219 protein-coding genes, 1 tRNA gene, 3 pseudogenes and 2 riboswitches (2 of these 225 running past the window's edge) are annotated in these 226,866 nt (G+C 66.7%); of the genes and pseudogenes, 100 read left to right on the top strand and 123 right to left on the bottom strand.

From position 1 onward, the window contains the following. The 3 genes from A4249_RS08950 to A4249_RS08960 form a co-directional block, all read right to left on the bottom strand. Positions 1–1,642 carry the 5' portion of an autotransporter domain-containing protein gene (locus A4249_RS08950; RefSeq protein WP_066552066.1) on the bottom strand. Its footprint begins 161 nt before the window's first position, so 1,642 of the gene's 1,803 nt are visible here — the first part of the coding sequence; it begins with the start codon at positions 1,640–1,642; its stop codon lies beyond the left edge, outside the window. Between the two features lie 114 nt (positions 1,643–1,756). After that, positions 1,757–3,649 carry a phosphoglycerate dehydrogenase gene (gene serA, locus A4249_RS17175; protein WP_066552068.1) on the bottom strand — a complete coding sequence of 631 codons (1,893 nt, stop codon included), beginning with the start codon at positions 3,647–3,649 and terminating at the stop codon, positions 1,757–1,759. Between the two features lie 121 nt (positions 3,650–3,770). Beyond that, a complete protein-coding gene (locus A4249_RS08960; protein WP_066552069.1) occupies positions 3,771–4,310 on the bottom strand; it encodes a hypothetical protein in 540 nt (179 codons plus the stop codon). 187 nt (positions 4,311–4,497) lie between these two features. On the opposite strand from A4249_RS08960, the gene A4249_RS08965 reads away from it, so the two are divergent. After that, a complete protein-coding gene (locus A4249_RS08965) occupies positions 4,498–5,421 on the top strand; it encodes an Hsp33 family molecular chaperone (protein WP_066552071.1) in 924 nt (307 codons plus the stop codon). A gap of 37 nt (positions 5,422–5,458) precedes the next feature. On the opposite strand, the gene phoB is transcribed toward A4249_RS08965, so the two are convergent. From phoB to A4249_RS08995, 6 genes are all read right to left on the bottom strand, one after another. Further along, entirely contained in the window at positions 5,459–6,151 is a 693-nt protein-coding gene (gene phoB / locus A4249_RS08970; RefSeq protein WP_017505977.1) for a phosphate regulon transcriptional regulator PhoB, read from the bottom strand. A gap of 20 nt (positions 6,152–6,171) precedes the next feature. Continuing rightward, entirely contained in the window at positions 6,172–6,897 is a 726-nt protein-coding gene (gene phoU / locus A4249_RS08975; RefSeq protein WP_017505976.1) for a phosphate signaling complex protein PhoU, read from the bottom strand. Between the two features lie 4 nt (positions 6,898–6,901). Next, the gene (pstB, locus tag A4249_RS08980; protein WP_066552072.1) at positions 6,902–7,849 is read right to left on the bottom strand and encodes a phosphate ABC transporter ATP-binding protein PstB; all 948 of its coding nucleotides are present in this window, start codon (positions 7,847–7,849) and stop codon (positions 6,902–6,904) included. 4 nt (positions 7,850–7,853) lie between these two features. Continuing rightward, positions 7,854–9,158 carry a phosphate ABC transporter permease PstA gene (pstA, locus tag A4249_RS08985; RefSeq protein WP_066552074.1) on the bottom strand — a complete coding sequence of 435 codons (1,305 nt, stop codon included), beginning with the start codon at positions 9,156–9,158 and terminating at the stop codon, positions 7,854–7,856. Next, positions 9,151–10,581, bottom strand: coding sequence for a phosphate ABC transporter permease subunit PstC (gene pstC, locus A4249_RS08990; protein ID WP_066552076.1), 1,431 nt, complete (start codon positions 10,579–10,581; stop codon positions 9,151–9,153). Before pstC ends, pstA begins: the two co-directional genes overlap by 8 nt. A gap of 140 nt (positions 10,582–10,721) precedes the next feature. Then, entirely contained in the window at positions 10,722–12,119 is a 1,398-nt protein-coding gene (locus tag A4249_RS08995) for an ATP-binding protein (protein ID WP_066552077.1), read from the bottom strand. A 144-nt stretch (positions 12,120–12,263) separates the two neighbouring features. Here A4249_RS08995 and A4249_RS09000 point away from each other — a divergent pair, with 144 nt between their 5' ends. The 9 genes from A4249_RS09000 to ychF all read left to right on the top strand — a co-directional run bounded on the left by A4249_RS09000 (position 12,264) and on the right by ychF (position 21,622). Further along, positions 12,264–14,552: an ATP-binding protein gene (locus A4249_RS09000; RefSeq protein ID WP_082854113.1), complete on the top strand. Its 2,289-nt coding sequence runs from the start codon at positions 12,264–12,266 to the stop codon at positions 14,550–14,552. A 134-nt stretch (positions 14,553–14,686) separates the two neighbouring features. After that, complete coding sequence (locus A4249_RS09005; protein ID WP_045810293.1) at positions 14,687–15,319, top strand: 50S ribosomal protein L25/general stress protein Ctc; 633 nt, start codon at positions 14,687–14,689, stop codon at positions 15,317–15,319. 86 nt (positions 15,320–15,405) lie between these two features. Beyond that, the gene (gene pth, locus A4249_RS09010) at positions 15,406–16,014 is read left to right on the top strand and encodes an aminoacyl-tRNA hydrolase (protein ID WP_066552078.1); all 609 of its coding nucleotides are present in this window, start codon (positions 15,406–15,408) and stop codon (positions 16,012–16,014) included. Positions 16,015–16,063: 49 nt separating this feature from the next. After that, positions 16,064–16,450, top strand: a complete 387-nt coding sequence (locus tag A4249_RS09015; RefSeq protein WP_066552079.1) for a hypothetical protein — start codon at positions 16,064–16,066, stop codon at positions 16,448–16,450. 67 nt (positions 16,451–16,517) lie between these two features. Beyond that, the gene (locus A4249_RS16935; protein ID WP_231868678.1) at positions 16,518–17,039 is read left to right on the top strand and encodes a TonB-dependent receptor plug domain-containing protein; all 522 of its coding nucleotides are present in this window, start codon (positions 16,518–16,520) and stop codon (positions 17,037–17,039) included. Then, positions 16,973–18,616, top strand: coding sequence for a TonB-dependent receptor family protein (locus tag A4249_RS09020; RefSeq protein WP_231868679.1), 1,644 nt, complete (start codon positions 16,973–16,975; stop codon positions 18,614–18,616). The genes A4249_RS16935 and A4249_RS09020 overlap by 67 nt, the downstream gene beginning before the upstream one ends. Further along, a complete protein-coding gene (locus tag A4249_RS09025; RefSeq protein ID WP_066552081.1) occupies positions 18,606–19,952 on the top strand; it encodes a PepSY-associated TM helix domain-containing protein in 1,347 nt (448 codons plus the stop codon). The genes A4249_RS09020 and A4249_RS09025 overlap by 11 nt, the downstream gene beginning before the upstream one ends. A gap of 13 nt (positions 19,953–19,965) precedes the next feature. Further along, a complete protein-coding gene (locus tag A4249_RS09030) occupies positions 19,966–20,457 on the top strand; it encodes a copper chaperone PCu(A)C (RefSeq protein WP_066552085.1) in 492 nt (163 codons plus the stop codon). A 70-nt stretch (positions 20,458–20,527) separates the two neighbouring features. Then, positions 20,528–21,622 (top strand): redox-regulated ATPase YchF, encoded by a 1,095-nt coding sequence (gene ychF, locus A4249_RS09035; protein ID WP_066552087.1) that lies wholly within the window; start codon positions 20,528–20,530, stop codon positions 21,620–21,622. Here the strand turns inward: ychF and A4249_RS09040 are convergent. The 3 genes from A4249_RS09040 to A4249_RS09050 all read right to left on the bottom strand — a co-directional run bounded on the left by A4249_RS09040 (position 21,615) and on the right by A4249_RS09050 (position 24,709). Then, positions 21,615–22,145: a hypothetical protein gene (locus A4249_RS09040; RefSeq protein ID WP_156494683.1), complete on the bottom strand. Its 531-nt coding sequence runs from the start codon at positions 22,143–22,145 to the stop codon at positions 21,615–21,617. The genes ychF and A4249_RS09040 overlap by 8 nt on opposite strands. A 68-nt stretch (positions 22,146–22,213) precedes the next feature. Then, positions 22,214–23,647: a hypothetical protein gene (locus tag A4249_RS09045; RefSeq protein WP_197458366.1), complete on the bottom strand. Its 1,434-nt coding sequence runs from the start codon at positions 23,645–23,647 to the stop codon at positions 22,214–22,216. 72 nt (positions 23,648–23,719) lie between these two features. Beyond that, positions 23,720–24,709, bottom strand: a complete 990-nt coding sequence (locus tag A4249_RS09050) for a helix-turn-helix transcriptional regulator (RefSeq protein WP_066552090.1) — start codon at positions 24,707–24,709, stop codon at positions 23,720–23,722. 91 nt (positions 24,710–24,800) lie between these two features. On the opposite strand from A4249_RS09050, the gene A4249_RS09055 reads away from it, so the two are divergent. Continuing rightward, positions 24,801–25,025, top strand: coding sequence for a hypothetical protein (locus tag A4249_RS09055; RefSeq protein ID WP_055755021.1), 225 nt, complete (start codon positions 24,801–24,803; stop codon positions 25,023–25,025). A gap of 2 nt (positions 25,026–25,027) precedes the next feature. Here the strand turns inward: A4249_RS09055 and A4249_RS09060 are convergent, their stop codons facing one another. The 10 genes from A4249_RS09060 to A4249_RS09105 form a co-directional block, all read right to left on the bottom strand. Beyond that, positions 25,028–26,035, bottom strand: coding sequence for an acyltransferase family protein (locus A4249_RS09060; protein WP_231868680.1), 1,008 nt, complete (start codon positions 26,033–26,035; stop codon positions 25,028–25,030). A 150-nt stretch (positions 26,036–26,185) separates the two neighbouring features. After that, positions 26,186–26,590, bottom strand: coding sequence for a DUF1801 domain-containing protein (locus A4249_RS09065; RefSeq protein ID WP_066552097.1), 405 nt, complete (start codon positions 26,588–26,590; stop codon positions 26,186–26,188). A 3-nt stretch (positions 26,591–26,593) separates the two neighbouring features. Continuing rightward, positions 26,594–28,018 (bottom strand): NAD(P)(+) transhydrogenase (Re/Si-specific) subunit beta, encoded by a 1,425-nt coding sequence (locus A4249_RS09070; protein ID WP_066552098.1) that lies wholly within the window; start codon positions 28,016–28,018, stop codon positions 26,594–26,596. A gap of 13 nt (positions 28,019–28,031) precedes the next feature. Continuing rightward, on the bottom strand, positions 28,032–28,298 hold the full coding sequence (locus A4249_RS09075) for a hypothetical protein (RefSeq protein ID WP_055755025.1): 267 nt from the start codon (positions 28,296–28,298) through the stop codon (positions 28,032–28,034). Next, positions 28,295–28,603: a hypothetical protein gene (locus A4249_RS09080; protein WP_066552100.1), complete on the bottom strand. Its 309-nt coding sequence runs from the start codon at positions 28,601–28,603 to the stop codon at positions 28,295–28,297. The genes A4249_RS09075 and A4249_RS09080 overlap by 4 nt, the downstream gene beginning before the upstream one ends. Next, on the bottom strand, positions 28,600–28,938 hold the full coding sequence (locus tag A4249_RS09085) for an NAD(P) transhydrogenase subunit alpha (RefSeq protein WP_066552102.1): 339 nt from the start codon (positions 28,936–28,938) through the stop codon (positions 28,600–28,602). The genes A4249_RS09080 and A4249_RS09085 overlap by 4 nt, the downstream gene beginning before the upstream one ends. A 1-nt stretch (position 28,939) precedes the next feature. After that, positions 28,940–29,173 (bottom strand): hypothetical protein, encoded by a 234-nt coding sequence (locus tag A4249_RS09090; RefSeq protein ID WP_055755027.1) that lies wholly within the window; start codon positions 29,171–29,173, stop codon positions 28,940–28,942. Then, complete coding sequence (locus A4249_RS09095; RefSeq protein ID WP_066552104.1) at positions 29,170–30,303, bottom strand: Re/Si-specific NAD(P)(+) transhydrogenase subunit alpha; 1,134 nt, start codon at positions 30,301–30,303, stop codon at positions 29,170–29,172. Before A4249_RS09095 ends, A4249_RS09090 begins: the two co-directional genes overlap by 4 nt. A gap of 130 nt (positions 30,304–30,433) precedes the next feature. After that, the gene (locus tag A4249_RS09100) at positions 30,434–30,706 is read right to left on the bottom strand and encodes an aa3-type cytochrome c oxidase subunit IV (RefSeq protein WP_017505952.1); all 273 of its coding nucleotides are present in this window, start codon (positions 30,704–30,706) and stop codon (positions 30,434–30,436) included. 76 nt (positions 30,707–30,782) lie between these two features. After that, positions 30,783–32,576 carry a M3 family oligoendopeptidase gene (locus A4249_RS09105; RefSeq protein ID WP_066552106.1) on the bottom strand — a complete coding sequence of 598 codons (1,794 nt, stop codon included), beginning with the start codon at positions 32,574–32,576 and terminating at the stop codon, positions 30,783–30,785. A 96-nt stretch (positions 32,577–32,672) separates the two neighbouring features. Here A4249_RS09105 and A4249_RS09110 point away from each other — a divergent pair, with 96 nt between their 5' ends. Both A4249_RS09110 and A4249_RS09115 read left to right on the top strand, forming a co-directional pair. Continuing rightward, positions 32,673–34,442: a DUF4153 domain-containing protein gene (locus A4249_RS09110; protein ID WP_066554969.1), complete on the top strand. Its 1,770-nt coding sequence runs from the start codon at positions 32,673–32,675 to the stop codon at positions 34,440–34,442. Positions 34,443–34,548: 106 nt separating this feature from the next. Further along, complete coding sequence (locus A4249_RS09115) at positions 34,549–36,000, top strand: sigma-54-dependent transcriptional regulator (protein ID WP_066552108.1); 1,452 nt, start codon at positions 34,549–34,551, stop codon at positions 35,998–36,000. Between the two features lie 214 nt (positions 36,001–36,214). On the opposite strand, the pseudogene A4249_RS17110 reads toward A4249_RS09115, so the two are convergent. From A4249_RS17110 to ykgO, 4 genes and pseudogenes are all read right to left on the bottom strand, one after another. Next, positions 36,215–36,391: pseudogene (locus tag A4249_RS17110) on the bottom strand (GIY-YIG nuclease family protein); the annotation flags it as partial. Between the two features lie 56 nt (positions 36,392–36,447). Beyond that, positions 36,448–36,828 (bottom strand): hypothetical protein, encoded by a 381-nt coding sequence (locus A4249_RS09120; protein WP_066552110.1) that lies wholly within the window; start codon positions 36,826–36,828, stop codon positions 36,448–36,450. A gap of 12 nt (positions 36,829–36,840) precedes the next feature. After that, positions 36,841–37,116: a DUF2312 domain-containing protein gene (locus A4249_RS09125; RefSeq protein WP_017505946.1), complete on the bottom strand. Its 276-nt coding sequence runs from the start codon at positions 37,114–37,116 to the stop codon at positions 36,841–36,843. A gap of 195 nt (positions 37,117–37,311) precedes the next feature. Beyond that, positions 37,312–37,437, bottom strand: a complete 126-nt coding sequence (gene ykgO / locus A4249_RS09130) for a type B 50S ribosomal protein L36 (RefSeq protein ID WP_008263184.1) — start codon at positions 37,435–37,437, stop codon at positions 37,312–37,314. Positions 37,438–37,909: 472 nt separating this feature from the next. Here ykgO and A4249_RS09135 point away from each other — a divergent pair, with 472 nt between their 5' ends. Next, on the top strand, positions 37,910–39,193 hold the full coding sequence (locus tag A4249_RS09135) for a lytic murein transglycosylase (protein ID WP_066552112.1): 1,284 nt from the start codon (positions 37,910–37,912) through the stop codon (positions 39,191–39,193). 49 nt (positions 39,194–39,242) lie between these two features. On the opposite strand, the gene cysS is transcribed toward A4249_RS09135, so the two are convergent. Beyond that, on the bottom strand, positions 39,243–40,694 hold the full coding sequence (gene cysS / locus A4249_RS09140; protein WP_066552113.1) for a cysteine--tRNA ligase: 1,452 nt from the start codon (positions 40,692–40,694) through the stop codon (positions 39,243–39,245). Positions 40,695–40,822: 128 nt separating this feature from the next. Between cysS and folE the strand changes: the two genes are divergently transcribed. The 14 genes from folE to A4249_RS09210 all read left to right on the top strand — a co-directional run bounded on the left by folE (position 40,823) and on the right by A4249_RS09210 (position 53,254). Then, positions 40,823–41,437 carry a GTP cyclohydrolase I FolE gene (gene folE, locus A4249_RS09145; protein ID WP_066552114.1) on the top strand — a complete coding sequence of 205 codons (615 nt, stop codon included), beginning with the start codon at positions 40,823–40,825 and terminating at the stop codon, positions 41,435–41,437. 168 nt (positions 41,438–41,605) lie between these two features. Then, on the top strand, positions 41,606–42,040 hold the full coding sequence (locus A4249_RS09150; protein ID WP_055753310.1) for a biopolymer transporter ExbD: 435 nt from the start codon (positions 41,606–41,608) through the stop codon (positions 42,038–42,040). Positions 42,041–42,167: 127 nt separating this feature from the next. Beyond that, positions 42,168–43,997 (top strand): gamma-glutamyltransferase family protein, encoded by a 1,830-nt coding sequence (locus tag A4249_RS09155; RefSeq protein ID WP_066552115.1) that lies wholly within the window; start codon positions 42,168–42,170, stop codon positions 43,995–43,997. A gap of 27 nt (positions 43,998–44,024) precedes the next feature. Next, positions 44,025–44,387, top strand: coding sequence for an MmcQ/YjbR family DNA-binding protein (locus tag A4249_RS09160; RefSeq protein ID WP_066552117.1), 363 nt, complete (start codon positions 44,025–44,027; stop codon positions 44,385–44,387). Positions 44,388–44,425: 38 nt separating this feature from the next. Beyond that, on the top strand, positions 44,426–45,268 hold the full coding sequence (locus A4249_RS09165) for an aldo/keto reductase (RefSeq protein ID WP_066552119.1): 843 nt from the start codon (positions 44,426–44,428) through the stop codon (positions 45,266–45,268). An 18-nt stretch (positions 45,269–45,286) separates the two neighbouring features. Continuing rightward, entirely contained in the window at positions 45,287–45,949 is a 663-nt protein-coding gene (locus A4249_RS09170; RefSeq protein WP_066552121.1) for a Pr6Pr family membrane protein, read from the top strand. Positions 45,950–45,959: 10 nt separating this feature from the next. Then, on the top strand, positions 45,960–47,489 hold the full coding sequence (locus tag A4249_RS09175; RefSeq protein WP_066552122.1) for a UbiD family decarboxylase: 1,530 nt from the start codon (positions 45,960–45,962) through the stop codon (positions 47,487–47,489). 30 nt (positions 47,490–47,519) lie between these two features. Further along, positions 47,520–48,152 carry a hypothetical protein gene (locus A4249_RS09180; RefSeq protein ID WP_066554972.1) on the top strand — a complete coding sequence of 211 codons (633 nt, stop codon included), beginning with the start codon at positions 47,520–47,522 and terminating at the stop codon, positions 48,150–48,152. 101 nt (positions 48,153–48,253) lie between these two features. Beyond that, positions 48,254–50,023 (top strand): M14 family metallopeptidase, encoded by a 1,770-nt coding sequence (locus A4249_RS09185; RefSeq protein WP_197458367.1) that lies wholly within the window; start codon positions 48,254–48,256, stop codon positions 50,021–50,023. Positions 50,024–50,026: 3 nt separating this feature from the next. Next, on the top strand, positions 50,027–50,434 hold the full coding sequence (locus A4249_RS09190; protein ID WP_017505339.1) for an MAPEG family protein: 408 nt from the start codon (positions 50,027–50,029) through the stop codon (positions 50,432–50,434). 39 nt (positions 50,435–50,473) lie between these two features. Beyond that, positions 50,474–51,829 (top strand): TldD/PmbA family protein, encoded by a 1,356-nt coding sequence (locus tag A4249_RS09195; RefSeq protein WP_066552124.1) that lies wholly within the window; start codon positions 50,474–50,476, stop codon positions 51,827–51,829. Then, a complete protein-coding gene (locus A4249_RS09200) occupies positions 51,826–52,623 on the top strand; it encodes a 3'(2'),5'-bisphosphate nucleotidase CysQ (protein WP_066552126.1) in 798 nt (265 codons plus the stop codon). Before A4249_RS09195 ends, A4249_RS09200 begins: the two co-directional genes overlap by 4 nt. 95 nt (positions 52,624–52,718) lie before the next feature. Beyond that, positions 52,719–52,964, top strand: a complete 246-nt coding sequence (locus A4249_RS09205) for a DUF4170 domain-containing protein (RefSeq protein ID WP_017505336.1) — start codon at positions 52,719–52,721, stop codon at positions 52,962–52,964. Between the two features lie 77 nt (positions 52,965–53,041). Beyond that, a complete protein-coding gene (locus tag A4249_RS09210) occupies positions 53,042–53,254 on the top strand; it encodes a hypothetical protein (RefSeq protein WP_066552128.1) in 213 nt (70 codons plus the stop codon). Positions 53,255–53,260: 6 nt separating this feature from the next. On the opposite strand, the gene A4249_RS09215 is transcribed toward A4249_RS09210, so the two are convergent. Then, positions 53,261–53,926, bottom strand: a complete 666-nt coding sequence (locus A4249_RS09215; RefSeq protein ID WP_066554975.1) for a fused DSP-PTPase phosphatase/NAD kinase-like protein — start codon at positions 53,924–53,926, stop codon at positions 53,261–53,263. 88 nt (positions 53,927–54,014) lie between these two features. Between A4249_RS09215 and A4249_RS09220 the strand changes: the two genes are divergently transcribed. Genes A4249_RS09220 through lpxK form a run of 5 tightly spaced genes read left to right on the top strand, consistent with a single transcriptional unit; the run spans position 54,015 to position 59,393 of the window. Beyond that, complete coding sequence (locus A4249_RS09220; protein ID WP_066552129.1) at positions 54,015–54,536, top strand: hypothetical protein; 522 nt, start codon at positions 54,015–54,017, stop codon at positions 54,534–54,536. Between the two features lie 31 nt (positions 54,537–54,567). After that, positions 54,568–56,397 carry an ABC transporter ATP-binding protein gene (locus A4249_RS09225; protein ID WP_066554979.1) on the top strand — a complete coding sequence of 610 codons (1,830 nt, stop codon included), beginning with the start codon at positions 54,568–54,570 and terminating at the stop codon, positions 56,395–56,397. Then, positions 56,394–57,077, top strand: a complete 684-nt coding sequence (locus tag A4249_RS09230; protein WP_066552131.1) for a lysophospholipid acyltransferase family protein — start codon at positions 56,394–56,396, stop codon at positions 57,075–57,077. The genes A4249_RS09225 and A4249_RS09230 overlap by 4 nt, the downstream gene beginning before the upstream one ends. Positions 57,078–57,087: 10 nt before the next feature. Further along, entirely contained in the window at positions 57,088–58,380 is a 1,293-nt protein-coding gene (locus A4249_RS09235) for a 3-deoxy-D-manno-octulosonic acid transferase (RefSeq protein ID WP_066552132.1), read from the top strand. Beyond that, positions 58,377–59,393 carry a tetraacyldisaccharide 4'-kinase gene (lpxK, locus tag A4249_RS09240; RefSeq protein WP_066552134.1) on the top strand — a complete coding sequence of 339 codons (1,017 nt, stop codon included), beginning with the start codon at positions 58,377–58,379 and terminating at the stop codon, positions 59,391–59,393. The genes A4249_RS09235 and lpxK overlap by 4 nt, the downstream gene beginning before the upstream one ends. On the opposite strand, the gene A4249_RS09245 is transcribed toward lpxK, so the two are convergent. Continuing rightward, positions 59,378–60,703 carry a metal-dependent hydrolase family protein gene (locus tag A4249_RS09245; protein WP_066552136.1) on the bottom strand — a complete coding sequence of 442 codons (1,326 nt, stop codon included), beginning with the start codon at positions 60,701–60,703 and terminating at the stop codon, positions 59,378–59,380. The genes lpxK and A4249_RS09245 overlap by 16 nt on opposite strands. A 114-nt stretch (positions 60,704–60,817) precedes the next feature. Between A4249_RS09245 and A4249_RS09250 the strand changes: the two genes are divergently transcribed. Then, positions 60,818–61,510, top strand: a complete 693-nt coding sequence (locus A4249_RS09250; protein WP_066552138.1) for a murein L,D-transpeptidase catalytic domain family protein — start codon at positions 60,818–60,820, stop codon at positions 61,508–61,510. A gap of 3 nt (positions 61,511–61,513) precedes the next feature. On the opposite strand, the gene purD is transcribed toward A4249_RS09250, so the two are convergent. From purD to A4249_RS16800, 3 genes are all read right to left on the bottom strand, one after another. Further along, positions 61,514–62,788, bottom strand: coding sequence for a phosphoribosylamine--glycine ligase (gene purD, locus A4249_RS09255; RefSeq protein WP_066552140.1), 1,275 nt, complete (start codon positions 62,786–62,788; stop codon positions 61,514–61,516). A 62-nt stretch (positions 62,789–62,850) separates the two neighbouring features. Continuing rightward, complete coding sequence (locus A4249_RS09260; RefSeq protein WP_066552141.1) at positions 62,851–63,282, bottom strand: PRC-barrel domain-containing protein; 432 nt, start codon at positions 63,280–63,282, stop codon at positions 62,851–62,853. Positions 63,283–63,298: 16 nt separating this feature from the next. Further along, positions 63,299–63,460: a hypothetical protein gene (locus A4249_RS16800; RefSeq protein ID WP_165115848.1), complete on the bottom strand. Its 162-nt coding sequence runs from the start codon at positions 63,458–63,460 to the stop codon at positions 63,299–63,301. 64 nt (positions 63,461–63,524) lie between these two features. On the opposite strand from A4249_RS16800, the gene xseA reads away from it, so the two are divergent. The 9 genes from xseA to A4249_RS09305 all read left to right on the top strand — a co-directional run bounded on the left by xseA (position 63,525) and on the right by A4249_RS09305 (position 72,160). Continuing rightward, positions 63,525–65,120, top strand: coding sequence for an exodeoxyribonuclease VII large subunit (gene xseA / locus A4249_RS09265; RefSeq protein ID WP_066552143.1), 1,596 nt, complete (start codon positions 63,525–63,527; stop codon positions 65,118–65,120). A 64-nt stretch (positions 65,121–65,184) separates the two neighbouring features. Further along, positions 65,185–65,691 carry a signal peptidase II gene (gene lspA, locus A4249_RS09270; RefSeq protein WP_055804071.1) on the top strand — a complete coding sequence of 169 codons (507 nt, stop codon included), beginning with the start codon at positions 65,185–65,187 and terminating at the stop codon, positions 65,689–65,691. Between the two features lie 71 nt (positions 65,692–65,762). After that, a complete protein-coding gene (locus tag A4249_RS09275; RefSeq protein WP_066552145.1) occupies positions 65,763–66,329 on the top strand; it encodes a DUF3035 domain-containing protein in 567 nt (188 codons plus the stop codon). Between the two features lie 74 nt (positions 66,330–66,403). Further along, entirely contained in the window at positions 66,404–66,847 is a 444-nt protein-coding gene (locus A4249_RS09280) for a PaaI family thioesterase (protein ID WP_066552148.1), read from the top strand. 108 nt (positions 66,848–66,955) lie between these two features. Then, positions 66,956–67,642, top strand: a complete 687-nt coding sequence (locus tag A4249_RS09285; protein ID WP_066552151.1) for a Tat pathway signal sequence domain protein — start codon at positions 66,956–66,958, stop codon at positions 67,640–67,642. After that, entirely contained in the window at positions 67,642–69,444 is a 1,803-nt protein-coding gene (argS, locus tag A4249_RS09290; protein ID WP_066552153.1) for an arginine--tRNA ligase, read from the top strand. The genes A4249_RS09285 and argS overlap by 1 nt, the downstream gene beginning before the upstream one ends. A 36-nt stretch (positions 69,445–69,480) precedes the next feature. Beyond that, positions 69,481–70,488, top strand: coding sequence for an adenosine deaminase (locus tag A4249_RS09295; protein WP_066552155.1), 1,008 nt, complete (start codon positions 69,481–69,483; stop codon positions 70,486–70,488). Then, positions 70,485–70,805 carry a hypothetical protein gene (locus A4249_RS09300; RefSeq protein ID WP_066552157.1) on the top strand — a complete coding sequence of 107 codons (321 nt, stop codon included), beginning with the start codon at positions 70,485–70,487 and terminating at the stop codon, positions 70,803–70,805. Before A4249_RS09295 ends, A4249_RS09300 begins: the two co-directional genes overlap by 4 nt. 65 nt (positions 70,806–70,870) lie before the next feature. Continuing rightward, on the top strand, positions 70,871–72,160 hold the full coding sequence (locus A4249_RS09305; RefSeq protein ID WP_231868681.1) for a Y-family DNA polymerase: 1,290 nt from the start codon (positions 70,871–70,873) through the stop codon (positions 72,158–72,160). A gap of 7 nt (positions 72,161–72,167) precedes the next feature. Here the strand turns inward: A4249_RS09305 and pncA are convergent, their stop codons facing one another. From pncA to A4249_RS09320, 3 genes are all read right to left on the bottom strand, one after another. After that, positions 72,168–72,788, bottom strand: coding sequence for a bifunctional nicotinamidase/pyrazinamidase (gene pncA / locus A4249_RS09310; protein ID WP_066552161.1), 621 nt, complete (start codon positions 72,786–72,788; stop codon positions 72,168–72,170). After that, positions 72,788–73,753, bottom strand: coding sequence for a class 1 fructose-bisphosphatase (locus A4249_RS09315; RefSeq protein WP_066552162.1), 966 nt, complete (start codon positions 73,751–73,753; stop codon positions 72,788–72,790). Before A4249_RS09315 ends, pncA begins: the two co-directional genes overlap by 1 nt. A 135-nt stretch (positions 73,754–73,888) precedes the next feature. Further along, a complete protein-coding gene (locus tag A4249_RS09320) occupies positions 73,889–74,926 on the bottom strand; it encodes an alpha/beta hydrolase (RefSeq protein ID WP_066552163.1) in 1,038 nt (345 codons plus the stop codon). Positions 74,927–75,031: 105 nt separating this feature from the next. Beyond that, a riboswitch (glycine riboswitch) is annotated at positions 75,032–75,129 on the top strand. A 3-nt stretch (positions 75,130–75,132) separates the two neighbouring features. Continuing rightward, positions 75,133–75,217: riboswitch (glycine riboswitch) on the top strand. A 55-nt stretch (positions 75,218–75,272) separates the two neighbouring features. Between A4249_RS09320 and gcvT the strand changes: the two genes are divergently transcribed. The 7 genes from gcvT to A4249_RS09355 all read left to right on the top strand — a co-directional run bounded on the left by gcvT (position 75,273) and on the right by A4249_RS09355 (position 82,028). Further along, positions 75,273–76,385 carry a glycine cleavage system aminomethyltransferase GcvT gene (gene gcvT, locus A4249_RS09325; protein ID WP_066552164.1) on the top strand — a complete coding sequence of 371 codons (1,113 nt, stop codon included), beginning with the start codon at positions 75,273–75,275 and terminating at the stop codon, positions 76,383–76,385. An 11-nt stretch (positions 76,386–76,396) separates the two neighbouring features. Beyond that, complete coding sequence (gene gcvH, locus A4249_RS09330) at positions 76,397–76,762, top strand: glycine cleavage system protein GcvH (RefSeq protein ID WP_066552165.1); 366 nt, start codon at positions 76,397–76,399, stop codon at positions 76,760–76,762. A 135-nt stretch (positions 76,763–76,897) separates the two neighbouring features. After that, the gene (gcvPA, locus tag A4249_RS09335; protein WP_066552167.1) at positions 76,898–78,244 is read left to right on the top strand and encodes an aminomethyl-transferring glycine dehydrogenase subunit GcvPA; all 1,347 of its coding nucleotides are present in this window, start codon (positions 76,898–76,900) and stop codon (positions 78,242–78,244) included. Between the two features lie 12 nt (positions 78,245–78,256). Next, on the top strand, positions 78,257–79,825 hold the full coding sequence (gene gcvPB / locus A4249_RS09340; RefSeq protein ID WP_066552168.1) for an aminomethyl-transferring glycine dehydrogenase subunit GcvPB: 1,569 nt from the start codon (positions 78,257–78,259) through the stop codon (positions 79,823–79,825). Between the two features lie 66 nt (positions 79,826–79,891). Then, positions 79,892–80,809: an SDR family oxidoreductase gene (locus A4249_RS09345; RefSeq protein WP_066554984.1), complete on the top strand. Its 918-nt coding sequence runs from the start codon at positions 79,892–79,894 to the stop codon at positions 80,807–80,809. Between the two features lie 211 nt (positions 80,810–81,020). Then, positions 81,021–81,425 (top strand): PGPGW domain-containing protein, encoded by a 405-nt coding sequence (locus A4249_RS09350; protein WP_082854114.1) that lies wholly within the window; start codon positions 81,021–81,023, stop codon positions 81,423–81,425. A gap of 132 nt (positions 81,426–81,557) precedes the next feature. Next, positions 81,558–82,028: a DUF6789 family protein gene (locus tag A4249_RS09355; RefSeq protein ID WP_066552170.1), complete on the top strand. Its 471-nt coding sequence runs from the start codon at positions 81,558–81,560 to the stop codon at positions 82,026–82,028. 76 nt (positions 82,029–82,104) lie between these two features. On the opposite strand, the gene A4249_RS09360 is transcribed toward A4249_RS09355, so the two are convergent. From A4249_RS09360 to A4249_RS09380, 5 genes are all read right to left on the bottom strand, one after another. Further along, positions 82,105–82,620 carry a F0F1 ATP synthase subunit B gene (locus tag A4249_RS09360; RefSeq protein WP_017505300.1) on the bottom strand — a complete coding sequence of 172 codons (516 nt, stop codon included), beginning with the start codon at positions 82,618–82,620 and terminating at the stop codon, positions 82,105–82,107. Beyond that, on the bottom strand, positions 82,620–83,192 hold the full coding sequence (locus A4249_RS09365) for a F0F1 ATP synthase subunit B family protein (protein WP_082854115.1): 573 nt from the start codon (positions 83,190–83,192) through the stop codon (positions 82,620–82,622). Before A4249_RS09365 ends, A4249_RS09360 begins: the two co-directional genes overlap by 1 nt. Positions 83,193–83,260: 68 nt before the next feature. Further along, entirely contained in the window at positions 83,261–83,485 is a 225-nt protein-coding gene (locus tag A4249_RS09370) for a F0F1 ATP synthase subunit C (protein ID WP_017505298.1), read from the bottom strand. A gap of 58 nt (positions 83,486–83,543) precedes the next feature. Beyond that, on the bottom strand, positions 83,544–84,329 hold the full coding sequence (locus A4249_RS09375; RefSeq protein ID WP_066552175.1) for a F0F1 ATP synthase subunit A: 786 nt from the start codon (positions 84,327–84,329) through the stop codon (positions 83,544–83,546). 6 nt (positions 84,330–84,335) lie between these two features. Next, complete coding sequence (locus tag A4249_RS09380) at positions 84,336–84,695, bottom strand: AtpZ/AtpI family protein (protein ID WP_017505296.1); 360 nt, start codon at positions 84,693–84,695, stop codon at positions 84,336–84,338. A gap of 251 nt (positions 84,696–84,946) precedes the next feature. Between A4249_RS09380 and ispH the strand changes: the two genes are divergently transcribed. Continuing rightward, positions 84,947–85,918, top strand: a complete 972-nt coding sequence (gene ispH / locus A4249_RS09385; RefSeq protein ID WP_066552177.1) for a 4-hydroxy-3-methylbut-2-enyl diphosphate reductase — start codon at positions 84,947–84,949, stop codon at positions 85,916–85,918. On the opposite strand, the gene A4249_RS09390 is transcribed toward ispH, so the two are convergent. From A4249_RS09390 to A4249_RS09415, 6 genes are all read right to left on the bottom strand, one after another. Continuing rightward, on the bottom strand, positions 85,915–87,510 hold the full coding sequence (locus A4249_RS09390) for a sensor histidine kinase (protein ID WP_197458368.1): 1,596 nt from the start codon (positions 87,508–87,510) through the stop codon (positions 85,915–85,917). The genes ispH and A4249_RS09390 overlap by 4 nt on opposite strands. Before the next feature lie 50 nt (positions 87,511–87,560). Beyond that, a complete protein-coding gene (gene scpB, locus A4249_RS09395) occupies positions 87,561–88,241 on the bottom strand; it encodes an SMC-Scp complex subunit ScpB (protein WP_055804017.1) in 681 nt (226 codons plus the stop codon). Further along, a complete protein-coding gene (locus A4249_RS09400; protein ID WP_066552181.1) occupies positions 88,238–89,056 on the bottom strand; it encodes a segregation and condensation protein A in 819 nt (272 codons plus the stop codon). Before A4249_RS09400 ends, scpB begins: the two co-directional genes overlap by 4 nt. A 6-nt stretch (positions 89,057–89,062) precedes the next feature. Continuing rightward, positions 89,063–90,112: a beta-N-acetylhexosaminidase gene (nagZ, locus tag A4249_RS09405; RefSeq protein WP_066552183.1), complete on the bottom strand. Its 1,050-nt coding sequence runs from the start codon at positions 90,110–90,112 to the stop codon at positions 89,063–89,065. Next, a complete protein-coding gene (locus A4249_RS09410) occupies positions 90,109–90,885 on the bottom strand; it encodes an SPOR domain-containing protein (RefSeq protein ID WP_066552184.1) in 777 nt (258 codons plus the stop codon). The genes nagZ and A4249_RS09410 overlap by 4 nt, the downstream gene beginning before the upstream one ends. A gap of 76 nt (positions 90,886–90,961) precedes the next feature. Then, positions 90,962–92,152 (bottom strand): deoxyguanosinetriphosphate triphosphohydrolase, encoded by a 1,191-nt coding sequence (locus tag A4249_RS09415; RefSeq protein WP_066552186.1) that lies wholly within the window; start codon positions 92,150–92,152, stop codon positions 90,962–90,964. A gap of 141 nt (positions 92,153–92,293) precedes the next feature. Here A4249_RS09415 and erpA point away from each other — a divergent pair, with 141 nt between their 5' ends. After that, on the top strand, positions 92,294–92,611 hold the full coding sequence (erpA, locus tag A4249_RS09420) for an iron-sulfur cluster insertion protein ErpA (RefSeq protein WP_066554994.1): 318 nt from the start codon (positions 92,294–92,296) through the stop codon (positions 92,609–92,611). Here the strand turns inward: erpA and A4249_RS09425 are convergent. The 3 genes and pseudogenes from A4249_RS09425 to A4249_RS09435 all read right to left on the bottom strand — a co-directional run bounded on the left by A4249_RS09425 (position 92,595) and on the right by A4249_RS09435 (position 96,014). Then, positions 92,595–92,792, bottom strand: coding sequence for a hypothetical protein (locus A4249_RS09425; RefSeq protein ID WP_039245449.1), 198 nt, complete (start codon positions 92,790–92,792; stop codon positions 92,595–92,597). The two genes, erpA and A4249_RS09425, sit on opposite strands and share 17 nt — an antisense overlap. Further along, a pseudogene (locus A4249_RS09430) lies at positions 92,789–93,981 on the bottom strand (PepSY-associated TM helix domain-containing protein). Before A4249_RS09430 ends, A4249_RS09425 begins: the two are co-directional and overlap by 4 nt. Beyond that, entirely contained in the window at positions 93,891–96,014 is a 2,124-nt protein-coding gene (locus A4249_RS09435; RefSeq protein WP_442854485.1) for a TonB-dependent receptor, read from the bottom strand. The pseudogene A4249_RS09430 and the gene A4249_RS09435 overlap by 91 nt, the downstream one beginning before the upstream one ends. Positions 96,015–96,183: 169 nt before the next feature. On the opposite strand from A4249_RS09435, the gene A4249_RS09440 reads away from it, so the two are divergent. Genes A4249_RS09440 through A4249_RS09450 form a run of 3 tightly spaced genes read left to right on the top strand, consistent with a single transcriptional unit; the run spans position 96,184 to position 98,130 of the window. After that, positions 96,184–96,489 (top strand): metalloregulator ArsR/SmtB family transcription factor, encoded by a 306-nt coding sequence (locus tag A4249_RS09440; protein ID WP_066552195.1) that lies wholly within the window; start codon positions 96,184–96,186, stop codon positions 96,487–96,489. Beyond that, positions 96,486–97,166, top strand: coding sequence for an SdpI family protein (locus A4249_RS09445; protein WP_066552196.1), 681 nt, complete (start codon positions 96,486–96,488; stop codon positions 97,164–97,166). The genes A4249_RS09440 and A4249_RS09445 overlap by 4 nt, the downstream gene beginning before the upstream one ends. A gap of 22 nt (positions 97,167–97,188) precedes the next feature. Next, the gene (locus A4249_RS09450) at positions 97,189–98,130 is read left to right on the top strand and encodes an alpha/beta hydrolase (protein ID WP_066552197.1); all 942 of its coding nucleotides are present in this window, start codon (positions 97,189–97,191) and stop codon (positions 98,128–98,130) included. A gap of 159 nt (positions 98,131–98,289) precedes the next feature. Here the strand turns inward: A4249_RS09450 and A4249_RS09455 are convergent, their stop codons facing one another. Beyond that, positions 98,290–99,750, bottom strand: coding sequence for a methyl-accepting chemotaxis protein (locus A4249_RS09455; RefSeq protein ID WP_231868682.1), 1,461 nt, complete (start codon positions 99,748–99,750; stop codon positions 98,290–98,292). Positions 99,751–99,945: 195 nt separating this feature from the next. Between A4249_RS09455 and A4249_RS09460 the strand changes: the two genes are divergently transcribed. Further along, positions 99,946–100,407 (top strand): MarR family winged helix-turn-helix transcriptional regulator, encoded by a 462-nt coding sequence (locus A4249_RS09460; protein WP_066552200.1) that lies wholly within the window; start codon positions 99,946–99,948, stop codon positions 100,405–100,407. 159 nt (positions 100,408–100,566) lie between these two features. On the opposite strand, the gene A4249_RS09465 is transcribed toward A4249_RS09460, so the two are convergent. The 3 genes from A4249_RS09465 to A4249_RS09475 all read right to left on the bottom strand — a co-directional run bounded on the left by A4249_RS09465 (position 100,567) and on the right by A4249_RS09475 (position 103,767). Beyond that, positions 100,567–101,277, bottom strand: a complete 711-nt coding sequence (locus A4249_RS09465) for a prephenate dehydrogenase/arogenate dehydrogenase family protein (RefSeq protein WP_231868683.1) — start codon at positions 101,275–101,277, stop codon at positions 100,567–100,569. Between the two features lie 14 nt (positions 101,278–101,291). Then, a complete protein-coding gene (locus A4249_RS09470) occupies positions 101,292–102,623 on the bottom strand; it encodes a dihydroorotase (RefSeq protein WP_066552203.1) in 1,332 nt (443 codons plus the stop codon). Positions 102,624–102,801: 178 nt separating this feature from the next. Then, positions 102,802–103,767: a glycosyltransferase family 9 protein gene (locus tag A4249_RS09475; RefSeq protein ID WP_066552204.1), complete on the bottom strand. Its 966-nt coding sequence runs from the start codon at positions 103,765–103,767 to the stop codon at positions 102,802–102,804. Between the two features lie 86 nt (positions 103,768–103,853). On the opposite strand from A4249_RS09475, the gene A4249_RS09480 reads away from it, so the two are divergent. The 7 genes from A4249_RS09480 (at position 103,854) to A4249_RS09510 (ending at position 109,392) form a co-directional block, all read left to right on the top strand. Further along, positions 103,854–104,084 (top strand): hypothetical protein, encoded by a 231-nt coding sequence (locus tag A4249_RS09480; RefSeq protein ID WP_066552205.1) that lies wholly within the window; start codon positions 103,854–103,856, stop codon positions 104,082–104,084. Beyond that, a complete protein-coding gene (locus A4249_RS09485; protein WP_066552206.1) occupies positions 104,081–104,647 on the top strand; it encodes a hypothetical protein in 567 nt (188 codons plus the stop codon). Before A4249_RS09480 ends, A4249_RS09485 begins: the two co-directional genes overlap by 4 nt. Before the next feature lie 67 nt (positions 104,648–104,714). After that, positions 104,715–106,103 (top strand): hybrid sensor histidine kinase/response regulator, encoded by a 1,389-nt coding sequence (locus A4249_RS09490; RefSeq protein WP_066552207.1) that lies wholly within the window; start codon positions 104,715–104,717, stop codon positions 106,101–106,103. A 51-nt stretch (positions 106,104–106,154) separates the two neighbouring features. Next, positions 106,155–106,958, top strand: a complete 804-nt coding sequence (gene ygfZ, locus A4249_RS09495) for a CAF17-like 4Fe-4S cluster assembly/insertion protein YgfZ (RefSeq protein WP_066552209.1) — start codon at positions 106,155–106,157, stop codon at positions 106,956–106,958. Positions 106,959–106,966: 8 nt separating this feature from the next. Then, entirely contained in the window at positions 106,967–107,725 is a 759-nt protein-coding gene (locus A4249_RS09500) for a 3-oxoacyl-ACP reductase (protein ID WP_066552211.1), read from the top strand. A 424-nt stretch (positions 107,726–108,149) separates the two neighbouring features. Continuing rightward, positions 108,150–108,758, top strand: coding sequence for a DNA-3-methyladenine glycosylase I (locus A4249_RS09505; protein ID WP_066552213.1), 609 nt, complete (start codon positions 108,150–108,152; stop codon positions 108,756–108,758). Continuing rightward, positions 108,751–109,392, top strand: a complete 642-nt coding sequence (locus A4249_RS09510; RefSeq protein WP_066552215.1) for a ribonuclease HII — start codon at positions 108,751–108,753, stop codon at positions 109,390–109,392. Before A4249_RS09505 ends, A4249_RS09510 begins: the two co-directional genes overlap by 8 nt. A gap of 7 nt (positions 109,393–109,399) precedes the next feature. On the opposite strand, the gene A4249_RS09515 is transcribed toward A4249_RS09510, so the two are convergent. Next, positions 109,400–109,678, bottom strand: coding sequence for a hypothetical protein (locus A4249_RS09515; RefSeq protein ID WP_066552217.1), 279 nt, complete (start codon positions 109,676–109,678; stop codon positions 109,400–109,402). Positions 109,679–109,740: 62 nt separating this feature from the next. After that, a complete protein-coding gene (locus A4249_RS09520) occupies positions 109,741–110,778 on the bottom strand; it encodes a DNA adenine methylase (RefSeq protein ID WP_066552219.1) in 1,038 nt (345 codons plus the stop codon). Positions 110,779–110,919: 141 nt separating this feature from the next. On the opposite strand from A4249_RS09520, the gene A4249_RS09525 reads away from it, so the two are divergent. Next, positions 110,920–111,609, top strand: a complete 690-nt coding sequence (locus A4249_RS09525) for a VIT1/CCC1 transporter family protein (RefSeq protein ID WP_066552221.1) — start codon at positions 110,920–110,922, stop codon at positions 111,607–111,609. Here A4249_RS09525 and A4249_RS09530 read toward each other — a convergent pair whose 3' ends face one another. From A4249_RS09530 to A4249_RS09540, 3 genes are all read right to left on the bottom strand, one after another. Then, positions 111,610–113,985 (bottom strand): TonB-dependent receptor, encoded by a 2,376-nt coding sequence (locus A4249_RS09530; protein WP_156494688.1) that lies wholly within the window; start codon positions 113,983–113,985, stop codon positions 111,610–111,612. 21 nt (positions 113,986–114,006) lie between these two features. Beyond that, a complete protein-coding gene (locus A4249_RS09535; protein WP_066552229.1) occupies positions 114,007–114,978 on the bottom strand; it encodes a FecR family protein in 972 nt (323 codons plus the stop codon). An 85-nt stretch (positions 114,979–115,063) separates the two neighbouring features. Next, positions 115,064–115,627 carry an RNA polymerase sigma factor gene (locus A4249_RS09540; RefSeq protein ID WP_231868684.1) on the bottom strand — a complete coding sequence of 188 codons (564 nt, stop codon included), beginning with the start codon at positions 115,625–115,627 and terminating at the stop codon, positions 115,064–115,066. 121 nt (positions 115,628–115,748) lie between these two features. Here A4249_RS09540 and A4249_RS09545 point away from each other — a divergent pair, with 121 nt between their 5' ends. The 6 genes from A4249_RS09545 to A4249_RS09570 are packed head-to-tail and all read left to right on the top strand — an operon-like array spanning position 115,749 to position 120,595. Further along, positions 115,749–116,435 carry a thermostable hemolysin gene (locus tag A4249_RS09545; protein ID WP_066552231.1) on the top strand — a complete coding sequence of 229 codons (687 nt, stop codon included), beginning with the start codon at positions 115,749–115,751 and terminating at the stop codon, positions 116,433–116,435. Then, the gene (locus A4249_RS09550) at positions 116,432–117,877 is read left to right on the top strand and encodes an AMP-binding protein (protein ID WP_066552233.1); all 1,446 of its coding nucleotides are present in this window, start codon (positions 116,432–116,434) and stop codon (positions 117,875–117,877) included. Before A4249_RS09545 ends, A4249_RS09550 begins: the two co-directional genes overlap by 4 nt. Next, on the top strand, positions 117,864–118,541 hold the full coding sequence (locus A4249_RS09555; protein WP_066552235.1) for a TenA family transcriptional regulator: 678 nt from the start codon (positions 117,864–117,866) through the stop codon (positions 118,539–118,541). Before A4249_RS09550 ends, A4249_RS09555 begins: the two co-directional genes overlap by 14 nt. Then, positions 118,531–119,283, top strand: coding sequence for an SDR family NAD(P)-dependent oxidoreductase (locus A4249_RS09560; RefSeq protein WP_066552237.1), 753 nt, complete (start codon positions 118,531–118,533; stop codon positions 119,281–119,283). The genes A4249_RS09555 and A4249_RS09560 overlap by 11 nt, the downstream gene beginning before the upstream one ends. Positions 119,284–119,306: 23 nt before the next feature. Next, positions 119,307–119,954 (top strand): tetratricopeptide repeat protein, encoded by a 648-nt coding sequence (locus A4249_RS09565; RefSeq protein ID WP_066552239.1) that lies wholly within the window; start codon positions 119,307–119,309, stop codon positions 119,952–119,954. Positions 119,955–119,965: 11 nt separating this feature from the next. Continuing rightward, positions 119,966–120,595, top strand: a complete 630-nt coding sequence (locus A4249_RS09570) for a methyltransferase family protein (RefSeq protein ID WP_066552241.1) — start codon at positions 119,966–119,968, stop codon at positions 120,593–120,595. A gap of 2 nt (positions 120,596–120,597) precedes the next feature. Here the strand turns inward: A4249_RS09570 and A4249_RS09575 are convergent, their stop codons facing one another. Beyond that, positions 120,598–121,416 (bottom strand): hypothetical protein, encoded by an 819-nt coding sequence (locus A4249_RS09575; RefSeq protein WP_066552242.1) that lies wholly within the window; start codon positions 121,414–121,416, stop codon positions 120,598–120,600. Positions 121,417–121,504: 88 nt separating this feature from the next. On the opposite strand from A4249_RS09575, the gene A4249_RS09580 reads away from it, so the two are divergent. Beyond that, positions 121,505–122,914, top strand: a complete 1,410-nt coding sequence (locus tag A4249_RS09580; protein ID WP_066555003.1) for an SLC13 family permease — start codon at positions 121,505–121,507, stop codon at positions 122,912–122,914. Positions 122,915–122,931: 17 nt separating this feature from the next. On the opposite strand, the gene A4249_RS09585 is transcribed toward A4249_RS09580, so the two are convergent. The 7 genes from A4249_RS09585 to A4249_RS09615 all read right to left on the bottom strand — a co-directional run bounded on the left by A4249_RS09585 (position 122,932) and on the right by A4249_RS09615 (position 128,353). Further along, positions 122,932–123,018, bottom strand: a tRNA-Leu gene (locus tag A4249_RS09585). A gap of 58 nt (positions 123,019–123,076) precedes the next feature. Further along, positions 123,077–124,522 carry a M20/M25/M40 family metallo-hydrolase gene (locus tag A4249_RS09590; RefSeq protein ID WP_082854118.1) on the bottom strand — a complete coding sequence of 482 codons (1,446 nt, stop codon included), beginning with the start codon at positions 124,520–124,522 and terminating at the stop codon, positions 123,077–123,079. Positions 124,523–124,565: 43 nt separating this feature from the next. Next, positions 124,566–124,805, bottom strand: a complete 240-nt coding sequence (locus tag A4249_RS09595; RefSeq protein ID WP_045810378.1) for a DUF3297 family protein — start codon at positions 124,803–124,805, stop codon at positions 124,566–124,568. 311 nt (positions 124,806–125,116) lie between these two features. Next, a complete protein-coding gene (locus A4249_RS09600) occupies positions 125,117–126,037 on the bottom strand; it encodes a MotE family protein (RefSeq protein ID WP_066552246.1) in 921 nt (306 codons plus the stop codon). A gap of 17 nt (positions 126,038–126,054) precedes the next feature. Further along, positions 126,055–126,636: a DUF6468 domain-containing protein gene (locus A4249_RS09605; protein ID WP_066552248.1), complete on the bottom strand. Its 582-nt coding sequence runs from the start codon at positions 126,634–126,636 to the stop codon at positions 126,055–126,057. Beyond that, entirely contained in the window at positions 126,636–127,679 is a 1,044-nt protein-coding gene (gene fliM, locus A4249_RS09610) for a flagellar motor switch protein FliM (protein WP_055803902.1), read from the bottom strand. The genes A4249_RS09605 and fliM overlap by 1 nt, the downstream gene beginning before the upstream one ends. Before the next feature lie 2 nt (positions 127,680–127,681). Then, positions 127,682–128,353 (bottom strand): flagellar basal body-associated FliL family protein, encoded by a 672-nt coding sequence (locus tag A4249_RS09615; RefSeq protein ID WP_066552250.1) that lies wholly within the window; start codon positions 128,351–128,353, stop codon positions 127,682–127,684. Positions 128,354–128,533: 180 nt separating this feature from the next. Here A4249_RS09615 and flgF point away from each other — a divergent pair, with 180 nt between their 5' ends. The 7 genes from flgF (at position 128,534) to A4249_RS09650 (ending at position 134,349) form a co-directional block, all read left to right on the top strand. After that, positions 128,534–129,274: a flagellar basal-body rod protein FlgF gene (gene flgF, locus A4249_RS09620; RefSeq protein WP_039246954.1), complete on the top strand. Its 741-nt coding sequence runs from the start codon at positions 128,534–128,536 to the stop codon at positions 129,272–129,274. A 14-nt stretch (positions 129,275–129,288) separates the two neighbouring features. Then, on the top strand, positions 129,289–130,077 hold the full coding sequence (gene flgG, locus A4249_RS09625) for a flagellar basal-body rod protein FlgG (protein ID WP_066552252.1): 789 nt from the start codon (positions 129,289–129,291) through the stop codon (positions 130,075–130,077). Positions 130,078–130,087: 10 nt separating this feature from the next. Then, positions 130,088–130,696, top strand: coding sequence for a flagella basal body P-ring formation protein FlgA (locus A4249_RS09630; RefSeq protein WP_066555005.1), 609 nt, complete (start codon positions 130,088–130,090; stop codon positions 130,694–130,696). 12 nt (positions 130,697–130,708) lie between these two features. Continuing rightward, entirely contained in the window at positions 130,709–131,431 is a 723-nt protein-coding gene (flgH, locus tag A4249_RS09635) for a flagellar basal body L-ring protein FlgH (protein ID WP_066552254.1), read from the top strand. Between the two features lie 140 nt (positions 131,432–131,571). Further along, positions 131,572–132,000: a hypothetical protein gene (locus A4249_RS09640; RefSeq protein WP_066552258.1), complete on the top strand. Its 429-nt coding sequence runs from the start codon at positions 131,572–131,574 to the stop codon at positions 131,998–132,000. A gap of 11 nt (positions 132,001–132,011) precedes the next feature. Next, positions 132,012–132,512: a hypothetical protein gene (locus A4249_RS09645; RefSeq protein ID WP_066552260.1), complete on the top strand. Its 501-nt coding sequence runs from the start codon at positions 132,012–132,014 to the stop codon at positions 132,510–132,512. Positions 132,513–132,561: 49 nt separating this feature from the next. Further along, a complete protein-coding gene (locus A4249_RS09650; RefSeq protein WP_066552261.1) occupies positions 132,562–134,349 on the top strand; it encodes a DUF885 domain-containing protein in 1,788 nt (595 codons plus the stop codon). A 10-nt stretch (positions 134,350–134,359) separates the two neighbouring features. On the opposite strand, the gene A4249_RS09655 is transcribed toward A4249_RS09650, so the two are convergent. Genes A4249_RS09655 through cysG form a run of 5 tightly spaced genes read right to left on the bottom strand, consistent with a single transcriptional unit; the run spans position 134,360 to position 139,779 of the window. After that, positions 134,360–135,358 carry a cysteine synthase A gene (locus A4249_RS09655; RefSeq protein ID WP_066552262.1) on the bottom strand — a complete coding sequence of 333 codons (999 nt, stop codon included), beginning with the start codon at positions 135,356–135,358 and terminating at the stop codon, positions 134,360–134,362. Positions 135,359–135,394: 36 nt separating this feature from the next. Then, positions 135,395–136,471 (bottom strand): phosphoadenylyl-sulfate reductase, encoded by a 1,077-nt coding sequence (locus A4249_RS09660; protein ID WP_066552263.1) that lies wholly within the window; start codon positions 136,469–136,471, stop codon positions 135,395–135,397. Continuing rightward, positions 136,458–138,125 carry a nitrite/sulfite reductase gene (locus tag A4249_RS09665; RefSeq protein WP_066552264.1) on the bottom strand — a complete coding sequence of 556 codons (1,668 nt, stop codon included), beginning with the start codon at positions 138,123–138,125 and terminating at the stop codon, positions 136,458–136,460. The genes A4249_RS09660 and A4249_RS09665 overlap by 14 nt, the downstream gene beginning before the upstream one ends. Further along, positions 138,125–138,400 carry a DUF2849 domain-containing protein gene (locus tag A4249_RS09670; protein ID WP_066552266.1) on the bottom strand — a complete coding sequence of 92 codons (276 nt, stop codon included), beginning with the start codon at positions 138,398–138,400 and terminating at the stop codon, positions 138,125–138,127. The genes A4249_RS09665 and A4249_RS09670 overlap by 1 nt, the downstream gene beginning before the upstream one ends. After that, positions 138,397–139,779 carry a siroheme synthase CysG gene (gene cysG / locus A4249_RS09675; protein ID WP_066552268.1) on the bottom strand — a complete coding sequence of 461 codons (1,383 nt, stop codon included), beginning with the start codon at positions 139,777–139,779 and terminating at the stop codon, positions 138,397–138,399. Before cysG ends, A4249_RS09670 begins: the two co-directional genes overlap by 4 nt. A 124-nt stretch (positions 139,780–139,903) precedes the next feature. Between cysG and gcvA the strand changes: the two genes are divergently transcribed. Both gcvA and A4249_RS09685 read left to right on the top strand, forming a co-directional pair. After that, on the top strand, positions 139,904–140,833 hold the full coding sequence (gene gcvA, locus A4249_RS09680) for a transcriptional regulator GcvA (RefSeq protein WP_066552270.1): 930 nt from the start codon (positions 139,904–139,906) through the stop codon (positions 140,831–140,833). 45 nt (positions 140,834–140,878) lie between these two features. Next, on the top strand, positions 140,879–141,610 hold the full coding sequence (locus tag A4249_RS09685; RefSeq protein ID WP_055754124.1) for an NYN domain-containing protein: 732 nt from the start codon (positions 140,879–140,881) through the stop codon (positions 141,608–141,610). A 5-nt stretch (positions 141,611–141,615) separates the two neighbouring features. Here A4249_RS09685 and dxs read toward each other — a convergent pair whose 3' ends face one another. The 5 genes from dxs to A4249_RS09710 form a co-directional block, all read right to left on the bottom strand. Then, positions 141,616–143,529: a 1-deoxy-D-xylulose-5-phosphate synthase gene (gene dxs, locus A4249_RS09690; protein WP_156494690.1), complete on the bottom strand. Its 1,914-nt coding sequence runs from the start codon at positions 143,527–143,529 to the stop codon at positions 141,616–141,618. A gap of 57 nt (positions 143,530–143,586) precedes the next feature. After that, positions 143,587–144,462, bottom strand: a complete 876-nt coding sequence (locus A4249_RS09695) for a polyprenyl synthetase family protein (protein WP_066555007.1) — start codon at positions 144,460–144,462, stop codon at positions 143,587–143,589. Between the two features lie 79 nt (positions 144,463–144,541). Next, positions 144,542–144,793, bottom strand: a complete 252-nt coding sequence (locus A4249_RS09700; protein WP_017504472.1) for an exodeoxyribonuclease VII small subunit — start codon at positions 144,791–144,793, stop codon at positions 144,542–144,544. A 48-nt stretch (positions 144,794–144,841) separates the two neighbouring features. Next, on the bottom strand, positions 144,842–145,504 hold the full coding sequence (locus A4249_RS09705) for a histidine phosphatase family protein (protein WP_066552274.1): 663 nt from the start codon (positions 145,502–145,504) through the stop codon (positions 144,842–144,844). A gap of 41 nt (positions 145,505–145,545) precedes the next feature. Then, positions 145,546–146,466 (bottom strand): histone deacetylase family protein, encoded by a 921-nt coding sequence (locus tag A4249_RS09710; RefSeq protein WP_066552276.1) that lies wholly within the window; start codon positions 146,464–146,466, stop codon positions 145,546–145,548. Positions 146,467–146,539: 73 nt separating this feature from the next. Between A4249_RS09710 and A4249_RS09715 the strand changes: the two genes are divergently transcribed. The 3 genes from A4249_RS09715 to A4249_RS09725 are packed head-to-tail and all read left to right on the top strand — an operon-like array spanning position 146,540 to position 148,810. Next, on the top strand, positions 146,540–147,067 hold the full coding sequence (locus tag A4249_RS09715; protein ID WP_066552278.1) for a GNAT family N-acetyltransferase: 528 nt from the start codon (positions 146,540–146,542) through the stop codon (positions 147,065–147,067). Positions 147,068–147,087: 20 nt separating this feature from the next. Beyond that, positions 147,088–148,266, top strand: a complete 1,179-nt coding sequence (locus A4249_RS09720; protein WP_066552280.1) for a vWA domain-containing protein — start codon at positions 147,088–147,090, stop codon at positions 148,264–148,266. Positions 148,267–148,312: 46 nt separating this feature from the next. Next, positions 148,313–148,810, top strand: coding sequence for a hypothetical protein (locus tag A4249_RS09725; RefSeq protein ID WP_066552282.1), 498 nt, complete (start codon positions 148,313–148,315; stop codon positions 148,808–148,810). A 66-nt stretch (positions 148,811–148,876) separates the two neighbouring features. On the opposite strand, the gene A4249_RS09730 is transcribed toward A4249_RS09725, so the two are convergent. From A4249_RS09730 to A4249_RS09800, 15 genes are all read right to left on the bottom strand, one after another. Beyond that, complete coding sequence (locus A4249_RS09730) at positions 148,877–149,056, bottom strand: CsbD family protein (RefSeq protein ID WP_066552284.1); 180 nt, start codon at positions 149,054–149,056, stop codon at positions 148,877–148,879. A gap of 85 nt (positions 149,057–149,141) precedes the next feature. Continuing rightward, a complete protein-coding gene (locus tag A4249_RS09735) occupies positions 149,142–149,585 on the bottom strand; it encodes an NUDIX domain-containing protein (RefSeq protein WP_066552285.1) in 444 nt (147 codons plus the stop codon). Between the two features lie 14 nt (positions 149,586–149,599). Further along, positions 149,600–150,586: a histidine kinase dimerization/phosphoacceptor domain -containing protein gene (locus A4249_RS09740; protein WP_231868685.1), complete on the bottom strand. Its 987-nt coding sequence runs from the start codon at positions 150,584–150,586 to the stop codon at positions 149,600–149,602. Positions 150,587–150,639: 53 nt separating this feature from the next. Further along, entirely contained in the window at positions 150,640–151,062 is a 423-nt protein-coding gene (locus A4249_RS09745; protein ID WP_231868686.1) for a response regulator, read from the bottom strand. Further along, entirely contained in the window at positions 151,059–152,585 is a 1,527-nt protein-coding gene (locus A4249_RS09750; RefSeq protein WP_197458370.1) for a sensor histidine kinase, read from the bottom strand. Before A4249_RS09750 ends, A4249_RS09745 begins: the two co-directional genes overlap by 4 nt. Positions 152,586–152,647: 62 nt before the next feature. Further along, entirely contained in the window at positions 152,648–154,747 is a 2,100-nt protein-coding gene (flhA, locus tag A4249_RS09755) for a flagellar biosynthesis protein FlhA (RefSeq protein ID WP_055754112.1), read from the bottom strand. Between the two features lie 10 nt (positions 154,748–154,757). Then, positions 154,758–155,663: a class A beta-lactamase gene (bla, locus tag A4249_RS09760; RefSeq protein WP_066552291.1), complete on the bottom strand. Its 906-nt coding sequence runs from the start codon at positions 155,661–155,663 to the stop codon at positions 154,758–154,760. 4 nt (positions 155,664–155,667) lie between these two features. Then, a complete protein-coding gene (flbD, locus tag A4249_RS09765; protein ID WP_055803826.1) occupies positions 155,668–157,080 on the bottom strand; it encodes a sigma-54-dependent transcriptional regulator FlbD in 1,413 nt (470 codons plus the stop codon). A 36-nt stretch (positions 157,081–157,116) separates the two neighbouring features. Next, positions 157,117–157,449: a flagellar motor switch protein FliN gene (gene fliN / locus A4249_RS09770; RefSeq protein ID WP_039246916.1), complete on the bottom strand. Its 333-nt coding sequence runs from the start codon at positions 157,447–157,449 to the stop codon at positions 157,117–157,119. Then, the gene (locus A4249_RS09775; protein WP_066552293.1) at positions 157,449–158,111 is read right to left on the bottom strand and encodes a flagellar assembly protein FlbE; all 663 of its coding nucleotides are present in this window, start codon (positions 158,109–158,111) and stop codon (positions 157,449–157,451) included. Before A4249_RS09775 ends, fliN begins: the two co-directional genes overlap by 1 nt. Position 158,112: 1 nt before the next feature. Further along, positions 158,113–159,147: a flagellar motor switch protein FliG gene (gene fliG, locus A4249_RS09780; protein ID WP_055754108.1), complete on the bottom strand. Its 1,035-nt coding sequence runs from the start codon at positions 159,145–159,147 to the stop codon at positions 158,113–158,115. Further along, entirely contained in the window at positions 159,147–160,787 is a 1,641-nt protein-coding gene (gene fliF, locus A4249_RS09785; RefSeq protein WP_066552295.1) for a flagellar basal-body MS-ring/collar protein FliF, read from the bottom strand. Before fliF ends, fliG begins: the two co-directional genes overlap by 1 nt. Positions 160,788–160,875: 88 nt before the next feature. Beyond that, a complete protein-coding gene (locus tag A4249_RS09790; RefSeq protein WP_066552297.1) occupies positions 160,876–161,901 on the bottom strand; it encodes an alpha/beta fold hydrolase in 1,026 nt (341 codons plus the stop codon). Between the two features lie 16 nt (positions 161,902–161,917). Next, on the bottom strand, positions 161,918–162,559 hold the full coding sequence (locus A4249_RS09795) for a uracil-DNA glycosylase family protein (protein ID WP_066552298.1): 642 nt from the start codon (positions 162,557–162,559) through the stop codon (positions 161,918–161,920). Next, positions 162,549–162,851, bottom strand: a complete 303-nt coding sequence (locus tag A4249_RS09800) for a DUF3253 domain-containing protein (RefSeq protein ID WP_017504494.1) — start codon at positions 162,849–162,851, stop codon at positions 162,549–162,551. The genes A4249_RS09795 and A4249_RS09800 overlap by 11 nt, the downstream gene beginning before the upstream one ends. Before the next feature lie 47 nt (positions 162,852–162,898). Here A4249_RS09800 and A4249_RS09805 point away from each other — a divergent pair, with 47 nt between their 5' ends. Next, the gene (locus tag A4249_RS09805; protein ID WP_055754103.1) at positions 162,899–163,330 is read left to right on the top strand and encodes a PaaI family thioesterase; all 432 of its coding nucleotides are present in this window, start codon (positions 162,899–162,901) and stop codon (positions 163,328–163,330) included. Here A4249_RS09805 and A4249_RS09810 read toward each other — a convergent pair. The 3 genes from A4249_RS09810 to A4249_RS09820 all read right to left on the bottom strand — a co-directional run bounded on the left by A4249_RS09810 (position 163,317) and on the right by A4249_RS09820 (position 167,309). After that, the gene (locus A4249_RS09810) at positions 163,317–164,942 is read right to left on the bottom strand and encodes a family 43 glycosylhydrolase (RefSeq protein ID WP_082854119.1); all 1,626 of its coding nucleotides are present in this window, start codon (positions 164,940–164,942) and stop codon (positions 163,317–163,319) included. The two genes, A4249_RS09805 and A4249_RS09810, sit on opposite strands and share 14 nt — an antisense overlap. Before the next feature lie 82 nt (positions 164,943–165,024). Next, positions 165,025–166,299, bottom strand: a complete 1,275-nt coding sequence (locus tag A4249_RS09815) for a NupC/NupG family nucleoside CNT transporter (RefSeq protein ID WP_066552300.1) — start codon at positions 166,297–166,299, stop codon at positions 165,025–165,027. A 131-nt stretch (positions 166,300–166,430) separates the two neighbouring features. After that, on the bottom strand, positions 166,431–167,309 hold the full coding sequence (locus tag A4249_RS09820) for a branched-chain amino acid aminotransferase (protein WP_066552302.1): 879 nt from the start codon (positions 167,307–167,309) through the stop codon (positions 166,431–166,433). 88 nt (positions 167,310–167,397) lie between these two features. On the opposite strand from A4249_RS09820, the gene A4249_RS09825 reads away from it, so the two are divergent. The 3 genes from A4249_RS09825 to A4249_RS09835 all read left to right on the top strand — a co-directional run bounded on the left by A4249_RS09825 (position 167,398) and on the right by A4249_RS09835 (position 170,063). Continuing rightward, positions 167,398–168,129: a response regulator gene (locus A4249_RS09825; protein ID WP_369814635.1), complete on the top strand. Its 732-nt coding sequence runs from the start codon at positions 167,398–167,400 to the stop codon at positions 168,127–168,129. A gap of 4 nt (positions 168,130–168,133) precedes the next feature. Next, positions 168,134–169,501 carry a sensor histidine kinase gene (locus A4249_RS09830; RefSeq protein ID WP_066552303.1) on the top strand — a complete coding sequence of 456 codons (1,368 nt, stop codon included), beginning with the start codon at positions 168,134–168,136 and terminating at the stop codon, positions 169,499–169,501. An 85-nt stretch (positions 169,502–169,586) separates the two neighbouring features. Further along, entirely contained in the window at positions 169,587–170,063 is a 477-nt protein-coding gene (locus A4249_RS09835; protein ID WP_066555023.1) for a hypothetical protein, read from the top strand. On the opposite strand, the gene A4249_RS09840 is transcribed toward A4249_RS09835, so the two are convergent. From A4249_RS09840 to A4249_RS09850, 3 genes are all read right to left on the bottom strand, one after another. Beyond that, positions 170,060–170,848 carry a pyrroline-5-carboxylate reductase family protein gene (locus A4249_RS09840; protein WP_231868688.1) on the bottom strand — a complete coding sequence of 263 codons (789 nt, stop codon included), beginning with the start codon at positions 170,846–170,848 and terminating at the stop codon, positions 170,060–170,062. The genes A4249_RS09835 and A4249_RS09840 overlap by 4 nt on opposite strands. 17 nt (positions 170,849–170,865) lie before the next feature. Then, on the bottom strand, positions 170,866–171,369 hold the full coding sequence (locus tag A4249_RS09845) for a YbjN domain-containing protein (RefSeq protein WP_017504503.1): 504 nt from the start codon (positions 171,367–171,369) through the stop codon (positions 170,866–170,868). Positions 171,370–171,442: 73 nt separating this feature from the next. Beyond that, positions 171,443–171,730 carry an accessory factor UbiK family protein gene (locus A4249_RS09850; protein WP_066552308.1) on the bottom strand — a complete coding sequence of 96 codons (288 nt, stop codon included), beginning with the start codon at positions 171,728–171,730 and terminating at the stop codon, positions 171,443–171,445. Positions 171,731–171,903: 173 nt separating this feature from the next. Between A4249_RS09850 and lgt the strand changes: the two genes are divergently transcribed. The 3 genes from lgt to pgeF are packed head-to-tail and all read left to right on the top strand — an operon-like array spanning position 171,904 to position 174,645. Then, positions 171,904–172,779: a prolipoprotein diacylglyceryl transferase gene (lgt, locus tag A4249_RS09855; protein WP_066552309.1), complete on the top strand. Its 876-nt coding sequence runs from the start codon at positions 171,904–171,906 to the stop codon at positions 172,777–172,779. After that, entirely contained in the window at positions 172,776–173,861 is a 1,086-nt protein-coding gene (locus A4249_RS09860) for a class I SAM-dependent methyltransferase (RefSeq protein WP_066552310.1), read from the top strand. Before lgt ends, A4249_RS09860 begins: the two co-directional genes overlap by 4 nt. Positions 173,862–173,874: 13 nt before the next feature. Further along, a complete protein-coding gene (gene pgeF / locus A4249_RS09865; protein ID WP_066552312.1) occupies positions 173,875–174,645 on the top strand; it encodes a peptidoglycan editing factor PgeF in 771 nt (256 codons plus the stop codon). On the opposite strand, the gene lpxC is transcribed toward pgeF, so the two are convergent. The 9 genes from lpxC to murC all read right to left on the bottom strand — a co-directional run bounded on the left by lpxC (position 174,642) and on the right by murC (position 187,935). Then, positions 174,642–175,541: a UDP-3-O-acyl-N-acetylglucosamine deacetylase gene (gene lpxC, locus A4249_RS09870; RefSeq protein WP_066552314.1), complete on the bottom strand. Its 900-nt coding sequence runs from the start codon at positions 175,539–175,541 to the stop codon at positions 174,642–174,644. The two genes, pgeF and lpxC, sit on opposite strands and share 4 nt — an antisense overlap. A 186-nt stretch (positions 175,542–175,727) precedes the next feature. Continuing rightward, entirely contained in the window at positions 175,728–177,314 is a 1,587-nt protein-coding gene (ftsZ, locus tag A4249_RS09875; RefSeq protein ID WP_066552315.1) for a cell division protein FtsZ, read from the bottom strand. A gap of 231 nt (positions 177,315–177,545) precedes the next feature. Then, positions 177,546–180,812, bottom strand: a complete 3,267-nt coding sequence (locus A4249_RS09880; RefSeq protein ID WP_066552317.1) for a TonB-dependent receptor domain-containing protein — start codon at positions 180,810–180,812, stop codon at positions 177,546–177,548. 240 nt (positions 180,813–181,052) lie between these two features. Continuing rightward, on the bottom strand, positions 181,053–182,306 hold the full coding sequence (gene ftsA, locus A4249_RS09885) for a cell division protein FtsA (RefSeq protein WP_442854498.1): 1,254 nt from the start codon (positions 182,304–182,306) through the stop codon (positions 181,053–181,055). A 94-nt stretch (positions 182,307–182,400) separates the two neighbouring features. After that, entirely contained in the window at positions 182,401–183,288 is an 888-nt protein-coding gene (locus tag A4249_RS09890) for a cell division protein FtsQ/DivIB (RefSeq protein ID WP_066552319.1), read from the bottom strand. Then, the gene (locus A4249_RS09895; RefSeq protein ID WP_066555025.1) at positions 183,276–184,217 is read right to left on the bottom strand and encodes a D-alanine--D-alanine ligase; all 942 of its coding nucleotides are present in this window, start codon (positions 184,215–184,217) and stop codon (positions 183,276–183,278) included. The genes A4249_RS09890 and A4249_RS09895 overlap by 13 nt, the downstream gene beginning before the upstream one ends. A gap of 68 nt (positions 184,218–184,285) precedes the next feature. Beyond that, positions 184,286–185,566: a hypothetical protein gene (locus tag A4249_RS09900; protein WP_066552321.1), complete on the bottom strand. Its 1,281-nt coding sequence runs from the start codon at positions 185,564–185,566 to the stop codon at positions 184,286–184,288. 60 nt (positions 185,567–185,626) lie between these two features. Then, positions 185,627–186,526, bottom strand: a complete 900-nt coding sequence (murB, locus tag A4249_RS09905; RefSeq protein ID WP_066552325.1) for a UDP-N-acetylmuramate dehydrogenase — start codon at positions 186,524–186,526, stop codon at positions 185,627–185,629. Next, a complete protein-coding gene (gene murC, locus A4249_RS09910) occupies positions 186,523–187,935 on the bottom strand; it encodes a UDP-N-acetylmuramate--L-alanine ligase (protein WP_066552330.1) in 1,413 nt (470 codons plus the stop codon). Before murC ends, murB begins: the two co-directional genes overlap by 4 nt. Positions 187,936–188,117: 182 nt before the next feature. On the opposite strand from murC, the pseudogene A4249_RS09915 reads away from it, so the two are divergent. Continuing rightward, positions 188,118–190,067: pseudogene (locus A4249_RS09915) on the top strand (catalase); the annotation flags it as partial. 216 nt (positions 190,068–190,283) lie between these two features. On the opposite strand, the gene A4249_RS09920 reads toward A4249_RS09915, so the two are convergent. From A4249_RS09920 to A4249_RS09930, 3 genes are read right to left on the bottom strand one after another with little or no spacing between them, the layout of a single operon-like run. Continuing rightward, a complete protein-coding gene (locus tag A4249_RS09920) occupies positions 190,284–191,717 on the bottom strand; it encodes an efflux transporter outer membrane subunit (RefSeq protein ID WP_066552332.1) in 1,434 nt (477 codons plus the stop codon). After that, the gene (locus A4249_RS09925) at positions 191,717–194,995 is read right to left on the bottom strand and encodes an efflux RND transporter permease subunit (protein ID WP_066552333.1); all 3,279 of its coding nucleotides are present in this window, start codon (positions 194,993–194,995) and stop codon (positions 191,717–191,719) included. Before A4249_RS09925 ends, A4249_RS09920 begins: the two co-directional genes overlap by 1 nt. 3 nt (positions 194,996–194,998) lie before the next feature. Beyond that, positions 194,999–196,201, bottom strand: a complete 1,203-nt coding sequence (locus tag A4249_RS09930; RefSeq protein ID WP_039244573.1) for an efflux RND transporter periplasmic adaptor subunit — start codon at positions 196,199–196,201, stop codon at positions 194,999–195,001. A gap of 132 nt (positions 196,202–196,333) precedes the next feature. Here A4249_RS09930 and A4249_RS09935 point away from each other — a divergent pair, with 132 nt between their 5' ends. After that, the gene (locus A4249_RS09935; protein ID WP_257722451.1) at positions 196,334–196,939 is read left to right on the top strand and encodes a TetR/AcrR family transcriptional regulator; all 606 of its coding nucleotides are present in this window, start codon (positions 196,334–196,336) and stop codon (positions 196,937–196,939) included. 70 nt (positions 196,940–197,009) lie between these two features. Here A4249_RS09935 and A4249_RS09940 read toward each other — a convergent pair whose 3' ends face one another. Next, the gene (locus tag A4249_RS09940) at positions 197,010–198,284 is read right to left on the bottom strand and encodes a sugar MFS transporter (RefSeq protein WP_066552338.1); all 1,275 of its coding nucleotides are present in this window, start codon (positions 198,282–198,284) and stop codon (positions 197,010–197,012) included. A 199-nt stretch (positions 198,285–198,483) separates the two neighbouring features. Then, complete coding sequence (locus tag A4249_RS09945; protein ID WP_197458371.1) at positions 198,484–201,288, bottom strand: TonB-dependent receptor; 2,805 nt, start codon at positions 201,286–201,288, stop codon at positions 198,484–198,486. Positions 201,289–201,577: 289 nt separating this feature from the next. Between A4249_RS09945 and A4249_RS09950 the strand changes: the two genes are divergently transcribed. Further along, positions 201,578–203,395 (top strand): alpha-amylase family glycosyl hydrolase, encoded by a 1,818-nt coding sequence (locus A4249_RS09950; RefSeq protein ID WP_231868689.1) that lies wholly within the window; start codon positions 201,578–201,580, stop codon positions 203,393–203,395. Then, a complete protein-coding gene (locus tag A4249_RS09955; RefSeq protein ID WP_231868690.1) occupies positions 203,392–205,035 on the top strand; it encodes an alpha-amylase family glycosyl hydrolase in 1,644 nt (547 codons plus the stop codon). The genes A4249_RS09950 and A4249_RS09955 overlap by 4 nt, the downstream gene beginning before the upstream one ends. Before the next feature lie 5 nt (positions 205,036–205,040). Here the strand turns inward: A4249_RS09955 and A4249_RS09960 are convergent, their stop codons facing one another. Next, positions 205,041–206,054: a LacI family DNA-binding transcriptional regulator gene (locus tag A4249_RS09960; protein ID WP_066552349.1), complete on the bottom strand. Its 1,014-nt coding sequence runs from the start codon at positions 206,052–206,054 to the stop codon at positions 205,041–205,043. A gap of 103 nt (positions 206,055–206,157) precedes the next feature. Here A4249_RS09960 and A4249_RS09965 point away from each other — a divergent pair, with 103 nt between their 5' ends. Genes A4249_RS09965 through A4249_RS09980 form a run of 4 tightly spaced genes read left to right on the top strand, consistent with a single transcriptional unit; the run spans position 206,158 to position 213,051 of the window. Further along, the gene (locus A4249_RS09965) at positions 206,158–208,224 is read left to right on the top strand and encodes a glycoside hydrolase family 97 protein (protein WP_066552351.1); all 2,067 of its coding nucleotides are present in this window, start codon (positions 206,158–206,160) and stop codon (positions 208,222–208,224) included. Then, complete coding sequence (locus tag A4249_RS09970; protein WP_066552352.1) at positions 208,221–209,732, top strand: MFS transporter; 1,512 nt, start codon at positions 208,221–208,223, stop codon at positions 209,730–209,732. Before A4249_RS09965 ends, A4249_RS09970 begins: the two co-directional genes overlap by 4 nt. Continuing rightward, on the top strand, positions 209,729–210,670 hold the full coding sequence (locus A4249_RS09975) for an alpha/beta hydrolase (protein WP_066552354.1): 942 nt from the start codon (positions 209,729–209,731) through the stop codon (positions 210,668–210,670). The genes A4249_RS09970 and A4249_RS09975 overlap by 4 nt, the downstream gene beginning before the upstream one ends. 8 nt (positions 210,671–210,678) lie before the next feature. Beyond that, the gene (locus A4249_RS09980; protein WP_066552355.1) at positions 210,679–213,051 is read left to right on the top strand and encodes a glucan 1,4-alpha-glucosidase; all 2,373 of its coding nucleotides are present in this window, start codon (positions 210,679–210,681) and stop codon (positions 213,049–213,051) included. 59 nt (positions 213,052–213,110) lie between these two features. Here the strand turns inward: A4249_RS09980 and A4249_RS09985 are convergent, their stop codons facing one another. From A4249_RS09985 to A4249_RS10035, 11 genes are all read right to left on the bottom strand, one after another. Then, entirely contained in the window at positions 213,111–213,806 is a 696-nt protein-coding gene (locus tag A4249_RS09985) for a TorF family putative porin (protein WP_066552357.1), read from the bottom strand. 72 nt (positions 213,807–213,878) lie between these two features. Then, on the bottom strand, positions 213,879–215,159 hold the full coding sequence (locus A4249_RS09990; RefSeq protein WP_156494692.1) for an ammonium transporter: 1,281 nt from the start codon (positions 215,157–215,159) through the stop codon (positions 213,879–213,881). A gap of 280 nt (positions 215,160–215,439) precedes the next feature. After that, the gene (gene leuB, locus A4249_RS09995) at positions 215,440–216,546 is read right to left on the bottom strand and encodes a 3-isopropylmalate dehydrogenase (RefSeq protein WP_066552359.1); all 1,107 of its coding nucleotides are present in this window, start codon (positions 216,544–216,546) and stop codon (positions 215,440–215,442) included. Beyond that, on the bottom strand, positions 216,543–217,130 hold the full coding sequence (leuD, locus tag A4249_RS10000; RefSeq protein ID WP_017505141.1) for a 3-isopropylmalate dehydratase small subunit: 588 nt from the start codon (positions 217,128–217,130) through the stop codon (positions 216,543–216,545). Before leuD ends, leuB begins: the two co-directional genes overlap by 4 nt. After that, positions 217,123–218,535 carry a 3-isopropylmalate dehydratase large subunit gene (gene leuC, locus A4249_RS10005; RefSeq protein ID WP_066552361.1) on the bottom strand — a complete coding sequence of 471 codons (1,413 nt, stop codon included), beginning with the start codon at positions 218,533–218,535 and terminating at the stop codon, positions 217,123–217,125. Before leuC ends, leuD begins: the two co-directional genes overlap by 8 nt. Next, complete coding sequence (locus tag A4249_RS10010; RefSeq protein WP_066552362.1) at positions 218,528–219,778, bottom strand: 2-isopropylmalate synthase; 1,251 nt, start codon at positions 219,776–219,778, stop codon at positions 218,528–218,530. Before A4249_RS10010 ends, leuC begins: the two co-directional genes overlap by 8 nt. Next, positions 219,778–220,029 (bottom strand): ACT domain-containing protein, encoded by a 252-nt coding sequence (locus tag A4249_RS10015; protein ID WP_066552363.1) that lies wholly within the window; start codon positions 220,027–220,029, stop codon positions 219,778–219,780. Before A4249_RS10015 ends, A4249_RS10010 begins: the two co-directional genes overlap by 1 nt. Before the next feature lies 1 nt (position 220,030). Further along, on the bottom strand, positions 220,031–221,743 hold the full coding sequence (gene ilvG / locus A4249_RS10020; RefSeq protein ID WP_066552364.1) for an acetolactate synthase 2 catalytic subunit: 1,713 nt from the start codon (positions 221,741–221,743) through the stop codon (positions 220,031–220,033). 19 nt (positions 221,744–221,762) lie between these two features. Beyond that, the gene (gene ilvC / locus A4249_RS10025) at positions 221,763–222,776 is read right to left on the bottom strand and encodes a ketol-acid reductoisomerase (RefSeq protein WP_066552365.1); all 1,014 of its coding nucleotides are present in this window, start codon (positions 222,774–222,776) and stop codon (positions 221,763–221,765) included. Between the two features lie 3 nt (positions 222,777–222,779). Further along, positions 222,780–224,519, bottom strand: coding sequence for a dihydroxy-acid dehydratase (gene ilvD, locus A4249_RS10030; RefSeq protein WP_082854121.1), 1,740 nt, complete (start codon positions 224,517–224,519; stop codon positions 222,780–222,782). A gap of 90 nt (positions 224,520–224,609) precedes the next feature. Further along, entirely contained in the window at positions 224,610–224,762 is a 153-nt protein-coding gene (locus A4249_RS10035; RefSeq protein ID WP_156494693.1) for a hypothetical protein, read from the bottom strand. Positions 224,763–225,015: 253 nt separating this feature from the next. Between A4249_RS10035 and gap the strand changes: the two genes are divergently transcribed. Then, positions 225,016–226,023 carry a type I glyceraldehyde-3-phosphate dehydrogenase gene (gene gap, locus A4249_RS10040; RefSeq protein ID WP_066552369.1) on the top strand — a complete coding sequence of 336 codons (1,008 nt, stop codon included), beginning with the start codon at positions 225,016–225,018 and terminating at the stop codon, positions 226,021–226,023. A gap of 165 nt (positions 226,024–226,188) precedes the next feature. Beyond that, positions 226,189–226,866: the 5' portion of a phosphoglycerate kinase gene (locus A4249_RS10045; RefSeq protein WP_066552370.1), read on the top strand. It continues 519 nt past the right edge of the window; 678 of the gene's 1,197 nt are visible here — the first part of the coding sequence; the start codon lies at positions 226,189–226,191; the stop codon falls past the right edge of the window.

Consider the following 226,866-nt stretch of genomic DNA (forward strand, 5'->3'; position numbering starts at 1 on the left):
GCACCTGAGCCGGGTTGTTGTAGAGACCGACGCGCACCGGATCGGAGCTGTCGTCCAGGGCGTCGCGGTAGCCCCCTTCGGCGAACAGGCCGAACCCGCCCATTTCCGCTTCGGCGCGCAGGGCGACCTCGCCTGTCAAGGCCTTCACAGTGCGATCGCCGTACTGATACTGGGCGCCGACGCCCTGTTCGTAATAGCCGTCCACGTCGCTGGACACGTAGGCCAGGGCCGCGCGGGGCGACAGGGCGACGCCGCCCATGTCCAACCACATGCCGCCTTGCAGACGCGCGCCGCTGCTGAGCGCGCGGGTTTCGGCGGTGTGGACGATCGGCGCCAGGCTGGTGGTGCGTTCGATGTCGTCGATGTTGTCGCGCGCCACGCCGACGGCGGCGTTGACGAAGACATCGCCCGAGCGCCAGCCGCCATAGACGTCCAGGCCGAAGCTTTCGACGTTGAACTGCAGCGCCTGGCTTTCGACGTCGGTGTTGCGCGCCGTGCCGGCCAGACCGAAGCGCCAGTTGGCCGAAGGGCCGGCCTCAAGCGCGATACGGGCGCCCCAGCCGTCGCTCGACGAGCTGCTGACCGAGCCGCGCGCGTCGGTGTCGACGCTGTCGACCAGGGCCGAAGTTATGACGGACACGCCGGCCTCCCACGGCTGGCGACCCGACAGGGCCTCGCCGGCGGCGTCCAAGGCGTCCTCGCGGTGACGATAGGCCGTCTCGCCCTGCAAGGTCGATTGAGCGCCGATGTCGCCATAGTAGAGGTAGTCGGTCGCCAGCTGGGCGATGATCCGATGGCCCGCCGCGGTCGGGTGCACGCCGTCGAAGTAGAAGTAGCTGTCCGGGTTCGTGCAGACCGTCACGCCGTTGAAGCAGGGCTGGGTGATGTTGGTGATGCCGAATAGGCCCGGATTGCCGGCCAGGGTGTCACCGATCTTGAACAGGTCCATCATGATGATGTTGCTGCCTGGGCGGGCGGCGGCCGTGGCGGTCAGATTGGTCTGAAGCGCTGTGTTGAAGGTGGTGACGGCGAAGTCGGCCAGGGGCGCGGCGGTCGTGCCGCGGAACTGAGGCGTCAGGCTGAGCTTGGGCAGGTTGGTGACCAGGATGGTCCCGGCCCCCGCGCCCGCCACGGTGTTGACCAGGCTGTTGATGTTGGCGGCGGCCGTGGTTGCGACCGGGGTGATGGCGGCGACCGGGCTGGCGGAAGCGCCGGCTGCGGGCAGACCCTGGAAGATGTCGTTGGCGCCGCCCAGGACGCTGACCAGATCCGTCGAGCTGAATCGGCCGCCCGCGGCGGTGTAGCGCGACAGCTGGTTCAGCATGCCGAACGGCACGCCGGCCGAGGCGTCGGTGCGCGAGCCGCCGAAGGCGTAGTTGATGCTGCCCGTGACCGAGCCGTTGAAGTTGGCGGCGTTGAAGCCCAGCAGTTCGACGAAGGTCGGACCGTTCGAGAAGCGGCGCGCATAGGGCGGCGACGGCGGCTGGGTCCCGCCCGAGATCAGAAACAGGTTGCCGTTGTCGCTGAGGCTGTCGCCGAAGACGACGAGACGGTTGTAGGTCTGGGCCGAGGCCGAGCCGGCAAAGGCGCAGGCGGCGAGCGCCAGAGCGGCGACGGCGCCGCCGGTGATGAAGCGTGACATGAAATTCCTCCCGCAGCCGTCGTTGCGCGGCCGTTCGACGTGAGGATGCGCCAGTTCACGCAGAGCGCAAGATGCCGCGAGGTCAGCTTTGAGAAGATATTTGCGAGCGACGTATCACTGCAACGTGCGGAACTTCAGCGTGCCCGGCACCGTCTTGAGTTCGCGCAGCGCCTCCGGGTCGTAGTCGCGGTCCACATCGGTGATGACATAGCCCGTGCGCTCGTCCGTTTTCAGATGCTGGCCCAGGATGTTCAGGCCCGCCGACGCCAGGGCGCGGTTCAGTTCGGCCAGCACGCCCGGCTGGTTCCTGTGGATGTGCAGGATGCGGTGCGCGCCCGAAACTTCGGAAAGCTGGACGTTGGGCAGGTTGACGCTGAACGTGGTGTCGCCCCGGTTCAGATAGCCGAGCAGGCGTTCGGCCGCGAACTCGGCGATGGCCTCCTGCGCTTCTTCGGTCGAGCCGCCGATGTGCGGCGTCAGGATCATGTTGGGCAGGCCCTGAAGCGGGCTCTCGAAGGGGTCGGCGTTGGTGCGCGGCTCTTCGGGGAAGACATCGACGGCGGCGCCGGCGACCCGGCCCGAGCCAATCGCCTGGGACAGGGCGCCGACATCGACCACATGGCCGCGCGCCAGGTTCAGGAACAACGCGCCTTCCTTCATTCGGCCAAACTGGGCCGCACCGAAGATGTTGGCGTTCTCCTTGCGGCCATCGACATGCAGGGTGACCACGTCGCTTTCGGCCAGAAGCGCGTCCAGCGAGCGCATGCGGCGCGCATTGCCCAGGGCCAGGCGCTCCGACAGGTCATAGAACAGCACCCGCATGCCCAGGTTTTCGGCCAGGACCGACAACTGGCTGCCGATCGCGCCGTAGCCGACGATGCCCAGGGTCTTGCCGCGCAGTTCCTTTGAGCCGGTGGCGGACTTGTTCCACTTGCCGACGTGCATGGCCGCCGACTTGTCCGCCACGTCGCGCATCAGGACGATCATCAGGCCGATGGCCAGTTCGACCACCGAGCGAGTGTTCGAATAGGGGGCGTTGAACACCGCCACCCCGTGATCCGAGGCCGCGTCCAGGTCGATCTGGTTGGTGCCGATGCAGAAGGCCGCGACGGCCATCAGGCGATCGGCCTGTTCCAGCACGCGGCGGCTGACCGTGGTCTTGGAACGGATGCCCAGGACATGGACGCCCTTGATGGCCGCGATCAGATCGTCCTCGTCCAGCGCCCCCTTCTGGGTTTCGACCGAATAGCCCGCCTCTTCCAGCCGCTCCACGGCGGCGGGGTGGATGTTTTCCAGGAGCAACATCTTCATTCGGCTGCGCGGGAAGGACCAGCGGCCGACAAGGCCCTCGGCATGCAATACCTCGTCGAGCGACGCGGCCTCGGCGTCGGCGACCTGGACCACCGGCGGGCGGCGCACGACCTCGGTGAAGGCGTAGAAGGCGTCGGCGGCGCCCGCGATCTTGACCTCAGCGTCGTTCCAGCCGTCGCCCACCATGACGACGCGACCGGACAGGTTCAGGCCGTGAATGGCGGTCGGCTTGCCGTTGGCGTGCGACAAGGGGTTGGCGTCGTCCACGCCCACCACGCGGTCGTCGGCGTCATAGATCAGGTCATTGCACAACACGCGATCAGCAGAGACGCCCAGCTCTTCGGCGACGGGCGCAATCACCTCGCGGAAGCCGCCGGAGAGGATGACGACCTTGCCCTTGTTCTGCTGGAAGAAGTTCAGGTTGCGTCGCACCGACGCCGTCAGGTGGTCCGACGCGCTCTGGGCAAGTGCGGCGACATGGGCGCGGGTCAGCGGCAGCAGCGCCAGCCGGCGGCGCAAAGCCTCGCCGAACTCGATCTCTCCGGCCATGGCCTGATCCGTCAGGGCGGCGATCTGGGTGCGGGTTTCGACTGCGCCGGGCGCTTCCGCCAAGGCGATGTCGGCCAACCCCTCAAGGGTCTCGAAATCGACCAGGGTCGAATCGAAGTCGAAGATCAGGGTGGGTCGCGCGCTCATGGGCGGCGTCTTAGCGGCCTTCGCGCCTGCGGCAAAGCCGAGCGATGCTGCTCACTGTGGGCAGATGCGCTAAAAGTTTGCCACCCGTCGCGATTTTCACCGAGCGGGCGGCACGAAAATGTCAGAAGCGCGCGATACGACGCACGTGACTGTCGGGACGACGGCTTTCGAGCACGGCTGCGCCGACGGCTGCGGCGATGGTCGCCACCGCCAGCAGCGCGCCGCCTTCGCGGGCATGGTCGCGCGCATACTGACTGGCGTCGTCGGCATAGCGGCGCGCCGTCTTGCCATGCTTCTTCAATGCCTTCTTGCCGTCCTTGCGGGCCGAACGGAACCAGTCGTCGGCGCGGTCGCGGAAATCGTAGGCGCTGTCTGCGGCGCGGTGGCGGGCGTCGCGCGAAAGGGCTCCGGCGCGTTCACCCACATCCTCGGCGCGGTGGCGGAAGGCGTCGACGGCGTCGTGGAAACGGTCGCGCAGTTCGGACTTATCGACCCAGCCGCGCGGGTCGATGCGCGACTTGATGCGCTGGTAACGGGTGGGGCCACTGCGTTGCGTCAGATAGACGACGGCGACAGCGCCGAGCGCGACCGCGAGGAGGCTGCCGGCGGTGATGCCGGGGTGTTTGCGAATCTCTTCAATCGGATCGATGTCGCGGATCATCGGCGGAACCTCTTCCAGTTATTGGCGTCATGAACGGAGCGACGGCTCCGCTTGAGCCAAAAGAGCGATCCGCGCCGAAATCGGTTCCGTCGCCCGCCCCAGCCCCAGCGGATTAGCCCCCTTATCAAGTCGCTTACGGGCGCCTACATAGCCGCGATCCCCAAATGACGCCCCAAAGGACCTCGCCGTGACCGATCACGCGCCCAACATTCCCGTTTCCGACGATCTGGCCGCCGCCTTCCAGATCGAAGGCTGGCCCGTGCGCGGTCGCCTGGTTCGCCTGGGCGCGACCATCGACAAGATCCTGGCCGCCCACGCCTATCCGGAGCCGGTCGCCGCCCTGTTGGGCGAGGCCTGCGCCTTGGCGGCCCTGATCGGCTCCAGCCTGAAGTTCGAGGGTCGCCTGCTGGTCCAGGCCCAGGGCGACGGCCCCGTGCGCTATGTCGTCGCAGACTATGGCACCGACGGCTCGCTGCGCGGCTATTGCCGCTACGACGAGGCTGAGGTGGCCGAAGCGTCGCAGGGGTTCGCCCGGCCCGGCGCCCGCTCGCTGCTGGGCCAGGGCGTCTTCATCATGACGCTGGATCGCGGCCCGGATTTTGAGCGCACCCAAGGGATCACGCCGATCGAAGGCGAGAGCCTGTCGCTGGCCGCCGAACACTATTTCCAGCAGTCGGAACAGGTGCCGACCAAGGTGCGCCTGGCCGTCGGCCAGGTTCAGACCGAGGCCGGATCGCAGTGGCGCGCCGGCGGGGCGATGATCCAGATCATCGCCGGCGACGAGGCCCGCGGTTCGACCGAAGAGGTCTGGGACCGCACGCGGGCCCTGTTCGGCACGCTGGGCGATGACGAGCTGGTCGATCCGACGATCTCGCCCGAAACCCTGCTGTTCCGCCTTTTCCACGAAGACGGCGTGCGGCTGGAGGGCGCGCGAGAACTGACGGCCGTTTGCCGTTGCTCGCGCGAACGGATCGCCTCGGTCCTGGCCTCGTTCGATCCCGCCGAGCGCGCCGACATGTTGGAGGACGACGGCAAGATCCGCGTCACCTGCGAATACTGCGCCACGGTCTATGCGCTGGACCCCAACGAAGTGGTCGCAGAGCAGATTTGAATTGCAAAGGGCGGCTCCGAGAGCCGCCCTTCTCGTTTTAGCCTTCCAGATCCAGCGAATAGCCCGCCGAGCGGACCGTGCGGATGGGGTTGGCACTTTCGTCGGCGATGGCCAGGGCTTTGCGCAGGCGCCCGACGTGAACGTCGACGGTGCGGGCCTCGACATAGACGTCCGAGCCCCAGACGGCGTCCAGCAGCTGCTCGCGGCTGAACACCCGCCCGGGGTGCTGCATGAAGTGGTCCAGCAAGCGGAACTCGGTCGGGCCCAGATGGACCTCCTTGCCGTTGCGCTTCACCCGGTGCGAGACGCGATCGACGACGATGTCGCCGTGGTTCAGGCGGTCGTCGGCCAGGCCCGGACGAATGCGGCGCAGGACGGCGCGGATGCGCGCGATCAACTCGACCATCGAAAAGGGCTTGGTCAGATAGTCGTCGGCGCCGGTGTCCAGACCGCGAACCCGGTCGCTCTCCTCGCCGCGCGCCGTCAGCATGATGATCGGCAGGTTGCGGGTCTCGGCCTTGCCGCGAATGCGACGGCAGACCTCGATGCCCGACAGCTTGGGCAGCATCCAGTCCAGCAAAACCAGATCGGGCAGACGCTCGTCGATCTGGAGCATGCCCTCCTCGCCGTCGGCGGCGACGGCGACGTCGTAGCCTTCCTTTTCGAGATTGTACTGAAGAAGGGTCGCCAGCGCGTCCTCGTCTTCCATCACAAGGATATAGGGCTGCACGTCGGGTCTCCGGTCTCGGGTCAGTGCGTCGAAAGGTTCGGCGTCGGATCGGAATCCTCAGCCGTGGGCTGGGCGCGTGGGCGTTCGCCCACGATGTCTTCGCCCGTGATCTCGTAGTGGACGGTTTCGGCGATGTTGGTCGCGTGGTCGCCGATCCGCTCCAGGTTCTTGGCCATGAAGAGCAGATGGGTACAGGCGCCGATCGTGCGCGGATCGCCCATCATGTAGGTCAGCAATTCGCGGAACAGGGCGTTGTAGTGCTCGTCGACCTCGTCGTCGGTCTGCCAGACGGCGACGGCGCGATCGAGTTCCGAGGCCGTATAGGCATCCAGCACGTCGCGCAGGCGGGTCGAGACCAGCCGTCCCATCCGCTCGATCGAACGGGTCAGGGGCTGCATCGGTTGGGCTTCGGCCAGGATCAACGCGCGCTTGGCGATGTTCTTGGCCAGGTCGCCTGTGCGCTCCAGATCGGTGGCGATCTTCATGGCGCCCAGGGTGCGGCGCAGGTCGCTAGCGACCGGCTGGCGCAAGGCGATCAGGCGGATCGCCTTCTTCTCGATATCGCGGTGAAGGGCGTCCAACTTCAGATCGCGTTCGACCACGGCGCGGGCCAGAGCGATATCGCGCCGGGCGACGGAATCGATGGCGTCCGCAACCTGGGCCTCGGCCAAGCCGCCCATGCGGGCGATCTCGGCCGTGATCTGGTTCAGTTCGTCGCCATAGGCTTTGACGGTGTGCTGGTTCATCGGATTAGCCGAAGCGTCCCGTGATGTAGTCGAGCGTGCGCCGTTCGCGCGGATTCTGGAAGATGTCTTCCGTGTCCCCGGTCTCGACCAGACGGCCCATGTGGAAGAAGGCGGTGCGTTGCGACACACGCGCGGCCTGGGCCATCGAGTGGGTGACGATGACGATGCAGAACCGCTCGCGCAGTTCGTCGATCAGCTCCTCGATCCGCGCCGTGGCGATGGGGTCCAGCGCCGAGCAGGGCTCGTCCATCAGGATGACTTCGGGGTTCACGGCGATGGCGCGGGCGATGACCAGACGCTGCTGCTGACCGCCCGAAAGTCCCATGGCCGACGATTGCAGGCGGTCGGCGACCTCTTCCCACAGGCCGGCGCGCTTCAGCGCCTTTTCAACGACCTCGTCCATCTCGGCTTTGGACGACACCAGGCCGTGGATCTTGGGTCCGTAGGCGACGTTTTCGTAGATCGATTTCGGGAAGGGGTTCGGACGCTGGAACACCATGCCGACGCGGGCGCGCAGAAGCACCGGGTCGATGGAGCGGTCGTTGATGTCCTCGCCGTCCATGGCGATGCGGCCCGTGACCTTGGCCCCGGCGATGGTGTCGTTCATGCGGTTCATGGTCCGCAGGAAGGTGGACTTGCCGCAGCCCGACGGGCCGATCAGGGCCGTGACGGTCTTGTCTGGAATATCCAACGAGACGTCGTAGAGCGCCTGTTTGCCCTCATAGAAGACCGAGACGTCGCGCGCGGCGATCTTGATCGGACCGACGGGCGGGCTGTCGACCACGGCGGGGCCCGACCGGGGCGTAGCGTCCTCGACACGCGGTTCAGCGGCTGCGCTCTTGGACGGGGCGATCTCGGGCAGGACCTGACCGCCCATGCGCGGCGCTTCGGTCGGATCGACCGAGCCGGCGCCGGTTTGGTCCTCGGCGGAGCGGAAAATACGGAATTTCATTCTCTTACCACCGACGCTCGAAGCGCCGCCTCAGGATAATGGCCGCCGCGTTCATGATGATCATGAAGACCAGCAGGACGATGATCGCCGCAGCGGTGCGTTCGTGGAAGGCCCGCTCCGAGGCGTTCTCCCAGATGTAGATCAGCGAGGGCAGCGCGCCGACAGGCTGGTCGATGGCGTGCGGCACGCCCGGCACGAAGCTGACCATGCCGATCAGCAGCAGCGGCGCGGTCTCGCCCAGGGCGTGAGCCATCGAGATGATGGCGCCGGTCATGACGCCGGGCATGGCGAGCGGCAGGACGTGGCTGAACACCGTCTGGGTCTTGGATGCGCCCATGGCCAAGGCGGCCTCGCGGATCGACGGGGGCACGGCTTTCAGCGCCGAACGGGTGGCGATGACCAGGGTCGGCAGGGCCATCAGCGCCAGCACCAGACCGCCGACGATCGGACTGGCGCGCGGCAGATGCATCCAGTTGATGAACAGGGCCAGACCCAAGAGGCCGTAAACGATCGACGGCACGGCCGCGAGGTTGTTGATGTTGACCTCGATGATGTCGGTCAGCTTGTTCTTGGGCGCGAACTCTTCCAGCCAGATGGCCGCGCCGACGCCCAGCGGAATGGCGATCAGGGCCGTGACCATCAGCATCAGGGCCGAACCGACGACGGCGCCCAAGACGCCCGCCAGTTCCGGCTGCGTCGAATCGCCGTTGGTGAACAGGGCGGTGTTGAAGTGCGAGCCGATCACGCCTTCGGTCTGCATCCGGTCCAGCCAGGCGATCTGCTGGTCGGTCAGGCGGCGCTGATCCTCGGGCGTGTCCCTGGAGATTTCGCCTTTCAGATACAGATCGGCGTCGTCGGACAGCGGCACGGCCAGGGGCACGGTCTCGCCGATGACCTCGCTGCGCTTGGCGACCAGGTCAGCGGCGACGAACTTCAGCTCCGACGAGAACAACCGCTTCATCTGCGCGGCTTTGGTCCCCGCCGCGTCGTCCTGAATGCCCATGCGGGCCAGCTGCTGCTCGGCGGCCAGTTGCTCGAAGTTGGAGCCCTGCGGATAGGCGCGGTCCACGCGCGCCGGGTCCATGAAGACCGGCACGGTGACGGTGTGGGTGTAGAAGGCGGTGTGGCCCTGCTCGACGATGCGGACCAGCAGCACGGCCAGGAACAGCATGGCGGCGGCGATGGCCAGGCGGCCATACCATTTGAAACGCGTTTCCTTGGCATGACGACGCTTCAGACCGGCCCGCAGGCGGTCGAGACGTCCCTTGGCGGCCGCGCCGTCGATCTGATCGGGGGTCGCGTCAGTCATATTGTTCCCGATAGGTCTGCACGATCCGGTGGGCGATGATGTTCAGCATCAGGGTGACCAGGAACAGGGTCAGGCCCAGGCCGAAGGCGGACAGGGTCTTGGCGCTGTTGAACTCCTGGTCGCCGGTCAGCAGGGTCACGATCTGCACGGTGACGGTGGTGACGGTGTCCAGCGGGTTGAAGGTCAGGTTGGCGGCCAGGCCCGCGGCCATGGTCACGATCATGGTCTCGCCAATGGCGCGCGACACGGCTAGCAGCAAGGCGCCGGCGATGCCCGGCAGCGCGGCGGGCAGAAGAACCCGCTTCACCGTCTCGGACTTGGTCGCGCCCATGGCGAACGAGCCGTCACGCAGCGACTGAGGCACGGCGTTCAGAATGTCGTCGGACAGGGACGACACGAACGGGATCAGCATGATGCCCATCACCGCGCCCGCCGTCAGGGCCATCTGGTTCTGAACCAGAGCCAGGTATTGGCCGAGCCCGTCCAGCGGTCCGCCGATCAGGAAGAGGCCGATCTCGTTGAAGAAGACCCTCAGCAACGGCCCGACGGTCAGGGCGGCGAAGAAGCCGTAAACGACGGTCGGCACGCCGGCGAGGATCTCCAGCAGCGGCTTGATCACCGCGCGGGTCGTGCGGCCGGCGTATTCCGACAGATAGATGGCCGACAGCAGGCCGATCGGCGCAGCGACGCACATGGCGATGACCATGATCAGCAGGGTGCCGGCGAACAGCGGCACGGCCCCGAAGGCGCCCGAGGACCCGACCTGATCGGCGCGGATGGCGATCTGAGGGCTCCATTGGGTGCCAAACAGGAAGTCGAGAACCGGCACCTTCTGGAAGAAGCGGAAGCTGTCGAAGGCCAGGGAGGCGATGATGCCTAGGGTCGTCAGGACGGCGATGGCCGAGCAGACGAACAGGGCGCCGTAGATCCAGCCCTCGACCCGATTGCGGGCGCGCGTCTGAGGCTTGATCTGCGTCAGGGCGAACAGGCCGCCCAGGATGGCGGCCAGGATGGCGGCGACACCGCCGCCCCACGACAGAGTGCGTTCAATGCGAACCATGCGGCGCGCCTCGACCGGCAGCTGTTCGGCCAGCGGGCGTTCCCAAATCTGGAGCGCGGCCTCTCCGCGACCCACGCGGTGGGCGTCGGCGAAGAAGGCGTCGCGGCGGAACGGCTCCAGCGCCGCGACCGCATCAGGCGTACCGACAGCGGTCAACTGACGCTGAAGCGGGGCGGCGAAAACCGAGGCCAGGATCAGAACCAGAAGAGCCGGCGCGGCAACCCAGATCAGGGCATAGGCGCCGTGCTGGCCGGGGCGGGAATGGGGCTTAGCGCCGATCGCACGAAGACGCGCCAACGTGCGTCCGCCCAAGAAGGCGGCCGCACTCAAGGCGACGAGGATCAGCAAATAAATCCAGATCATTCAGAAGTCCGAAGCGCCGTGCGCGAATCGACGACGGTCCTGAACATCGGGACCAACGCGGCGCGACTACTGCCTGCGAATGGTCAGCGGATTACGACGGGTCGATGACAGTTGGGTGACAGCGACCGTCCGTCGCGGCCTCAGCGTCGCTCGATCGGTTGCGGGAACCAGGCGGTGAAGGCGGCGCCCATGCCGGGCGCGCTTTCGACCACCAGACCGCCCTGGTGACGGTTGATGATGTGTTTGACGATGGCCAGGCCCAGCCCCGTCCCCTGCCGCTCGCCGCTCTTTTGACCCTCGACCCGATAGAAGCGCTCGGTCAGGCGGGGCAGATGTTCGCGCGCCATGCCGGGCCCATGGTCGCGCACCGTGACCGCGGCATAGGAGACGCCAGCCGTGCGGTCCGGCGTGACCAGCGGCAGTCGTGTCGCGCCAGGCATGCGCGAGGCCCAGGCCTCGTCGAACGACAGGTCTGAACGCACCGAGATTTCGACCGTGCCGTTGCGTGACGAATATTTGACGGCGTTGTCGAGCAGGTTCTGCACCACCTGCAAGATCTCATCCCGATCGCCGCTGATCGACGCCCTCGCCTCCCCCTGATCCAAGGCGATGGCGATCTCCTTTTCGCGCGTCAGAACGCTGATGGCGTCGACCACGTCGGAGGCGGCGCGGTCCAGATCGACGCGGCCAGAGGGCGGAATATGCTCGTTCAGTTCGATCCGGCTGAGCGACAGCAGATCCGCGACCAGCCGCCCCATCCGGTCCGCCTGGGCCGACATGATGTCCAGGAAGCGGTCGCGCGCGACCACATCCTCACGTGCGTGGCCTTTCAAAGTCTCGATGAAACCGCTGAGCGAGGCCAAGGGCGTGCGCAGTTCGTGGCTGGCGTTGGCCAGGAAGTCCACGCGCATCATCTCGATGCGGCGCGAGTCCGTTTCGTCGCGCAGCATCAGCAGGGCCAGCTCCGACCCGGTCTTGCCTGACGCTTCGAGTGAGAGCGGACGGGTCCAGGCGCGCCAGCGTCGGTCGCGCTGACCGCCCGTCGCATAATCCGTGGTGCGCGCCGTCCCGCCGAACAGGGCCTCGTCAACCGCCTCCAGCACGCCCGGTTCACGGATCACCTGAACCAGCAAGGCGCCTTGGCGCTGGATGCGAAGAAGTTCGCGCGCAGCCGCGTTCGCCATGACAATGCGTCGCCCGGCGATGTCGTCCGGCTCGCCGCCGCTGACCACCAGCACCGGATCGTCCAGCGCCTCGAACACCCGGTCGAGAAGATCGCCCGTCACCATGTCGATGGCGGGCTCGGTCGCAGCGCCTTGACTGGCCGCCGGCTCGGCCCTGGCCGCCTCGTTCATGTTCAACAGCCAGGCCGAGGCCGCCACGATCACCGCCCCGCCGACCAGCCAGTTCGCGAGTTCGGGATGCAGAACCGCCAGCACCAGCAGGGTCACGATGGCGATGCCGATGCTGGCGCCGACCGTCCACAGCCGCGAGGTGGAGACCGGCGCGACAGGCGATGGCGAGACTTCGTAAGGCATGGGTCCGGGCGACCTCGAACTGAAGAACGATTCCGATCCTTGCACGGATTCTGTGACGGCGTGCCGACAGCCTGAGGCGCCCATAAGCTTCGCCGCACGGTTTCTTTAGGATTGTCGCCTATCGTACACCCAAGGGGAGGCCTCGTGGACCGCATCATCCATTGCATTGCGCACGATCACGACTGGCGGATTACGGTGTTCGCTGCGTTGATCTGCATGGCCGGTCTGGGCGTGTCGACCCATGTCATGCAGAAGATGGGCCGACGCGACCCCAATCGACGCCGCCGCTCGGTCCTGCTGGCCGTCATGATCGGGGCCCTGTCGATCTGGGCGACCCATTTCGTGGCCATGCAGGGGTTCGTCGCCGGCGTGCCGGTGCGTTACAATCCTTTCCTGACGGTCGCCTCCCTGGGGATCGCGCTGGCCATGATCGGCCTGACAATCGGCTCGACGTTGATGGGCAAGGGCCGCATGTGGCGCGTGCTGGCCGCCGTGATCGCCGTCGCCGGTGTCGGCGCCATGCATTACCTCGGTATGGCCGCCATCAAGGCGCCCGCGCACATCAGCTGGGATCCTGGCCTTGTCGCCCTGTCCATCATCGCGGCTCTGGCGATCGGCGGCGCGACGGCCTTCTTCTATCGTCGAGGCGGCCTGCTGCGGCTGCTGGTGACGACGACGGGACTGTCCGCGACCGTCATCGTTCTTCATTTCATCGGCATGGCGGCCATCACGGTGACGCCGGACCCGACCGTCGCCGCCGACCAAGGGCTGTCCAGCGAGGCGATGCGACTGCTGCTGGCCGCCATTCTGCTGATGATCTGCACGGCCGCCACCGTGCTGGGCATGATGGCCTATATTTCCCGCGCCACCGCGCTGCGCCGTATCCGCGAGGCGGTGGACGCCATGCCCGACGGCCTGGGCTTCTATGATTCCAAGGATCGGCTGGTGCTGTGGAATGCACGCTATGCCGAGGTGAACCCCGAGCTTGAGCCGCATCTGGTCGTCGGCCTGACCTTCCGAGAGGCCCTGCGCATCGGTATCGACGAAGGCCGCTACCAGGAGGCGGCCGGCCGCGAAGAAGAATGGCTGAACGAGCGCATGCAAGCCCGTCGTCAGCTTTCATCGAACAGCGAGCAGCAGGTCGCCGGCGGGCGCTGGCTGCGTATTCAGGACCGCCGTACGTCCGAGGGTGGAACCGTCACGGTCTGCAACGACATCACCGATCTGAAGCGCGACGCCGAGGCCCTGTCCGAAGCACGTGACGCGGCCGAGGCCGCCAATGTCGCCAAGAGCCAGTTTCTGGCCAACATGAGCCATGAGATCCGCACGCCGTTGAACGGCGTGATCGGCCTGTCCCAGGCCCTGGCCAAGACCGATCTGACGGCTGAACAGCGTGAAATGCTGGATCTGATGCAGGCGTCGGGAAAGACGCTGCAGACGCTGCTCAGCGACATCCTGGATCTGGCGCGCGTCGAATCGGGCAAGCTGGAGCTGACGGAAGACGCCTTTGAACTGGCGACGGTCGTGCGCGAGGCGGCTCAGCTCTATGGCGAAAACGCGCGTGAGAAGCATCTCGACTTCCATGTGGATATCGATCTTGAGGACGACGTCTGGATCCTGGGCGATGCGGTGCGCCTGAAGCAGGTGCTGACCAATCTGATCTCGAACGCCGTCAAGTTCACCAGCAAGGGCTTTGTCGGCCTGATCGTGCAGCGTGGCGCGGACCGCGAGGGCTCGCCCGTGCTGCGCTTCACCGTCGAGGACAGCGGCATCGGCTTCGACGCCGCGACGCGGGCGCGCCTGTTCAGTCGCTTCGAACAGGCCGACGGCGGCATCACACGCAAGTTCGGCGGTTCGGGCCTGGGCCTGTCCATCTGTCGTCAGCTGGCCGAGATGATGGGCGGCGACCTGGGCTGCGAGAGCGAACCCGGTGGCGGCGCGGCCTTTATCCTGACCTTGCCGCTGAGACAGACCCAGGCCCCGTCGCGCAAAGAACCGGCGCCGGCCCAACCCGCCGTCGTGGAGCAGGCGCGGACGATCCGCGTGCTGGTCGCCGACGACCATCCGACCAACCGCCGCGTCATCGAACTGATTCTGGCGCAGACGCCCACGCAGATCGTGATCGCCGAGAACGGCGCCCAGGCGCTGGAAAGTTTCCGGGCCGACACCTTCGACCTGGTGCTGATGGACATGCAGATGCCCATCATGGACGGGCTGACCGCGACGCAGGAGATTCGCCTGCACGAGGCGACGATGGGCCTGGATCGCACGCCGATCGTCATGCTGACCGCCAACGCCATGCCAGAGCACATCGCCGCCGGGCGCGCGGCCGGGGCGGACCACCACCTGGCCAAGCCGTTCAACGCCGCCGAACTGCTGGGCATCGTTGCGGCGCCGACGTCACTGCTGAAGGATCGCGCGCGGGCGGCGTGAAGCGGAACCTTTGACGGTTGCGCCTTGGACCTGATGCGTGTAATAGCCCGCGCTCTTGAATTCGAGGGTTCATCACCCCCGCCGCGAGAGCCCCGGGTTGGCGCGGCGTTTCCGTTGTTGTTGAGGCGAGCCACATGGCCGAGATCATTCTGAACGTGGACGTCCGCGATGGCGTCGGCACCGGCGGCGCTCGCGCTGCGCGTCGCGCCGGTTTCGTGCCGGGCGTCCTTTACGGCGGCGAGCAAGCCCCCGTCGCCATTTCGGTGAACGAGAAGGACTTCCGCAAGTCGCTCTACACCGGCAAGCTGCTGGGCCACCTGGTGACCCTGAAGTACGGCGACGAGACCCAGCCGGTCATCGCCAAGGACGTGCAGTTCGACCCCGTTTCGGACCGCCCCCTGCACTTCGACCTGATGCGCGTCGATGAGAAGGCTCCGGTCAAGATCGAAGTGCCGGTTCACTTCCTGAACGCCGATGAAGCGCCCTACTCGCGTCAGGGCGGCTCGCTGGAGATCGTCCGTCACGCCGTCGAGATCCTGGTCCGCGCCGACCAGATCCCGGAAGAGCTGGTTGTCGATCTGGCCAAGGCCGAAATCGGCGACACCATCCGCATCTCGGACATCAAGCTGCCCAAGGGCGCGGAAGCCACCATCACCGACCGCGACTTCGTGATCGCCACGGTCAAGATTTCGTCGGCCGCCCTGTCGGAAGCTGCTGACGAAGCCGCTGACGCCGAGGCCGCCCCGGCCGAGAAGACCGAAGACTGATCCTTCGTCGCTTCGACAAGATCACGCCCCGCCCGGTTCGCCGTGCGGGGCTTTTCTTTGCCTGACGCAAACGGCAAGAGGACGCCATGATCATCATCGCGGGGCTCGGCAATCCGGGCGGGAAATACGAAAAGAACCGGCACAACATCGGCTTCATGGCCGCCGACGAGATCGCGCGCCGGTGGCGGTTCGGTCCCGAGCGCGCCAAGTTCCAGTCGATCGTCAGCGAGGGTCTGGTCGACGGGACCAAGGTCCTGCTGATGAAACCCCAGACCTATATGAACGAAAGCGGTCGGGCGGTCGGCGAGGCGGCGCGATTCTACAAGATCAAGCCGAGCGAAATAATCGTCTTCCACGACGAGATCGACCTGGCCCCTGGGCGGTTCCGCATGAAGACCGGCGGCGGCGCGGCGGGACAGAACGGCATCCGCTCCCTGATCAGTCATCTGGGCGCCGACTTCCGACGTGCGCGCATGGGCATCGGCCATCCGGGCGAAAAGGAACTGGTCATGCCCCATGTTCTGGGCGACTTCCACAAGGCGGAACAGCCCTGGCTGGACGCCATGCTTCAGGCCTGCGCCGACGCCCTGCCTTTCGCGATCGCCGGCGACGACGAACGCTATCAGGGCGAGGTCATGCGCCTGGCCCCCGCGCCCAAGTTCAGCCCCCGCCAGGCCGCGCGCGGCGAGCTTTAGGACAAACCGCCGCCTATCGCGTCGTCGCAAAACGCCGTAGAGGCCAGACGTGACCCGCGCCCAGGCCGACAATTGGTCGATCTCGCAATCGCTCGCCTTCCTGGCGGCGGTGTTCGCGCTCGTGCTTGGAACCCTGTTGCCGTTCGCGGCTCTCGCGGCGGTCCAGCCGGGCCACCCGCTGGTCATCTGTTCGGCGGAAGGCCCCCAGACGATCCAGTCCGGCGGCATGGACGGCCCGGTCAACAAGCACGTCGGGGCCAAATGCGCCGCCTGCGTCATGCCGTTGGCCGCCGCCCTGCCCTGCCCGCCTGCGCCCGAGCCGGCGCCGGTGGTCCGCACCATCGAGCGCGTCGTCTATGTCGCCGCCAGCGTCAGCCCGCCGACGCCCGCGCGCGCGCCGCCGCGTCCGCCGTCCACCGCCCCACCCCAAGCCTGAACCAGACCCAAGCCCGCGCCGTCCTCAACGCCTGCGCGCCGTCTCGTTCTGATTTCAGGTTCATTCCATGTCCTTCAAGACTACCGCGGCGCCCTGCGCGCTGCTGCTCGCCGCCCTCTCCAACGCCGGTTGGACGAGCCCCGTCCTGGCCCAGCAGACGCCCGAACCGGCTTTGCTGGACAGCGTCATCGTCACCGGCCGCCGCAACGCCGAGGATCCCGCCGTTGTTGCAGAAGCCCGCGCCCTGTTGTCTCGCACGCCGGGCGCTGTCGCGGTCGTCGCCTCCGAAACTTATCAGGACCGCTACGCCCTGACCTTCGCCGATACGCTTCGCAGCGTGCCAGGCGTCTTCGCACAACGCCGCTGGGGCGAGGAGGTGCGGTTGTCGATTCGCGGCTCGGGCATCGGCAACGGCGCCCACCTGCGCGGCGTGCTGCTGGCCCAGGACGGCGTGCCCTTCAATGCGCCCGACGGTTTTGGCGAGTTTCAGGAGATCGATCCCCTGATCGCGCGCACATCGATGTGTTCAAGGGCGGCAACGCCCTGCGCTTCGGCGGCGCCGCCCTGGGCGGTGCGATCAATGTCGTGACACCGACCGGGCGCACGGCCGCGAGCCGGAACCTGATCCGGATCGAGAGCGGATCGTTCGATACCCTGCGCGGTCATGTCGCCCTGGCGCGCGACTGGGGCGACTGGGACCTGTACGCGGCCGCCACCGTGGCCAGTTCGGACGGGTTCCGGGACAATCAAAGCTCAGATTCGAAACGGCTGACGCTCAATCTGGGCCGGTCGTTCGGCGAAGGTCGTGAGTTGCGGCTGATCGTTCAGGGCAATGATCTGGATCAGTCGGTGTCTTCCGCCGTCACCCGTCAGCAGGCCCTCACCAACCCGACCGCCGTACCGGCGAACAATAACACCCTGGCCTTTGCGCGCGACGTGAAATCCTTGAGAAGCACCCTTCTGGGTCGCTGGCGCGTGGATGACAGCCTGTCGTTTGAAGGGGCCGTCTATGTAGTGGACAAGGATCTTTATCACCCCATTTCCATCGTCATCGATCAGAACAGCCTGCAGCGGGGCGGCTATGGCCGACTGGACTGGAACGGTCGGCTGGGCGGCATGAGGGCTGACGCCTATACGGGGATTAGCTACCGCGGCGGGACGACGGACGCCTTCACCTTCGTGGCGGCAGGTGGCGCACGTCAAGGCGCCAAGATCGGCGATTCGGTTCAGGACGCGACCGGCATCGACATCTTCGCCGAAGGCCGCCTGTTCGTCACGGACCGTCTAGCTCTGGTCGCGGGCGGCAGCTACGGCCGTGCGGAGCGGGACTACACAAACAATCTGGTCCCAGCCAACAATGCCGACGCGACCTTTGACTGGTTCGCGCCGCGCATCGGCCTGCTATGGGAAAATGAGATGGGCGCCCAGATTTACGCCAATCTTACGCGCTCGGTGGAAGCGCCCAGCTATGGCGCCTTGGTGCAGGGCAACGTGCCGAAGTTCTTGCCCGTCGACATCCAGGATGCCTGGACAGCCGAGGTCGGCGCCCGCGGCCGTCGCGGTCCCTTCACTTACGATCTGTCGGCCTATCGCGCCCAGATCGAAGGCGAACTGCTGAACTACAGCGTCAATCCGACCCTGAACATTCCCGCCGCGACCTTCAATGCTGACGATACCGTCCATCAGGGCATCGAAGCGGGGCTGGACTGGCGGATTATCGACAGCACCGATGGTCGCCTGACGCTGCGCCAGACCTACGCCTGGTCAGATTTCCTCTTCAAGAACGACCGTGTCTATGGCGACAATCGCCTGCCGGTCGTGCCGGAGCATCTCTACCGGGCCGAGTTGAAATATGCCCATCCGGCGGGCTGGTTCGTGGCGCCTAGCGTCGAATGGTCGCCGACGGACGTGCTGATCGATTACGCCAACACGCGCAGCGCTACAGATGGAACGCCGCTGACGGCGCCCGACTACGCCATTCTGTCGTTCAATGCGGGCTGGAGTTTGCGAGGTGGAGTTTCCCTGTTCTTGGATGCGCGCAACCTGACCGACGAGCGCTATGTTTCGACCGTCAACGCCGTGACGGACGCCACTAAAGTCGCGACTGCCGTCTTTGTGCCCGGCGAAGGACGTTCGGCCTATGTGGGGTTGCGTTATGCGTTCTGAGTCTGGCGACGCCTCAATGTCCGACGCCTATCGCGCGGTCTGGCGCTGGCACTTCTATGCCGGCGTCTTCGTCATGCCGGTGCTGATGCTGCTGGCCCTGACGGGGGGTCTTTATCTGTTCAAGGACGAGATCGACGGCTTTCTCTATCGCGACATGATCCGCGTGCCGGCCGTTCAAACTCAGGCGGCGCCGGAAACCTGGGTGGCTTCGGCCGCCCAGGCCGCAGGCGGGGGGCGCGTCGCCAATCTGGTCATGCCCGCGCATCACGATCAGGCGATCCGGATCAGGGTCAATCGACCCGACGGCGTGCAGAAGACGGTCTTCGTCGATCCGCACACCGGCCGGGCCACAGGCGTCATTCCGGCCGGCGGATTCATGGAACTGGTCAAGAAAACGCACAGTCTGACCCTGCTCGGGCGGCCGTTCAACATTCTAGTCGAGATCGTCGCCGGCTGGACGATCATCCTGTTCGCCACGGGGCTTTATCTGTGGTGGCCGCGCGGGCGGGGCGTGGCGACCTTTGCGCCGCAGACGACCGACGGCCGCCGCCGTCCGTTCTGGCGCGACCTGCATGCGCTGACGGGTTTCTATGTCGGCGGGGTCGTGCTGTTTCTGGCCGTGACCGGCATGCCGTGGTCCGCGGTCTGGGGCGACAAGGTCATGGGGGCGATCAAGGAGACGGGGCTCGGTCGGCCGCCCGCACCCGTCGCCGGCACCTGGCAGAGGGCGCAGCACCACGATGCGCCGGTCGGGGCCGGCTGGACCATGGAGGGGATGGTGATGACCCACGACCACGCCGGCCATGGCGGCCTGGCGCAGGTTCTGCGAGTCGCGGATCAGGCCGGTCTGGCGCGCCCCTATACGGTGAACATCCCCAAGGCCGATGACACCGCCTATACGCTGACGACCCAGGCCACGCGCGTTCAGGACAGCCGGTCGCTGTATATCGACGCCGCATCCGGGCGGCTGCTGGGCGACATCGGCTATGACCAGTTCGGCGCCGGCGCCAAGGCCATCGAACTGGGCATCTACACCCACCAGGGCACGCAGTTCGGACAGGCGAATCGCATCGTCATGCTGCTGGGCTGTATCGGCGTCTGGGTGCTGGCGATCAGCGGCCTGGTCATGTGGTGGAAGCGCCGGCCGCCCAACCTGTCGCGCCGCCGCCTGGGCGCCCCGCCCGCCCCGCCGGGACCGCGAGCGCGCGCCGCTGTCCTCGGCATCGTCCTGCCCCTCGCCATCCTCTATCCCCTGACGGGACTGAGCCTGATCGCGGCCGTATTGCTCGACCGAGCCCTACGTCCGATGATCCGGCGCCGTCCCGCCGCCTCGTGAAAGACCTGACGCCATGAAGATCAAACTCGCCCTTGCCGCCGCCGCCCTGTCGCTGACGGCCTGCAATCCGTCCGAGCCGGCCAAGGCGCCCGCCGCTGAGGCGCCGACCGCGACAGCCGCCGTGAGCGTGACCGACGCCTGGTGCCGCCCGTCGCCGAACGGGGCCAAGGCCGGCGGCTGCTATGTCACCCTGATCGCCGCGACCGACGACAGGCTAACGGGGGGATCGACCCCGCGCGCCGCATCGCTTCAGGTCCACGAGATGAAGACCGAGAACGGCATGATGAAGATGGCCGAGCTGACGGCGGGCCTGCCCCTGCCCGCCGGTCAGGCCGTGGCCCTGGCGCCGGGCGGCAACCATCTGATGCTGATCGGCCTGACCGCGCCTCTGATCGCCGGCGAGACCGTGCCGCTGACCTTCCAGTTCGCGTCGGCGCCGGCGATCACGGTTCAGGCGCAGGTTCGCCAACCGGCCATGGAAGGCATGGATCACGCCGCGCACTGACCTCAGTTGAAGCGCGAGCCTGACAAACGGGTCGGAACCCGCTAAAGGCTCGCGCCTCACGAGGAATACCATGGCTCTTAAAGTCGCGATCGTCGGCCTGCCCAACGTCGGCAAGTCCACCCTGTTCAACGCCCTGACCAAGACGGCGGCGGCCCAGGCGGCCAACTATCCGTTCTGCACCATCGAGCCGAACACCGGCGATGTGGCGGTGCCTGAGGCGCGTCTGAACGCCCTGGCCGAGATCGCCGGATCGAAAGAGATCATTCCGGCCCGCATCACCTTCGTCGACGTCGCCGGCCTGGTGCGTGGCGCGTCCAAGGGCGAGGGCCTGGGCAACCAGTTCCTGGCCAACATCCGCGACTGCGACGCCGTGGCCTTCGTCGCGCGCTGCTTCGTCGATGACGACATCACCCACGTTGAGGACCGCATCGATCCGATCGCCGATCTGGAGATCATCGAAACCGAGCTGATGTTGGCCGATATGGAAAGCCTGGAGCGCCGCCGGCCGCAGCTCGAGAAGCGCGCCAAGGGCGGCGACAAGGAATCGGCCCTGACGCTAAAGCTGGTCGATCTGGCCCTGGCCCAGCTGAACGCCGGCAAGCCCGCCCGCACCGCCGAGGTGTCCAAGGAGGACATCAAGGCCTGGCACATGCTGCAACTGCTGACGGCGCTTCCCGCCCTCTATGTCTCGAACGTCGAGGAAGGCTCGGCCGACAAGGGCAACGACCTGTCCGACAAGGTCGCGGCCCGCGCCGCCCAGGACAACGCCAACTCGGTCGTCATCTCGGCCCAGATCGAGTCCGAGATCGCCGTGCTGGACGACGAGGAACAGAAGCAGTTCCTGGAGACCCTGGGTCTTGAAGAGCCCGGCCTGAACCGACTGATCCGCGAGGCCTATAAGCTGCTCGGCCTGCACACCTATTTCACGGTCGGGCCAAAGGAAGCCCGCGCCTGGACCATCAATGTCGGCGACACCGCGCCCCAGGCGGCCGGCGTGATCCACACCGACTTCGAAAAGGGCTTCATCCGCGCCGAGACCATCGCCTTCGACGACTTCGTGGCCCTGCGTGGGGAAGCCAAGGCGCGCGAGGCCGGCAAGCTGCGCGCCGAAGGCAAGTCCTATGTCGTCAAGGACGGCGACGTGATGAACTTCCTGTTCAACTAGGCGCGGCAGGCGGGGTTTCGGCCCCGTCCTTCTTCATCATCTTTTCCAGCGGATTGGCGGGATCGGGCGCGCGCGGCGAACCGGGGCAGCGCGCCAGTTTCACCGTCTTCATGTCCTGATCGACATAGGTCAGGTTCATCACGTCGCCGCTCGTGCTCATATGCACCCGCTCGGTCTGAGGCCGGCCCGCACATCGCAGAACCGCGACATAGCCGGAACCCGTCTCGTCGATGCTGGCGATGTCGCAGTTACGGCCATAGGCGTCGAAGCGTAGCGGCGTCAGGGTGATGGGGCTGCGCTCGCCTTGAGGCCGGGCGCACCATTGCGGGTTCGCCGCCCAGACGCCCACGAAGCTGCGCGGCCCACGTCCAGCCAGAGACGACGGTCCAGGCGGTTCGACCGGCTGCATGGCCTCGGGCGTGCGCAGGGGCGCCGCCGGTTCGTTCGGCGGATTGACATCGTGATCGCCGCAGGCGGCCAGAAGGGCGATCGCACCCGCCATCGGGATCAAGGCTGTTTTCATCCCGCCACAACGCCACGGCCAAGGTTCAGGTTCAATCCGATGACCAGCGCCAGCGACTGCGATCGGATTCAGCTCAAGACCACGCGGCCGTAGATCATGCGGAAGGCCACGCCGGTGCGCTGGAACAGGCGCGCGATGACGGCGGACGGATCGGCCGCGCCCTGATCCAGCAGCCGCTCGACATCGCCACGCAACGAGGGGTCGCGCGATGTCCGAGTCAGGGCCGTCAACCATTCCTCGCGGCTGAGCACGCCGTCCGGCTGGCGCAGCAGAGGTCCGAGGAAGTCGAACCAATCGCCGCTGGTCCGCTGGCGTTGCGCGCCCTCCGCCGCCAGGGCGAAAACGGCTCCGCAGGCGTAGTAGGCGCGGTGTTCGCCCCGGGCGCCGGCCTGGGCGACCGGCTGGCGGGCCAGGTTGACACAGTCGTCCACCTCGGACTGAAGCTCGGCCCGGTCGTCATAGTTTGCATCGAGGGCCTTCAGGGCGCGCACAGCCATCAGGTCGGCTCCGCCCTCGGTGATCCAGGCCTCGTCGGCGAAGGCGTAGCGTACCGTCTGCCCCAACCAGAAATGCGCCCCCTCGTGGCCGATGAACCAGCGCGAACGCTCCACGATTTCCGGCTGGGGCGAGGTCACGCCCCTGCCCTCGAACGACATGACGATCAGGCCGGGCAGGACGCTGCCGCCCATGCTGGTCATGCTTTCGGTCGGCCCGTTCCAGGCCACCATGACGATGGGCGTATCGCCGCCGGAGCCCGGCGCGCCGAGGCGATCACGGTAGTAGTGACCGACACGCGGCGCAAAGCCGCGGATCTCCTCCCCGATCCACGGCGGCAGATTGGGGTCCATGACGGTCGACAGCCCATCCCCCGGGGTGACCGTCGCCTCGCCCAGCAGGACATAGCTGCGCTCGTCCGTCGTGGTCAGTTCGTCGCGGCGGCGCCCGTTGAACAGGACGGGTCCGTTCTCATCGCGCCACGTCACGCGCGAGGGACCGCCATCCAGCCGGATCCGGTTCAGGTCGTCCGGCACCTGTTCAGCCGCCTGGGCCGACGGCAAAGCGAAGACATCCAGTTGTCGCGTCGGCAGGGCCACCGCGCCATTGGAGAACAGCAGGGTCGGATACTCGGCCTCAAGATCCACCGCCTGCGGTCGAGCGCGGAAGCGGACTTCGCGCGGCACGGGACCGCCGTCCGTGCTGCGGATGATGTCGTAATGGCCGCGCCGTTCCATGACGACGCCGAGCGTCTCGACCGTCCACTGGCGCGGCCGCCAGGGCTGCCGCGAATCCTGTTCCAGCGCCGAATCCTGGAAGGCCCAGACCGGCACGTCGCGCCCAAAGCGATAGTCGATGTTGAGGTGATCGCCGTCGCGGGTCACCGTCACCTGGGGTCCGCCTTCTTCTTGAAAGGTCGCCGGCGCCGACATGGGCCCGGCGGCGCACGCGCCGCTCATTAGGGCGAGGGCCAAAACGGCGGACGAGGCGAAAGCGTGGACGCGCAAGGGCGATCTCCTGAAGGGCGCTCGGCGCGAAGCCTAGCGGTCGTCAACGCGCCGCGTCAGCTTACGGTTTCGTCAGGCTGATGCCCGTTCCAAGGCGCGCCCCGCCGCCGCCAGTTCGCCGGCCATCACGGCCTTCAGCCGCTCCGGCGCCAGGATCTGCACCTGCTCGCCCCAGGTGAAAAGATGCCAGGCCAACTCGCGCATGCCCGAAGCGCGGAACCGCACGATCACGCCGCCGTCCCACTGGTCCTCAAACGACTGGGTCGGGTGCCAGCGCCAGCTCCTGGCCTCGGCCGTGCCCTCGGGCGCGATGCGCAGCACGACGTCCTCGATCTCGTCCTGATAGATGCCGAAGGACTGGCTGGCGAAGACGCCGAGGTCGAAATCGGCGGGCGGCACGGCCATCCCCTCCTGCGGGGCGACGTGGCTCATTCGGTCCAGGCGGAAGGTCTGGATGCGGCTGGTCTCGCGGTCGGCGGCGACCAGATAGTTGGCCCGGCCGAACATGACGCCGCACGGCGCCACGCTGCGCCGACGCGGCTCGGCCCCCGGACGGGAATAGGTGAAGCCCAGCGGCTGCTGCGCCAGCACCGCCGCGCGGATGGCGGTCAGCATGGCTTCGTCGGCGGAGGGTCGAGGGCCGGCCTGGACCGCAATGGTCTCTGCCCGGACCAACGCCTCCAGATCGGGCGCCATCCGGTTCAGAGTGGTCGAACGCATCGCCGCCTTCAGCTTGCGCTCCAACCCCTCCAGCGCCGTGGCGCGCGCCGGTTCGCCGGCGGCGTGCAGGGCGGTCGCGGCCTTGGACAGTTCCAGCATTTCGGTCGCCGTCGGGGCCTGTTCGAAGGCCGACAGACCGCCCCGGATGCGCCAGCGTTTGGACGGCGGGTCGGAGACCTCGTCCACCTGAGGGAACAGCATCAGCACGGCGTCGCGCATCCGTTCGGCGGTGCGACGGCCGACGCGCATGTCGCGCGCGATCTCGTCCAGGCTCAGCCCTTCGGCGCTGGCGGCCATGCGGCGCGCCAGATCGATCACCATCGCCGCCTTGTCGTGTCTCAATGCTTTCGCCCATCCCTACGTCCGTTTCTGACGCAACACTGCTTCATAACGACATCATCGACAAGAGGCCCCCGCTTCAGGAGATCATCAGATGGCGCGTTTCCAACCCACCCAGACCGTCAACGCCAGCCGCTACATCATCGTGCCGTGCGAAGCCGATGGGTCGTCCGACCTCGCCGTGATCTGGGACCGTCTGGAGGAACAGGTGGTCGACGTCATCTCGGCCGCCGCCAGCAGCCGCTATTCGGACGAGGACATGCTGTGGGACGAAGGCCGCGCCGGCGACATGGCCCCCGAATGGCGGATGGCCGCCTGACCTCAGGCCGCCTTGGGCTTGGTCCAGCGGTCGATCATGCGCTGGGCCGGTTGCTCGACCAGTCGGTGAGCCGCCACGGCGACCGCGACGACGAAGCCGAACATGGCGACGGCGAACAGGTCGTTCAGCCAGACAGAGCCGAAGTCGATGCGACGAACGTGGACACGGTCCAGCTTCCTGGCCACGATCATCATCACGGTTAGGATGAACATGTGGACCATGTAGATGGCGAACGACCATCGTCCCAGGGTGACCAGAGCTGGATGGTCCAGCACGCGTGACAGCGCCCCCTCCTCGCCGGCGAAGACCCAGATCAGCGCCACGAAGATCAAGGTGACGGCCACAGTGACCGGCCCCTGAGCATAGCCGATGAAGACGCAGGCGGCGACGATGGCCGCGATCTCCAACAGCGTTGCGGGGCCGCCCTTGAGGCGCGGAATGCGGGTCCAGAGCCCCTGCAGCAGGCAGCCCAGGAAGAAGCCATAGACCGCGCGCGGCACGGCGAAGTCATAGGTCGTATTCATCCAGCGCCGCGCGTAGCTGAGCACCAGGACGCCGCCGATGATCGCCAGCACCAGCCCGATCCAGCGGAACCGCTTTGGCGCAATCAGCACCAGACCCGCGAAGATCAGATAGCAGGCCCATTCTGCGCTGAGCGTCCACGATGGCCCGTTCCAGGTCAGATAGGGATGCACATGCCAGGCCTGGATCAGCGCCAGATTGGTGAAGATCGCCTCGATCGACCGATCCCGCGTGAACGGCGGCGCGCTGTCGAAATGCAAGATCAGCCGCGCCAGCTCCAGCCCGATGAAGGCCGCCAGTATCAGCAGATGCAGCGGCCAGATCCGCCCGAAGCGTCGCACCATGAACCGCCCGGCGTCGCGTCCCGACTGCAGTCGGTTCGCATAGGCATGGGCGATGACGAAGCCCGACAGGACGAAGAAATAGTCGACGAACAGATAGGAATGATGAATGAAACCCCAGTCGCGCCAATGACTTGCGACCGGCATGTGGAACATCACCACAAGGATGGCGCACACACCCCGCAGGGAGTCCAAAGCCTCAAAACGGCGATGGGCGGCAGGAAGAGGTTCGGACAATGTGTTCACGGACGCGTGATAGCGCCGGTCAAGGTTGCGCGATAGGGGTCTGACGAGACTTCAGTCCGCCCCGGCTTTGAGCGCACGAACAGCGCGACCGCAAAGGTCGCGCAGAACCGCCTGATCGACATCTTCCAAACGCGAAATATAGAGGCAGCCAACGCCGGTTTTCACCTTGCCCAAGCGGGCAATAAGCTCGGCACGTTCAGGGAAATCCCCAGCGACATAAAGCACCAGGTTGGCTTTTCGCGGCGAGAAGCTGATCAGCGGCCAGCCGCCCTTGGGGCCGCCGTCATTGCCGAACCCGATGATGGACGATCCCCAGAGCACGGCCGGTTCACCCGTGATCTGAGCCATCACTGCGGAGAGGGCATGAGCATCAGACCGTCGGCGTGGGTCGTCGATCGCAGACAGGAAGGCATCGACAGAGGCGTCTGTGGGGCCGGTTTTGGGCGTGCTGGCCATGGCTCAAAGACCCTTCACGATCCCTTCGACCATCTTCTTGGCGTCGGCGAACAGCATCATGGTGTTGTCGCGGAAGAAGAGTTCGTTCTCGACCCCGGCATAGCCCGAGCCCATGCCGCGCTTGATGAACAGGACGGTGCCGGCTTTTTCCACATCCAGGATCGGCATGCCGTAGATGGCGCTGGTCGGGTCGGTCTTGGCGGCGGGATTGGTCACGTCGTTGGCACCGATGACGAAGGCGACGTCGGCGGTGGCGAACTCGGCGTTGATGTCCTCCAGCTCGAACACCTCGTCATAGGGCACGTTGGCCTCGGCCAGCAGGACGTTCATATGGCCCGGCATCCGGCCCGCGACGGGGTGGATGGCGTATTTCACCTCGACCCCCTCCTCCTTCAGCTTGTAGACCATTTCGCGAAGGGCGTGCTGGGCCTGGGCCACCGCCATGCCATAGCCCGGCACGATGATGACCTTGGAGGCGTTCTTCATGATGAAGGCGGCGTCCTCGGCCGAGCCCTGTTTAACCGGCCGCGTCTCCTTGGCGCCGCCGGGCCCGGCCGCCGCATCGCCGCCGCCGCCAAACCCGCCCAGGATGACGCTGATGAAGCTGCGATTCATGCCCTTGCACATGATGTAGCTGAGGATCGCGCCCGACGATCCGACCAATGCCCCGGTGATGATCAGGGCGATATTCTCCAGCGTGAAGCCCAGCGCCGCCGCCGCCCAGCCGGAATAGGAGTTCAGCATCGACACGACGACCGGCATGTCGGCGCCGCCGATGGGAATGATCAGGGTCGCGCCCAAAACGAGGGCGATCAGGAAGACGCCCCAGAAGGCCCAGGTCGCCGCGCCATTCGTGCCGATCAGAATGCCGATCAGGAAGACCAGCGCCAGGGCCAGGCCGACATTGACCAGATGCCGCGCGGGCAGGATGATCGGCGCCCCGCTCATGTTTCCATTCAGCTTGGCGAAGGCGATGACCGAGCCTGTGAAGGTGATGGCCCCGATGGCGACGCCGAGGCTGAGTTCGATGATCGACAGCGTCTTGATGCCGTTTCCGTCGTCGGACAGGATTCCAAAGGCCTCGGGCGCATAGATGGCGCCGATGGCGACCAGACAGGCGGCCATGCCGACCAGGCTGTGGAAGGCGGCGACCAGTTGCGGCATGTCGGTCATCGCCACACGCTTGGCGATCAGGGCGCCGGCGCCGCCGCCGACGATGACGCCGCCCGCGATCAGGGCCAGGGTCACGGTATCCAGCGCGCCCGTCGCGCCCAGCGTCAGCAGGGTCACGCCGATGGCCAGCGCCATGCCGACCATGCCGAAGGTGTTGCCCTGACGGCTGGTCTCGGGGCTGGACAGCCCCCGCAGCGACAGGATGAACAGGACGCCCGAAACCAGATAGGCCAGTGCGGCCAGCGATGCGTTCATCACGCCCCTCCCCTCAAGACGTGCGGGCCAACCGCCACAGGGCGGCGGCGATGAACAGCGGGCCGATGAAGAACAGGGCCCATTCGAAGACGCCCAGCGGCCGGTCCTGCGTCACCACGCGAACCAGAATGGCCGAAAAGACCAGGGCGATGCCGCAGTCATGCAGCCGCTGGCGCTTGATCGGAGTCTTGGCCCCGAACCAGCCGTACAGCCACAGGCCGAAACCGATGCCGGTCGCGACCCAGGACCCGGTGATGGCGATCTGCGCGGCGTCGGTCATTTCGGACGCCTGGCAAAAGGCGTCAAGGTGCGGCGTCGAATGGCGTAAAAGCCAGTTACAGCAAATACCGCAGCAGCGACGGCCATCAGACCTGCGTAGAGCCAATCGCGATCTCTCACGCCTTCGATCGCCCGCCAGGCCCAAAGCCCGGTTACGGTCGGAAACAAGAGAATGCCGACGACAATCTCCACGGTGGATCGCACGGCTTTGGACAAGCGACCGCTAAAAATCACTAACGCGATCACTAAAGCTATGACGACGGCCCCGATCGCCGTCACGACCGCGTCCATCGGCAAACCGTTCACTTTGCCCCCTTCGGAGCGATGGGCCGCTCCTTCTTCTTGTACATGGCCAGCATACGTCGGGTGACCATGAAGCCGCCGAAGATGTTGACGCTGGCCAAGGTGACGGCGAGCACGCCGGCGCCCTTGGCGATCCAGGCGCTGGGGCCGGTTGCGTCACCGGACACGGCCGCCGCCGCGATCAGGCCGCCGACGATGATGACGCTGGAAATGGCGTTGGTCACAGCCATCAGCGGCGTATGCAGGGCCGGCGTCACGCTCCAGACGACATAATAGCCGACGAAGATCGCCAGTACGAAGATGGCCAGGCGGAAGACGGTGGGATCGACGTGTTCCATGTCAGGTTTTCTGCTCCAATCGAGCATCGATGCTGATGAGAAGTCTCAGGACTCCCCCGTTGATGACGCTGCCGAAAAAGATCGGCCCGACTTTGGTAAGCGCCCTGCCGAATGCTGCGCCGGACTGGTCCTGCACGAATGCAAACATCAGCAGAAACAGGCAGAAGACAGCTCCGCCGAAAATCACGATCAAGGAAAAAATCGACAGAGCATTACGAAGGCCAGACCCGATCATCCCCGCACCTCCTCATGCACCACGGCCCCGCCGTCTGTGACTACCGCCGCCTTCAGGATCTCGTCTTCGAGATCGACAGCCAGACCGCCGTCCTTGATCAATAGGCCGACGAAGGCGATCAGATTGCGGGCATAGAGGGCGCTGGCGTCGGCGGCGATGCGGCCGGGCAGGTTCGACCAGCCGACGATGGTGACGCCGTTCGCGGTGGTCACGACCTCGTTCAGCTTGGAGCCCTCGACATTGCCGCCCGCCTCAACCGCCAGATCGATGATGACCGAGCCGGGTTTCATGGAGGCGACATGGCCGGCGGTCAGCAGCACCGGGGCGGCGCGGCCGGGGATCAGGGCCGTGGTGATGACCACGTCCTGTTTGACCACATGGCTGGCGGTCAGTTCGGCCTGTTTGGCCTGATACTCTGCCGACATGGGCTTGGCGTAGCCGCCGGCGGTCTGGGCGTTCTTGAACTCCTCGTCCTCGACGGCCAGGAATTTGGCGCCCAGGCTTTCGACCTGTTCCTTGGTCGCGGGACGGACGTCGGTGGCGGTGACGACGGCGCCCAGGCGACGCGCGGTGGCGATGGCTTGCAAGCCCGCGACGCCCACCCCCATGATGAAGACCTTTGCGGCGGCGACCGTGCCGGCCGCCGTCATCATCATTGGGAAGCCCTTGCCATAGGCGTAAGCCGCCTCGATCACCGCGCGGTATCCCGCAAGGTTCGCCTGGGACGACAAGACGTCCATGACCTGGGCGCGGGTGATGCGGGGCACGAACTCCATGGCGAAGGCGGTGGCGTTGGCCCCGGCCAGGGCGTCGACGGTCGCCTTATCCCGATAAGCGTCCAGCATGGCGACCACGATTGCGCCGGGCTTCAGCGCGCTGGTTTCCTGGGCCGTGGGGCCGCGCACCTTCAGCACGATGTCGGCGCCGTCCAGCACGGCGCGGGTGTCCGGCTTCACCGTCGCTCCGGCGGCGGCATAGTCGGCGTCGGGAATGGAGGAGCCCAGGCCGGTCCCGGCCTCGACCGTGACGGTCGCCCCCAGGGCGATCAGCTTCTTGACCGTCTCAGGCGTGACGGCGCAGCGCGTCTCGCCTTCGCGACGTTCACGGGTGACGGCGATAGCGACGGCCAAGCGAATCCCCTCGTTCTTTTCGTTGAACGAAGGTTAGGCCGTTCCGGCGCAAGCCGTCAAAGCACGGTTATGCCAAAGCTTGGCGAGGGCGCGTGATTTCAGACCGCCCGAGGGCGATCCCAAGCAAGCCTCAGTGCGCGGCGCCCGGCTTGGACTTCAGCGCCACGAATCCGACGCCGCCCAAAACAACCGCGCCGATGACGGCGGCCATGAAGCTGCCACCCGGGTGGAACCACAGGGTCAGGAACAGCAGCAGCACGGCGATGGCCAGGCTGCCCCACTTGGCCAGGTTCAGGAACAGGCGGTAGGTCGAGACCTGTTCGCGCACTTCCATATGGCCGTGCAGATAGGCTTGCGCATCGGCGTCGGCAGGTGCGTTGGCGGTGTCGTGCAGGTCGGCCATTCGTGGAATCCCCTCGTCGTTATCGCGGACTTACACTGAGGCGACCGCCCCGCTCAAGCCCGCAGTCATGCCCTGGTCAGGCCAGCGCCTCGAACTGATCGACCAGCCGCTCCAGCCTCTGACAGCCGACGCTCCAGAAGGCCGGGTCGCGCGGGTCCAGACCGAACGGCTTCAACGCCTCGACGTAGGTCCGCGATCCGCCGCCGGCCAGAAGCTCGCGATAAAGCGGCGTGAAGCCGGCCGGATCGTTGCGACGCGCCTCCATCAGCGCCGCTACCAGCAGGTCGCCGAACGCGTAGGCGTACACATAGAAGGGCGAATGGACGAAGTGGCTGACATAGGCCCACCAGTGTTCATAGCCGGAGTTCAGCTTGACCGACGGCCCCAGGGAGGCGCCCATTTCCTCAAGCCACAGCTGGTTGATCCGCTGTTGCGACACCTCGCCCTGCAGGCGCTCGTCGTGGAAGCGGGTCTCGAACCGGTGGAAGGCGATCTGGCGCACGACGGTGTTCAGACCATCCTCGATCCGCCCGGCCAGCAAGCCGCGCTGCTCGGCCTTCGGCGCGGTCGCCAGCAGACGATCAAACGTCAGCCCCTCGGCGAAGATCGACGCCGTCTCGGCCAGGGTCAGGGGCGTGTCGGCCAGAAGCGTGCCCTGATCGGCCGCAAGGGTCTGGTGGACGCCATGACCCAGCTCATGCGCCAGGGTCAGGACATCGCGCCGCTCGCCCATCCAGTTCAGGAAGACATAGGGGTGACGGTCGGCGGTGACGGGATGGGCATAGGCGCCTGACTGTTTGCCCGGCCGCGCCCGACCGTCGATCCACGGCTTATCAAAGAAGCCGCCGGCTCGGTCGGCGAAATCGCCGCCCAGGTCCGAGAAACTGTCTAACACGATCTCGCGCCCCTGGGTCCAGGTGAAGGCGCGCGGGGCGGTCGTTTCGATAGGCGCGTTGCGGTCCCAGTGGTCCAGGCGCGCCTTGCCCATCGCCTTGGCCTTCAGCGCATAATAGCGGTGCGACAGGCGCGGATAGGCGGCGGCGACCGCCTCGGCCATCGCATCCACGGCCTCGCCATCCACCTCGTTGCCCAGGTGACGGCTGTCGGCGGGACGTTTGAAACCGCGCCAGCGATCCTCCATCGCCTTGTCGGCGGCGACGGTGTTCAGCACCAGGGCCAAGGTCGGGGCGCGGGCGGCCAGCGCCTCTGACAGACCCTCGGCGGCGGCCTTGCGGCGCGCGGGTTTGGCGTCCGACAGGCGGTTCAGCGCCTCGGCCAGCGTCAGTTCCTCGTAGCCCGCCTTTGCGCGCAGGGCGGCCAGTTGCTCATCAAACAGGCGCGGCCATTGGGCCGTGATCGGGCCGCGCTCGGCGATGAAGGTCTCCAGTTCGGCCGACAGCTCATGCGGCTTCATCGCCCGGACCCGCCGCAGCCAAGGCCGCCAGCGCGCCGCGCCCGCATGGGCGATCAGCGCCGCTTCCAGCGCCGCATCGTCGATCTGGTTGATTTCCAGCGTCAGCCAGACGGTCGGGGTGGCGATGGCGGTGATCTTCTCGCGCACATCGGCCTCGAATCCTTGCGCCGTCGCATCGTCGCGCGCGGTCGAGGCCGACAGGAAGGCGTAGGCGCCCAGCGCGCCCAGCACATCGGACGCCTGCTCATAAAGCTGGATCGCGCGGTCCAGCGCCTCGCCCAGCGCCTGCGCGTCCTGATCCGCCGCCAGCCGCCCCTTCAGCCCGTTCAACGCCTCGACCAGACCGCGCGCCCGTTCCAGGTCGGCGGACACCTTGGCGTCGTCACGCGACGAATAGAGGTCGGTCAGGTCCCACAGCGGGGCTTCGGTATTGGGCGTCTTGAAGGGAGCGTTCATGCCCCTGTTCTGGGGATGCGCGGCGACGGCCGCAACCGCCCCTTACGCTTTCTCGACGTCACGGCCCGTGCAATCCTGCCTTTCGGAGACGCGCGAATGACCGAAACCCTGCAGCATGACACCGGCCGGACGGGCCTTGGCGGGGCCTCGGCCCTGTTTGCGATTCGGCTGGCGACGGGTCTGGTTCAGGGGCTGGCGCTCTATCTGCTGTATCTGGCGGCCGACAGCCGCGTCTGGCCCGAAACCCAGCCGATGGTGTTCGGCGCCCTGGCCCTGGCGGCCGGCTATGTGCCGGTGGTGGTTCTCGCCGGCGTCGGTCGGGTCAAAGCGCTGGCCCTAATCCTGTGGGCCGCGGCCGCAGCCGGCGTGCTGGCCCTGCTGGGCGCCCACGATGTCGCTCGTCAGGTGCTGAAGCCGCATGAGCAGGCGCCGTTCCTGAGTTTCCCCGTGCTGGCCTCTAGCGCGGCGGCTCTGTTTATCGCCCACCATCTGATCGTGCCGGCGATCCGTGAACGACGCTGGATCGTCGACTATCCCGACTATTTCGACATCGCCTGGAAGGCGGGGGTGCAACTGGCCCTGTCGCTGGGCTTCACCGGCGCCTTCTGGATCCTGCTGCATCTGGGCGCGGCCCTGTTCAAGATGATCGGCCTCGGCTTCCTGCAACAGCTGCTCAGCGAGGCGTGGTTCGCCATTCCGGTCACGGCCCTGGTCTTCGCCACCGCCGTCCAGCTGACCGATGTGCGCGACGGCCTGATCCGGGGCGTGCGGACCGTGGCCCTGATGCTGCTGTCCTGGCTGCTGCTGGTGATCACGGTTCTCGTCGGCGGGTTCCTTCTGGCCCTGCCCTTCACCGGCTTGGACGGGCTATGGGAAACGCGCAGCGCGACTGCCCTGGTGCTGTCGGCCGCCGCCGCCCTGATCGTGCTGATCAACACGGCCTATCAGGATGGGCGCGCCGACAATCTGCCGCCGGTCGTTCTGCGATACGGCGTGCGGGCCGCGTCCGTCCTGATCGCGCCGCTGATCGTTCTGGCCGCCTGGGGCCTGGGCTTGCGGATCGGCCAGCACGGCCTGACGCCCGATCGGATCATCGCCGTCGCCTGCACGCTGGTCGGCGCTGTCTATGGCGCGGGCTATCTGCTGGCGGCCGTAAAACCGGGCGGCTGGATGAAGCCGCTGGAGCGGACCAATGTCGTCGCGGCGGTCCTGTCGGTTCTGGTCATCCTGGCCCTGTTCAGCCCGCTGGCGGATCCCGCCCGCCTCTCGGTTCAGGATCAGGTCGCACGGTTGCAGCGTGGGGCGGTGTCCGCTGACACGTTCGATTATGATTTCCTGAGGTTTGAGAGCGGCAAGGCCGGCGAGACGGCGCTGAGACGTCTGGCCGCCTCAACCGATCTACGCATCGCGCGAAACGCCCGCGCCGCCCAGGCCCGCCCGTGGCCATCCGGCGATACGGCGCAAGGACTGCAAGAGCGCAAGGCCGCCATCCGCCTGAAGGCCGCCGATGGCCAATCCGTGCCCGCCAGCTTCGTCGATCAGTTGGACGCGCAGGTCGATGTGCTGTTCAGCTGCAATGCAGAAGCCCCCTGTGTCGTGCGATCGACGGACCTGAATGGCGACACACGAACCGATCTGCTCGTCGCTACGGCTCGCGAAATCGTCGCCTTCGATCAGGACGCGCAGGGCCAGTGGCGCGTGACGGGTCGATACGGCTTCACCTGCGGGCGCAACGCTGAGCGGATGAACGAGGGCCTGTCGAAGGGCGTCGCGAGGGCGCCGGCCGCCCTTCCCGACTTGGTTGTCGACGGCCAGAGATTGCGCGCCATCCCAGAGGTGCGATGCGACCCGACAGAGCCGCGTTAACGGGACGCTCACCACGCCGTGTCACCCGATTTTCACCTCACCACCCTAGGAATCGTCCCGAAACGATCCATCCGTGACGGGTTGGGCGATAGTACAAGGGATTTTCATGGCCAAGACCATCCTGGTCGTTGACGACGATCCGACCCAGCGCCGGCTGATCCAGGCCGTGCTGGAGCGGGACGGCAACGCCGTGGTCCATGCCGCCAGCGGCGGCGAGGCCATCGACCGGATGACGCGCGGCGGCGGGGCCGACCTGATCCTGCTGGACATGGTCATGCCCGAGATGTCGGGGCTGGAATGCCTGGCCGAACTGCGTAGCGCCGGGATCAATGAGCCGGTGATCGTCCTGACGGCCAACGGCGGCATCGACATGGTGGTCAAGGCCATGCAGGCCGGAGCCCAGGACTTCTTCGTCAAGCCGGTGGGCCCGGAACGCCTGCTGGTCGGCGTGCGGAACGCCATGCAGATGAAGCGCCTGACCGCCGAGGTCGGGCGCCTGACCAAGCGCGTTCAGGGCCGCACAAGCTTCGACGATATCGTGGGCGACAGCCCCCCCATGCGCATGGTCAAGGCGCTGGGCGCCCGGGCCGCCAAATCCTCGATCCCCGTCCTGATCACCGGCGAGAGCGGCGTCGGCAAGGAGGTCATCGCCCGCGCCCTGCATGGCGCCAGCGACCGGGCCGGCAAGCCCTTCGTCGCGGTCAACTGCGGGGCCCTGCCCGCCAATCTGATCGAGTCCATCCTGTTCGGGCATGAGAAGGGCGCCTTCACCGGCGCCGTGGACAAGACGCTGGGAAAGTTCCGCGAGGCGGACGGCGGCACCCTGTTCCTGGACGAGATCGGCGAACTGCCGCTGGACATGCAGGTCAAACTGCTGCGCGCGCTGCAAGAGGGCGAGATCGATCCCGTGGGCGGCAAACGCCCGGTGAAGATCGACGTGCGCATCGTCTCGGCGACCAATCGCGACCCGGCCCAGCAGGTCAAGGACGGCGCCTTCCGCGAGGACCTGTTCTACCGCCTGAACGTCTTCCCGATCGAGGCCCCGTCCCTGCGTGACCGGCGCGAGGACATCGCGCCCCTGGTCGATCACTTCATCGCCCGCTTCAACGCCGAGGAGGGCAAGCGGATCGCCGGATGCGCGCCCGAGACCCTGGCCCTTCTGCAAGGGTTCGACTGGCCCGGAAACGTGCGACAGCTGGAAAATGCGGTGTTCCGCGCCATCGTGCTGGCCGATGCGCCCTTCCTTCAGCCGCACGATTTCCCCGCGATTTCAGGCGTCGCCGCGCCCATGCCCGACGCCCAGCCCCTGCAGGTCGCCACAGCCGCCGGCGCCCAGACCGACGCCGCCGCGCAGGTCGATCAGCCGATCCGTATCCTGGACGAGCGCGGCCATCTGCGCACGCTCGAGGACATTGAACGCGACCTGATCCAGCACGCCATCGAGGTCTATGCCGGGCACATGAGCGAGATCGCGCGCCGCCTCGGCATCGGCCGCTCGACCCTGTATCGCAAGGTCCGCGAGCAGGGGCTGGAAGGTCAGCTGAAGGAAGCGGGTTGAGGGTTACGCGCCTGACTCCAAGCTTTTGAGAAACGCAGCCACACTCCCCCTCTCCGTCATCCTCGGGCTTGACCCGAGGATCAGGCGCCCAGCCGCATAGACTTGGGTAGAGATCGACCCACTCAGGGTTCGTCCGTTCGATCAGCTCCAGCTTCCAGACGCGATTCCAGCGTTTCAGCGCCTTCTCCCGCCGGATTGCGTTCGTGACCAGTTCGAACTGCTCGTACCAGACCAACATTCCGCACTCGTAACGACTGGCGAAACCTTCGAAAGCCCCGGTCCTGTGCTGATGGCCGCGTTCATAGAGATTCGACGTCATGCCGATGTAAATGACACCGTGCGGTCGCCTGGCTTGGATATAGGTGGCGATGAAAGGGCGGCGCTCGCTCATAAACGCTGAGTTGTGGACAGGCCGATCCTCGGGTCAAGCCCGAGGATGACGAACGGTTATGGCTCTTTTGTTTTCCTGCCCCACCGCCGTTTCGGCTCTACGCCATTGGCCTTGGCAGTGATCTCTTTCAGCTTGCGGCCCTGCATGGCCGAGAGGGCTTGACCCGGCGCGCCCTTTTCGGGGTCGGCGAAGGCGCGGCCGTGGGTCTTAACGCGCTCGCTGACCGAATCGATGAACTCGCCTTCCCATTCTGACAGGGAAACGCCCGCCTTCTCTGCAGAGCGGCGGGCGCGTTTCAAAGCGTTGAGCGCAGCGCGTTTGGCGGCTTCGCGCTGTTGCTCAAATGGACTCAGGGTGGGCTTCTTGGCGAAGCCATCGCCTTTCAAGCCGCCTGATCGCGACAGCCCGCCTCCTGGCTTGAAGGGGGTGCGCTTCAAGCCGGGTCAGCCTTAGATCTCGCCGAGCGCCGACAGGTAGAGGTCCAGGATGGCGTCCTCTTCCTGGCGCTTGGCCTTGTCCTGCTTCCTGATGCGGATGACCTTGCGCAGGATCTTGACGTCGTAGCCCTCGCCCTTGGCCTCGGCGAAGACCTCCTTCATGTCGGTCATGACGGCCTGTTTGTCCTCTTCGAGACGTTCCAGGCGCTCGATGATGGTGCGAAGGCGGCCCTGCGCCGTGGCGGTGAGAACGTCGGAACCACCGTCGAACGAGGCGTCGTCAGCCATGGGGAATACTCCAGAAATCAGGCGCGGACGCTAACCCTGCGAACAGGCGCGCGACAACCGCGAACACGAAAAAGGCCGCGGACAGAAATCCGCAGCCTGTGGATCGTCATCTTTCAAGCGCGCTATGGCCCTTTGGGCGGCTTGAGCGCGACCCAGCGTGCGCACGCCGCCGAAGCGGCGCGCAGCGAACGCTGCTTAGCCCTGCTTCGCCTTGAAGCGCGGGTCGGTCTTGTTGATGACGAAGACGACGCCCTTGCGACGCACGACCTTGCAGTCGCGGTGGCGGGTCTTCAGCGACTTGAGCGAGCTACGGACCTTCATGGTCGGACGTCCTGAAAGAAACCAATAAGAAAGCCGCTGACCCGGTCGGATCGCGGCGGAGGCGGTCGTATAGAGAGAGGGGTTCGGAAGGTCAAGCCGCCAAAGCCCAAAACCGCAGAAAACCCAGTCTCCGTCTGCCTGGCGAAACCTTATACTTCGCGTGCTCAAGCAGCCCGATGGGCGATAGCACACTTAGATAACTTTGGAGGCCTGACCTCCGAGTCGAACGGAGGGTTTACGGGGTTGCACGCCCGCCGCGTCGCCGCTCCGCCATCAGGCCGTCAGAGCTGGTGCGTCATTACGACACACACGTATAAGGCGTCCAATACAAAGGTGGTTAACAGCGCGCCTTACACCCGAGCGGGGAACGGCGAGGCAACGCATTCGCGCGGTGCGCGCTTTAGGGCGTCGAAATGGCCGTTCGCGCGGATGTCATTTCGTGTCTGACCCCGGGGGCTTTAGTTTGAATCTCATGCGCTTTTCCTACCGCCTTCTCCTGATCGGCTGCGTCTCGGCCTGCGCGCCCATGCTGCCCGAGCCGCAGGTGAATCTGCCGACACCGCAACCCCAGCCCCAGGCAGGCGCGCCGGTCACGACGCCGGCTCCCGCCCCCCAGACGCCGCCGTTGGCCGCCTATGACCAGCAGGGTTTCGAAGGCTGGAAGCAGGGCTTCCTGGCGCGCAAGGGCGGCGCCCGCCGCGCGGACTACGCCCGGGAACTGGAGGGTCTGACGCCCGATCCGACGGTTATCCGCCTGGATCGCAACCAGCCTGAATTCTCCAAACCCGCCGGCGCCTATGTTCAGAATGCAGTGACCCCGGTGCGAATCGCCCAGGCCAAACAGCGCATCGACCGGGTGCCGTGGTCGGTGGTTCAACGCTTCGGCGTGCCCAGCGAGATCCTGGTCGGCGTCTGGGCCCAGGAGAGCGCTTTCGGTCAGGTGCAGGGCGACTATGACGTGATCCGCTCGCTGGCGACCCTGGCCTATGATGGTCGCAGACGCGATTGGGCCGAGGGGCAGCTGAAGGACGCGCTGGACATCGTCGTGGACGGCCGGCGCGAGCGCGCGGGTCTGAAGGGCAGCTGGGCCGGGGCCATGGGCCAGACCCAGTTCATGCCTGACAACTATCTGCGCCTGGGCGTGGACCAGGACGGCGACGGCAAGGTCGATATCTGGCGCGACGACGCCGACGCCCTGGCGTCCGCCGCCAACCTGCTGGCCCAGGCCGGGTGGAAGCGCGGTCAGGGTTGGGGCTATGAAGTCACCCTGCCCTCCGGCTTCGACTATGCCGAGGCGGAAGGCCCGAAGCACAACTGGGCCTATTGGGCGGCCAAGGGCGTGCGCCTGGCGCAAGGCGGCACCCCGAACGGTGCCGAGGCGCTGGAAGAGGCGACCATCCTGCTGCCGCAGGGCGCGAACGGTCCGGCCTTCCTGGCCCTGCCGAACCACTATGTAATCCGCCGCTACAACAACTCGGTATCCTACGCCCTGGCGATCGGCCTGACGGCGGACGGGATCATGGGCAAGCCGGGGCTGACCAAGGCCTGGCCCAACGATCCGTCGATGACGCGCGATCAGCGTATCGGGGCGCAGCGCGCCCTGACCCAACTGGGTTACGACACCCAGGGCGTGGATGGAGTGATCGGCTCCAACACCCGCGCGGCCCTGCGTCGCTGGCAGATCGCCAACAACCGGATCGCCGACGGCTATCTGACTCCGGCGCTGGCGGACGAACTGATCCGCCGGACGAACTGAACCGCGTCTCCCGCCCCTCGCACCGCGATGGGCGGGCGTGGATTAGACCCTACCCCTTCACGCGCCAGGTTGCGCCGTCGGGGCCGTCCATGACGACGACGTTCAGGGCGTTCAGGCGGTCGCGGATGCGGTCGGCCTCGGGCCAGTCCTTTGCGGCGCGGGCCTTGGCGCGTTGGTCCAGCAGGGCCTCGACCTCGGCCTTCAGGGCGGGGTCGCCGCCCTCGAACCAGGCGTCCGGTGTCAGCGACAGAACGCCGAGCAGCCCGGCCGCTTCCTTCAGGCTCCAGCGCGCCATGGCGACATCGTTGATATCGGCCTCGGCGTCGTTGAGCAGCTCGCGCAGGGCGTTGCCCAGCCCGAACAGCTGTGCGATGGCGCCCGGCGTGTTGAGGTCATCCTCAAGCGCGTCCAGCACCGGATCCAGAGCGTTTTCGGCCAGCTCCATCTCAGCCTCGTCCAGCGTAGCCTCGTCGAAGTCGGTCAGGGCCGCATCGGCGTCGCGCAGGACGCCATACAGCCGATCCAGGTTCTTGCGGCTCTGCTCTAGCAGCCCCTGGTTCCAGTCCAGCGGCTGGCGGTAGTGGGCGCTGAGCAGAGCCCAGCGGACGACCTCGCCCGGCATGGCCTGCACCAGATCGTGCAGCAGCAGGACGTTGCCGATCGACTTGGACATCTTCTCGGCGTCCACGGTCAGAAAGCCGTTGTGCATCCAATAACGGGCGTATTCGTCATGCGCCTGATCGCCATGCGCATGGCCGTGGGCGCAGACGCCCTGGGCGATCTCGTTCTCATGGTGGGGAAAGACCAGGTCGATGCCGCCGCCGTGGATGTCGATGGGCAAGCCCAGGGTCTTTTCGATCATGGCCGAGCATTCGATGTGCCAGCCGGGACGCCCCTCGCCCCACGGCGACGGCCAGGACGGCTCGTCCGCCTTGGACGGCTTCCACAGAACGAAATCGTGCGGGTTCTTCTTATAGGGCGCCACCTCGACGCGGGCGCCGGCGATCATGTCGTCCAGGTTCCGACCCGACAGGGCGCCGTAGGCCTTATAGGACGAGACGTCGAACAGCACGTGGCCCTCGGCCGCATAGGCGCAGCCGGCGTCGACGATGGCCTGGATCTGATCGACGATGGCCGGGATGTAGTCGGTGACGTGGGGCGCGATATCGGGCGGCGAGACGTTCAGCAGGCCCATGTCGGCGAGGTAGGCGGCTTCATAGCGGGCCGTGACCTCGCCGATCGCCACGCCCTCGCGCGCGGCCTTCTGATTGATCTTGTCGTCCACGTCGGTGACGTTGCGGGCGTAGATCACGTGGTCGGCGCCATAGGTCCGGCGCAGCAGCCGCACCAGGACATCGAACACCACCGGCGGACGCGCATTGCCGATGTGGGCGTAGTCATAGACCGTGGGGCCGCAGACATAGAGGGTCACACGATCCTTGTTCCGGGGCTCGAACAGGCGCTTTTCACGGCGCAGGGTGTCGTGGATGTGCAGCGGCATGGATCAGTCTTTAGCGGGTTTTCTTGCGGGACGGACGGTCTGTCCCATATAGCGGCCTGATATACAGTCCCGACGGATTGTAGAAGGTAAACCGGGCGACCCGCCCGCCCCGGCCGGAAATCGAGTTCATGAGCGTCACCCCCGCCAAGCCCGTCCTCGTCAGCGACGAAACCGTGCAACGTCCGTCGCGCGAACAGGCGCTGGAGGCCGTGCGCACCCTGATCGCCTGGGCCGGCGACAATCCCAACCGTCCGGGCCTGATCGATACGCCCAAGCGGGTGGTGGACGCCTATGGCGAGTGGTTCGACGGCTATGACGCCGATGCGGGCAAGGAGCTGAGCCGCACCTTCGAGGACGTGACCGGCTATGACGACATGGTCATCCTGCGCGACATCGAGGTCGAGAGCCACTGCGAGCACCACCTGGCCCCGTTCCTGGGCAAGGCCTACGTCGCCTATCTGCCCGGTGAGAAGGTGGTCGGCATCTCCAAGCTGGCGCGGGTTGTCGAGATTTATGCGCGGCGCCTGCAGAACCAGGAAACCCTGACCAACGACATCATCGAGGCCATCGAATCGCACCTGCAGCCGCGCGGCGTGGCGGTGCTGGTGGACGCAGAGCATCAGTGCATGACCACGCGCGGCGTGCATCATCGGCACGTTTCGACCATCACGACCCGCTTCACCGGCGCCTTCAAGGACGATCCTGCCCTGGCGGACCGTTTTTTGAAGCTGGCCAAGGCCTGAAGGCCGAACCGTCGTCCCTCTGTCGTGTATAATTGACGTTCGGGAACGGCAGATCGTTTAGAACCGCTTTACAAGCCCGCATCGGGACGCCAAGAACCGATCAAGCCTTCGGGCGATCCATAGGGAAATGTCGGCGCGGAACGCAGCCGGCGAGTAACGGAGACGAGCATGGCTGCGAAGATCGGCGGTTCCGGTGGGGACAAGCACACGATCGAACAGACGGCGGATATCAACATCACGCCGTTCATCGACATTCTGCTGGTGCTCATGATCATCTTCATGGTCGCCGCGCCTATGGCGACCGTCTCGATCCGTCTGGACCTGCCGCCCGCTCAGCCGCCCACCAATCCGACCGAAGAGAAGGAGCCGGTGTACATCACCATCCAGGAAAACGGTCAGCTGTTCCTGTCGGACAAGCAAACCTCGATCGACAACCTGGCCACTGACGTTTGCACCGCCCTGGGCGGCGGCGCCTGCCAGGAAGAGCGCGTCTTCGTCCGCGCCCAGCCGGAAGTGAAGTACTCGCAGTTCATGGAAGTCATGAACAAGATGCAGGAGAACGGCTTCTTCAAGGTCGGCCTGCTGAACGAAGACATCGAATAGGACCTTCGTCCTTTCCAGGATTGGGGCCGCGTTCCGAAAGGGACGCGGCCTTTTTCTTTGCCGAAAGACTTGCCGGATCGATCGACTGCACCCTTGATGCCGCATCGATTGTTCGAGGAGTCCGCCCATGCGTCGCCGCACCTTCCTGTCCGCCCTGCCCGCCGGTGCGCTGGCGGCGACCGCAGCCCAGGCCCGGCAGGCCTCTCCCGCCGCCAGGCCGACCGAGGCGGCCCCTGCGCCGGCTCGCCCGGCCGACCCCTATGCCGGCGTCGGCATCGGCGACCGGATTTCGGGACCGAAGTTCATGGGGCGCTCGACCGTCTGGGGCGCGAACGGGGCGGCGGCGACGGCGCATCCGGCCGCCAGCCTGATCGGCATAGACACCCTAAGACGCGGCGGATCGGCCATCGACGCGGCCATCGCCATCAATGCGGCCCTGGGCTTCCTGGAGCCGGTCGCCAACGGCATCGGCGGCGACGCCTATTGCATGTTGTGGGACCCGAAACAGAAGAAGGTCGTCGGTTTGAACGGCTCGGGCGCCAGTCCCCGGGGACTCAGCCTGGAGATCGCGCGATCCAAGGCCATCGACGGCTATCTGCCCCGCTATGGCGCGGTGACGGTCAATGTGCCGGGCACGGTGGACGCTTGGTGGAGCGCGCACCAGCGCTATGGGAAACTGCCGTGGAAAGAGGTGCTGCTGCCCGTCGCTGAACTGTGCGAACAGGGCGTGCCCGTGCCCCAGGTCATCGCCTACTATCTGGAACGCAACATGGCTGCGTTTGATCGGGGCCAGATCCCGATCGAGGAAAACGAGAACCGAAAGCGCATCTGGGCCGCCGGCGGCTCAACGCCCAAGGTGGGAGAGATTTTCGCCAATCCCTATCTGGGCAAGACCCTGCGGATGATCGCAGAGGGCGGCCGCGACGCCTTCTACAACGGTGCCATCGCCGATCAGATCGAGACCTATTTCAAACGGATCGGCGGCTGGATGACCCGCGCCGACCTGGCGGCCCATCACACCGAATGGGTTGAGCCGATCCGGACCAACTATCGCGGGGTCGATGTCTTCGGCCTGGGTCCGAACACGCAGGGGCTGAGCACCAACCAGATCCTGAACATCTGCGAACAATTCGACCTGAAATCCATGGGCTTCCAGTCCGCCGCCTCGCTGCACGTCCAAGCCGAGGCCAAGCGGCTGGCGTTCGAGGACCGGGCGCGCTGGTTCGCCGACGACCGATTCTCCAAGACGCCGGTCGAATGGCTGAACTCCAAGGCCTATGCGGCCGAGCGCGCCAAGCTGATCCGGCCCGATCGGGTCATGGACCGCGTCATGCCGGGTGACGCCCCGCACCACGGCGACACCACCTATTTCAGCGTCGCCGACGCCGACGGGATGATGGTCAGCTGGATTCAGTCCAACTATCGCGGCATGGGTTCGGGCCTGGCGCCCGACAACGGCTCCGAACCGCTGGGCTTCATGTTCCAGGACCGGGGCGAGCTGTTCGCCCTGAGCGACGGCCATCCCAACATCTATGCGCCCGGCAAGCGGCCGTTCCAGACCATCATCCCCGGTTTCGCGGTCAAGGACGGCGAGCCCTGGATGGCGTTCGGCGTCATGGGCGGCGCCATGCAGCCCCAGGGCCAGGCCCAGATCATCATCAACATGGTCGATTACGGGCTGGAGCCCCAGGCGGCGGGCGATGCCCCGCGCTGGCAGCACTATGGCTCGTCCGAACCGACCGGCCAGCCGCAGGAAGGAACCGGCGTGCTGCATCTGGAAAGCGGCGTGCCCGAGGCGACCAAGGCCCAGCTGCGCGCGATGGGCTGGAAGCTGGGTGAACCTGACGGCGGCTTCGGCGGCTATCAGAACGTCATGAAACAGATGAACCCCGGCGGACGCTGGACCTATGGCGCGGCGACCGAGATGCGCAAGGACGGGATCGCGCTGGCTTATTGAAGTCGGCCTACTGAGGTTGAGCGACCGATGACCCACGACGAGGTCCGCGCGCTTCTGCTGTCGTTTCCCGGCGTGGAGGACGGCGTGTCCTATGGCGAGCCGTCGTTCAAGGTAGCGGGCAAGTTCTTCACCTGGATGCGCCCGGCGCTGGACGACACCATCGTGGTGCATCTGGACAATCTGGATGAGCGCGAACTGCTGATCGAGATGGACCCGGCGACCTTTCACTTCACCGACCACTATCGTGATCATCCCATCGTCCTGGCGCGCATCGCCAGCGTCGATCCCGTCTGGCTGAGGGCGGCGCTTGAGAAGCGATGGCGTCGGATCGCGCCGAAAAAGCTGTCCAAGGCGCATCCAGACCTTATCGGAGCGGGGTCGGGCGCCTAACTACGCCCATCAAGCGGACACAGCCCAAGGAGCGCCCCATGGCCTATGGCGACCAACCCACGATCACCGTCGATGGTATCGAAATGCCCTTGCTCGGTTTCGGCACCTGGCAGCTGGAGCCGGACGATGCGCGGCGCATGGTCGCTGAGGCGCTGCGGATCGGATACCGCCACATCGATACGGCCTGGATCTACAAGAACGAGAAGGCGGTCGGCGAAGGCATCCGGGACTCCGGCGTGGCGCGCGAGGACATCTTCCTGACCACCAAGATCTGGGTCGAACATTTCACCCACGACGCCCTGCTGAAACAGGCCAGGGAATCGGCCGACAGCCTGGGCACGACGCCGGACCTGCTGCTGCTGCACTGGCCCAAGACGACGCCGACGTTCGAAGAGACGCTGGGCGCCCTGAACGAGGCCAAGGACCAAGGCCTGACCAAGTCGATCGGCCTGTCCAACTTCCCCTCCAAGGAATTCCGCCAGGCGCAGAGCCTGTCGAAGGCGCGGCTGCTGACCGATCAGGTCGAGCATCACCCCTATCTGGGCGTCGATCAGCTGGTGGCGACGGCGGCGGAGTTGGGGTCGTCGATCACCGCCTGGTCGCCGCTGGCGCAAGGCAAGATCGCCGACGACGCCACGATCAGCGAGATCGCCGGCGCGCACGGCAAGACGAACGGCCAGATCACCCTGCGCTGGCTGATCCAGCACGGGATTATCGCCATCCCGCGCACGACCAAAGAGAGCCGCGCGCGCGAGAACTTCGACATCTTCGACTTCGCCCTGACGGACGAAGAGATGCAGCGGATGGACGCGCTGGATCGCGGCGAACGACTGGGCGATTGGCTGGACCCGGCGTTCGAATGGGACAAGACTGCCGCCTGACCGACAAGGGAGGCGCCGGTGTTTCGCAAGCGGGACCAGCCCAGGCTGTGGCGTGCGACGTTCGCCGTCGTGGGCTGGACCGCGCTGGCGCTTCAATATCTGCTGATGATCGCGCCGGCCCAGGGCTGGACCGTGCTCGAACGGACGATCAACTACTTCAGCTTCTTCACCATCCTAACCAACATCTTGGTCGCCCTGGCCTTTACCGGGTCGCTGCTAGGTGAAGGATCGCGGCTGGCCCGATGGTCAGCCAGCGAAGGCGTCAGGGCGGCCGTCGCCATGTACATCGTCGTGGTCGGGGTGGTGTACCACTTCCTGCTGCATCCCTATTGGAACCCGACCGGCTGGTCCTTGGTGGTCAATCTGGTGCTGCACTACGTCATGCCCGCCGCCTTCGTGCTGGACTGGCTGTGGTTCAGCCCCAAGGGGCGGCTGCGCTGGATCGATCCGGCGAAGTGGCTGGCGTTTCCGCTCGTCTACGGCGGCTGGACCCTGGTTCATGGACTGGCGACGCGCTGGTGGCCCTATAGGTTCGTCAATGTGGATCAGCTGGGGCTGGTCAGGGTCGTGGTGATTTTCGGCGTGCTGCTGGTGTTTTTCCTGATCGTCGGGCTCGGCCCCGTCGGGCTTGACCGGCTGTTCGGTCGCGCGACGCGTGACAGAGGGGCCACTCCCGCCTAAGCGTCCCGACATGGCCTACAAATCCCTGCGTGACTTCATCAACCAGCTGGAAGCCAAGGGCGAGCTGGTGCGGGTGTCCGAACCCGTCTCCACCGTGCTGGAGATGACCGAGATCCAGACCCGGCTGCTGAGGAACGGCGGTCCGGCGGTGCTCTTCGAAAAGCCGGTCATGCCGGACGGCACGATCAGTCCCATCCCCTGCCTGGCCAATCTGTTCGGCACGGTGAAACGGGTCGCCATGGGGGTGACGCTGGAGGGCAAGGACCGGACGACGGCGGGCGAGTTGCGCGAGGTCGGGGAGCTTTTAGCCTTCCTGAGAAACCCGACGCCGCCGCGCGGGCTGGGCGACGCGATGGAGATGCTGCCGCTGATGCAGACCGTCCTGTCGATGCGACCCAAGACGGTGAAGAAGGCGCCGGTGCAGGAGGTGGTGCTGAAGGGCGATCAGATCGACCTGACCGCCCTGCCCGTCCAATCATGCTGGCCCGGCGAGCCGGCACCCTTGATCACCTGGGGCTTGGTCGTGACCAAGGGGCCGAGCGACGACCGCGAGGACGACTTCAACCTGGGCATCTACCGGATGCAGGTGCTGGGCAAGGACAAGGCCATCATGCGCTGGCTGGCGCACCGGGGCGGGGCGCAACACTATGCCCGGCACAAGAAGGCTCGGCCGAAGGAGCCCCTGCCCTGCGCCGTCGTGCTGGGAGCCGATCCGGGCACGATCCTGGCGGCAGTGACGCCGGTGCCGGATACCCTGTCGGAATATCAGTTCGCCGGCCTGATGCGGGGCGCCAAGGCCGAGCTTGTGCCTTGTAAGACCGTGCCGCTGATGGTCCCGGCCCAGGCCGAAATCGTGCTGGAGGGCCATGTCCTGCTGGACGAGTTCGAGGACGAGGGCCCGTACGGCGACCACACCGGCTATTACAACTCGGTCGAGAAGTTCCCGGTCTTCAAGGTCAGCGCCATCACCATGCGCCGCGACCCCATCTATCTGACCACCTTCACCGGCCGGCCGCCGGACGAGCCGAGCGTGCTGGGCGAGGCGCTGAACGAGGTGTTCATTCCCCTGCTGCGCCAGCAGTTTCCCGAGATCACGGACTTCTGGCTGCCGCCCGAGGGCTGCAGCTACCGGATCGCGGTGGTGTCGATGAAGAAGGCCTATCCGGGCCACGCCAAGCGGGTGATGCTGGGCGTCTGGAGCTATCTGCGCCAGTTCATGTACACCAAATGGGTCATCGTCGTGGACGACGACATCGACGCCCGCGACTGGAAGGACGTCATGTGGGCCATCTCGACCAAGATGGACCCGGCGCGCGACATCACCGTGATCGAGTCCACCCCCATCGACTATCTGGACTTCGCCAGCCCAGAGAGCGGGCTTGGCTCCAAGATCGGCCTGGACGCCACCGACAAATGGCCGCCCGAGACCAAGCGCGAATGGGGCGAGGAAATTCGCATGGACGAGGCGGTCGTCGAACGGGTCAACGACCTGTGGGATCGTCTCGGCCTGCCGGGTGACGGAACGCCGATCTGGAAATAAGCTTCGCTTTTGGTCACGCCGGGGGGCGATGTGAGCGCGTTCGAGTTCTTCTTCAGCTTTTACGGCCTGCTGCTGGGCCTGTCGGTGGCCGAACTGGTCGGCGGGTTCGCGCGGGTGCTGCATGAGAAGCAGCGGATTCGGTTCGGCTGGCTGACGCCGATGCTGGCCCTGTTCGTGGCCATCGACATCGCCACCTTCTGGAACCAGGCCTGGGTCATCTTCCGGGGCGCGCCGTTCAACACCTTCGTGCTGCTGATTTCATTGGCCATCGCCGCGACCTTCTATGTCGCCGCCAGCGTGACCTTCCCGCGCGTGTCGGCCGAAGGCGGCGATGATCGGATCGATCTGGACGACCATTTCTGGTCACATCGACGACTGGTGTTCGGCTGCATCCTGGCGGCCAATCTGATCGTGGCGGTGATCGTGATCATCCTGGCCCAGCTCAATCCCGGCTTCGCCAAGATCGCCGGCTCGGTGCGGTTGTGGGTCGGGGTCTCCATCTTCGTGATCGGCACCGCGACGGCGGCGTTTGCGCCATCGCGCCGGGTTGCGGTCGGCGCCCTGGTCGTCGTTTTGCTCTACAGTCTCTGGCAGATGGGGAACTCGGCGGCCCTGCTGCTCAAGGCCGGCGGTTGGGCGCCCGTCCTGGGCGGGGGCGGTTGAAACCTTGTCAGGGCGACGCAATCGGCTCACGAAAGGCCATGCAGTCCCCTCTTCTGGTTTCGGCGCTGGTCGCCGCCCTTGCCTGTAGCGTGAGCCCCGCCATGTCCCAAACGCTTCCCAACACCGCACCTTGGGATCAGGCCTTCCTGCCGCCCGCCCCCGCCTGGGACGGTGCGTCCAAGGCGCTGCTGCGCGATGCGTCTGATCCGTGGGTCACGGCGTTCGAGGCCGATCCGGGCCACGACTTCAGCCCCAACTATGTCGACACCCGCGCCTGGTTCGATCGTCTGGACGCCGCCAGCGATCTGATCCGCATGGAGCAGTTCGGCGTCTCGCCCGAGGGCCGACCCATCTATGCGGTTATCGCCTCCAAGGATGGCTCGACGTTCGATCCGGCCAAGCCGGTGCTGATGATCCAGGCGGGGATCCACCCCGGCGAGATCGACGGCAAGGACGCGGGCATGATGCTGCTGCGCGACATCGCCTTCTATGGAAAAGAGGCCCTGCTGGACCGGGTCAACCTGATCCTGATCCCGATCCTGAGCGTGGACGGCCATGAGCGTTCCGGCCCCTATTCCCGGCCCAACCAGCGCGGCCCCCGCATCCAGGGCTGGCGCAATACGGCGACCAACCAGAACCTGAACCGTGACTATCTGAAGCTGGACCAGCCCGAGATGCGGGCCGTGCGCGGCCTGATCCTGAAATACCGGCCGGACCTGTATGTGGACGTCCACGTCACCGACGGCATGGATTACCAGTACGATGTCACCTACGGCTTCAACGGCGAGGACGGGACCTTCAGCCGTTCGCCGAACGGCTCGGCTTGGCTGGATTCGGTGTTCAAGCCGGCGATGAACGCCGCGCTGCAACGCGAAGGCCATATCCCCGGCGAACTGGTGTTCGGCATCGACGACGATGAACCTAAGAAGGGCCTGTCGGACGGCGGCCTGGGCGAGCGGTTTTCCAACGGCTGGGGCGCGGCCGCCCATGTGCCGACGATCCTGATCGAGAACCACAGCCTGAAACCGCATGAGCAGCGGGTGCTGGGCACCTATGTCTTCATCGAGGAGGCGATGCGGCTGCTGGCCGATCAGGGCGCCGGTCTTCGCGCCGCGACGGATCAGGACAAGGCCCTGCGTCCTTCGCAGATCCCCGCCAACTTCGAGGCCGACGAGACGCCGTCGTCCACCCGGCCCTTCAAGGGCATGCTGTACGAAATGTATGACAGTCCCGCCTCGGGTCGGAAGGAAATCCGCTGGCTGGGCCAACCTGATCCCGACCTGTGGCAAATGCCCTTCTATGGCTCCAAGCCGACGCTGAGCCTGAAGCGGCCGACGGCCTACTGGGTGCCGGGCTATCGCACCGACATCATCGAGCGGCTGAAAACGCACGGGATCGAAATGGAGACGGTCGAGGCTGCGCGCACCGTGAACCTTTCGATGCTGCGCCTGGTCGAGCCCAAGCTGGCGACCCGCGCCAACGAAGGTCACGTGCAGGCTTCGGTGAAGACGGTGGAGGTCGAGAAGCGCGACTGGACGTATCCGACCGGCTCGGTGCGCGTGCCGACGGATCAGCCGCTGGGCGACATCGTCGTGCTGCTGCTGGAGCCGCAATCCAGCGAGAGCTTCTTCGCCTGGGGCATGTTCCCCGAGGTGATGAGCCGCGTCGAATATATCGAGGCCTACGCCATCGCCCCGCTTGCGGACAAGATGATGGCGGCGGACCCGGCGTTGAAGGCCGAGTTCGAGGCCAAGGTGGCCGCCGACGCCACGTTCGCCGCCGATCCGCAGGCGCGTCTGGCCTGGTTCTATGAACGCACGCCCTTCTATGACGACCACTATCTGCTCTACCCCGTCGGGCGCGAGGACTGATCGATGACCACGCCGCTGATGTACGCCGTCCAGGCCGCCGCCCTGTGGAGCGGCCTGCTGATCCTGATGATGCTGGTCTTGTCGGGCATCGTGGTCAGCGGGCGGCGCAAACACATGGTGTCGTTCGGCGACGGCGGAAACGCGGATCTGATGGCCGCCAGCCGCGCCTTCGGCAATCTGGTGGAATATGCGACGCCGGGCATGATCGCCATGTTGCTGCTGGCCGCTGTCGGCGCGCCAGCCTGGATGGTCCACGGGGTCGGCGCGACGCTGTTCGTCGGCCGGGTCGCCCATGCCCTGGGCCTTTTGCTGCAGACCGGGCCGTCGCTGGGCCGCGTCGTCGGCATGCTGCTGACCTGGGTGGCGCTGCTGACGGCGGCTGTGGGCCTGATCGCCTTCGCCGTCGTCTGACGCGGTTGCGGTGCAGCGGGGCGTCCGCCATATCGGGGCATGACTGAAACCCTGGCTGCGCCCGTTTCCACCGATCTTCTCAAAGACATCGTCAAGGCCGCGCTGAAGGCCGGCGCCGACGCCGCAGAGGCGGTCAGCGCCGATCGCCGATCCCTGTCGGTCGGGGTGCGCAACGGCAAGCTGGAAGACGTCGAACGTGAGGAATCGCGTGATCTGGGCCTGCGCGTTTTCGTGGGCCGAAGGCAGGCGTCCGTTTCGGCCTCGGACCTTTCGCCCGCGACCCAGGCGCGGCTGGTCGAGCGGGCCGTGGCCATGGCGCGGCTGGCGCCGGAAGATCCCCACGCGGGTTTCGCGCCCGAGGATCGGCTGGCGCGCGGCCCGTTCATTGATCTGGACCTGTTCGATCCCAGCGAACGCAGCGCCCAAACTCTGGAACAGGTCTCGGCCGAGGCCGAGGCGGCGGCCCTCGCGGTCCCTGGCGTGGCGCGGTCGGAAGGCGGACACGCCGGCTGGTCGTCCAGCCGCTGGCAGCTTGTGACCTCTCACGGGTTTGACGGCGCCTATGAAGGGTCGGCCTTCTCGCTGGGCGTCGGCGTCATCGCCGAAAAGGATGGCGCGATGGAGCGCGGCGGCGAGAGCCGTTCGACCCGCCATCTGTCCGACCTGCCGGGCGCAGACCTGATCGGCGGAACCGCCGGCGAGCGCGCCGCGGCGCGCGTGGGGCCGCGCAAGATCGCCTCCACCACTGCCCCGGTGATCTTCGACAACCGGATGGCGGGCCAGATCGTGTCGCCGGCCATCGGCGCCATTTCCGGCCCGTCGATCGCGCGCGGCACCTCCTTCCTGAAGGAACGGCTGGGCCAGCGCGTGTTCGCCGAGGGCGTCACCCTGATCGACGATCCGTTCCGCCCCCGCGGCATGGGATCGACCCCGTTCGACGACGAAGGCGCAATGGTTCAGAAGCGCGCCCTGTTCGACGACGGCGTCCTGACCACGTGGTTGCTGAACAGCGCATCGGCCCGACAACTGGGCCTGGAAACCACCGGCCATGCATCGCGGGGTTTGGCCGGGCCATCCGGCGTCTCGACCCACAATCTGCATATGGAGCCGGGCGAGCGGGATCTGGCGGGCCTGATGGCGGATGCCGGGACCGGCCTTCTGGTGACGTCGATGTTCGGCCCGTCGCTGAACGGCAACACCGGCGACTGGTCCGCCGGGGTGTCGGGCTTCTGGTTCGAGAACGGCGTGATCGCCTATCCGGTCAGCGAGGTTACGGTCGCGGGAAAGCTGACCGACCTCTATCTACGCATCCAGCGCGGTTCGGATCTGGAGTTCCGGGGCGGGTTCAACGTGCCCAGCCTGATGTTCGATGCGGTGGCCATCGCGGGCAAATGATCGACTTGCACGCCGACCTCGACCTGATCCGCCAGGCAGCCATCGACGCCGGGGCGCTGGCCATCGCCGAGCGTGAGGCGGGGCTGAAGATCGAGTCCAAGGTCGGCGGTTCGCCCGTCACCAGCGGCGACCTGAAGGTCGACGCCATGCTGAAGGACAGGCTGCTGTCGGCGCGGCCCGACTATGGCTGGCTGTCGGAAGAGACCGCAGATACGGCCGAGCGTCTGTCGAAACGACGCATCTTCGTGGTCGATCCCATCGACGGCACCGTTGCCTATATGAAGCGGACGCCGTGGTGGTGCGTGCCCATCGCTGTGGTCGAGGACGGCGAGGTCGTCGCCGCCGTCATACATGCGCCCGAGGTGGACGAGACCTATGTGGCGACGCGCGGCGGCGGGGCGCGACGTAATGGCCGACCGATCCACGCCTCGGATATCGATACGCTGGAGGACGCCTCGATCCTGGGCGATGCGCGACTGATCGAAGCGCCCTATTTCGACGACGAGCCGTGGCCGGCGATGCGGTTCGAGAAACGCAACGCCCTGGCCTATCGGATGGCGCTGGTCGCCGCCGGCGCCTTCGACGCCGCCCTGGCCCTGACGCCGAAATGGGACTGGGACGTCGCTGCGGGCTGGCTGATCGCGACCGAAGCCGGCGCCAGGGTCAGCGATCACCACGGGCGGCCGTGGGCGTTCAACCGGCCCGATCCGCGCCAGGCCAGCCTGGTCTGCGCGGCCCCGATCATCCAGCCGATGATCGTGCGGCGTTGTAAAAACGTGCCGCTTTCGACCTAAGGCGGGGGCGGAAAAACCCCGGCCCACATTGATCCGAGGGCGTTCTCGGCCTATGCCGCGCGCAAACCTCCTCCCCCAAGCCTTCAGGATTTCCGATGACCGATCAGAACGCCGTCCCGCCGCAACTGCTGCACATCGTGATCGGCGGCGAGCTTCGTCACCTGGGCGAGCCGACCTTCCGCGACCTGTCGCAGGTCGAGTTCGTCGGCGCCTTCGGCAGCTATGACGAGGCCAAGAAGGCCTGGAAGGCGCGCGCTCAGGCGACCGTGGACAACGCCCACATGCGCTATTTCATCCTGCACGCCCACAAGCTGATCGATCCGCGCGGCGACGCGGCCTGAGCCGAGGACTGAGTGCGACATCGAGGGGCCGAACCGGCTCCTCGATCCGACGTTTCGATCTGTAGGCGAGGACGACGATGAACTTGGAACCGCAACAGATCTTCCAACTGGTCAGCCTGCTGGCCGTGCTGGCGCTGTTCGGCTTTTCGCTGCGCGGCCATATCGACTACGCCCGCTGGTTCAAACGGTGGGAGGCCGACCGCAAGGCGCGTCGCGACGCCGAACTGGCCGCCGAGGCCCTCGCAAACGGCGAGGCCGGCGACGAACCGAAGACCGGCCCCTGGGGCTGAAGCCCCCTACTCGCGCCTCAGCAGCTTGTCGGTCAGCAGCGTGCCCCACCAGCCGGCCTTGAACTCGGCGCGTATGGCCTTGGGGTCGTAGTCGGGGCTGTCGACCCACTCGATGAAGCTGATGCCCTTTGGCTCGATCTCGTTGACGTATTTCTCCAGCGTATAGTCCAGCACGCCGGTCAGCCCCTCGCGCGAGTGCAGATATTTCTTCGAGAGCTGCTTCATGGCGACCGAGATCGGCTCGCCAAGGTGGAAGTGGCTATAGAAGACCGCCATCATTCCCGCCCGATCCGCGCCGGACTTGCAGTGGATCAGCACCGGATACTGGATCGTCTTGAACAACTCGCGCGCGCGGTGGATGCGCACCGTCTCTGGCGGATCGCGCGAGTCCAGCGGCGCGTCGATCAGGGTCAGGCCCAGCCGTTCGCAAGCGTCCTTCTCCAGCCAATAATAGCCCTCGTCTCGCTCGCCGCGCAGATTGATGACGGTCTTGACGCCCTTTGACTTCCAATAGGCCAGCTGGCGCGGTGATGGCTGGTTGGTGCGCACCAGATCCGGGCCCAGCCAATGGGCGTTGGAAAAGGCCACGCGCAGAAACGCATGGTCGGCCCAGAAATAATGCCAATGCGCCCGAAAACGGCCCATCGCGGTCGAGAGGTCGAAGCGCGCCATGCCCGCCAGATAGCGATCCGACGCCGCCGCGTCATCCGATCTCGATCCTGATGCGTTGGAATGTTTGTCGAGACCGGAGAACACCCCGATGAGAACCCTCGCCGCAGCCACCGTCGCCGCCGCCAGCCTGTGGGCTGGCGCGGCCGCCGCCCAGACGCCGCCGCCCGAAGACCCCGCCCTGATCGCCTATCTCCGCGACCGGGCCAAGGAAGCGCTGGACACCACCCGATATACGGCCGCGATCACGCCGGACGGGGCCATGACCCTGGTCTATCTGACAGGGCCCAACTGGTGCGGCTCGGGGGGATGTCGACTGCTGGTGCTGGACCGCACCGGCGCGACCTATCGCTCGGTCGGCGAGATCAGCGTCGCGCGCGCGCCGATCCGGCTGCTAGAGCGACAGTCCCATGGCCGACGGGATCTGGGCGTCTATGTCGCGGGCGGCGGAATCACCGAGGGCTATGAGGCCGCCGTGCCGTTCAACGGCCGTCGATATGCGTCCAATCCGACGGTTCCGCCTGCTGCCAGGATCCAGGAGGCGCCCGGCGAAACCCTGATCCGCGCCGACGAGCCGGGCCTTGCGCTGGAACCGTCGCCGGACAAGCCTTGACTTGAACGGCGGCTCGGACGACCGAGAGCCGATGACCGTCGCCGCCTCAGACACCATGCCGCTGCGCGCCCTGCTGGCGCGGATTTGGCGCGACTATCTGTCCAAGCACAAGGGGTCGCTGATCCTGTCTGTCTTGTGCGCGGCGACGACAGGCCTGCTGACGGCGGCGCTGCTGAAGCTGCTGGAACCGGCCGTGAACGGTCTGTTCCTGGGCGGGACCAGGCCGATCAGTCTGTTCGGCCTCGTGACGTTTCCGGCGGATAAGGCCGTCGTGTGGATTCCGGTCGCTATCTTGACCGTCGCCATTGCGCGAACGCTCGCCGCGCTGGGCCAGGCCGCCCTGGTCAACCGGCTGGGTCACACCATCGTCGGCGACATCCAGATCCGCCTGTTCGGAGCCATGATCCGCGCCGATCTGGCGCGCTTACGCAGCCAGCACTCGGGCGGCTTCGTCTCCTCGGTGCTGTTCGACGCCAATATGGTGCGCGAGGCCTTCACCTCGGGCGTGGTCAACTACACCCAGAACCTGCTGACCCTGATCGCGGTCCTCATCTACATGGGGTTCATCGACTGGCAGCTGACGATCGTCGTGCTGCTGGGCGTGCCGCTAGTGGCGCTGGTGCTGCGCCGGTTCGGGCGCAAGACGCGCAAGGCCGCCGTCGGCGCCATGGCCGAGACCGAAAACCTGTCCACTGCCCTGATGGAGAACCTGGACGGGGTTCGCCTGATCAAGATCGAAAACCGCGAGGCCGCCGAACAGGACCGCGTCGCCGAGGTGGTCGCCCGTCGCCAGCGCCACGTCATCAAGGGCGCCAACGCCCGCGCCTTCGCCGGTCCGTCCAGCGATCTGGTCGCCTATATCGTCGTCGCCGCCGTCATGGCCTACGCCGGATGGCGGGCGCAGACGGGCGACATGACGGTAGGGGGCTTCGCCGCCTTCATCGGCATGCTGTTGGCCGCCGGGCAAGCCCTGCGTCAGGTGACCAACCTGGCCACGGTGATGAGCGAAGGGTTCACCGCCGCGCGCCGCCTGTTCGGGGCCCTGGACATCCAGCCCGAAATTCGTGAGGCGGCCGACGCCGCGCCCCTGGCCGCCGGGCCGGTGGAGGTCGTGCTGAACAATGTCTCCTTCGCCTACGCCGGGACCGATGCGCCGACGCTGGACGAGGTGTCTCTGCGGGTCGCGCCGGGCGAGACGGTTGCCCTGGTCGGGCCGTCGGGCGGCGGCAAGAGCACGATCCTGAGCCTGCTGCCGCGCTTCTATGACGTGACGGGCGGGGCGGTGACTATCAACGGCGCCGACGTGCGGGCGCTTCGCATCCATGATCTGCGCGACCATATCGCCCTGGTGACGCAGGAACCCTTCCTGTTCGACGACACCATCGCCGCCAACATCGCCTATGGCCGGCCGGGCGCGACGCAGGCGCAGATCGAGGACGCCGCGCGATCCGCCGCCGCCCATGACTTCATCACGGCCCTGCCGCAAGGTTACGACACCCGCGCGGGCGAGGCGGGCCTGCGTCTGTCCGGCGGTCAGCGCCAGCGGATCGCCATCGCCCGCGCCTTCGTAAAGGATGCGCCCATACTGCTGCTGGACGAGGCCACCAGCGCCCTGGACACCGAAAGCGAGGCCCTGGTCCAGGCGGCGCTGGAGCGGCTGATGCAGGGCCGCGCCACCCTGATGATCGCCCACCGCCTGTCCACCGTCCGGAACGCCGACCGCATCTATGTGATCGAGGCCGGCCGGGTGGTCGAGGAAGGCTCGCACGACGCCCTGGTCGCCAGAGGCGGCCTGTATTCCCGCCTGGCGCGCCAGCAGTCGCTGGACGGCGCCGCGCCCATGGTCGAGACGGTCGCGTGAGGCCGCTGCGCATTCCGGCCGTCCAGGCCAGCCTGTCTTTCATCCTGGCGCACTGGATGCAGTTTTGCTTCGCTACCATGCGCTGGACCCATGAAAACCAGGCGGTGGCCGAGGGGGTTTGGGCCCGAGGCGGCGGGGTTTTGTGCGCCTTCTGGCATTCGCGCATCGGCCTGTCGCCGGCGTGCTGGCCTCTGAACCGCGCGCAGCCGGCCAAGGCGTTGATTTCCCTCTCGGCGGACGGTCAGTTCATCGCAAAGGCCGTGGCCCGCCAGGGCTTTCCCGCCATTCGCGGTTCGTCTTCGAACAAGGACAAGGCGGATCGGGACAAGGGAGGGTCGCAGGCGCTGCGGGCGGGCCTGCGTCAGTTGAAGAAAGGCGCCCTGGCCATCACGCCGGACGGTCCGCGCGGCCCGGCGCGCCAGATGGCCGAGGGTCTGCCGATGATGGCCAAGATCTCAAAGGCGCCGACGCTGTTCATCGGCATGTCGTGCAATCCGGCCATCCGGCTGAGCAGTTGGGACCGCGCGATCCTGCCCCTGCCCTTCGCCAAAGGCGCCATCGTGTGGGACATCGCCGATTATCCGACCGGCGACGACCTGGATCACGTCCGCCAGGACTGGGCCGCGCGGCTGAACGCCGTCGAGGCGCGGGCCGATGCGATCACGGGTCTGAAGCCGTGAGGAAGCAGCCGTGACGCCCTTGCCGCTGATCGCCTATCGGCTGGCGACGCGCGCGCTGGAGCCGCTGGCCCCGCGCCTGCTGGATGCGCGCGCCAGGCGGGGCAAAGAAGACCCGGTGCGGGTGGACGAGCGGATGGGCTTCACTCGCACCGAGCGCCCCGCGGGCGATCTGGTCTGGCTGCACGGCGTCAGCGTGGGCGAGAGCCTGTCGCTGCTGCCCGTGGTCGAGCGGCTGGTGAAGGCGCGGCCGGACCTGACCGTTCTGGTCACCTCCAGCACCGTGACCTCGGCGCATATTCTGGCCGAACGACTGCCGGCAGGCGTGATCCACCAATATGCGCCGGTCGATGCCCCCGGCGTGGTCGAGCGGTTCCTGGACCATTGGCGGCCAGCCCTTGCGGTCTTCGTCGAAAGCGAACTGTGGCCGAACCTGCTGCTTGAGGCGAAACGGCGGGGGGTGAAACTGGCCCTGGTCAGCGCGCGGATCACGGAAAAGACGGTCGAGGGCTGGGCGCGATTTCCGGCCTCGGCGCGGGCGCTGACCGGCGCCTTTGATCTGGTCCTGCCGCAGGATGCGGTCTCGGCCCAACGGCTGGAGGGCATGGGCGCGCGGATCGACGGGCTGGTGAATCTGAAACTGTCCGGAGAGGCCCTGCCGCACGATCCTGCCGCCTTCAGTCGTTTGAGCGCCGCCATCGGCGACCGGCCGGTGATCGTCGCCGCCAGCACCCACGAGGGCGAAGAGATCGCCATCGTGCGCGCGCTGGACCATTTGAGCGAACGGGTTTGCCTGATCCTGACGCCACGCCATCCCGAGCGGGGGGCGCACATCGCTCAGGCGCTGCAACGCGACGGATACGCCTTCGCCATGCGCTCGCGCGGGGAGACGATCGGGCCGGACACCGACATCTATCTGGCCGATACGCTGAACGAGATGGGCCTGTTCCTGCGGCTGGCCGATGTCGTGGTGATGGGCGGGTCTTTCGCGCCCGCCATCGGCCTGCCGCCCGTCGGCGGGCATAATCCGCTGGAGCCCGCGCGGCTGGGCAAGCCGACGATTACGGGACCAGATGCATCCAACTGGGCGCCGGTGACGGCGGCCCTGGTGGAGGCGGGAGGCCTGGCCCTGGTTCAGGCGCCGTCCGACCTGCCCGGCGTGATCGAGCCCCTGCTGGAAGACCTGAACGCGGCCAAGGCCATGGGCGAGCGCGGGCGTCGCGCGGCTGTCGAAGCTGGAGGCGGGCTAGAGCGACTGTGGGCGCTGCTATCGCCGCTGATGCCGCAGAGGCAGAGCCGGCGATGAAGCTGAGCACGCCGCGCTGGTGGTATGTGCGCGACAGCAACCACGCCCGAATGACGCGCACGGCGCTGAAACCGCTCGGCTGGGTCTGGGCCGCCGTGACCGCGCGCCGGATCGCGAAAACGGTCCCCGCCGACCCCGGCTGCGCGGTCATCTCAGTCGGCAATCTGACGGTCGGCGGATCGGGCAAGACGCCGGTCGCGCGCGAAACCTTGCGGCTGCTGAGGGCGGCGGGGGTGGAGGCGCAAGGTCTGTCGCGCGGCTATGGCGGGCGGCTCGAAGGGCCGGTCCGGGTCGATCCTCAAATCCATACGGCCGACGATGTCGGTGACGAGCCCCTGATGCTGGCGCAGGGATCGCCGGTCTGGATCGCACGCGATCGCGTGGCGGGCGCCAAGGCCGCCGTCGCGGAGGGGGCGCTGGCTCTGGTGCTGGACGACGGCCATCAGAACCCGGCCCTGAAAAAGACCGTCAGCCTGATCGTCGTGGACGGCGAGACGCGCGGCGACGAATGGCCGTTCGGAGACGGATCTGTCTTTCCTTCAGGCCCCATGCGCGAGCCGCTGAAGGCCGGACTGGCGCGCGCCGACGCCGTGGTGGTCATGCTGCCGACCGATGTCGAAGAGGCCGATCCCGAACTGCTGGCGGTCTTCGGCGCCCTGCCCGTCTTCGTCGCGCGTCTGACGCCCGAGGGGCCCCCGCCGTCGGGGCCCCAGGTCGGCTTCGCCGGCATCGCCAAGCCCTGGAAGGTCGAGCGGTCGCTGAAGGCGGCAGGCTGCGACCTGGTCGACTTCGTCCCCTTCCCCGACCACGCGGCCTATAGCGACGCTGACATGACGTTCCTGACCGACCGGGCTGCGGTGTTCGACGCCGGCCTGGTCACGACGGAAAAGGACTGGGTCCGGCTGACGCCCGAGCAGCGCAAGGACGTCGTCGCCTGGCCGGTCGTCGCCCAGTTCGAGGACGAGGCGGCTTTCGCCGCCTTCCTGAACGACAGGCTTCAATCGGCGCGATAGACCACGCCGGACTTCATCACGAACTTCATCCGCTCCAGCTCGGTCACATCCGTCAGCGGATCGCCCGACACAGCGACGATGTCGGCGGGCATGCCCACGGCGATCTTTCCGGCCTCATTGGCGATGCGCAGGTGTTCGGCGGCGCCGACGGTGGCGGCCTGGATGGCCTCAAGCGGGCTCAGGCCGGCGCGGACCAGAAGCGCGAACTCCTGGGCGTTGTCGCCGTGGGCCGAAACGCCCGAGTCGGTGCCGAAGGCGATCTTGACCCCGCCCTCATGCGCGCGGCGCGCCATGTCCAGCATCTTGGGCCCGGCCTCCAGCGCCTTGGCCGTTTGGGCGGGGGTGAAGAAGTTGGCGGGGCCGGAGGCGATGCGCGCCACGAAATCGCCGGCCAGCAGGGTCGGGATCAGCCAGGCGCCGTTCGACTTGAACAGGCGGATCGACTGGTCGTCCAGATAGGTGCCGTGTTCGATGGAATCGCCCCCGGCCCGCAGGAAGGCGTTGATGCCGTCCACCCCGTGGGCGTGCGCCGTCACCTGGCGGCCCATGCGGTGGGCGCTACCGACGATGGCGGCCAGTTCGTCGTCGCTGAACTGCTGGTTCAGGCCGGCGGCGGTGTTGGACAGAACGCCGCCGGTGGCCGTGATCTTGATGATGTCGGCGCCGGCGCGAACCTGGGTGCGCACGGCCCGCATGCAGTCCTCAGGCCCCGAGCAGATGCTCTCGGACGACAGCAGGTGCATGACGTCCTCGCGATAGCCGTTGATGTCGCCATGTCCGCCGTGGATCGACACCGACGACCCCGCCGCAATGATGCGCGGTCCCGGCACGTCGCCGTTCCTGACGGCGTTCCGCAGGGCGAAGATGGCCTGGTTCGAGGCGCCCAGATCCGCCACCGTCGTAAAGCCGGCCATCAGGGTCCGACGCGCATAGCGGGCGCCAACCATCGCCTGATCGGCATCTGAAAGCGTCACCTCTTCAAGGCGTGCGTTCGGGTTTTGCTGGCTCGTCAAATGGACGTGGCTGTCGATCAGGCCGGGCAGGACAAAGGCCTGGCGCAGGTCCACGACCTTGCCTTGCGATGCGTCGCCGACGAAGCCGTCGCGCACTTCAACAACCTGGTTCCCTCTGATCACGAGAGTTTTATCGCGTTGCACAACGCCGTTCGACGGATCCGCAAGCAACCTTCCGGCTTCAACGAACGTTGTATCTGGTTGCGTCGAAACGCCTGTGGCCACGGGGGTTTGCTGCGCGTGAGCGCTTACCGCCGACGCCATCAGCGCCGCCAGCGCGATTCCAAAACGTTTCATCGATATCTCCCCGCGACGCGTCGGCCGCAAAAATGCCCCACAAGGCTCAGGTTGCCTCGCCCGTAACCAACTGAAACAAACACGCCTCAAGACCAACCGCAACGAGGGCGTCGCATGCGGCTATCGAGACGAGGACTTATTCTGGGTGGATCGGCCATGCTGGCGGGATGCGCCAGCGCGAGCGCTACGGCGCCGCTGACGACGGCTCAGAACGGAACTCCGATCGCCATGCCGCAGGTCGGTCTGCCCACGGTCCAGACCTCCGCCCTGACGCCGCCGCCGCTGGATCCACGCGGTCACGTTCGCAAGGAGCTGATGGAGCGCGCCATGACCGCGCTGGACACCCACCATCACCGCCTGCCTCTGCGTGACCGGATGTATCTGGTCGATTTCCAGAAATTCTCGGGCGAGGAGCGGCTGTACGAAGTCGACCTGATCGCGGGTGAAGTGAAGGTGCTGCGCACCTGCCACGGTCGGGGATCGGATCCCAGCCACACCGGCTATGCCCAGCGCTTTTCCAACACGCCCGATTCCAACATGTCCTCGATCGGCGCCTATGCGACGGCGGGCGCCAACTGGGGCGCGCAGCAGGGGCCGAACGTACTGCTGGACGGGCTGGAATACTCTAACGACAAGGCGCGCGAGCGGGCCATCATCGTCCACGGCGCCGACTACGCGGATCCCGACTTCCTGGCGCGCGAAGGCAAGCTGGGTCGCAGCTACGGCTGTTTCTCGGTCGCCCACACCGACCTGCCGGCCTTGCGCGAACGCATGGGCGAAGGCCGACTGCTGTTCGCAGCGGCCTAGGCTTCAGCCCCGGTCCAGCGCCCGCCAGCCGATGTCGGAGCGGTTGAAACCGCCCGGCCAGTCGATCTTGCGGATGGCGGCATAGGCGCGTTCGCGGGCCTGGGCGATGTCGTCGCCCTCGGCGCAGACGTTCAGGACGCGCCCGCCCGAAGCGGCCAGCAAGCCGTCGTCGCGGCGCTTGGTTCCGGCGTGAAAGACCTGGACATGAGGGCCGAAGTCCTGGTCGGCGCCGCGGATGATCGAGCCTTCCAGCGGGCTGTCGGGATAGCCCTTGGCCGCCATGACCACGCAGATCACCGTCTGAGGCTTGAAGGCGGGCGAGGCCAATCCCGAGACGTCGCCGCGCGCGCAGCCCAGCAGATAGGGGACGATGTCGCCCGCCATCCGCATCATCAGCACCTGGCATTCCGGGTCGCCGAAACGGGCGTTGAACTCGACCACCTTGGGGCCGTCCTCGGTCGCCATCAGGCCGGCGTAGAGGACGCCGCGATAGGGCGCGCCCTCTTCGGCCATCTTACGGATCGTCGGCTGGACGATCAGCGCGTCGGCCTGCTGCACCAGCTCGGGCGTGAAGACGGGCGCGGGCGAGTAGGCGCCCATGCCGCCGGTGTTGGGGCCAAGGTCGCCGTCGTAGGCGCGCTTGTGGTCCTGGGCGCCGCCGAACAGCAGGGCGCGTTGACCGTCGCACAGGGCGAACAGCGAGCCCTCCTCGCCGTCCATGAACTCCTCGATCACGACACGGGCTCCGGCCGCCCCGAACCGGCCGCCCAGCATGCGCTCGATTTCGGCCTCGGCGTCGGGGCGGTCGGGGCTGATGGCCACGCCCTTGCCGGCGGCCAGGCCATCGGCCTTGATGACATAGGGCGGCCGGAACACGTCCAGCGCCGCCTTGGCGTCCTTGACCGTGTCATAGACGCCGTAGCCGGCGGTGGGGATTTCGTGCCGTTCGAGGAAGCCCTTCGAAAAAGCCTTCGACGTTTCCAGCTGCGCCGCCTTGGCGGTCGGTCCGAAGCAGGGAATGCCGGCCGAGGCCAGACGATCAGCCAGACCAGCGGCCAGCGCTACCTCTGGCCCCACAACGACCAAGTCGGCCTTGATCTCTCTGGCCAGGGCGGCCAGGCCGTCGGCGTCGTCCGCCTTGACGGCGCGCAGCTCGCACAGCTTCTCGATGCCTGGGTTGCCCGGTGCGGCGACCAGGCGCGTGACCAGCGGAGACTGGGCGATCTTCCAGGCCAGGGCGTGTTCGCGGCCGCCCGATCCGACGAGAAGAATGTTCATGAGATCGGGCAATGACCGGCCGGCGCCGGCCGGTCAAGCGCCCGTCAGACTTAACGCCGCATTCAGCGCGCTGGCGGGGTCCAGGCCGGCAGGGCCTGAAGCTGGCCGGGCGTCAGATCGGTGACCAGATCCCGGTCGCCGTTGCGGTCGATCGGAGCAACATCCGCGACCGGAACCAGCACCTTCATGTCGCCGGGCCCTTCCAGCTCGACGACTAGATGGGTGAGGGCGCCAGAGGCGTCCAGCACCAAGGTTTCCACGTCGCCCAGATCGACGTTGGCGCGCGAATATAGGTCCGCATCCTCCAGCTGATCGCGGGTCATGTTGAAGGCCAAGGCGGCGTTTGAGGCGGCGGCATCCGCCTGCTGGTCCGGCAAGGCCACGGGCGGGGCGCCCGGCGCAGGGGCCTGGACCACATCGTCGTCGCGATCTGAGCAGGCGACGACGCCGCCGGTCAGGCAAAGAACGGCGGCGAGCGGGACGAAGCGGTTCATACGGCCTCCTTGGGCATTAGAGCAGGGCCGAGACGACATAGACGCCCAGCCCCAGCAGAATGATGCAGCCGATGATCAGCCACGGGCTCATGGCCCCGCCGCCCCCGGCACGGCGCGACAGATCGCGCTCGTGCGGGTCGCGGTCAGAAGGATCGGTTCCGGGCGGGTCGGCGGCCATGAAAGTCGAACGACAGGGCGCGCGCGGCGTTCCCGGGCGGATCGACGCAGGCTAGGATGTCTTCATGAGCGACGACTCCTACGTATTCGAAGGCCCGGCCGAGGTCACTGCCCCGCGCGACAACAATCCGCCCCTGTCGATCTCGGAACTGTCGTTCGCGCTGAAGCGCACGCTGGAAGACCGGTTCGGCCACGTGCGGCTGCGCGGCGAGGTCTCCAAGGTCAATCGCCACGCCTCGGGCCACATCTATCTGACGCTGAAGGACGACAAGTCGGCCATCGACGGTGTGGTGTGGAAGGGGTCGGTGCGCGGCCTGGGCGTCCAGCCCGAGGCGGGGCTGGAGGTCATCGTCACCGGCAAGATCACCTCCTATCCGGCGCGGTCCTCCTATCAGATCGTGATTGAGAGCATGGAGGCGGCTGGCGCCGGCGCCCTGCTGGCCCAGTTGGAGCGGCTGAAGGTCCGCCTGCGTGAGGAAGGGCTTTTCGAACCCGGGCGCAAGAAGCCCCTGCCTGCCTTTCCCGCGACCATCGGCGTGATCACCAGCCCGACCGGCGCGGTGATCCGCGACGTGCTGCACCGGATCGCGGAACGCTGGCCTTGTCGCGTCATAGTCTGGCCTGTGGTCGTTCAGGGCGAATCGGCCTGCGGTCAGGTGTCGAACGCCATTCGCGGTTTTGACGGGATGACCGCCGACGGGCCGATCCCCCGCCCCGACCTGCTGATCGTCGCGCGCGGCGGCGGGTCGGTCGAGGACCTGTGGTGCTTCAACGACGAAGGCCTGGCGCGGACCGTGGCGGCGGCGCGCATTCCGATCATCTCGGCCGTGGGGCACGAGACCGACACCACCCTGATCGACTTCGTTTCGGATCGCCGGGCGCCGACCCCGACGGGCGCGGCCGAAATGGCGACGCCGGTGTTGGCGGACCTGCGCTACGCCGTCGCCGACATGGACCGGCGTATGGTGCAGGCGGGCGGGCGGCTGATTGAGGATCGACGTACGCGCCTGCGGGCGGTGGCGCGCGGCCTGCCGGCGCGGCCGGAGGACCTGCTGGCCTTGGCGCAGCAGCGGCTGGACCATGTGTCGAGCCGGCTGGGATCGGGCCTGCAACGCAACGTCGCCCTGCACGAGCGGCATCTGGCGGTGACGGGCGGCAAGCTGAGCCCCGCCCTGCTGCGCACCCGGATCGAGCGAGGTCAAGACCGGCTGCGCGGCGCGGGCGATCGGCTGGGCGCGGCGCTTCAGGCCGGAGTGGCGCGCGGCGAGCGGCGGCTGTTGCAGGTCTCTGGGCGGCTGTCGCCCGAACCGCTGCATCGGCGGCTGGACCAGCGTCAGGCGCGGCTTGAAGCCGTCGGCGCGCGACTGGACGGGGTCATGCCCCGTCGGCTGGAGCGGGACGCCGATCGCCTGGCGGCGCTGTCTCGCGCGCTGACGACCCTGGACCCCAGACGTCCCAAGCCCGGCTTCGCCCGCGTGGAAGATTCAGACGGCGCCTGGATCACCTCGGCCAAGGCGCTGGAAGCCGGTCAGGCCGTCAAGCTGGTGTTCGGCGACGGTGTTCAGCCGGCGACGATCGACGGCGGCGAACCCCGTCCGTCCCCGCCGCGTCCGGCGGCCAAGCCGAAGCCGTCCGCCGCGGATCAGGGCAGCCTGTTCTGACGGCGCCGGATAGGATCCGCGTTTTCCGCTTCGCCCCGGCGCCGCTTCCTGCTAACGGCGCCGCATGAAGATCACGCGCCTCGCCGTCACCGCCTATGTGTTCGCCCTCCTGATCATCGTCCTGGATCAGCTGACCAAGGCCTGGATCATCAGCGGCCTGTCGCTGCAGGAAGTCGGCCGCATCCCCGTCTTCCCGCCAATCCTGAACTTCAGCTGGGTCGAAAACACCGGCGTCAGCTTCGGCCTGTTCGGCGGTGGCGAAGCGCGCTGGGGCCTGGCCATCTTCTCCATCGTCGTCTCGGCCGGCCTGGCCTGGTGGGCGACGCAGTCGAACCGACGCCTGCTGATCACCGCAATCGGTTTCGTCATGGGCGGGGCGCTGGGCAATGTGATCGACCGGATCCGCTTTGGCTATGTGGTCGATTTCATCGACTTCTCGGGCACAGGCGTGTTTCCTTGGGTGTTCAACGTCGCCGACAGCGCCATCACCATCGGCGTCGTGCTGCTGATCATCGACAGTCTGGTGTCTGACAAACCCGCCAAGGTTGGCGCGGCCGTCGAAAAGTCGTAATCACCCCGTCTTCACTATGCCGACTGCGCCATCGCGGCGCTTCCCGCATCAGCCGACCAGAGCCTGAAACCATGCGTATCCGCAGTGTCGCCGTCCTGACCCTCGTCGCCTCCTCCGCGTTCGCCGTCTCGGCCTGCGGCGGCATCAAACAGGGCATCGGCCTGACCAAGGTTGTGCCGGACGAGTTCGTCACCGTCTCGACCGCCCCGCTCAGCGTTCCGCCGGAATACGGCCTGCGTCCGCCCGCGCCCGGCCAGCCGCGCCCGCAGGAACTCGCCCCCGAAAGCGCCGCGCGTCAGATCCTTCTGGGTCAGCGTCAGGCCGTCACCCGCACGCCGGGCGAACAGGTTCTGGTGGCCCAGGCCGGCGGCGAACAGGCCGACCCGCTGGCCCGCTATGTCGTCGATGACGAGTTCGGCGATCTGGCGCACAAGGACGAAAGCTTCGCCAACCGCCTGATGTTCTGGCGCAAGGACGACGCCTCGACCCAGGCCCCGACGGTTCGCCAGACCGCCGAAGGCCAGAAGACCATCGACGCCTCGACCGAGGCCGCCCGCCTTCAGGCTCTGACCGGCGGCCAGCAGGCCATCACGATCCAGCCGCGTCGCAGCAGCGGCTTCAAACTGCCGGGCCTGTAAGGACCGATACGACGGGCGCTTGCCACGGCAGCGTCCGTCCTTATTGTAAACGGACCTGATCAGGAGCCGTTTGCATGACCGAAACCGTCGATATCGCCGCCCTGTCCGGGATCGACCTACTGCGTCTGGGCATGACGGGCGGCTTCATCGCGCCCATCGCCCGCACCGTCGGCTTCGAACTGACCGAAGTGGAAGAAGGCCGGGTGGTGTTCGAGGCCATCCCCACCACCGCCGTCTATAATCCGCTGGGCACGGTCCATGGCGGCTGGATCGCGACGGTGCTCGACTCGGCCTGCGGCTGCGTCGTTCATTCGACGCTCCGGCCGGGTCAGACCTATACGACGCTGGAACTGAAGACGGTTTTTCACAAGGCGCTGACGGCCGGCACGCCGGTTCGTGCCGAGGGCCGGATCGTTCAGGCCGGTCGCCGCGCGGCCTTCTCGGAGGCCGATCTGCGCGGCCTGGACGGCAAGCTCTATGCGACCGCGACCTCGACCTGCCTGGTGATGGAGCGCTGAGGGCAGCAAGCGTTTGCCGCGCCTCGCTTTAGCCGCTATCAGCGGCGAGCGTTGATGATCGGCCGCCGATCGTCGTGCGCCCTCTCTCGCTGTCGGAAAAATAAGCTGATGCGTCGCGTGTTCACCGCCCTGGCCGCCCTCTCCATCGCGGCCTCCGTCCTGCCCGTCGCCGCCGAGGCCCAGACCTCCCAGCGTCAACGCGAGCGCGGCGGGCAACAGCAGCAGGCCTCGGGTGAAGACGCCGCGCCGTCGCGCGCGCCGCGCATCGCACCCCTGCGTCGCCGCGCCAACGCCGGCCCCTGTCCCTATGTGAAGATCCTCTACGACGCCGCCCGTTACGTCGAACTGGAAGGCGGCCGCGCCGCCGTGGCCAACGTCGGCTACACCGGCGAGATCGAAGGCGTCTCTTCGGACTGCGAATATCGCGAGGCCGATCCGATTCGCGTCGACATGGACGTGCTGTTCAACCTGGGCCGGGGCCCGCAGGCGACGGGCGAGCAGCGCACCTATCGCTACTGGATCGCGGTGACCGAGCGGAACAACGCCATCCTGTCCAAAGAATATTTCGATCTGCCGGTGAACTTCGAGGGCCAGCGCACCGCCTCGGTCACCGAAAAGCGCACCATCGTCATTCCGCGCGCCGGCATCGAGACCAGCGGCAGCAACTTCGAAATCCTGGTCGGTTTCGACGTGACGCCGGAAATGGCCGAGTTCAACCGCTCCGGCAGCCGCTTCCGCGTTAACGCCGGCACCACGCCGGCCACGCCCTCGCCTGCTTCCGCACCGAGCCAATAATGTCTGATCTGAAGACCGTCCTCAGCGAAGCGGTCGCGGCCGCCTTCGCCGCCGAAGGCATGGACCCGGCCCTGGCCCGCGTCACCCCGTCGGACCGCCCCGATCTGGCCGATTTCCAGTCCAATGGCGCGCTCGCCGCCGCCAAGGCGCTGAAGGCCAATCCACGCGAACTGGCCGGCAAGATCGCCGAGCGCCTAAGCGCCGATGCCCGCTTCGCCTCGGTCGAGGTGGCGGGACCTGGCTTCATCAATCTGAAGCTTTCCGACGCGCTGCTGGCCGAACGCGCGATTGAGGTGGCGAACGACGCAGACCACGCGGGCGCCGCGACTGTGGCCGCACCGCGCCGGGTGGTCATCGACTACGGCGGTCCCAACGTCGCCAAGCCGATGCACGTCGGCCATTTGCGCAGCGCCATCATCGGCGAAAGCCTGAAGCGATTGTTCCGCTTCCGCGGCGACCACGTCACCGGCGACGCCCACTTCGGCGACTGGGGCTTCCAGATGGGCCTGCTGATCGTCGCGTGCGGCGATGAAGGTCTGGGCGAGGCCTTTATGGCTGAGGGCAAAGGTCCCTTCCCGGCCGAAAGCCCTGTCACCCTGGCCGATCTCGACCGCCTCTATCCGCAGGCCGCCGGCAAGGCCAAGGAGGATCCGGCCTTCCGCGACCGCGCCCGCAAGGCGACGGCGGAACTTCAGAACGGCCGTCCAGGCTATCGCGCGCTGTGGCAGCATTTCGTGGCGGTCAGCCGTGAGGCACTGAAGCGCGAATACGGCGACCTGTCGGTCGATTTCGACCTGTGGAACGGCGAGAGCGACGCCGATCCGCAGATGCCGGAAATGCTGGCGCACCTGAAAGAGACCGGCCTGTTGGTCGAGGACGACGGCGCCCAGGTGGTTCACGTCGCCAAGCCCGGCGAGACGCGCAAGAAGAAGCTGCCCGATGGCTCGGTGATCGAGGCCCCCTCGCCCCCGCCGCTGCTGGTCATCAGCTCGGAAGGTTCGGCCATGTACGGCACGACCGACCTGGCCACGATCCTGGACCGCAAGAAGGCCCTGTCGCCCGACCTGGCCCTCTACGTCGTCGACGAACGCCAGGCCGAGCATTTCGAACAGGTGTTCCGCGCCGCCTATCTGGCTGGTTACGCCGAACAGGGCGCGCTGGAGCATCTCGGCTTCGGCACGATGAACGGACAGGACGGCAAGCCCTTCAAGACCCGCGCGGGCGGGGTGTTGAAGCTGCGCGACCTGATCGATCAGGCGACGGACAAGGCGCGCGAGCGCCTGCACGAGGCCAAGCTGGGCGACGACCTGTCGCCGGAAGAGTTCGAGGCCATCGCGCACAAGGTGGCCATCGCCGCCCTGAAGTTCGCCGACCTGTCGAACGCGCGCACGACCAGCTACGTCTTCGACCTCGACCGCTTCATGAGCTTCGAGGGCAAGACCGGGCCGTATCTGCTGTATCAGTCGGTCCGCATCAAATCCTTGCTGCGCAAGGGCGCCGAACAGGGACTGACGCCCGGCGCCATCGTCATCGCCGAACCGGCGGAGCGCGATCTGGCCCTGACGCTGGACGCCTTCTCGACCGCCGTGTCGGACGCCTACGACAAGCGGATGCCGCATCTGGTCGCCGAACACGCCTATAGCGTGGCCCAGTCCTTCTCGAAGTTCTACGCCGCCTGCCCCGTGCTGATCGCGCCGGACGAAGCGACCAAACGCTCGCGCTTGGCCCTGTCCGCTGCGGCTCTGCGCCAGCTTGAAATCGCGTTGAATCTGCTGGGCATCGACACGCCGGAGCGGATGTAGGGTATAGACAGGGCGACGTCCTCCCGGAGATCGCCCATGTCGCTCGACGCCTATATCGCCGGCCTGCCCAAGGCCGAACTGCACCTGCACATCGAGGGCTCGCTGGAGCCCGAGCTGATGTTTCAGCTGGCGCAGCGCAACGGCGTGTCCATTCCGTATGACAGCGTCGAGGCCGTTCGGGCGGCCTATGATTTCTCGAACCTGCAGGACTTCCTGGACATCTATTACGCGGGGGCCGCCGTTCTGCTGAAGCGGCAGGATTTCGAGGATCTGGCCTTCGCCTATTTCGAGCGCGCGGCGGCGGACAACGTGCGCCACGCTGAAATCTTCTTCGATCCCCAAACCCATACCGACCGGGGCGTGCCGTTCGGCGTGGTGGTCGAGGGGCTGATCGCAGGCATGGACCGGGCTATGGAGGAGGTGGGCGTGACCAGCGGCCTGATCCTCAGCTTCCTGCGCCACCTGACCGAGGAGGAGGCGTTTGCGACGCTGGAGGCCGCCAAACCCTATCTGCAGCATTTCATCGGCGTCGGGCTGGATTCATCGGAGGTCGGCCACCCGCCGTCCAAGTTCCAGCGCGTCTTCGCCTCCGCGCGTGAGTTGGGCCTGAAACTGTGCGCCCACGCCGGCGAAGAAGGGCCGCCCGCCTATGTCCACGAGGCGCTGGACCTGCTGAACATCGACCGGATGGACCACGGCAATCGCTCCATGGAGGACGAGGCCCTGGTCCAGCGGCTGGTCACCGAGCAGATGACCCTGACCGTCTGCCCTCTGTCGAACCTGAAACTGTGCGTGGTCGATGACCTGAAGGCCCATCCCGTCCCCGAGATGCTGCGCCGGGGCCTGCACGTCACCCTGAACTCGGACGACCCGTCCTATTTTGGGGGATATGTGAACGATAACTACAGCCGGCTGGCTGAGGCCGTCGGCCTGACACGCGATCAGGTGACGCGACTGGCGAAGAACAGCTTCGAAGGGTCGTTCCTGGGCGAGGCGGAGAAGGCGGCCTACCTCGCTGAGGTTGATGCCTACGCGAAGCGATGAATACCGCTCAAGCCGCTCTGGCCATCGCTGGCTGGTTCAGTTTGGCGGCAGGCATGGTCAGCAGCATGGGCGCGCATTTCGCGGCCGACCACAGAAGGCGAAACGGGCTCGTTCCCCGGAAGACCCCGGATTTCTACGACTTCTCGAAAAATGTCTTTTACTTCGGCATAGGGCCGTCGTTCAGGACGATCTTTTCCGACGCACACCGTCACTATAAGAGCCGCTTCATAACGCGTTGCGTCAAAGTCGCGCGGGTGGCTTTTGTTCTGGCCGCCGCCCTCCTCGCTGCATTCTTCGTAAGCCTGGTTATCTGGTGATCGACGCCCTTTAGATCACTTCGTGTTCCTGATATGTTCCGCCGATGGCGCGGACAGGATCACCGGTGGAAGACAGCGCGAACCTACGCTGGCTGTTCGTCGATCTGAACGCCTTCTTCGCCAGCGTCGAACAGCAGATGAACCCGGACTGGCGGGGCAAGCCGGTCATCGTGCGGCCGGCGATGAGCGAATACACCGGCGCCATCGCCGCCAGCTATGAGAGCAAGGCCTGGGGCGTTCATACCGGGATGCGGGTGTCCGAGGCGCGCAAACTGTGCCCCGACCTGATCGTCGCCGAGGCGCGCCCCGACCTTTACGTCAAAATCCATCAGCAGATCATGGCCGAGATCGACCGCCATGTGCCGGTGTGGAAGGTCGGCTCGATCGACGAATGTTCCTGCGAGTTGCTGGGTCCAGAACGGCTGGAGGCGAACGCCGTCGCCCTGGCCCGCAGGATTCAGGCGGGCATCCTGCAAAACGTCGGCGACTGTCTGCGGTCGTCCGTCGGGCTGGCGCCATCGCGTTTCCTGGCCAAGACCGCCTGCGGCATGCAGAAGCCCGCCGGGCTGACGGTGCTGCGCGCCAACGAGTTGCCCGGTCCCTTGCTGGACCTGCCGCTGTCGAAATATCCGGGCATCGGCTCGCGCATGCAGGTCCGGTTGCAGGCGGCGGGGGTCACCGACACGGCCGGCCTTTGGAACATGAGCGCGAAACAGGCCCGCGCCGTCTGGAACAGCATCGAGGGCGAACGCATCTGGCGCGGCCTGCACGGTCTGGACAGCGAGCCGACGCCGGAAAAACCGCCCGCCTCCATCAGCCACAGCCACGTCCTGGCCCAGGCCATGCGGACCCCGGACAAGGCGCGGGCCGTGGCGCGGCGGCTGGTGGTCAAGTGCGGGGCGCGGCTGCGGCGCATGGGCCTGACCGGCGCCAGCCTGACCCTGCATTTGGACATGGGGCCGAAGGCGACGCCCCGAAGCGGTCGTCGCGGCTGGGAAACGGCGGCGATGAGTTGCCCCATCGCGCCGACGCAGGACACCTTCGCCCTGCTGGCGGCGCTCGACAGTCTGTGGCGCAAGGTCGAGCCGGAGTTGGAGGCGGGACGCCTGAGCTATGTCGGGGTCGGGGTGCACGGCCTGAAATCCCGCGACGATTTCGAGACGGACCTGTTCGCCGCCGGTCCGGATCAGGACGGCGACGCCCCGTCTCTTCGCCTGTCCCAGGCGCTGGATGCGCTGAACCGCCGCTACGGCAAGGACACCGTCAGCATCGGCCCCAAGGCCGGCCTGCCCGACTATATCGGCGCCAAGATCGCCTTCACCCGCATCCCCGAGGCCGAGGATTTCTGGGAGTGAGGCACACCTAGCTCAGCAGGGACGCGGCCGCGATCTCAGCCACGCCCAAGGCCCGGAAACTGTCTTGGGCCGCCGCCTCGGTTTGCGGCGCGATGGCCCGGCTGGCGTCGGCGATCACCATTGCTTCGAACCCCTCGCGAACCGCGTCCTGGGCCGTGAAACGGACGCAGTAGTCGAAGGCCAGACCGCACAGAAAAACGCGCGTCACGCCCAGTTCACGCAACAGGCCGGCCAGCCCCGTCGGGGTGCGGTGATCGTTCTCGAAAAACCCGGAATAGCTGTCGACCGCCGGATTATAGCCCTTGCGGATCACGGCCATGGCCTTCTCGACCGTCGGTGACACGTCGGGATGAAAGTCGGCGCCGGGCGTGCCCTGAAGACAATGATCCGGCCACAGCATCTGGCGACCGTAGGCCACCTCGATCTCGGTGAAGGGCGCCGCGCCGGGGTGGTTGGAGGCGAAAGAGATCTGGTCCGGCGTGTGCCAGTCCTGGGTCACGATCACCCGGTCGAACCGAGCCGCCAGCCGGTTGATCAGCGGCATGATCCCCGCGCCGCCGGCCACCGCCAGACGGCCGCCTTCACAGAAGTCGTTCTGCGGATCGATGACCAGAAGGGCGTCGCTCATCAGACGCCTGCGTAGGCGTCGATCTCGTTGGCCGAACCGAGCGCGACGGGGATGCGCTGGTGCAGATGCTCGGGCTGCACGTCCAGAATGGCTTGGCGTCCGTCGGTCGTCGCCTTGCCGCCCGCTTGCTCGACCAGGAAGGCCATCGGATTGCCTTCGTACATCAGGCGCAGCTTGCCCGGCTTGTTCGGCTCGCGCCGGTCCCAAGGATAGAGGAAGACCCCGCCGCGCATCAGGATACGGTGAACATCCGCGACCATGGCCGCGACCCAGCGCATGTTGAAGTTCTTGGCCCGAAGCCCCTCTTCGCCCTTCAGCAGGTCGCCGACATAGGTCTGCACCGGCTCGGCCCAGTGGCGCAGGTTCGACATGTTGATGGCGAACTCCTTGGTGTCCGGTGAAATGGCGATCTCGTCGTGGGTCAGGATCCAGTCGCCGTCGTTCGACAGGGTGAACCCCTTCACGCCCGCGCCCGTCGTCAGCACCAGCATGGTCTGCGGCCCATAGACGGCATAGAGGGCGGCGACCTGACGGCGGCCGGGCTGCATGAAATCAGCCTCGGTCGGGGTCGCGGTGGCGGACTTCAGCACAGAGACGATGGTGCCGACGGGGGCATTGATGTCGATGTTGGAGGAGCCGTCCAGCGGGTCGAACAGCACCAGATACTCGCCGGCCGGGTTGGAGGCCGGCTGGACCTCGTCCATCTCTTCGGACGCGACGCCGGCGACGGCTGAGCTGGCCAGCAGGGCCTCGGTCAGCATGTCGTTGGTCATGACGTCGAGCTTCTTCTGCTCCTCGTCCTGCACGTTGATCTGACCCGATGCGCCCAGCGCCCCGGCCAGGGCCCCGCCCGCAACGACCTTGCTGATGTCCGCGCAGGTGGCGGCGACCACGGTCAGAACCGTCTTCAGCCCCTCGGGCGCATCCAGGGCGGCGATATGGGCGTCAAGGCGTGTGCGGGTCATGCAGTCGGTCCGGTTCTGGGCGTTGCGCCGTTTTGGCGGGGGACAGGCCCCAGGGCAAGGCGGCAGGGCGAGGCGCCAACGAAAACGCCCCGGCGAAAGCCGGGGCGCTTCCTTATCTTTCGGCGTCTCGTTGGATCAGATCGGCAGGATCGCCGTACCGAACGCCCGTTTCAGTTCGTGGGCGGCGAAGGTTTGGGCCGCCGCCGCATCCGGCACGACCGCCGCCATGCCGAAGAACTCGTGCGTCGAGCCGTGGAAGGTCTTGTGACGCACATCGACGCCCGCCTGCTCCAGCTTCTCGGCCAGCAGTTCGCCCTCGGTGCGCAGCGGATCGATCTCGGCGCAGATCACCGTCGTCGAGGGCAGGCCCGACAGGTTCGCCTTCTCGACGATATTGATGCGCGGGTCCTGAGCATCGGCCTCGTTGGCGAAGATGTGCTTCACGAACCACTTCATCATCGGCTTGTTCAGCGGCTTGGCGTCGGCGTTCTCGACGTAGGACTCGTTGTCCATGTCCACGCCGGCGACCGGATAGACCAGCACCTGATGTTTGGGCGCCGGCAGGCCGGCGTCGCGCGCCATCATCGACACGCCGATGGCCAGGTTGCCGCCTGCGCTTTCGCCCATGACGGCCACCTTCTGCGGGTCGCCGCGGAAGGTCTGCGCATTCTCCAGCACCCAGCGGTAAGCCGCCAGGGCGTCGTCGTGGGCGGCGGGGAAATGATGTTCCGGGGCCTGGCGATAATGGACCGAGACCACGATCACATCGGCCATCTTGGACACGCCGCGCGGGCCGCCGTCATAGACGTCCAGATCCGCGATCACGAAGCCGCCGCCGTGGAAATAGACGACGACCGGATGCAGCTTGTCTTCGGAATGGTCGTGCGGCTTGTAGATGCGCGCCTGGATCGGGCCGGCCGCGCCGGGAATAGTGATGTCGCTGGTCTTGACGCCCATGTCGTCGCTGGGGTCCTTGCCGTCCTTGCGCAACAGCGATTTCACCGCATCGGTCGGGGTCGGTTGCTGGCGAGCCTCCTCGGGCGACAGGGTCTCGATCGGCTTGCCGCCGAGGGACGCGAGTTCGTCCAGCACCTTCTGCATCGGGCCATCGGCCTTGGCGGGCGTATCGCGCGGCTTGTCGCTGTCGCCGAACAGCTTGTCTATAATGGACATTTTCGCATTCCTGGGTTTGGTGTCGAGGTTCGGAACGACAACCCGCCGCACGCATCCTTGTTCCCGGCCCGCTTGACTTGGCGCTTGAGTCGATGCCTTAGGTCGCAGGCTCTCGCGGGAGAGATCGAGCGCTGGAAACAGGGTTCGACGCCGAAGGCGCAACCGCCCCGGAAACGCTCAGGCAAACGGACCGCGAAGCACACGGACGCTGGAAAGTCGCCCATTCGGGCGCGCCGACGGAGCAAGGCGACATGATTTGGTCGCCGGAATCTCTCAGGCTTCAGGACAGCGGGGGCGCGAGGACGGCGGAGCTCCGCCACAACACGCGACCGTGAAAGCCTGAACCATGACCGACCAGACCCTGAAGACTACGCCCCTTAACGCCGCGCACCGCGCGCTGGGGGCCCGCATGGTGGGCTTCGGCGGCTATGACATGCCGGTCCAGTATGAAGGCGTTCTGGCCGAGCACCGCTGGACGCGGGAACACGCCGGTCTGTTCGACGTCTCCCACATGGGCCAGTGCAAGATCACCGGCGAAGACGCGACCGCCCAGTTCGAGCGTTTCGTGCCCGGCGACTATGCGATCCTGAAGGCCGGCAAACAGAAGTATTCGCTGCTGCTGAACAAGGACGGCGGCATCATCGACGACCTGATGGCCGGACGGCCGGATCACGACGGCCTGTTCGTCGTCGTCAACGCCGGCAATAAGGACGAGGACTTCGCCTTCTGGGAAGCCAACCTTGAAGGCGACGCCAAGCTGACGGTGCTGGACCGCGCGCTGATCGCCATCCAGGGGCCGGAAGCCGCCGAGGTCATGGCCGCGCACGAGCCGATCCTGGCCGAAATGGGCTTCATGGAATGCGCCCGCCTGATGCTGTTCGGCGCCGACTGCTACGTCTCGCGCTCGGGCTACACCGGCGAAGACGGCTATGAGATTTCGGTCCCGGTGGACCAGGCCGAGCGCATCTGGAACACGATCCTGGAAGACGCTCGCGTCAAGCCGATCGGCCTGGGCGCCCGCGACAGCTTGCGTCTGGAAGCCGGCCTGCCGCTCCACGGCCACGACATCGACCCGACCACCTCGCCGGTCGAAGGCGCCCTGACCTTCGCCCTGTCCAAGTCACGCAAGGAACGCGGGGACTTCGCCGGCGCCGACCGGATCCTGCAGGAACTGTCCGACAGCCCGTCGCGCGTTCGCGTCGGTCTGATCGTCAAGGAAGGCGCTCCGGCCCGTGAAGGCGCCGACATCGCCGACGCCGACGGTAATGTGATCGGCAAGGTCACTTCTGGCGGCCCCTCCCCCACCTTGAGCAAGAACATCGCCATGGGCTACGTCCCGCCGGCCCATGCCGCCCTGGGCACGGCGCTGAAGGTCATCGTGCGCGGCAAGACCGCCGCAGCCGAAGTCGTCGCCATGCCCTTCGTGGCCCAACGCTATTACCGCAAACCCAAAGCCTGAGAGATCAGACCATGAAGTTCACCAAGGATCACGAGTGGGTCAGCCTGGACGGCGACATCGCCACCGTCGGCATCTCCAAACACGCCGCCGACGCCCTGGGCGACGTGGTGTTCGTCGAAGTGCCTGAAGTCGGCAAGACCGTCTCGAAGGGCGACAGCTTCGCCGTGGTCGAGAGCGTCAAGGCGGCGTCGGACGTCTACGCCCCCGTCTCGGGCGAAGTGGTCGAGGCCAACGACGCCCTGTCGACCGCCCCGGAAACCGTCAACTCGGGCGCCGAGGCCGACGGCTGGTTCGCCAAGATCAAGGTCTCGGACGCCTCGCAGCTGGACGCCCTGATGGACCAGGCCGCCTACGACGCCTTCCTGAAGACCCTCTAATTTTAAACTCCGTCACCCTCGGGCTCGACCCGAGGGCCGGACGATCAACCACTCGTGCGAAGCCTTCGATGCACGAGCCGCACAACATCCGGTCCTCGGATCAAGCCCGAGGATGACGGATGCAAGGAACCGGATATGCGTTACCTCCCCCTGACGCCCGACGACCGCACGGCGATGCTCGCCGCCATCGGCGCGAAATCCATCGATGATCTGTTCGTGGACGTGCCCCAGGCCGCCCGTCTGGACGGCCCCGTCGATCTGCCGCGCGTCGCAGGCGAACTGGAGGTCGAGCGCGCCCTGTCCGCCATGGCGGCCAAGAACGCCACGGCCGGCGCCGTGCCCTTCTTCTGCGGCGCTGGAGCCTACAAGCACCACGTCCCGGCGACGGTGGACCACGTGATCCAGCGCTCGGAGTTCCTAACCAGCTATACCCCCTACCAGCCGGAAATCGCGCAGGGCACGCTGCAGTATCTGTACGAGTTCCAGACCCAGGTCGCGAACCTGACCGGCATGCCGGTCGCGAACGCCAGCCTCTATGACGGTTCGACCGCCATGGCCGAGGGCGTGCTGATGGCGACCCGCGTGACCCGCCGCAACAAGGCGGTGATCTCGGGCGGCGTGCACCCGCACTACATCAAGGCGACCGAGACCGTGGTTCACGCCGTCGGCGTCGAAACCCTGGCCCTGCCCGCCGCCGTGGACGCCGAGGCCGCCGTGATCGACCAGATCGGTCCCGACACCGCCTGCGTCGTCGTCCAGACCCCCAACGTCTTCGGCACGGCCACCGACGTGACCAAGATCGCCGAGGCCGCCCACGCCGCCGGCGCCCTGCTGATCGTCGTGGTCACCGAGGCCGTGTCGATGGGCCTGTTGAAGTCGCCCGGCGAAATGGGCGCCGACATCGTCGCGGCCGAAGGCCAGTCGATCGGCAACGCCCTGAACTTCGGCGGCCCCTATGTCGGCCTGTTCGCCACGCGCGAGAAGCTGATCCGCCAGATGCCCGGCCGCCTGACCGGCGAGACCGTGGACGCCGACGGCGAGCGCGGTTTCGTCCTGACCCTGTCGACGCGCGAGCAGCACATCCGTCGAGACAAGGCGACCTCGAACATCTGCACCAACTCGGGCCTGTGCACCCTGGCCTTCACCATCCACATGAGCCTGCTGGGCGAGACGGGCCTGCGCAAGCTGGCCCTGCTGAACCACGAAAAGGCCGTCGCCACGCGTGACGCCCTGGCCGCCATTCCGGGCGTCGAAATCCTGACCGACCGCTTCTTCAACGAGTTCGCGGTGCGCCTGCCCAAGAACGCGGCCGAGGTCGTGGATCAGTTGGCCGCCCATCACGTCCTGGCCGGCGTGCCCTACAGCCGCCTGGCCCCCGACGCCGGCATGGACGACGTCCTGCTGGTCGCCGCGACCGAGACGACCCTGGATGCCGACATCCAGATCCTCGCCAAGTCGCTCTCCAAAGTCCTCGGCGCGTAAGGGATATTGACCATGAGCACCATGAACACCGTCGGCCGCCCGACCGCCCCGAACCAGGTCCAGACCAAGCCCGCCACCCTGACCGGCGGCCGCGGCCTGTTGCAGAACGAAGCCCTGATCTTTGAGGGCGACGGGTGGGGCAAGACCGGCGTCGATCTGCCGGAACCCAAGACGGACGGCTCCGACCTGGGCGACCTGGTCCGCAAGGATCCGATCGGCCTGCCCGGTCTGTCCGAGCCAGAAACCATGCGCCACTATGTGCGCCTGAGCCAAAAGAACCACGCCATCGACCTGGCCATCTATCCGCTGGGGTCGTGCACGATGAAGCACAACCCGCGCCTGAACGAGAAAATGGCGCGCCTGCCCGGCTTCTCCGACATCCACCCGCTGCAGCCGATCTCGACGGTTCAGGGCGCTCTGGAACTGATGGACACCCTGGCCCACTGGCTGAAGACCCTGACCGGCATGCCCGCTGTCGCCCTGTCGCCCAAGGCCGGCGCCCACGGCGAACTGTGCGGTCTGATGGCGATCCGCGCCGCCCACGAGGCTTCGGGCCAGCATGAGAAGCGCCGCAAGGTTCTGGTGCCAACCAGCGCCCACGGCACCAACCCCGCCACTGCCGCCTTCGTCGGCTATTCTGTGGTCGAAGTGGCCCAGACCGAAGACGGCCGCGTCGACGTGGCGGACCTCGCGTCCAAGCTGGGCGACGACGTCGCCGCCATCATGGTGACCAACCCCAACACCTGCGGCCTGTTCGAGCGCGACATTCTGGAGATCAGTCGCCTGACGCATGAGGCCGGCGCCTATTTCTACTGCGACGGCGCCAACTTCAACGCCATCGTCGGCCGGGTTCGTCCGGGCGACCTGGGCGTCGATGCGATGCACATCAACCTCCACAAGACCTTCTCGACGCCCCACGGCGGCGGCGGTCCGGGCGCGGGTCCGGTCGTATTGTCCGAAGCCCTGGCCCCCTTCGCACCCGCCCCCTGGGTCGTGCACGACGACGGCGGCTATCGCCTGATCGAACGCGAGGAGGACGAGGCCGAGCAAGCCTTCGGCCGTCTGTGCGCCTTCCAGGGCCAGATGGGCATGTATACCCGCGCCCTGTCCTACATGATGTCGCACGGCGCCGACGGCCTGCGTCAGGTCGCCGAGGACGCCGTCCTTAACGCCAACTACATCAAGGCCCGGCTCGGTGATTTGATGTCGGCCGCATTCCCCGACGGCCCCTGCATGCACGAGGCCCTGTTCGACGACGAATGGCTGAAGGGCACGGACATCACCACGCTCGACTTCGCCAAGGCGATGATCGACGAGGGCTTCCACCCGATGACCATGTATTTCCCTCTGGTCGTCCACGGCGCCATGCTGATCGAGCCGACGGAAACCGAGTCCAAGGCCGAGTTGGACCGCTTCATCGAGGCGATGCGCGCCCTGGCCGAGGCGGCCAAGGCCGGCGACGTCGATCGCTTCAAGGGCGCGCCCTTCCACGCGCCGCTGAAACGTCTGGACGAAACCCGCGCCGCTCGTTCGCCGGTTCTGCGCTGGACCGCGCCGGAAGGCTCCAACAAGGCGGCCTGACCCCTTAGTCGCCCCTTCCTGCGGGAAGGGGCTGACGCGGGGCTGATCCATCGCTAGGTCATGGCCATGACCTGGACGACGAACGACATCCCCGACCTTTCCGGCCGATTGGCCATCATCACCGGCGCGACCGGCGGGCTGGGGCTGGAAACCGCCCTGGTGCTGGCCGGCAAGGGCGCGGAGGTCGTGCTGGCGGCCCGCAATCCCGCCAAGGGGGCCGAGGCCGAACGGCTGATCCGGTCTCGTCATCCGGATGCGGCCGTGCGGTTCGAACTGCTGGACCTCGCCAGCCTGGCCTCCGTCCGGGCCTTCGCCGAGCAGTATCTGGCGACGGGACGCCCCATCGACATCCTGATCGACAATGCGGGCGTCATGGCCCTGCCGACGCGCCAGACGACCGTCGACGGGTTCGAGATGCAGTTCGGGACCAACTACCTGTCCCACTTCGCCCTGGTCGGCCGCCTGCTGCCTTTGTTGATCGGGGCAAAGGCCCGCGTGGCCCAGCTGTCCAGCGTCGCCCACCGCAGCGGCCATATCCGCCTGGACGACCTGAACTATCAGACCCACTACAGCCCGTGGTCTGTCTATCAGCAGTCCAAACTGGCCATGCTGATGTTCGCCTTGGAGCTTCAGCGCCGCAGCGACGCGCACGGCTGGGGCCTGACCAGCGTGGCGGCTCATCCCGGCTTCGCCCGCACCGACCTGATCGCCAACGGCCATGCCGGCAAGCCCGGCCTGTTCGCGCGCGGCGCCCGGTTGCTGGAGGCCGTGCTCAGCCATTCGGCCGCGGACGGCGCCCTGCCCATCCTGATGGCCGCGACCCTGCCGGACCCGACGCCCGGCGGCTATTACGGCCCCACCGGCTTTCAGGAGATGAAAGGCCCGCCCGGCGTTGCGGCGATCAAGCGCCAGGCCAAGGACGCTGATGTGGCCAGGGGTCTCTGGGCGGAATCAGAGCGTCTGACGGGCGTGACCTACGGCTGACGGCGCGGAGCGTGTCCGTCGCGACACGACGCGGAGAGATCGTCTCTTCATGACCAAAGCTTCACCCGCCGGACATCCATCCGCCATGGACGCAGGGCGTTAAGGGGTCTTGTGGCAAGGTCGTCACGGTCTGCTTTTCCTTTCCCGACGAGGGATCGCGCGGCCGTGGCGACCGTTGTCATGACGATCCTCCTCCCCATCCGGCGTATTCGTGACCTCACTCCCCGTTCCCTTCGTCCGCCCAGACAAGCCGCGAGCCTCGACGCTGCGGGTCGTCAAGCGCTGGGCGCTGATGATCGGCGGTCTGTTCGTCGTGCTGCTGGGCATTCTGATCGCCCCCCTGCCCGGCCCGGGCGGCATTCCCGTCATCGCCATCGGCCTGATGCTGATTCTGAAAAGCTCGTTCTGGGCCAAGCGCCAGTTCATTCGCGCCCAATATGCGCGGCCGAAATGGGTCTATCCCTTCCGTCGCCTGATGCGGAAGAAGCCCGAGTTCGCACCGGTCTTCTGGCAACAGGCGCTGCGGGCCGAAAAGATCGTTACCAAGCGGTCCAGCCGTCGCCTCTCGCGCGGCCGCAAGAGCGTTCGGCGCTATTTCCGCAAACTCTTCAGCTAGTTAGCGCCTGATTTCGCGGTTGCGTTGCTGCAACCGCTAACCACAGGATCGTGAACACCGCTCTCTCAAGTCAGGCGTATCCTGTCTGCGCGTTATCAGAGAACCACTTAGGCGTTGGGAGGCGCTAAGGTCATGATGTCACGCGTACAAAAAGGTCTGATCGCCGGCGTTGCGGCGACCGTGGCCGTCTCACTGCTCGAAATACCCAATATGTTCCTGAACTGGTTTGATCCCTTCCAGGGGGTCATCGCCAGCATGATCGGAATGCCCGGCAATCTGGCCGTCGGCTGGGTGGTCCATGTCATCAGCGGCGTCTTCATCCTGGGGCCGCTGTTCGCCGTCCTGTGTCCCCGCCTGCCGACGGACACGCCCGAGACCAAGGGCATCGTCTTCGCCGTCGGCGCCTGGATCATCATGATGGCCGCCATCGTGATGTTCGGGAACTACCGCACCTTCACGGCCGGCGCGGGCTTCGGCACCTTCGCCTGGCTGCTGATCACCCATGCGGTCTTCGGCATTGTGCTGGGCAACGTCTATGCCCGGCTGGTGGCGCGCGACAAGCGGATGGGCGCGACCATCATCGGCGGCGCACACGCCCACTGATCACGACTTGATCGCCCAAGAAAAAGGCCCCCGACGGCGACGTCGGGGGCCTTGTTTCATTCAGGATCGACCCTGATCAGTTCAGGCGATCGCCGATCTGGGCGATGGCGCTGTCGAGCAGCGGATCCTTGGCGCCGCTGGCGAGGCGCGCGGCCAGAACCTGTTCCGCCGACTTGGCGGCCAGATCGGCGGCGGCGGCCTTTACCTCGGCCGAGGCCTGGGCTTCGGCTTGGGCGATGCGGGTTTCGGCCATCTTCTGGCGACGGGCCAGGGTTTCTTCCAGCTTGGCCTTGGTCTCGACTTCCAGGCGACGGGCGTCGGCTTCGGCCTGAGCCATCATCTCGGCGGCTTGGGCTTCAGCCTCGGCCTTCTCCTTGCGGATCTGGGCCAGCAGGGCTTCGGCCTCGGCGCGCAGGCGAGCGGCCTCGTCCAGGTCGGCCTGGATTTTGACTGCCTTGGCGTCCAGCGCCTTGCCGGCCATCTTGGGCACGCCGGCGGCGATCAGGATGCCGAAGAAGATGATCAGGCCGATGCCGACCCAGATCTCCGCATTGGCGAAGCTCCAGATGCCGTGTTCGAAGATCAGGTTCATCAGGCGGCTCCCTTGACGGCGGCCAGCTCGGCGGCGGTCGCGGCCTTGCCGGTCAGACGTTCGACCATGGCGGCGGTCGTGTCGGAGGCGATGGTGGAGACATTGGCCATGGCGGCGTCGCGCGTCTGGCCGATCGAGGCTTCCGCCTCGGCGATGCGGGCGTTGACCACGGCTTCTTCGGCGGCCTGACGGGCGTTGGCTTCTTCGGTCACGCGCGCCTTGGCGGCGGCGGCCGTGGCGCGGGCGTCAGCGCGAGCCTTGGCGACTTCGGCCTGAGCTTGGGCGGCCTGTTCGGCGGCCTCGGCCTGAACCTGGCGTGCGGTCGCGACGGCGGTTGAAATGGTGTCGGCCCGTTCGTCCATCACCTTGCGAAGGCGTGGCGCGAAGACCTTGGAAACCAGAACATACAGGATGACGAACAGGATCAGCAGATAGCCGATCTGGCCCGCCCAGTGCTCGAACTGGAATTGCGGCAGGCCGCCCGAGCCGTGCTCGGCGGGGGTCGCCGTCTCGGCGTGCAGGTCCGCTTCGACCGAAGGCGGGACCGCGTCGATGGTGTGGGTGCTGGCCATGAACCGTCTACTGCAGGATCAGATGAAGCGGCGCGCGGGCGAACCCCGCGCGCCGTAATCGACTGATATCAGCCGAAGATCATCAGGATGCCGAGCACGAAGGCCAGGATGCCCAGGGCTTCGGCCAGAGCGGCGCCGACGAACAGGTTGCCGACTTGGCCGGCGGCGGCCGACGGGTTGCGCAGGGCGCCGGCAAGGAAGTTGCCGAAGATGTTGCCCACGCCCAGGGCCGAACCGATCATGCCCAGGGTGGCGAGACCAGCGCCGATGTACTTCGCGGCTTCAGCGTCCATGATTGTATTCCTAGATTAAAGTCGTTGGTGGTTGGGGTGAAGAGACTGGTCCGGCCCTTTAGTGGGCGTGGTCCAGGTTGACCACATCGTTCAGATAGATGCAGGCCAGAACGGCGAAGACGAAGGCCTGGAGGAAGGCCACCAGGAACTCCAGAGCGGTCAGGGCGACGACCATGCCCAGCGACAGGGCCGCGACCGGGAAGGCCAGCAGACCGATGCCGCCGCCCAGGCCCAGAAGACCCAGCGACACAACGAAGCCGGCGAAGATCTTCAGCGCGACGTGGCCGCCCAGCATGTTGCCGAACAGACGCAGCGCCAGGGTGACCGGACGAAGCAGGAAGGACACGAACTCGATCAGGCCGACAACCGGGCGCAGCGCCAGCGGCGCGCCCATCGGCCAGAACAGCTTGAAGAAGCCCAGACCGTTCTTTGCGAAGCCGACGACCAGCACCAGACCGAAGGTGATCAGGGCGAAGGTGGCGGTGATCGCCAGCTGCGAGGTCGCCGTGAAGGTCAGGAACAGACCCAGGATGTTCATGCCCAGGATCAGGATGAACAGGGTGAAGATGAACGGGAAATATTTGCGGCCTTCTTGACCGATGATGGAATCGGCCAGATTGTCGATCAGGCCGAACAGGCCCTCGCCGGCGGCTTGCAGCCGGCCGGGCACGACCTGGGCGTTCGCGGTCACGGCGGCCAGGAAGCCGACGATCAGCACGAAGGCGACCGTCATGGCGATGTGCGAGTTGGTGATCGCCAGATCGACCGTCCCCAGCACAGGCAAGGTGACGTCGCCAAGGTCGACGACCTTCTGAATCGCAAACTGATGAATCGGATCGGCCATGAAGCCCTATCGTTCCCCGTCTTCGTCGGCCTCGACGTAGGGCTCGGCCGGAGCCGTCGTCCCTTGCGCCTTGGCCTGCGCCATCAGCCGGTTGGCTGTGCGACGCGCCATGTAAATCGACAAGGCGAAGCCCAGAAGGACCCCGCCGATCAAACCCCACGGACGGGTCCCGAGGGCCCAGTCTGCGATCGCTCCGAACGCCAGCCCCACGAAGACGCCGCCGAGAAGCTCGGCGATAATCTTGTAGGCCTGACCCGACACCTGATGGCCGGTCAGTTCGGCGGATTTCTCCGCCGTGGTCCGCGCCTCCAATGCGGATGCGCTGTCTTGGAGGCGTTTGATCGCCTCTTCGCGCGATTCCGACATGGGGGATAGGACCTGTGCGTTCGGCGTCCAGACGGTGCGTCCGGACGGGTCTGAATTCGGCGCGGAAACTAATCGTGAGCGGCCTACAGGTCAAGGCGTCGTGATCATGCGCTAACGCATTGTAGAATATCGACTTTCCATTCACGCCCGCCCGCCGTGACGATGCGCCGCTGCTGCGGGCGACAGAATCCGTCGCATCCGCCCTTCGGCTCCGATGGCGGTCAGCGCCGCAAACGACTAGGTTCGCCGCCATGAATGCGCATGTTCCTGTCCCCAACGCTCCGCTTCGCCCCATCGCGGTGAGGTTGGCCACCCCACGGGGCTTTTGCGCCGGGGTCGACCGGGCGATCCAGATCGTCGAGCGCGCGATCGAAAAGTTCGGCGCCCCCGTCTATGTGCGCCACGAGATCGTCCACAACAAACATGTGGTCGAGCGACTGAAGGCCATGGGCGCCGTCTTCGTCAAGGAACTGGATGAATGTCCCGACGACCGGCCGGTCGTCTTCTCGGCCCACGGGGTGCCCAAGTCCGTGCCGGCGACGGCGCGGGCGCGCGAACTGGTCTTCCTGGACGCGACCTGCCCCCTGGTGTCCAAGGTCCACGTCGAGGCCGAACGCCATCATGCGGCCGGCCGCCACATCATCCTGATCGGCCACGCAGGCCACCCCGAGGTCGTCGGCACCCTGGGCCAGTTGCCGCCCGGCGCCATCACCCTGGTCGAAACCGAGGCCGACGCCGAATCGTTCGACCGCCCCGGCGACGCGCCCCTCGCCTATGCGACCCAGACCACCCTGTCGGTGGACGACACGGCGGGCATCCTGAAGGTGCTGAAGCGCCGCTTTCCCGAACTGCCCGATCCGCACAAGGAAGACATCTGCTACGCCACGACCAATCGCCAGGACGCCGTCAAGGCGCTGGGCGAGGGTTGCGACCTCGTACTGGTCGTGGGGTCCAAGAACTCGTCCAATTCAGTGCGCCTGGTCGAGGTCGCGATGCGCGCCGGCGCCCCGGCCGCCTACCTGGTGGACGATGCGTCCCAGGTGGACTGGTCCTGGTTCGACGGCGTGAACACCGTCGGCGTCACCGCCGGCGCCTCGGCGCCCGAGCCGCTGATCGAGGCACTGGTCGACGCCATCCGGGCGCGTTTCGACGCCACGGTGACCGAAGACGACGGCGCGCGCGAAACCGTCACCTTCAAACTGCCGCGCCTGCTGACAGCCTAGGCGACCGCCTTCAACGGCAAGACGACGCGGAAGGTGCTGCCGGCGCCGGGCGCTGTGACGATTTCAATCTTGCCGCCCATCAGGGCCGCCAGACCGTGCGCCGCCGTCAATCCCAGTCCCAGCCCTTCGGCGGTGCGCGTCGCGCTTTCATCGCCCTGGGTGAAAGCCTCGAACAGGCGCGCCGCTTCCGCCGGCTCCATGCCCGGCCCGGTGTCCTCGACCTCCAACGCCAGGCCCGCGCCCGCAACGGCGCGCAGCATCACGCCGCCGGTGCGTGTGAACCGCACCGCATTGTCCGTCAGCGCCGCCATCAGCTTTTCGACATGAACCGGGTCGCCCAGCCACTCGCCTTCGGCCGCCTCGACCGAAATCTTCAGCCCCTTAGCCTCGGCCGCGCCCCGGAAGTCGTTGGCGACCCGCTGCAGCAGATTGTCGGGCCGGAACGGCCGGGTTTCCAGCGCCACGGCCCCGTCGCGCAGCCGCACCACGTCTAGCAGCTCCTCGACCAGCCTCAGTTGCTGACGTCCCGACGCCTTCAGGATTTCCAGTCGCTCGCGCTGCTGCGGCGTCACCAGATCGGCCCCGATGATCTCGGCCATGCCCAGAACCCCGTTCAGGGGCGTGCGCAGTTCGTGACTGACGTTGGACAGAAACCGCGTCTTGGCCCGGTTCGCAGCCTCGGCCCGCTCCAGCGCCGCGGACAGGGCGACCTCCGAGGCTTTGAGGCGCCGCACGTCGGCCGTCGTGTTCCACAGGAGCGAGCCCGTGCCGATCAGCAGCACGATGAAGAGCAGCAGCAGCAGCGGCCCGGCCTTGGTCAGGATCTGATAGCCGGGCTGCTCCGGCGCCCAGACGACACGCCCCAACAGAGCGCCGCCGACATCGCGAACATCAACGCCGATCATGCCCTTGGGCGGCTCTGCATCGCCGGGCTGGAAGTGAATCCGGTCCAGCGCCAAGCGCGTTCGCAAGAGATTGAGCTCGCCGGCGAACGGCTTGAACGACGCGACGATTGGATCGGACGCCGGCGTCGATCCGCCCGCCGTATGTCGCACGACGGTGGAGGCCCCCAGCACATAGACGTCGTCGCCGACGCGAACGAACGCCGCCTTCAGCCGCACCCCGGCATCCGCCGTGACCGATCGGTCGCGGCCGGCGGCCTCGGCCCGGAGCGCGTCGATCAGCGGCCGGGCCGCCTGACCGAATGGCTCGCCGACCTGCGTCTCGGCCGGTCGGCCCAGCGTGCTGATGCGAAATAGCCGCCCGGTCCCGTCATAGCCCAGAGTGAATTGGTGTTTGTGCTGGGCGGCGTAGAAGGCGCCGAAGTTGCGGTCGTACCAAGCCACATCGCCCGCCGTCATCCGATCGACGGCCTCGTCCCAGACCGAGGCGGTGGTCAGGTTTTCGCCAATGGTCTCCAGCGCGCGCGTCAGACGCAGCCGCACCAGACCTTCTTCCTTGCGCGCCTGATGGGCGTCGATGCCGCGGCTGACGATGGCCAGAACCCCGGCCATTCCGACGATGGACGACAGCATCAGGATCAGCGCGATCCTGAACGTGCTCCACGCCCGCCAACCCGTCTTCGATGTCACGCCACTCATACGGTCTGGCTTAAGGTGCGCAGACTAAGACGTCGTGAACATCATCCAGGTCCGCCGCGTTCGCCGACGAAATCCTGGGCGAACTCGGGCGCCTCGTCGTCCAACGGCAGAGTGCCGTCCTCGTCGTCCGCCTCGGAGGCGCGGCTGGGATCCGGCACCTCGAATCCGACCGGCAGCGACAGGTCCAGCAGGCCCGCCGCCTTCATCTCCTGCACGCCCGGCAGATCGTACAGGGTCGCCAGGCCGAAATGCTCCAGGAAGCGGTCGGTGGTCGCATAGGTGACGGGCCGTCCCGGCGTGCGCCTGCGTCCGCGCAACCGCACGAACCCCATCTCCAGCAGCAGGTCCAGGGTGCCCTTGGAGATGCTGACGCCGCGCACGCTCTCGATCTCGGCGCGGGTGACGGGCTGGTGATAGGCGATGATGGCCAGGGTCTCCAGCGCGGCCTTGGACAGACGGCGCGGCTCCTCGCGCTCCTGCGTCATCATGAAGGCCAGATCCGGCGCGGTGCGGAACCGCCAGCGGTCGGCGACGCACTCCAGCTCGACCCCCCGTCCCTCATAGCGGGCGCGCAGACCCGATATGGCGCGGGCGACATTGCAGTTCTCGGGCAGGCGCGCGGCGATCTCGGCCGCCGTCAACGGCCCGGCGGCGGCGAACAGAAGAGCCTCGACCCGCCGTTCGATCTCCGCCTCGTCGGGCTGGAACGACAGGTCGCTCACGGCGTCAGCTCCAGCGGCTGGCCCGGTCCGCGCCGTTTCAGATACAGGTCCGCGAACGCCTCGCTTTGCCGGATGTCCATCGCCCCCTCCTTCACCAGCTCCAGACTGGCCGACAGGGTCGAGGCCGTAAAGCTGGCCTGGCTGGGCCCCTCCTCGTCCTGACGATGGGGCGCCACCTGTTTCAGCGGCGTCCAGTCCGCCAGCTTCGGCATGATCTCGCGCAGCCAGTCGCGGGCGGCTTCCAATGCAAAGGCCTCGACCCGCTGACCGGGGGCGTAGCGCCGAGCCTCCTCGCGTCGGCGCTGCACCACATAGGCGCTCATCAGTTCGTACAGGCTGGCGTCGATCCGATCCGAAGGCACGATCACCGTCGCTTCGGGATCGCCGCGCGTGAAGACGTCGCGCTTCAGCTGGGGCCGGGCCATCAGCTGTTCGACGGCCTTTCGCATCGCCTCCAGCTTCTGTAGCCGGAACGCCAGCGCGGCGGCCATTTCCTCAGCCGGCGGCTCCTCCGCCTTGCCCTTGGCGGTGCGCGGCAGCAGCAGGCGCGATTTCAGATAAGCCAGCCACGACGCCATCACCAGATAGTCCGCCGCCAGGGCGAAGTTGCGCCGCCGCGCCTCATGCACGAAGGCCAGATACTGTTCCGCCAGCTGGGTGATCGACAGCTTCAGCAGATCGACCTTCTGGTTTCGCGCCAGGGCCAGCAGGACGTGCAGCGGTCCCTCATAGCCTTCCAGATCGACGACGAAGGCCTCGCGCTCCTCGACCTCCTCGGCGTTGAAATCCAGATTGGGCTGGAACGACTCCGTCATAGGTCTTTAGGCCTGCGCCTCACCCACATCCGGCCCCTTGGCGGCGTCCATCCGACCGCCCATGGCCTTGAAGAAGCGGTCGTGCCCGGCGACGGGATCCAGCGGTTCGGGCGTGCGCACGATCCGGGCCAACGCGGCGTCCGCACGTCGGCGCGCCCCGCCCTTCAGCGGTCCGACGCCCTCGGCGACCTGGCGCATTTCGTCCATGTCGCCGTTCCAGTGGACGACGAGATCGCACCCCGCCTTCAGGGCCTTGTGCGCCCGCTGGGTCAGCGAGCCCGAAAGGGCGTTCATCACCAGATCGTCGGACAGCAGCAGGCCGCCGAATCCCAACCGCTCGCGGATCAGGCGGATGGCCTTCTTGGACTGCGTCGCGGGATGTTTACGATCGATCGCGGTGAAGACGATGTGCGCCGTCATGCCGATCGGCATGTCCGACAGGGCCTTGAATGGCGCAAAGTCCCAGGCGTCCAGCGTGTCCAGATCGGCGTGAACCGTCGGCAGATCCTTATGCGTGTCTGCAAAGGCGCGGCCATGGCCCGGCATATGTTTGATGCAGGGCAGAACCCCGCCCGCCAGCAGTCCCTCCGCCGCCGCCCGGCCCAACACGGCGACCGTCTCGGGATCGACGCCATAGGCCCGGTCGCCGATGATGTCGTGGGCGCCGGGGACCGGTACGTCCAGCACCGGCAGCAGATCAACGGTCACCCCGACCTCGCGCAGATCGTGCGCCATCAGACGTGCGCCCAGGCGCGTCAGCTCACGCGCCTGAGCCAGCTCGTTCGTCGCCTTCAGATAAGCGTTACCTGGCGGATATTTGGGCCAGTGGGGCGGCCCCATCCGCTGGACCCGACCGCCTTCCTGGTCGATCAAGACCGGCGCGTCGGGATCGCCGATGGACGCCCGCAGTTCGTCCGTCAGGGCCCGCACCTGTTCCGGCGTGTCGATATTGCGCCGGAACAGGATGAAGCCCCAGGGTCGGACCTCGGCGAAGAAGGCCTTTTCGGCCTCCGTCAGCCGATGTCCCAGGCAGCCATAGATGGCGGCGGACGTCACCGGACGATGCAGTCCCGGCCCGCCGCCTTCAGCGCATTGCAGAAGGCCACCGCCCGTTCGCGCGACAGGCCCGAGAAGGCCGTGCGGTACAGGGTCGATCCGCTGGACGAGGTCACTTCGGTCACCCGCTTTTCAGCGCCCGAGGCGAACGAGCCGAAACGGCCGGCGACGGCGGCGTACTCACGGTCCGCGATCTCGGTCGAGGAGAAGGCGCCGATTTGGACCGAGGCCGATCCGCCGGTCGCGGCCGGAGCCTTGGTCGTCGGCGCAGCGACGGGCGCAGTCGGAGTCGTCGGACGCGGCGCAGGCGCGGCCGGCGTGGCCGTATTGGCGGGCGGCAGACCCTGTCCGGTCGGTGCGGCGGTCGGGGGCGCGGCCGGACGCGGCTGGGGCGCCTCGGGCGGCGGGGTGAAGGTCACGGGCGCATCGGTCGTCTCGGTCTCGTCGCGATAGACGCGCACGCCCTCGGCCGGATCAATCGGCTGGGCGTCGATGGGCGCGGCGGTCTTCATCTCGCCGACGGGCTGACCCACGGCCGGCGGCGCGTCGGTCGAGGCGCGCATGCCCGAGCGATAGAAGAAGATCACCGCCACGATCAGCAGCAGCAGGACCACCGCGCTGATGATCAGCGTCACTGGCGGCGCCTTGCCCCCGCCCGAGCCGACATTGCGGCCGCTGCGCGGATCGTAGCTGTTGCGGCGGAACGGCAGGTCGTCGTCGGTCGGCGGCGTATAGGCGCCCCGGCCGGGTTTGTTGTCGTCGTCAAAGGACATGGTCGCGCTCCGCCGTCTGTCGGCGCGAATCGGCGCGCCGAACGATCACTCTACGCCCCCGCGTGCATCTTTCGAATCACAGATCGAGGGCGAGGTCGAGGCTGAACAGCTTCTGGTGCACTTCTATGGCGTAACGGTCGGTCATGCCGGCGATGTAGTCGCACACGGCGCGCGCCCGCTGCGTCTTGTCCGGGGTCATCGCCGGCTCTCCCCATTCCGGCGGCATCACCTCGGGCTCGGCCATGAACAGTTCGAACAGCTGCGACAGCACGCGCCGCGCCTGGCTGCGCGTGCGGTTGACCCGGTAGTGGCGATACATCCGCTCGAACAGGAACTTCCTCAGCACCGCCAGATCGACGTGCATGGTGTGCGAGAAATCCACCATCGTGCGCCTGGCCATCCGCACGTCCTCGGTCGTGACGATCCGGTCTTCCTCCAGCCGCCGCGCCGTCTCGGCCAGCACGTCCTCGACCATGACGCCGATCATCCGCCGCACCGCCTCGATCCGCAGCATCCGGTCGTCGATCGTGGGCCAGTCGCGGCGCACCTCGGCCAACATGGGGCCGATCAGCGGCACCTGATCCAGATCGCGCAGGGTGATCAGACCCGCCTGCACCCCGTCATCCACGTCGTGGTTGTTGTAAGCGATGTCGTCGGCGATGGCCGCGCACTGGGCCTCCAGCGAGGCGAACGTCCCCAGCCGCAGGTCCCACCCCGCCTCGCCGCCTGACGCATAGGGGCGCACGACCGACCAGGCCGGCTCGTCCAGCCGGTGCGACACCGGGCCGTTGTGCTTGATGACGCCCTCGACGGTCTCCCAGCTCAGGTTCAGCCCGTCGAACTGCGGATAGCGGTTCTCCAGCTCGGTCACGACGCGGAAGCTCTGGACGTTGTGGTCGAACCCGCCATGATCGCGCATCTGCACCACCAGCTCGTCCTCGCCGGCATGGGCGAAGGGCGGATGACCCAGATCGTGGGCCAGGGCGATGGTTTCGGCCAGGTCGTCGTCCAGCCTCAGCGCATGGGCCAGCGACCGCGCGATCTGCGCCACCTCCAGCGAATGGGTCAGGCGGGTGCGGTAGTGATCGCCTTCGTGCGCCACGAAGACCTGGGTCTTCTCCTTCAGCCGCCGGAACGCCGTCGCATGGATGATGCGGTCACGGTCTCGCGCAAAGGCGGTGCGCGTGCGGCTGGAAGGCTCGAAAACGCGGCGGCCCTGCGTCAGGTCGGCGCGTTCGGCGTAGGAAGCGAGGTCTGTGTGGCTCAAGTCATCAACTTTGAGGCTGCTTTGATGCGGGGGGCCTTTGCGAACGGCCGTGCCCGCCTCATATAGACAGCCGTGAGCACCGTCCAATCCACAGAACCATCCACACCCGCCTTCGCCGTCGCCACGCGCGCGCCGGAAGGCATCGTCCTGGCCGCCAGCGCCGCCAAGCGCTTGGCCAAGCTGGGGGCGGCCGAGGGCAAAACCCTGATGCTGCGCGTCGCGGTGGACGGCGGCGGCTGTTCGGGCTTCCAGTATCGGTTCGAGCTGGTCGAGACGGCCGAGGACGACGATCTGCGCATCCATGCCGACGGCCAGACCGCCTTGATCGACCCCGTCTCGGTTCCCTTCCTTAAGAATTCCGAGATCGCCTACGTCGATGAACTGGCCGGCGCCCAGTTCGTGGTCAGAAACCCAAACGCGGCCTCCAGCTGCGGCTGCGGCGTCAGCTTCTCGATCTGACGACGGCCCAGCCGGTCGCCAGGATGGGCGAGGCCAGCAAGGCCGCAAAGGCCCAGTCCCACACCCCATCCTGCAACAGCGCGCCCACCAGCCCGATCAGGCTGAGCGCAAACAGGACGATGGGCGCGCGGAAGATGGCCCACAGGGTCAGATCCCTCGGGTTATGACGGCGACGGCTCACGCCTTCCGCCTCCCCTTGCCCAGCCACAGATAAAGACCGGACCCCAGGATCACGATGGTGGCGATGTCCAAGAGCGCCCACAGGATCTTCAGCGCCAGCCCGCCGTAGTCTCCGAAATGCAGCGGCTGCGACAGCGACAGGGTCTTCACATACCAGGGCATCGGCGCCACCGCCGCCAGTTCGCCCGTCCGCGCGTCGATCAGGGCCGGCGTCGTCATATGCGTCGTCAGCGGCGTGTCGCCGTGGAAGAAGACGGCATAGTGGTGGTCGGTCGAATAGTCGGTCCCCGGAAACGCCACGAACTGCAGCTTCATGCCCGGCAGCGCCGCCTTGGCCCGCTCCACCGCCGCATCCAGCGAGGCCCGCCCCTGAGCGGGCGCCGGCGCATCGTAGGCGACCGTCAGTTCCTTCAGCGCCGTCTCTTTCCAATAGGCCAGGATGGGCGTGGCCAGGGTGTTGACCACCCCCGTCAGCCCCACCACCAGCACCCAGGCCGCCGTCACCACGCCCAGCAGATTGTGATAGTCCAGCCACCGCGTCCGCGCCGCCTTCTTGACCCGCACCGTCCCGAACGGCAGCCGACGCATGAAGGGCGCATACAGCACCACGCCTGACACCACGGCCACGACCAGCATCAGCCCCATCGCGCCCAGGAACAGCATTCCCGGCAGACCCAGGAACATGTCGGTGTGCAGCTGAAGCAGGAACTCCATCACCGGATGACCGGCGACCAGCGGCGCGCCCTCGCCGCTGGTCTGGTCGATGGGCTCGAAGCTGTATTTGCCGGCCGGGGCGTCGGGCGCGCGGCTGGTGACGTTCACCACCGGCCGGTCTTCGTCGAAGCTCATGAAGGCCGGAACCTCGCCCGGATGTTTGGCCAGACCCGCGGCCAGCACCTCGTCCAGCGTCAGCAGTCGGCCGCCCGGGTTCTTCGGCGCCCACGGCTCATGCAGCAGCGCCTCGTTCAGCTCGTGGCTGAACACCAGCGGCAGCCCCGTGACGCACAGCATCAGCAGGAACAGGGTCGAGATCAGGCTCGACCACTTGTGCGTCCAGGTCCAGGCGCGGATCGTCCGGGCGTGCATCGGCCGACGCGGATCAGAACTCGGTGGAGACCGACAGACGCAAGGTCCGCGGCGCGCCCAGCGTCAGATAATTCGATCCCGGATAGCCGCCGACCGCGACCCACTGATCCTCGTCCGCGACATTCTCGACCCGCGCCCGCAGCGTCACCGGCTTGTCGCCCGCCACGAAGGCGTAGCGCACCCCGGCGTCGAACCGGGTCCAGCTTTCCAGCTCCAGCGTATTCGTCGCATTGGCCGGCTGGGCGCCGGTATGGATCGCCCGGCCTTCGACCGTCAGGCCGCTGACCATCGGCACGTCCCATTCGACGTTCAGATTGGCCTGAAAGTCCGGCACGCCGATGGCGGACTTGCCCGCATTGGCGGCGGTCAGCGACCGATTGATCTCGGCGTCCAGCCATGTCGCGCCGCCGATCAGACGCAAGCCTGCGACCGGTTCGCCATAAACCGTCAGCTCGACGCCCTTGTTCTTCTGCTCGCCGCCGTCCGAATAGACGGCGGTATTCGGATCGAAAAAGGCGCTGGGCAGGGTCGTGCGGAAGACGCTCAGCGTGCCGCCATATGAACCGGCGTCGTACTTGGCGCCGATCTCGGCCTGCTCGGCGCGGAACGGCGACAGCACTTCGCCGCCGTTCGCCACCGTCACGCCATTGACCACTGTCGGCGCGGTCGTGCCCGGAACCAGGGCTTCGGCATAGTTGGCGTACAGCGAGATCGTGTCGCTGGGCTTGTAGACCACGGCGAAGGCCGGCGTCGTCGCGTCGCTGGAATAGCCCGACGTGAATGCGCCGTCGGCATAGGCATAGGATCGGGTCTCGATCTCCTGATAGCGGACGCCGACGGTCGCCAGCAGCCGTCCATCCAGGAAGGACAGCACATCGGCGACGGCGAAACTGGTGTTCTTGACCCGCTCGGTGACGTTGGGATCATCCAGATCGCCCGAGACGCTGCCGATGGCCGGCGCCGGCGACAACAGCGGATTGGTCAGCGTCCCCATCGCATAGCCGGCGAAGCTCGACGCCGCCCAGGCGTTCTTGGACTTGGACTGGATCTGCGAGGCCGAGGCGACCAGACGATGGTTGATCGGGCCGGTCGTCAGGTCGGCGCGCACGCCGATGTCGCCCGACCACACCGTGTCCTCGCGTATATTGTCGAAGCGATAGCCGCGGATCGCGCCCGCCGCATCGGCGCGCGGATTGGCCAGGCTGTTGTCTTCCTCGCCCTGACGCCCGCCGAAAGCGGCCCAGGCGCTGATGCTGTCGGTCAGGTCGAGCTCGCCGCGCACGGCGCCGAACACCTGCTCCTCGTCGGTGTAGGTCCAGCGCTGGGCGAAGTTCTTTTCGGCCGAGGGCGCCTCAGGGATGGCGGTTCCCGGCGTCACGCTGGGGCGGGGCGCATCGATCCGGTGATCCTGCCAGCCCAGATCGGCCGAAAACCGGGCGCGATCGCCTCGCCGGTCCAGTCCAAGGCCGACGACCCGCAGTTGGCCGGTCTCGTCCTCGACGGCGCTTTCGCCCGCACGGCTGGCGATGTTCAGGCGCGCGCCCCATTCGCCTTCGTCGCCGAAACGGCGAGCCAGGTCGGCGGCGGCATAGATCTCGTCACGGCCCGATACGCCTCCGGTCAGGCGCGTCAGGGGGGCGTCGCCCGCCCGCTTCGGCGTCAGGTTGAAAGCGCCGCCGACCCCCGTTCCGCCCGGCGCAGCGCCGTTCAGGAAAGTGCTGGCCCCGCGAAACACCTCGACCCGCTCGACCAGCTCGGCCGCCACGAACTGGCGCGGCAACACGCCATAGAGGCCGTTGTAGCTCATGTCGTCCGAATAGACCGGGAAACCGCGAACGACATACAGCTCCTGGAAGTTGCCGAACCCCTTGGACACCCGCACCGTCGGATCGTTCTGCAGCACGTCGCCGATGCCGCGCGCCTGCTGATCACGCACCAGCTTTTCGGTGTAGTTGGCGGTCGAGAACGGCGTGTCCATCACGCCCAGATTGCCCAGCAGACCGATGCGTCCCCCGCGCGCCACCTGACCGCCCGCCGCCGGCGCCGTCAGCCGCACCTGCGATCCCGTCACCACGATCTCGCCCAGCTCCGCCGGGGCCATCGCCTGCTGCGCCAGGGCCGGCGAGGCGAGCGTCATTGCAAGGGCGCTGGCAGTCAAAAGAATGGAGGCACGGCGAAGGCAGGGCATTTTGATACGCATTCTCAAAATCAAGTCGCGCGTCCCTAGCCCGATCGCTCGGTGCAATGCAATCCGCCGCACCCGCGACATATTGCATTTAGCCGTTTTCCTAATTAGGAACGTCGCTATGAACACCCTGTTCAAGGCTCTGTCGCATCCGGTGCGTCGTCGCATCATCGCCATGCTGCGCGGCGGTCCGCTGGCCTCCGGCGATATCGCCGCCGCCTTTGACATGAGCTGGCCCACCATCACCGGCCACCTCAACGCCCTGAAGGAGGCCGGCCTGGTCAGCCCGGAGCGCGAGGGCCAGACCATCCGCTATCGGTTGGAAATCTCGGCGGTCGAGGAGGCCATGGCCTTTCTGATGGACATCGTCGGGACCGGCGAAGCGACCGAACCCCTGCCCCAGCCCTCAAAGGAACCACACCGATGAAGGATCGCCTGTCCCTGCTGGACTATCTGACCCTCGTCGTCTTCGGCGTGCAGGCGGCGTTCGCCCTCGACATCGGCGTCAACGGCCCGACGACGCCCATGCCGATGCACTGGAATGCGGACTGGCAGGTCGATCGCTGGGGCGACCGGGTGGAGTTCGCGACCTTCGCGGGCGGCATGGCGGTGATCGGCTTCATCGCCGCCGCTGGCCTGGGTCTGGCCGCTCTGCGCGCCGAGGATCAAGGCGACGCCTCGCGTCGTCGCTCGATGCGGATCGGCCAAGGGCTAACCGTCTTCATCTTCGCAGCCATCGGACTGATGATCGCCTGGGCCAGCCTGGGACACGCCAGCGTGGACAGCGGCCCCGCCGTGATGACCGGCGCACTGTCGCTGATCCTGCTGGTCGTCGGCACCTTCCTCGGCCGTGTCGCGCCCAATCCCCTGATCGGCGTGCGCACGCCCTGGAGCTACAAGAGCCGCCTGGCCTGGGACCGCTCGAACCGTCTGGCCGGCCGCCTGTTCTGCCTGGTCGGTCTGGCCGGCCTGATCGCTGCGCCGATTGCGCCCCCGCCCTACGGCGTCACGGGCCTGACCGCCGCCGTCATCGTCGTCGCAGGTCTTTCGATCTTCGAAAGCTGGCGCGTGTGGCGCGCCGATCCCGACCGCCAACCCTTCTGATCTCGCCGCCAAGGAGACCGCCATGCCGATGCTGACCCCCGTGCTTCTCGTTGCCAGCCTGCTCGCCGGCCCGGTCTCGACCGAGATCGCCCTGCATGCCGAGCCCGCACCCCTGCACGGAACCCTGCTGACGCCCGACGCCCCCACGGCCGTCGCCGTCATCCTGCCCGGCTCCGGCCCGACGGATCGGGATGGCAACAGCCCGCTGGGCGTCGCCGCCTCCACCTATCGCCTGCTGGCCGAGGGTCTGGCGGCGCAAGGCATCGCCACCGTGCGCATCGACAAGCGCGGCATCGCGGCCAGCGCGGCGGCGGGACCGGCCGAGGCCGATCTGCGCTTCGACGCCTATGCCGCCGACGCCCGCGCCTGGGCGACCGAGGCCGCCGCGCGCACGGGCCAGCCCTGCGCCTGGCTGATCGGCCACAGCGAAGGCGCCTTGGTCGCGCTGAAGGCGGTGGAGGGCGGAGACGACAAGATTTGCGGCCTGATCCTGCTGTCCGGCGCCGGTCGCCCGGCCGGCGTGGTGATCCGCGAACAGCTTCAAGCCGGCCTACCCGACCCCCTGAAGACCCAGGCCTTCGCCGTCCTGACCGAGCTCGAAGCCGGCCACACCGTCGCCGACACGCCGCCCGCGCTGGCGGCCCTGTTCCGCCCGTCGGTCCAGCCCTATCTGATCTCGTGGCTGCCGCTGGACCCCGCCGCCCTGCTCGCCGCCTACGACGGCCCGGTCTTCATCGGCCAGGGGACCACCGACCTCCAGGTCACCGTCACGGACGCCCAAGCCCTGGCCGCCGCCGACCCCAAGGCGACGCTGAAACTCTGGGACGGCGTCAACCACCTCCTCAAGACCGCCCCCGCCGACCGCGCCGCCAATCTGGCCACCTACGCCGATCCGGCGCTGCCGCTCGCGCCGGGCGTGGCGGAGGATGTGGGGGCGTTCATTGTGAGGGACGGGAAGCGTTAAATTCGGCTTCAGAAACCGACATTCCGAACGTCAGCTAGGGGTGGGAAGCGGCCATTGGCTATGGCTTGCGGTCAGTCCTCCGCTGACCCAGGGCATTCATTCAATGTGCGGCACATTATGGAGGTAAGGGCTCGATCTAGGCCGGAAGCGGCTTTTTTCTTAGAACTCCTCCCAACTCGACGCCACGACCGCCAGCGCCGGGCCATTACGCCCTGACGCCATACGGGCGCGCGAAGGGGCGGTATGAGCGCGGGCGAAACTTTCGACCCGCGCTTTCATCTGCTGGATGGGAGCCTTGTGGATCGGCGACGGGGCCGCGGCGACTTGGCTGGTCTCGAAGCGTCCGACCAGTTCGGCCAGTTCGGCAGCCTCGCGGCTCAGGCTCAGGCTGGCGGCGGTCGACTGCTCGACCATGGCCGCGTTCTGTTGAGTGACCTGATCCATCTGGTTCACGGCGGTGTTGACCTCGGCCAGACCCACCGCCTGCTCCTGAGTCGACGCGCGGATTTCGCTCATCAGGGTCGCGATCTCTTCGATCCGCCCCGCAATGCCGGTCAGAGCCTCGCCCGACTGACGCACCAGAACCACCCCGTCCTTGACCTGGCTGGAACTGGCCGAGATCAGCGTCTTGATCTCCTTGGCCGATTCCGCCGAACGCTGGGCCAAGGCGCGCACTTCGGACGCGACGACGGCGAAGCCACGACCGGCCTCGCCCGCACGGGCGGCCTCGACCCCGGCGTTCAGGGCCAGGAGGTTGGTCTGGAAGGCGATCTCGTCGATCACGCCGATGATCTGGCTGATCTCGTTGGAGGACCGTTCGATCTCGCCCATGGCGGCGACGGCCTTCTGGACGACCGCGCCGCCGGTCTCGGCCTGGCTGCGCCCCTGGGTGACCACGCCGTCGGCTGCCTGGGCGTTCTCGGCGGTCTTGCGGACCGTGGCGGTGATCTGATCCAGCGCGGCGGCTGTTTCCTCCAGGCTGGCGGCCTGTTGTTCGGTGCGGCGCGACAGGTCTTCGGCGGCGCTGCTGATCTCATGCGCGCCCGACTGCATCGATCCGGCGTTGACGCCGATCACGCCGACAGCCTCGTCCAGAGCGCCCATGGCCTGGTTGAAGTTGTCGCGCAGGACGGCGTAATCGCCGGGGAACTCATCCTGGATGCGATAGGACAGGTCGCCCGCCGCCATGGCCGACAGGCCCTTGGCCGTGCCTTCGACGACGGCGGCCTGAACCTGAGCGGCCTGACGCTCCGCCTCAGCGCGTCGTTCGCGTTCTTCCTCGACCGCGGTCACGTCCATGGCGAACTTGACCACCTTGTAGGGGCGGCCGTCCTTGTCGAGGATGGGATTGTAGCTGGCCTCGATCACCACACGCTTGCCGCCCTTGCCGTAGCGCACGAACTTGTCGGCGACGAACTCGCCGGCGTTCAATCGGCGCCAGAACTCGGCATAAGCCGGCGTCTGCGCCTCTGCTGGATCGACGAACATCCGGTGATGGCGCCCGACGATGTCGCCGAGCGCATAGCCCACGACCGACAGAAAGCTCTGGTTCGCGTCCCGGATCGTGCCGTCCAGATCGAACTGGATCACCGCCTGTGAGCGATGCAAGGCGTCCACCATGCTGCGCAGTTCTGCATCAACAGCCTGCTGCGCAGTGCGAGTCTTAGATCCAAAGCCGAACATCATCATCTCCCATCGACCCTCAAGAAGGCCAATCCAATATTCCGCGAAGAACCTTAACAGTGATTGTATCAAACTTGATTTAATTGTGGGCTGCAGTGTTAGCGTTGACCCTTTCTTTTTTGGATAGGTCCGATGAGCCCAACGCGACAGCCTGCGGAACCCGACGATCTGTCGGAGCTCCATGTCGATCAACAGCTCTGTCTGGCGCTCCAAACGAGCAGCAGTCTCATTACGCGGCTTTACCGAAAGCTCCTGGCTCCGCTTGGCCTCACGCACCCGCAGTATCTGGTCCTTATCGCGCTATGGGAACTCGACGGCCCGACGACCATGGGCGACTTGGGAGATCGGATCTCGTTGGAGACGGGATCCTTGACCCCCCTCATTAAACGCATGGAGAAAGCAGAGCTTGTCACCCGTAAACGCGACGATCGCGATGAGAGACGGGTGTGGGTCCAGGCGACAACAAAGGCGGGGGGACTTCGTCAGGAGCTACTCTCGGTACGACGCGAAGTCGTCCGGCAACTTCCAATCAGACCAGACCAGATCGCAGCCCTCACACGGCTGCTGCAAGACATGAACGAAGCGCTGTCGTAACCACCCGACTGTCCCGCCGAGGTTCGAAGCCGACGTCAGGATCGTGGAATAGTGTCTTGGCGACTTTCGCTTGGGTTGCGCCGCCGTGGTCCCTGGCGGAATATGTCTGCTTAGGGTCGAATTCGGTCCTCGACTCAGGCTTCTCCAGCGGACGTTCGCCTACCCCGCCCCCACCTTCCCCCGCGCCTCATCCGCCAGTGCGAAGAACCGTTCCCGAACATCCGCCGCGAACGGATTGTCGCGTTCAATGGCGCGGAAGACGGCGGGGCTGTCGTGGCGGACCATGTCGACGGCCTGCATCAGCCTATCGAAACTGATGGTGGTCATGCGCGTCGGCAGGGGCTCCATGGCCATCAGGACGCGGGCGATCAGATGGGTCAGGCCCTGCACCGTCGCAGCCTCGCGGTCATGGTCCTCGGGGCTGACCTGAAACACCTTCAGGCGCAACGCCCGGCGGCAGAAGGCGGCGACGCGGCGGGCGTCTTTCGCCCCCCTTACCTCGCACACGGCGATCCGCAGGCCCGCGATGCCGTCCTTGCCGCTCTGCGGCCCGAACAGGGGATGGGTGCCCACGATCCGCACGCCGGGCGGCAGCAGGGCGTTCATCGCCTGCGCCGGCTTCACCTTCACCGACCCCACGTCGATGACCAGGGCCTCGGGATTAAGGTGCGGGCCGATGGCGATCAGCGTCGCCTCCAACGCCTCGACCGGCACGGCCAGCACCACCGTGGGACAGGCGGCGGCGGTCGCCAGATCGGTCAGGGTCGCGAGGCCTTCGCCATCGCTCGCCGCCGGATCATGCGCCAGGATTTCGAACCCGGCCGACAAATGCCGCGCCGTCAGCCGCCCAAAGGCGCCGAAGCCGATCAAGCCGAGCCTCTCCCTCACAGCGTCTCCATGAACCGCACCGGCCGCCCGTGCGCCGATCCGATCAGTTCGCCGTCCTGCATCACCACCCGACCGCGCACGATGGTCGCCATCGGCCAGCCGGTCGCCTCCATCCCGTCGAACGGGGTCCAGCCGCAGCGCGTCGCCTGCTGATCGTGCGTGATCGTCCGCTTCGCCTTCAGATCGACGATGGTCAGGTCGGCGTCATAGCTGACGGCCATCCGCCCCTTGTTCGCCGTGCCGAACACCCGCTGCGCCCCCGCCGAGGTCAGGTCGATGAAACGCTCCAGCGACAGCCGCCCATTGGCGACATGGGTCAGCATCAGCGGCACCAAGGTCTGCACACCCGGCATGCCAGACGGCGAGGCCGGATAGGGTTTGGCCTTTTCTTCCCTCGTATGCGGCGCGTGGTCGGAGCCCAGCACGTCGGCCACGCCCTGCTGCATCCCCCACAGCCATAGCGCATCCACATGCTCCTGCGACCGGATCGGCGGGTTCATCTGCGCATAGCTGCCCAGCCGCTCATAGGCTTCCGGTCCGACCAGGGTCAGGTGCTGGGGCGTGATCTCGACGGTGGCGACATCCTTGTGGAAGCGCAGATAGTCCATCTCGTCCCGTGTCGTGACGTGCAGCACATGGATGCGCGCGCCCGTCTCCTTGGCCAGGCCGACCAGGCGCCGGGTCGAGCGGATGGCGCTCTCGGCGTCGCGCACCTCGGGGTGGCTGGTCCAGTCGCCGGTGCGGGCCAGACCGCGACGCTCGACCAGTCGGTATTCGTCCTCGGAGTGGAAGGTGGCGCGTCGGCGGACATTGGACAGGACCTTACGCACGCCCTCGTCGTCGGCGATCAGCAGGTCGCCGGTGGAGGCGCCCATGAAGACCTTGACCCCGCAGCAGCCGGGCAGCCGCTCCAGCTCGCCCAGATAGTCCGCATTCTCGTGCGTGCCGCCGACATAGAAGGCGTGGTCGGTCCACATCCGGTCCTTCGCCCGCGCCAGCTTGTCGGCCATGGTGTCGGGATCGGTGGTGTTGGGATTGGTGTTCGGCATCTCGAACACGGCGACCACGCCGCCCAGGGCCGCCGCTCGGCTGCCCGTCTCCAGGTCTTCCTTCCACTCCAGCCCCGGCTCGCGGAAATGGACCTGGGTGTCGATCACGCCGGGCAGTACCGTCAGGCCCGTGGCGTCTAAGACCTCGCCCGCCGAGGCCTGGCTCAGGTCGCCGATGAAGGCGATCTTGCCGTCGATCACCCCGACGTCGGCGGGGCCGCGCCCCGCATGGTTCGCTACCTCGCCGCCACGGACGATCAGGTCATAGGTCTGGGTCATGGGGCGGCGGTCCTGCGGGATGAGCGATGCGCTCTTACTATATCTCCGCTCATCCCCGCGAAAGCGGGGACCCAGCGCTTTGGGCGCGCTGTCGATGGGCCGCAAGCTTATGGCGGCAATACTGCGAGCGAAACATCTGGATCCTCGCTTTCGCGGGGATGAGCGGATGCAAGGGATGCTAAGTCCGCGCCTTCAACATCCGCTGCGCCGCCTTCAGCACCCGCTCCCACGGAAGGTCCATCATATGCTGGATCGCCTGGTTCAGGCGCGGATCCAGTTTCCTGAACTCTTCATAGGTGCGCGGCCCGCGCACGGCCTCGCCTTTCCAGGGTCCGCGCACGGTCTCGTCCGACGGTCCAAACACCGCCACCACCGGCGCGCCTGAGGCCACGGCCAGCTGGGTCCAGATCGAGTCCGCCCCGATGTACAGCACCGACCTCGACAGGGCCGCCACCGTCTGCAGCCGCGTCAGCTTGCCTTGAAGCTCGATCACCCGCGCGCGCGGCACGGCGTAGCGGATCGTGTGCGCCGCCTCGCGGTCGATCTCCTCGCCCACGATCATCAGCCGCCCGCCCGCCAGCGGCCCGTCGTCGGCCAGCAGTTTGGCCGCGACCTTGGCGTAGCGTTCGGCGGGCCAGCGCTTGCCCATCCATTCCACGCCTGGCCCGACCGCCAGGATCGGCCCGTCTCCGCCCGTCGCCGGGATCAGCGCCTCGACCTGGGCCTGCGTCTCGTCCGAGACATAGAGTTTCGGCGCGGGGATCTCGTCCGGCTCAAGCTTCAGCACCGCCGCCGCCGCTTCGACCGCGTGCAGGCCCGGCTGATCCTTGCCTCGCACCGCGCGCTTGTGCCGCCTCAGCTTGCCCGACAGGTCCGAGCCGCGCATGTCCACGACCAGCCCCCATTTGGTCGCCCGCACCTGGTTCCACAGGGCGATCCATTCGAAATGGCCTTCGCGCTCCAGCACGATCAACTTCGTCAGGCGCGGCGTATCGGCGAACAGCGGCGCGCTGGCGGCCGATCCGACGATGGTGAAGGTCGCGTGCGGCAGGCTCTCGACCAGATGCGCCAGCACGCCAGAGGACAGCACGGCGTCCTCGGCGTCCGCCTCGGCGATGTACAGGATGGGAAACCGCCCGATCATCCGTCGACGGATACAGGGATTCTATCTGCGGTTCAGCGCCAAACGCGTGTTTCCACAGGAAGCCCCCATGCGCTACAGCGACGCGCATGAGCCAGACGCCCGACGCCGCCCCGGATTCAGAAGCCGCCGCCGCCCTTGAACGCTTCAAGGCCCAGCGCGTAACGGCCATCTACCGACTGGACCTGATCGCCAAGGGTGCGACGATTTCCTACGAGGACGGCACGCCGATCGACATGGCCTCCGAAAAGGCCCGCCTGGAAGCGGTCGTCGCCGACATGGACCGCCGCATCGCCCGACTGGAGCGTTCAGCCGGGTGAGCCTGCCCCTCCTCCCCGACCGGACCTGCGGCGGTTGCGTCGAATGCTGCCGGGTCATTCCGCTGAACCTGCCGGAACTGGCCAAGCCGACGGGCGAACTGTGCGCCTATTGCGTCGACGGCGCCGGCTGCTCGGTCCACGCGATCCGGCCGAACACCTGCCGTATCTGGTTCTGCCTGTGGCGCGTGGTCGAGCTGTCGGACGACTGGCGACCGGATCGCAGCGGCGTAATCGTCCGCCCCGACGGCGTCGAGGACGGGATCATCACCCTGTATGTTCTGCGCCGCTCCGACTTCCTGGCCTCGCCCGACTTCTTCGTGACCGTCGCCGGCTGGGTCGCGGAAGGGATCGAGGTCGCGCTCAGCATTCCCGGCCCGGTCGGGACCTATCCCGCCCGCGCCGTCGTCACCGACTGGCTGCGACCGGCCATCGAGGACGGCGACCCGGAGGCCTTCTCGGCGCGCGTCCTGATGTCCCTCGACCGGCTGGCCGAGCACGACTTCCAGCCGGACGGCGTCGTCGCGCGATATGCGGTGACAACCCTGGATCGGCCGAAAGCTTAGCCGAAGCTTAAGCCCTTGGCCCTACGGTGAAATCCGTAACGCCGTCGCTGGAAAGGGCACGCCGTCGATGCAGGCCTGGGACGCGCTGAAACGACCGATCTGGATGTTCGATCCGGTCGCCTTGCGCGGCGTCTACGCTAATGCGGCCGCGCTCGACCTCTGGGGCTCCGATAATCTCGACGCCCTTCTGGCGCGCGATTTCAGCAACGTCTCCCCCGCCGTCCTGGCCCGCACCGAGCGCCTGGCGCGCGAGACGGCCAATGGCGAGACCCTGACGGAAGACTGGACCTTCTACCCGCACGGGCGACCGCTGACGGTGTCGGCGGTGATCTCGACCTATCGCCTGACGGACGGCACGTCGGTTCTGCTGTTTGAGGCGGCGCCCATTGCGGTCGAAAACGAGGAGCGTCGCGCGGTGGAGGCGTTGCGCCACACCTCGACGCTGATCACCCTGTTCGACAGCGAGGCCCGCCCGATCTTCTCCAACCCGTCGGCCTTCGCCGCCTACGGCTCGACGGCGCACCCCTTCGAGGCCCGGTTCGCCGAACCCGAGCGCGCCCAGCCCATGCTGGCGACCGCCCTATCGGGGTCAGCGATTTCCGACGTCTGCGAGATCATCACGCGAGAAGGCGTGCGCTGGCACCATCTGGACGTTCGTCCCGTGACGGACCCCGTCACGGGCCATCTCGGCGTCTTGCTGAACGAGATCGATGTGACCGACCGCGTCGAGGCCGAACAGGCCCGCGTCGCCGCCGAGCAGAAGACATCGATGGCCGAGGCCCGGCAGAAGTTCCTGACGGACATGTCGCACGAACTGCGCACGCCGCTGAACGCGGTCATCGGCTTCTCCGATCTGTTGTCCAAGGCCGGCCTGCCCGACGAACAGGCTGATCAGGCCGCCCGCATCAACGGCGCGGGCCAGCGCCTGTTGTCCGTCGTCAACGATATGATCGACCTGTCGGCCGACAACGTTGTTCCCCTGGAGCCTTCAGACACCCCGGCCGAGCCCGCCCCGCCGGCCAATGAGGACGTCCCTGCCCTGCGCGTCCTCTATGTCGACGATCACGACAGTAACCGCGCCCTGGTCATGGCGGTGTTGACGGCCCAGGGCATCGCCTGCGCCACCGCCAATGACGGCGAACAGGGCGTCGAGGCCGCCCGCACCGGCGACTGGGACGTGATCCTGATGGATATCCAGATGCCCGTAATGGACGGCGTCGAGGCGACCCGCGCCATCCGCGCCCTGCCCGGCGTGACAGGCCGCACCCCCATCGTGGCCCTGACCGCCAACACCCTGCCGGAACAGCTGACCCAGTACGAACAGGCCGGCATGGACGACTGCATCGCCAAGCCGATGAACATCGTCGATCTGGTCATGCGCGTCACCGCCTGGGGCGCCAGCGACTGGCGGACCTTCGATCCCCGTTGCGAAGACGCGGCGGCCGCTGTCGCCTAAAATTCGGCGCGGCGTCTTCTGAAGCCACGCCGTCGGCCTTATCTTCTCTCCATGCCAATAGCCCGTCTCGACAGTCGCGCCCTGATCTCCGTCACGGGCGAGGATGCGAAACCCTTTCTGCACAACCTGCTGACCCAGGATGTGGAGACGCTGGTCGACGGGGAACTGCGGTTCGGCGCCCTGTTGTCGCCGCCCGGCCGGCTGCTGTTCGACCTGTTTCTTCTGGGACAGGCTGACGGCGTTCTGCTGGATGTGGCGACAGAACGTCGCGACGCCCTGATCCAGCGCCTGTCGATGTACAAGCTGCGCGCCAAGGTTCAGGTCGCCGCCGACGACCGCCCGGTCTTCGCCGCCTGGCCGGATGCGCCGACCGGCTTCATCCCCGACCCCCGCACGCCCCTGATGGGCGGCCGTCTCTATGGCGAGGCGACTGCGGATGCCTCCGAGGCCGACTACGACGCCTACCGCCTGTCGGTCGGCCTGCCCGATCCGACCGCCGACGCGCCTCAGGACAAGACCTATCCGATCGAGGCCGACTTCGACTTGCTGAACGGCATCGACTTCCAGAAGGGCTGTTTCGTCGGCCAGGAAACGACCTCGCGGATGAAGCGCCGGGGCACGATCAAGAACCGGATGCTGCCGCTGGACTTCGAAGGCCCGCCCCCCGCCTTCGGCGCCGAGGTGCTGAAGGGCGACCTGCGCGCGGGCGAAGTCCTCTCGGGGCAGGACGGTTCGGTCATGGCCCTGCTGCGCATCGACCGCCTCGACGGCGACCTGACCGTGGACGGCCGCCCGGTGCGCTTGCGCAAACCCGCCTGGATGGGCGAGGACGTCCTTCCCTCCTCCAACGCGTGAGTCCCCCCATGAAGATCGCCGATCAGATCGTCCTCGTCACCGGCGGGGCGCGCGGCGTCGGCGCCGCCTGCGTCCGCGCCTTCGCCCATGAAGGCGCTCGCGTCGTCATCAACTGGAGGAACAGCGGCGGGGCCGCGAACGCTTTAGCCGCCGAGATCGGCGAGCGCGCCCTCGCCCTCCAGGCCGACGTGACCGACCGCGCCGCGGTGGACGCCATGGTCGCGGCCGCGCAAAGCCGGTTCGGCGCGCCCGTCAGCACCGTCGTCAACAACGCCCTGGACTACAGCTTCAACGGCGATGCCCGCTCCCAGATGACCGCCATCGGCTGGGACGAGATGGATCGCCAGTTCTCGACCGTCGTGCGCGGCGCCCTGAACCTGGTCCAGGCGACCGCGCCCGGCATGGCCTCCGCCCGGTTCGGCCGCATCGTCAACATCGGCACCAATCTGTTCCAGAATCCGGTCGTGCCCTACCACGACTACACCGCCGCAAAGGCCGCCCTGCTCAGCCTGACCCGCACCGCCGCCGGCGACCTCGGCCCTGACGGCATCACCGTCAACATGGTCTCGGGCGGTCTCCTGCGCACCACTGACGCCAGCGCCGCCACGCCCGAGGCCGTCTTCGACCTGATCGCCGGCATGACGCCGCTGCGCAGCGTCACGACCCCGCAAGAGTTCGCCGACGCGGTCCTCTTCTTCGCCTCCCCCTGGAGCCGCGCGGTAACCGGCCAGAACCTGGTCGTGGACGGCGGATTGGTCCGGGACTGAAGCCCGCGACCTTCCTTCTCCCGTTGGGAGAAGGTGGCTCGCAGGGCCGGATGAGGGTCGGGCGGTAGACCAGTTCGCTTGGACCCGACCCTCACCCTTTCGCGCCAGAACGACGGCTATGGCCGCCGTGCGCTCAAGCCCTCTCCCAATGGGAGAGGGACAAACGGTGCTACCCATCGTATCGCCGCGAAACTTCCACCAACATTTCCGCGACTTGCTTTCCGACAGCGTCAATCAACCAGCGCCCGCCGCCAACGCCCCTACAATACGCGGCTTTACGCCAGAGGCCGCAAACCCTGATCGCATCGACCCGAGCACAGCCTCCGAGATTAGACGAATTAGACACTTTAGACGGTGTTTTTCCTCCGTCGCCCCGAGGCCGAACACCCTTTCCTCAATCGGAACACACTGGCAACTTCAGCCTATGACCGACTCACACGCTTCAGAGGGTCTCGGCGGCCGATGCGGCTGGTGCGGGACCGACCCGCTCTATGTCGCCTATCACGACACCGAATGGGGCGTGCCCGAGCGCGATCCCCGCGCCCTGTGGGAAAAGCTGGTGCTCGACGGCTTCCAGGCTGGCCTTGCCTGGATCACCATCCTCAGAAAACGCGAGGGCATCCGCGACGCCTTCGATGGTTTCGATCCCGAGATCGTCGCCCGCTACGACGAGGCCGACATCGAGCGCCTGCTGAACGATCCCCGCATCATCCGCTCGCGCGCCAAGATCAACGCCGCCATCCGGGGCGCCCAGATCTGGCTTCAGATGCGCGATGACGGCGAGGACTTCTCCGCCTGGCTCTGGTCCTTCGTCGGCGGCGAGCCGATCCAGACCCCCTACGCCGACTATCGCCAGGCCCCGACCCAGACCGAACAGTCGGTCGCCATGGCCAAGGCGCTGAAGAAGCGCGGCTTCAACTTCTGCGGCCCGGTCATTGTCTACGCCTTCATGCAGGCCGTCGGCATGGTCAACGATCACCAGACGACCTGCTTCCGTCACGCCCAGGTTCGTGCGATGGCGAGCCATGGCTAAAGCCCCCGCAAATCCGAAAGCCTTCCCGACCCTCGCGCTGGAAACGGTGCTGATGCAGCGCGTCAACGGTCACGTCTGCGGCGTGGATGAGGCCGGGCGTGGTCCCTGGGCCGGGCCGGTTTCGGCGGCGGCCGTGATACTGAACCCTTACGACCTGCCGCCCGGCGTCGACGATTCCAAGGCCCTGACGGAAAAACGTCGCGCCGCCCTGGAGCCCGAGATCAAGGCCCGCGCCGTCGCCTGGGGCGTCGGCTTCGCCTCGGTGGAGGAGATCGAGGAGCTGAACATCCTGCACGCCACGGGTCTGGCCATGTGCCGCGCCATCGAGGCCTTGCAGGTCCAGCCGGTCGCCGCCCTGGTCGACGGCAACTATCGCTTCAAGCTTCCCTGCGAAATCCAGACGGTCGTCGGCGGCGATGGACTGTCGCTATCCATCGCGGCGGCCTCGATCCTGGCCAAGACCGCGCGGGACCGGTTGATGATCGATTTGGATGCCCAATACCCCGGCTACGGCTTCGCCAGTCATAAGGGCTACAACGCCCCGATCCATCAGAACGCTTTGAAAACCCTCGGCCCTTGCCCCGCTCATCGGCGCAGCTGGTCGCCGATCAAGGCGCTGTTGCAGGAGGCCTGACGCCGTCTCAGATGTGCAGGAAACCGCCCAGCAGCGCGCCCATCAGGGCCGCCACAGCCGCCCCGGCGATCGCCATCATCCAGCGCGGCGGCGGCGCCACCTCGGGCTCGACATCGATCTGCTCGATGGGTTGAGCAGCTTCGACCGACCGCGTGTAACGCGCGGCGTTGTGGGTGAAAGTCGCATCCGCCGTCCGCGGCGCCCACGAGCGCGGCTCGGCTGCCGGACGCGCACGGTAGTCGTCGGGGCGATCGGTCTCGGGGGCGGTGTACGGGTGCGGTTGCATAGTCCCACAACGGCACGCAGCGATTCGCGTTCCGCCCTACCCTCCGTTGTTTTCATTGGTGTCTATGCGGCAACGGGCAGGGAGACCGGGCGCTCGGTCACCACGAACAGGTGCTCGACATTCTTGAGCCGCCCCACCTGCCCGACCTTCTCGCCTTTGGGATTATGGATCCCGATCCGGGCGCCGACATAGCGAGGATGCGCTACCTCCAGCACCTGCACATGCCCCCGCGCCGACAGCATCTCGACCAGGTCGGCGCGGCTCAGATACCCCTCGTCGTTGAAGCTGACGATCAGGTTCGGCGCCTTGACCCGCTCGATCACGGTCCGCAGCGCCGGGCCGATGCCGGGCCGGCTGTTGAAGGCGCTCTTGCGCGTCCTCACGTCCACCCGCTTGTTGGCCACCCCATAGGTCTCGGGCCGGTCCCACAGCACCAGGCTCTCCCAGCAATGGTAGTTCCCCAGATAGGAATGCTGGTTGTAGGGCGGGTCCAGATAAACCAAATCCGCCTCGACCTGTTCGGCGATCTCGACCGCATCGCCCTGCGTCGCGCGGCACGGCCCGTCCACGGCCGGAACCAGATCCGGTGTGCGCAGCTCCAGCGTCTTCAACGCTCTGGGCGCCCACTGCTTCATATAGGCCATCTGAACCCCGGCGGTGGAATCCACCCGATCCGCCGCCTCCATCAGGCTGACGAGGGCGATGGCCTTGAGTTCCGGCTCCAGTCCCATGGCCTCGATCCGGTCGCGCATGGCGTCGATGCGCGCGCCGTTGTCCGGGTGGAAATACCGCGCGTCCTGACAGAACGCCCGGGTGAACCATCCCGCCTCGGGCTTGACTGTCCGCAGCTCGGCCAGCACGGTCTCGACCCGATCGATCCACCGCTCCCGATCCGCCTGAACATAGGTCGTCGCCAGAGCATGGGCGTAGGCGTTCAGGTCGTTCGACCAGACCTGAAACCCTTGCTTCTTCAGGGCGTGTCCGACCCGCGCCGTGCCCGAAAACAGATCGCACACCCGCCCGCCCTGCGGCAGCACCCCCGCCACCGCACCCGTCACATGCCCCAGCAAGGCGCGCTTGGAGCCGATATATTTGATCATGACGCGGCCCGACTCATCGCGGCAGCATAGCGGTTGTCGCAAGGCGCGCGAAGTTGCCCAAACCGTTGGAACCCAACCGCCGCGTCTAGCTTCAAGGCAACGCGCGGTCCATGCTCGATGCGACGACTATGGAGAAGGCGCATGCCCCACAGTAAAACCCATCGGGTCGATCGGATCGGCTGGCTCAGGGCGGCGGTGTTGGGGGCAAATGACGGGCTGGTGTCGACGGCCAGTCTGGTGGTGGGCGTCGCGGCGGCGGCGACCAGTCATGGCGGCACACTAATCGCGGGCGTGGCGGGACTAGCGGCGGGCGCCATGTCGATGGCGGCGGGCGAATATGTCTCGGTCAGTTCGCAGTCCGACACCGAAAAGGCCGATCTGGCGCGCGAGGCGGTCGAACTGGCGGGCGATCATGAGGCGGAGACGCGCGAACTGGCCGGCATCTATGTCGGGCGAGGCGTCGCGCCGGATCTGGCGACCGAGGTGGCGCGTCAGATGATGGCGCATGATGCGCTGGGCGCCCATGCGCGCGACGAGCTGGGTATTTCGGAGATCACCACCGCGCGGCCGATCCAGGCGGCGCTGACCTCGGCGATCACCTTCTCGACCGGAGCCGCCCTGCCTCTGGTCGTCGCCGCTGTCGCGCCGCTGGACACGTTGGCGATCTGGGTCGCGGTTTCCGCCCTGCTGGGACTGGCGGTGCTAGGCGCCCTAGGCGCCCGCGCAGGCGGCGCGCCGATCGGACGATCGGTTTTGCGCGTGGTCTTCTGGGGCGCGCTTGCCATGGCCATCACCGCAGGCGTGGGCCGCCTGTTCCACATCGCCGCCTGATCAGAACCTCGCCGTCAGGGCCAGGCGGGCGGTGAGCGGTCGTTGCGGCGTGCTGATGTCGCCCGAGGCGTAGAAGGGATTGCCGAAGGTGAAGGTGTCGTCGCTGCGGTTGAACAGATTGTCCACCGACGCCCTGATCGCCCAGCGATCGATCTCCACGCCGACGCCCAGCGAACTGGTCAGATAGCCGGCCGAGGCGCCGGCGGAGGTCGGCGACAGGGCGATATCGGTCGGGCCGACATAGCCCAGGCGAAGCTCCGAACGCACCGTCGCATGCGCCAGATGCGCCTCATGCACGACGCCGCCCTGCACGCTGAAATCGGCAACCGCCGGCAGGCGCGTATCGGTCCCGAGCGCGAAACCGGAATCGGGTCGGGTCAACTCGGGATCATTGACGACGGCGTGCGCATCCAGCGTCCACGGCCCGTCCCGCCATTCGACCTCGCCCTCGATGCCGCGATTGCGGCCGTCGCCCAGATTGGCGGTGAAGGGCAGGCCCCGCGCGTCGAACCGGTCCGACTGGATGTTGCGCCAATCGGCGACGAAGACCGCGCTTCGCCCGCGCAGTCGCCCTTCGAACAGGGTGAAGCGCGCGCCCGCCTCGCCGGCGATGATCTCGTCCGGCTTCACGCGTCGCGCGGGCTGCTGATCGCCGCCCGGCACGGCCCCGGCGTTGAAGCCCGGCCCGCGATAACCCTCGGTCGCCAGGGCGTAGAAGACGAAGGGGCCGCGATCGTATTCGATCACCAGACGCGGGGTGATATCGACCAGAGCGTCTTCTCCAGACACCTCCGTCGGATCGCCGTCGGTTTCGCTGCGATGCTCGACCCCTATGCGGAACAGGCGCGCGCCGGCGGTGATCTTCAGGCGGTCGTTCAGCGCATAGGCGGCGTCGCCGAACAGGGCCGCCTCGTCCACATGGTCGCGCCTGCGTTGTCGATAGCCCCCCGGCCGGCCCTGCCCGTCCGAGATCGCGACGGTGCGCGTGTGGGTGTATTCCGAGAAGAACAGTCCGGCGCTCCACTTCAGCCGCGCGCCGAAGTCGCCGTTCAATCGCAACTCATGCACCGCGGCCGACAGGTCGTCGGCCTGGTCCAGCGCCGCTGTTCCCGTAAGCCCGAACAGTCCGGCCCCAGGCGTCGCATCGTAGTGCGCATCAAGGCCGTGCGACTGAACGCTGGATGAGGCCCGCAGCCGCGCCCAGCCCAAATCCCCGTCCACCGAGGCCCAGACGCCGTCAAAATCGTTGCGGCTGGGCTCCATCAGGCTGCGACGACGCGCATAGGGGTCGTCGGCGCCCAGGTTGGCGTACTGGCTGTCGTCAACGTCGATGGTCTGGGCCAGGAAGCCCGCCTTTAAGGTCCAGCCGGGGGTCAGACGCAGCAGCGCCGCCGCCCTCAGCCCCTGCCGATGCATGCCGCCAGTATTGGTCAGGCCGAGGGCCTGATCATCGACGTAGCCCCCGACCGTCTCGTCATAGCCGACGACCCGGACCGCCAGGCGATCGCGCAGGATCGGGGCGTTGATCATCAGCTCGACGGCGTCGCCCGGCGCGCCGCCGGCTGTCAGCGCCCCCTCCGCCGTCACGCGTCCATAGACGCCGTCCAGGTCCGGCGCGCGGCTGACCATCTGAACGACGCCGCCCATCGAACCGGCGCCGTAGAGCGCCCCCTGCGGCCCGCGCAGAACCTCGACCCGTTCGATGTCCGCCAGACGCAACGCCGGATCGGGCGCGTCGTAGGTCAGGCGCACATCGTCGAGATATAGCCCGATCAGGCTTTGCGCCTGTCCCGCAACGGGTCCGTCCGCCAGGCCGCGAATGAAGAGCTTGTCGCGTCCCGGCCCCAGGTTTGTGACCGTCAGGCCGGAGACGCGGGCAGCGACGCCGTCTAGGTCGCTGACCCCGGCCCGTTCCAGCGTCACCCCGTCCAGCGACGACAGGCCATAGGGCGCGCGCGACAGCAGCAGATTGTCCGTGCGTGACGCGGTCACCACGACTTCATCCAGGGTCGTCGGGGTGACGGGCGTGGGCGGCGCTGCGATCGTTCGCGCGACGACAGGCGGCGAGGCGGCGACCCGCACGATCCTGTAGGCGCCGTCGCCGACACGGGTCGCGACACAGTGTGTGCCCAGCATCAGCCTCGACAGGGCGGCATCGACGGAAAGCCTCCCCCTCACTCCGCGCGTGGGGCCGCATCGCTCGGTTCCGGCGGCGTCGATGCTGACGCCCGCCTGCAGACCGAAATCGAGAACGGCGCTCCGCAACGGCTGAGGCGAAACCGACACCTGAAGCGACGAACGCCCTTGGGCCATGCTGATCGACGGCGTGGTCACACCGCAAACGACGACCAGGGCGCAGAGGAAGGCTCGTACCAAAAGGCGACGTCCGAAACAGGTTCAGCGCCGTTCTAGACGAACCCCTTGCGGCCCGCGAGTGGCCTTGATCGGCAGGAACCGTTCCAGCCGGCCGATCACCGCCGCTTCGTCATCAAGCACCAGCGTGCCGGAGAAGCGCAGGTTCGCCGCGTTCGGCGCCACGGTCACCGGCGTGGCGAAGGCGCGGCTGAGGTCAGCGGCGATCTCTCGCAGCGGTCGATCGTCATAGGCCCGTCGCCCCTGGGTCCAGGCGGCGGCGGTGCGGACATCGACGGGGGCCACGGTCATCCGGTCGTCGGCGTCGTCGCGCTGGACCGACTGACCGACCGTCAGACGCACACGGCGCGCGGGCTGGTTCAGGTCGCTAACCTCGACCACGCCCCGCAGCACCGCCACCTGGGTGTCATCGGAGGATCTGCGGATGTTGAAGGCCGTGCCGACCACGCGCACCTGGCTTTCGCCGACATCGATCAGGAAGGGTCGGCCGGCGTCATGCGCGACGTCGAAGGTCGCCTCGGCCTGATCCATGTGCACCAGACGCCGTCCCCGCTCCATCTTCACCGCCAGGGTCGAACCGCCGTTGATCTGAAGCCGCGATCCGTCGTCCAGCGTCACCGTCCGCGTTTCGCCGGGTGCGGTGCTGTAGATCAGGGTCGGGGCGGTTTGCAGCATCGGACCCAGGAAGATCGCCGCGGCGAGGGCCGCAGCCATCGCCGGGACCGCCACCATCCACCGCCGCCCCAGGTCCCTGCGCCGCTCGCGGTGCATCGACAGGTCGATGACCGGCGCCGGCTGAACGTCGGACAGGTGGCCCGACGCCGCCCACAGCCCCTCGGCCTCGTCGAAGGCGCGCCGATGGGCCGGGTCTTGATCGAGCCAGGCCGTGGCCGCGTCGATGTCCGCGATCGTCACGTCATCGGCGCGCAGACGCACGACCCAGGCGGCGGCCTGGGCGGCGATCTCCTCGTCCTTGATGACGTCGTCCTGGGTCATGATCCGGTCCGGGCCCGAGCGGGCTTTGGGGAAGAGACGACGCGGTCGCGCCGCATCCTCAATGAAAAATGGCTAAATCCGGTCGTCATGGCCAACCGACCCGCAGCAGCAGTGCCTTCAGCGAGGCGGAAACGTATTTCTCGACCGCGCTGCGCGAGACGCCCATCCGCTCGGCGACCTCGGCCTGGCTGAGCCCGGCCATCTTGTGCAGACGGAAGGCCTCTGCGGCCTTGGGCGGCATCCGATCAATCGCGGCGACCACCTTTTCCAGCTTCAAGCGGGCCCACACGGCGTCCTCTGCCGACGGCGCATCTTGGGCTTCGGCCGCATCATCGATAGCGGAAGCGCGCCGCCATTCCAGATCGCGCGCGCCCGCACGACGCTGCGCCTTGGACGCATCCAGGGCCAGATTGGCGGCGATCCGATAGAGGAAGGCCTGTGGGTGGCGGACCTCGGCGGCGGCCTCCTCGGTCATGGATTGCAGCCGCACCCAGACATCCTGCGCCAGATCTTCGGCCGCAGCCGACGATCCCGTGCGCGCCGTCAGAAAGCGCACCAGGGCCGGGCGGCTGTCCAGCCACGCGTCCGCCAGGGCTTGCCGCGCCGCTCGGCTCTGGTCGTGCTGAGGGGGACCGGAAGAGGCGTTCACCACCCCATCGTGGGTTGCTGCGCCCTCTGCCGCAACCGCGATTGCGACGGCGAAAGATTTTTTTGTGGGGGTCGCCGCACCGCGTCGTCTCTGGCCCGAAGTCCCCTGGTCCGAGGCCCGCATGCTTCCACTCCGCCTGCCCGAAGACGCCCATCCGGTTCGGCCGCGCGCGCGCCGCACGCTGTCGTCGCGCATTATCCGGTTCGACGACCCTTGCCGAGGCGAACGTCGCCGCGTGGAGCAGTTCATTGAGGCGGCCTATGCCGAGGCCTATGGCGGCCAGATCCAGGCCCATTTCCCAACCCTGATGAGCGTTCAGGATGAGGCGGGCGTCATCTACGCCGCCGTCGGCTTCCGGCATGCCGCCGAGGCGCCTCTGTATCTTGAGCAGTATCTGGACGCCTCTGTCGAAGCGGTGCTGCGCCAAGCCATCGGCGCCGTCATCGACCGCGCGCAGGTGGTCGAAATCGGCAGCCTGGCCTCCAGCGGACAGGGGGCAACCGTCTTCCTGTTCGCCGCCATGGCCCATCATCTGCAGTCCGAAGGTTTGAGGTTCGCCGTCGCCACCGCGACCGACGAACTGCGCCGCATCTTTCACAAGGCTGGTCTGGGCGCGCTTCAACTTGCGCGCGCCGATCCGCGCCGCCTCGACGACGGCGGCGGCAGCTGGGGCGCCTATTATCAGACCGATCCGGTGGTGCTGGCCGGCTCGATCGACGCGGCGACCGCGCCGCTGGATCACTTCTCCGAAACGGCGCCGGTCGGACGGGCCGTCCGCACCCGCCTGCACTACGAGGATCGCTCATGAGCGCCGTTCTGGACGCCCTGTCGCGTCGCGCCCGCACCACGCCTGATGATCTGGTGATCCAGTGGGCCGAAGGTTCGCTGACCGCGGCCGAACTCCTGGCGCAGGTCGGTCAGCTCGCGGCCGCCCTGGCCGACGACCGGTCTCCGGTCGGAGTCCTGCTCGACAACGGGCCGGCCTGGGTCGTCGTCGATCTGGCGCTGATCCTCGCCCAGCGACCGAGCGTGCCGATCCCGCCCTTCTTCACGGCCGCTCAACGCGATCATGCCCTCGCCGACGCTGGCGCGGGGCTGCTGATCACGCCAGGCGCTCCGGGCGAACTGACGGCGGGCGGCGCGCCCATCCGGCTGACGCCGACAGGGTTGGCGGTGCGCGATCTGCATCCCGGCACGGCCAAGATCACCTACACCTCCGGCTCGACCGGCGCGCCCAAAGGCGTCTGCCTGTCGCAGGATCAGATGGAGGCGGTCGCCGCCTCTCTGGTTCAGGTTCTGGGTCGGGACCGCGCCGGGCTGCATCTGCCGGTGCTTCCATTGGCGGTGCTGCTGGAGAATGTCGCCGGCCTCTATGCGACGCTTCTGGCCGGCGGCCGCTATCACGCGGCGAGCCTGGCCGAGGCCGGGATGGGCGAGGCCTTCCGCCCCGACTTTGCGCGCCTGCTGACAACCGTTGTCCAGACCGGCGCCACGACCCTGATCCTGGTTCCCGAACTGCTGCGCGGCCTGATCGCCGCCCAAGGCGCGATGCGGCTGGATCATCGGCTGGAGATGATCGCGGTCGGCGGCGCACGCGTTTCCCCGGCCCTGCTGGAGGCCGCCGCCAACGCCGGCCTGCCCGTGGTCGAGGGCTATGGCCTCAGCGAATGCGCCTCGGTCGTGGCGCTCAACAGTCCGGACGACGGCCGCCCCGGCACGGTCGGCCGACCCCTGCCTCACCTTGAAGTCCATCTGGCCGACGACAGCGAAATCCTGGTCTCGCCCCATCCCTTCCTTGGCTACGTCGGCCAGGCGCCCGCGCCGGAGCGCCTGCACACAGGCGACATCGGCCGCTTCGACGCCCATGGACGGCTCAGCATCGAAGGCCGCAAGGCCAACACCCTGATCACCGCCTTCGGCCGCAATGTCGCGCCCGAATGGGTCGAGAGCGAGCTTCTGGCCGAACCCCAGATCCTTCAGGCCATGGCGATGGGCGAGGCGCAGGCGTCGTTGTCGGCCCTGATCGTGGCGACGCCCGGCGCCGACCCTGCCCAGATCGAAGCCGCCGTCGCGCGCGCCAACGCCCGCCTGCCCGATTACGCCCGCATCGGCGACTGGCGTCTGGTTCCGCCCTTCGATCCCGCCGCTGGTCAGGTCACGGCCAACGGTCGTCCGCGTCGCGAGACCCTGCTGCGCACCTACGCCCCTCCCCCTCGCAAGCCGCCTGAGAGTTCGCATGTCGTTTTTTGAAACCCTGGTCGCCGCGACCGCAACCGAGCGGGCCGCCTTCGCCGCCATCCCTCAGATCAGGGACGGTCTGGCCGGCCGAATCAGCCGCGACACCTACGTCGCCTATCTGGCCCAGGCCTATCACCACGTCCGCCACACCGTGCCGTTGATGCAGGCCGCCCGAACGCGGCTGGACGATGACCACGCCGTCTTCAAGGCCGCGCTCGACGACTATATCGCCGAGGAAACCGGCCATGAGCAGTGGATACTGAACGACATCCGCGCCGCCGGCGGCGACCCCGATCAGACCGTGCATAACGGCCCGAACGTCGCGACCGAACTGATGGTGGCCTATGCCTATGACACCATTCAGCGCGTCAATCCGATGGCCTTCTTCGGCATGGTCTATGTGCTGGAAGGCACCAGCATCCAGCTGGCCAGCGTCGGGGCAGAGGCCGTGCAACAGAGCCTCGGCCTGCCGCCCGCCGCCTTCACCTATCTGATCTCTCATGGGGCTCTGGATCAGGATCACATCCTGTTCCTCAAGCAACTGCTGGACGGGGTGTCGGACGCCAACGACCGCGCCGCCATCGTCCACATGGCCAAGGTGATGTTCGGCCTGTTCGGCGGGGTCTTCGCCTCCATCCCCCACATCGCAGCGCGGGAGACGGTCGATGCAGTTTGAGGATCGCAACATCTTGGTCACCGGCGGCTCCGGCGCCTTGGGGCGTCGTGTGGTCGAGCGGATCGAGCGCGAGGGCGGTCGTGTCACGATCGTCGCCCGTGCGCCGGTTACGGGCCATCACACCCTGGTAGGCGATCTATCGACCCCGCAGGGCCTCGACCGGGTCGCTGAACAGGCCGGCGGCCGCGTCTGGGACATTCTGATCAATATCGCCGGCATCCAGCATTTCGGCCCGCTGGAACAGCAGACGCCCGAGCACCTGCTGGCGACCTATATGGTCAATCTGGTCGCGCCGGCGCGTCTGGCCCAGGCCGTCCTGCCCGGCATGAAGGCGCGCAAACACGGCCAGATCGCCAACGTCGGCTCCATTTTCGGCTCGATCAACTTCGCCCACTTCGCCAGCTATTCCAGCGCCAAGGCCGGGATGCGGGCGCTCAGCCAATCGCTGCGTCGCGAGCTGGCCGGCACAGGCGTCGGCGTCACCTATGTCGCGCCCCGCGCGGTAGCTACGCCGTTCAATTCCGCCAAGGTCGATGAATATGCGCGCCTGACCGGCATGGCCGTAGACGATCCGGACGCGATCGCCGACCGCATCGTCGCCGCCATCCGCTCAGATCGCCGCGACGTCTATCTCGGCTTCCCCGAGAGCCTGTTCGTCCGCCTCAACGCTCTGGCGCCCGGCCTGATCGACGGGGCCCTGAAATCCAACGACCTGAAAGCCCGCGCCCTGTTCGCCGGCTGAACTACAAAAAGGAGAGAAACGCCATGAAGACCGCTCTGTTCGCCCTGGCCCTGATGGCCGCCCCCCTGACGGTCGCCTCCGTCGCCCATGCCGACGCCTGCGACGACCGCGCGCGCGGTCTCCAGCAGTCGTGGGACCATGTGAATTTCGAGGTCCCGCAAGGCGTTCGAATCGCGGAAATGGCGCGGCTGAACACCCAGGCCGACGCCGTCGTGGCCCAATGCCCCAACCGCGCCGAACCTCTGGTCTGGAACGCCATCATCACCGCATCGGAAGCGGGATTGAAGGGCGGCATCGGCGCCCTGGGCCTCGTGCGTGAGGCGCGCACCGAACTTGAACAGGCCGAGCGGATCAATCCGCGCGCGCTGAACGGCTCGGTCTATGTCAGCCTCGGTTCGCTCTACGCCCAGGTGCCGGGCGCCCCGATCGGTTTCGGCAACCGCCAGCGCGCCCGCGACTACCTCCAGCGCGGTCTGGCCATGGCGCCCAACGACATCGACGCCAACTTCTTCATGGGCGATCTGCTGGTGCGTGAACACGATTGGAACGGCGCCGCCCGCTACCTGCAGAAGGCCATCGACGCCCCCGCTCGCCCCGGCCGTGCCGTCGCCGACCGCGGTCGCAAGGCCGAGGCCCGCGCCCTGCTCGTCCGCGCCCAGCAGCATCACTGAACAGATCCATCATGAGCCCTGTTCCCCCCGCCCTGTCGCTCGACGTCGTTCAACGCCGTCGCAAATGGTTCGCCGGTCTGGTTCTGCTGGCCCTCATCGTCCTGACCGCCAGCGTCCGCTCGGTCGCCGCCCTCGACGGCGAATGGCATGAAGGCGTCGAAGGCTTGGGCCTGGCCGCCATCATCGTCGCCATCGTCGGTCGCGCCTGGTGCTCGCTCTATATCGGCGGACGCAAAAAGGCCGAGATCGTCGATCGCGGCCCCTATTCCATCACGCGCAACCCGCTCTATGTCTTCAGCTTCATCGGCGCTTTCGGCGTCGGCGCCCAGACCGGCAGCGTGACGATCGGCGCCATCTTCGCCGTGGCGACCTTCCTGGTCTTTCTGCGCACGGTCGGCCGCGAAGAGGCCTGGCTGGCCGAACATTTCGGCGCGCCCTATGCCGCCTATTGCGCTCGCACGCCGCGCTTCCTGCCCAATCCCGCCCGCTGGCGCGACGCCGACGAACTGACCATCCGTCCCGCCTTCTTCGTCCGCACCCTGCGCGACGGCCTGGTTTTCCTCGCCGCCATCCCCGTCATGGAAGGCATCGAGCACCTGCAGTCATCAGGATTGATCGGCTTTCCGATCAGCCTGTTCTAGCCCTAACCGTCGCGCCATTCGCTGAGCATTTGGCCGTCGGCGTCTTCGAAGGCGACGCGATCGAATTGCGCCGCGCCGATGCAGACCGGCCGTTGATCAGGGGCTGCCGTACGACAGTGGATGGCGCGGCCGTCGGCGAAGGTGGTCATCCGGCCTTCCAGCACGAGACGATAGCCCTGTGCTGATGGCGCAGGCGGCTGGCCATCCTCGCCGCGCAGGGTGAACTCATAGGCACGGCCGTTTCGACGGCCGGTCCGCGCGCCGTTCGGCTTGAATACGGCGGCCAGCCCCGAAGTTTGAGGCGAGGCCTGGCTTGAAGGCGAGGCGCCGGGCGCAATCGCCGGGCAGGCCTCGGTGCGCAGCCACGGCCGTTCCAGCCAGAACCCCTCGACCGCCTCCAAGCCGCTGTCGTCGCGTCCAATCAGACCGGACTGCAGCCAATCCGCCGGCGCCAGGCTGAACTTCAAGGTCCGGCGGTCTTTCGCCCAAGCCACTGTCGCCAGTCCGTCCGCCGCTGTTTCGGCAGCTTCATCAGGCTCACCGCACCCAAAAGCCTGGCGGACGACAAAGCGTCGCCCGGCCAGAGACGCGCCCCCGACCTCGCGCCCTGCGGCGAAGGCCGAGGCGGCGATGTCCGTGGCCTCAAGCAGGCCGGCGCGATCCAGCACCGGCGCAGGCGCAACGGTCACCACCGGCGGCGTTTCGGATTTTTGGGCCGGAGCAGGCGCAGGCTGCGGCTCACGCTGGCAAGCGGCGAGCGCCAGCAGGGACGCCGCAAGCGCGACTATCGAAGACCGAGGCGACGCAATCGTTTCGAGCATGGAACCACTCTAACACGCGAACCGCTGAGGTGGATGCGCTGACCCGAAAAGGTTGACGCGAACGATGGGGGACGGTCTGCACAGCATCATGACTTTCGACCAGATCGCCGCCCTTGCCGTGCTCGTCGCCGTCGTGGGCGTCCTGATCCATGGCAAGATGCGGGCCGACGTCGTCGCCTTGACCGGCGCCGCCGTCCTTCTGCTGTTGGGCGTCGTGCGGCCGGTCGAGGTGCAGGGCGCCTTCGCCAGTCCCGCCGTCATCGCTTTGGCAGGCCTGTTCGTCATCGCCTACGCCATTGAACTGTCCGGCCTCTTGGGCTGGTTGATCCGACAGGCGACGCAGCTTTCCGCCCGGATCGGCGCCCGGGGCATCTGGATCGTCATCGGCCTGTGCGGTTCGGTCGGCGGCTTTCTGAACAACACCCCTGTGGTGGTCTTGGCCGCGCCGGTGATCCGCGACGTGGCCCAATCGCTGCGCTTGTCGCCCAAACGCTTTCTGATGCCGCTCAGCCACGTCACGGTCATGGGCGGTCTGCTGACGCTGATCGGCACCTCGACCAACCTGCTGGTCAACGACATGGCCCGCAACGCCGGCCAGCCGGTCTTCGGCCTGTTCGAGATCACCCCCGTGGGTCTGGCCATCGCGGTCGTCGGCGGCCTGTGGCTCTATTTCGTGGGTGCGCGCCAGCTGGGTCGATCGGTCGCCAGGGATGAGGCGGAAACCGCGCGCCTGGCGGAAATGGAAGAGGCGCGTCGCCGCGCAGAGGCCGAGGCCATCAATCGTCGCAAGCGCCTGCTGCCGTTCGGCCTGCCGCGCCTGGGCGGATCACGAAACCAGGTCGATGGATCGGGCGATGCGCATCTTGGCGACGTTGAACTGTATGGCGCCGCCGATCGTCCGCTGCGGCTGAGGCCGGCTGCGATCTCGCTTGGCGTGTTTGTCCTGGTGATCTTGTCGGCGGCGCTGGGGTGGGCGCCGATCGCCGCCTCGGCCTTCGCCGGAGCCGTCGGCTTGATCCTGTTGCGCGTCATTACGCCCGAAGAGGCCTATGCCGGACTGCGCCCTGAAATCCTTTTGCTGATCGCCGGCATGGTCGTGGTCGGCACGGCCATTGAGGTCACGGGGCTGGCGTCCGCCGGCGCAGATCGTCTGATCGGCGTGATCCGGCCCCTGGGGCCGCTGAGCGCCTTAATCGTACTTTACGGCGTGACGCTGTTCGCCACCGAACTGCTGTCCAACGCCACTGTCGCGGTTTTGATTACCCCCATCGCCGTGGCCCTGGCCGAAAGTCTCGGCGTGGACCCCCGCCCCTTTTTGGTGTGCGTCATGATGGCGGCCTCGGCCGCCTTCGCCACCCCATTCGGCTATCAGACCAATGTGCTGGTCTTCAACATGGGCGGCTATAGCTACATGGACTTCGTCCGCGTCGGCCTGCCTTTGAACCTGATCACCTGGATCGCCGCCATGGTCGCCATCCCGATCTTCTTCCCGTTCTGATCGAGTGGCAATCGTAGTGGTGCGGGCGGCCGGGCTTGAACCGGCAAGGACTTTCGTCCGGCAGATTTTAAGTCTGCTGCGTCTACCAGTTTCGCCACGCCCGCAGCCCGGTCTGGCCCGGTCCGGCTCCTATAGACGGAACCGGGCTGGGTCTCCAAGTCGTCAGCGTGTCGGGGTCGCCGGCGTGGTCGCGGGCTTCATTGCCCGAAAGTCCACGTCCGAATCGGCGATCAGCCACAGCAAGCCCGCCCAGGCGGCGACGTTCTGGTTCAGCTGCGCCGGGTCGATCTTGTCCAGCGTGTCGTTGGCGGTGTGGTGCAGGTCGAAATAGCGAGTTCCGTCCTGAGCCAGACCGAAGAAGGGCACGCCCAGCGGGCCCATCGGTCCGACGTCGACGCCGCCTTCGGTTTCGACGCGATCCGAGGCCAGGACGCCGATCGGGTAGAGGACGCGGGTCGCGGCCTTCTGGAAGTCCGAGCCTTGCGCGCCGGCGGGCAGGCGCAGGGCATAGACGCGGTCGGCGCCGAAATCGCTCTCGCCGGCGATGATGTGCTTGTCCAGCGTTGCGCCCTGGCCGCGCGCGTAGACGCCGCCGCCGTTGCCGGTCTGGGCGGTCGGCTGGGCCACTTCTTCCGAACCGTAGAAGATGACGCGCAGGGTGCGGGCCGGGCGGCGGCCGCTGTCCGCGATGGCCTTGGCGGCGGCGACGGTGATGGCGCCCCCTGCCCCGTCGTCGATGGCGCCGGTGCCCAGGTCCCAGCTATCCATGTGGGAGCCCAGCACGATGATCTCGTCGGGGCGCGTGGCGCCCGGCAGATCGCCGATCACATTCTGACTGGTGGTGCGATAGGTGCGGGCGGTCGAGGTAAGGCGCATGCGCACCGGCTGGCGCAGGGCAACCAGGCGGCTGACCTGATCGGCGTCGGGCGCGGCCAGGGCGAAGGCGGGAATGGTCGGCTTGCCGTCGACATAGCGGGTGGTGCCGGTGTGCGGCATCCGGTCCTCGTCAGAGCCCACCGAACGCATGACGAAGGCCGCCGCGCCCTTGGCCGCCGCCACGCCGGGGCCGGCGCCGCGCACGCGGGTCTGAGGACCATAGCCGGAACCGTCCTGCATCGGGTGCATCTGGCCCAGATCGACATAGACGATCTTGCCGCGGACGGCGGCCTCGGGCGCGGCCTGCAGGTCTTCGAAGGTCGAGAAGCGCACGATCTCCGCCTCGACGCCGCCCCTCGGCGTGGCCGGCGAGTGGCCCAGAGCCGCAGCGACCAGGGCCTGGGCGTTGTCGCCGACGATGGCGGCCGAGCTTTCGCCCCGCTCCCAGCCAACCAGCGGGAACTCTTCGATGCGGACGTTCTGGAAGCCGTTGGCGCGCAGATAGTCGGCGGCCCAGGCGGCGGCCTGCTGCTCGGAGCGCGAACCCGCCGGGCGCGCGCCGAACCGCGTCGTCAGTTGGGTGACATAGTCCATGGCGATGTTCGAGCGCATCGCGGCGTCGCGCACCACGATCGCCTGCTGCACCGTCGCCGCATCCTGAGCATGGGCCGCGGGGGTAAACGCGACAAGACCCAAGGCGACGGCGCTGGCGGTCAGCAGACGGATGGACATAAGCAGGCTCCGGACTCAGATGAGAGCCGGACCCTAGGTAGGTTCAGTCGTTCTGGAAATAGGGTTCGACCGGACCCTGCAGTTTCACGGTCAGGGCCTTGCCCTTGCGATCCACGCGGTTGCCGAGCGCCAGACGCACCCAGCCTTCGGACACGCAATATTCCTCGACATTGGTCTTTTCTTCGCCCTTGAAGCGAATACCGACGCCGCGTTGCAGGACTTCGGCGTCGTGATGCGGGCTGGACGGGTCGACCGAAAGGCGATCGGGAGGCGTGTCGGACATGGCGTTGGTCGGGCTCAGATCTCGGGAAGGCGCGGTGATAGACGCGCTGGCGCGCCCTGCCAATCCGAAACCGGGTTCGAAGACTTAAGGCAGCAGGTGATAGTGCTGGGCGACGGCGGCCATCATCACGGTTCCGCCCGCCGGAACGGCGAGTATGATGGCCCTGCGCATGCGGTGCGCCACGTAAAGCAGTTCGCCGATCATGGCGCGGATCCTCGATGTCATCGCTCTCTGACGGAGCGTTCGAAGATCATTGGTCGGACAGAGCCCGCTGTCGAGACGAAACGTCAGCGTTTAGATCACACTTAAGGTTACTGCACAGTTTGACGCGGCTGAGCGTTGGGCGCTGCTGACGGCTGATAGGCCTGCGGGCCGGTCGCAGCGGGAGCCGCCGCAGGCGTGGCGGCGGGACGACGCGCCGGGGTCGCGGCCGGGCGAGCCGCCGGTCGCGCAGCGGGACGGTTGGCGGCCGGGCGCGGCGTCGTACGGGTCGTTGGGGCGGCCGCGGGCTGAGCCGTCGGCGTCGCAGGCGGGGTCGTCGCGGCTGGCGCAGCAGCGGCAGGCGTAGCGGCCGGAGGCGGTGTGGCCTCGGCGGCGGCGGCGCGAGCAGCCATCTGCTGGGCCTGGAACCGGGCGGCGAGCTTTTCGGTCAGTTCCTTGGCTTGCGGCGCGCTCATCTGGGCCATGATGGCGGCCAGAGTGCGCGGACGCATGGCGGCGGCCACCGGCAGGCGCACCCGGTCCTCCAACGCGGCCATGACCGGGGCGGCCTCCTTGGGACGCATGGCGGAATAGACCTGAACCAGACGATCGATCTCGGCCTTCTCGCGCTCGTCGACCTGGCCGAGCATCTGTTTCATCTCGGCCTTCAAGGCTTCCAGCGCCTTGACCTTGGCGTCCAGCTTCTGCTCGGCGGCGACCATCAGCGGCAGGGTGGTGGCGAAGTCCTGATCCCGTGCATCCAGCGCTGCGCGGCGCTGCGACAACGACTGAATGATCTTCAGCTCGGCCGGCGAAATCCCGGCCTGCTGGGCCAGCTGTTCGGGAGACAAGGCGGAACAGGTTCCGGGCAGAGCCGGCTTGGGCGGCGCGCCGGCCGAAGCGGGAACCGCCTCCTCGGCCCAGGCCCTGGCCCCGTCGAACAGGCCCGGCGCGACGCCGACGGCGCGCACGGCGACGACCCCGCCGATGGCGATGGCGATCAGGGGCAGGATGCGGGGAAGGCGGGCCATGAAATGGGGTTCCGAACTCAGGCGGCGAACAGGTCGTCGTCGAGATTACGACGCGCGGCGTTGAGGCTTTGTTTGGCGGAATGGTTAGCGGAGCGTCCGGCCGTCAGGGCCTGAACGATGGCGGCGACATTGTCGCGCCCGGCGGGCGCAGCCGCTTCATTGCGACGGTTCGAAGAGGGACTGGCCAGTCCCTGGATGCGTTGCGCCAGAGCGGCCATGCGCTCAGCCCGCTCCTCGTCTTCGGTTGCGGCCGGCGCCGGAGCCAGGGCGGCCGGGGGTGCGCGACGGGCGGGTTCTTCCTCGACGATCCGCGCCGGCGCCATGGCCGGCGCGCGGGCGATCAGGGTCTCCAGCTGGGCCTTGACCTCACGCGCCTTGATAATCCGGTCGTGCAGCAGATCCGTTTCCTGACCAGAGGCCCGAAGGGTGGCGAGCGCATTTTCGGCGCGGCCGGCGGCGGCGTTCAGTTCGGTGACGGCCTGAGCGAAGGCCAGCTGTCCGGCGCGCAGGGCGGCCAGCTTGCGTTCCAGCTTGATGCCGTAACCGACCGCCGCGATCAGCAGCACCATCAGCACGCCGTCCATAATCATTCCGGCCATCAGATGTTCACTCCCAGGCGGGCGGCGACTTCCGGATTGACCGGCCCTTCGACGCGTATGGCGATGTGCTGTCCCTTGCGACCCATGCGGCCGGTGGTCAGCGGAATGGAGCCGGCGCGGATCGAAACCTCGGAATCCGGCGTGGCGTTCAGCATCATCGTGTCGCCGACCTTGAGGTTCAGCACGCTGGACAGAGGCATTTGCTGTTCGTCCAGGACCGCGCGGACTTCGGTTTCGGTCGTCCAGATCTCGGTGGCCAAGTGGCCTTCCCAGATGTTGTCGCGGCCGAACTTCTCACCCATGAACTGCTGCAGCAGCATCTTGCGGATCGGCTCCAGCGTCGCATAGGGCAGCAGCAGCTCGATACGGCCGCCGCGATCCTCCATGTCGATCCGCAGCTTGATCAGGATGGCGGCGTTGGCGGGACGCGCGATGGCGGCGAAGCGCGGGTTGGTCTCCAGCCGGTCCAGGTTGAAGTGAACCGGGGTCAGGGGCTCGAACGCCTGGCGGGCGTCGTTCAGCACGACCTCGACCATCCGCTGCACCAGCACCCGCTCGATGGTGGTGTAGGGCCGGCCTTCGATGCGCAGCGCCGCCGTGCCGCGACGACCGCCCAGCAGCACATCGACGATCGAATAGATCAGGTTGGAATCGACCGTCAGCAGACCGTAGTTGTCCAGCTCTTCGGCGCGAAACACCGCCAGGATGGCCGGCAGCGGGATCGAGTTCAGATAATCGCCGAACCGGATGGAGGAGATATTGTCTAGGCTGACTTCGACGTTGTCGGAGGTGAAGTTGCGAAGGCTGGTCGTCATCAGACGCACCAGGCGGTCGAACACGATCTCCAACATCGGCAGACGCTCGTAGCTGACGAGCGCGGAGTTGATGATGGCGCGTATGCCCGAGCGTTCGGAACCGTCGTCGTCGCCCAGGTCGAAGCCCAGCAGGCTATCGATCTCATCCTGGTTCAGGACGCGTTCGGACAGGGCGTCGCCGGGATCGCCCAGACCGCCGAACGGATCGAGTTGCGCCGCGTCGGTCATGCCTATTGCACCAGCATTTCTTCGATCAGCACGGCGTCGACCTTGCCCGGGGCGGCGATCAGATTGACGCGGCGCAGGATTTCGGCGCGCAGCTGATAGGTGCCGGCCGAGCCGCTGAGGTCCTCGGGGCGCAGTTCGCGCACGAACCCGGTGAACATGTCCTGCAGACGCGGCATCTCTTCCTGCAGGTGGGTCGCCACCTCGGCGTCGTGCATCTCCAGCGTCAGCTTCAGTTTCAGAAAAGTCGGACGGCCGTCGGGCGACTGAATGTTCATGACCATGTCGGGCAGGGTGTAGAAGGTGACGCCATCCGGCCCCGCGGCGATGACGCCGAGCGCAGGATCGGCCTCGCCTTCCTTGCCGCCGCCGTGACCGCCGCCTTCCTTCTTCTCTTCCTTGCCCTCGGCCTTCTTGTCGGCCTTCTCTTCTCCGTGGCCGGCTTCAGCCTCGGCGCCGTGCGCTTCGGCGGGCTTGGGCTTCAGCATGAAGAAGGCCGCTGCTCCCCCGCCGCCCAGCACCAGCAAGGCGACCGGCGCAATGATGAACAGCAGCGGGATTTTCTTCTTCTTGGGCGCGGCTGCGTCACCGTCGGCGGCCTCGCCTTCGGTCACGGCCGGCAGGTTGGCGTCGGCGTCGGCCGCAGGCGCACCCTTCTTCTTGCCGAACTTGAACATGCGCGCGCCCCGGAGACTCTCTCATCGCGAGGATCGTCCGGTTTGGTTAACGCGACGTTTACAATGGGCAGGATTTGCCGGGTCGAAAGCGGCCTGATCCTGCTCAAACCCGCATTCCGCCTGAATTAACTCTGTTGGCACGGTCGTTGCGAGAGGCTGAGGCGAAGGAGCACGCCTCTCGTGGAAAACGCCGCCTATATCGGACTGTCACGCCAGATGACGCTGCGTCGCGAACTGGACATCGTGGCCAACAACGTCGCCAACGCCAACACCACCGGCTTCAAGGTCGAGCAGCTGATGCTCGGAACCGAGATCGGCCAGCGGGCGCGCAACGACTCGATCCGCCCGTCGGCCAGCTTCGTGCTGGACAACGGCGTCGGCCGCGACTTCGGCCAGGGTTCGATGCAGCAGACCGGCCGCTCGCTGGACTTCGCCATTTCCGGCGAGGGCGCCTTCTTCACCGTGCGTGACGGCGCCAACGGCGAGGCCTACACCCGCGACGGCGCCTTCACCCTGGACCCGGAGGGGCGTTTGACCACCAAACAGGGTCAGGCCGTCCTTGGCGGCGGCGCGGAGATCGTGCTGGACCCTGCGCTCGGCGCGCCCAGCGTCGGCGCCGACGGCACCATCACCCAGAACGGACAGGTCACCGGCCGGCTGTCGGTCGTGCGTTTCGATACGCTCGGCGTGCTCGAAAAGGGCGGTGACAGCCTCTACCGCAACAAGTCCAACGCCCAGCCGATCGAGGCCGCCGACGCCCAGGTCCATCAGGGCTCGCTGGAGTCGTCCAACGTCAATCCGTTGATCGAAATCACCAATCTCGTCGAAATCAGCCGCGCCTACGAGAGCGTGTCGCGCATGATCGACAACACCAACGACCTGAGCCGTCGCGCCGTCGAGCGCCTCGGCAAGGCCGCTTAAGGGAGCCCCTCAAGATGCGCGCACTTCGCACTGCAGCCTCGGGCATGGCCGCCCAGCAGCTGAACGTGGAGGTCATCTCCAACAACATCGCCAACATGAACACGGTGGGCTTCAAGAAGCAGCGCGCCGAGTTCCAGGACCTGCTGTACCAGAACGTCGAACGCATGGGGGCCCAGTCCTCGTCCTCCGGCACCGTGGTTCCAACCGGCATCCAGATCGGCGCGGGCGTCAAGGCCGGCGCCGTCTACCGCGTCACCGAACAGGGCACGCCGCAGATGACCGGCAACCCCTATGACATGGCCATCGACGGCAAGGGCTATTTCCAGATCAGCCTGCCTTCTGGCGAAAAGGCCTACACCCGCGCCGGCAATCTGCAGGTCAATCCGGAAGGCCAGATGGTGACGGACGACGGCTATCTGCTGGAACCGGCGATCACCATCCCGCAGGACGCGACCAAGGTGTCGATCTCCAAGACCGGTCTGGTTCAGGTGACCCAGGCCGGACAGCCCGCCCCGACCACGGTCGGGCAGATCGAACTGGCCAGCTTCTTCAATGAAGCCGGACTGGAAGCCATCGGCGACAACCTGTTGCTGGAAACCGCCGCGTCCGGGCCGGCGATCGTCGGGACGCCCGGCGACGCTGGCTACGGCCAGATCATGCAGTCCTACACCGAGGCGTCGAACGTCGATGCGGTGGCGGAGATCAGCGCTCTGATCGTGGCCCAGCGCGCCTATGAGATGAACTCCAAGGTCATCAGCACCGCCGACCAGATGCTGTCCGTCGCCTCGCAAGTGAAGGGCTAGGGCCGTGATCATGATCCGTTCCCTGCTGCTCGCCGCCGCCGTCAGCGCCTTCGCCGGCGCCGCCCTCGCCAACCCGGTCGTGCTGCGCGCCAACCCCGTGGACGACGACGGTCGCGTCACCCTGGGCGACATCTTCGAGGGCGCGGGCGCTGCGGCCAATGTCGCCGTCGCCGAACGCGTCGGTCCTTCTGTCGTGCTGGACGCCGGTCAGCTTCAGGCCCAGGCGCGTCAGGCGGGCCTTGACTGGAGCAATCCCAACGGCCTGCGCCGCGTCGCCGTGCGCCGTTCGGCCGGACCCGTTCAGACCGTGGCCGAGGCCGCGCCGACGGACGCCGTCCAGGCTGCCCAACCCATCGCCCGCGCCGCCTATCGTCCCGGCGCCGCGCCGCAGGTCATCGCCCGCAACGATATGGTGCGCGTTACCTACCAGGTCGGCGGCGTGAACCTGGCCGTCATGGGCAAGGCCATGCGCAGCGCCGGTCTGGGCGAGCCGGTCGCCATCATGAACACCGCCTCCAACCGCGTCATCGATGCGGTCGCCTCCGGTCCCGGCCAGGCCATCGCCGGCCCCGGCGCCGACATGGCCCGCGCCAATCCCCAACAGTTCGCCGCCCGCTAGGGAATCCCAGTCATGCGTAAAGCCGTCCTGATCCTCGCCGCCTTCGCCCCGCTCGCTGCCTGCTCGACCGTCGCTGAAACGGTGCGCGGTCCGGAACTGGCCCCCATCGGCTATCCCGCCGCCCTGATCCCGGCGCAGCAGGCCTATCTGCCCGCGCGCGAGACCGCGCCGGCCAGCGCCAACAGCCTGTGGCGCACGGGCGCCCGGACCTTCTTCGGCGACCAGCGCGCGCGCCATATTGGCGACATCCTGACGGTCAAGATCGACATCGACGATCGCGCCCAGACCCAGAACTCGACCCAGCGCTCGCGCTCCAACGAGATCAATGCCGGCGTCAGCAATCTGTTCGGCCTGGAAAGCAGCCTGGGTCGCGCCTTCCCCGGTGGCTTCGATCCGTCGAAGATGGTTGGCATGGAAGGCGATCTGAAGTCGTCGGGCAATGGTTCGGTCACCCGCTCCGAGAAGGTGTCGCTGACCATCGCCGCCGTCGTCACCGACGTCCTGGCCAACGGCAATCTGGTGATCCAGGGTCGGCAGGAAGTGCGCACCAACCGCGAGGTCCGCGAACTGACCGTCGCCGGCATCGTCCGCCCCGAGGACATCTCATCGGCCAACGCCATCAACCACACCCAGATCGCCGAGGCGCGCATCTCCTACGGCGGTCGTGGCGACGTCAGCCGCGTCCAGGCCCCGCCCGTGGGTCAGGCGCTGGCGGAACGCTTCAGCCCGTTCTGACGCGAGCCGACCCTGCGGGTTGAACTGCAGACGGATAACCGCGTTCAAAGTGAATGCGGTCGTCTGATCTTGCGGTCACAGCCGCGTCTGACGACATTGAAGGCGACGCGGCGCTGCGCGTCGTCGGCGGGGGCTGACACATGATGCTGATACTCTCCGCCCTGATGGCGGCCGCGATACAGACTGCGCCCGGCGCAGGCTGGACCTGGAGCCTGTACGAGGGCGAGGGACCGATGGTGCTGGCCAACGACATCCCCGACACGGCCAGCCTGCGCGCCACGCTGCAATGCCTGCCGGGTTCGGGCGCGGTCTCGGTCGCGGTCTATGGCGAGGATGCGTCCGCCGGATTTGCGCGTATCACCTCAGGCGGGTCGACGGCGACCAGCGAGGCGCGCATCGGGCGTGGCGGCAAGCTGGAGACGGCGATTCCCGTCGACCACCCCGCCTTTTCCGCCTTCGTCGCGAACGGCCGGATGACAATCGCCGTCGGCGACGACGCCAGCACGATCACCGTCGAACGTCCGCACATGGCCAAGCTGCGTCGCTTCGCCGATCGCTGCGCCGGCTGAGGAATTCACGCATGCGTCTTCGCTTGATATCAGCCTTGATCGCCGTCTCGGCCCTTGCGGCTTGCGCGACCCAGGTCCCAATGCCCCCAGCCGGCTCTGCGGCGACCGCATCAGCCCCCGCGCCCACGCCCGGTTACGACTGGTTCCTGAACACCGATGGGCAGGAGGCCATGCTGGCCTACGGCGTCGCCAACAGCGACGAAGTCAAACTTCGGCTCGCCTGTCAGGTGGGGTCGAGCGCGCTGGAACTGACGGCCTCCAGCGACAAGCCGGGCCGCGAGATTTATCTCGAATCGGGCGGCGACACCGAGCGCTATCGCGCCGCATCTGAGCCGGCCGTCGTGCATGACGGCGAACTGCTGACGGCGCAGGCCAAGACCAAGGATCCGGTCTTCCAGCGCTTCCGACGTCTGGGCTGGATCGCCGCCTGGGCTGACGGCGAACGTCACGTCTACGCCGCCCATCCCGCCGCAAAGGTGCAGATCGAGCGGTTCTTCACCGTCTGCGGTTGACGCATCGGCTCTGCTAGGCTTGCGTGCCCCTCCTGACAGGAGGGGCGTCATGAAGATTTCTTATCTGGCTGTTGCAGCCATGCTTGCGGCTGGCTCGCCGGTTGCGGCCGTCGCGCAGACGCCGCCCGCTGCCGTCGCAACCGCCCCGGCAGACGCCGCGCTGAACGCCGTCATCGCTGACTACGAGACCTATCTGAAGTCGGTCGATCCGATCTCGGCAGGCGGAGAGGGCGATGTCGAGGCGATGGGGCGGGTGCCTGACCTGTCGCGGGAGTTCGAACTGGCCCAGCGCGCGCCGCTGCAAGGGTTCGTGCGGCGGTTGGCGGCCATCGACCCGGCAAGTCTTTCCCACGGCGGCGGCATCAACCACGCCTTCCTGCTCTATACGCTCAACCGCAGTCTCGAAGGGCTGGATTACGACACCAGCCGCCTGGCGTTCGACTCCGAAGGCGGCCCTGGAACCTGGGCGCTCTATGTCGGCGGCAGCACGCGACTGAACTCGGTCGCGGAGGCCGAGGCCTACATCAAGCGTATCCGGGGCTTCGGCCAAATCTACGCCCAGACGACCGCCAATGCCCGGCGCGGCCTGGACACCGGCCTGGTCCAGGCCCGATCCGTGACAGAAAGCGCCCTGACGCTGGCGCGAAACGATGTGGCGATCAAGCCGGACGCCGAGCCGCTGCTGAAGCCCTTGGCGACCCTGCCCTCGACCGTGTCTCAAGCGGATAAGGATCGCCTGAGCGCAGAGGCGACGGCGGCGGTTTCAGAAGCGATCCTTCCCGCGCGCCGGGCTTGGCTGGAATTCCTCGAAAGCGACTATCTGCCCAAGGCGCCGGTCCAGCCGGGCATCGGTAACCGACCCGGCGGCAAGGAACTGTACGCCTATCTGGTGCGCGGCCACACTACGACCGACCTGACGCCGGACCAGATCCATCAGATCGGTCTGGACGAGGTCGCGCGCATCCGCGCCCGCATGGATGTGGAGATGAAGGCGTCGGGCTGGACCGGCGACTTCGCCGGCTTCCTGAACTTCCTGCGCACGGATCCTCAGTTCTATGCGACCAGCCGCGAGGCCCTGTTGCAGCAGGCGTCGGAGATGGCCAAGCGCGCGGATGGTGGTTTGCCGCCCCTGTTCGCCACCCTGCCCCGCCTGACCTACGACGTGCAGCCCGTGCCGCCGCAGATCGAGGAAAACTACACCACCGGCCGCTACAACGGCGGTTCGATGCAGAACGGCGTTTCGGCCCATTACATCGTCAACACGTCCAAGCTGGATCAGCGTCCGCTGTACGAACTGCCCGCCCTGACCCTGCATGAGGCCGTGCCGGGCCACCACCTCCAGATCGGCTTGCAGCAGGAGGCGCCCGGCCAACCCTATTTCCGCCGCCAAGCCAATGTCAGCGCCTATACCGAGGGCTGGGGCCTGTATGCCGAATATCTGGGCGAGGAGATGGGCTTCTATCGCACGCCTTACGAAAGGTTCGGCCGCCTGTCCTATGAGATGTGGCGCGCCTGCCGACTGGTCGCGGACACCGGCCTGCACTGGATGGGCTGGACCGAAGAACAGGCCCGCGCCTGTTTCCGCGACAACTCGGCCCTCGCGCCCCACAACATCGAGACCGAGCTTCAGCGCTACATCGGCTGGCCCGGCCAGGCCACGGCCTACAAGATCGGCGAAATCCGCCTGCGCGAAATCCGCGCGCGGGCCGAGCGGGAGCTGGGGTCGAAGTTCAACGTCCGCACCTTCCACGACGCCCTGCTGGTCGAGGGCCCGCTTCCGCTGGCGCTGCTGGACCAGCGGATGGACGCCTGGATCGCGGAGCAGAAGGCGAAATAGGCTGGGCGGCTTACGCCCAGTCCGGCTCCGGCAAACCCTTCGACCGCAGGAATTCCGGGTTGAACAGCTTGGAGGCATAGCGCGAGCCGGGATCGCACAGGCAGGTCACGATGGTCTTACCTGGCCCAAGCTCGCGCGCCAGCCGCACCGCGCAGGCGATGTTCACCCCCGCCGATCCGCCCAGCGATAAGCCTTCGTGCTTCACGAGGTCGAACAGGATCGGCAGGAACTCCGCGTCCTCGATCCGATAGGCGTAATCGGGCCTGAAGCCCTCCAGGTTGCCGGTGATGCGGGCCACGCCGATCCCCTCGGTGATCGACGATCCCTCGCCCGTCATCTCGCCCTTGGTGAACCAGTTGAACATGGCCGCGCCCGCTGGATCGGCCAGGGCGATGGTCACATCCGGCTTCTGCTCGCGCAGATAGGCGCCGACGCCGGCGATAGTCCCGCCCGAGCCGACGGCCGAGACGAAGGCGTCGACCTGACCGTTGGTCTGCGTCCAGATTTCGGGGCCGGTGGTGTTGTAGTGGGCCTCGCGATTGGCGGTGTTGTCGAACTGATTGGCCCAGATGGCGCCGGCCTCTTCGCTGTCGTTCAGCTCAGCGGCCAGACGCCCGGAATAGTGGACGAAATGGTTCGGGCTAGAAAAGGGCGCGGCGTCCACCTCGACCAGGCGCGCACCCAGCGAACGGATGGCGGACTTCTTCTCTTCCGACTGAGTGCGCGGAATGACGATGACGACCGGATGCCCCAAGGCGGCCCCGACCAGGGCCAGGCCGATTCCGGTGTTGCCGGCCGTGCCCTCGACGATCGTACCGCCGGGTTTCAGCGCGCCGGACGCCCGCGCGCCCTGCACGATCGACAGGGCCGCGCGATCCTTGATCGAGCCACCGGGATTCAGAAACTCGGCCTTGCCCAGGATTTCGCAGCCGGTCGCGTCAGACAGGCGGTTCAGGCGCACCAACGGCGTATTGCCGATCAGGTCGATGACGGATGACGTAGCGGACAAGGTTGAGCTTTCAGGCGAAGGTCGAAACAGGGCGGATCAGGCGGCGGCCTGACGTTGCCCTAAGTGGATGCCGCACTCGACCTTGTCCATGCCCGACCAACGTCCGGCGCGGGCGTCTTCGCCGTCCTGGACCGCACGGGTGCAGGGCCAGCATCCGATGGAGGCATAGCCCCGCTCAACCAGCGGATGGCGCGGCAGATCGTTCTCCTCCAGCCACGCCTCCACGTCGTCGGCGTCCCAGTTGGCCAGGGGATTGATCCGCAGCACTCCGTCCAACACCTCGAACGGCTTCAGCTTTGCCCGCGTGGCGGATTGGTAGCGTTTACGTCCGGTGATGAGCGCATTGAACCCGGCGGTCGCCCGCGCCAGCGGCCGCACCTTCCGCAGATCGCAGCAGGCGTCGGCGTCGGTCTTCCACAGGTCGTCGCGCGCATCCAGCGTCGCCTTCTCGCCCGCATCCGGCGTGACCAGCCGCACGTCGGTCAGGCCCAGCGCCTTGGTCAGTTGGGTGCGATAGGACAGGGTCTGGAGGAAATGCTGCCCCGTCTCCAGAAAGACCACCGGCACGGTCTTGTCCTCGCCGGCGATGATGTCCAGCAAGGCGGCGGACTCGGCGCCGAAGGACGAGATGGCGCCGACCCGCAGGCCGAGCGACGGATCCAGCGCCGCCTTCACGATCTCGGACGCGTCCTTGCCCGCCGTCTCGCGGTTCAGCCGATCGGCCAAGGATTCCAGGTCGCGGTCGTTCGACGCCGCACGCCGACGCTGCCAGATCGTCGGCGCAGGATCGACCGCCGGCTGATAGGCGCCGCTGAACGCCCGGTCCATCCGGTCCCAGGCCGCCTTGTCCGCGCCCTCGGTCAGTTCCACCGCGTCGAAGCCCGAACGCCGAAGGTGTCGCGCCTGATCCGGCAGGACCTTGCCCGCCGCGATCAGCCGCCCGGCGTAACCGCGCTCTCGCAGCACCGCTGCCAGCGAGAAGCCGCGTCCGTCGCGGAAGGCGTCAAACTCGAGCACCAGCGTGTCTTCGCTCGCGGCGGCGACCTCGACCTCTTCTAGCGGGGTCGTCACCGACAGGCGCAGCCCGTTCTGTATACCCTCAAGCCGTTGCATCGAGCGTCTCATAGATGGCGTCGCGGAAGGGATCGGGACCGACGCGGCGCACCGTGTCGATGAACCGCTCGCCGTCCGTACGGATTTGCAGATAGCGGTCCAGGGTCCGCTGGATGGCGGGCGCGACCTCGTCGGCGGGCAGGCTCTTGCCGACGATGTCGCCCAGCGCCGCCTGCTCGTCGGGCGAACCGCCGACGGTGATCTGATAGTATTCCTCGCCCTTGCGATCGACGCCCAGGACGCCGATGTGGCCGACGTGGTGGTGGCCGCAGGCGTTGATGCAGCCGCTCATATTGATGCGGACCGGCCCCAGCTTCTCCTGATAGTCCATGTCCGCCAGCCGCTTCGACAGGGCCTGGGCCACCGGGATCGAGCGGGCGTTGGCGAGGCTGCAATAGTCCAGGCCCGGGCAGGCGATCACGTCGGTCGCCAGATCGGCGTTGGCCGTCGCCAGCCCCGCCTCTCGCAGCGCTCGCCACAGAGTCGGCACGTCGTCCAGCTTCACATGCGGCAGGACCAGGTTCTGCTCATAGGCGGCGCGCAGTTCGTCGAACGAATAGCGCTCGGCCAGGTCCGCCACCACGTCCGTCTGGTCCGCCGTGATGTCGCCCGGCACCCCGCCGACCGGCTTCAACGACACCACCACCGAGGCGTAACCCGGTTGACGGTGACGACGGACGTTGTTCCTCGCAAATCGAGCGAAGTCCGGATCGGCCAGCAGGGCGCGGTCGAACGGGCCGCTGACCTTGGACAGAGCCTCGAACGGCGGCGGGGCGAAATAGGCCTGGATCCGCGCGGCCTCGTCCTCGGGGATGCGCAGATCCTCGTGGCGCAGGGTGGCGTAGTGTTTGTCCACCTCCTCGCGGAAGGCCTCGATCCCTAGCGAGGCGACCAGGATCTTGATCCGCGCTTTGTGCATGTTGTCGCGCCGACCCAGCAGGTTCCAGGCCCGCAGGATGGCGGTCAGATAGGCCAGAAGGTCCGCCGCCGGGACCGCCGCCGCGATCTCCTGACCGATATGGGGCAAACGTCCCTGCCCGCCGCCGACGAAGACGCGGAAGGCCGTTTCGCCGTCCTCGCCCTTCACGATCTGCAGACCGACATCGTGGGTGCGGATGGCCGCCCGATCCTTCTCGGCCCCGATCACCGCGATCTTGAACTTGCGCGGCAGGAAGCTGAACTCCGGGTGGATGGTCGACCACTGGCGGATGATCTCGCACCAAGGGCGCGGATCCTCGATCTCGTCGTCGGCGGCGCCGGCGAAGACGTCTGTCGTGGTGTTGCGGATGCAGTTGCCGCTGGTCTGGATGGCGTGCATCTCGACCTCAGCGAGGTCGCTCAGGATCGCCGGCAAGTCGGTCAGGGCCGGCCAATTGTACTGGATGTTGCAGCGGGTGGTGAAGTGACCGTAGCCCTTGTCGTAGGTCCGCGCGATATGGGCCAGCCGGCGCATCTGACGGCTGCTCATCACGCCATAGGGAATGGCGACGCGCAGCATATAGGCGTGAAGCTGCAGATAGACCCCGTTCATCAGCCGCAGCGGCTTGAACTCGTCCTCGGTCAGGTCGCCGGATGCGCGCCGCGCCACCTGGTCTGAGAATTCCTCAACCCGTTCACGCACCAGGGCATGGTCGAACTCGTCATAGCGATACATCAGCCCACGCCTCCGACGACGCTGTGACCGACGGTCGGCCCGGCCGAGCGGATGCGCTCCTTAAGTCGGTCGCGGCCTGACGGCGTGCGGTCCTGAACGTCGAACAGATAGGGATTCACGAAGACGTCCGGCCGCCCGGCGACATCAGCCAGCACGACCTCGGCCGCCGTCTCGTCCAGCATCGAAGCCTGGTCGATGTGCTCGACCGGCTGGTTGTCGACGCCTGCATAGATGACGCGACCGTCCGAAAGGCGGTTTGCGGTCACGATCTTCACGCCGCCGCCTCCGTCCGCGTCTTGGCGAAAGCGGAGAAGGCGGCCGTCTCGCCTACGAACAACAGGGCGGGTCCCGTCAGATCGGCGCCGCGCACCATCGCGCCCAACCCGTCCAGATGCCCGGTCAGAACCCGCTCGTCCGGGCGGCTGCCGTTCTCGACAATGGCGACGGGTGTCGAGGGCGAGCGCCCCGCCGCAATCAGGCGCGCAGCCGTCTCCTCGGCTCGGTCCGTGCCCATATAGATGGCCAGGGTGTGGTTGGGGCCCGCCAACCGCGTCCAGTCGGCCTCGACGCCGCCCGGCTTGGCCTGGGCCGTCACGAAGGTCACCGCTTGAGCGTGGTCGCGGTGGGTTAGGGGAATGCCCGCCGAGGCCGCGCAGGCCAGGGCCGCCGTCACACCGGGCACCACGAAGACCGGCACACCGGCCGCCCGCATGGTCTCCAGCTCCTCGCCGCCGCGACCGAAGACGAAGGGATCGCCGCCCTTCAGTCGCACGACCCGATGACCGGCGCGGGCCTCCTCGATCATCAGGGCCTCGATCTGATCCTGCGGCACCGAGTGCTCGCCGCGTGCCTTGCCCACATACAGACGCTTGGCGTCGCGCCGCGCCCGCTCCAGCACCGCCTCGGGCACAAGACGGTCGTGGATGATGACGTCGGCGTCCTGCAACACCCGCAGCGCCTTCAGCGTCAGCAGTTCGGGATCGCCCGGCCCGGCGCCGACGATATGAACCACACCCTGTTCGGGTGCGGCCGTGTTCAACAGGCGCAGCATCTCGCGCCGGGCCTCGGCCGTCCGACCTTCCGCCGCCAGCGTCGCGGCCGGACCGCGGAAGGCCTTCTCCCAGAAGCGACGGCGCGCCATGAAGTCCGGCACGCTGGCCTTGACCGTATCGCGCAACTCGCGCGCCAGCCGCGCCACATTCGCCAGTCCGGCGGGCAGCACGCCCTCGATGGCCGTGCGGATATCCCGCGCCAGAATGGGCGCCGATCCGCCGGTCGCCACGCCGATCACGACCTCGTCGCGGTCGATCAGGGCCGGGGTCTGGAAATCGCTCAGATGCGGCTTGTCCACCACATTGACCTGAGCCCCCGCCGCCCGTGCGAGATGGCCCAGCCGCGTCAGCTCGTCCGCATCGTCCAGCGCCATGAACACCAGCCGTCCGCCGGCGAGTTCGTCAGCCTCTGGCGCACGCAGCACCGGTTCCGGCGCCGTCAACGGCGTCTCGATCTTGGGGGGCGCGCCGTCTGGCGCGAACCACACCACCTCGGCGGGCGTGTTCAGAAACAGTCGCAGCTTGGCCAGCGCCGGCTCGCCACCGCCGATGATCACGATCTTGGCGGCCTCAAGCGGAATGGAGGCGAGGAATACACGCATCGTCTTGCTTTCAGGGCCGTCGGGAGAGGAAACAGGGACGACGGCAGGGCACGAACCTTCGTCTTCCCCGCCCAGAGCCGCAAACCAGATTGCCTTTGTCTCGCTGATAGGATTTCTATCCGCGATGGCCCGTCCCCTGCTCCCGCTCAACGCCCTGCGTGCCTTCGAGGCCGCCGCGCGGCATCTGAACTTCTCGCGCGCCGCCGACGAACTGTCGGTGACGCCCGGCGCCGTCAGCCAGCAGATCCGCCTCTTGGAAGACATCGTCGGCGGGCCGCTGTTCGTGCGCGAGGCGCGGGGCCTGCAACTGACCGATCTGGGCCGTTCCTCCGTGCCGCTCCTGCGCGAGGGGTTCGAGCGGCTGACGGACGCCTCGGCCCTGTTGCGCGAACCGCCGCGTCGCAAACAGGTGTCGATCAGCGTCGCGCCCGGCTTCGCCTCCAAATGGCTGATGCCGCGGATGGACGACTTCCACACCGCCCATCCCGAGATCGAACTGTGGATCTCGGCCGACATGGAGCCGGCGGATCTGAGCGAGGGCAAGGTCGATCTGGCGGTGCGCTACGGTCCCGGCGACTATCCCGGCCTGACGGTCGATCGGCTAATGACTGAGACGGTGCTGCCCGTCTGCGCCCCATCGCTGATGGACGGCGACAAGCCGATCCGCAAACCGGCCGACCTGATCGGACATACTCTGCTGCATGACATGTCCAATGATGGCGACCCCAGCCGACCGGATTGGGCGATGTGGCTCAAGGCGCGGGGTATCCGTCACCCCGACCCGCGTCGGGGCTCGCGCTTCAACCAGTCAGGTCTGTTGATCGAGGCCGCCATATCGGGGCGCGGCGTAGCCCTGGCCAAACGCACCTTGGCCCAGGCGGACCTGGCGTCGGGGCGGCTGGTCGCGCCCTTCCCTGACGGATCAGAAGCCGTCGGCTTCGCCTATTACGTCGTCCAGCCCCGCGACCGCCCGCCCTCACCCAGCGCGACGGCTTTTGTCGGCTGGCTGAAGAAACAGGCCGTGGATCACGACAATACGATGGGTCAGTTGTAGGGTTCTTCCACCGCAGATTGGCGGCGCAGGAAAAGGACATCCGCCATGGCTGACGACAAGGCCCCTCGCCTCGCGGTCCTGATCGATGCGGAGAATGCTTCCGCCCGCATCGCAGAGGCGCTGTTCAGCGAAATCGCCACCTTGGGCGAGGCCTCGGCACGACGGATCTACGGCGACTTCGCCAGCCCGCAGATCGCCGGCTGGACGCGGGTCCTGGCCCGTTTCGCCATCCAGCCGCAGCAGAATTTCGCCAACACCAAGGGCAAGAACTCGGGCGACATCGCCCTGGTCATCGATGCGATGGACCTGCTGCATTCAGGGCGATTCGACGGTTTCTGCCTGGTGTCGTCGGACGCCGACTTCACCCGACTGGCGGCTCGCATCCGCGAAGAAGGCGTCGATGTCTATGGTTTCGGCGAGCAGAAGACGCCCGAAAGCTTCCGTCAGGCCTGCACCCGCTTCATCTATACCGAGAACCTGATCGCGCCGGTTCCGGTCGACGCAGGCGCCAAGTCGCCAGTCGCCGAAGCGCCGGCGACCAAGCGCAAGCCGTCCGAGGCCGCGCGCCTGATCGCGGCCATCATCGCCGACATGGACGAGGACGGCGACGGATGGGTCGCGGTGGGTGGTATCGGCAATCGGCTGCGAAACGCCCATCCCGACTTCGATCAGCGCACCTATGGCTACGCCAAGCTGTCAGACCTGATCCGCGCGACCGGCCGGTTCGAGGTCGAGACCGGCGAACGCGGCGCGATGCGAATTCGCGACCGCGCCTGACGCGTTTACGCGCGGACGGCTTGGCTCGCGGAAACGCCAAGGGCCTGAAGCGCGGCGGCGGTGATGTGTTCGGCGTTCAGGCCGGCCTGGGCGTACATCGCCATGGGCGCATCCTGGTCCTGGAAGACGTCGGGCAGGTTCAGGGTGCGGATCTTGAGCCCGCCGTCCAGCGCGCCCTTCTCGGCCAGCAATTGCAGCACGAAGGCGCCGAAGCCGCCCATGGCGCCCTCCTCGACCGTGATCAGGGCCTCGTGCTCGCGCGCCAGACGCAGGATCAGATCGGCGTCCAGCGGCTTGGCGAAGCGGGCGTCGGCCACCGTCGCAGACACGCCCCTGGCGGCCAGCATGTCCGCCGCCTTCAGCGATTCCTGCAGACGCGTGCCCAGGCTCAGGATGGCGACCGAAGTCCCCTCGCGCACGATCCGACCCTTGCCGATCTCCAGCGGCGCGGGCAGTTCCGGGATCTCCACGCCCACGCCGTCGCCACGCGGATAGCGGAAGGCGCTGGGCCGGTCGTCGATGGCCAGCGAGGTCGAAATCATCGCCGCCAGTTCGGCCTCATCCGCCGCCGCCATCAGCACCATGCCAGGCAGCGCGCCCATGAAGCCGATGTCGAACGATCCCGCGTGCGTGGCGCCGTCCGATCCAACCAGGCCCGCCCTGTCCATGGCGAAGCGCACCGGCAGCGACTGGATCGCCACGTCGTGGACCACCTGGTCGTAGCCGCGCTGAAGGAAGGTCGAATAGATCGCGCAGACCGGCTTCATGCCGTCCGCCGCCAAACCGGCCGCGAAGGTCACCGCGTGCTGTTCGGCGATGCCGACGTCATACGTCCGCTCGGGGAAGGCCTGACCGAACAAGTCCAGACCCGTGCCCGACGGCATGGCCGCCGTGATCGCCACGATCGACGGATCGACCTTGGCGTGTTTGATCAGCTCGGTTCCGAACACCTTGGTGTAGCTGGGGGCGTTGGAGATGGCCTTGGCCTGCTTGCCTGAGACTACGTCGAACTTGACGACCGCGTGGAGTTTGTCGGCGCTGCTTTCGGCGGGGGCGTAGCCCTTGCCCTTCTGCGTCACGACGTGGACCAGCACCGGACGGTCCTCGATGGCGGCCGCCTTCTTCAAGATCGGCACCAGATTGTCCATGTCGTGGCCGTCGATAGGGCCGACATAATAGAAGCCCAACTCCTCGAAGAAGGTGCCGCCGGTGACCATGCCGCGGGCATACTCCTCGGCCTTCTTGGCCGCCTTGCGGAAGGGGCGCGGCAGGTGCTGGGCCACCGTCTTGCCCAGGCGGCGGACGTTCTGATAGGCGCCGCCCGACACCAGGCCGGCCAGATAGGCGCTCATCCCGCCAACCGGCGGCGCGATCGACATATCGTTGTCGTTCAGGATGACCATCAGCTGGCCGCTGGTCGCCTCGGCGGCGTTGTTCATCGCCTCATAGGCCATGCCGGCGGACATGGAGCCGTCGCCGATGACGGCCACGACGCGGTTCTTCTCGCCCTTCTGGTCGCGCGCGGCGGCGAAGCCCAGGGCGGCGCTGATGGAGGTCGAGGCGTGGGCGGCGCCGAACGGATCGTATTCACTCTCGCTGCGCTTGGTGAAGCCCGACAGGCCGCCGCCCTGGCGCAGGGTGCGGATGCGGTCGCGCCGTCCGGTCAGGATTTTGTGCGGATAGCACTGATGCCCGACGTCCCAGATCAGGATGTCCTTGGGCGTCTCGAACACATGGTGCAGCGCCGTAGTCAGTTCGACCACACCCAGACCCGCGCCGAGATGGCCGCCGGTGACGGACACGGCGTCGATCGTTTCGGCCCGCACCTCCTGCGCCAGCTGTTTCAACTGGGCGATATCGAAGTCCCGCGTGTCGGCGGGCGTCTTGACGGTGTCGAGTAGCGGGGTGTCGGGCATCAGCCGTAAAACCTTGGAAAGTCTGGTCGATCAACCCGCAGGTCGTTTCAACGTTTCGTATCAGGACCGGCGCTTTAGCACAAAGTCCACGCTGGCCCTGAGGATTTCGGCCTCGTCGCCGAACGGCTCCAGATGCGACCGGGCCTGATTTGCGAGGTGCGCGACCCTTTGCCGCGCCGCCTCCAGACCCAACAGGGTGACGAAGTTGGTCTTGCCCAGCGCTGCGTCCTTGCCCCCGGCCGCCTTGCCCATTTCCTCGGCCGAGCCTTCGGCATCCAGCAGGTCGTCGACGATCTGATAGGCCAGGCCGACATCGTGGGCGAAGCTGATCAGAGCGTGGCGATGTTGGGCCGAGGCGTCGGCGATGATCAGCGGGATTTCAAAGGCGTAGGCGAACAGGGCGCCGGTCTTCAGTCGCTGCATTCGCGCCACGCCGCCGAGGTCATCGCGCACGCCCAGCAGATCGATCATCTGACCGCCCGCCATGCCCCGCGCGCCGGACGCCAGCGACAGCCGCGCCGCCAGTTCACAGCGCACGGCCGCATCCTCATGGGTGTCGTCGTGCAGGATGATGTCAAAGGCGGCCGTCTGCAGCGCATCGCCGGCCAGCACTGCCGTCGCCTCATCATAGGCCCGGTGAACGGTCGGCCGGCCCCGGCGCACATCGTCGTCGTCCATGCACGGCAGGTCGTCGTGAACCAGGCTGTAGGCGTGCACGCATTCCAGCGCGCAGGCGGCGCGCAATACCGATCGCTCATCGATGTCGAAAAGGCGTGCGGCCTCCAGCGCGAAGAACGGCCGCAAGCGTTTGCCGGGACCCAGCGCCGCATAGCGCATCGCCTCGGTCAGGCGGGATTCCGGGCCCTCGGCGCGCGGCAGCAGTTCATCCAGCGCGACCGTGACCAGATCGGCGACCTCGGCCACGCGATCGATCACCGCCTGTTCCGGCGAGTTCGCGGCGATGACGCGGTTCACGAGAACCGGCTCCAGACCAGGCTAAAAGAAGACGCGGGGATCATTCGAACGACGCCGCCTCGACGCCCTTGGCCTGGCCGTCGGGGCCGACCACGATCTTTTCCACACGCAGTTGAGCCGCCTTCAGGCGCGCCTCGCAATGCGCCTTCAGCTTGGCGCCCTCTTCATAAAGCGCGATCGATTCTTCCAGCGGCGCCTGGCCGGATTCCAGGCGAGACACGATGGTCTCCAGGCGCTTCAGGGCGTCTTCGAAGCTGAGATCGGCGGGGATGGCGGCGGCGGTGTCGGTCATGGCGCGGACCCTAGAGGCGCGCGCGGGGCGCATCAACGTCAGAAGCGGCTATCGTTTCTCGTAGCGACGCTGCGACCAGTATTTGAAGCCCTGGTTCTGGACCAGTTTCCAGCCGTCGGCCTTCAGCGCGCGGCCGACCATGTGGTTGAAATAGCCGTGGGCGAAGACCAGCACGTCCTGACCGTTCTCGGCTCGCGCGATCAACTTTTGCGCCGCCTGATCGGCGCGCGCCTCGGCCTGGGCGCGGGTTTCCTGGCCGCCGTGATGATCGAAAGCGTGCCACCAGAAGCGCGACACCACGCCCCACCATTTGGGCGACAGCTTGATCCATTCCGGAATCGGCGGCGGCGGCAGGGGCGCCTCGATGAACATGACATCAGCCATGACCTCGCGCCCCGCCGCGACCGCGGCGGCGGTTTCCTGGGCGCGCTGACGGGTCGAGGCGTAGATGGCCCCAGCGCCCTGCGCCGCCGCAACGAGTTCGGGCGGCGGGGTCTGGCCGGCCAGCAGGCCGCCGATCTCATATTTCGCCCACCAGTCGCCGTACTGGCGCGCAGAGATCAGACACTTGCGCGAAAGGGCCGGCTCGCCGTGACGCGTCAGGATGATGGCGCCGGGACGGACAGCGACAAGCGCGCCGACGGATGGCGCGGCGTCAGGCGGGGACACGGACGGTTCGGTCGAATCGAGGGACAGGGCGGGGGCTGACATGACAAACGGACGGGCCTTTGGTTTCAAGGCGTTAAGCGTCCTCAGTCCTCCCCGAGCGCAGCGACGTGGGCGACCGCAGAGCGGCCTAGTCCTTCAAGGTCGTAACCGCCCTCAAGCGCCGACACAACCTTGCCCGAACAGGTCCGACGCGCGACCTCCAGAATCGCACGCGTCGCCCAGGCGAAATCCTCGGCCTCCAGCGACTGATGCGCCAGCGGATCGCGCCGGTGAGCGTCGAAACCGGCCGAGATCAGGATCAGGTCCGGCCGGAACGATTCCAGCGCCGGCATCAATCCGCCGGCGAAGGTCGCGCGCCAGTTCTCGCGCGCCGCATGGGGCGCGACGGGGACGTTGACGATATTGCCGACGCCCGTCTCTGACGCCGCGCCGGTGCCGGGATAGAGCGGCATCTGGTGGATGGAGGCCAAGAAGAGGCTGTCGTCGTCTTCGAACGCGGCCTGGGTGCCATTGCCGTGGTGGACGTCGAAATCGACCACCGCCACCCGCGCCATCCCCTCGGCCTGAGCCACACGCGCGGCGACGGCGACGGAGGAGAACAGGCAGAACCCCATCGCGCGGTCCGGCTCGGCGTGGTGGCCCGGCGGGCGCACGGCGGCGAAGGCGCGATCCATCTCGCCCCGCGCCGCGGCTCGCACCGCATCGATCGCCGCCCCCGCCGCCAGCCGCGCCGCCGGTACGCTGCCGGCCGAAAGAACGGTATCGGCATCCAGTTGGACCATGCCTGCGACCGGCGAGGCGTCCAGCAGGCGTGCGACATAAGCGGCGGGATGCACCCGCTCCAGATCCACAACCTCGGCCTGGGTCGCGGCGCGCCGGTCGCGGGCCAGGCCTGCGTCGTCCAGAGCATCCAGCACCGCCTTCAGCCGCTCGGGACTTTCGGGATGGCCCGCGCCCGGCGCGTGGGACAGCATAGAGGGATGGGTGAAGATCGGCAGGGACATTGAAGCGACGATACGCCGGGCTTTCGGACTTGTCGCCCGTGACGCGCACCAAGGCGCGCGCTAGAGCCGATGCATGACCGAGATCGTGATCCGCCCTGCCCGCCCCGAAGACGCCGTCGCCCTGGGCGCGCTGGGGCGCCAGACCTTCATCGACACCTTCGTCGAGGGGTTCGGCATCCCCTATCCGCCGGCCGATCTGAACGCGTTTCTGGACGCCAGCTTCGATCTGGAGCCGACGCTGAAGAAGTTGGCGGAGCCCGACTGCGCCTGGTGGGTGGCTGACCGCGACGGCGAGCTGCTGGCCTTCGCCAACGCCGGCCCCAACGGCCTGCCCCACCCCGAGGCTCGACAGTCGCACATGGAGTTGCGCCGGCTCTATGTATCCAAGGCGGCGCAAGGTCTGGGGCTGGGAACCCGACTGCTGAAGCTGTCTCTGGTCTGGATGCAAAGCCACACGGACGGACCGCTGTGGATCGGCGTCTGGAGCGGCAACGACAAGGCCCAGCGCCTCTACGCCGCCTATGGTTTCGAGAAGGCGGGCGAATACGACTATCCCGTCGGCGCCTGGCGCGACCGCGAGTTCATCTTGCGGCGCGGCTGATCCGGGTTCACATCCCTCTCATGCTCCTGCCCTTCTTCACCGCGCTGCGCGACGCCAAGGTTCCGGTGTCGATGAAGGAATGGCTCCATCTGATGGAGGCCATGGATCGCGACGTGGCGGGGCGCGAGGTCGAGGCCTTTTATCACCTGTCGCGCGCGGTGCTGGTCAAGGACGAGAAGCACTATGATCGGTTCGATCAGGTGTTCGGAACGGTGTTCAAGGGCGTCGAGTCGGTCGGGTCGGGCGAGGATCTGACCACCGACATTCCTGAGGACTGGCTGCGGCTGCTGAACGAAAAATATCTGACCGACGAGGAGAAGGCCCAAATCGAGGCGCTGGGCGGCTTCGACAAGCTGATGGAGACGCTGAAGCAGCGTCTGGAAGAGCAGAAGGAGCGACACTCGGGCGGCTCGAAATGGATCGGCACGGGCGGGACCAGCCCCTTCGGACACGGCGGCTATAACCCCGAAGGCGTTCGCATCGGCGGTCCGGGCAAGCAGGGTCGGGCGGTCAAGGTCTGGGAAAAGCGCGAGTTCAAGAACCTGGACGACACGGTCGAACTGGGCACCCGCAACATCAAGGTGGCGCTGCGTCGTCTGCGCCGTTTCGCCCGACAGGGGGCGCCCGACGAACTGGATATCGACGGCACCATCGACGGCACGGCGCGCCAGGGCTGGCTGGACATCCAGATGCGGCCCGAGCGGCGCAATACGATCAAGGTGCTGCTGTTCCTCGACATCGGCGGCTCGATGGACGGTCACATCAAGCTGGTTGAGGAGCTGTTCTCGGTGGCCAAGGCTGAGTTCAAGAACCTGGAGTTCTTCTACTTCCACAACTGCCTCTACGAAGGCGTCTGGAAGGACAATCGCCGGCGGCACACGGAGCGTATCCCGACGTGGGATCTGCTTCACAAATACCCCGGCGACTGGCGCGCCATCTTCGTCGGCGATGCGACGATGAGCCCCTATGAGATCACCATGCCTGGCGGCTCCGTCGAGCACTGGAACGAGGAGGCCGGCGCCGTATGGATGAAGCGGGCGCGCCAGCAGTGGGAGAAGTCGGTCTGGCTCAATCCCGTTCAGGAGCGGTACTGGGATTACACTGCCTCCGTCGGCCTGTTGCGCGAGGTCATAGAGCAGCGGATGTTCCCCCTGACGCTCGAAGGCCTCGACAAGGCGATGCGCGCCCTGACAAGGTAGGGGAGATGTTCGGGCGACCGCCTGCAACTTCACGAAGGGTCCGACCATGATCGCCGCCGCCTTCGCCTTGCTGATCCTCCAACAAGCTGCGCCGACCGTCGTGTGGGATGCGCCCGCGCCGGAGGCGATCGTTGAAACGCCGGCGCGGCCCCTCGAGCACAATGTGCCTGCCTGGGGCCTGGCTGATCCCTTTGGCTTCGAGCGCGCACGGTGCAGTCCGCTGGTGCGCGGCCAGAAGTCCATGGCCGAATGCCAGACCGAGGTGCGCCAGCAACTCGCCATCGCCATGGGGTCAAACCTGCCCGAGGCTCTGCGTCCCAGCGGAATGGCCGGCGACTGCCAGATGATCCGGGCCAGCGCCGCGGGCTCGGACTATGCGGTTCAGTGCGGCCCGCAGTCTCGCACGGCGGCCGCGCCCTCCAACCTGCGCGAAATGGATTGTCGTCCGCGTCCGGTCGAGGGCGGGTTCAGCTCTGAGTGCCGCCCGATCGATGGAGCCGACAAGAAGGGACTGTCGCTGACCCTGTGGGGCGACAAGGATTGATCGAAAAGAAAAGCGCCGCCCGCTTTCGCGGACGGCGCTTCGCATCTTCGCGCATTCTAGGGAAGCTTAGGCCTTGTCGTGCAGGCTGTCCTTGACGCCGCCGACAGTATTCTGGACCTTGCCTTCGACCTGATCGGCCTTGCCTTCGGCCTGCATCTTGGTGTCGCCGGTCACCTTGCCGACGCCTTCTTTAATCTTGCCACCGATGTTCTTGGCGGCGCCTTCGATACGGTCATGGTCAGCCATGGAAATCTCCTAATTTTCATCGCCGCGACGTAACGTTGCGGTTCGAAAAATTAAACGACTTCGCTAATGGCCTGTTCCGTAAGGCTCAGCTTGGACGACGCAGCCAGACGGCGACAGCCCAGGCGTGAGAATCGTGACGCAAGCGCGAGATGGCGAAGGTCGGATCCAGCCACACCAGCGTGTGATCGTCCTCACATTTTGCATCGGGATTTTCGGCCGCCACAGTCGCCGTCCAGAAGCCGCCGACATTGTTCACCGGCTCGCGCGTCGAACGCACGAAATACTGGCTGGCCTCGGCGATGCGGTTCAGCGGCGCGACCGTCAAGCCGGTTTCCTCGACGAATTCGCGAATCAGCGCCTGAACCTCGGTCTCTTCCAAATCCAAGCCGCCGCCGGGAAGATCGAAATAAGGGCCGGCCTCGCGTTCGACGCGCACACAGGCGATCAGGCCATCGCGCTCGACGATGCCGAACGCGGTGGCGCGGTGACGATAATCCGAAGCGGGTTTGCGAACGCCGAACTGCAACATGATGAAAACCGACCCTAGAGGTCGAACGACAACCTGGCGCGCACGCCCTTGTGGGCGCCGTCGAACTCGACTGCCGACCGCAGGCCAGACGCCATGGCGGAAATGATCTTGCCTCCGAGCCCCGTGCCCTTTGGCGTTCCATCGCCCATGCCGGGGCCGTCGTCCTCGACCGTCAGCATCACACGATGGTCGCTCTCGCGGCGCAGATGGATACGAATCTCGCCGCCCTGCCCTGGCGCATAGGCGTATTTGACCGCGTTGGTGACCAGTTCGGTGACGATGACGCCGATGGAGACGGCTTGATCGGTCGTGACCGACAACGGCTCAGCGTCCAGCCTCAGTTTGGGCGATCCTTCGTCTGGCCCGATGGACTTGGACAGTTCGTCCATCAGCCCGACCAGATATTCGTCCATCGCCACGTGGCTCATGTCGCCGGACGTGTAGAGGCGGCGGTGAACATGGGCGACGGCCTCGATGCGCGCCTGCGATTCACGCAACGCGTCCTTCGCCCCCTGATCGGTGACGTGGCGCATCTGCAACGACATGAAGCTGGACACCAGCTGCAGCGAGTTGCCGACGCGGTGGTTCACCTCACGCAACATCGCCTCGGCCCGATCGCGCGCTCGGCGGATTTCTTCCTGCGCCAGTTCGTTCTCGCGCTCCAGCCGACGGCGCGACAGGGCGTCCTCGAGCGCCGAGCGCAACAGGGAGGTGAAGTCCTCCGAGACGTCCTTGATCACATAGTCCGCCGCGCCCGCGCGCAAGGCCGCGACGGCGATCCGCCCATCCTGCGCACCCGTCACATAGACGACGGGCGGCGGCGCCGTCAGGGCCAGAATGTCCGGTAGGACGTCCAGCCCGTCTCGCGTCGGCATATAGTGGTCCAGCGCGCAGACGTCGAACTCATCCTGCTGCAACAGATCCAGCCCCGCATCGCCATCAGGCGCGCAGGTGACGGCGTAGCCGTGACGCCCCAGCTCCTTCTCGACCAGTCGGGACAAACCTCGATCATCGTCGATGTAGAGCAGGCGAATAGGCTTTGGCGCGTCGATCGTCAGATCTCCGGCGCCTGGATCACCGACAGGAACAGACCCAACTGACGGATGGCGCCGGCGAAGGATTCATAATCCACCGGCTTGGTGATGTAGACGTTGCAACCCAAGTCGTAACAACGCTGGATTTCGACCTTGTCGTCCGTGGTCGTCAGCACCACGACCGGAGCCCGCTTCAGACGGTCGTTGGCCTTCACCTTTTCCAGAATGTCCGTGCCCGACATATCGGGCAGGTTGAGGTCGAGCAGGATCAGCAGCGGGCCATTGGCGAGGATTTCGTCGCTGAACAGATAGTCGAGCGCCGCACCACCCTCATCGAAATGCTTGATCTCGTTGTTGATGTTGGCCCGGCGGATGTTCTTTTCGATCAGCTTGGCGTGGCCGTGGTCGTCTTCGACCATGATGATTTTGACGGGTTGCGTCACAGCGCGCCTCCGGGTTCAGACAGGATCAGTCGTTTGGGGAATTTCAGCAGGAAAGTCGAGCCTTTGCCCAGTTCGGACTCGACGTCGATGGTCCCGCCCAGGCGGCGCACGCTGTTTCTGACGAACGCCAGCCCCAGACCTTCGCCGGAACGGTCCTGTTTTCCGGAGCGGCGGAACAGCTCGAAGATCCGCTCATGGTCACGCGGGGCGATGCCCCGGCCGTTGTCGGCGACTCGGTAGACGACCCAGCCGCCCGGCACGTCTTCGCCCGACACGACGATTTCGCCTGGCCGGTCGTGATCCAGATATTTGACGGCGTTGTCGATCAGGTTGCCGACGATCTGCTCCATCGAAATGCGGTCGCTTTCGATCTCGGGCAAGGACTGAACCTCGATGCGGGCGCCCGAAGCTTCAGTCTGGTGATGGACGCTATTAGCGATATTCTGGGCCATCGTCGTCATGTCCAGCGGTTCTGGAAGCAGGTTGCGGCGACCTTCGCGCGACAGCTTCAGGATGGCGTTGATCAGCCGGTCCATCTTCTCGGTCGAGGCGCGGATAAAGCCGATCGCCTCGGGCATTTCCTCGCGCACGGCGGTGACGATCTCGGGATCGACGACGCGCGTCTTTTCCGCCTCGTAGATCGCCTTGTCGACGATCTTGCCCGCCTGCTCCAGTTCGGAGGTGTAGCCCATCACGTTGACCAGCGGCGCGCGCAGGTCGTGGCTGACGATATAGGCGAAGCGCTGGATTTCCTCGTTCGCGCGCATCAGGTCGCCGGTGCGCTCGCGAACCTTGTCCTCCAGGCTGGCGTTGGCGGCGTCGAGCGTCGCACGGGCGGACTGGATCTCGGCCACGTATCGCCGCACCAGCCAGGCCGACAGCAGGGCCAGAACGATGACCAGAAGCCCCGCGATGGCGTTCATGACCACCGTCAAAACGCCAGACCGTTCCGACGCGATCCGTCGGTCCTCGATCCGCTTGGATTTCAAGGCATCGAACGTGTCCACGGCCGCGCGCAGTTCGTCCATGTAGCGCTTGCCCTCGCCCGAGCGCACGGACTGGATCGACTGACCGATCCGTCCCTGCTGAGCCAGCGACACGGTGCGCTCCATCTCCGCCCATTTGCGATCGGCGAGGCGATGAATGGGATCGACGGTAGCCTTCAGGGTCGGGTCGAGCGCCGCCCCCTCGTCCAGGAAGGCCAAGGCCGGCGCCATGTCCGCCTGCGCCTTGCGATAGGGTTCGAGGAAGTCGCTGCGCCCGGTCAACAGGAAACCGCGTTGGGCCGTCTCGGCGTTCAGCATGGCGATCAAGGTCGTACGCGCCGCCCGGCGCATCTGCTGGGCGTGTTCGATGGTCCGGTTCACTGACGCCGTGCGCTGGATCATCACGAACGTCGTCGCATTGACCAGAATCAGCAGCCCGAACACCAGGACCAGCATCGCCGACATGGACCGGGCCAACGACGGCGTACGCATGAAGTCGCGCAGGCGCGACCATTGGGATCGGGGGTTCGGACTCATGACGGCGGAGCTTTAGCGGGGTGCGTCGCCGCGTCAAACGTCAAACTGCCAAGTCGGCGGGATCAGACTTGGCCCAAGGTCCGTAGACGGGCCTTGGGATGGATCTCGTTCTGGCTCATCACGACGGTCTGGCCGCGGAAGCGTTCGATGATCGATCGCACATAGGGCCGCGTCATCGGGCCGGTGAGCAGCACCGGGTTTTCGCCCGTCATGGCGATCCGCTCGAAAGTGTCACGCACGGCGCGGATGAAGTCCTGAAGGCGCGACGGCGCCATCGCCAGCTGCTTGTCTTCGCCCTGACCGATCAGGCTTTCGGCGAAGGCGTTTTCCCATTCCGGCGAAAGGGTGACGATGGGCAGGGCGCCCTCGCCGTCCTTGTTCTGCCAGCACAGTTGCCGGCCCAGACGCGCACGAACGTGTTCGACCAGGGTCGTGACGCTGGAGCTGTGCGGCGCGGCCTCGGCCAAACCTTCCAGAATGGCCGGCAGGTCGCGGATCGACACTTTCTCGCGCAGCAGAGACTGCAACACCCGCTGCAGCGTCGTGACGGTGACCACGCTGGGCACCAGTTCCTCGACCAGCTTCTTCTCTTCGGCGCCCAGTTCCTTCAGCAGCTTCTGCACCTCCGCATAGGACAGCAGATCGGCCATATTATCTTTCAGGATCTCGGTCAGATGGGTCGTCAGGACCGTCGACGGATCGACAAGCGTATAGCCCCGGAACGTCGCCTCCTCGCGCAGACCTTCCTCGATCCAGGTCGCTGGCAGGCCAAAAGCGGGTTCGCGCATATGCTCGCCCGGAAGCTCGACCTGACGGCCTGCCGGGTCCATCGCCATCAGGTGGCCCAGCCGCACCTCGCCCGCGCCCGTCTCCATCTCCTTGATGCGGATGGCGTAGCCCTGGGTCGGCAGGCGCATGTTGTCGAGGATGCGCACCTGGGGAATGACGAAACCGTATTCCTGGGCCAGCGACCGCCGCAACGCGCGGATTTGATCGGTCAGGCGGCGTCCTTCAAGATCGTTGATCAGGCTGAGAAGCGAGTAGCCGAGTTCGATCTTCACCTCGTCGATGGTGAGGACGTTGGCGATCGGCTCTTCGACGTCTTCCTTGGGTTTTGCGGCCGCTGCCGCCGCGGCGATCTCCGCCTCTGTCGGCTGAGGCTTCAAGCGATTGCGGCCCAGCCTCCAAGCCATGAAGCCCGAGCCGATGGCCAGAGCCGCGAACGGGATCAGCGGCATACCGGGGATCAGACCGATCAGACCGGCGGCGCCCGAGACCACGCCCAGCGACACGGGATTGGTCGCCAGCTGGGTGACCATGGCCTTGTCCGCCGTGCCTTCGACGCCGGCCTTGGACACTAGGAAGCCGGCGGCGATCGAGATGATGATGGCCGGCACCTGCGTCACCAGACCATCGCCGATGGTCAGTTGGACATAGGTGTTGGCCGCCTCCATCGCCGGCATGCCGTGTTGCAGCGTGCCGATCAGTATGCCGCCGATGGCGTTGATGAAGGTGATGATCAGCCCGGCGACGGCGTCGCCGCGCACGAACTTGGAGGCGCCGTCCATGGCGCCGAAGAAGGTCGATTCCTGCTCCAGCTCCTTGCGGCGCAGCTTGGCCTGATCCTCGGTGATCAGGCCCGACGACAGATCGGCGTCGATGGCCATCTGCTTGCCCGGCATGGAGTCGAGGGTGAAGCGGGCGGACACTTCGGCGATCCGGGTCGAGCCCTTGGTGATGACGACGAAGTTCACCACCAGAATGATCGCAAAGATGATCACCCCAATGATGAAGTTGCCGCCCATCATCAGTTGCCCGAAGGCGTTGATGACCTGACCCGCCGCATCGTGACCTTCCTGGCCGTGGGTCAGGATCAGACGCGTGGAGGCCAAGTTCAGGCCCAGCCGGAACAGGGTCGAGACCAGCAGCACGGTCGGGAAGATGGCGAAATCCAGCGGCCGCTTCATCATCACGGCGGTCATCAGGATCAGCACGCTGGACACCAGCGAGAAGGCCAGCAGCAGATCCAGCAAGAACTTGGGCACCGGCAGGATCAGCAGCATGATCACGCCGATCACGCCGACCGCCATCAGCACTTCGCCGCGGTTGACCCAACCCAAGACGTCGCGGCCCGTCGGGCGCGCCATGCCGTCCTTCATCATCACCGGCGTATCAGTCACGGCCCAACGCCTTCAGCGCGCGACGCGTCGCCTCAGCGACGACGACCGCATTGGCGTCGTCCGATGTCGCCCGGGTGGCGTGGTAATAGGCGGCGACGATCACAGGTTGGCCGTTCGGCGGATACAGCAGGCCGATGTCATTGGTCGGCCCATAGCCCCCCGTCCCCGTCTTGTGCGCCACCCGCCAATTCGCAGGCGCCCCAGCCCTAAGACGATTCTGACCCGTGGGCGTATCGGTCATCCACTGCAGCAATAGGGCGCGCGACGCCGCCGTCAGGGACGAGGCCGGATCGAGAAAAAGACGTTGGAGATTGGCGATCGACTGGTTGGGAAGGATCGTATCCTTGTCGCCGTCCAGACGATTCATCTCCGGCTCGAACCGATCTGAGCGGGTGCTGCCGTCGCCGATGCCGCGATAGAAGGTCTGCATCGCCGACGGGCCGCCCATGGCCTTCAGCAACAGATTGGCGGCGGGGTTGTCGCTGACCTCAACCGCGCCCTTCATCAACTGCTCGACCGTCAGGCTGGCGCCAACGGCGGGCTCGGTCACCGGAGCGTGGTTGATCATGTCCGCCGCAGTGATGGGGATGCGGCGATCAAGTCGCTCCTGCCCGGCCTGCGCCCGCAACAGGGTCGCGGCGGCCAGATAAATCTTGAAGGTCGAGCAATAGACGAAGCGTTCGTCGCCGCGCCAAACCAGCTTACGCCCTGTCGCCGCGTCCTGAACGACGAAGCCGAGACGGCCGCCATTGCGCGCTTCCAGGTCGGCCAGGTCAATGATCTCGTCTGACAGAGGGGCGGGCGCGGCAGGGCGTGATTCCGCGCGCGGCGAACAGCCGACCGCGCTCAAGGCGGCCAGCCCCGTCAGGACGCATCGGCGCTCCACGGGTGCGCGCATGGGTTCAGGCCGCGTAACCCGAGGCGGAGACGCCGCTCATCGGCGCCGGAATGGCCGTGCCCTCATCGGCGTATTCGTTCAGCTTGTTGCGCAGGGTGCGGATCGAGATGCCCAGGATGTTGGCCGCGTGGGTGCGGTTGCCCAGGCAGTGGGTCAGGGTGTCCAGGATCAGCGTCTTTTCCATCGCCGCCACAGTCTGGCCCACGAAGCTGCGGGTCACTGCGTCGGCCGCTTGGGCGGCGCGGGCGGCCACCCCGGCTTGCGGCGCCTCATAGGCCTGTCCCGCCATCATGCCCGCGCCCATGCCGCCCAGCGGCTGACCGTCCGGCAAACGGATGGCGTCGACGTCGATCTCGGGGCCGGTCGCCAGCAGCACTGCGCGGTGCATGGCGTTTTCCAACTCGCGGACGTTGCCCGGCCAGCGATGGGCCGAAATGGCCTGACGCGCGGCGGCCGAGATCGGACGCACCGGCACGCCGTTGGCGGCGGCGTATTTCTTGATGAAGTGGTCGGCCAGAACCACGATGTCGCCGGGCCGCTCGCGCAAGGACGGCAGGCGCAGGTTCACCACGTTCAGGCGATACAGCAGGTCCTCGCGGAAGGTGCCTTCCGCCACGGCCTTGGCCAGATCGCGGTTCGAGGTGGCGATGATGCGGATGTTGACCGAGACCGGCTTGGAGCCGCCGACACGGTCGATGACGCGCTCCTGGATGGCGCGCAGCAGCTTGGCCTGAAGCCGGGCGTCCATCTCGGAGATTTCGTCCAGCAGAAGCGTGCCGCCGTCGGCCTCTTCGAACTTGCCGATGCGGCGCGCGACCGCGCCGGTGAAGGCACCCTTCTCGTGGCCGAACAGTTCGGACTCCAGCAGGTTGTCGGGAATGGCGGCGCAGTTGACGCTGATGAACGGGCGCTCGGACCGACGCGAATGCTCGTGCAGATACCGCGCCATCACCTCCTTGCCGACGCCGCTTTCGCCGGTGATCAGGATTGATGCTTCCGAGCGCGCGACCTGGTCGGCCAGTTGCAGCACCGCCTTCATTGATGGGTCGGCCGAGATCATCGGCTTTTCGTCGTCGGCGACGGCCGACAGGACGGCGGCGATCAGTTCGGCGTCGGGCGGAAGCGGAATGAATTCCTTGGCGCCGGCCTTGATGGCTGCGGCCGCCTCTCGCGCATCGGCATCGACGCCGAAGGCTACGACCGGAATGGTGATCCGCTCGGCCTCGTTGGCGGCGATCAGGGCGGCGATGTCCAGCTGATAGTCGACCATCAGCAGGTCGGCGCCCTGCCCCCGGCGCAGTTGCTCGGTCGCCTGGTCGGCGCGCTCGACGTGATTGACCTTGGCGCCGTGCGCCATGGCCATCTTGACCGCCGAAGCGAGCTGGCCGCTCAGTCTGCCTACCACCAGAAGACGCATCGTTCTTCTCCTCTAATCTCTAAAGCCGGTCGCCAATCAGGCGCCCGAATCCTCGGTCTTGATGATTTCCGTCATGGTCACGCCCAGCCGGTCGTCGACGACGACGACCTCCCCGCGCGCGATCAGGCGGTTGTTGACGAAGATGTCGATCGCCTCGCCGACCTTGCGGTCCAGCTCCAGCACCGAGCCCTTGTTCAGCTTCAGCAGCTGGGCCACCGACATGTGCGACTTGCCCAGAACCGCCGAGATGTTGACCGGCACGTCGAAGACCGTGGCCAGGTCGGCGGCGCTCTTTTCGCCGCTGTCGTCCAGGGGCGGCAGGCCCGAAAGGCCGGAGAATTCCTCCAGCGCCAGGTCGTCGGATGCCATCAGAACATGCTCCTGTCGACGGGAAGGGTTTCGGCGTGTCCGGCCTCGGCGGCCAAGGCGGCGGTCAGGGCCTCAGCGACGCGGTCGGCCGAGCCTTGCGGATCGTGATCAGCGCGCCCGTCGGCCCATTCCAACTGGAACGCGGCCTGGGCCATGCCCGGTTCATCGCGGAAGGCGACCACGCCGGTAAAGCCGCTGTCGGCACAGGCGCGCTCGATTAGGCCGCGCGCCTCGTCATCCAGGCCCGAGGCGCGAACGACCAGACGTGGCGAGGCGTCGATTTCCTGCGCCAACAGTTCCAACGCGGCTTTCAGCGGCGCATGCGGAAACCGCTCCAGAGCGGCCCCGGCGATGGTGCGCGCAGCAGCCAGGGCTAGGTCAGCGGCCTGTTCCCGGTGCGCCTGGGCCACAGCCTTCAGGGTCGGCATGGCCGAGGCCACAGCCTGGGCGATATTGCTCAGGGCCATGGCGCGGATGTTTTCGACCTCGCTGAGCGCCTGTTCGCGCGCCTCCAGACGCCCTTGGGCGACCAGAGCATCGACCTCGGCCGGCAGATAGGAGCGTTTGGCTGGCGTCCAGGCGCCCGGGCGCACGACCGTGCCGTCCGCGTCAAACTCTGTGTCAAAGGCGAAGAGGCGCCGGATTTCAGGGGACTGGGTCATGTCAGTAGATCAACTCGTCGTCGGCGCCCTGACCGGCCAGCATGATGTCGCCCTTGGCGGCCAGATCCTTGGCGACCTGGACCATGGCCATCTGGGCGGCGTCCACGTCCTTCAGACGCACCGGCCCCATCGACTCCATGTCCTCGCGCATGATCTTGGACGCGCGCTCGGACATGTTGGAGAAGAACATCTCGCGCAGACCTTCGGACGCGCCCTTCATCGCCAGGCCCAGCGAATCCTTGTCCACGGCGCGCAGCAAGGTCTGCACCCCGCCCGGATCCAGCTTGGACAGATCCTCGAAGACGAACATCAGGGCGCGGATGCGTTCGGCCGACTCACGATTGCGCTCTTCCAGGGCGCCGATGAAGCGGGCCTCGGTCTGGCGGTCGAAGCTGTTGAAGATGTCGGCCATCATTTCGTGGCTGTCGCGCTTGGAGGTGCGCGCCAGGTTCGACATGAACTCGGTGCGCAGCGTCGCCTCGATCTTGTCCAGGATCTCGCGCTGAACGGGCTCCATGCGCAGCATCCGCTGGACGCATTCCAGGGCGAAGTCTTCCGGCAGGCTGGTCAGGACGCGCGCGGCGTGGTCCGATCGCACCTTGGACAGGATCACGGCGACAGTCTGGGGGTATTCGTTCTTCAGATAGTTGGCGAGAACGGCCTCGTTCACATTGCCCAGCTTGTCCCACATGGTGCGACCGGCCGGCCCCCGGATCTCCTCCATCAGGCCATCGACGCGATCCTTGGGCAGGAAGGCGGCCAGCAGCTTTTGCGTCTGCTCATAGCTGCCCATCACGGCCCCGGAGCCGGACAGGCCCGAGACGAACTCGATCATCAGGGCCTCGACGGCCTCGGCGCTGACGTTGCCCAGGGTCGCCATGGCCTGGGAGATTTCCTTGACCTCGTCGTCGTCCAGCCGCTCCCACAGGGCGGTGTGCTCTTCGCCCAGCGCCAGCAGGATGACGGCGGCCTTCTCCGGCCCCGACAGCTTGTTGGGATCGTCGATCGAGGCTTTCTTGTTGACCAGCTTCGCCATCAGCCTTCGGCCACCCAGGTCCGCAGGATGCCGGCCGCGTCATCGGGATGCGACTGAACGAAGTCGGCGACCTTCTTGACCGACGACGCCTTCACCTGACCCTCGATGCGGGCGATGTCGATCTTCTGTTCCATCTCGCTGGGCGCCGGCAGCTGAACCAGCTGAGGCTGGCCGTCCGGGCCGATCACCGTGGTCGCCACGGTCGTGACCGGCACGCCGTTGGCGCCCGCCAGCGCCGGCAGATTGGCCCCGCCACCGGCGGCCGTCTTCAGCAGAGGACGCAGCACGAAGAAGATCAGCAGCAAGGCGACGACCGTCAGAATGCCCAGCTCGACGAAACGCATGATGTCGTTCTTGGAGAAGTCCAGCAGCGACGACTTTCCGTCCAGACCGCCCTCAATGCCCGTGTCGTGGTTGAAGCGGACGTTGATCACTTCGATCTTGTCGCCGCGTGTCTCGTCGATGCCGGCGGCGGCGGCGACCAGCGACTTGATCTGGGCGATCTCCTCGGCCGTGCGCGGCGCATAGGTCGGCTCGCCCTTGCCGTCCTTGGCCGGCGTCCACTTGCCGTCGACCGCGACGGCGACGGCCAGCTTCTTGACCTCGCCCGGCTCCTTGGTCGTGGTCGTGGTGGTCTTGGAGATTTCGTAGTTGGTCGTCTCGGCGTTTTCCGAGTTGGTCGAACCGGCCGGCGTGGCACCGGGCGCCGCCCCGCCAGGGATGTTGTTCGTCGCAGTCACGCCGCCGTCGGGCTGGGCGCTGTTGTCTGCGGATTGCGAGCCGTTGGTCGTGGTCGAGCGGACGACCTGACCATCGGGATCGAACTTTTCTTCCTGTGTCGTGGCGCGGCTCTGGTCGATGTCGGCCGTGACCTGAACGCGAGCAGCGCCCGCGCCGACGACGCCTTCGACGATATCCTTGATGCGCGCTTGAAGCTGGCTCTCGGTATTGCCCTTGGCCTCGGCGGCAGAGGCTGAGGTGAAGGTTCCGTCGTCGCTGCCGGCCGCCAGAGTGCGGTTGGTCTGGTCCGCCACTGTGACGCGGTCGGGCTTCAGGTTCGGCACGGATGAGGCCACCAGATTGCGGATCGCCCGCACCTGATCGCTGGTCAGGTCACGCCCTCCCAGGCCCACCAGCACGGCGGCGGTCGGTTCGCCGGCGGCCGAGGTGAACATCTCGCGGCGCGGCATGGTAATGTGAACGCGGGCGGCGGTGATGCCGCGCATGGACATGATGGTGCGCGACAGTTCGCCCTGCAGGGCGCGCTGCTCGTTCAGCTGCTGCTGGAACTCGGTCTGGCCCAGCACCGACTGGGTGTCGAACAGCTCGTAGCCGACCGATCCGGACGTGACCAAGCCCTTACCCGCGACCAGCATACGGGCGGTGCCGACCTCGTCGCGGTTGACCATGATGGTCGAGCCGTCGCCCTTGGACGAATATTTGATGCCGGCCTGATCCAGGGCGGCGCTGATCTCGCTGGCCTCGCGCAGATCCAGGTTGGAATAGAGAAGCGCGTCCGGCGCCTGGCCCATGCGCAGCATGACGGCGACCAGCACGGCGGCCACGCCTGCGGCGACGCCGAGGACCGCAGCCAGACGGCCGATCCCGAACTTCTGCAACGCCGCTGTGAAGCCGCCCACGCGTCCCCGCCCCCTACTCGCGGGAGACACGAACGCCCCGCTAGGCAGAAAATGCCGCCTGGATGGTAAACGTCGCGTTAAGACCCGCTTAAGGGCGCGCCCCGCCCGCCTGAAGCTGCGGCAAAACCGCCGGCGCACCGGACGGCAGGGGGGCTGTCGGATCTCTCAGCCACGAGACCACATCGCGATAGACGATCTCGGCGTCCAGATCGCGGTTCAGCAGATGCCAGCCGTTCGGATACCATGCGGTCCGCAGCGTCCCGCCCTCCCGCTCGGCCCGCTCCAGCGCCAACTTCATCGGCCCCTTCTTCACCACCTCGTCGTGGGCGCCGTACATCAGGATGGCGTCGCCCCGGATGCGGCCCAGGCTGCGCGACGAGGCCTCCATCAGATCGACCAGCCCATAGACCGTGTCGAACCGGGTCGCGAGGATGCTCATCGGATCGCGCCCGTTGCGGATCAACTCCAGCGTATTCGACGAGGCGTGGATGTCGCGGGTGATGAACTCTGGCGGTTCCAGCGCCACGTCGCCCAACGCCCGCGCTGCGATGTTCAGCGCCGTGCTGTTCAATGGTCCTTGCGTCGACCAGCCCCAGACGCCGGGCGCCAGCAGCACGATCCGGTCCGCATCCGGCGGATTGTCGGAGCCGAACGCCGCCGCCGTCACCGACCCTCCCATACTCTCGCCCACCACAGCGATGACGGCATTGGGATAGCGGGCCCGCGCCATCGCGGTGATCTCGCGCAGATCATCCGTCATCCGCTGCTGCCCTGCCCATTCGCCCCGCCCCAGCGCCCCGCCGAAGCCACGCTGGTCGTAGGACCAGGTCTCGATCCCCTGCTCGGCCCACCAGGGGCCGGCCAGACGGAAGCTGGCGTCGTGATCGTTCATCCCATGCAAGGCCACGATCACCGCCCAAGGCGCCCCATCCTTTGGCCCCCAGTGCAGATACGGCAGGCGCGCGCCGTCCGACATGACCAGCGCCCGATCCTCGACATGGGCGCCGACAAAGCCCGGCGGCGGCGTCAACGGCGGCTGAATGTGGGGTGCGGCGCAGGCCGACAGAATGAGCGCGGCGGTCAGCGGCATAAGTCTGGAGGCGATCAAGGCCATGTGTCCCAAGCAGCGCTCACGATACCACCGGCACGTCCTTCTCGCTGGAGCGAACGGCCGCCGGATTTGCAGAAGTCAGAATGCGCCGAACGCGTTCCCGCAGATAGGGAAGCACCTCCGCCTCAAACCACGGATTCTTCTTCAGCCAGGCCGTATTGCGCCAAGACGGATGCGGCAACACCAGCAGATCCGGCGCATACTCCCGCCACGCTCGGACCGTTTCGGTCATGGTCCGCTTGGCCTTATCGCCCAGCGCCCACGCCTGGGCATAGCCGCCGACCAGCAGGGTCAGTTCCATCTGCGGCAGGGCGTCCAGCAACTGCGGTCGCCACAGTTCCGCACAGCGTGTCGGCGGCGGATAGTCGCCGCCTTTCGGCGCGGTGCCCGGATAGCAGAAGGCCTGGGCCGCCACCCCGATGCGCGGGTCGGCGTAGAAGGTCTCATAGTCCACGCCCATCCAGTCACGAAGACGATCGCCTGAGGGATCCGTGAACGGGAGACCGCTCTCGTGGACGCGTCGTCCCGGCGCCTGGCCGCAGATAAGCAGCCGCGTCTCGGGAAAGACCCGCACTACCGGGCGCGGCGTGTGCGGCAGGACGCCCGCGCAGGCGCGGCAGGCGCGGATGTCGCTCAGGATATCCTGGAGATCAGTCGTCATCGCCCTCGACGACCGGCGGACGGCGGCTCAGCGCCAGGGCCGTTTCTTCCTCGGTCGCCTGGCGCAGGCGCGTGACGCCGCGGAAATTGTCCGGATCGACCGCCTTGCCCTTCTTGGTGATGGTCAGCTTGCCCTGGCGCATCAGACCCAAAGCGGTCGCGCGGACCTTGGGCAGCATGCGCTGCCACTGCTCGGGCTGTAGCTCTTTGGCCACTTCCGCGGGCTCAATGCTCTTGCCGGGCTCAAGCGCGGCGATTTTGTTCAGGATTGCGGTTTCGATCGGGTCGCTCATTGCGCCTATATGCTGCAACGCACGCCCATAAGTAAGGCCGAGTCTGCATGCCCAAGAAAATCACCATCACCGAGGGCGAGTTCGCCGGCTGGCAGACCTACGATCTGCACGACACCTTCGACACGGTGGTCGGCCCCTTCTACGGCAAGCCGGATCCCGACGGGCACATGCGCTGCGCCTTCCGCGCCGAGCAGAAGCATATGAACGCAGGCGGGCGGATGCACGGCGGCTGCCTGATGACCTTCGCCGACATCGCCATGTTCCAGATCGCCTATCAGGAGATGGAAGGCGCCTCGGGCGTCACGGTCCAGTTGGACTCCACCTTCATCGACGGCGGCTATGTCGGCGAACTGATCGAGGCCACGGGCCAGGTGACAAAGGCGGGCAAAAGCCTGATCTTCGTGCGCGGCCAGATCAACACCGGCGACCGCCTGCTGATGACCTTCTCCGGCGTCATCCGCAAGTTCACGCCGCGGTGAGACGCCGGTTTCCGGCCGCGTATCTGAAGTCCTTCAGCACGACGGCGCCCGATCCCGCGCAATAGATGGCCGGGCGCAGGCTCAAGAACCCGCCGAAGACATTGTGATTGAGGCCCGACACCTCCATCCGCGTCGGATGTCGCACCCAGGTCGCCCCGCGATCCAGCGAGTAGTGATAGGTCACGACGTTCTCGTCGTTGTCGATCTTCAGCTTCAGCTCGCGAGTGACGGCGGGAATGGCCGCCCACGTCTGTTCCTCGGCGTACTGGTAGGATTTGATGACACGCCCGTCGAAGCCCAGACCGACGAAGGCCTTGTGGTTATAGAAGAGCAGCAGCCCCGCCTCGGCCTCGCCCGACAGCGCCAGATCGATTTCGACCCGATAGCTGCGATCTCTAACAAGGCAAGCCAGTGGAGAAGAGTCCGCCGGAGAACGGCCCTGACCTTCCAGACGCAATGATCGGTCGGCTCGGGTGAGCCGATTTGCGGCGTCCGCCTTGGGCTGGTGGAAGCTCCATTTCACGCCCATACGGTCGTGGCTGAAATCGTCCGACAACGCCGCACCGGCTGGGGAAGCCTCGCGCGCACGCGGCTTGGCTAGCGAGCGAGACAGATCGCCCCCCATGGCCCGAAACCATCCGTCGGCGGTCCACTCCACCGGCTCCAGCAGCGTCTGCCGGCCCAAGGTTCGGAACCCGTTTTCATAGCCGTGATAGACCATCCACCAATCGCCGGCGGGGCCTTCGACCAGGGTCGCATGTCCCCTGGACCACCAAGGTTCGTCGACGGACTGAGTGCGCACCAGTGGATTTTGCGGACAGTTCTCCCACGGCCCATGAACCGAGCGTGAGCGGGCCGCGATCACCATATGGCCGGTGACCGGCCCGGCCGTGCCGCCGACGGCGGTGACCAGATAGAACCAGTCGCCTCGCCTCAGCAGCTTTGGTCCCTCAGGCGCAAAGTTCTCGGTGATCCAGTCGTCGGGATACCGCCAGGGATCGTAGGCCGGCTCCACCGCACCGTCCGTGGCCAGACCGTCGTCCGTCAGCCGCACCTTGCGGATTCCGTTGACGAACAGATAGCGGCGCCCGTCCTCGCCCACGACATGGCCCGGATCGATGCAGCCCTCGATCTTCATGTCGACCGGATCGCTCCACGGCCCCGCAATATCGTCGGCCCATATGGTGAAGATCGACCAGCCTTTGCCCGTCGGATTCGCGGGAATGTAGATGAAATACCGTCCCTGATGTTTCACTAGATCCACGGCCCAGACATCGCCCAGCGGCTTGTGGAGCGCAGGCCCGATGGGCGACCAGTTCACCAGATCCTTCGACGTCCAGATCACCAGCCCCGGATAGGACAGGAAGGACGAAAAGGTTATGTAGTAGGTATCGCCGTCCTTCAGGATCGTGGGATCGGGATGGTCCCCGGCGACGATGGGATTCAAGAAGGTGCCATCTCCCAGATCGGCGCTCCGCTGACCTTCGACGCCATCCCCCCAGGTTGGGACGGAACGCGGTGTCGAGACGGGTTCGCCGACGGCGCCTGCACCGAGAATAGGCGCCGCCGCCAATGCGCCTGTGGCTCCGAACAGACGTCGACGATCAATCACGGGACACTGATAGTTAGCGCTAACATGACTTATGGACGCCTGGTCGGATCGCCTTGTCAAGCCGCCGACCTATCGGATTTGGTCAGAAGCCGAAGACGGCCGCCGGCATCGCCCCGACGACGGAAGCAGTCATCAAGGTGGCCAAAAAGCCGGCGAACAGGCCCTTCCAGACCATGCCCAGCACCTCCTCGCGGCGTTCGGGCATCAGGACCGACAGGCCGGTCACGGTGATGCCGACCGAGCCGATATTGGCGAAGCCGCACAGGGCGTAGGTCATCAGCATGCGCGTGCGCTCGGTCATCTCGGCGGCCGGCACCTTGCCCAGGTCGATGAAGGCGACGAACTCAGTCAGGGTCAGTTTGACGCCCAGCAGCCAGCCGGCGACATCGGCGTCCTTCCACTCCACCCCGATCAGCCAGGCGACCGGCGCGAAAATCCAGCCCAGCATCCGCTCGACGGTCAGGGGCGCATCGAACACCACGAACCCGCCCAGCATGACATTGACCAGGGCGACCAGCGCCACGAACACGATCAGCACGGCCGAAATGTTCAGCACGACCATCAGGCCGTCGGACGTCCCTTTGACGATGGCGTCGATGGCGCTGTCGTATTTCAGGGCCGAGTCATAGTCGGCGACGGCGCCGCCCATCCCTTCTTTCTCGGGGATGATGATCCGCGCCAGCAGCACGCCGGCCGGCGCCGACACGATCGAGGCCACCAGCACGTGACCCGCCGCATTGGGCAGCACCGGCGACAGGATCGTCGCATAAGCCACCATGGTCGAGCCGGCGACCGTCGCCAGGCCCACCACCATCATCAAAAAGATCTCGGACCGCGTCAGCTTGTCCAGATAGGCGCGGATCACGATCGGGCTTTCGATCATGCCCAGGAAGATGTTGGCCGCGACCGCCAGGGCCGAGGCGCCGCCCAGCCCCATCGTCTTCTGAAACAGGAAGCCGAAGCCCAAGGTGATCCACTTCAGAATCTTCCAATGCCACAGGAGGGCCGACAGGGCGGAAATCACCAGGATCAGCGGCAGAACCTGGAAGGCGAAGGTGAAGAGCGCGCCTTGGTTGGACACCGCATAGGGTTGGTCCCCGCCGGCCAGATAGCCGAAGACGAACTTCGTTCCCTCGGTCGTGGCGACCGCCAGACCATCCACCGCGCCGGTCACCGCCGCCAGCACCGCCTGCGAACCGGGGATCGCGAACAGGGCCAGCACCAGCCCCGCCTGCACCAGGATCGCGCCGATGGTCAGCCGCCAAGGGAAGGCCTTGCGGTTTTCCGAGATCGCCCAGCAGACCGCGACGATGACGACCAGACCGAGAAGGCTCTGGAGGTTCAGGAGGCTGAACATAAAAACGATCCCCGCACCCGGCGCGCCTGCCGGTCTTTACTCGCTTCAAGGACAAAGTGACGCGGCTGGCAAGCGAAACGAAAAAGGGCGGCCCTTAAGGGACCGCCCTCCTCCTGTCGCCGCGCCTCGGCTTACAGTTGGCCGCGCACCAGCTTGCCGTAGTGATCCATCAGATCCAGCGACAGGGCGCCGGGGGTGAAGCGGTATTCGCCCACCTCGGCGACCGGGGTCACCTCGACCGCCGTGCCGGTCAGGAAGCATTCGGTGAAGTCCGACAGTTCTTCCGGCTTGATCTCGCGCACCACGACCTCGATGCCCTTTTCGCGAGCGATCTCGATCACGGTCTGACGGGTGATGCCGTCCAGAATGTGCTCGACGTTCGGCGTGTGGATGACGCCGTCCTTGACGAAGAAGACGTTGGCGCCGGTCGCCTCGGCGACATAGCCGCGCCAGTCCAGCATCAGGGCGTCGGCGAAACCGCGACGCTCGGCGGCGTTCTTGGACATGGTGCAGATCATGTACAGACCCGCCGCCTTGGCCGTCGTCGGGGCTGTCGCCGGATCGGGACGACGCCACTTGGACCATTCCAGACGCAGGCCGCGCGCCTTGACCTCGGGGTCGAAATAGCTGGGCCAGTCCCACACGGCGATGGCCAGGTGCACCTTGTTGTTCAGGGCCGAAACGCTGGTCTGTTCCGGGCCCAGGTAGGCGACGGGACGCACATAGCAGTCCGTCAGACCGTTCTTGGCGCAGGTTTCCTTAGAGAAGGCGTCGATTTCAGCGACGCTGTAGGGTATCTCGAAATCGAGCAGGTTGGCGGACCGCTTCAGGCGCTCGGAATGTTGCGTCAGCTTGAAGATTTCGCCGCCGTACATACGCTCACCCTCAAAGACCGACGAGCCATAGTGAAGGGCATGGGTCAGAACGTGCGTTTTCGCTTCCCTCCAGGGGACGAAATCGCCATTCACCCAGATGAAGCCGTCACGATCGTCGAAAGGAACGAAGGCCATTGAAATACGTCTCCCGCGAAACTGACGGTCTTAGAGCCGCACGAATCGCTCAGGTCAACGCCGCAAGCGGGGGAAACGTCGCATGAGCATGACGGAATCGCGTTCGCATGGCCGCTCAGGCCCCATCGCCGGCCCCGGCGTCGGCCGCCATCTGCTGATTGTCGACGACGACGATCGCATCCGTGAACTGCTGAAGGAATTCCTAGCGCGCGAAGGCTATCGCGTGACGGGCGCCGCGCACGCGGCGGCCGCCAAGCGGATGATGGAGCTGATCGAGTTCGACCTGGTCGTGCTGGACGTCATGATGCCGGGCGAAAGCGGCCTGGACCTGACCAGCTGGGTCCGCAACAAGGCCGAATTGTCCAAGACGCCGGTCCTGCTGCTGACGGCGCGCGGCGATCCCGAGGACCGCATCGAGGGCCTGTCGCGCGGCGCCGACGACTACATGTCCAAGCCCTTCGAACCGCGCGAACTGGTGCTCCGCATCGACGCCATCCTGCGTCGCACCGGCGGCAAGCCCATCGGTCCCAAGGAGATCAAGCTGGGCACCGCCGTCTTCGACATGGAACGGCTGGAGTTGAGCCGTGACGGCGCGCCCCAGCGCCTGACCGAAGCCGAGGCCCAGTTGCTCAAGACCCTGGCGCTTCATGCCCATGCCCCGGTCGAGCGGATGAGCCTGTCGCCGGACACCGCCGACATCACCGGCCGCGCCGTGGACGTCCAGGTGACGCGTCTGCGCCGCAAGCTGGAAGTTGATCCCAAGAACCCGCGTTATCTCCAGACGGTGCGCGGCGTCGGCTATATGCTGGCTCCCGACTGAGCCGATGCGGCTTCTGCCCGCCTATCTGTGGCCGCGCTTTCTGAAGCGGCGCCTGCCGACCTCGCTATGGGGCCGGTCGCTGCTGATCATCGTCCTGCCGGTGCTGGTGATGCAGATGGCGGTGACCTGGGTCTTCTTCGACGCTCACTGGCAGACGGTGACCGCGCGTCTGTCCGAAGGGCTGGCCGGCGACATCGCCTGGGCCGTCGAGAGCTATGAGGACGACCCCAGCCCGGCGAACCTGGACAAGCTGGCCAATCGCGCCGAGCGATCCATGTCCCTGTCCATCGTGCTTCAGGATGGGCGCACCCTTCCGACGGAAGAACGCCGCGGCGCCATCGGCGTGGTGGACCGTGTGCTGGACAGGGCCTTGGACGCGCGTCTGGACCGCCCCTACTGGTTCGACACCACCCGCTATCCCGCCTACGTCGACATTCAGGTGCAGGAGCCGCAAGGGGTGCTGCGCATCATCGCCCCGCGCGAGCGCGCGGTGGCGACCCAGGCTCATATCTTCGTCCTTTGGTTGGCGGTGGCCACCGTCCTGCTGATGGGGGTCGCCATCCTGTTCATCCGTAATCAGGTCCGCGCCATCGAGCGTCTGGCCGACGCGGCCGAGGCCTTCGGGCGCGGCGAAACCGTGCCCCGGTTCAAGCCGCACGGCGCGCGCGAGGTTCGCGCCGCTGCCGTCGCCTTCATGGCCATGCGAGACCGAATTCAGCGCCACATCGATCAGCGCACCGCCCTGCTTGCCTCGGTCAGCCACGACCTGCGCACGCCCCTGACCCGTCTGCGCCTCGAACTGGCTCTGGCTCCACCTTTCAAGCGCCAGTCGGCCATGCGTGGCGACCTGGACGAGATGGAGCATATGATCGACGAATACCTCGACTTCGCCCGTGGCGAGGCGGGCGAACCACCCAAGCCGGTGTCGATTTCCGACCTGTTGAAGGCGGCCGGCGAGGATGCGAAACGCGCCGGCGCCGAGGTCGAAGTTGTCGTGGCTGATGGCCTGACCGCCTCCGTTCGCCCCCTCGCCTTCAAGCGCGCCCTGGTGAACCTGGCCGGCAACGCCGCCTCGCATGGCGAGAATGTGCGCCTGTCGGCCCGCGCCCTGGCGTCAGGCGGGCTGGAGATCATCGTCGAGGACGACGGACCCGGCATCCCCGTGGCCATGTATGACGAAGCCTTCCGGCCCTTCTCGCGCCTGGACGACTCTCGCAACCAGAACCGCAAGGGCGTCGGTCTGGGCCTCGCCATCGCGCGCGATGTGGCGCGCGGCCACGGCGGCGACGTCACCCTGGATCGCAGCGAACTGGGCGGGTTGAAAGCGACGATCCGCATCCCCGGCGCGGTCACCGTCGCCGAGTCCGCTTAAGGCTTCAAAGCTTTCGTCAGCAGGGTCTGGCGGAACGGCGCTGCAAGGGTCATCTTGAGGGTGACAGGGCTTGGAGATGATTTCGATGCGTAAACTCGCCTTCTTTGCACCGCTGGCCGCGACCCTCGCCGTCGCCGCCATGGCTCAGGCTCAAGCGCCGACGGTGAACGTCACGGTCGGGCCGCAGCTTCAGCGCGAGGTCGAAAAGCTCGGCGACCGCGAGGTCAACGAACAGATCGCCGGCCTTCAGGCCGAGGTCGGCAAGGCCTTGGCCCAGCGTTATCCGGGCGCGACCGCCAATCTAGTCCTGGTCGACCTGAAGCCCAACCGGCCGACCTTCGAACAGGTCCGTCAGACGCCGGGCCTCGACCCGATCCGCAGCGTGTCGATCGGCGGCGCGGCCATCAAGGGTGAGATCGTGATGGCGGACGGCGTGACGCGGCCCGTGGACTATTCCTACTTCACGCCCAGCATCAACGACGTCTGGGGCTACAGCGTCTGGCGCGACGCCGACCGCGCGTTCGAGCGCTTCGGCGATCAGATCGAGCGCGGACGCTTCTAGCCCATCTCGCGGTTCCGTCTGACCGCCGCCGCGACCGTCTCGTCCAGCATCGCCGTCAGGCGGCCGTCCTTCGCCATGGCGTCAAGCCCGGCGCGGGTCGAGCCGCCCGGTGAGGCGATGCGCCCGATCAGGGTGTCCAGCGCATCGTCGCCCATGGAGTCGGCTGCGGACCTCAACGTCGCGCGCGCCAGCACGTCCGCCGTCGCCGCATCCAGACCCGCCGCCTCCCCGGCCCGCGCCAGCGCTTCGGTGAAGGCGTAGAAATAGGCTGCGCCTGACCCGGCCACCGCCGTCGCCGCATCCATCAGCGCCTCGTCAGCCAGCACGACGGTCTCGGCCATCGGCTCGAACAACGCCCGCCCGATGTCTTGGGCGCGTGGGTCCGCCGACCAGACAGAGGCCACGCCGCGCCCGCGCGACACACCGGTCGTCGGCATCACCCGTACGATGGGCCAGCCTCCCAGGCCTTCCGCCAGGGTCGGCGCCGTCACGCCCGCCATGACTGAAAGGATGACGGCCCGGTCATTCAGGAACGGCGCCAGCGGAGCCATCACTTCACGCCACATGGCCGGTTTCACCGCCAACACGATCACCGCCGCCTCGGTCAGGACCTCCAGCGGCGGATTGATCCGCGCACCCTTGGCCCGTGCCGTCTCGGCCGCCGGCTTTTCCGAGGGGGTGAGAATGATCAGGTCGGACGCCGCCACCGTCTCGGTCAGCAGCCAGCCTTCCAGAATGGCGGAGCCCAGCCGGCCGCAGCCGACTAGGACAACGGGACCCGGCACAGATGCCGCGCTTGGCATCAGGCGGTGCCGACGGTCTCGAACAGGCAGGCGTCGATCGCCTCCTGCGGCTTCTTGTTCCCACGCACCATGAAGTCGAAGGCGGGGTAGTAGCGGTCCGAAGCCTCGATGGCCGCGTCAATCATCGACGCCGCCTGGGCCAGGGTCGGACGCTCACCCATCGGCAAGGCCAGCGAATGACGGAAGACGATCTCCCCGTCTTCCGCCCAGACCTCGAAATGGCCCATCCAGGTGCGCTGGTTGATCAGACCGACCAGTTCGTAGGCCGCCGTCTTGCGGCTTTTTGCCACCTTCAGATCCAGCGCACAGCACAGCTGAAGACAGTCGCCCTCGGGACGCCAGGCGAACCACAGCTCATAGTCCTTCCAGTCGCCGGCCAGAGCAAAGGCGAGGTCGCCGTCGTCGGTGCGGTCGAACGGAAGATTCTCGGCCGTGAGCACATGCTCGACGACCTCAAGCGGGTCGAAGGGCACGTCCACTTCCTCGGGCCGGGCGATGTCCATCAAGTGTCTTTCACGCTGCGTCCGCTAGAATCGCGGGCGTTAACAGAACGGTAAGCCTGTTCGCAGATTCGGCTCAACCGGCTGCGTCCCCGGGTTGAGTTCCATCTGTGGACGTTCCCTTCGCGGGCTTTGCAGCCGGCTTTTGGGCGGCCTTCAGCTCTGCGATCTCGGCACGCAGAGCGGCGATCTCGTCCTTCAGAACATCGAACTCGTCGCGACGGACCAGGTCCATTTCGGCGGCGACCCTGTCGGCCTGGGCGCGCCAGGCGGTCTTGGCCTCTTCGCCTGCGGCCTGGGCCAGGCCCATGGCGCCGGTCGTCAGCTTGGCGAACTCGTCCAGAATGGGATTGCGGGTCTGCATGGCGGCTCCGACCTCAACGTCGTTAACGAAGGTTCACCGACTATGGTGAACGAAACCTTTCTTTCTGCTGCTTCGCGGGCGCCATCAAGGCGTCGTGATGCGTCTTCACAGGCGACGACGGCGGCGACGCTTGCTAAACCGCTGTCAAAGACAGTCCCGCACAGGAACGCCCATTGCCCTTTCCCGAATTCGATCCGGTCCTGATCCACCTCGGACCGCTTCCGATCCGCTGGTACGCGCTGGCCTATGTCGCCGGCATCGTGCTGGGCTGGTGGTACGCCGCGCGCCTGGCCAAGACCCAGCGGCTATGGGCGCCCGGCAAGCCGCCTGTCACCACGACGCAACTGGACGACCTGGTGCTGTGGATCGTGCTGGGCATCATCCTGGGCGGCCGCTTGGGCTACGCCCTCTTCTACAAGCCGGCCATGTACGGCCAGCTGTTCACCGGCCAGACGCTGGGCGAGCGGTTCGAACTGTTCCAGCTGTGGACCGGCGGCATGAGCTTCCACGGCGGCTTCCTAGGCGTCTGCCTGGCCATCGTCCTGTATGCCCGGTCGCAGAAGATCGACATGCTGCGCCTCGGCGATCTGGTCGCGCCCGTCGTGCCGATCGGCCTGATGTTCGGTCGCCTGGCCAACTTCATCAATGGCGAGCTGTGGGGCCGCGAGACGACCGTTCCTTGGGCCGTGCGTTTCTGCAACGCCCGCATCGAACAGATGTACGGCTTCTGCCCCGCGGGCGATGCGCCCCGCCACCCCAGCCAGCTCTATGAGGCGGGTCTTGAGGGGATCGTCCTCTTCTCCGTCCTTTCCTTTGCCATTTGGAAGTTCGGCCTGCTGAAGAAGCCCGGCTATATCACCGGCCTGTTCCTGGTCGGTTATGGCGTCTGCCGTGCGGCGCTGGAGAATGTGCGCGAGCCGGATATCGGCATGCCAGATTTCCCGTTCGGCCTGACCATGGGAATGATGCTGTCGATCCCGATGATCCTGGTCGGCGCCTGGCTGATCTGGCGCGCGTGGAAGCGTCCGCCGGCTGCCGCTAAGGCATGAGCGAGGCCGAAACCCTCAAGGCCCGTCTGGCGCGCGAAATCGCCCTGACCGGCCCGATGACGGTCGCCGAGTACGTGACCCGCTGCCTGCACGATCCCAAGGGCGGCTACTATGCGTCGCGTCCGGATTTGGGCGCGCGCGGCGACTTCATTACCGCCCCCCTGGTCAGCCAGATGTTCGGCGAATTGATCGGCCTGTGGGCGGTCGAAACCTGGAACCGGCTGGGCGCGCCCGAGCGGTTCCGCCTGGTCGAGGTCGGCCCCGGCGACGGCACATTGATGAGCGACGCCTTGCGCGCCGCCCGCCTGGTCCCGGGCTTTCTCGAAGCCTGCGATCTGATCCTGATCGAACCCAGCGCCCCCTTGCGCGACCTCCAGGCCAAGGCCCTGGCCGGCGCCGACCTGTCGCCGCGCTGGGTCCGCAGCCTGACGGCGATCGAGACCGACGCCCCTGTCATCCTGATTGCCAACGAAGTGTTGGACTGCATGCCCGCCCGTCAGTTCGTCCGCACCGACGGCGGCTGGGCCGAGCGCCGCATCGGCGTCACAGACGATGGCGACCTGATGTTCGGCCTGACCGCCATTTCCGGCGGTTTTCAGAAGCCGGACTTCGAGATCGCGCCAGGCGGCATTCTGGAAATTTCGGACCAGCAGGCGGTCTTCGGCCGAGACCTCGGCCTGTTGATGAAGGCCGCCTCGGGCGCAGCCCTGCTGATCGACTATGGCCGCGCCCGCCCCGAAGCCGGCGACACGCTCCAGGCCCTGCGTCGTCACCAGAAGGTCGATCCCCTCGCAACACCAGGCGAAGCCGACCTGACCCAATGGGCCGACTTCCCCGTGGTGCTGGAAGCGGCCGTTCGCACGGGCGCCGACGTCACCGGCAGCCTGCCCCAAGGCGAGTTCCTGCGCCGGCTGGGCATTGAGGCCCGCGCCGAGGCGCTGAAAGCCGGCCGTCCCGCCGCGTCCGGCGTCATTGCGCGCCAGCTGGATCGGCTGACCGGCGACGACCAGATGGGAACCCTGTTCAAGGCTGCCGCCATCTTCGCCCCCCGATCTCTGGTCGTGCCCGGTTGGGACGCCTGATATAGGTGGGGGCATGAGCGACCTGGCCCCCATCACCCACCCGCTTCTGACCGCCGCCGGCATCGCCCACGGCTTCTTCACCCGTGCGGGCGGCGTCTCGACCGGCCTCTATGAAGGGTTGAACGCTGGCGTCGGCTCCAAGGACGAACCGGCCGCCGTCGCCGAAAACCGCCGGCGCGTCGCGGCCCATTTCAATGCCGACGCCAATCATCTGAACGGCTGCTACCAGATCCATTCCGCCGTGGCGCGTGTGGCCGAAGGTCCCTGGCATGGCGACCGGCCGGAAGGCGACGCCGTCGTCTCGGCCGAGCCGGGCCTGTTGTGTTCAGTCCTGACCGCCGACTGCGCGCCGATCCTGATGGCCGATCCCGAGACCCGCATCGTCGCCGCCGTCCACGCCGGCTGGAAGGGCGCGCTGGGCGGCGTCATCCACTCCGCCGTTTCCGCCATGCAGGCCCTAGGCGCCGAGCCTCGGCGGGTGGTCGCCGTCGTCGGCCCCTGCATCGCGCCCGCCAGCTATGAGGTCGGCGTCGATTTCGAAGATCGCTTCACCCACCACGATCCTGGCAGCGACCGCTTCTTCCACCCCGGAGAGTCCGACGACAAACGCCAGTTCGACCTGCCCGGCTTTGTCCTGTGGCGGTTGCAGCAGGCGGGGGTCGGCCAGGCCGTCTGGACCGGCCACGACACCTGCGCGGACGCAGAGCGGTTCTATTCGAACCGCCGCGCCTTCCAGCACGGCGAGCCGGACTTCGGTCGATTGATTGCGGTGATCGGGGCTTAGCCCGCGCGCGCCAGCTCCGGCACGCGGGTCACTTCACGCCAGGCGTGCGGGGCGGCCAACAGGGCGCGGACCAGCTTGTTATTCAGGGCGTGACCGGCCTTGTAGCCTTCGTAGCGACCCAGCAGCTGCGCGCCCAGGACATACAGGTCGCCGATGGCGTCCAGCGCCTTGTGACGGACGAACTCGCGTTCCATGCGCAGGCCGCCGGGATTCAAAATCTCGTCGCCGTCGATGACTACGGCGTTCTCCAGCGAGCCGCCCCGCGCCAGACCCGCCTTGCGCAACGCCTCGACCTCATGGGCGAAACCGAAGGTGCGGCAGGCCATGATCTCCTTGCGGAAGGTCGGTTCGTCCACGACGAAGTCGATCACTTGATTGCCGATCACGGCCGACGGGAAGTCGATCTCGAACCGCATCTCGTAGCGGTCGCACGGCATCAGGGCCGCATGCTTGTCACCCTCGACGACATGGACCGTTTCCAGGATCTCGATATAGCGCTGCGGCGTCGGCTGCGGTCGGAAACCGGCCCGGTCCAGCAGCTTCACGAACTCCAGCGCCGAACCGTCCAGGATCGGCAGCTCCGGTCCGTCTACCTCGACCACGGCGTTCGACACGCCCAGGGCGGCGAAAGCGGCCATCAGATGCTCGATCGTCGACAAGCGAACACCCGCGCCGTTCTCGATCATGGTATTCAGGCGAGCGTCAACCACGGCCTCGCCCGACACCGGAATGCGGTTGTCGCGGTCGGTGATGTCGGTGCGCACGAAGACGATGCCCGTGCCAGATGGCGCAGGCCGAACCGCCAGCCGCACCCGGCGGCCGGTGTGCACCCCGACCCCGGCGATGATGGCCGGGGCGACGATGGTGCGTTCGTGATGGTCGCTTCTGACCGACAAACCTGAACTCGCTCTTTCCTTTGCGCGCCGCACGCCGTGCGGATTGCGCCCTGGGTTTCATCTAGCGGTCATGCCGCAAGCGCGAAATCAAAGTCCGGTTTCGGATTGTTTCGGTCTGAGACACATCCGAGAACGAGAAACGCCCCGGAGGCGGGCTCCGGGGCGTTTCATTGTCATTTGGGACGTTTAGTTGGCCAGACGGCGGAGAAAGGATGGGATTTCCAGGTCGTCATCGGCCTGTCCCGCCTCCGGTTCTGGATGTTGGACCGGTTGAGCCGAAGAGCGCGCTTGATGCGACGTTTGCGGCGCATAGGACATGTCGTGCTGAGGCTGGGTGCGCTTGCCGCGACCAAACAGGCTCCAGCCGCTGCGGCGGTGGTCACGGTCGTCGTAACCATCGTCGGCCTGAGGCTGCTGGGCCGCAGGCGCGGCGCGCTCATAGAGATCGCCTTGCGGCGCGACGCGCGGGGCTGGGGCACGGGTCTCATATTCCTCGACCCAGGGATCGACGATGGGGTCCAGAGCGCGCGGCTGCGGCTCGGCGACGCGGATCACCGGCTCGGGGCGCGGTTCCGGTTCGCGAGCGGCAGGGGCCTGAAAGGTCGGCACGACCGGCGCCGGCTCGATACGGGGCTCGGGCGCGCGCGGGGCTTCTGCACGGACCGGCTCGCGATAGGTGTCGCGGGTCGGTTCCGGGGCGCGCGAGGCTTGCGTGCCATACAGACCGCCAGCCGAGCGGCGCGCATCATGGCTGGCCAGCGGCGCGCTGGCGGCCGGCGGGGCGATGGGTTCGATGCGACGCACCTCGCCCTCGTCCATTCCGGTCGCCACGACCGAGACGCGGATCTTGCCATCCAGGGCCGGGTCGAAGGCCGCGCCGAAGATGATGTTGGCGTCGCCGTCCACTTCCGCGCTGATGGCATTGGCGGCTTCGTCGACTTCCAGCAGGGTCATGTCCAGACCGCCGGTGATGTTCACCAGCACGGCCTTGGCGCCCTTCAGGCTGGTCTCGTCCAGCAGCGGGTTGGCGATGGCGTTCTGGGCCGCCAGCAGCGCGCGATCGTCGCCCGTGGCCTCGCCCGTGCCCATCATCGCCTTGCCCATCTCGGACATGACGGCGCGCACGTCGGCGAAGTCCAGGTTGATCAGGCCGGGCAGGATCATCAGATCGGTGATCGAGCGCACGCCCGAGTGCAGGACCTGGTCGGCCATGCCGAAGGCGTCGGCGAAGGTCGTGCGCTCATTGGCGACGCGGAACAGGTTCTGGTTCGGGATGACGATCAGGGTGTCGACATAGCGTTGCAGCTCAGCGACGCCGGCGTCGGCCAGACGCATGCGGTGACGCCCTTCGAAGGTGAAGGGCTTGGTCACGACGCCGACGGTCAGGATGCCGCGGTCACGCGCGCATTTGGCGATGACCGGCGCCGCGCCAGTGCCGGTGCCGCCGCCCATGCCGCAGGTGATGAAGACCATGTGCGCACCTTCCAGGTGCTGATGGATTTCGTCAGCGGATTCCTCGGCGGCGTTCATGCCGACTTCGGGGTGGGCGCCGGCGCCCAGACCCTGGGTGATGGTCTCGCCCAGTTGGATGCGGCGATCGGTCTTGGCGAAGCTGAGGTGCTGCGCGTCGGTGTTGGCCACGACGAACTCAACCCCTTCGAGACCGGCGTCGATCATATTGTTCACGGCGTTGCCGCCAGCGCCGCCGACGCCGAACACGACGATGCGGGGCTTCAGTTCAGTGTGTTGCGGCTTGACCAATGAGAGCGACATTTTCTGTTTCCGACCTGCTGACCCGCCCCTTCAAACCAACCGACCGCCCCGCCGAATCGCTTTGGTTATGAGCGCGTTAAGGATTGCGCCCATGAAGGTTAAGAGAAGGTTACGGCGATAATGTGAGTCGGACCGAAGAACACCCCAAACCGAAAGCGTTGCTGGAGTTTTCCTGTCGACAACGAAAAAGGGCGGCTCTTTCGAGCCGCCCTTTCCGCATTCATCCCAGTCTTACCAGGGACGGTAGTTCAGGCTGATCGAGTAACGACGTCCGTAAGGATCGAAGTTGGAGTAGAGCGTAGCGCCCAGCCAACGCGCCTGTTCGGAGTCGAAGGCGTTCTGCACCGTGCCGGTGAGCGTCAGATCATCACGAACCTGATAACGGACCGAGAAATCGTTCCGCATGAAGTTCTTGGTGTCCAGATATTCGGCAGGACGCGAGTCTGCGTTCTGCACGAAATCACGACGCTGAACGATGTCCTGAGCGGTTTGCCAATCGGCGACCCAGGTCACACGCAGGGGTTCGAACGGCGTTTGCCAAGTCAGCGTCGAGGTCAGGCGGGTACGCGGATAGAACAGCGTGCTCGACAGTTCGGTGAAGTCGGCGGGGTTTTCGATGTTGTTGAAGTTCTTCTGCTCGATCAGCCAGGAGCCGTTGACCGAGTGTTGGAACACGCCCCAGTTACGGCCGAGCATGTCTTGCGTGTCGAAGCGATAGTTCGACGTGAAGTCCAGACCGCGAACGTTACGCTTGGCGTAGTTGATCGAGCTCTGCAGGAAGTCGACCAGCAGGAAGCGGTCATCGCGCGGTGTCGCCGGATCGTTGACGCCAGTACGGGTCAGCGTTTGGCAGGCGCTGGTGTTCAGCGAAGGCCCGTTGACGCAGTTTTCCGCAGCAACCTGAGCGCTCACGGCTGCGATCACCTTGTCGATGGTGATTTCGTAGTAGTCCAGCACCAGCGAGAAGTTCGGAATGAAGCGGGGCTGCAGGACCGTCGAGAAGGTGAACGATTCCGACTCTTCCGGCTGCAGGTTGGGATTGCCGCCGTTACGACCTGCGACGCTGGAGCCGTATTCCGGCCGGTAGGCATTGGCCGCCGTCGGATCCTGGAAGTTGAAGGTCAGACCCAGCTGTTGCGCCAAGGCGGCGCAGTTCACGATCCGGTTCGCCGCCTTCGTACGATCAGCAAAGTTCTGGATGTTGACCGTAGCGCACGGGTCATTGAACGCCAAGAAGGTCTGCGTCTGCGGCGAGTTGGTTTCGGACAGCGTCGGGGCGCGCACCGAGGTGTTGAACGACGTCTTAAAGGCGATATCGCGGATCGGGCGGTAAACCAGGTTCACGCCGTAAACATCGTTGCCACCGAAGGTGGAGAAGTCGCTGTAGCGATACGACCCGCTGAGTTCTGCATACTCGCCCAGGAAGCTGTCACGCATCAGGGGAATGGAGAGTTCAGCAAAGGCTTCCTTGGTCTCGTAGGAAGCCGGCAGGAAGTCGGCGCCGCTGTTGAGCTGGGCGTAGGTGGTGCCGAGCGAACGGCTGCGGCCCGTGCCTTCGGTGTATTCCTTGCGGTATTCGGCGCCCAAAGCGACCCCGATGGGGCCGGCACCCCAGAAGTCCCACAGTTGGCCAGACACGGTGCCCAGCGCGTCATGCTGTTCGTTGACTTGGTCGATCGTCAGCTGAGCGCGCACATACTGCAGAGCTTCTTCGCTCTGGTTGCCCAGACCAAAGACGTTCAGTGGCTTACAGTTCTGAACCACAGCCGATTGCGAGTTAAGCGTTCCGGGCACGTTGGGGTTACGGCTCGTGACCGTACCGCCGTTAGCGGTCAGCTGCTGTACGCGGCAGACGATGTTGCCGGACGCGTCGCGCACTGCATCCATCGCGTAGGAGAAGCGCTCGATGTCCAGGCCACGCTCGACGTTCTTGTTGTCGACACGACCGTAGGTGTAGCCCAGATCCCAGTCGATATTCTTGACAAAGCCCAGATCGCCAGCCGACCCGTTCAAGCCGACAACGTAACGTTGCAGTTGCTTGTCATTGGTCTGCGGACGGTCCAGCAGCCAAGCGCTGTAACGCGCGAACGGCGCCGCCGTCGTGCCCGTCTGGGCGCCAGGAGCCCCTGCAGTGGCCGGACCATAGACGGGCGTCGTGTTTGCGCGGATCGCAGCGGCCAGATTGGCCGGCAGGAAGGCGTTGTCCGTGCGCGTAGTATAGGCCGACGTGCTCAGGATCTGCATCGAGTTCCCGGCGTTCAGCGTGTCGGAAATGTAGATGTCGCCGAACGAGTAGCCCGTCGCCAGGTTCGTTGTTTCGTCGACGTATTTGGCCTCGGCATACAGGTTGATGTTCGGCGTGATCTTGAAGTTTCCGCCGACCTGGAAGCGGGCGTTTTCAGATTTCGGCAACGTCGAGTCGACGTTGAAGATCACATTGGGGTTTTCACCGTCACCACCGACGTTGACCCCACGGTTGGTACCCGTTTGCTGAACCCAGTTGCCGAAGTTAGCAGTACGCGCAGTCAGTCCATCAAAGACGTAGGTCTTGCCCGGAGCGACGCCGAAGCAGGACGCCGAGGTGATGGATGTCGTCGTGCACTGTCCGGTCGGAATCGTGTTCGGATTGTTGAGTGCGCTCGGCTGATAGTTGTTGGCGAGCGTAACCTGACCCCAGCGAAGCAGCTGGAGCGTGCGGCGATCCTTGTACAGAAGGTTATCTGTCACGCCGTCGTAAGGTGCGGCGGCCGTGTCAGCATCGCGACCGACCAGTCCCCACCCGCCCTGCAGCCAATCGATGTCGGCCGCCAGAACTTCATCCAGTTGCTCGTATTCACCGAAGGCGTAGACGTTCAGGCGGTCGTCAAACAGGTTCTTGCCGGCCAGCACAGAAATGCGCTTCGAATCTTGGCCGCCGTCGTTGAGCTGCGCCCAGCGGGCATCGATTTCCAGGCCCTCGAAGTCTTTGCGCAGCTTGAAGTTCAGCACACCGGAAACGGCGTCCGAACCATAGACGGACGCCGCGCCGCCCGTGACGATTTCAACGCTCTCGATCAGCAGACGCGGAATGGTGTCGACGTCGACTGCCAAGGTGCCTTGCGGGGATCCGACGTGGCGGCGGCCGTCAACCAGCGTCAGCGTACGGCCCGAGCCCAACGAGCGCAGGTTCGGCAGCGACAGGCCGCCCGCGTTCAGAACGCCTGCGGTCGTGTCCGACGGAACCTGCGAGTTCATCAGCGCAGGGATGGTCGCCAGATAGTCGATGACCGTGTTTTGACCGGTCGTCAGCAGGGTTTCGCGGCTGACCTGGATCAGGGGGGTGGGAGCCGTGACCGGATCGCGACGGATACGCGAACCAGTGACGACGATTTCGTCAACCTGAGTAGCGTCTGCGGCTTCAGCGGCGGTTTGCTGCGCCTGGGCCCAAGCGGGGGCCGACATGGCGAGAATGCCCGCCAGAACCGTCGTCCCGAACAAATAATTACGCTTCAGTTTCATAATCAGTCACCCCACTAGAATCGATTTGCGAACAGCCGAGCCGCAAAAGCCCATGGCTTCTCGTAAACCGTCTAGCGAAATATGGCTGTCAGGCAACCAATGTGACCCAAATCGGGCCAGCACGCGTCGGTGATGTTACAATCATGACACAGTTCAGCTACCGGGGATTGGTTAGTTGCTGGCGCTGTAATGACGCCTGAGTGGATGGCGCTCGGCGCCTTTGACTGCGATTAAACGATGTCAAAGATTGTCGCGGAGCCAACCCGCCACGCGTCCCACAACATTCCCACGGTGGATGCGTGGCGCATCGGCAGCTGTAATCTGCCGCGCCATGAGCTTTCTTGCAGACACCGCTTCGCGCGGGCCGTAGGCGGCGCGGAGGAGGACGCCGGCAGTGGCGCAGAAGGCGGGACCGGAGGCGGCGTCGGCCAAATGTGGCGCCCGTTGGGGTTTTCCGAGGCGGACGGGGCGGTCGAAGACACGCACCGCCAGCTCGCGCACGCCGTTCAGCTGGCTGGCCCCGCCGGTCAGGACAAGGCCCGCGCCTGGCTCCAGGCCGACGCCCGCATTTTTCAATCGATCACGGAGCAGTTCGAGGGTTTCTTCGACGCGCGGAGCGATGACCGTCTTCAGCATGGCGCGCGGCACGATGACCGGGCCGGCCGAGGCGTCCTCGCCGCGTGGCGGGGCCTCCAGCATTTCGCGGTCCTCATTGGCGCTGGCCATGGCCGAGCCGTGAAGGGTCTTGAGCCGTTCGGCGCCGGCCTTGGACGTCGACAGGCCGCGCGCGATATCGGAGGTGACGTGGTCGCCGCCGACGTTCAGGCTTTCAATATGCAGCAGGGAGCGGCCGCCCCAGACGGCGGCGCTGGTCGAGCCGCCGCCCATGTCGATGCAGACGGCGCCCAGGTCCATCTCGTCCTCTTCCAGCGCGGCCAGCGACGACACGACGGGCGCGGCGGCGACGCCTTGCAGGTCCAGGTGCGCCAGCTCCAGGCAATGGCTGAGGGTCGTAAAGACGTTCTCGGCCATCGAGACGACCAACAGATCTAGCCCCAGCGAGCCGCCCCGCATCGAACGCGGATCATGCACGCCGCGCGCGCCGTCGACCGACCAGGCGATGGGCAGGACGTGGATCGGGCGACGGTTGGGCAGGCGGATCTGGGCCAGAGCCATACCGATGGCGCGCGCCAGATCGGCGTCGCCGACCGGATTGGCGCCCAGCGAGACGCGGGCCTGCACCCGGTGGCTTGCCATCTGGCCGATAGCTGTGGTGACGACGACGCCAGAAACCGGGCTCTGGGCCGCACGCTCGGCGCGTTCGACGGCATGGCCGATGGCCTGGGCCGCCTCATCCATGTTGATGATCGCCCCGCCCCTCACGCCCTTGGACTGGACGTGGCTGGCGCCCGCGACGCGGATGGTGCGGTCTGCGTGACGCACGCCGTCCGGCCTCATGATGAAGCACGAGACCTTGGACTGGCCGATGTCCATCGCAGCGACCACGGGCGCACGACCGGCGCGAGGATCAATGCCCCGACCGTGATCATTCGCCGCGCCGCGTTGCTTGGTCATGTCTCTAGGGTCCTTAGACGTCGCCGGCGGGTCGCACGGCGACCTCGTCCGGGGTTCTGAGATCGACACGGGCGAAGCCCAGGTCGAGCAGGCGTTCGCGCTGATCCAGCGCATCGAGGCGGATCAAAGCCGCCTCCTGTTCGGTGGCGGGCAGTTGGATCAGGCTGCCGTCCTTAAGACGCAGGTCCCAGCGTCGCTCGTCCACGCGCACCAGGGCGTCCACCATCCCCATCAGTCGCGGGCGTTGGGCCAGCAGTGGCAGGATGTCGCCCGCCGCCACGTCGGCGCCCTTGCCAACGACGAGCGGCAAGGTCGGATAGCGGCGCGCGTCGGCGCCGTCGATGACCTGGCCCCGGTTATCGATGACCTTGATCTGACCGGCCTCCTGCCAGACGGCGAGGCGGTCGTGTTCCTTGACCTCGACGATCAGGGTGTCGGGCAACAGGCGCACCACGCGCGCCTCCTTGACCCAACCCACGCCCTGAACCCGCGTGCGAATGGCGTCCAGATCCAAGCTGGTGATCGGCTGACCGGAATACAGGCCGAGCGCGCGCTGGATCGCCGGCTCGGCCTCGGGCGAGGCGCCGGTGATGTGCACCCGCTTCAGCGTCAGGCCCATGCCGGCCGTCAGATTGTCCAGTCCATGCGAAACCGAGGCGCCGATCCGCTCGGCGCGGGCGCCCGTGGCCAGAACCCCGACCAGCAGCAGCGCGCCGGCGCCCAGGGCGATCACGGCGGTGCGAGGCGAAATATCGACACGGCCGATGGCGGCCATCTTGCCGGGAACGGCGGACGCGTTCTGGGCCCCGCTGCGCGACCGTCCCCCGCCTTTGGAAGCCGAACCGCGCTGTGGAGCCTGATTAGAACCCTGTCGCCGACCGCCGCGAACTACCGCGGGCATGAGGCGTCCTCCACCATCCACCGAACCAGATCGTCATAGCTCATCCCGGTATGGGCGGCCTGCTCGGGCGCGAGCGAAGTCGGGGTCATGCCGGGCTGGGTATTGACCTCCAACAAGACCAGATCGTCCTTAACATCATCATAACGGAAGTCGGATCGCGACACGCCTCGGCACCCCATGGCGACGTGCGCCGCCTCGGCCTGACGAAGCGCCTTGTCGAATACGTGCGGCGGCAAGACCGCGGGCAGGACGTGCACCGATCCGCCGGGCGCATATTTGGCCTCGTAATCGTAGAAGCCCTTGGTCGGGGTGATGTCCGTGACGGTCAGGGCGCGAGGTCCGGCCGGTTCGCCCAGCACGGTGACGCACAACTCCTTGCCGGCGATATAGGGCTCGACGACAACCTGCTCGCCGTAAGCCCAGCCCGGCTCGCCCACTTCGGAGACCGGACGGTTGGCGCCCTCGCGCACCAGGAAGACGCCGACGGACGAGCCCTCAGCATTGGGCTTGACCACATAGGGAGGGTCGATGACGTGGCGGCTGGCGACTTCGTGACGATCATAAAGACCACCGCCCGGCACCTTGATACTCGCCGCGCGCAGCACGGCCTTGGACTTGTCCTTGTCCATCGCCAGGGCCGAGGCCAGCACGCCGGAATGGGTGTAGGGAATCCGCAGGGTCTCCAGCACGCCCTGAACACAGCCGTCCTCGCCCCAAGCTCCGTGCAAGCAATTCAGCACCACGTCCGGCTTGATTAGGCCGGACAGCACATTGGCCAGATCCCTCCCGGCATCCACACGGCTGACGCGCACGCCCTGCCGCTCCAGCGCCTGCGCGCACTGCTCGCCCGACGAGAGGGATACCTCCCGCTCTGCGGAAAGGCCGCCCATCAGGACGGCGACGTGAAGAGAAGAGAAGGGGCGGGTCATCGGCGGCTCCAGAACCAACTGGATGCCGCGCAGGTCGTTAACAGCCCGTCAACCAAACCGTAATGGCGTCACTGAAGTGTTGATGGCGCCGGCGTTTCGACCACGACGACCGGGTCATCCGCACCCGTGACCTGAGGCGCAGCCGCCTCTGCGACCGTCTCGGATGGCGGAGTCAGGTCCAGCGCGTACAGATATGCGCCCTGACACTGTTCCTTGTCGCCATACGACCATTCCGCTGCGCGGTGAAGCAGGCCTGCCGTTGCGGCCGGCGACGTGGGCGCCAACAGATCGTCGCGTAACGTCATGTCCGGTCGCAACTGCTCGCCCGACAGATCAAACGCTCCCGCATAGACGGCCTCGCCGTCGCGGGCCTCGAACCCGGAGTTCCCCAGGCAGAAATGGGTGATGTACTGGCCGACATTGACCGCGCTCAGACGCCAGCGACCGGGCGGCACCGAGAAGGTCTGGGTCACGGCCCGCGTGCGATCGCCGCGACCAGCGCCGCGCGTTGGCAGGGCGACGGCGAACAGCGCCGGACGACCGTCCTGCTCCCAGGGCTGAATATCGGGCGCAGGTCCCTGGCGGGTAAAGAACAGAGTGCGGCCGCCCTGCTCCGCCATGCCGGTCAGACGCACGGTGACGAGAGCGTCCCCGGACGCCACGGCGACGTCCTCCGGCTTTAGCGCGCGCGGTGGACGCGCGGTGCGCGGGGCCTGCGGGCCTTTACGGGCGGCCGGCGGCGTGGCGCTTTGCGGCGGCAAGGCTTGAAGGCTCAACGACGCCTTATCCAGATCGCCCGATTTTCCGATCAGCACCGTGTCGCCGCGCAGAGCGTCGTTGTCATAGATGCGAACGATCTCCCCCTTCGGCTGGTCGGCGCCGACGTGGTCCGCCAAGGCGGCGTGGAGTTCCGCCTGCTCCAGCGCGTCCAGCGCCTTGCCGTCGGTCTCGTCCAGTCGAACGACACGCCAACCGTTCACGACCATGCAGTTTTCGACATTGGCGGCGACGCCTCTGCGCTCGTGCATCCCGTTCATCGCGCCCTGGATGACGCCGACCACCAACATGCCCAGCAGACCACCGGCCGCGCCAGCCGCGGCGGCGCTGTTGTCATCAGGCTGCGTCATCCGCGAGGCCTCGACCAGACATTCGTTCAACGCGGCGTCGTGCTGCGCCAGATCGGCGCCCGCCCGGTTGAAATAGGTATAGCCCGCGCTGGACCGCGTCAGATCGATCCGGTTCTGGCCGCCCGCAACCGCAGGGCCGACCGCCGTGCGGGTGACGAGTTGGGCGTGGGCCGGTTCTGCGACCATGGCAACAAGGCCGACGACGGCTGCGATACGCTTCATCTGATTTCTCCCCCGAGAAATCCTCACCTAACGTGCGGCATGTCCTTGCGCAACCGCCGATCAGCGTCGGCCGATCCGCTTGATTTCCCATTCTAGCTGAACGCCGGTCTTGGCCAGGACATCGGCGCGAACCGCCTCGCCCAGGCCTTCGATGTCTGCGGCTGTCGCCTCGCCGGGATTGATCATGAAGTTGGAATGCAGTTCGCTGAACTTGGCCCCACCGCCCGTCTCGGCGTGCAGCTTGCCGCGCCAGCCGGCCTCATCCACCAGCTTCCACGACGAATGGCCCTCGGGGTTCTTGAACGTCGAGCCGCCCGTCTTCTCGCGGATCGGCTGGGTGGTCTCGCGACGGCTGGTGATCTCGGAGATCCGGGCCGCCACCGCCTCGGGTTCGTCGGGCGCGCCGCGATAGGTCGCCTCGATCCAGATGATGTCGGACGGCGCCTGGGAATGGCGATAGGTGTAGCCGAAGTCGGCCAGAGCGTAGTCGACCCGCTCGCCCGCCCGCGTCAGGCCCCAGGCCGAAACCAGCACGTCCTTGGTCTCGGAGCCATAGCAACCGGCGTTCATGGTCAGGGCGCCGCCGATCGTGCCCGGAATACCGGCGTAGAACTCCAGCCCGGCGATCCCCGCCCTGGCGCTGGCCTTAGCGACCATCGAGTCCAGCGCGCCCGCGCCGGCCGTGACCGTGTCGCCGTCTGTCGTGATCTGCGCCCACGGGCGGCCCGCCAAACGGATCACCACGCCCTCGACCCCGCCGTCACGGACGATGATGTTTGATCCGACGCCCAGAACCGTCACCGGCACGGCCGGGTCCAGCGCCTTCAGGAAGTCCGCCAGATCCGCGGCGTCCGCTGGAATGAACAGGGCCTCGGCCGCGCCGCCTACCCGGAACCAGGTATAGGGCGCCAGCGGCTCGTTCCGCAGCAGCTTGCCGCGCACCTCGGGCAGACCGTTCACGCCAGAGCCTCCAGCTGCGCCGGCAGGCCATAGGCCCAGCTGGTGATATCGCCGGCGCCCAGCAGCACGACGACGTCGCCGGATTTGGCCTCGTCCTTGATCAGGCGTGGCAGGACGGCGGCGTTCTCCAGGGCCTGGACGTGACGATGGCCGTAGCGGCGCACTCCGTCGGCCAGGGCGTGCTTGTCCACGCCTTCGATCGGTTGTTCGCCGGCGGGATAGACGTCGGCGACGATCACGCTGTCGGCGTCCGAGAAGCAGGTCGAGAACTCGTCCATCAGGTCGCGCAGGCGGGTGTAGCGGTGCGGCTGAACCACGGCGATGACCCGTCCGTCCGTCACTTGACGGGCGGCCTTCAGCACGGCGGCGATCTCGACCGGGTGGTGGCCATAGTCGTCGATGATGCGAACGCCGCCCACGACGCCCGTGGTGGTGAAGCGGCGCTTGACCCCGCCGAACCCGGCCAGGCCGGTGCGGATCGCGTCGTCCGACACATCCAGCTCGCGCGCCACGGCGATCGCGGCCAGGGCGTTCGACACATTGTGCCAACCGGCCATCGGCAGATGAACGCCGGAGATCACATGGGTTTCGCCATTCTGGATGACCACGTCGAAGCGACAGCCGTCCGGCCCCATCTCGACATTGTCGGCCCGCACCATCGCCTGCGGATTGACGCCGTAGGTCACGAGCCGCCGGTTATCGATGGCGGCGACCAGCTTTTGCACTTCGGGATGGTCCAGGCAGACAGCAGCGAAGCCGTAGAAGGGGATGTTCTCGACGAAATCGATGAACGCCTTCCGCACCCCGTCGAAGTCGCCGTAGTGGTCCAGATGTTCAGGATCGATGTTGGTGACGATGGCCACCGTCGACTTCAGGCGCAGGAAGCTGCCGTCCGACTCGTCCGCCTCCACCACGATCCAGTCGCCGTCGCCGACCTTGGCGTTGGTGCCATAGGCGTTGATGATGCCGCCGTTGACCACCGTAGGATCCAGGCCCGCCGCATCCAGCAGGGCCGCCACCATCGAGGTCGTGGTCGTCTTGCCGTGTGTGCCGCCCACAGCGATCGAGAACTGTAGCCGCATCAGCTCGGCCAGCATCTCGGCCCGGCGCACCAGCGGGATGCGGCGCTCGCGGGCCGCCTTCATCTCGGGATTGTCGGCCTTGACCGCCGTCGAATAGACCACCGCTGAAACGCCCTCGCCCACATGGGCGGCGTCGTGGCCGATGAAGATCTTGGCGCCGAGCTGTTCCAGCCGTTCGGTATTGGCGCTCGCCTTGGCGTCAGAGCCCTGCACCGAATAGCCGATCTTCAGCATGATTTCGGCGATGCCGCTCATGCCGATGCCGCCGATGCCGACGAAATGAACGGGACCGAGGTCGAACGGGACGGGGCGAAGGCGTGCGATCATTTTCGCCTCATAAACGCCGCCTCGCCTCCTGCGAAGGGCGCGCCGCATACGGAGCGAACTTTTCTAAGGACGATCGGGCGCGGCTGTGCGCGAACTCGCACAGAACTATTGCGCCTCCACCGAGTTGTCTTCGGGAACGCGCGCGGCTCCCGCTTGCGCCGCTGCTCCAAAGGACTCCCAAGATGGCCAAGAACGCAAAGCCGGCCGGCGCGCCAACAATCGGCAACGCCGGCGAGGTGCACCAGACCGCCTCGACGCCTGAGACCCGCCTGACCACAAATCACGGGACGCCGATCAGCGACAATCAGAACTCGCTCAAGGCCGGCCCGCGCGGCTCGACCCTGCTGGAAGACTTCATCCTTCGCGAGAAGATCCAGCATTTCGACCACGAGCGTATCCCTGAGCGGATCGTTCATGCCCGCGGCTCTGCCGCCCACGGCTTCTTCGAACTGACCGACAGTCTGTCGAAGTTCACCACGGCCAAGATCCTGACCGAGGTGGGCAAGAAGACCGAACTGTTCACCCGCTTCTCGACCGTCGCCGGCGGCGCGGGGTCTGTTGATACGCCGCGCGACGTGCGCGGCTTTGCGGTCAAATTCTATACGACCGAGGGCAACTGGGACCTGGTCGGCAACAACATCCCCGTCTTCTTCATCCAGGACGCGATCAAGTTCCCGGACCTGATCCATTCGGTGAAGATGGAGGCCGACAAGGGCTATCCCCAGGCGGCCAGCGCCCACGACACCTTCTGGGACTTCATCGGCCTGATGCCCGAGAGCATGCATATGGTCATGTGGGCCATGTCGGATCGCGGCATCCCGCGCAGCCTACGCATGATGGAAGGTTTCGGCGTCAACACCTTCCGGCTGATCAATGCCGAAGGCGAGGCGACTCTGGTCAAGTTCCACTGGCGGCCCAAGCTGGGCACGCAATCCACCTGCTGGGACGAGGCGGTAAAGATCGCCGGCGCCGACCCCGATTATCACCGCCGCGACCTGTATGAGGCCATCGATCAGGGCGACTTCCCCGAATGGGAGTTCGGCGTGCAACTGTTCACCCAGGACCAGGCCGACGCCCTGCCCTTCGACATTCTGGACGCCACCAAGCTGGTGCCGGAAGAAGAATATCCTATCCGCGTGATCGGCCGCATGGTTCTGGACCGCAACCCGGACAACTTCTTCGCCGAAACCGAACAGGTCGCCTTCCTGCCGACCAACATCGTGCCGGGCATCGACTTTTCGGAAGATCCGCTGCTGCAGGGGCGGCTGTTCTCCTATCAGGACACCCAGCTGTCGCGCTTGGGCACGGTCAACTTCCACCAGATCCCGATCAACCAGGCCAAGGGCTGCCCCTTCCAGAACTTCCAGCGCGACGGCCATATGCAGATGGCAGTGCCCAAGGGCCGCGCCAACTACGAGCCCAACAGCTTGGCCGAAGCGGGCGAGGACGGCGGCCCGCGTGAAGATCCCAAGGGCGGTTTCCGCACCGCGCCTGTTCCAGTCGAGGGCGAAAAGGTCCGGCTGCGCGCTGAAAGCTTCGCCGATCACTACAGCCAGGCACGGCTGTTCTTCCGCTCCCAGACCGAGATCGAACAGGCCCATTTGGCCAGCGCCATCGTCTTTGAACTGTCCAAGGTGTCGCTCGCTCACGTTCGCGAGCGTGTTCTGGCCAATCTGCAGAACGTCGATGAAACCCTGGCCCAGCGGGTCGCAGACGGCCTGAACCTGCCCCTGCCCAAGGCGTCCGACCCCGGTGTGGCGCCCATCGATCTGGACGCCTCGCCTGCCTTGCGCATCGTCGGCAAATATCCCGACACCCTGAAGGGCCGAAAGGTCGCCATCCTGGTCGCCGACGGTTCGGACGGTGCGGTCGTCGACGCCGTGAAGGCGGCGGTTGAAGGCGACGGCGGCTCGGTCTTCATCGTCGCGCCCAAGATCGGCGGGGCCAAGCTGAAGGGCGGCAAGGCCCTGGCCGCAGACGGGCAATTGGCCGGCAGCCCGTCGGTCCTGTTCGACGCCGTCGCCATCGTCCTGTCCGACGACGGCTGCGCCCAGATGCTGAAAGAAGGCGCCGCGGTCGATTTCGCCAAGGACGCCTTCGGCCACCTCAAGGCCATCGGCCACACGCCCGAGGCCCAGCCCCTGCTGGACAAGGCGGGCGTCGAGCCGGACGCAGGCGTGATCGATCTGTCCAAGGCCCCAAAAGCTTCCTCGCCCCCGCCCGCACCCGCCAATGGGATCGCGAGCCCAAGGTGCGCATGTTGGCCTGACCGCAGTAAACTTGATCAGAACGACAGAGGGCCGGGCGATACGTCGCCCGGCCCTTTCGTTTTCAGCATCGCGACGCGGTCAGCTGTCGGCTTGCCAGCCGCCGGCCAAGGCGCGGAACAAGGCGATCTGGTAGGTGGTGACCAAGGCGTCGGACTGGGCCAGAGCGGCGTCGGCCGCCGCTTGGGTGCGTTCGGCGTCCAGCACCAAAAGGAAGCTGTCGGCGCCGGCGTTGAAGCGCAGGCGCGACAGGTCGGCGGCGCGGGCGGCCTGATCCCTGGCTTCGGTCAGGGCTGCACGGCGGTCCAGTTCGTTGGCGTAGTTGCTGAGCGCCGTCTCGGTTTCCTGAAGCGCCGTCAGCACCGTCTGGTCGAACGTAGCGAGCGCCGCGTCCGAACGGGCGCCGGCGGCCTTGATCTGGGCGCGGGCGGCGAAGACGTTGGGGAAGGACCAGCTGATCAGCGGACCAAAGCTGAAGCGGAAGTTCTGGTCGTCGCCCAGTTCACCCGAGTCCAGCGCGGTGGAGCCGAACGATCCGCCCAGGCTGATCTGCGGAAACAGGTTTGCGGTCGCCACGTTCACGCGCGCGGCGGCGGCGGCCAGTTCGGCCTCGGCCTGGCGCACATCGGGACGGCGGGCCAGAAGCGCCGCACCATCGCCGACCGGGATGGGCTGGCTGAGCTGGGGCGGACGCACGCAGGCGGCGGCGGCCTGGCTGGCCTCGGCCGGGGTGCGGCCGGTCAGGGTCGCCAGGCGGAACAGCGCCTCGTTACGGGCTGCGCGCAGGGTCGGCAGGGTCGCCGCCGTCTGGGCCAGGGCCGCGCGGGCGCTGGCCACGTCCAGCCCCGTGCCCGCCCCGCCGTCGAGCAGGGTTTGGGTCAGATTGGCGGTGTTGCGTTGCAACTCCAGCGTCCGTTCGGCCACCGCGATCTGCGCATTGGCCGAGCAGGTGTCGGCATAGGCGCGGGTCGTCTCGGCCGCGACCGTCACCTGGACCGTGGCCAGGGCGGCCTCGGCGGCGCGGGCGTCGGCGCGGGCGGCGCGGATGGTGGATTCCACCCGTCCGAACAGATCGACCTCATAGGCCGCCTGAATGCCGACGTCATAGGTGTCGATTTCGGGCGCATCCTGCCCGGCGGGCAGGCCTTGGACCGTGGCGGCCGAGGCGCGGCTGCGCTGGGCCTGGGCGCTGGTCGTCGTGGTCGGGAAACGACCTACGCGGGCCTCTGACAGCGACGCCCGGACCGCGCGCAGATTGGCGAAGGCGGCTTCGAGCTGGTTGTTCTCGGCGAAGGCCTGCTGGATCAGGGCGTCCAGCGTGGGGTCTTCATACAGCCTCCACCAGTCATCGCGCGCTGCGGCGGTCGAGACGGTGGGACTGGCCGCGCCGACGAAGGCGCCTGTGCCGGCGACGGGCAGGTCGGCGACCGGCGCCTTGGGCCCGACCGCGCAGGCGGCCAGCAGGGCGCTGGAGGCTGCGGCGGTCAGGAAGCTGAGGGTCTTGTTGCGGGTCATCAGATGTCCCCTCCCCGGCCGGTCGCGGGCGCAGGCGCGTTCGGATCGGTCAGGTCGCTGGTTTCGTCATAATGCACGGGCCGGTCCGAAGGACGGTCAGGCGTCGGGGTCGGTTTCTTGCCTTGCGGCAGTTTCGAGGACAGCCAGCGGCTGACCACATAGAAGACCGGGGTGAAGATCAGGCCGAAGAAGGTCACGCCCAGCATGCCCGAGAAGACGGACGTGCCCAGCGATTGCCTCATCTCCGCGCCCGGCCCCGAGGCCAACATCAGCGGCACGACGCCGAGGATGAAGGCGAAGGAGGTCATCAGGATCGGACGCAGGCGGGTCTTGGCGGCGGCGACCGCAGCCTCGAACCGGTTCATGCCTTGCTCTTCCTCGGCCTGTTTGGCGAACTCGACGATCAGGATGGCGTTCTTGGCCGCCAAAGCGATCAGAACGACCAGGCCGATCTGGACCAGGATGTTGTTGTCCAGGCCGCGCAGGTTCACCCCGATGATGGCCGCCAGCAGACACATCGGCACGATCAGGATGACCGCCAGCGGAAGCGTGAACGCTTCGTACTGAGCCGCCAGCACCAGGAAGACGAACACCACCGCCATCAGGAAGATGACCGTCGCGCCGGAACCCGCCGCCTTCTGCTGATAGGCCAGACCCGTCCATTCGTAGGAGAAGCCCTGCGGAAGGGTCTGGGCGGCCATGGTTTCCATGATCTGCAGCGCCTCACCGGAAGAGACCCCTGCCGCCGCGTTGCCCTGAAGTTCGGCCGCCGGGAACAGGTTGTAGCGCACGATCCGCGCCGGTCCGGAATCGTTGACCAGATTGGCCACCGATCCGATCGGCACCATGGCGCCCGTGGACGACTTGGTCTTCAGATTGGCGATGTCGGCGATGTCGTCGCGCGCCGTCGGCTCCGCCTGCGCCGTCACCCGGAAGGTGCGGCCCAGCATGTTGAAGTCGTTGACGTAGGACGAGCCCAGATAGACGCCCAGTGTGTCGAACACCGAACTGGGTTGGACGCCCAGCATCAGCGCCTTGTCACGGTCGACGTCGGCGGTGATGCGCGGCGAGGCCGTGTTGTAGGTCGAGAAGACCTGGCTGACCTCGGTCGGCTTCTGCGCGGCAGCGCCCATCATGGCGAAGGTCGCGCCTTCCAGCGGACGATAGCCGGCGCCTTCGCGGTCCTGGATCATCATCGAGAAGCCGTTGCCGGTGCCCAGACCCTGAACCGCCGGCGGGGCGATGACGAATATCTGAGCGTCCTCGATCTGTCCGGTCGCCTGGGTGATGGCGCCGGCCAGGGCCGTGGCGGCCTCTTCCTTGGAGCGTTCCTCGAAGCCGTTCAGACGCACGAAGATGGTGGCGGCGTTGGAGCCGAACGAGAAGCTGGAACCGTCCAGACCGGCGAAGGCCACGGTGCCGTTCACCCCGGCGGTGCCCTGGATGATCTTGGTGGCGCGTTCCATCACCGCCTGGGTGCGGTCCAGAGATGCACCGGCCGGCAGTTGGATGACACCGATCAGGAAGCCTTGGTCCTGTTCAGGGATAAAGCCCGAAGGGGTGTCGACCAGACGCCAGGCGGTCAGGCCCAGAAGACCGGCATAGATGATCAGAACCAGACCCACCGTGCGAACCAGACGCGCGGTCAGGCGCCCGTAACGATCCGACAGCCAATCGAAGCCGTCGTTGAACTTCCGCCCGGCCCAGCCGCCATAATAGACGACCGTGCCCAGGATGCCCGGCTTGCGAGCGTGCTCATGATCCTTCTTGTGCGGCTTCAGCAGCAGGGCGGCCATGGCCGGCGACAGGGTCAGGGACACGAACAGCGAGATGACCGAGGCCGAGGCGATGACGACCGCGAACTGGCGATAGAAGATGCCGGGAATGCCGGGCACGAACATCGTCGGCACGAACACCGACACCAGCACCAGGCCGATGGCGATCAGGGCGCCGGAAACCTCCTGCATCGATCGATAGGCGGCCTCCTTGGGACTGAGCCCCTCACCGATGGCCCGCTCCACATTCTCAACCACGACGATGGCGTCATCCACGACGATGCCGACCGCAAGGACCAGGGCGAACAGGGACAGGGAGTTGATCGAATAGCCCAGCGCCAGCTGCACCGCGAAGGTGCCGACCAGGGCGACAGGGATGGCGACGATGGGGATGATGGCCGCGCGCCAGGTCTGCAGGAAGACCATGACCACGATGATGACCAGGATGACGGCTTCGACCAGGGTGTGCTGAACCGACTCCACCGACGCGGCGACGAATTCGGTCGGGTTGTAGGGCACGTCCACCTTCATGCCGGCGGGCACTTCGGACTTCAGGGCCTCGACCTCTTTCAGGACGCGGTCGGCGGTGCCCAGGGCGTTGGCGCCCGGCTGTTGAACGATGGCGATGCCGACGCCGCGCTGGCCGTCGAAGAAGCCGCGGATGCCGTAGTCCTGGGCGCCCAGTTCGATCCGCGCCACGTCGCGCAGATAGGTGACGCGCCCTTGGGCATCCGTCTTCAGGACCACGTTGGCGAACTCATTGGGATCGCTGAGACGGCCCTGAACCTGGACCGGCAGCTGGAAGGCAGCCGCGCTGTTGGGGAACGGCGGCTGACCGATGGAGCCGGCGGCGGCCTGAACGTTCTGGGCGCGCAGGGCGGAAACGATCTCGGGGCCGGTCAGACCGCGCTCGGCCGCCTTGGCCGGGTCGATCCAGACGCGCATCGAATAGTTGCCGCCGCCGAACACCTGAACCGCGCCCACGCCCTCGATCCGCAGCAGACGGTCCCGAAGCGTGGAGTTGGCGTAGTTGCCGATATAGTCGTTATCCAGGGCGCCGTCGGGCGACGTGAGGCCCAGGATCATCAGGAAGCCGCTCTCGGCCTTGTTGACCACGACGCCCGTCTGGCGAACCGCCTCGGGAAGGCGGGGCTCGGCCAGCGCCACCCGGTTCTGGACCAGCACCTGTGCCGAATCCAGGTCCGTGCCGGGCTGGAAGGTCACCGTGATGGCCACCGCCCCGTCCGATGTGGACGATGACGAGATGTAGAGCATGTTCTCGACGCCGTTCACCTCCTGCTCGATGGGGGCGGCGACGGTTTCGGCCAGGGTCTCGGCCGAGGCGCCGGGATAGGCGGCGTTGATGGTGATCGTCGGCGGCGCGATCTCCGGATACTGCGACAGCGGCAGCAGCGGATAGGCGGCGATGCCGATGATGGACATCACCACCGCGATCACGGCCGCGAAAATCGGCCGGTCGATGAAGAAGCGGGAGATATTCATGGCTTAGCCGGCCGGCAGGCTGTTGGCGAAGGAGGCGCTGGACGCGGGCGCCGCCTGGGTGACGGGCGCCTGGGACGCATCGCCGGCGACGGGTTCGATCTTCCCGTTCTTCGGCGTGACCTTGGAGCCCGGCTGAGCGGCGCGTTGCAGACCCGCGATGATGACACGGTCGGTCGGGGCCAGGCCCGAACGGACGACGCGCAAGCCCTGCACGATCGGGCCGAGCTGAACGGCCTTGTTCGTCACGGTGCCGTCGGCGTTGACCACGGCGACGGTGCGGCGGGCCTGATCCGTGCCGATGGCCGAATCCGGCACCAGCAGGGCGTCATAGGCGCCCGCGCCCGCGACCTGGGCGCTGCCGAACATGCCGGGACGCAGGAAGCCGTCGGCGTTGGGCAAGATGGCCCGCAGGCGGATCACGCCCGAGGCGGTGTCCACGGCGTTGTCCGAGAAGTCGAGGCGGCCGGTGTGCTTGTAGGTGCTTTCGTCCTGCAAGCGCACATTGACGACCGCACCCTGATTGGCGCCGCCCTGACGCAGGTATTTCAGCAGCACCGCTTCAGAGCCGTCGAAGACGAAGTGGATCGGGCCGCCCGAGATGATGGTGGTCAGGATGTCGCCGGCCGACGAGCCGCCGGCGATGACATTGCCCGGATCGACACGACGGTCGGACACGCGACCCGAGGTCGGCGCGGTGACGCGGGTGTACTCCAGGTTCAGACGCGCATTGCGGACGGCGGCGTTGCCGGCCGCCAGATTGGCCTGGGCCGCATCGACGGCCGCCTTGTTGGAATCATATTCGGCCTTGGACACGGCCTGCGAGGCCAGCAGGGCTTCGCTGCGGGCCAGGTTGGCGCGGGCCAGCGACAGTTGCGACTGGGCCTGGGCCACCTGGGCCTGAGCCTGGGCCAGCGCGGCCTGCGCCGGGCGCGGATCCAGGGTGAACAGCAGCTGGCCCTTCTGAACCATCTGACCGTCGCGGAAGTGAACCGCCTGAATATAGCCGCCGACGCGGGCGCGCACGTCCACGCTCTCGACCGCTTCGAAGCGCCCGGTGAACTCGTCCCAGTCCCGCACCTGCTGCTTCAGCGGCACAGCTACCGTCACGGGCGGCGCGCCTTGCGCGGGCGCCTCTGCCTTTGGGGAACAACCATAAAGCGCACCCGTCACCATGACGGATACCGCCGCAATCTTCAGCCCGCGCATCTGCGCATCTCCCTGTCGGAGGTAAATCCCTGTCGTGCGGACAGAGGCCGATGGGGAGTCGGCCTTGTCAACGCGTGGTGACTTAATGGTCGGAGCCGTGGCGCTTGTCAACAGACGTTGACAAAGCCATATGTGATCTACGGTTATTGTCTGTGGAGTATCATCACCTTGTTATGTCCCGGCCCACGCCCGAGAAACGCCGCCGCCACGCGCACGGCCATTCTCGATGCTGCGCGCGAGAGATTCGCGGCCGAGAGCTATGACGACGTGGGCATGCGCGACATCGCCCGCGATGTCGGCGTCGATGCGGCCCTGATCAGCCGCTACTTCGGCTCCAAGGACGATCTGTTCCTCGCCGCGCTGGACAGCTGCGGCGACGGCAGCGCCCTGATGCAGGGCGAAAAGGCCGACTTCGGCCGGCGCGTGGCGCACGAGATCGTCTTCGAACCCAAGAAGGCCGAAAAGCTGAAGGGCATGTCGATCATGCTGCGCTCCATCGGCTCGGCCAAGGCGTCGGAGATGGTTCAGAACACCTGCACCCAGCGGTTCTTCGGCCCGCTGGAGGAATGGCTGAGCGGGCCGGACGCCACGGTCCGCGCGCGTCTCCTGGCCGGCTTCATCATGGGCATGTCGGTCAGTCGCGAACTGGGCGGCGGCAGCTTCAACATTGAACCCGCCCAATGTGAGGAGATGCGCGACCGACTGGCGCCCATTCTTCAGTCCCTGATCGACGGCTGACCCCATCGCCGAAATGAAAAAGGGCGCGGAGGCTGACCTCCGCGCCCTTTGTCTTGTCTGACGACCAGCCTCAGTGGGAGGCGGTCGAGGTCACTTCGGTCCGCGCCTTGGTGCGGATGCAGCCGATCGCGAAGATGGTCAGGCCGACGTAGCCCAGCATCGGCACGATGAAGGCGGGCTGAAGCTTGCCGGCTGCATCAGCGATATGCGCCGCGATCTGCGGCAGCAGGGCGCCGCCGATGATGCCGAACACCAGCAGGCCCGACGTCGCCGACGTTGGGGCGGTCGAGCGCTCCAGCGCCAAGGTGAAGATGGTGGGGAACATGATCGAGTTGAACAGGCCGATCGACAGGACGGCGTAGGCCGCCGTCGGGCCGCCGATCTGGCTGACGGTCAGGCACAGGACGGCCGCCGCGACGGTGCAGCAGGCCAGGACGATGCCGGGGCGCACCTTGGTCAGGACAGCTGAACCGATGAAGCGGCCGACCATGGCGCCGCCCCAGTACAGGGCGACCATCTTGCCCGCCGTCTCGATGGGGGCGTTCAGGATGTCGGGGCTTTCCAGGAAGTTGGTCAGCATGCCGCCGATGGCGACTTCGGAACCAACGTAGAGGAAGATGGCCAAGGCGCCGAAAACGGCCCACGGCGACGACAGGGCCTTCAAGGGCGAAACCGCATTGTGCGATTCAGGCGCGGCCGCATTGATCTTCTTGCGCGCCGTGAAGATGAAGACGGCGATCAAGGCGAAGAAGGCGCCCATTCCCAGGAAGGCCATGTCGATGCTGCGCAGCGACTGGGTGCGGGTTGCGGCGGTGACCACAGCGCCAGCGGCGAAGACGCCGCCCGTCAGCAGGACGTGCGAGCCTAGCCAGGGGCCGACGGTCGTACCCAGCGAGTTGAAGGCCTGCGACAGGTTCAGACGGCTGGAGGCGCCCTTGGGGCTGCCCAGCTCGGCGACCAGCGGATTGGCCGCGACCTGCAGCAGGGTGACGCCCGAGGCGATGACGAACAGGGCGATCAGGACGCCGGGATACCAGTCGGCGGCGGTGGCGGCCGGCACGATCAAGCAGCCCGCGACCATAACGATCAGGGCGCCGATGATCGAACGGCTGTAGCCCAGCTTGCTGAGGACCGAGGCGGCCGGCAACGACATCAGCCCGTAGGCGATGAACCAGGCGAAGGTGGTCAGGAAGGCCTCGGCGTTGTTCAGGTCGAACACGCGCTTCACCGCCGCGATCAGCGGGTCGATCAGCGAGGTCGCAAAGCCCCAGGCGAAGAACAGCGTGGTGACATAGGCGAAGGCCAGGCCTGCGCCCTGGCGTTTTCCGGCGTCCGGAACGGTCATGAATGATCCCCCAGTGAAATCGAACGGCCGCGCTGTGGTCGCGCGGTTCTCATCCTGCTTGGTTCGGACATCGCGAAAGGCGCGTCCAGCCGAAAAGCGCGCTCTGTAACGAAACTTTCCCGCCGGGCCGGGGCGCAGGCAAAGAAAAGGGCCGCCTCGCGAACGCGGCGGCCCAAGTTTGCTCAGAAGAGAGGGGAAATCAGAACTTGTAGTTCAGCCCGACTGCGAAGGTGCGGCCGTAGTGCTGATAGTCGATAGTCCGGCGCTCATCGCCGTTCTCGAAGGTCTTGAACGGCTCGTCGGTCAGGTTGTTGACCTGAGCCAGAACGGACAGGCCTTCCAGCGGACCGGACTGGAACTCATAGCCGACCTGCGCGTCGACGACCGTTTCAGCCGCCACCGAACGCAAGGTGCGGCCGTTGCCGAAACCGGCGACCTCGCCCAGGTAATCCGAACGATAGCGGGCCGAGATCCGCGACTGGAACCCGTAGCGCTCATAGTAGAGCGAGCCATTGATCACATTTTCCGACAGACCCGGCAGTGCCGTCGGGGCCTGGGTCGGATCGGGCTGGACTTCGCTGTCCGTGGTCGAGGCGCTGAACTGGGCGCCGAAACCTTCCAGGGCCGGATGGAAGATGTCGAACGGCGCCGAGATTGAAAGCTCAAGGCCCTTGATCCAGCCGCCTTCGCCATTGTCAGGCGCGCCGACCAGGCCTTGGCGCAACGCTGGCTCGGGGTTCGTCGGCGAAATCACGCCGATCGGATAGCCGGTGAAGTCGAAGATCTGGTTGCGATTAAAGACGTAGCTTTCCAGGTTCTTGTAGAACGCCGCCAGCGAGATGTAGCCCTTGCGGTTGGCGAAATACTTTTCGAACGACACGTCGATCACGTCCGCGATGTATGGCCGCAGTTCGGGATTGCCGCCGCCGCCGCCCCAAGGGGAACGGTTGATGTCGGTCGATTGGGCCAAGCTGGGGTTATAGCTGTAGTTTCGTGAGGCGCGCATATCGTCCATGCGCGGCCGGGCCAGGGTGCGCGAAACCGCCAGACGCGCGAACATGTCCTCGCCGGCTTCCAGGATGAAGTTCGCGCTGGGCAGAATCTCCAGATATTCGTCGCCGCCCGTCACCGCGATGGTCTCGGAGACACCCGGTCCGACCTGACGCGCCGAAAAGCCGCTGGAGCTTTGGTCGGTATAGACGAACTGCATGCCGACGTTGCCGGTCAGGGCTCGGCCGAACAGGTTGTGATCGATGTTGGCGCGGACGTAGGCAGTCGAGACCTTTTCCGTCACTTCCCAGTTGCCGGCGGTGACGTCGGCGTTCGGGTTGCGGACGCGGTTCAACGCGCCGCTGTTGACCAGGCCGAGAGCGTCGTAGCTCAGCACGGCGCTGATGCCGAGATAGCCAAGGTCGGTCGGATCTAGCAGGAAGGCCGAAGGCACGGTCAAATCGCCGCCGCCGGGGACGCCGAGATAGAATTGATCGTTGACGAAGCTCTTCTGGCGCTCAGTGTAGTTGGCGCCGAAATCGATCGACTTGAACGGGCTCTGATGCAGTTCACGCGTCACAGAGAAGCGAGCCGCCTTGATCTCGTCTTCGATGGAGGGCGTGTTCATATAGCCTGCCTGACCGCCCGGAATGACGTCGCCGCCCCAGCCTTGCGGGCTGGTGATCTTGATCAGGTTCGGATCGGCGTAGTTCAGACGGCTGGTGAAGCGGGTGACGCCATCGTCGGTCAGTTCAAAGCCCAGAGTGTCCAGCGCGCCGTTGATGTTGCGGCCGGTGCCAGCATTGGTTTCCAGGATGATGTCGTTACGCTCGACCTTCGAATAGCTGAGGTCCAGGTTCGCCGACCAGTCGTCGCTGAGCGTGAATTCGGTATTCCAGCCCAAGGCGGTGATGTTGCTGTCGCGCTTGTTCAGGTCGTTGCGGACCACACCCTTGATGTTGTCCCAGGTGCCGGCGACGATCAGGCCGTCCTGGACCGTGTAGCCAGGGCGCAGCGCGGGGCCGGGACGGCAGACCGCCGACGGGACGTTCACGGTGCAGTCACCTGAGGAGCCACCCCAGGCCAGCGGGAATTCGATGCCGCGCAGAACCTGAGTGTTCTTGAACTCGGAATAGAAGGCGTCGATCGTGGAGTGGATGCGATCGTTCGGGCGCCATTCCAGCACGCCCATATAGCCGTCGCGCTCCAGCTCCGACGACATCACATAGGGCTTCACGCCGCCGGTCAGCAGATTGCCGTCCGTGTAGTTGGGATAGCCCCAGGCGTTAAAGCGCTCCGACTGATAGGGCGAGCTCATGTGGGCGTAGCCCAGCGCCACGCCCAGGGTGCCGTCGAGGAATTGGTCGATGTAAGAGATGGTGTAGCGGTCGCCGTTGTCGGTCGTGCCCGAGTTCAGGGCGCCGATCTCGTTCCACTCGTGGCGGTAGTTCATGGCGATGGCTTGGCGGCCGTAGGCCAGCGGGCGAACGGTGCGCAGGTCGACAGTGCCGCCCAGCCCTTGGCCGATCAGGGCCGCGTCTGGGGTCTTATAGACGACGACGCTGTTCAGCAGTTCGGCGGGGAACTGGTCGAACTCGACGCCGCGGTTGTCGCCGGTGGTGACCAGTTCGCGCCCATTCAGCAGGGCGGTGGTGAAGTCGGGGCCCAAGCCACGGATGGAGATCGCCTGGCTGCGACCGTCGAGGCGCTGCATCGTCACGCCCGGCAGGCGCGCAAGGGATTCGGCGATCGAGACGTCAGGCAGCTTGCCGATGTCTTCGGCCGAGATGACTTCGACGATCGAAGTGTTGTTAGCCTTGGCCGAGATCGCGGCTTCGATCGAACGGCGAATGCCGGTGACGACGATTTCGCCGACTTCGGTGGCTTGATCGTCGGCCTGCGCCGTCGTGGCGGCAGCAGTTTGTGCGTGGGCCGAGCCGACCGCCATCAGGGCGGCTGCGCCGAAGGCGACGCCGGATAGCAGGCGCGCGCGCCGGTTGAGACGTTGGAACATGGTCATCCTCCCTGGGGCTGACCGCGATTCTGAACGTCGCGATCTGAAGCCGTCGCAAAAATATGCAAATCTTTGGGAATGTTGCAAGCAGTTAATGCGGAGGTCCGATTTCCGTCGCACTTCAAGCCGGTTCGGAGGCCGTTATCGCGCGCGAGGTTGCGGTTTCGCGCCATTTCAATGACGCATTGCAGCAATTCAGCGACGCGTTGACAGGCCCGGCCATTGCTGCAAAATCTTGCAAATCGATCTGGAAGGCTTTGCACTTTCCAGACGGAAGGGAGTGAGCGTCATGGCGAGGGGATCCTCTAAAGGGGCCGGACGGCACGCGGCGATGGCGGCGGCGGCTCTGCTGAGTGGCTTTGCAACGCCGACGACGGCGCAAACCCGCCAGGCCGAAGACGCCCTGTCAGCCCTGCGTCAACGCCTGCCTCAGGACGAGGTGATCTACTTCCTGCTGCCGGATCGGTTCGCCAATGGCGATGCCACGAACGACCACGGCGGTTATGCCGCCGACCGGCTGAAGAGCGGGTTCGATCCGGCCGATACCGATTTTTACCATGGCGGCGACTTGGCGGGCGTGACCCAACAGCTGGACTATATCCAGGGCCTCGGTGCGACGGCGGTCTGGCTGGCGCCCGTGTTCAAGAACAAGCCGGTGCAGAGCCATGGCGGCTACACCGGCGCGGCGCACCACGGTTACTGGATCACCGACTTCACCGCCGTCGATCCGCACTTCGGCGACGAGGCTGCGATGCGCGCCCTGGTCGAGGCGGCCCATGCGCGCGGGATGAAGGTCTATCTGGACATCGTCGCCAACCACACCGCCGACGTCATCCAGTATCGCGAATGCCCGGAGGGTCGCTGCGCCTATCGCAGCCGCGCCGACTATCCCTACACCCGTCGCGGCGGCGTCGACGGTGCGCCGATCAATGAGGGCTTTGACGGTCGCGACTTCTCGCGCCTGACCCAGCCCGACTACGCCTACACCCCCTATGTCCCGGCGGGCGAGGAGAACGCCAAGGTTCCGGCCTGGCTGAACGATCCGATCCACTATCATAACCGGGGCGATAGCACCTTCACCGGCGAAAGCAGCCTGGACGGGGACTTCGCCGGGCTGGACGACCTGCTGACCGAGGACCCGGTGGTCATCCAAGGCATGATCGACATCTTCGGCGGCTGGATCGACAAATACGGGATCGACGGCTTCCGCATCGACACCGCCCGTCATGTGAACCCGGGCTTCTGGCAGGCCTTCATCCCCGCCATGATCGCCCGCGCCGAAGCCAAGGGCATTCCGAACTTCCACATCTTCGGCGAGGTCTATGATCCCGATCCGGCGGTGACGGCGCGGTTCACGCGGGTCGACGGCTATCCGGCGGTGCTGGACTTCCCGTTCCAGAAGCAGGCGACCGATGTGGCGGCCGGCAAGGTCGGGACCGACGGCCTGGCCAAGCTGTTCGACGCCGACACGATCTATGACAAGGGCGCCGAGACCGCCGCCATCCTGCCGACCTTCTTGGGCAACCATGACATGGGCCGGGTCGGCTTCTTCGTGAAACAGGCTAATCCGAACGCCGACGACGCCGAGGTGCTGGCGCGCATCAAACTGGCCCATGCCCTGATGATGTTCAGTCGGGGCGTGCCCACGCTCTATTACGGGGATGAACAGGGTTTCGCCGGCGCGGGCGGATACGGAAACTCGCGCCAGGACATGTGGCCCAGCCGCACGCCGGTCTATGCGAACGAGACGCCCGTTGGCGGTCGCCAGCCGGCCTATTCCACGGACGCCCCCCTCTACCAGGCGATCGCAGAGATGACCCGCATCCGCGCCGAGGAGCCGGCCCTGCGACGCGGCCGTCAGGTCGTGCGCGCCTATGGCGACAAGCCCGGCCTGTTCGCCCTGTCGCGCGTCGGCGAGGACGGATCGGAGATCCTGGCCCTGTTCAACAGCTCGACTACGCCCGTCGCCGCTCAAGTCGAGGTGGAGCCCGGTTCAATGCGGTGGCAAGCTCTGCGCGGCGATTGCGCACCCGAATCCTCCGCACCCGCCAGCGTCGCCGTTCGCGTGCCCCCCCTCGATTACCTCGTCTGCAAGAGCGTGCCGTGACTGCCCTGCCCCTCGATCTTTCCACGGCTGACGCCGCCCCCGCATTGGCGCACGACTGGTGGCGCGGCGCGGTGCTGTATCAGATTTATCCGCGCAGCTTCGCCGACTCCAACGACGACGGCGTCGGCGATCTGAACGGCATCACCCAGCACCTCGACCACGTCGCCTCTCTAGGCGTCGACGGCATCTGGCTGTCGCCCTTCTTCACGTCGCCGATGAAGGACTTCGGCTACGACGTGTCGGACTATTGCGACGTCGATCCGATCTTCGGCACGTTGGCCGACTTCGACGCCCTGATCTCGCGCGCCCATGCCCTGGGGCTGAAGGTCGTCATCGATCAGGTCTTTTCGCACACCTCGGACGAACATCCCTGGTTCACCGACAGCCGGGCCAGCCGAAACGGCGACCACGCCGACTGGTATGTCTGGGCCGACGCCAAGCCGGACGGCTCGCCGCCCTCGAACTGGCAGTCGGTGTTCGGCGGCCCGGCCTGGACCTGGGACGCGCGGCGCGGCCAGTACTACATGCACAACTTCCTGGCCTCGCAGCCTCAGCTGAACGTCAGGAACCCGGCGGTTCAGGACGCCCTGATCGCAGCGGCGCGGTTCTGGCTGGACCGGGGGGTGGACGGCTTCCGTCTGGATGCGATCAACTTCGCCATCCACGATCCGTCCCTGCGCGACAATCCGCCGATCCAGGACGGCAAGAAGCGCACGCGGCCGTTCGACTTCCAGGACAAGATCTATAATCAGTCCCACCCGGACATCATCGGCTTCCTGAACCGCATCCGCGCCCTGACCGACAGCTATGAAGGCCGGTTCACGGTGGCGGAGGTCGGCGGCGATCACGCCGACCGCGAGATGAAGGAATTCACCGCCGGCAACGACCGTCTGCACTCGGCCTACGGCTTCCTCTATCTGTATGCCGATACGCTGAAGAGCGAACTGATCGGCGTGGGCGATGGGATGTGGCCGGATCAGCAGGGCGAAGGCTGGCCGTCCTGGACCTTCTCCAACCACGATGCGCCGCGCGCCGTGTCGCGTTGGGCCAAGGGCCGGGACGAGAAGGGCTTCTCGGAAATGGCCCTGCTGTTGCTGATGTGCCTGCGCGGCAATGTCTTCGTCTATCAGGGCGAGGAGCTGGGCCTGCCTCAGGCCGAGGTGCCGTTCGAGCGGCTGGTCGATCCCGAGGCCATCGCCAACTGGCCCGAGACACTGGGCCGCGACGGCGCCCGCACGCCGATCCCCTGGGTGGCCTCGGCGCCCAACGCCGGCTTCTCGACGGTGGAGCCCTGGCTGCCGGTCGATCCGCGCCACTTGGCATTGGCGGTGGATGCGCAGGAGGCGGACCCGACTTCGATCCTGCACGCCGCGCGCCGCATCATCGCCCTGCGTCAGGCCCATCCGGCGTTGCGGACCGGCGGGCTGGAGATCGAGAGCGCGGGCGACCTGTTGGTCTTCCGCCGGTTCGAACGGCCCGGGGGCGGCGAGCGTCTGCTGTGCGTGTTCAACCTGGGTTTCGAGGCCTTGGACTGGTCCGCGCCTACCGGCGCGCGCCGGATCGCGGCGGTCAACTGGACCGAGGCGGACGGATCGACGCTGAGGCCGCTGGCCGGGCTGATCTTCGCCGACGCCGGATGACGGGGTCAGCCGCCGCAGGTCTCGCGAACGATCAACTCGGTCGGAACGCGCTCGGAACGCCCTGCTGCGGCGCCGCCGTGGTCCAGCAGTTTGGACACCATCAACCGGCCGGCCTTCATCGTGTCCTGGGCGATGGTGCTGAGCGCCGGGCGCGAGTAGCGGCTGAACGGCACATTGTCGAAGCCGATAACCGAGACCTGGCCCGGCACTTCGACGCCGGCGTGCAACAGGGCGCGCACGGCGCCCAGGGCGATCTGGTCGGACGCGGCTACGACGCCATCGAAATCCAGGCCGCGTCGGATCAGGGCGTCCACGGCGGCCTCGGCGGATTCGACTTCGAAATGCGCAGGCACGATGAGGTCGGCGTCCACGTCCAACGCGCTCTGGCTCATGGCGTCCAGATAGCCGCGATGACGCTGCATGGCCTCGGGCGGATCCAGATCGCCCAGGAAGACGATGCGCTTTCGCCCCAGCCGCGCCAGATGCAACGTCGCGCGGCGCCCGCCCGAGATGTTGTCCGAGCCGATGGAGCAGTAGTCCTGATCGGGCAGTTCGGCGCCCCAGACGACGAAACGATGATCGGCGTCGACCAGCCGGTTGAAGGCCGAATGCAGGCTGGATTGGCCCAGGAAGATCACGCCATCCGCCCGGCTGGTGTTCAGCGCCGCCGACAGCTCGTCATAGTTGGCGGGCGAGATATGGCTCATCAGCAGGTCGCAGCCGCGTTCGCGCGCCGCCTCGCCAACCCCGGCCAGAAGCTCCAGGAAGAAGGGATCGCTGAGGCGCCCTTCGCGACCCTGCGGACGCGGCACCACCAGGGCGATCGTGCCTTGGGCGCCGATCGGGCCGGCAGGCATGTGGCGGCGGAACGGGTAGTCGTGTTCCTTGGCCAGCTTCCAGATCGTCTGTTTGGTGCGATCGTTGACCGCGGGGCTGTCGTTCAGGGCGCGCGAGGCGGTGGCGATGGACACGCCGGCCAGGCGGGCGATGTCTTCCAGACGGGTGGTCTTGCGGCTCAAGGTCGCGGGTCCTCACAGCAGCATGGTGAAGCTGCAAAATTTTCTGCAAATATTTCAGCCACCGTTCGCGGCGGTTGGCAAGAGGCGGCGTAACGGAGTTCCCATGATGCAGCGCAGATCCTTCCTGGCCCTTGGCGGCGTGTCGATCCTGGCTCTGGGGGCTACGGGCGCGCGCGCCCAGACCGCGCCGAACCATGCCCGGGCGTCCTCGCCTGGCGGCGTGCTGACGGTCGAGGCCTTCACCGACAACGACGGACGGCCGATGTATTCGGTGCTGCGTCAGGGCCGGGTCGTGGTGGCCCCCTCCAAGCTGGGTTTCCTGCTGACCGACGCGCCGGCCATCGAGCGCGGCCTGACCCTGACCGCAGGCCAGCCGGTCACGGTCGACGACACTTGGGAGCAGCCGTGGGGCGAGCGCCAGTTCATCCGCAACCACTACAATGAATGGCGCGTCGCCTATGCCGAGACCGGCGGCCTGCGACGCCGCGTGGACGTGGTCTTCCGCCTGTACGACGACGGTCTAGGCTTCCGCTATGAGTTCCCGCAGCAGGCCGGCCTGACCACCGTCCGCATCGGTTCGGAAATCACCGAGTTCAACCTGGCCGAAAACGGCGAGGCCCTGTGGTGCCCGGCCTGGGAATGGAATCGTGAGGAATATCTCTACAGCCGCACGCCCATCGATGCGGTCGGCAGCGCCCAGACGCCGATGACGGTTCGAGGCCAGTCGGGTCTGCACGTCTCCATCCACGAGGCGGCCTGCATCGACTATGCGGGAATGAATCTGCGCCGGTCGGAGGAAACGAAGTTCCGCGCTCAACTGACGCCGGGCCTGACCAATGCGGCGGTAGTGCGCGCGGCGCCGTTCAACACGCCCTGGCGGACCCTGCAAGTCTCCGACAGCGCCGCTGGCCTGCTGGATTCCAGCCTGATCCTGAACCTAAACGAGCCCAACAAGCTGGGCGACGTCAGCTGGTTCAAGCCGATGAAATACGTCGGCGTCTGGTGGGAAATGCACCTGGACCTGAAGACCTGGAACTCCGGGCCCAAGCACGGCGCGACCACCGAGAATGCGATCAAACACATCGACTTCGCCGCCAAGCACGGGCTGGGCGGGGTACTGGTCGAAGGCTGGAACAAGGGCTGGGACGGCCAGTGGTTCGCCAACGGCGCGGACTTCAGCTTTACCGAAGCCTATCCCGATTTTGACATCGAGGCGGTCTGCGCCCACGCGCGGTCCAAAGGCGTGCAACTCATCGGCCACCACGAGACCGGCGGCAACGCCTTCCACTATGAGCAGCAACTCGAACCGGCCATGGCCCTGTATGAACGCCTCGGCGTCCATTCGGTGAAGACCGGCTACGTCGCCGACGCGCAAGGCGCCCGCGTCGCCGGGCCGGACGGACAGATGGTCATGGCCTGGCACGAGAGCCAGGCGATGGCTCAGCACCACATGCGCGTGGTCGAGGCCGGCTATCGCCATAAGGTCGCCGTCAACGCTCACGAGCCGTTCAAGGACACCGGCCTTCGCCGCACCTATCCGAACATCATCAGCCGCGAGGGCCAGCGCGGCATGGAATATTCGGCCTGGGGCAATCCCGGCAATCCGCCCGAGCATGAGCCGAACCTGGTCTTCACCCGCCTCTTGGCCGGGCCGATGGACTATACGCCCGGCATCTTCGGCATGGAGACGCGCAGCCCCGGCGGCGTGCAGACGACCTGGGCCAAGCAGCTGGCGCTCTATGTCGTCATCTACAGCCCGATCCAGATGGCGGCGGACCTGCTGGTCAACTACGAGGCCAACCCTGGCCCGTTCCAGTTCATCAAGGATGTGCCTGTCGATTGGAGCGAGAGCCGCACGCTGGACGCCGCCATGGGCGACTATGTCGTCACGGTTCGCAAGCAGCGCGGCACGGATGTCTGGGCCCTGGGCGCCGTCACCGACGAGCATCCGCGCGTGCTGAAGGCCCCACTCGACTTCCTGGACGCCGGCCGTCGATATCGGGCCGAAATCTATCGCGATGGGCCCAACGCCGACTATCGCGGCAAGCGCGAGGACATCGTCATCGAGCAGCGCGAGGTGACGTCGTCTGACACCCTGACCCTGGCGCTGGCCCCTGGCGGCGGTCAGGCCATCCGGTTCGTGCCGATCGGCCGGGCGCGACGCGGATGACCCTGCTCTCGCACCGCCCGCGCCTGTCCAGCCTGGCGATCTGGAACATGTGCGTCGGCTTCTTCGGCATCCAGATCGGCTTCGGCCTGCAGAACGCCAACACCAGCCGCATCTTCCAGACGCTGGGCGCCGAGGTCGACAGCCTGGCGATCCTGTGGATCGCCGCGCCGCTGACGGGTCTGCTGGTCCAGCCGATCATCGGCCATTTCAGCGACAAGACCTGGACCCGGTTTGGCCGGCGGCGACCCTATTTCCTGGTCGGGGCCATCGCCACCACCCTGGCCTTGATCGCCATGCCCAACAGCCCCAGCCTGTGGTTCGCCGCGGCCATGCTGTGGATCATGGACGCCTCGATCAACATCACCATGGAGCCGTTCCGCGCCTTCGTCGGCGACAACCTGCCGGAGGAGCAGCGCACCGCCGGCTATGCCATGCAGAGCTTCTTCATCGGCGCCGGCGCGGTTTTCGCCTCGGTCCTGCCGTGGCTGTTGTCCAACGTCTTCGACATCGCCTCGACCGCCGAGGCGGGCGTGGTGCCCCTGTCGGTCAAGATCGCCTTCTACGTCGGCGCCGCCGGCCTGTTCTCGGCCGTGCTGTGGACGGTGCTGTCGACCAAGGAATACAGCCCCGAACAGATCGCGGCCTTCGAACGCGCCCGAGACGACGCGCCGAGCGCGCCCGTCGAGGCCGAAGCGCCGGCTCGCAGCGTCCAGGGCTGGATGACTTCGGGCCTGGTCTGCACCGTCCTCGGCGGGCTGGGTTTCGTGCTGATCGGCGCGCTCGATCTGGAGAAGGAGCTGCTGATCCTGGCGGGCTTCTTCGCCGGGTTCGGCCTGCTGCAGATCGCCGTCGGCATGATGCAGCGACGCCGCATCACCAACGCCGCGACCGAAATCCTGAACGACATCTTCCGCATGCCCGAGACGATGCGCGGCCTGGCTGTCGTTCAGTTCTTCAGCTGGTTCGCCCTGTTCGCCATGTGGATCTACACCACCGCGGCCGTGACCCGCGTCCATTACGGTGCGACCGACACCACCTCGGCCGCCTACGCCACGGGCGCGGACTGGGTGGGGGTTCTGTTCGGGGTCTACAACGGCGTGGCGGCCCTGGCGGCCTTCACCCTCCCGGTCATCGCCAGACGGATCGGACGCAAGGCGACCCACGCCCTGATGCTGATGCTTGGCGCCGCCGGTCTGTTCGGCGTCTTCGCCATCCGCGAACCCGGACTGCTGTGGCTGCCGATGATCGGCGTCGGTTTCGCCTGGGCGTCGATCGTTTCCATGCCTTACGCCATCCTGTCGGCGGCGGTGCCGGACCGAAAAATGGGCGTCTATATGGGCGTCTTCAACATCTTCATCGTCGTGCCCCAGCTGCTGGCCGCGACGGTTCTGGGCCTGATCCTGAAGATCCTGTTCGATGGTCAGGCGATCTGGGCCTTTGTGCTGGGCGCCGTCTCCTTCGTCCTGGCCGCCGCCAGCGCGCTGATGGTCAAGGAGCATCGCGGATGAACCGTCGGGGTCTTCTGGCCCTTATAGCCGCCCTGCCCTTCGCCGGCGCGGCGGGTGCTGAGGGCGCCATCGCAGGCGGGCGGCTGGTGCTGCATGAGGCGGTCGCGTCGGCCCATGTGAAGGCGCGCAACGTCTCGGTCTGGCTGCCGCCCGGATACGAGGCGTCCGACGCCGCCTGGCCTGTCCTCTACATGCATGACGGCCAGAACCTGTTCGATCCGGCCACGGCCAACTTCGGCGAATGGGGCGTGGACGAGCATCTCACGCGGCTGATCGAAAGCGGTCAGGTGCGGACGCCGATCGTGGTGGGGATCTGGAACACCGACCTGCGGCTGAGGGAGTATGTCCCCGCCGACCTGATCGCCGCCCTACCCGCCGACATGCGCGACGAGGTCCAGGCCATTTACGGCGGCCCGTCCTTGTCCGACGGCTATCTGCGGTTCCTGGTCGAGGAGTTGAAGCCCTTCATCGACGGCGCCTACCGCACCCTGACTGGCCCGCAGGACACGATGATCGCCGGCTCCAGCATGGGCGGCCTGATCTCCATGTATGCGGTGATGAAACAGCCGCAGGTCTTTTCCGCCGCCGCCTGTCTGTCCACCCACTGGCCGCTGAAGGTCGAAGGGCTTGAGCCCGGCGCGACGCTGGACGCCTGGCGCGAACGTCTGGTCGCGGGCTGGACCGGCGTGATCGAACGCGGCCTGCCCGAGCCGGGCGACCACCGCTTCTATTTCGACCGGGGCGACGAAACGCTGGATCAGTTCTACGCCGTCTTCCAGACCCAGGTGGACCAGACCTTCCGCCGTCGCGGCTACGGCCCCGGCGATTTCCGCAGCCTGGTCTTCCCCGGCGCTCAGCACAATGAAGCATCCTGGAACCAGCGCCTGGACGTGCCTTTGACCTTCCTTCTTTCCCCCGCCCCCACGCGCAACCCGTGAGGACCACAATGCGTCACTTCCGTACCTTCTGCCTCGCCGGCGCAGCCGGCCTGGCCCTCGCTTCCGCCGCGAGCGCCCAATCGGGCGTCGCCCCCGGCGCGCCCGGCGCCCCGCCCGTCTGGTCCAGCGCGGCCAAAACCGGCGCCGGCGCATCCTACGAGGCCTATGTTGATGGCCAGTATCGCGACGGCGGCCCGACCGGCGCGGTGTCCAAGGTCTGGTATTCCGTCGCCGACGGCGTCCTGACCGAGACCATGTACGGCCTGATCCATGAGGCCCAGATCAAGGCCCTGCGCTTCGCCGGCGTGACCCAGGACGGTCTGGTCGTCGAAGGCGACGACACAACCAGCCGCACCGAATATCTGCACGTCGACGCCCAGGGACGTCCACTCTCGCCGGCTTATCGCGTAACGACGCAGGACAAGAACGGCCGCTTTGAGATCGAGAAGCAGATCTTCAGCGATCCCGACCGCAACGCCCTGGTGTTGCGCGTCACCATCACGGCGCTGAAGGGCGATGTGACGCCCTATCTGATGCTGGAGCCGCACATCGCCAACACGGGCGTCGACGATCGCGGTCGGGTCACGCGCGACGGCTTCCACGCGTGGGAAGGCGACAGCCACCTGTTCCTGAAGCCCGGCGAGGCCTTCGAAAAGGCCAGCGTCGGCTTCGTCGGCGCCTCGGACGGCCTGACCGATCTAAAGGACGGCAAGCTGGACTGGACCTACGCCTCCACCGGCGATGAGGCCGGCAATACGATGATGACCGGGGCTCTGCCGCGCCTGCGCCAAAGCAGCCGGATCACGCGTGATTTCGTCATCGGCTTCGGCGCGAGCGAGGCCGAGGCGCGCGCCGCCGCGGACGGTTCGTTCGCCACCGGTCTGGACGAGGTGCTGGCCCGCTTCAACGGCGAGGGTGAGCGCGTGGGTTGGGAGGACTATGTCGCCTCTCTCACTGAACTGCCGCGCATCGCCGAGCAGGCGACCGACGGCGGCAAGCTGGCCTACGCCTCGGCCCTGATGCTCAAGGTGCAGGAGGATCGCACCCACGCCGGCGCCCTGATCGCGTCACTGTCGAACCCGTGGGGCAACACGGTGGACGCGTCGAAGTCCTCGACAGGCTACAAGGCCGTTTGGCCGCGTGACTTCTATCAGGTGGCGATGGCTCTGGCGGCGCTAGGCGACAAGGAGACGCCGCTGGCGGCCTTCAACTATCTGCCCCAAGTCCAGGTCGGCCCGAACACGCCGGGCAACACCGGCGTCGGCGGCTGGTTCCTGCAGAAGACGCACGTGGACGGCGAACTGGAGTGGGTCGCGGTCCAGTTGGACCAGACCGCCATGCCGATCATGCTGGGTTATCGTCTGTGGAAGATGGGCTGGCTGTCCGACGCCCAGATGACCGAACACTATCGGTCCATGCTGAAGCCGGCGGCCGACTTCCTGGTGGACGGCGGCAAGATCGGGCTGATGTGGAACGACGCGGAGATCAAGCCGCCCTTCACTCAGCAGGAACGCTGGGAGGAGCAGCAGGGCTATTCTCCGTCCTCCACCGCCGCCGTGGTCGCGGGCCTGACGGTGGCCGCCGAAATGGCGCGCGCCTCGGGCGACGCCGCCGACGCGACGCGCTACCAGATCGCGGCCGACAGCTATGCGTCCAAGATCGAAGACCGGATGTTCACCACCAACGGCGACTTCGGCGACGGTCGCTACTTCATCCGCATCACTCAGAACGAAAACCCGAACGACAAGGCCCCGATCGGCGCCGCCAACGGCCAGATCGCTCCGGCCGAAGACCGCGTCGTGGACGGCGGCTTCCTCGAGCTGGTGCGCTATGGCGTGCGCAAGGCCGACGATCCGCACATCCTGGCAACCCTGCCCGTCTATGACGACCAGTCCTTGGAACCGCTTTATCGGGTTCGCTACGACTTCGGTCCCGAGGGCGACAAGACCCCGGGCTGGCGCCGTTATGGCGTCGACGGCTATGGCGAGGACCATCGGACGGGCGCCAACTACGGCGTCGGCGGGGAGATGAGCCCCGGTCAGCGCGGTCGGGTCTGGCCCTTCTTCACGGGCGAGCGCGGTCACTATGAGCTGGCGCGCGTCAGCGTGAACGGCGCCCCCTCGGCCGCCGACATCGCCGCCATTCGTCAGACCTATGTGCGCGGCATGGAGCGGTTCGCCAACGGCGGGCTGATGCTGGCCGAACAGGTGTGGGACGGCGTCGGAAACCCGACGGCCAAGGATTACGCCGTGGGTCAGAATACGGACTCGGCGACCCCGCTTGCCTGGACCCACGCGGAATATCTGAAGCTGCTGCGGTCACTAGCCGACGGTAAGGTCTGGGACAGCTACGACCCCGTCCACGACCGCTACGCTCGCTGATACGAAAACGGCCCCGGAGATCGCTCTCCGGGGCCGTTCTCATTTCACACTGACGTGGCTCAGAAGGTGAGCTTCACAGCCCCGACGATCCGATCTTCGGCGCCGGGCACGCCGTCCACATCGGTGTCGTGATAGCGGACATCGACGCCCACCTTGTCGGTCAGGGCATAGCCGACGCCGACGTTCCAAGTGGTATAGTCGTCGCTGACGTCGAGCCATTGCTTGCCGAGCGCGCCCGATACCGTCCACTTGGGCGCAGGCGAGAAGGCGGCGTTGACCTCGGCATAGGTCGCTTCCTTGTCCGCACCGAAGAAGTCGGGCGAGTAATAGACGGCCGCGCCAAACGTGGCGGGACCGACCGCGCGCGAGGCCGCAGCCTTGAACTCGGCGTAGTTATAGTCCGCGCCGTCCGGTTCCCCGACATACAGATAGCCGATCGCGCCAAAGTCGAGCGCGAAACCGCCCGCCTCCGTGCGATAGCCGCCGTAAAGGTCGACTTCCGCATCGGTGTCGTCGCCGAAGTCGACGTTGGAGGCCCAGGCCCCGGCGTAGAAACTGCCCGAGGTCAGATCGACGCCGCCCTGAATGGCGGGATTTTCACTGGTCTGGCTGAAGCCGCGGAAGACATAGTCGCTGACGGCGCCCACGTTCCAGGCGACATCGACGGTGCTCTGGGCCGAGGCCGGCGCGGCGAGGCCGATCAGTCCTGCGGCGAACGTGGCGGCGGCGGCCGCGCGGATGATGGTCTTTTTCATAGTCTATCCCCTTGTTGTCGTTATTCGAGGTCGAGGCCGGGCGCGGGTTTGGGAGCCGCGCTCGGTCTCAGCTTAGTGTTCCAGCGCCTCGCCATGCAGCGAGGTGTCCAGACCGGCGGCTTCTTCCGCTTCGCTCACGCGCAGGCCCGTGGTGAACTTGCAGATGAACAGGATGATCAGGGTGCCGACGGCGCTGTAGACGATGGTCCACAGCAGGCCCAGGGCCTGGGCGCCGACGTTGGCGCCTTCCGACAGGCTGTTGATCGCGGTCGTGGCGAAGACTCCGGTCAGCAGGGCGCCTATCAGGCCGCCCGCGCCGTGGATGCCGAAGGCATCCAGGCTGTCGTCGTAGCGCAGCAGCTTCTTGATCCACACCGACGAGGCGTAGCAGGCCGGGCCGGCGATCAGGCCGATGATGACCGCGCCCTTGGGATCGACGAAGCCGGCCGCCGGGGTGATGGCGACCAGACCGGCGACGACGCCCGACAGCACGCCGATCAGCGAGACCTTCTTCTTCTCGATATATTCGACGACCTTCCAGGTCAGGGCGGCGGCGGCGGCGGCCAGGATGGTGTTCAGCAGCGCCACGCCCATCAGGTCGTTGGCGGCGCCAGCCGAGCCGGCGTTGAAGCCGATCCAGCCGACCAGCAGCAGCGAGGCGCCGATCATGGTCAGGACAGGGTTGTGGGCGGTGATGACCTCTGTGCCGTAACCCTTACGGCGACCCAGGAAGATGGCGCAGACCAGGCCCGCGACGCCCGAGTTGACGTGAACGACGGCGCCGCCCGCGAAGTCCAGCACGCCCGCCGAACCCAGGAAACCGCCGCCCCAGACCCAGTGGCAGATCGGCGCATAGACCAGCAGCGACCACAGGGCGGTGAACAGCAACAGCGCCGAATATTTGAACCGCTCGGCGAAGGCGCCGGTGATCAGCGCCGGGGTGATGATGGCGAAGGTCATCTGGAAGGAGATGAACAGAAACTCGGGAATGCCCGGCAGCAGGGCGTTGGCGGTCTTCAGCGACACGCCGTTCAGGAACAGCATGTCCAGGCTGCCGATGAAGGGCTGAAGGCCGGCGCTCTCGTTCTTGCCGAAGGCCAGGCTGTAACCCGCGACGAACCACACCAGCGACACCACGGCGAAGACGCCGACGGACTGGGTGATAGTGGCTATGACGTTCTTCTTGCGCACCATGCCGCCATAGAACAGCGCCAGACCGGGGAGGGTCATCAGCAGAACCAGGGCGGTCGAGGTGCCGAGCCATGAGGCCCCGGCGCTGTCCAGCTCAAGCGCGGCCTGGTGGCCGAGCAAGGCGGCCGCGGCGTCCTGCGCATTCGCCGCGCCGGCAGCCATCAGACAGAGTGTGGGAAGTAGGAGCGCAGCCGCTCCCGTAAGTCGTTTCGTGGTCTGCGACATGAGCTAGTACCCCCTATGCAATCTCGCAGTTGCGAAGATTTTACCGCATTTGCGATAGGCGCAAGGGGCTAGACCGTGAACGGCGCAACTTTCTTGCAACGGTCATGGAGAAAAAGAATAGGGCCGCACGATCTTGCGATACTGCGGCCCGATACCAGATTCTTTATGCCGAAAAAGCCAAGCTGAGCGGCAGGATTTTCAGCTTCAGTTTAAGCCGTCAGGCCCAGTGCATTTGCACCCGGTGCGCCGCCGCCCAATGGATGGCGCGGATGGCGTCGATGACGGCTTCGGTCGCCGCACGCGTGCCCAGCGCGCCGCCCAGGTCGGCCGTCACGGCGCCGGCCGCCAGGACGGCGGCGACGGCGGCCTCGATGGAATCGGCCTCGTCCTCCAGCTTCAGGCTGTGACGCAGCAGCAGGGCCGCCGACAGGATGGTCCCGACCGGATTGGCCAGATCCTGACCGGCGATGTCCGGCGCCGAGCCGTGGATCGGCTCGAACAGGCCCGGCCCGCCCGCGCCCAGCGACGCCGACGGCAACAGGCCGATGGAGCCGCCCAGCACAGAAATCTCGTCCGACAGGATGTCACCGAACATGTTTTCGGTCAGGATGACGTCGTATTCGCGCGGCTTGCGGATCAGGTGCATGGCCATGGAGTCTACCAGGGCGTGCTCCAGGGTGATGTCTGGGAATTCCTCAGCATGGATGCGGGTCACGACCTCGCGCCACAGTCGGCTGGTCTCCATGACATTGGCCTTGTCGACCGAGGTCACCTTACCGCGACGCTGTTGGGCGGTCTGGAAGGCGGCGCGGGTCACCCGCTCGATCTCCGGCACGGTGTATTCGCACAGGTCGGTGGCGCGATCGGCGGTGCGGGTCTTCTCACCGAAATAGACGCCGCCGGTCAGTTCGCGGAAGACGATCAGATCGACGCCCTCGACGATCTCCTTCTTCAGCGGCGAGCGATGCGCCAGCACCGGCGACACCTGCAACGGCCGCAGATTGGCGAACAGGCCCATCGCCTTGCGGATCGCCAACAGCCCCTGTTCCGGACGCGCCTTGCCGCCATCCCATTTCGGCCCGCCGACCGCGCCCAACAGCACCGCGTCGGAAGCGACGCAGGCGGCGCGGGTCGCCTCAGGCAAGGGTTCGCCCGTTTCGTCGATGGCCGCGCCACCAATCAGGTGTTCGGAGAACTCGAAATGGTGACCATAGAAGTCGCCGATGACCCGCAGGACGTCTCGCGCGGCCCGCGTGACCTCCGGTCCGACGCCGTCACCGGGCAGCAGGACGATGTTGTAGGTCTTGGTGGCGGCGGTGCTCATCTTACGGTCTCTTTCGATCGCTCGTAGGCTTCGATTTCAGGCATGTTTGATTGCAGCCAACCCAGGGTGTCCACCCCGTCCAGCAGGCATTGACGGGCGAAGGATTCGACCCCGAACGGCACGGGTTCGGCATTGCCGCGCTGGATCTGATTGGCCTGGAGGTCGATCGTGACCGGCTGGTCCGGCTGCGACGCCAGATCGTCCCAAACCGCCTGGCTGACGACGATGGGCAGCAGGCCGTTTTTCAGCGCATTCGATGTAAAAATGTCAGCGATTTCGGTCGAAATCACCGCCCGGAACCCATAGTCCAGCAAGGCCCAAGGCGCATGTTCGCGCGACGAACCGCAGGCGAAGTTCCGGCCCGCCAGCAGGATGCGATGCTCAGCCGGATCGATGCGGTTCAGAATGGCCTCGGGTTTTTCCGAGCCGTCGTCCTCGTAACGCCAGTCATAGAAGGCTGCCTTGCCCAGCCCTTCGCGCGTGGTCGTGGTCAGGAACCGCGCCGGAATGATCTGGTCGGTGTCGATATTGGCCTGACTCAGGGTCACGGTCTTGGAGGTCAGCACCTGGAAGGGTTCAGACATGCTCGACCTCCTTCAGAAAGACGCGTGGATCGGTCAGCACACCAGCGACCGCCGTCGCCGCCGCCGTCGCTGGACTGGCCAGGATGGTGCGGGCGTCCTTGCCTTGGCGGCCTTCGAAATTGCGGTTCGATGTGGATACGGCCAGTTGGCCCGGCGCGACGAAATCGCCGTTCATGGCGATGCACATCGAACAGCCGGGAATACGCCATTCGGCCCCGGCGGCGATGAAGACCTGATCCAGGCCTTCAGCCTCGGCGTCGCGACGCACGGCCTCGGACCCCGGCACCACCAGCATGCGCAGACCCGGCTTGACCTTTCGGCCGCGCAGCACCTCGGCGGCGGCGCGCAGATCGGGCAGGCGCCCGTTGGTGCAGGAGCCGATGAAGACCACATCCACCGGCTGGCTCGTCGTCGCCTCCCCGGCCGTGAAGCCCATATAGGCGATGGCCTTGCGGTCTGAGTCCGACTGCGGTTGCGGCACGGGCGAGCCGATGGGCGCGCCCGCATCCGGCGTCGTGCCCCAGGTCGCCATCGGTCGGATGGCCGCGCCGTCGATGGTCACTTCCTTGTCGAAGACCGCGCCTGCATCCGTCGCCAGTTTCAGCCATTCGGCCGCTGCCGCCTCATAGTCAGCGGGCACGTGCTTGCGACCTCGCAGCCAATCAATGGTCGTCTGGTCTGGGGCGATCATGCCAGCCCGCGCCCCGGCTTCTATGGACATGTTGCACAGGGTCATCCGCCCTTCCATGTCCAGCGACCGCACCGCCTCGCCGGCATATTCGATGACATAGCCGGTGCCGCCGCCGAAGCCGATGGCGGCGATGACGGCCAGGGCGACATCCTTGCCCGACACGCCCGGCTGCAGTTGACCGTCCACCGTCACCCGCATGGCCTTGGCCTTGCGCTGCAACAGACACTGGGTCGCCAGCACATGGCCGACCTCGGACGTGCCGATGCCGAAGGCAAGGGCGCCGAATGCGCCGTGGGTCGCGGTATGGCTGTCGCCGCAGACCACGGTCATGCCCGGCTGGGTCAGACCCAGTTCCGGCCCCATCACATGGACCACGCCGCGATCATCGGAATCCCAACCCGCCAGCGGCACGCCGTAGGCGGCGCAGTTGCGCTCCAGCGTATGCACCTGAGCCTCGGCCTGGGCGGTGACATAGGGTTTCAGACCGTTCAGCCCCGCCGGCAGGGTCGGTGTCGAATGGTCCAGGGTCGCATAGGTCCGGTCGGGACGGCGGACCTTCAGCCCGCGCGCCTCGATCTCGCTGAAGGCCTGGGGGCTGGTGACTTCGTGGACCAGATGCAGGTCGATATACAGCACGCCCGGCGTGTCGGCCGTTTCCGACCGCACCACGTGGGCGTCCCACACCTTGTCGAACAGGGTCTTGGGATCAGGCATATTGGGCAACGACCTCGGACACGCCGTCGACGCGGTCGATGATGGCGATCAGTTCGGCGTCGTTGATCTCGCCGATCTGGTCCGCGCGCGACTTGAAGCCGGCGACCACCGCCGCCAGACGCTCGCCCTCGATGGGACGGCCGATGGTCTCGGCGCGCTTGGCGATGGCGTGACGGCCCGAATGCTTGCCCAGCACGAACCAGCTGCCCTCGAAGCCCACATCCTGGGGCCGCATGATCTCATAGGTGCGGCTGTCGGCCAGCATGCCGTGCTGGTGGATGCCGGCCTCGTGGGCGAAGGCGTTGATGCCCACCACCGACTTGTTTCGGGCGATGACTGTCTCGGTGATCTCGCACAGGATCTTGGAGGCGCGCACCAGATGACGGCTGTCGGCGCCGGTCGTGACGCCATAGCGGTCCTCGCGGACCTTCAGCGCCATGATGACCTCTTCGATCGAGCAGTTGCCGGCCCGTTCGCCGATGCCGTTGATCGCGCCCTCGATCTGACGCGCGCCGCCCTCGACGGCGGCCAGGGAGTTGGCGACCGCCATGCCCAGGTCGTCGTGGCAGTGGGCCGAAAATATCACGTGCGGATGGCGCCTCTTGATGCGCGCGGCCAAGGCGGCAAACCGCTCGCGCACCTCTTGCGGGGTCGCATAGCCGACGGTGTCGGGCACGTTCAGGGTCCGGGCGCCCGCGTCGGCCGCGGCTTCCAGCACATCGGCCAGAAACTCCGGCTCGGTGCGGAAGGCGTCCTCGGCCGAGAACTCCACGTCGTCGAACAGGCTGCGGGCGTATTCCACCGACCGCACGGCCGTCGACAGCACCTCATTGGTGGACATCTTCAGCTTGGCCGAGCGGTGGATCGGGCTGGTGCCGATGAAGGTGTGGCACCGACGGTGCGACTTCGGCGCCGGCGCCAGGGCGCGGAAGGTGGCGTCGATATCCTTCTCGTTGGCGCGCGACAGGGAGCAGAAAACCGGTCCCTCGACCTCGCCGGCCACGCGGCGGATGCAGTCCTCGTCGCCGGGCGAAGCGGCGGCGAAGCCGGCCTCGATAACGTCGACGCCCAGGTCCCGCAGAACCTGGGCCATCTTCACCTTGGCCTGGGCGCTCATCGAGAAGCCCGGAGCCTGTTCCCCGTCCCGCATCGTCGTGTCGAAGACGATGACGCGGTTGGGGTCGGCGGCGATCTCCTCGGTGCGGGATACGCCCGATACTCGTACGCTTTCGGGGGTAATCATCACGCGGCCTCGGATCGAATCATGTCGTTGCTGATGCGGCGCACGCCGAACAGCCGGTCGATCTGGCGACCCAGGTTGTCCATGCAGCGGCCGGCGTCGCGGCCGCGCACAGTCAGGGCGATGCGACGGAAGGCGCCCTCATCAGCCAAGGCCATACCGTCGATGTGGAAGCCGCGGCGCTCCACCAGCCCGATGAGACGCTGAAGCGAACCGTCCGCACGGTCGATCTGGATGTGGATCGTGTTGCTCATCTCAAGATCCCTCCATCATTTCAGCATTGCTCTTGCCCGGCGGAACCAGCGGCCAGACATTGTCTCGGGGGTCGATGACCACATGGGCCAGGCAGGGACCGTCGGCGGCCAGCAGGCGCTGGATGCCGTCGGACACCTGATCGCGGCGATCGATGCGGAAGGCCTCGATGCCGAAAGCTTCGGCGACCTTCACGAAGTCCGGATTGTCGGACAGATCGATCTCGGAATAGTTCTCGGCGAAGAACAGCTCCTGCCACTGGCGCACCAGGCCCAGTGAGGAGTTGTCGATCAGCACGATCTTCAGCGGGATGCCGTAACGCTTCAGCGTCGCCAGCTCTTGGATGTTCATCATGAAGCCGCCGTCGCCGGCGATGGTGACGACCGTCGCGGACGGATCGGCCAGCTTGGCCCCGATGCCGGCGGGCAGGCCAAAGCCCATCGCGCCCAGACCGCCCGAGGTGATGTGAGCTTCCGGCTTGGCGAAGCGGCAGTGCATGGCCGCCCACATCTGATGCTGGCCCACGTCGCAGGCGGCGACGAAATCATCGCCCGCCGCTTCCGAGATTTCCTTCAGCAGGGCGGGCGCATAGACCCCCTCGCCCGGCGCGTCATAGCGGTGAGCGCCAGCTTTGGCCGCACCAGCGCAGTCGTCGGCCCAGGCCTGGATGTCCAGCGCCGCGCCCGATCGCATGCGCGCGGTCAGCGCCTCAACGCCTTCGCGCAGCTCGCCGACGACGGCGACATTGGCGCGGCGCAGCTTGCCGACTTCCGAGGCGTCGATGTCGAAATGGACGATGCGGGCATTGGGCGCGAACTCGGCCAGCTTGCCGGTCGCGCGGTCGTCGAATCGGGCGCCGACGACGACCAGCAGATCGCTGTCCTGCACCGCATGGTTGGCGGCGCGCGTGCCGTGCATGCCCAGCATGCCCAGCATGCCGGGCGCATCGGTCGGGATCGTGCCCAGGGCGTTCAGGGTCGAGACCTGGGGAATGCCGGTCGCGGCGACGAAGGCGCGCAGGGCCTGGGTCGCCCCGCCGATCTTCACCCCGCCTCCGATATAGACCAGCGGCTTCTTCGCAGCCCGGATCGCGGCCTCGGCGGCGGCGATGGCGTCGTGATCGACGCGCGGCGTCTCGTTGGGAATGGAGAAACCGTAGTCGTCGCCGGTCGTCTCGAACTGCACATCCTTGGGCAAGTCGACCAGAACCGGACCGGGGCGGCCCGAGCGAGCGATATGGAAGGCTTCCTCGATCGCGGCGGGAACCTCGGCGGCCGAGCGGACCAGGATCGAATGTTTCACGATCGGCAGGGTGACGCCCAGGATATCGATCTCCTGAAAGGCGTCGGTGCCCATCAGGCCTTGGGCGACATTGCCGGTTATGCAGACGATCGGCACCGAATCCATCATCGCATTGGCGATGCCGGTGACCAGATTGGTGGCGCCGGGGCCGGACGTCGCCATGCAGACGCCGACCTTGCCACTCTTCCTGGCATAGGCATCGGCCGAGAAGGCCGCGCCCTGCTCATGGCGGACCAGAATGTGCTTCAGCTTCGAGCCGGCCAGGGCGTCATAGACCGGCATGATGGCGCCGCCCGGATAGCCGAACACCACCTCCACCCCCAGCCGCTCCAGGGTGGAGACCAGGAGACGCGCGCCCGACTGGGGGGCGGCCTCGGCTGAGGGTTTGAAGGCGGCGGCGGTCATCAGGGTCATCCGGTCTTTCTGGCGGCGATCAGGCCGCTTCGGCCTTGGGCGTGTTCAGCCAGGCCATGCGTTCGCGCAGACGAGCGCCGACCTGTTCGATATGGCTCTCGCGGTCCGCCTTCAGCCAGGCCTCGTACTGCGGCTTGCCGGCCTCGTTCTCGGCGATCCAGTTGCGCGCGAAGGTGCCGTCCTGGATCTCGTCCAGAATGGTCTTCATGCGAGCCTTGGTCTCTTCGTTGACCACGCGGGGGCCGCTGGCGACGGCGCCGTATTTGGCCGTCTCGGAGATGAAGTGGTGCATCTTCGAAATGCCGCCTTCGTAGAACAGGTCCACGATCAGCTTCAGCTCATGCAGGCACTCGAAATAGGCGATCTCGGGCTGGTAGCCGGCCTCGACCAGGGTGTTGAAGCCCTGGATGACCAACTCCTTGGCGCCGCCGCACAGGACGGCCTGTTCGCCGAACAGATCGGTCTCGGTCTCCTCGCGGAAGGTGGTTTCCAGCAGGCCGCCGGTCGCGCCGCCGTTGCCCTTGGCGTAACCCATGGCCCGGTCGCGGGCCTTGCCTGTGACGTCCTTCTCGACGGCGAACAGGCTGGGCACGCCGCGACCGCGCTGGAACTCGCGACGGACCAGATCGCCCGGTCCCTTCGGCGCGACCAGGATCACGTCCATGTCCTCGCGCGGGGTGATGCGCTCGTAGATGATCGAGAAGCCGTGGGCGAACAGCAGGGCCGAGCCCTCCTTGGCGTTCGGCTCAATGATGTCGCGATAGACGTCGCCCTGAACCATGTCGGGCGTCAGGATGGCGATGATGTCGGCGCCCTTGACGGCCTCGGCCGGCTCTGCGGTCGGCACGCCGTCGGCGGTGGCGTGTTTCCAGCCTGTGCCGCCGTGACGGACGCCTGCGACCACGTCGTGGCCGCTGTCTTTCAGGTTCTGGGCGTGAGCGCGACCTTGCGAGCCATAGCCGATGATGGCGATGCGCTGACCGGCGATGGCGCCCGGCTTGATGTCTTCGTTGGTGTAGATGGTGATAGCCATGGGTCAGGCGTCCTGAGCAGCGTTGGTTTTGTGGCTTGCCGGGACTTGGGCCGGCGGCGGGTTGGGGATGGTGACAGCGCCCTGGGCGGCCGAGGCGACCGAGGCGCGGTACTTGGCGAAGACACCTCGCGCCGGGCGGACTACGTGGGGCGTAAAGCCCGCCCGGCGCGTCGCCAGATCGACATTGACGTCGATGCGGCGGTTGGTGACGTCGATGGTGATGCGGTCACCATCGCGAATGAGGGCGATTGGGCCGCCCACGGCGGCTTCCGGCGAGACGTGCCCGGCGACGAAGCCGTAGCTGGCGCCAGAGAAACGGCCGTCGGTCAGCAGGGCGACATTGTCGATCTTGCGGCCCTTCAGGGCGGCGGTGACCTGCAGCATCTCGCGCATGCCCGGACCGCCCTTTGGCCCTTCGTAGCGGATGATGATCACGTCGCCCTCGCCGACCGATCCGTCCTGAACGGCGTGGAAGGCGTCTTCTTCCGAGTCGAAGACGCAGGCCGGACCTTCGAACGTGTCGACCTTGTGGCCCGTCAGCTTGATGACCGCGCCTTCCGGGGCGACGTCGCCGTAGATGACGGCGTAGCTGCCGCGCGCCATGACGGGGGCGTCAAACGTCGTCACTACGACCTGACCCGGCGTCTCCTCGGCCTCGGCCGCCTCGGCGAACAGGCTGCGGCCGCTGACGGTGGGGGTGTTCACGATCTTGCCCGCCTCGGCCATCCGCTGGGTGACCAGACGGGTGCCGCCGGCGGCGAACAGGTGCGAGGCCAGGAAGCGGCCGCCCGGCTTCAGATCGCAGATGACCGGCGCCTCGACGCAGGCCTGATGGCAGTCCTCGACGCCGAATTCGACGCCGGCCTCCGCCGCGATCGCCGTCAGGTGCATGACGGCGTTGGTCGACCCGCCCGAGGCCGAGACGGCGACGGCGGCGTTCTTCAGGCTGGCGCGGGTGATGTATTTGCGGGCTGTGTCGCCGGAGAAGACGCGTTCGACGATCAGCCGACCGCAGCGTTCGCCCTCGGCGGTCTTGGTCGGATCGACGGCCGGCACGTCGTTGGCGCCCATGGGCGAGATGCCCATGACCGACAGGGCCATGGCCATGGTGTTGGCCGTGAACTGACCGCCGCAGGCCCCGGCGCCGGGGCAGACGGCCTGCTCGACCGCCTTCAGGCCCGCATCGTCCAGGGTGCCGGCCGAATGGGCGCCGATGGCCTCGAACACTTCCTGGACCGAGACCTCCTTAGTCCCGATCACGCCGGGCATGATGGTGCCGCCGTAATAGACCAGGCCGGGGATATCCATCCGCGCCAGGGCCATGGCCGCCGCCGGGATCGTCTTGTCGCAGCCGACGATGCAGACCACGCCGTCCAGCTGGTGGCCTTCGATGGCCAGCTCGATGGAGTCGGCGACGACCTCGCGGCTGATCAGCGAGGCCTTCATGCCCGCCGTGCCCATCGAGATGCCGTCGGTGACGACGATGGTGTTGAAATCGACCGGATAGCCGCCAGCCGCGATGATGCCGGCGCGCACGTCCTTGGCCAGGCGGTCCAGGTGCATATTGCACGGCGTGACCGTCGACCAGGTGTTGACGATGCCGATCATCGGCTTGTCGAAGTCGGCGTCCTGCATGCCAGCGGCGCGCAAATACGAGCGGGCAGCGGCCCGGTTCGGGCCAGCCGTCACCGCCGCGCTGCGCGCGTTGGGCTTTCTGGGCTGGGAGGTAGAATTTTGCGCCATCGGTCCGGTTCGTTTCGAACCGCCGCGCACTAAAAACCCCGCTTCCTTTCGGAGGCGGGGTGGTGCGAGGCGATCCTGAGTGTGTCTAGGTCAGGTCGCGTGCATCCACGCCGCTTGCGTAAGCAGGCCGAGAAGTACGAGCGTAATCAGGAATACGGGGCTTTCCAGGCCGACAGGCGCGCGAACGGCTGCGACCGCCTTGGCGGTGCGTCCCTTCGTCATGTCGCGCGTCATCGTGGCCACGGGCGGCTCCCTGTTCTGACGCCAAGAAACCATAGCCGCCAGAGCCGCACAACCCCTGTCGCAATAATTTTGCGTGACAGGTCGAAAATGACTGCGTCCGGGGTGTTTCTTACCCGAAGCTGGCACGAGCGATTTTCGAAGCGTAACCGTCCATCACATCATGTTACGCGCGCGGGGTTGAAACCCGTCCACGACCGCTCCATTGAGACGCGCAGCTATATAACGCTCGTCATACCGATCACAGGAGCTCTCCATGACCGTTCGCGTCGCCATCAATGGTTTCGGCCGCATTGGCCGTCTCGTCCTTCGCTCGATCATCGAGCATGGCCGCACGGACATCGAGGTGGTGGCGATCAACGACTTGGGTCCGGTCGAGACCAACGCCCACCTGTTCCGCTACGATTCGGTCCACGGACGCTTCCCCGGCACAGTGACCTCGGGCGAGGATTGGATCGACGTCGGCACCGGCAAGATCAAGGTCACGGCCGAGCGCGATCCCGCCAATCTGCCGCACGCCGAACTGAAGGTGGACATCGCCTTCGAATGCACCGGCATCTTCACCTCCAAGGACAAGGCCTCGGCCCACCTGAAGGCCGGCGCCAAGCGCGTCCTGGTCTCGGCGCCCGCCGACAACGCTGACAAGACCATCGTCTACAAGGTCAACCACGAGACCCTGACCGCCGAAGACATCGTCGTGTCGAACGGCTCTTGCACCACCAACGCCCTGGCCCCCATCGCCAAGGTGCTGAACGACCTGTTCGGCATCGAGCGGGGCTATATGACCACCATCCACTCCTACACCGGCGACCAGCCGACGCTGGATACGATGCACAAGGACCTGTACCGCGCCCGCGCCGCGGCCCTGTCCATGATCCCGACCTCGACCGGCGCCGCCAAGGCCCTGGGCCTGGTCCTGCCGGAGCTGAAGGGCAAGCTGGATGGCTCTTCGATCCGCGTCCCGACCCCCAACGTCTCGGTCGTCGATCTGAAGGTCGTCGCCGGTCGCGAGGTCACGGTCGAAGAGATCAACGCCGCGCTTCAAGCCGCCGCCGACGGTCCGATGAAGGGCGTCCTGTTCACGACGACCGACCCGCTGGTCTCGCACGACCTGAACCACATCGCCGCCTCCTCCACCGCCGCTTTGCCCCAGACCCAGGTCGTCGACGGCAAGCTGGCCCGCGTGTTGAGCTGGTATGATAACGAGTGGGGCTTCGCGACGCGCATGAGCGACACCGCCCTGCAGATGGCGAAGTTCCTGTAAGATCGCAAAAGTCTCCTCCCCACACCGTGGGGAGGCGGACCACGAAGTGGTGGAGGGGCTCTTTCCACCGCACCGAACTCGGGGCCAAAGCCCCTCCGTCACGGCGCAAGCGCGCCGCGCCACCTCCCCATCGCTTTGCGACAGGGAGGACACAGGGAAACGATCATGACCTTCCGCACCCTAGACGACGCTTACGACCTCGCCGGCAAGACGGCTCTGGTCCGCGTGGACTTCAACGTCCCGATGGAGGGCGGCAAGGTCACGGACGACACCCGTCTGCGAGTCGCCCTGCCGACAATCCAGCGCCTACGCGATGCCGGCGCCAAGGTCGCCCTGCTGGCTCACTTCGACCGCCCCAAGGGCCAGCGCGTTCCGTCGATGAGCCTGAAACCCGTCGTCCAGCCGCTGGAAGCGCTGCTCGGCGCCCCCGTCCGCTTCGCCGACGACTGCATCGGCCCTGACGCCGTGGAGGCCATTCGCGATCTGGACGCTGGCGGCGTGGTTCTTCTGGAAAACGTACGCTTCCACGCGGCGGAAGAGGCCAATGATCCGGTCTTCGCCCAGAAGTTGGCGGATCTCGGCGACCTCTACGTCAACGACGCCTTCTCGGCCGCCCATCGCGCCCACGCCTCGACCGAAGGCGTCGCCCACCACATCCCGGCCTATGCCGGCGAATCCATGCGCCGCGAACTCGATGCGCTCGACGCGGCGCTCGGCAATCCGCAAAAGCCGGTCGTCGGCATCGTCGGCGGCTCCAAGGTCTCGACCAAGCTGGACCTGCTGAAGAACTTGGTCGGCAAGCTGGATACGCTCGCCATCGGCGGCGGCATGGCCAACACCTTC

This window comes from Brevundimonas sp. GW460-12-10-14-LB2 (assembly GCF_001636925.1).
Classification (GTDB): domain Bacteria; phylum Pseudomonadota; class Alphaproteobacteria; order Caulobacterales; family Caulobacteraceae; genus Brevundimonas; species Brevundimonas vesicularis.

Coding starts and splice junctions, on each gene's coding strand:
- serA (WP_066552068.1), bottom strand. CDS start 3,649: ATGAGCGCGCGACCCACCCTGATCTTCGACTTCGATTCGACCCTGGTC.
- A4249_RS08960 (WP_066552069.1), bottom strand. CDS start 4,310: ATGATCCGCGACATCGATCCGATTGAAGAGATTCGCAAACACCCCGGC.
- phoU (WP_017505976.1), bottom strand. CDS start 6,897: ATGAACCAGCACACCGTCAAAGCCTATGGCGACGAACTGAACCAGATC.
- pstB (WP_066552072.1), bottom strand. CDS start 7,849: ATGAAATTCCGTATTTTCCGCTCCGCCGAGGACCAAACCGGCGCCGGC.
- pstA (WP_066552074.1), bottom strand. CDS start 9,158: ATGACTGACGCGACCCCCGATCAGATCGACGGCGCGGCCGCCAAGGGA.
- pstC (WP_066552076.1), bottom strand. CDS start 10,581: ATGATCTGGATTTATTTGCTGATCCTCGTCGCCTTGAGTGCGGCCGCC.
- A4249_RS08995 (WP_066552077.1), bottom strand. CDS start 12,119: ATGCCTTACGAAGTCTCGCCATCGCCTGTCGCGCCGGTCTCCACCTCG.
- A4249_RS09005 (WP_045810293.1), top strand. CDS start 14,687: ATGGCCGAGATCATTCTGAACGTGGACGTCCGCGATGGCGTCGGCACC.
- pth (WP_066552078.1), top strand. CDS start 15,406: ATGATCATCATCGCGGGGCTCGGCAATCCGGGCGGGAAATACGAAAAG.
- A4249_RS16935 (WP_231868678.1), top strand. CDS start 16,518: ATGTCCTTCAAGACTACCGCGGCGCCCTGCGCGCTGCTGCTCGCCGCC.
- A4249_RS09025 (WP_066552081.1), top strand. CDS start 18,606: ATGCGTTCTGAGTCTGGCGACGCCTCAATGTCCGACGCCTATCGCGCG.
- A4249_RS09030 (WP_066552085.1), top strand. CDS start 19,966: ATGAAGATCAAACTCGCCCTTGCCGCCGCCGCCCTGTCGCTGACGGCC.
- ychF (WP_066552087.1), top strand. CDS start 20,528: ATGGCTCTTAAAGTCGCGATCGTCGGCCTGCCCAACGTCGGCAAGTCC.
- A4249_RS09040 (WP_156494683.1), bottom strand. CDS start 22,145: ATGAAAACAGCCTTGATCCCGATGGCGGGTGCGATCGCCCTTCTGGCC.
- A4249_RS09055 (WP_055755021.1), top strand. CDS start 24,801: ATGGCGCGTTTCCAACCCACCCAGACCGTCAACGCCAGCCGCTACATC.
- A4249_RS09060 (WP_231868680.1), bottom strand. CDS start 26,035: ATGCCGGTCGCAAGTCATTGGCGCGACTGGGGTTTCATTCATCATTCC.
- A4249_RS09065 (WP_066552097.1), bottom strand. CDS start 26,590: ATGGCCAGCACGCCCAAAACCGGCCCCACAGACGCCTCTGTCGATGCC.
- A4249_RS09070 (WP_066552098.1), bottom strand. CDS start 28,018: ATGAACGCATCGCTGGCCGCACTGGCCTATCTGGTTTCGGGCGTCCTG.
- A4249_RS09075 (WP_055755025.1), bottom strand. CDS start 28,298: ATGACCGACGCCGCGCAGATCGCCATCACCGGGTCCTGGGTCGCGACC.
- A4249_RS09085 (WP_066552102.1), bottom strand. CDS start 28,938: ATGGAACACGTCGATCCCACCGTCTTCCGCCTGGCCATCTTCGTACTG.
- A4249_RS09090 (WP_055755027.1), bottom strand. CDS start 29,173: ATGATCGGGTCTGGCCTTCGTAATGCTCTGTCGATTTTTTCCTTGATC.
- A4249_RS09100 (WP_017505952.1), bottom strand. CDS start 30,706: ATGGCCGACCTGCACGACACCGCCAACGCACCTGCCGACGCCGATGCG.
- A4249_RS09105 (WP_066552106.1), bottom strand. CDS start 32,576: ATGAACGCTCCCTTCAAGACGCCCAATACCGAAGCCCCGCTGTGGGAC.
- A4249_RS09110 (WP_066554969.1), top strand. CDS start 32,673: ATGACCGAAACCCTGCAGCATGACACCGGCCGGACGGGCCTTGGCGGG.
- A4249_RS09115 (WP_066552108.1), top strand. CDS start 34,549: ATGGCCAAGACCATCCTGGTCGTTGACGACGATCCGACCCAGCGCCGG.
- A4249_RS09125 (WP_017505946.1), bottom strand. CDS start 37,116: ATGGCTGACGACGCCTCGTTCGACGGTGGTTCCGACGTTCTCACCGCC.
- ykgO (WP_008263184.1), bottom strand. CDS start 37,437: ATGAAGGTCCGTAGCTCGCTCAAGTCGCTGAAGACCCGCCACCGCGAC.
- A4249_RS09135 (WP_066552112.1), top strand. CDS start 37,910: ATGCGCTTTTCCTACCGCCTTCTCCTGATCGGCTGCGTCTCGGCCTGC.
- cysS (WP_066552113.1), bottom strand. CDS start 40,694: ATGCCGCTGCACATCCACGACACCCTGCGCCGTGAAAAGCGCCTGTTC.
- folE (WP_066552114.1), top strand. CDS start 40,823: ATGAGCGTCACCCCCGCCAAGCCCGTCCTCGTCAGCGACGAAACCGTG.
- A4249_RS09150 (WP_055753310.1), top strand. CDS start 41,606: ATGGCTGCGAAGATCGGCGGTTCCGGTGGGGACAAGCACACGATCGAA.
- A4249_RS09155 (WP_066552115.1), top strand. CDS start 42,168: ATGCGTCGCCGCACCTTCCTGTCCGCCCTGCCCGCCGGTGCGCTGGCG.
- A4249_RS09160 (WP_066552117.1), top strand. CDS start 44,025: ATGACCCACGACGAGGTCCGCGCGCTTCTGCTGTCGTTTCCCGGCGTG.
- A4249_RS09165 (WP_066552119.1), top strand. CDS start 44,426: ATGGCCTATGGCGACCAACCCACGATCACCGTCGATGGTATCGAAATG.
- A4249_RS09175 (WP_066552122.1), top strand. CDS start 45,960: ATGGCCTACAAATCCCTGCGTGACTTCATCAACCAGCTGGAAGCCAAG.
- A4249_RS09185 (WP_197458367.1), top strand. CDS start 48,254: ATGTCCCAAACGCTTCCCAACACCGCACCTTGGGATCAGGCCTTCCTG.
- A4249_RS09190 (WP_017505339.1), top strand. CDS start 50,027: ATGACCACGCCGCTGATGTACGCCGTCCAGGCCGCCGCCCTGTGGAGC.
- A4249_RS09195 (WP_066552124.1), top strand. CDS start 50,474: ATGACTGAAACCCTGGCTGCGCCCGTTTCCACCGATCTTCTCAAAGAC.
- A4249_RS09200 (WP_066552126.1), top strand. CDS start 51,826: ATGATCGACTTGCACGCCGACCTCGACCTGATCCGCCAGGCAGCCATC.
- A4249_RS09205 (WP_017505336.1), top strand. CDS start 52,719: ATGACCGATCAGAACGCCGTCCCGCCGCAACTGCTGCACATCGTGATC.
- A4249_RS09210 (WP_066552128.1), top strand. CDS start 53,042: ATGAACTTGGAACCGCAACAGATCTTCCAACTGGTCAGCCTGCTGGCC.
- A4249_RS09215 (WP_066554975.1), bottom strand. CDS start 53,926: ATGGCGCGCTTCGACCTCTCGACCGCGATGGGCCGTTTTCGGGCGCAT.
- A4249_RS09220 (WP_066552129.1), top strand. CDS start 54,015: ATGAGAACCCTCGCCGCAGCCACCGTCGCCGCCGCCAGCCTGTGGGCT.
- A4249_RS09225 (WP_066554979.1), top strand. CDS start 54,568: ATGACCGTCGCCGCCTCAGACACCATGCCGCTGCGCGCCCTGCTGGCG.
- lpxK (WP_066552134.1), top strand. CDS start 58,377: ATGAAGCTGAGCACGCCGCGCTGGTGGTATGTGCGCGACAGCAACCAC.
- A4249_RS09245 (WP_066552136.1), bottom strand. CDS start 60,703: ATGAAACGTTTTGGAATCGCGCTGGCGGCGCTGATGGCGTCGGCGGTA.
- A4249_RS09250 (WP_066552138.1), top strand. CDS start 60,818: ATGCGGCTATCGAGACGAGGACTTATTCTGGGTGGATCGGCCATGCTG.
- purD (WP_066552140.1), bottom strand. CDS start 62,788: ATGAACATTCTTCTCGTCGGATCGGGCGGCCGCGAACACGCCCTGGCC.
- A4249_RS09260 (WP_066552141.1), bottom strand. CDS start 63,282: ATGAACCGCTTCGTCCCGCTCGCCGCCGTTCTTTGCCTGACCGGCGGC.
- A4249_RS16800 (WP_165115848.1), bottom strand. CDS start 63,460: ATGGCCGCCGACCCGCCCGGAACCGATCCTTCTGACCGCGACCCGCAC.
- xseA (WP_066552143.1), top strand. CDS start 63,525: ATGAGCGACGACTCCTACGTATTCGAAGGCCCGGCCGAGGTCACTGCC.
- lspA (WP_055804071.1), top strand. CDS start 65,185: ATGAAGATCACGCGCCTCGCCGTCACCGCCTATGTGTTCGCCCTCCTG.
- A4249_RS09275 (WP_066552145.1), top strand. CDS start 65,763: ATGCGTATCCGCAGTGTCGCCGTCCTGACCCTCGTCGCCTCCTCCGCG.
- A4249_RS09280 (WP_066552148.1), top strand. CDS start 66,404: ATGACCGAAACCGTCGATATCGCCGCCCTGTCCGGGATCGACCTACTG.
- A4249_RS09285 (WP_066552151.1), top strand. CDS start 66,956: ATGCGTCGCGTGTTCACCGCCCTGGCCGCCCTCTCCATCGCGGCCTCC.
- argS (WP_066552153.1), top strand. CDS start 67,642: ATGTCTGATCTGAAGACCGTCCTCAGCGAAGCGGTCGCGGCCGCCTTC.
- A4249_RS09295 (WP_066552155.1), top strand. CDS start 69,481: ATGTCGCTCGACGCCTATATCGCCGGCCTGCCCAAGGCCGAACTGCAC.
- A4249_RS09300 (WP_066552157.1), top strand. CDS start 70,485: ATGAATACCGCTCAAGCCGCTCTGGCCATCGCTGGCTGGTTCAGTTTG.
- pncA (WP_066552161.1), bottom strand. CDS start 72,788: ATGAGCGACGCCCTTCTGGTCATCGATCCGCAGAACGACTTCTGTGAA.
- A4249_RS09315 (WP_066552162.1), bottom strand. CDS start 73,753: ATGACCCGCACACGCCTTGACGCCCATATCGCCGCCCTGGATGCGCCC.
- A4249_RS09320 (WP_066552163.1), bottom strand. CDS start 74,926: ATGTCCATTATAGACAAGCTGTTCGGCGACAGCGACAAGCCGCGCGAT.
- gcvT (WP_066552164.1), top strand. CDS start 75,273: ATGACCGACCAGACCCTGAAGACTACGCCCCTTAACGCCGCGCACCGC.
- gcvH (WP_066552165.1), top strand. CDS start 76,397: ATGAAGTTCACCAAGGATCACGAGTGGGTCAGCCTGGACGGCGACATC.
- gcvPA (WP_066552167.1), top strand. CDS start 76,898: ATGCGTTACCTCCCCCTGACGCCCGACGACCGCACGGCGATGCTCGCC.
- gcvPB (WP_066552168.1), top strand. CDS start 78,257: ATGAGCACCATGAACACCGTCGGCCGCCCGACCGCCCCGAACCAGGTC.
- A4249_RS09345 (WP_066554984.1), top strand. CDS start 79,892: ATGACCTGGACGACGAACGACATCCCCGACCTTTCCGGCCGATTGGCC.
- A4249_RS09355 (WP_066552170.1), top strand. CDS start 81,558: ATGATGTCACGCGTACAAAAAGGTCTGATCGCCGGCGTTGCGGCGACC.
- A4249_RS09360 (WP_017505300.1), bottom strand. CDS start 82,620: ATGAACCTGATCTTCGAACACGGCATCTGGAGCTTCGCCAATGCGGAG.
- A4249_RS09365 (WP_082854115.1), bottom strand. CDS start 83,192: ATGGCCAGCACCCACACCATCGACGCGGTCCCGCCTTCGGTCGAAGCG.
- A4249_RS09370 (WP_017505298.1), bottom strand. CDS start 83,485: ATGGACGCTGAAGCCGCGAAGTACATCGGCGCTGGTCTCGCCACCCTG.
- A4249_RS09375 (WP_066552175.1), bottom strand. CDS start 84,329: ATGGCCGATCCGATTCATCAGTTTGCGATTCAGAAGGTCGTCGACCTT.
- A4249_RS09380 (WP_017505296.1), bottom strand. CDS start 84,695: ATGTCGGAATCGCGCGAAGAGGCGATCAAACGCCTCCAAGACAGCGCA.
- ispH (WP_066552177.1), top strand. CDS start 84,947: ATGAATGCGCATGTTCCTGTCCCCAACGCTCCGCTTCGCCCCATCGCG.
- A4249_RS09400 (WP_066552181.1), bottom strand. CDS start 89,056: ATGACGGAGTCGTTCCAGCCCAATCTGGATTTCAACGCCGAGGAGGTC.
- A4249_RS09410 (WP_066552184.1), bottom strand. CDS start 90,885: ATGTCCTTTGACGACGACAACAAACCCGGCCGGGGCGCCTATACGCCG.
- A4249_RS09435 (WP_442854485.1), bottom strand. CDS start 96,014: ATGACGCTCGCCTCGCCGGCCCTGGCGCAGCAGGCGATGGCCCCGGCG.
- A4249_RS09440 (WP_066552195.1), top strand. CDS start 96,184: ATGAACACCCTGTTCAAGGCTCTGTCGCATCCGGTGCGTCGTCGCATC.
- A4249_RS09445 (WP_066552196.1), top strand. CDS start 96,486: ATGAAGGATCGCCTGTCCCTGCTGGACTATCTGACCCTCGTCGTCTTC.
- A4249_RS09450 (WP_066552197.1), top strand. CDS start 97,189: ATGCCGATGCTGACCCCCGTGCTTCTCGTTGCCAGCCTGCTCGCCGGC.
- A4249_RS09455 (WP_231868682.1), bottom strand. CDS start 99,750: ATGGTGGACGCCTTGCATCGCTCACAGGCGGTGATCCAGTTCGATCTG.
- A4249_RS09460 (WP_066552200.1), top strand. CDS start 99,946: ATGAGCCCAACGCGACAGCCTGCGGAACCCGACGATCTGTCGGAGCTC.
- A4249_RS09470 (WP_066552203.1), bottom strand. CDS start 102,623: ATGACCCAGACCTATGACCTGATCGTCCGTGGCGGCGAGGTAGCGAAC.
- A4249_RS09475 (WP_066552204.1), bottom strand. CDS start 103,767: ATGATCGGGCGGTTTCCCATCCTGTACATCGCCGAGGCGGACGCCGAG.
- A4249_RS09480 (WP_066552205.1), top strand. CDS start 103,854: ATGAGCCAGACGCCCGACGCCGCCCCGGATTCAGAAGCCGCCGCCGCC.
- A4249_RS09490 (WP_066552207.1), top strand. CDS start 104,715: ATGCAGGCCTGGGACGCGCTGAAACGACCGATCTGGATGTTCGATCCG.
- ygfZ (WP_066552209.1), top strand. CDS start 106,155: ATGCCAATAGCCCGTCTCGACAGTCGCGCCCTGATCTCCGTCACGGGC.
- A4249_RS09500 (WP_066552211.1), top strand. CDS start 106,967: ATGAAGATCGCCGATCAGATCGTCCTCGTCACCGGCGGGGCGCGCGGC.
- A4249_RS09505 (WP_066552213.1), top strand. CDS start 108,150: ATGACCGACTCACACGCTTCAGAGGGTCTCGGCGGCCGATGCGGCTGG.
- A4249_RS09510 (WP_066552215.1), top strand. CDS start 108,751: ATGGCTAAAGCCCCCGCAAATCCGAAAGCCTTCCCGACCCTCGCGCTG.
- A4249_RS09515 (WP_066552217.1), bottom strand. CDS start 109,678: ATGCAACCGCACCCGTACACCGCCCCCGAGACCGATCGCCCCGACGAC.
- A4249_RS09520 (WP_066552219.1), bottom strand. CDS start 110,778: ATGATCAAATATATCGGCTCCAAGCGCGCCTTGCTGGGGCATGTGACG.
- A4249_RS09525 (WP_066552221.1), top strand. CDS start 110,920: ATGCCCCACAGTAAAACCCATCGGGTCGATCGGATCGGCTGGCTCAGG.
- A4249_RS09535 (WP_066552229.1), bottom strand. CDS start 114,978: ATGACCCAGGACGACGTCATCAAGGACGAGGAGATCGCCGCCCAGGCC.
- A4249_RS09545 (WP_066552231.1), top strand. CDS start 115,749: ATGCTTCCACTCCGCCTGCCCGAAGACGCCCATCCGGTTCGGCCGCGC.
- A4249_RS09550 (WP_066552233.1), top strand. CDS start 116,432: ATGAGCGCCGTTCTGGACGCCCTGTCGCGTCGCGCCCGCACCACGCCT.
- A4249_RS09555 (WP_066552235.1), top strand. CDS start 117,864: ATGTCGTTTTTTGAAACCCTGGTCGCCGCGACCGCAACCGAGCGGGCC.
- A4249_RS09560 (WP_066552237.1), top strand. CDS start 118,531: ATGCAGTTTGAGGATCGCAACATCTTGGTCACCGGCGGCTCCGGCGCC.
- A4249_RS09565 (WP_066552239.1), top strand. CDS start 119,307: ATGAAGACCGCTCTGTTCGCCCTGGCCCTGATGGCCGCCCCCCTGACG.
- A4249_RS09570 (WP_066552241.1), top strand. CDS start 119,966: ATGAGCCCTGTTCCCCCCGCCCTGTCGCTCGACGTCGTTCAACGCCGT.
- A4249_RS09575 (WP_066552242.1), bottom strand. CDS start 121,416: ATGCTCGAAACGATTGCGTCGCCTCGGTCTTCGATAGTCGCGCTTGCG.
- A4249_RS09580 (WP_066555003.1), top strand. CDS start 121,505: ATGACTTTCGACCAGATCGCCGCCCTTGCCGTGCTCGTCGCCGTCGTG.
- A4249_RS09590 (WP_082854118.1), bottom strand. CDS start 124,522: ATGTCCATCCGTCTGCTGACCGCCAGCGCCGTCGCCTTGGGTCTTGTC.
- A4249_RS09595 (WP_045810378.1), bottom strand. CDS start 124,805: ATGTCCGACACGCCTCCCGATCGCCTTTCGGTCGACCCGTCCAGCCCG.
- A4249_RS09600 (WP_066552246.1), bottom strand. CDS start 126,037: ATGGCCCGCCTTCCCCGCATCCTGCCCCTGATCGCCATCGCCATCGGC.
- A4249_RS09605 (WP_066552248.1), bottom strand. CDS start 126,636: ATGGCCGGAATGATTATGGACGGCGTGCTGATGGTGCTGCTGATCGCG.
- fliM (WP_055803902.1), bottom strand. CDS start 127,679: ATGACCGACGCGGCGCAACTCGATCCGTTCGGCGGTCTGGGCGATCCC.
- A4249_RS09615 (WP_066552250.1), bottom strand. CDS start 128,353: ATGTTCAAGTTCGGCAAGAAGAAGGGTGCGCCTGCGGCCGACGCCGAC.
- flgG (WP_066552252.1), top strand. CDS start 129,289: ATGCGCGCACTTCGCACTGCAGCCTCGGGCATGGCCGCCCAGCAGCTG.
- A4249_RS09630 (WP_066555005.1), top strand. CDS start 130,088: ATGATCCGTTCCCTGCTGCTCGCCGCCGCCGTCAGCGCCTTCGCCGGC.
- flgH (WP_066552254.1), top strand. CDS start 130,709: ATGCGTAAAGCCGTCCTGATCCTCGCCGCCTTCGCCCCGCTCGCTGCC.
- A4249_RS09640 (WP_066552258.1), top strand. CDS start 131,572: ATGATGCTGATACTCTCCGCCCTGATGGCGGCCGCGATACAGACTGCG.
- A4249_RS09645 (WP_066552260.1), top strand. CDS start 132,012: ATGCGTCTTCGCTTGATATCAGCCTTGATCGCCGTCTCGGCCCTTGCG.
- A4249_RS09650 (WP_066552261.1), top strand. CDS start 132,562: ATGAAGATTTCTTATCTGGCTGTTGCAGCCATGCTTGCGGCTGGCTCG.
- A4249_RS09660 (WP_066552263.1), bottom strand. CDS start 136,471: ATGCAACGGCTTGAGGGTATACAGAACGGGCTGCGCCTGTCGGTGACG.
- A4249_RS09665 (WP_066552264.1), bottom strand. CDS start 138,125: ATGTATCGCTATGACGAGTTCGACCATGCCCTGGTGCGTGAACGGGTT.
- cysG (WP_066552268.1), bottom strand. CDS start 139,779: ATGCGTGTATTCCTCGCCTCCATTCCGCTTGAGGCCGCCAAGATCGTG.
- gcvA (WP_066552270.1), top strand. CDS start 139,904: ATGGCCCGTCCCCTGCTCCCGCTCAACGCCCTGCGTGCCTTCGAGGCC.
- A4249_RS09685 (WP_055754124.1), top strand. CDS start 140,879: ATGGCTGACGACAAGGCCCCTCGCCTCGCGGTCCTGATCGATGCGGAG.
- A4249_RS09700 (WP_017504472.1), bottom strand. CDS start 144,793: ATGACCGACACCGCCGCCGCCATCCCCGCCGATCTCAGCTTCGAAGAC.
- A4249_RS09705 (WP_066552274.1), bottom strand. CDS start 145,504: ATGTCAGCCCCCGCCCTGTCCCTCGATTCGACCGAACCGTCCGTGTCC.
- A4249_RS09710 (WP_066552276.1), bottom strand. CDS start 146,466: ATGTCCCTGCCGATCTTCACCCATCCCTCTATGCTGTCCCACGCGCCG.
- A4249_RS09715 (WP_066552278.1), top strand. CDS start 146,540: ATGACCGAGATCGTGATCCGCCCTGCCCGCCCCGAAGACGCCGTCGCC.
- A4249_RS09720 (WP_066552280.1), top strand. CDS start 147,088: ATGCTCCTGCCCTTCTTCACCGCGCTGCGCGACGCCAAGGTTCCGGTG.
- A4249_RS09725 (WP_066552282.1), top strand. CDS start 148,313: ATGATCGCCGCCGCCTTCGCCTTGCTGATCCTCCAACAAGCTGCGCCG.
- A4249_RS09730 (WP_066552284.1), bottom strand. CDS start 149,056: ATGGCTGACCATGACCGTATCGAAGGCGCCGCCAAGAACATCGGTGGC.
- A4249_RS09735 (WP_066552285.1), bottom strand. CDS start 149,585: ATGTTGCAGTTCGGCGTTCGCAAACCCGCTTCGGATTATCGTCACCGC.
- A4249_RS09750 (WP_197458370.1), bottom strand. CDS start 152,585: ATGAGTCCGAACCCCCGATCCCAATGGTCGCGCCTGCGCGACTTCATG.
- flhA (WP_055754112.1), bottom strand. CDS start 154,747: ATGATGAAGGACGGCATGGCGCGCCCGACGGGCCGCGACGTCTTGGGT.
- bla (WP_066552291.1), bottom strand. CDS start 155,663: ATGCGCGCACCCGTGGAGCGCCGATGCGTCCTGACGGGGCTGGCCGCC.
- flbD (WP_055803826.1), bottom strand. CDS start 157,080: ATGCGTCTTCTGGTGGTAGGCAGACTGAGCGGCCAGCTCGCTTCGGCG.
- fliN (WP_039246916.1), bottom strand. CDS start 157,449: ATGGCATCCGACGACCTGGCGCTGGAGGAATTCTCCGGCCTTTCGGGC.
- A4249_RS09775 (WP_066552293.1), bottom strand. CDS start 158,111: ATGACCCAGTCCCCTGAAATCCGGCGCCTCTTCGCCTTTGACACAGAG.
- fliG (WP_055754108.1), bottom strand. CDS start 159,147: ATGGCGAAGCTGGTCAACAAGAAAGCCTCGATCGACGATCCCAACAAG.
- A4249_RS09790 (WP_066552297.1), bottom strand. CDS start 161,901: ATGGCCTTGATCGCCTCCAGACTTATGCCGCTGACCGCCGCGCTCATT.
- A4249_RS09795 (WP_066552298.1), bottom strand. CDS start 162,559: ATGACGACTGATCTCCAGGATATCCTGAGCGACATCCGCGCCTGCCGC.
- A4249_RS09800 (WP_017504494.1), bottom strand. CDS start 162,851: ATGAGCGACCCGATCGAAACCGCAATCCTGAACAAAATCGCCGCGCTT.
- A4249_RS09805 (WP_055754103.1), top strand. CDS start 162,899: ATGCCCAAGAAAATCACCATCACCGAGGGCGAGTTCGCCGGCTGGCAG.
- A4249_RS09815 (WP_066552300.1), bottom strand. CDS start 166,299: ATGTTCAGCCTCCTGAACCTCCAGAGCCTTCTCGGTCTGGTCGTCATC.
- A4249_RS09820 (WP_066552302.1), bottom strand. CDS start 167,309: ATGGCCTTCGTTCCTTTCGACGATCGTGACGGCTTCATCTGGGTGAAT.
- A4249_RS09825 (WP_369814635.1), top strand. CDS start 167,398: ATGACGGAATCGCGTTCGCATGGCCGCTCAGGCCCCATCGCCGGCCCC.
- A4249_RS09830 (WP_066552303.1), top strand. CDS start 168,134: ATGCGGCTTCTGCCCGCCTATCTGTGGCCGCGCTTTCTGAAGCGGCGC.
- A4249_RS09835 (WP_066555023.1), top strand. CDS start 169,587: ATGCGTAAACTCGCCTTCTTTGCACCGCTGGCCGCGACCCTCGCCGTC.
- A4249_RS09845 (WP_017504503.1), bottom strand. CDS start 171,369: ATGGACATCGCCCGGCCCGAGGAAGTGGACGTGCCCTTCGACCCGCTT.
- A4249_RS09850 (WP_066552308.1), bottom strand. CDS start 171,730: ATGCAGACCCGCAATCCCATTCTGGACGAGTTCGCCAAGCTGACGACC.
- A4249_RS09860 (WP_066552310.1), top strand. CDS start 172,776: ATGAGCGAGGCCGAAACCCTCAAGGCCCGTCTGGCGCGCGAAATCGCC.
- pgeF (WP_066552312.1), top strand. CDS start 173,875: ATGAGCGACCTGGCCCCCATCACCCACCCGCTTCTGACCGCCGCCGGC.
- ftsZ (WP_066552315.1), bottom strand. CDS start 177,314: ATGTCGCTCTCATTGGTCAAGCCGCAACACACTGAACTGAAGCCCCGC.
- A4249_RS09880 (WP_066552317.1), bottom strand. CDS start 180,812: ATGAAACTGAAGCGTAATTATTTGTTCGGGACGACGGTTCTGGCGGGC.
- ftsA (WP_442854498.1), bottom strand. CDS start 182,306: ATGGACATCGGCCAGTCCAAGGTCTCGTGCTTCATCATGAGGCCGGAC.
- A4249_RS09890 (WP_066552319.1), bottom strand. CDS start 183,288: ATGCCCGCGGTAGTTCGCGGCGGTCGGCGACAGGGTTCTAATCAGGCT.
- A4249_RS09895 (WP_066555025.1), bottom strand. CDS start 184,217: ATGACCCGCCCCTTCTCTTCTCTTCACGTCGCCGTCCTGATGGGCGGC.
- A4249_RS09900 (WP_066552321.1), bottom strand. CDS start 185,566: ATGAAGCGTATCGCAGCCGTCGTCGGCCTTGTTGCCATGGTCGCAGAA.
- murC (WP_066552330.1), bottom strand. CDS start 187,935: ATGATCGCACGCCTTCGCCCCGTCCCGTTCGACCTCGGTCCCGTTCAT.
- A4249_RS09920 (WP_066552332.1), bottom strand. CDS start 191,717: ATGACCCGCAACAAGACCCTCAGCTTCCTGACCGCCGCAGCCTCCAGC.
- A4249_RS09925 (WP_066552333.1), bottom strand. CDS start 194,995: ATGAATATCTCCCGCTTCTTCATCGACCGGCCGATTTTCGCGGCCGTG.
- A4249_RS09930 (WP_039244573.1), bottom strand. CDS start 196,201: ATGCGCGGGCTGAAGATTGCGGCGGTATCCGTCATGGTGACGGGTGCG.
- A4249_RS09940 (WP_066552338.1), bottom strand. CDS start 198,284: ATGACCGTTCCGGACGCCGGAAAACGCCAGGGCGCAGGCCTGGCCTTC.
- A4249_RS09945 (WP_197458371.1), bottom strand. CDS start 201,288: ATGTTCCAACGTCTCAACCGGCGCGCGCGCCTGCTATCCGGCGTCGCC.
- A4249_RS09950 (WP_231868689.1), top strand. CDS start 201,578: ATGGCGAGGGGATCCTCTAAAGGGGCCGGACGGCACGCGGCGATGGCG.
- A4249_RS09965 (WP_066552351.1), top strand. CDS start 206,158: ATGATGCAGCGCAGATCCTTCCTGGCCCTTGGCGGCGTGTCGATCCTG.
- A4249_RS09970 (WP_066552352.1), top strand. CDS start 208,221: ATGACCCTGCTCTCGCACCGCCCGCGCCTGTCCAGCCTGGCGATCTGG.
- A4249_RS09975 (WP_066552354.1), top strand. CDS start 209,729: ATGAACCGTCGGGGTCTTCTGGCCCTTATAGCCGCCCTGCCCTTCGCC.
- A4249_RS09980 (WP_066552355.1), top strand. CDS start 210,679: ATGCGTCACTTCCGTACCTTCTGCCTCGCCGGCGCAGCCGGCCTGGCC.
- A4249_RS09985 (WP_066552357.1), bottom strand. CDS start 213,806: ATGAAAAAGACCATCATCCGCGCGGCCGCCGCCGCCACGTTCGCCGCA.
- A4249_RS09990 (WP_156494692.1), bottom strand. CDS start 215,159: ATGGCTGCCGGCGCGGCGAATGCGCAGGACGCCGCGGCCGCCTTGCTC.
- leuB (WP_066552359.1), bottom strand. CDS start 216,546: ATGAGCACCGCCGCCACCAAGACCTACAACATCGTCCTGCTGCCCGGT.
- leuD (WP_017505141.1), bottom strand. CDS start 217,130: ATGTCTGAACCCTTCCAGGTGCTGACCTCCAAGACCGTGACCCTGAGT.
- leuC (WP_066552361.1), bottom strand. CDS start 218,535: ATGCCTGATCCCAAGACCCTGTTCGACAAGGTGTGGGACGCCCACGTG.
- A4249_RS10010 (WP_066552362.1), bottom strand. CDS start 219,778: ATGATTACCCCCGAAAGCGTACGAGTATCGGGCGTATCCCGCACCGAG.
- A4249_RS10015 (WP_066552363.1), bottom strand. CDS start 220,029: ATGAGCAACACGATCCACATCCAGATCGACCGTGCGGACGGTTCGCTT.
- ilvG (WP_066552364.1), bottom strand. CDS start 221,743: ATGACCCTGATGACCGCCGCCGCCTTCAAACCCTCAGCCGAGGCCGCC.
- ilvC (WP_066552365.1), bottom strand. CDS start 222,776: ATGGCTATCACCATCTACACCAACGAAGACATCAAGCCGGGCGCCATC.
- ilvD (WP_082854121.1), bottom strand. CDS start 224,519: ATGGCGCAAAATTCTACCTCCCAGCCCAGAAAGCCCAACGCGCGCAGC.
- gap (WP_066552369.1), top strand. CDS start 225,016: ATGACCGTTCGCGTCGCCATCAATGGTTTCGGCCGCATTGGCCGTCTC.